The organism is Comamonas brasiliensis (genome assembly GCF_018292285.1).
Lineage (GTDB): Bacteria > Pseudomonadota > Gammaproteobacteria > Burkholderiales > Burkholderiaceae_C > Comamonas > Comamonas brasiliensis.
Window position 1 is genome coordinate 628,525 of the sequence record NZ_JAANES010000003.1, and the last position, 221,627, is coordinate 850,151.

Sequence of the window (221,627 nt, forward strand, 5' to 3'; positions counted from 1 at the left end):
GCCAATATGAACTTCGACCGCCTGCGCTTCGTAGCCGAGCGTGCCGAGGTCGGCGAGGAGCGCGAAGCCCTGTTCGCCGTCACCATCCCCGAGGAGCGCGGCAGCTTCAAGCATTTTTGCGAGGTGGTGGGCAAGCTGCCCGGCGGCCCGCGCAACGTGACCGAGTTCAACTACCGTATCAGCCACGACAGCAAGGCCCATGTGTTCGTGGGCCTGACCACGCCGACCCGGGGCGAGTCGGAGAAGATCTGCAAGAACTTCCAGAAGAACGGCTTCGAGGCGCTGGACCTGACCTTTGACGAGATGGCCAAGGAGCATCTGCGCCACATGGTGGGCGGCCACTCGCCGCTGGCCCAGGACGAGCGCCTGCTGCGCTTTGTCTTCCCCGAGCGTCCCGGCGCGCTGTTCAAGTTCCTGAGCCTGATGGCGCCGACCTGGAATATCTCGCTGTTCCACTACCGCAACCAGGGCGCCGACTACGGCCGCATCCTGGTGGGCATGCAGGTGCCGGCCAAGGACCACAAGAAGTTCGACAGTTTCCTCAAGAACCTCGGCTATCCCTGGGTGGAGGAAACCGGCAATCCTGCGTACCAGTTGTTCCTGAAGTAAAAAACAGGAGCTGCTGCCGCTTTCCCTGCATGGATTTCAGATAGAAAAGACCCTGAAATCGATGAATATCAAGCGCAATCAGCTCCTTTTTTATTCACACCCCCATGCAAGCCCTGCGCCACTATCTGCTGGCCGTCCAGTTCTTCAGCCGCATCCCGGTGGCCGGACGTCTGGCGGCCTGGGTGGGCTGGAGCCCCGAGATGCAGCGTGCCAGCGCCGCACATCTGCCCGGCGTGGGCTGGCTGGTGGGCCTGTGGGCTGCGCTGCTGCAGGGAGCCCTGCTATGGCTGCTGCCGGCAAGTCCCTGGTCGCCGCTGGCGGCGGCGCTCATCAGCACCGCCGGCACGCTCTGGCTGACCGGCGGTTTCCATGAGGACGGCCTGGCCGATGTTGCAGACGGGCTGGGCGGCCTGGTGCCAGCCGAGCGCGCGCTGGAGATCATGAAGGACTCGCGCATCGGTGCCTATGGCGTGATGGCCCTGCTCATGGCCTTGCTGACCAAGGTCGTGCTGATCGCCCTGCTGCTGTCCGTCATGCAGCCGTTCTGGGGGCCGGTGCCGGTGCTCATACTCGTGTGCTGCATCCATGTGCTGTCACGCTTTGCGCCGCTGGTGCTGATGCACAGCCTGCCCCATGTCGGCCTGGCCGCGAGCAGCAAGACCCTGCATATCGCGGGCAGACAACTGGGCTGGCAAGGGCTGCTGACCGGCGGCCTCTGGTGCCTGCCGGCACTGGGCCTGCTGGGCTGGCTCGGCGTCTGGAGCTTTGTTCCCAGCCTGCTGGCGGCCATGCTGATCACCACCTGGCTGCTGCAGCGCTGGCTGCGCAAGCGTCTGGGCGGCATGACGGGCGATTGCCTGGGCGCTTGCCAGCAGCTCAATGAACTGGCGCTGCTGCTCGCCAGCTGCATCTATCTGCGCCAGTTGCTTTAGAACGTGTTTACGATCTCCTCGCGCCGCGACAGAGGCTTTGCGGGATAGGATGCCAGGCGCGATACCGCAGCAATAGCCGTGCTATTGCGAGGATTCGCAACGCCGCAGACCGCCCGCAAAGACACTGTCCCGAAGGGTTGGAGCGAAATCGGGCGATTTCTGTGCGCTGACTCTTGCTTGCACCCCGGTGCAAGCGGCGAGCCATCGCTTCGAACTCATCCCGATTGCGCCCCAACGCGGCTGCGTAGAGATCGCAAACAAGTTCTGAGGTATGAAAACACTATGGCTGGTGCGCCACGCGCGCCCCTTGATCGACATCGAGCGCTGTTACGGCCGCCTCGATATCGCCGCCGATGCACAAGCCACCAGGCAGGCCGCACAGGACTTGCTGCCATCTCTGCTGCCCCTGCATGGCCAGTTGCAGATCCGCCATTCGCCGCTAAAGAGATGCAGGCAGCTGGCGTTGGATCTGCAGGCACTGGAGCCTGATTTCGTCTCCACCCCCGACGGCAGATTGCTGGAGATGGATTTCGGCCATTGGGAAGGCATGCGCTGGAATGACATCGGCGAAGCCGCCATCAGCGCCTGGGCGCAGGATCTGGCGCTGCACGCGCCCGGCGACGGCGAATCCCTGGCAGACATGCTGCAGCGCGTTCACGAAGCGCTGCAAGACGCAGCCGCCGGCGACAGCGCACATATGGTGTGGATCTGCCACGCCGGCGTGGCGCGCTGCGCGCAATGGCTGCTGCAGCATGGCCGCCAGCTGCCGCAAAGCCATGAATGGACCTTGCCGGCGCCCGCCTATGGGCAGTGGCTGCGGCTCGAACTCAGTTGAATGACGCCATGGGCGGCCTGGGCAATTGCAGCACCGTGCTGGTCGGCCCGTTGGCAGGGCCCAGTCGCGCTTCGCGCGCCGCCAGAGATTGCAGAATCACGCCCTCTTCCACGGCTTCACCCACACGCACGGCCTTGCTGCCCTTGCCTTCCACGGCAATCACGGCGGCACCGCCACCGGTTTCATGCCCGGCCAGAACCCCGAGCAGCGCATAGCGGCTGGCCACTGGTGCAGCCACGGCGGCGACAGGCGCGGCGACCGCCCCCAAAGCCTTGGCCATGGCCTGGGCATTGGCCTGCACCGGCTGCGCAGGCAGGACCGAGGGTAACTGCTCACTGGCGCTGCCGACGAACCGGAGTGTCCAGAACACCACCACCGCAGCGGCAATCGCCCACAGCAGCAGGGTGGTGAGCTTGACCTGCATGGGGATGCCTTGACCAGGATTGAAAGATTGCGTTCGCATTCGACGATTATGATGGTGCAATACTGCATTTTTCCTACAGTTCCCAATGAGCACCAACTGCCGCCATCCGCTGTCTGCTATTCGCCACGCCGCATCGCGCGGCTTTACCCTGATCGAATTGATGGTGGTGCTGGTCATCATTGGCGTGCTGGCTGCCCTCATCGTGCCCAATGTGCTGGACCGTGCCGACGATGCCCGCGTGACCGCCGCCAAGACCGATATCGCCAATATCAACCAGGCGCTCAAGCTCTACCGTCTGGACAACCAGCGCTACCCCACGGCCGAACAGGGTCTGCAGGCGCTGGTGGTCAAGCCCACCACAGGCCCGGCTCCGCAGAACTGGAAGCCCTATCTGGAAAAGCTGCCCAACGATCCCTGGGGCAATCCCTATCAATACCTGAACCCCGGCGTGAAGGGCCCCATCGACATCATGTCCCTGGGCGCTGACGGCAAGGCCGGCGGCGAAGGCAAGGATGCGGATATCGGCTCCTGGCAATAGCAATGAGCCCCCACGCTCCCTCACAGCGTGTGGTCGCTGCCCCCAGAGGGGGCCCTGACCGGCTGGTGCCGGGGTTTGCCTTGGGGCGGCCCGGCGGCAACCCCGCATGCATCAAATGCCTGTAAAGCCGGCGCGCTCAGCCACAGGGACAGCCAGCAAGGGCCGCCCCGCAGCACAGGCTGTCGTCCCCCGGGGGGGAAGGCGCGCAGCGCTTCAGGGGGGATTCACACTCTTGGAGTTGCTGGTGGTGATTTCCATCATGGCGCTGGCAACAGCGGGGGTGAGCCTGGCCATACGCGACAGCGGAGAGCAGCAGCTCGAGCGAGAAGCCCAGCGCCTGGCCACACTGCTGGAGTCGGCACGCGCCCAGGCCCGCACCAACGGCACGCTGGTGGTCTGGCGCCCGCTGCCGCAAGGCTTTCGCTTCGAAGGCCTGCCGGCCAACGTCAAGATGCCCACGCAATGGCTGCAGACCGCCGTGCTGGTGCAACCCGCCACGCCCGTGGTGCTGGGGCCGGAGCCGCTGATTCCAAGGCAGAGCATCACGCTGTCGCTGCCCGGCAGCAACTCGGCGCCGCTGCAACTGGCCACCGACGGGCTGCGCCCGTTCAGCATTCAAAGCCTGCAGGTGGCGCCATGAAACACGCCCTGCAGCAACGCGGCTTCACGCTGATCGAGGTGCTGGTCGCGGTCGGCATTGTCGGCGTCACCCTGCTGGCCGGCCTTCAGGCCAGCAGCGCCCTGACGCGCAACGCCCAGCGCCAGTCCGACGTCATCCTGGCCCAGCTCTGCGCGCAGAACGAGCTGGTGCGACTGCGGCTGTTCAACCAGATGCCGGCAGTCGGCGACTCCACCATCAACTGCCAGCAGGCCGGCCGACAGATGCAGGTACAGCTCAGCGTGCGCCCCACGCCCAATCCCAGCTTCAGGCGCGTGGATGCCCAGGTGTTTTCCGAAGCGGCTGCGGTGCTGCGCGTCTCCACCATCGTCGGTCGCTACTGAATCATGAGCAGCATGCGCAACAGAAATCATGGTTTCACGCTGATCGAGCTGCTGGTCGCCCTGGCCGCCATGGCCCTGTTGTCCATCATGAGCTGGCGCGGCATCGACGGCATGCTGCGCGCGCAGGAGGTGACGCGTGAGCAGGGCGAGCAGCACGCCGTCATGCAGACCGTGCTGGCCCAGTGGAATGCCGATCTCAACGCGCTGATGCCGCTGCAGGGACGCCAAGTGCTGGACTGGGATGGTCAGGTGCTGCGCCTGACGCGCAAGACCAGCGCCGCCGTCGACAACGGGGCGCTCGTCGTGGCCTGGAGCCGGCGCAATGTGGACGGCCGCTCCCAATGGGTGCGCTGGCAATCGCTGCCCGCGCGCACGGTCAGCGAATGGAACGATGCCTGGAACCAGGCAGGTCAATGGGGCCGCAACCCCTCCAGCGACCAGATGCGCCGCGAAACCGTGCTGATACCGCTCGATCTCTGGCGTGTCTACTACTACCGCAGCAACGCCTGGACCAACCCGCAGTCCAGCGATCAGGGCGGCGATGACGGCAGCAGCGTCGGCAGCGACGGCAATCCCGTGCTGCCCACGGTGCCCGACGGCATACGCATCGAGCTGACCCTGCCGCCCGGCCGCGCGCTCAACGGCGTGACGACGGTGGACTGGGTCAACCCGCTGCGCTCCAACTCAAGATCATGAAATCCCCCCTGCGTCGCTTCGCGCCTTCCCCCCAGGGGGACAACCCCAACGCTGCGGGGCGGCCCTTGCCCGGGGTTTCCGGCTTGGGGCGCACCGGTTTCAGGCGCACACGCCAGCGCGGTGCAGCGCTGCTGGCGGCCATGCTGACGGTGGTGCTGGTCGCCACCCTGGCCTCGGCCGCGCTCTGGCAGCAATGGCGCGATGTGGAAATCGAGACCGCCGAACGCAATCGCGTGCAGGCCAACTGGTTGCTGCTGGGCGCACTGGACTGGTCGCGCGTGGTGCTGCAGGAGGACTCACGCGCCAACCGCAGCAACCCGGTCGATCATCTGGGCGAGCCCTGGGCCGTGCCGCTACAGGAGGCGCGCCTGTCCACATTCCTGGCCGCAAAGAACAATGTCAGCCAGGTGGACGACGGTCTTGCCGACATGCAGGACGCCTTTCTTTCGGGCGAGATCGTGGATCTGCAGTCGCGCCTGAATCTGCGCAATCTGCTCAGCGGGGCCGATTCGAGCGTGAAGGAGGAAAACCTCAAGCCTTTTCTGCGCCTGTTCGAGCGCCTGGGCCTGCCCAGCAGCTCCGCCATGCAGATCGCCACGGCCCTGCAGCAAGCCATGCGCGGCAAGAGCCAGGCTGCGCCGCTGATGCCGCGCACGGTCGGGCAGCTGGGCTGGCTGGGCGTCGATCCGCGCATCATCGCGCGCATTGAGCCCTATGTGTCGCTGCTGCCCGAACGCACCCTGGTCAACATCAACACAGCCAGCGCCGAGGTCATCTGGGCCAGCACCGAGGATCTGGACTGGGCTCGCGCCAACCAGTTGGTGCAGCTGCGCGACGCCTCACCTTTCAAGTCCCTGAGTGCTGCGGCTGCTGCCATAGGACTGACCGGCATCTTCAACAGTGCCACGCACTCCGTGACTACCAGCTATTTCGAAGCCCGTGGCCGCCTGCGCCTCGGGGACAACGTCCTGAGCCAGCGCTCACTGATTCAGCGCAAGGACATGAGCGTCAACACCTTGTGGCAGGAGCATGCCGACTGGGGGATGCCCTCAGTTGCCAGACACTGACACCCCGATGTCACACTGACCCCATAGAATGTTGCATCTTCCCTCATGAGCACATTGCTAATACAGCTGTCGGCGAAGCCCGCCAACTTCGCCACGGAATATCTCTACGTCCTCAGCGATGATGGTCAAAGCGTTCAGCGCAGCGGCCAGGCTGCGGCGTCTCTGCTGCCGGCCACGGGCCGCACCACCCAGGTCACCGCCGTCATCCCGGCCGCTCAGCTGTCCTGGCTCAGCGTCACCCTGCCCCCGGGCCTGAACGTGCAAGGCCGGCGCCAGCAGCGCCTGCGCGCCGTGCTTGAAGGTCTGCTGGAGGAAAAGCTGCTCGACGAGCCGTCCACCATGCATCTGGCACTGGACGCCGGCTCCGCCGCAGGCCAGACCTGTTGGGTGGCGGCCTGCGACAAGAGCTGGCTGCAATCCCATCTGCAGGCGCTGGAACACCAGGGCCATGCCGTCAGCCGCCTGGTGCCGGAGCAGTGGCCCAGCAGCAATCCGCAGCTGTTGCTGTCGGGCGACAGCCTGCAGCCCCAGCTCAGTGCCACCGGACTGGATGCACAGGCGGGGCTCGTGATCCTTCCTCAGCACGCGGACCCCATCCTGCTGCAGTCCCTGCTGGCGCGCCTGCCCGAGCAGCTGCCGGTGCTGGCCGAGCCCCATCTGGCCCGCAATGCCGAAGCGCTGCAGCGCCCGGTCAGCATCTTCACCGCCGCCCAGCGACTGCTGCAAAGCCATGGCTATGCCGGCGACCTGGCCCAGTTCGATCTGGACCTGGGCGGAAGCACCCGCGCCAAGCGGCGCCTGCTCGATGCCTGGCACGGCTTTGCCAAAGCCCCGCAATGGCGCGCCGCCCGCTGGGCTGCAGGCATTGCAGTCGTCGCCCAGCTGGTCGGGCTCAACGCCTGGGCCTTCAAGGAAAACCGCGCCATCGCACTGCGCCAGCAGCAGGCCAAGCAGGTGCTGCAGACCGCCTTCCCGCATGTGCCCGTGGTCATCGATGCGCCGGTACAGATGCAACGCGAACTGGATCTGCTGCGCAGCAACTCCGGCGCCCTGTCCGCAGGCGATCTCGAAGCACTGCTGGCCGCCAGTGCCGGCATCCAGGGCGTTCAGAACGCCAAGAGCCTGCAATACCAGGACAAGCAGCTGCGCATCTCGGGGTTGGACCTGAGCCCCGAAGCGCTGAGTGACGCACAGCAAAGTCTGCAGGCCAACGGCTATCTGCTGCAACGCGAAGAGGCGGAGCTGGTTCTCACTGCAAAGGCTCAGCCATGAAGCAGAAAAATGCCCTGAAAACCGCGTTGGCGCCGCTGCGCCAGCGCTGGAGCGCCCTGGCTCAGCGCGAACAGAATCTGTTGCTGCTCGCCGCCAGCGTGGTGCTGCTGGCCCTGCTCTGGTGGGTGGCGCTGGCACCGGCGCTGCACAGCCTGCGCACGGCCCCGGCACGCCACGCGGCAGCGGAGCTAGAACTGCAGAATATGCTGCAGATGCAGGCCCAGGCCGAGCTGCTGCGTCAGCAGCCGCAAGGCAATAGCGCCGATGCACGCTCGCAGCTGGAGCAGTCGCTCAAGACCGAGCTGGGCAACAGCGCCCGGCTGCAGTGGCTGGGCAACCGCGCCCAGGTCAGCCTGACCCAGACCGCCGCGCCGGCCCTGGCCCGCTGGCTGGCCCAGGTACGCGACAACAGCCATGCTTCGGTGGCAGAGATGAAGCTCAACCGCATCCTCGGTGAAACCGCCGACGACGCGGCCATCACCCGCTGGAGCGGCACTCTGCTGCTCGACCTGCCCGGCAACGCGGGCGGGCAGAACTGAACCCAGGCCATGAAACTGTCCCGGTCACGCCCCGCCAGCCAAGCCCTGCGCAGACCGCGCGAGGCGGGCGATCCGCGTTCGCCGCGCCGCTGGGCAGTGGGCGGTGCCTTGCTGGGTGTTTTGCTGACGGTGCTGGTCCAGGCTCCGGCGGCCTGGCTGGCGGCCGGCGTGCAATCGGTCACGGCCAGCCAGGTACTGCTGCAGGAGCCGCGCGGCACGCTCTGGCGTGGCTCGGCCCGACTGGTGCTGACCGGCGGCAAGGACAGCCAGGACCAGAGCAGCTTGCCCACTCGCCTGAACTGGACACTGCGCCCCAGCCTGAGCGGCGCCAGCATCAGCCTGCAAAGCGATTGCTGCACCAGCACCCCGATGCTGGCGCAGCTGCAGCCGGGCTGGAACGCCATGACGGTGCGCTTCAAGGACAGCGTGCTGCAACTGCCCGCCGACATGCTGGCCGGCCTTGGCACGCCCTGGAACACCGTGGCCCTGCAGGGCCAGTTGCGCCTGTCCACCGTCGGGCTGACACTGCAGTATCGCGCCGGCCGGGCCACCAGCCAGGGCCTGACGCGGCTGGAAGCATTGGCCGTATCGTCCAGACTGTCGTCGCTCAGACCCCTGGGCAGCTATCGTCTCGACATACAGGGCGGAGACAATGCCCAGCTGAATCTGACCACGCTGGGCGGCGACCTGCAGCTCAGCGGCCAGGGCCAATGGGTGGGCTCGCGCCTGCACTTCAGGGGCGAAGCCTCTGCCAGCCCCGAGCGCGAAGCCGCTCTGTCGAATTTGCTCAATATCTTGGGGCGCCGCCAGGGTGCGCGCTCCATCATCACCTTTGGTTGACCCATGACTCAGCATTCACGCACCGCCTGGCAAAACACACTGCATTCGATAGCTGTTGCCTCGCTTGCCGTCTGCATTTCAGCACCAATTCATGCTCAAACCCAGAGTGGACAAGCGAATGCCACTCCTAGTTTGCGACCAGGCGAGCCGGTCACGCTGAACTTCACCAATGCCGACATCGAAGCCGTGTCGCGCGCCATGGCCGCCATCACCAATCGCAATGTGGTGGTGGATCCTCGCGTCAAGGGCCAGATCACGCTGCTGACCGACAAGGCCGTCTCGCCGGCCACGGCCTACCAGCAATATCTGGCGGCGCTGCGCATGCAGGGCTTCACGGTGACGGAGTCGGCAGGTCTGTTCAAGGTGATTCCCGAGGCCGATGCCAAGCTGCAGGCCAGCGAAGTCGCCATCGGCCAGGGAGCACGCGGCAGCCAGGGCGGCGGACAGATCGTCACGCAGATCTTCAAGCTCAACTACGAGAACGCCAACAATCTGGTGCCCGTGCTGCGGCCGCTGATCAGCCCCAACAACACCATCAACGTCAACCCCGGCAACAACTCGCTGATCATCACCGACTACGCGGACAATCTGCAGCGCATCTCGCGCATCATCGCCAGCACCGATGTCTCCAACGCAACCGATGTGGAAGTCATCTCGCTGCGCCATGCCGTGGCCGCCGACATGGTGGCCCTGGTCAATCGCCTGATGGAAGGTGGCTCGGCCACCGCCGGCGGCGTGGTCCAGGCCGGAGCCGGCGCGGCCGCTGGCCAGGCGGATACCAGTTTCCGCACCTCCATACTGGCCGAGCCGCGCAGCAACTCGGTGCTGGTCCGCGCCGCCAACCCCGCCAAGCTGTCGCAGATCCGCTCGCTGATCGCGCGCCTGGACCAGCCTGCCATGATGGGCAATGGCGACGACGGCAACATCCATGTGGTGTATCTGAAGAACGCCGACGCGGTGTCCCTGGCCGCCACGCTGCGTGCCGCCATCAACGCCCAGACCAGCGCCAGCACCACCCTGGGTGGCCAGCAGGGCATGACGGCAGCGGCCGGCTCGAACACGAATGCGGCCACCAGCTCCCAGCCCGTGATTTCCCGCGGCACGGACGGCAGTGCCACCGTGGGCCTGGGCGGCGGCAACAGCGGCCCGAGCTCCCGCTTCGGCACCGCCCAGCAACCATCCACGGGCGGCATGATCCAGGCCGACCCCACGACCAACTCGCTGATCATCACGGCCCCCGGCCCGCTGTACCGTCAATTGCGCACCGTCATCGACAAGCTCGACGGCCGCCGCGCCCAGGTACTGATTGAAGCGCTGATCGTCGAAGTCTCCGCCGACAAGGCCGCACAGCTGGGCGTGCAGTGGAGTTCGGTGATCCGCAACAACGGCCGCGTGCTGGGCGTGCTCGGCAACGGCACCTCCATCAGCGGCATCTCCAACATCTTCGGCCTGTCGGGTGCCGTGGGCAATCTGGTCAACGGCACGGCCCTCACCGACAGCCAGGCCTCGGCCATCGGCAGCATGAAGGGCATGAACCTGGGCTTCACCCAGAGCGTCAACGGCAACACCAGCCTGGGAGCCCTGGTCAATCTGATGCAGGGCGACGGCGACACGAATATTCTGTCCACGCCCAATCTGATGACGCTGGACAACGAGGAAGCCAGCATCATGGTGGGCGAGAACGTCCCTTTCCCCACGGGCTCCTACACCAACACCGCAGGCACCTCGGGCTCGGTCAATCCGTTCACCACGTACGAGCGCAAGGACGTGGGTACGCTGCTCAAGATTCGTCCGCAGATCAACGAGAACGGCACCATCAAGATGGCCGTCTACCAGGAGAACTCTGCGGTCAAGCAGGGAACGGCGAATGCACAGTCCGGCGCCACCACCACCAAGCGCTCCATCGAGTCGAATGTGCTGGTCGAGGACGGCGCCATCGTGGTGCTGGGCGGCCTGATTGCCGACGAATACAGCCAGAGCCAGGAGCGCGTGCCGCTGCTGGGCGACATTCCGCTGCTGGGCAATCTGTTCCGCAACACCAGCCGCGAGCGCAAGAAGACCAATCTGATGGTGTTTCTGCGCCCCACCGTGCTGCGTGACGCCAACTCCACCAGCCAGCTCTCGCAGGACCGCTATGAGTCGATTCGCGGCATGCAGCAGACCGTGCAGCCCGACCCCAATCTGCTGATGCGCAATGTCAATGCCGCGCCTTTGTTGCCAGCCTCCAGCGGCGCAGCGCCGGCTCGCGCGGCCAATGTGGTCATCGTGCCCGGCGCCAAGCCCGAGATCGTGGATTTCACGCGTCCCGGCCAGCCCACGGTGGACGGCCAGCCCGTGACCGTGACGCCTGTGACGCCCGCCACCCTGCCTCCAGGCACCCTGTAAGCGAAGGCCACGCATGCGCTATCCACTGCCCTATGGCTTTGCCCGCAGCAGCCAGCTGCTGATCGAGGATGACGGCCAGGAGCCCGTGCTCTGGCATGGTCCGCAGCCCGACTGGGCGGCCATCTCCGAAGTGCAGCGCAAGCACGCGGTGCAGCGTTGGCAGCTGCTGGACAGCGGCGCACTGGCCCACCGCATCAGCGCGGCCTACGCGCAAAGCGATTCCAGCGCCGCCATGGTGGTCAGCGAGGTCGAGTCCGATGCCGATCTGACACGCATGATGCAGGACCTGCCGGCCGTGGAGGATTTGCTGGAAACCGCCGACGATGCGCCCATCATCCGCATGCTCAACGCCCTGCTCACGCAGGCGGCACGCGACGGCGCGTCGGACATCCATATCGAGCCCTACGAGCGCCATTCCAGCGTGCGCTTTCGCGTGGACGGCGATCTGCGCGAGGTGGTACAGCCCAACCGTGCCCTGCACGCCGCCCTGATCAGCCGCCTGAAGATCATGGCCGACCTGGACATTGCCGAGAAGCGTCTGCCCCAGGACGGGCGCATCAGCCTGCGCCTGGGCACGCGAGCCATTGACGTGCGCGTCTCCACCCTGCCCAGTGCCCATGGCGAGCGCGCCGTGCTGCGTCTGCTGGACAAGAGCGAGAGCAAGCTCAGCCTGGAAGCCGTGGGCATGGGCGGCGAGACGCTCAGGCGCTTCACCCATCTCACGGCGCAGCCGCACGGCATCGTGCTGGTCACCGGCCCCACGGGCTCGGGCAAGACCACCACGCTCTATGCCGCGCTGCAGCGCATGGATGCCAGCCATAGCAACATCATGACGGTGGAAGACCCCATCGAATATGAGCTTGCCGGCGTGGGCCAAACCCAGGTCAATGCCAAGATCGAGCTGACCTTTGCCAAGGCCTTGCGCGCCCTGCTGCGTCAGGACCCGGACGTGATCATGATCGGCGAAATCCGCGACTTCGAAACCGCGCAGATCGCCATCCAGGCCTCGCTCACCGGCCACCTGGTGCTGGCCACGCTGCACACCAATGACGCGCCCAGCGCCGTCACCCGCCTGATCGACATGGGGGTCGAGCCCTTTCTGCTGTCGTCCTCACTGCTGGGAGTGCTGGCACAGCGCCTGGTGCGCAAGGTCGATCAGAGCGAACCCAGCGGCTACCGGGGCCGGACCGGCATCTTCGAGCTGCTGGCGGTGGACGACGCCATTCGCGCCCAGATCCATCGCGGCGCCAGCGAGGCCGAGATCCGCGAGACCGCCATGGCGGCAGGCATGCAGCTGATGCGGGAGGACGGCGAACGCCTGGTGCGCGAAGGCATCACCACCCAAGCCGAGGTCATGCGCGTCACACGCGACTGAGGCTCACTCGCGCCAGCGCAGCATGGCCGGGCCCATGAGCAGCACGCGCACGAAATCGGCCTGCCGCCCCACCCCCACCTTGACCGCCGCCGATTTGAACTGCGAACGCGCGGTATGGATGGACAGGCCCTGCCTCTCGGCGAACTCCTGCAGGGTCCAGCCATTGATCAGCGCCTGGGCCAGTTGAGCCTCCGCCAGAGTGAGTCGGTAAAGATTGCGCAGCAACTCCTGCAGCGAGGGAATGCTCAGCGCCGGATCGCTGATCAGCAGCATGGCGGCACTGCGTTCGCCATAGGGACTGCTGTGCACGGGCAGCGGCGACACCATGACCTGCAACTGCTGTCCGGCCAGCCCTGTGAAGCGGCTGGCCCGCCCGTGGTGCTGCCCCCTGCCCAGCCCTGTGGCAACACAGTCCCGCATGGCTTTCTGCAGCCAGCGCTGGTCTGCGGCATTGGTGGCATGCAGGCTCTCGTCGGCCCTGCGATACATCAGCTGGCTCTGCTCCATCAGGCGCAAGGCCCGGCTGCTGGCATGCATCACCGTCGCACGTTCATCCAGAAGAACCACGCCCACCGGCAGGTCCTCCAGCACGGACAGCGATGCGTTGAGCAATGCCTGGGTGCGGTACAGGCGTCGGTGCATCGCAAACGCGGTCTGCAGATGCGGCATGAGCTGCTGCACAAGGCCCAGCTCTTCGGCGCTGTAGGCGCCCACCGCATGCGGCCTGACGACGGTGATGTTGAACGAGCGGTCGTGCTGGTTGTCGACCACGGCCGCGCAGGAATAGAACAGATCCTGAGGCTGCAGCCAGTCGCCATACCATTCGGTACCCGGCAGACTACGGTCGGGAAACAGGGCGGAGGAATTCACCACCGTGCCAGGTCTGTGCAGGCTCTGGTCCTGCAGCCAGACATTGCACTGGCAGTAGTGCGCGGCAAAGCTTTCGAGTTCGGCGGCGGCAAAGCCCTGGCTGGCGCCGAAAGTGCCGAAGCCCCCGTCCAGATCCACCGTCCGCTGCGCGAAATCGTTGGCCCAGATCACGCTGGCCGGTGAACGCAGGGCCGCTCCGAACAATGCCAGAAAGCCCTGCCAGCGTGCCGGCTCCAGCGCCGACTCATAGATGGCCGCTATCAATGCAGGAACCCGATCCTGCAACATCAAAGGCAGATGCGCTACCGCCATAGAGCCCCCTTCCAAGGCTCGCCACAGCAAGCGCCTGATGGCACTTCGCCGGGGATTTATTTCATTTACTCACACTTTGAAATCACTGCAAACCCTTCACCCATTTTGGTGATGTTTTCGCGACAACAAGTACTTACAAACAAGACAGCCACTCTCAACCAAAGGCTGCCATGTCACAAGCACCCACCACCACACCATTCATCCGCCGCTCAGTGTCCCTGGGCTCCCTGATCCTGATTGCCTCCATTGCCGGCTGTGGCGGCGGCAGCGACAACGCGTCTCCCGCACCGTCGCCCTCGCCCGCTCCGGCACCCGCCACCACTTCGGTCTCCACCACCGTGATCGACGGTGCCTTGCAGAACGTCAAGGTCTGCCTGGACAGAAATGACAACGGCAGTTGTGACAGTGAAGAGCCCAGTGCCGTCACCAATGCCTCCGGCCAGGCAAGCCTGGAAGTGCCCGAGGCCGATGCGGGCAAGTACCCGATTCTGGCCCTGGTCACCAAAGACTCCGTCGATGCCGACACCGGCGCCGTTCCCGTGGCCTTCATGCTGCGAGCGCCCGCCGATCAGCCTGGCGTCGTCAGCCCGCTGAGCACCCTGGTCCATGCGCACAGCCAGGCCACGGGCAGCAGCACCAGCGATGCTGCAGCAGCCATCCAGAGCCAGCTCGGCCTGGGCACTTCGGCGCTGGCGGATTTCACCCAGGACGGCAGCAACGCCGGCAAGCTGGCCGCCACCATGGCGCGCCTGATCGTGGTGACCACCCAGACCCAGCTCACCAACACGGCGGGCGCCACAGGCGTCGACGGCGCGCCGCTGACTTCGGTGCAGCTCAATGCCGCCGTCAACAGCGTGCTGCTGCAGCAGTTGCAAACCCTGGCCACGGCCGTGCTGGACAATCCCGCCCTCAGCGACACCAGCACCTCTATGAAGGACAAGCAATCCGCCATGGAGACCGCAGCCCAGCAGGTGGCCAGCGCCTCGGGCGTCACGGCCGGCAATGTGGGCCTGATCGCTGCCATGCAGGCGCAGACCACCAGCCCCGAGGTCGGTGCCCCCGCGCCAAGCACGCAGCTGCGCTGGCTCAGCTTTACCGACACCAGCAACTACTACATCCGGGCTTTCGAAGCCACGGCCGAACAGAACACGCCCGATGCCAACGGCAAACGCTATTTCACGGAGTTCCGCGAGCGCATGGTCGGCGGCCAGGAGCAGCCCTGGACCCGGCCGCAGGTCTATTGGACGGGCAGCGAATGGTTTGCCTGCCCCACCGATTTCGTACAGCAGACCACCAGCCTCGGCAGCGGCGAGACCGAATCCCTGTACTGCAAGAGCCTGGTCAGCAGAGCCAAGCAAAGCGTGCGCAATATCGCCGGCCTGAAGATGCGCGACATCGTCACCGAGATCCGCTCCGCTCCCTGGCAGGACTCTGCCGATGGCAGCTTTGCCAACTGGGGATCCAGGCCCGATCAGCTTCCCGCCGAAACGACCTTCCCCAGCGGCTCCACGCTCAGCTATCGCACCGTCACCGACCTGGGCGGCAGCGACTACTACCTGAGCAACAACACCAACCGCGCCACCATTCCGCGTGCCGATGCCCCGAACAACCCTGACTCCAGCACCTGGCGCAACGCGACGCTAGCGGAGTTCATCGCCTGGAACGCCGGCGACTTCGCGCCCAACGTCTCGGCTGCCGATGTGCATGGCAACAACGCACGCGTGCTGGTCGGCCGCCGCGACTATCTCAAGCCCGATGGCAGCGCGGCCTACAAGCGCTATATGGTGGGTTTCGAGAACGGCGGTGAGCAGCGCGCACGCTTTTATGAATGCGAGGGCGATATGAGCACCCTGCCCAACAACCGGACCCTGTTCATCAACGGAGTGTCCACCTGCAAGACGATCCTGGTCAGCAACTACAGCATCGCCACCCAGGCAGATGCCAAGGTGCTGCGCTTCACGCAGGAGCCCACCCAGCTCAACACCAGCAACTTCCAGAACTACCGCCTGTTCGTCGAACGGGGCGGCATCACCTATGTCGGCTATCGGGACAAGCAGATGGTCAGCAATCAGCAGCGGCTCAATGGCACTGCAGCCGATGCACTGCTTGCCGCCCTCGGCCTGAACTGACTCCCCGCCTCGCTGCACAGCCCACCTCTCGGTGGGCTTTTTCATGCATGGCCTCAGTCAGCAGCGGTCATTGAGCCTTTGCCAGAATCGTTGCCATGCTTGAAAACCTTCGCACCTCCGTCCAGCCCTATGGCGGCGATCTGTTTCTGCTGCTGATCGCCCTGGCTGTCATCAGCCTCGCCGTGCTGTTCAACCTCAAGGCCCGCCTGCCCGTGGACCAGTTACGCCGCGTGATCCGCATGGCGGCGCTGGTCGCCTTGCTGGGCTCGGTATTTGCCATGCAGGTCGGCAGCACCTACTACGCCATGGCCGCCGTGCTGCTGGCCTGGGGTGTGCTGGTCGGCATTGTGCTTGGACGTGAGATCGGCCGCAAACGCTGACTCGGAAAATGCTGCAAGCTATCAAAACCATATAGATCAATCGCCATGAAATCCCTGAACAACGTCAAGCTGTCCATGCTGGACCTGGTCGCCGTGCGCGAAGGCGGAACGGTGGCCGATGCACTGCAGATTGCCGTGCGCACCGCGCAGCAGGCCGAAAAGCTGGGCTTCACCCGCTACTGGCTGGCCGAGCACCACAATATGCCGGGCATTGCGAGTTCGGCCACGGCCGTGCTGATCGGCCACATCGCAGGCGCCACGCAGAAGATTCGTGTGGGCTCGGGCGGCATCATGCTGCCCAACCATGCACCGCTGGTGGTGGCCGAGGCCTTCGGCACGCTGGCCGAGCTCTACCCCGGCCGCATCGACCTGGGCCTGGGCCGCGCGCCGGGCACCGACGGAGCGACCATGCGGGCCCTTCGCCGCGACCGCGTGGAGACCGAAGAGGACTTCCCGCGCGACGTGCAGGAGCTGCAGCGCCTGCTGGGCGATCACCAGGATGGAGCACGCATCATCGCCATGCCCGGTGCCGGCACCCACGTGCCCATCTGGCTGCTGGGCTCCAGCCTGTTCTCGGCCCAGCTGGCTGCGCACATGGGCCTGCCCTATGCCTTTGCCTCGCACTTTGCCCCGCGCATGCTGCACCAGGCCCTGGCCATCTACCGTCAGACATTCAAACCCAGCGCCACCCTGGCCAAGCCTTACGCGATTGTCGGCGTGCCCGTAATTGCAGCCCCCAGCGATGAAGAGGCCCGGTTTCTGGCCAGCAGCACCTATCAGCGCGTGCTCGGCATTCTGACCGGCAACCGCACCCGCCTCATGCCCCCGATACCGGACTTCTGGGAGCAGCTGGATGGGCGCGCCCAGGCGGCGATTGCCGATTTTCTGGCCGTGGGCGTCATCGGCGGCCCGGATACCGTGCGCCAGGGACTGCAGAATCTGGCCGACGAGACCCAGGCCGATGAATTCATGATCGTCAGCGATGTCTATGACGCCGAGCTGCGCCTGCGCAGCCTGGAGATCACGGCTGGCGCCATGAACACCGCCTCCTGAGCGGGCCTGGCAGCTCCCTCCTCTCACGCTGCACGGAAGGGGGGAGCGCACAGAGAACGACAAACCAGCGTCCCGGCATGAGAGCATGCCAAACTCCTGCGTCGTTCTCCTCTGAATTTTTCCCATGAGCCGTTCCGCCCGTCTGCTGCAATTGCTGGATACGCTGCGCCGCGCCCGTCAGCCGCAGACCGGGCCCGAGCTGGCTCAGGCGCTGGGCATCAGCCTGCGCACGCTGTACCGCGACATCGCCACCTTGCGAACCCAAGGCGCCGACATTCTGGGCGACCCCGGCATAGGCTTCGAGATGCGGCCCGGCTTTCTGCTGCCGCCTCTGATGTTCAACGCCGACGAGCTGGAGGCCCTGCTGCTGGGCGCTCGCTGGGCCAGCCTGCAGGCCGATCCGCAACTGGCCCAGGCCGCCACCGCCGCCATGGACCGCATCCGTTCGGCATTGCCACTGGAGCTGCGCATTGCCGTCGACACCAGCGGCCTGCTGGTTCCCAATATGCAGAACGACCCGCCACCCGAGCCCTGGCAGGCCGCGCTGCGCCGCGCCATCCGCGCCGAACACAAGGTCGTGCTGCATTACCGCGACCAACATGGCGTGCCGAGCCAGCGCCGGGTCTGGCCGTTTGCCATGGCCTACTTCGAGCGCAGCCGCGTGGTCTCGGCATGGTGCGAGTTGCGTCAGGCCTTTCGTCACTTTCGCGCCGACCGCGTGGACGCGCTGGAGGATCTGGGCGAACGCTATCCGCAGCGACGCCAGGTGCTGATACAGCGCTGGCTGGATGAAACCGGCTACACGCTGGATTGAACGGCGCTGCTGACAGAAACTGTCAGCCCCCGCTCCTACATTGGCTGCATGGCGTTTTTGCCATGTCACAACAGCCCGCCAAGGAGAGCCGCAATGTCCACACCTCAACAACCCAAGCTGCGCTTTTTCAGCAACCCCAGATCACGCGCCCGCATGGTGCGCTGGATGCTGGAGGAATGCGGTGCCGACTATGAAACCGTTGAGCTGGAATTCGGGCCCGAGATGAAGTCGCCCGAGTACCTGTCCATCAACCCCATGGGCAAGGTCCCGGCGCTGCAGCATGGCGATGCCGTGGTCACCGAGACCGGAGCCATCCTCGCCTATCTGGCCGAGCTTTTCCCCGAGAAAAGACTGGCCCCGGCGATGGGCAGCCCGGAGCGCGCCAGCTACTTTCGCTGGCTGTTCTTTGTCGCCGGGCCGGTGGAGGCCGTCACAACCGCCCGCAACGAAGGCTGGCTGCAATCGCAAACTCATCAGCAGGCCATGAGCGCGGGCTTTGGTCGCTTTGACGATGTACTGAACACCTTGCTGCATGCGGTGGCCGGCAAACGCTATGTCTGCGGCGACCACTTCACGGCCGCCGATCTGTATCTGGCCAGCTATATCGGATGGAGCATGATGGACGGCAGCTTGCCCAGGCGGCCCGAATTCGAGGCCTATGCCACGCCGCTGCTGCAGCGTGCAGCCTCGGTACGCGCCGACGAGATCGACGGCGATATGCAAGCCGCCGCCATGGCGCCAGTCGCCTAAGGGTTTTGGCCTGCAGCGACCGCCAGTCAAGCGCAGGGCCATCAAGATCTACAGCAAACCGCTGCAGACCACTCAGCGAGCCAAGTAACCGCCGTCGACCGGGTAATAAGCGCCCGTCACAAACGACGCGCGGTCGCTGGCCAGCCAGGCCACCAGCTCGGCAATCTCCTCGGGCTGGCCCAGACGCCCCATGGGATGGGCCGCCACCAGCGCCGCATGCGTGGCAGGGTCCTGCTCCAGACCGCTGATCATGGGGGTCTGGATAAAGCCCGGCCCCACGGCATTGACGCGCACGCCCAGCGCTGAATATTCGAGCGCGGCGGCCTTGGTCAGGCCCAGCACGCCATGCTTGGCGGCCGTATAGGCCGCAGAGTTGGCAAAGCCCACGGCACCGAGGATGGACGCCATATTGATGATGGAGCCGCCGCCGCCCTGCAACATGGCGGCGATCTGGTATTTGCAGGCATAGAAGACGCCCGAGAGATTGACGCGCAGCACCTGCTCCCAGGCATCCAGCGGATAGTCGGCGGTGGGCGCGCTGACGCCGCCGATGCCGGCGTTGTTGCAGGCCGCATCCAGACGGCCGAAGTGGCGCATGGTCAAGGCCACCAGCGCTTCATGATCCGCCAGGCTGCCGGCGTCGGCGCGCAGATACAGTGCCTCGGCACCCAGCTCGCGCACCAGGGCGGCTGTCTCCTGGCCCTGCTCCTCGTTGAGGTCGGCCAGCACCACGCGCGCGCCTTCCCTGGCCCATGTCAGCGCCACACAGCGACCTATGCCGGATGCAGCTCCCGTCACCAATGCAACCTTGTCCTTGAGCATCGAAACCTCCCGTTCTTGAATCGGCAGACCATTGTGCCGAGCTCGACCGCGGCAGTCATGACCTGCATCAAGCCGGGTCCGCTCTCTCAAATGCCGAAGGGCTGACATCATTAGTCGCTACCATCTGCACTAAACCGTCACTGTCAGATCGATTCGCGCATGCCTGCCTTTACCTTTGAAGCCCTGGATGCCCAGGGCCAGACCCGCAAGGGCACCCTGGAAGCCGACAACGCCCGTGCCGCGCGCAGCCAGCTGCGCAGCCAGGCCCTGGTGCCGCTGCAGGTCGAGCCCGTCGCCGCAGGCCAGGGCCGGGGCCGGACAGGCGCATCCGGCTGGCTCACGCGCCCGGTCTTCAACTCCACCAGCCTGGCGGTCTGGACCCGCCAGCTCTCGGGGCTGGTCAGCTCCGGCCTGCCCATAGAACGCGCACTGGCCGCGCTGGCCGAGGAAGCCGAGGACGAACGCCAGCATCAGCTGGTCGCGGCGCTGAGGGCCGAGGTCAATGCCGGCTCCAGCTTTGCCAAGGCACTGGAGCAGCATCCACGCGAGTTTTCCGACATCTTCTGCGCCGTGATCGGCGCCGGGGAATCCAGCGGCAGCCTGGGCCCGGTGCTGGAGAATCTGGCCGACGACCTGGAGGCGCGTCAGGCGCTGCAGTCCAAGCTCATCGGCGCCTCGCTGTATCCGGCCATCGTGACGCTGGTGGCCATCGTCATCGTGATCTTCCTGGTCAGCTATGTGGTGCCGCAGGTGGCCGGCGTGTTTGCCGGCACCAAGCGTGCACTGCCGTTTCTCACCGTGGTCATGCTCGGCATCAGCGACTTTGTGCGCAGCTATGGCTGGTTCATGCTGGCCGTGCTGCTGCTGGCTGCCGTGGGTTTTCGGCTGGCGCTCAAGAACGAGGCATTTCGCGAGCGCTTCGATGCCCAGTGGCTGCATTTGCCGCTGATAGGCCGGCTCTCGCGCAGCTATAACGCAGCGCGCTTTGCCGGCACGCTGGCCATGCTGGCCGGAGCGGGCGTGCCCATTCTCAAGGCCTTGCAGGCCGCCGCCGAGACGCTGAACAACCGCGCCCTGCGCGCCGATGCCATGGATGCGCTGGTGCTGGTACGCGAAGGCGCGCCACTGGCCTCGGCCCTGGCGCAGAAGAAGCGCTTTCCGGGTCTGGTCGCCATGTTCGCCCGACTGGGCGAGCAGACGGGCCAGCTGCCGCTGATGCTGCAGCGCGCCGCAACCCAGCTGTCCACCGAGGTCCAGCGTCGTGCCATGCACCTGGCCACGATCCTCGAGCCCCTGCTCATCGTCGTCATGGGGCTGGTGGTCATGCTCATCGTGCTGGCCGTGCTCATGCCCATCATCCAGCTCAACCAGTTCGTCAAATAGGCCTGACAGGCCTGCGCCGGTGCGGAAGCACCCACTCCAGCTTGGCGCAATTCTTGCTTTCTTTTAGTGCATTGCGGGTTTTTTCCGCAATTTCGCACCAATAAATAGCAAATTTCAGCTGGAGCGTTTTCATGCAAGCACTAAAACAGGGCGCGGATGCCCTGTTCATTTTGATGGGCGCCGTCATGGTTCTGGCCATGCACGCCGGTTTCGCCTTTCTGGAGCTGGGCACCGTGCGCCGCAAGAACCAGGTCAATGCCCTGGTCAAGATCCTGGTCGACTTCTCGGTCTCCACCGTGGTCTATTTCGCGGTCGGCTATGGCGTGGCCTACGGCACGCACTTTTTCGTGGGCGCCGAGCAGTTGGCGGCGCTCAACGGCTACGGCCTGGTCAAGTTCTTCTTTCTGCTGACCTTCGCGGCTGCCATTCCCGCCATCATCTCGGGCGGCATTGCCGAGCGCGCCAAGTTCTGGCCCCAACTGATCGCCACGGCCATGATCGTGGGCCTGATCTACCCCTTCTTCGAGGGCATTGCCTGGAACCAGCATTTCGGCGTGCAGGCCTGGATCAAGGCGCTGACCGGCTCCGAGTTCCATGACTTTGCCGGCAGCGTGGTAGTTCACGCCGTGGGGGGCTGGATCGCCCTGGGAGCCGTGCTGCTGCTGGGCCCGCGCCGCAATCGCTACCGCCAGGGCGGAGCGATTGCCGCCACACCGCCTTCCAGCATTCCCTTTCTGGCGCTGGGCGCCTGGATTCTGATCGTGGGCTGGTTCGGCTTCAATGTGATGAGTGCCCAGAGTCTGGACAAGATCTCGGGTCTGGTCGCCGTGAACTCGCTGATGGCCATGGTCGGTGGTACGCTGGCCGCCCTGGCGGTGGGCAAAAACGACCCGGGTTTTGTGCACAACGGCCCGCTGGCCGGTCTGGTCGCCGTCTGCGCGGGCTCGGATCTGATGCACCCTCTGGGGGCACTGGTCGTGGGGGCTGCCGCCGGAGCCATCTTTGTCTTCATGTTCACGCTGACGCAGAACAAATGGAAGATCGACGACGTGCTGGGCGTGTGGCCGCTGCACGGCCTGTGTGGCGCCTGGGGCGGCATTGCAGCCGGTATCTTCGGCACGCAGGCCCTGGGCGGGCTTGGCGGCGTGCATCCGCTGGCCCAGCTCATAGGCACGCTGATGGGCGTGGCCTGGGCCGCACTGGGCGGCCTGCTGGTCTACGGCCTGCTCAAGAAGACCATGGGCCTGCGCCTGAGTCAGGAGCAGGAATTCGACGGCGCCGATCTGTCCATCCACCACATCAGTGCCACGCCAGAGCGCGAAGCCAACTGGTGAGGGCGCGGCGGCCTGCGTATGATCGAAGCCTGTCTGCACATCCGCTCAAAGCCGTACCGCCATGGCCATGACCCTGAACGACAAGCTCGTCGTCGCCATCTCCTCGCGAGCCCTGTTCGATTTCGAGGAGGAAAACCGCCTCTTCGAGGACAGCGACCCGGCGAGCTATCTGCGCCTGCAGCGCGAACGGCTGAACGTGCCCGCCGCACCGGGCGTTGCCTTCTCGCTGGTCAAGAAGCTGCTGGCCTTCAACACCGAAGGACAGCAGCATGTGGAGGTGGTGCTGCTCTCGCGCAACGACCCCGTCAGCGGCATGCGCGTCTTCCGCTCGGCCAAGGCCCACGGCCTTCACTCCATACAGCGCGGCGTGTTCACCCAGGGGCGTGACCCTTTCGGCTATCTGCGCCCTCTGGGAGCTCAGCTGTTTCTGTCGGCGAATGCCGATGACGTGACCCAGGCACTGCAGCTGGGCTACCCGGCCGCCCATGTGTTCACCGACTCCATGCGCGCCAGCAGCAGCCATCCGCGCGAAGTGCGCATCGCTTTCGACGGCGATGCCGTGCTGTTTTCCGACGAGGCCGAGCGCATCTTCCAGGCCCAGGGCCTGGAGGCATTCCAGCAGCATGAACTGGAAAAAGCGGCACAGCCGCTGCCCGAAGGCCCCTTCAAGCCGCTGCTGGCAGCCTTGCACCGGCTGCAGCAGGCCGATGTGGCCGGCATGCGCGTGCGCACGGCCCTGGTCACGGCGCGCAGCGCCCCGGCCCATGAGCGCGCGCTCAATACGCTGATGGACTGGAAGATCGATGTCGATGAAGCCATGTTCCTCGGCGGACTGGCCAAGGGCGGTTTTCTGCGCGAGTTCGAGCCCGACTTCTTCTTCGACGACCAGACCGGCCATGTGCGCAATGCGGCCGGACATGTTCCCTCGGGCCATGTGCGCAGCGGCATTGCCCATGACAAGGCGGCGCTGCCTACGTAAAGCTTGGCAAAGTCCGGCAAGCGAATGCAAAACTTTGAAAGTGCGGCGGGCCGGAGGTTGAGAATGCCGTCATGGCCCTCATCTGTACTGCTATGTCAAAAGCCAAGAACCACCCCATCGTCGCCCGCAGCAGCTCGGTCATGAAGACCGCCATGGGCGTGCTGCTGACCAGCGCCGTCCTGCTGCTGCCTACGGTGCGCGCCGAGGAAACCGCCGGCGACAAGATCGGTGAAAGACAGGGAACCCAGCTCTCCAAGGGCGAAATCAAGGCCCAGCAGCAATTCAAGATGCTGGACTTCAATCAGGATGGCAAGCTCAGCCGCAAGGAAGTGGCCATCATCCCCAAGCTGGCCGCCGCCTTTGACGAAACCGACACCAACAAGGACGGCTTCGTCACCTATGAGGAAGTGCGCGCCTTTGCCGTCAAGTACCGTGCAGCGCGTGAAAAGGCCAAGGCCGCCGAAGCCGTGGCTGCTGCGCCGGCCAAGGACGACGCTCACAAATCAGAAGCTGATAGCGCAGGCCCTGAAAGCAAATAAGATATAAAAATAGCTGAAGCGCTTGAATATCAAGCGCAATCAGCTCTCAAAATCAAAGCAAACGCCTTACTTGGCGTTGCTGCTACGCTTGACCCGGGGCTCGGAATAAGTCAGCGGCTCATTGCGCACCTGCTGCTTGCTCTGCAGCAGATCCTCCGACTTGCTGGTTTCCTGCGCCTGTTCCACCGCCTGGGCGCTGGCGCGCCACATGGACTGGATGAACTCGATCAGTTGCTTGGAGATAGGCTCCTTGGGCGGCTCCTCCACCTCTTCTTTTTGCTTGATCTCCTCGGCCAGGGTCCAGTCCCGGTTCTCGGTATCGGGAGCCGATGGCTTCTCGGGTTCGCGCACCGTGCGGCCCTCGCCGATCTTGTCCACAGACTCTGGGGCATTCACGGCGTTTACGGGGCGCACCGGCGCGGCGCCCGAAGCCCCTGTGGAGTACAAATCCGCACCCTGGGTACGCCAGGGCGTCTGTGTCCGGTCTAGAGGTGGAATTTGCATGGCTTGGCCCTCGGCAGTAAAAAGGTGCAGGCGGAAAAACAGCTATCTCGCCCTGTTATCGGCCACGCTTGAGAAAACTGTAGGATTATTTTCAATCCTAATTTGATAGCTATTAGTCTATGTATATCAAGCGCCGCTGCGCAATTTGATACAAAAAAGGGCCTCACGATGAGGCGAGGCCCTTGAAATAGTCGCGCTGCACAGCTTACAGAAAACGCTCCAGCAGCTTGCGCGAATGCCTGTCCAGCTTGCCGCTGTCGGGAATCCGATATTGCACGCCATCCTGGCCCGTGATCTGCAGCCTGGTGCGACCGGCCAGCTTGCGGATGTCTTCTTCGGCCTTGAGCACCATCTGCGTCAGACCGCGATCCGTCTGCAGCTCCCAGGTGCTGGGGGTGGAAAAGCTGGAGACCTTGAGGATGCGCTCGATGGTCGGCACGAACTCCCGCACAGCCAGGTCCTGCTCGATCAGTTGGCGATGCTCGGGCTGCAGGTCGGCCATGCGGGCCACCCACAGCGCTTCCTTGCCATCGGCGGCAATCAGCGACAGCCCTTCGGCGGGCGCTGCAATCGGAAATGCACGCACGGGAACCACCGCTTCGTAGACCAGGCCGTTGCCCAGTGTCAGCACCAGACGGCCATGGGCGTTGCGCACCAGCTGCATGCCGTTCAGATTGGATTGGGGAGCTTCGATCATTGGGGTTCCTTGGTCTGCAACTTCAGGCCGGCCGCTTGCGCATCCTCTTCGGCACGGCGCGCCTGCGCGTCGTACAGACGGAAGTAATGACCCTTGAGGTCCATCAGTTCGTCGTGCGGGCCCACTTCGACGATTTCGCCACGATCCATGACCACCAGACGGTCGGCCTTGCGCAAGGTGGACAGACGGTGGGCAATGGCGATCGTGGTGCGCCCCTGCACCAGATTGTCCAGTGCCTTCTGGATTTCCTTTTCGGTCTCGGTATCCACGGCCGAGGTGGCTTCGTCGAGGATCAGGATGCGCGGATCGATCAGCAGCGCACGCGCGATGGAGATACGCTGGCGCTCGCCGCCAGACAGGCCCTGGCCGCGCTCACCGACCAGGGAGTCATAGCCGTGGGGCAGGCGCAGGATGAACTCGTGGGCATGGGCGGCACGCGCCGCAGCCACGATTTCCTCGCGCGTGGCATCGGGCTTGCCATAGGCGATGTTCTCGGCAATCGTGCCAAAGAACAGGAAGGGCTCCTGCAGCACCAGGCCGATATTGCTGCGGTAGTCGGACACGGACATGCGGCGCACGTCCACGCCGTCGAGCTGGATGGAGCCCTCGGAGACGTCGTAGAAGCGGCAGATCAGATTCACCAGGGTACTCTTGCCCGAGCCGCTGTGACCGACCAGGCCGATCATCTCGCCGGGCTTGATCTGCAGGTTCAGATGCTTGATGACGGCGCGGCTGCCGTAGCGAAAGCCCACATCCTCCATGGTGATGGCACCCTTGGCCTTGCCGGGCAGCTTCACGGGGTTGCTAGGCTCGGGCACATTGCTGACATGGTCGAGGATGTCGAAGATGCGCTTGGCACCGGCCGCCGCCTTCTGCGTGACCGAGACGATGCGGCTCATCGAATCCAGGCGGGTGTAGAAACGGCCGATATAGGCGATAAAGGCCGTCAGCACACCGACGGTGATGGAGCCGCCGGCCACCAGATAGATGCCGAAGCCCCAGACCACCAGAATGCCGACCTCGGTCAGCAGCGTCACCGTGGGGGTGAACAGCGACCAGGTCTTGTTGACCTTGTCGTTGGCCTGGAGATTGATCAGGTTGGCGTCGGCAAAGCGGTCGGCTTCACGCTTTTCCTGGGCAAAGGCCTTGACCACGCGGATGCCGGGGATGGTGTCGGCCAGCACATTGGTCACCTCGGACCAGACGCGGTCTATCTTCTCGAAGCCGGTGCGCAGGCGGTCGCGCACGGTATGGATCATCCAGGCGATGAAGGGCAGCGGCACCAGCGTGACCAGTGCCAGCCAGGGGTTGATGGAGAACAGGATGGCCGAGGTCATCACGATCATCATCACGTCGGTCGCAAAGTCCAGGGCATTTAACGACAGAAAGAGATTGATACGATCGGTTTCAGCGCCGATACGCGCCATCAGATCCCCTGTGCGCTTGCTGCCGTAGTAATCCACCGACAGGTTCAGCAAGTGGTTGTAGGTGGTGGTGCGCAGATTGGAGCCTATGCGCTCGGACACCTTGGCCAGCACGAAGGTGCGTGCCCAGCCCAGCGCCCAGGCCAGCAGCGCCGACACCAGCAACATGCCCAGATAGAAGAAAACCAGGTCCCGGTTGATCTTTTCGCCGTTCTGGAACGGGATCAGGATCTTGTCCATCAGCGGGATGGTCAGATAAGGCGCCACCAGTTGCGCGCCCGTGCTGGCCACGGTCAGCAGAAAGCCCAGCAGCAGCTGGCCCTGATAGGGCTTGGCAAAGCGCCACAGGCGCAGCAGCACCCAGGTCGAGGTCTGAGGTGCCTGCTGACGTGCGCAGGCCGGGCATTCTTCGGTATCGGGCGGCAGAGCCGTGTGGCAGACCGGGCAATGCGGGACATCCTCGTCGCTGACCGCGCTGTAGATCTCCTGGCGCGCGATGCGCTCGCGCTGGCGGTCGAACTGCTGCATCAGCTGCAGCATGGCGGTCTGGTGCTTCAGGGTGATGAGCCAGTGCGCCAAACGCTGGCGAGGATCATGCAGCTCCAGATTGCCCACGCCGCCATGGTCCTGCAGGCGCAGGCTCTGCTCCACGGTCAGGGCCCATTCACGCCACTGCCGGGTCTGGGGATCGCAGGCCAGCAAACGCTCCTGGGTCAGGGCCAGCAGGCCGCTGCCAAACTGCAAATCCGCACTCAGGTCAACCGGGACGACGGCTAATACGTTTTCATGTTCAGCGAGTCTTGCTCGTAGCTCGCCCCCCAGGGGGCCGGCAAAGACTGCCGAGGCGTCCACAGTATGGTGATGTTGCATGTTGAGTTATTTTTCTCCGCCGATGGCGGCTCCAAGAGTCATGCGGGCAACCGCTTCGGCATGGTGAATATGGCTGCGCCTGACGTCCGATACACCCTGGTTAACGCGCGAACCTGCAATTAGGCTGACAAGCTTCACAATGCAGATTCTGGGCGCACAATGCCAACCTATCAGGGGCAGGAGTTTAAGAAAACCTGCTCTCCTCATTCCTATCCGCTGATCAACATGGCGAAATTCAACGACATCCAACTCTTGCGCACAACTTTCCTGCGTGGCCCCAGTGTCTGGACCTACCGCCCGGTACTGGAGGTCTGGCTGGATCTGGGAGAGCTGGAAGATTACCCGTCCAACAAGATCCCCGGCCTCAACGAGCGCCTGACCAACTGGCTGCCCGACCTGATCGAGCACACCTGCGGCGTCGGCGAGCGCGGTGGCTTCATCCAGCGCCTGGAAGGCGGCACCTGGATGGGTCATGTGATGGAGCACGTAATCATCGAGTTGCTGAATCTGGCCGGCATGCCCGCCGAATTCGGTCAGACCCGCGAAATCTCCAAGCGCGGCGTGTACCGCATGGTGTTCCGCTGCCCCGAGGAGGCCGTGGCCCGCGTGGCGCTGGAGCATGGTCACAAGCTGCTGATGGCGGCCATCAATGACGAGCCGTTCGACCTCAAGCCCGCCGTACATGCCATCAAGACGGCCATTAACGACCGTTACCTGGGCCCCTCGACCGGCTGCATCGTCGATGCCGCCAGCGAGCGCCGCATCCCCCATATCCGCCTGAACGACGGCAATCTGGTGCAGCTGGGTTATGGCGCGGCGCAGCGCCGCATCTGGACGGCAGAGTCCGACCAGACCAGCGCCATCGCCGAAGGCATTGCCCAGGACAAGGACTTCACCAAGCGCCTGCTGGCCGCCTGCGGCGTGCCCGTGCCCGAAGGCCAGATCGTGGCATCGCCCGAAGAGGCCTGGGAAGTGGCGCAGGACATCGGCTTTCCCGTGACCGTCAAGCCTTCGGACGGCAACCATGCCCGTGGCGTGACCCTGGAGCTGTCCAAGGAAGCCGACATCAAGGCCGCATTTGCACTGGCCCAGCCCGAAGGCTCGGACGTGATCGTCGAGAAATTCATCGACGGCGTGGAGCACCGCCTGCTGGTCGTGGGCGGCAAGGTGGTGGCAGCCACCAAGGGCGAGACGGTTTCCGTCTACGGCAATGGCAATGCCACGCTGCGCGAGCTGGTGGAAGTGCTGAACCAGGACCCGCGCCGCGGACCCGAGCAGGAATACCCGCTGGACTGGATCAATCTGGAAGCCGGCGCCGTGAAGCTGGAACTCAATCGCCAGCATGTGACGCCCGACAGCGTGATTCCGCAGGGCCAGAGCGTGCTGCTGCAGCGCAACGGCAATATGGCCATCGACTGCCTCGACGAGGTACACCCCGACGTGGCTTACTACGCCGTGCTGGCCGCCAAGATCGTTGGCCTCGACATCGCCGGCATGGACATGATCCTGCAGGATGTCTCCAAGCCCATGCAGGGCCAGGGTGCGATTCTCGAAGTCAACGCCGGCCCCGGCCTGCTGATGCACCTCAAGCCCACCAGCGGCGCACCGCGCCCCGTGGGCATGGCCATTGCCGACCACCTCTTCCCCCGCGAAGACGGTGCCGGCGCCGGTCGCATCCCCGTGGTCGGCATCGTTGGCACGCGCAACAACGCCTTCATTTCGCGCCTGGTCGGCTGGCTGCTGCAGCTGTCGGGCAAGCTGACCGGCGTGGCCAGCGGCGAAGGCATGTTCCTCGCCAATCGCCATACGCAAAAGACCAATACCGCCAACTGGGCCGGTGCCCATCGCCTGCTGACCAACCGTCTGGCCGAAGCCGCCGTCATCCAGACCACGGCCCGCTCCATCCTGGAAGAAGGCCTGGCCTACGACCGCTGCCTGGTCGGTGTGGTCACCGACATGGACGGCTATGAGCAACTGGCCGATCACGATGTGCTGGAGCCCGGCCAGATGCGCCGCGTGATGCGCACCCAGATCGATGTGGTGCTGGACGAAGGCGCGGGCGTGCTCAACGCCGACCTGCCCGAAGTGGCCGATCTGGCCGAACTTTGCGACGGAGAAGTCATTCTGTACGCCACCGGCGCCGACAACGAATTTGTCGCCGCCCACCGCGCCAACACCGAAGCCCGTCATGAAGGCGGCCGCGCCGTCTTCCTCAAGGGCAACAACGTGGTGCTGGCCACCGGCACCCAGGAACGTGTGCTGGGCACGCTGGAAGCACTGTCCCTGGCCGGCGGCAAGCGCCCCGAGACCAGCGCGCTGCTGGCCGCGATTGCCACCGCCTGGGCGCTGGACATCACGCCCGAGCTGATCGGCGCCGGCATCAAGACCTTTGAATACCAGGCTTGATTGCCCCATAAAACGCTTCAACAGATATAGCTGCTGACGCTTGCCACACAAGCGTCAGACCAAGAAAAGCTTGAAATTCAGCTGAAAGAAACACTATGCAGATCACTCGCAACCGAGCCTTGCGCGGCCCCAACCTCTGGACCCGCAGCACCGCCATCGAAGCCATCGTGCACTGTGAAGACAGCGAGCTGCTGTACACCGCCATGCCCGGCTTTGAAGAAAAGCTGCGGGCGCGTTTCCCCACCATCGGTACGCTGCAGCCCCATGGCGCGGACCAGCGCCTGTCGCTGGCCCATGTGCTGGAAGTTGCCGCCCTGTCGCTGCAGGCACAGGCTGGCTGCCCCGTCACCTTCAGCCGCACCCATGAGACCGTGGAGCACGGCACCTTCCAGGTGGTGGTCGAGTACACCGAAGAATCCGTGGGCAAGCTGGCCATGGAGCGTGCCGAGGCCCTGATTCAGGCCGCATTGAACGACACCCCCTTCGATGCCGACGCCACGATTGCCGAGCTGCGCGAGCTGGACGAGGACGATCGTATCGGCCCCTCGACCGGTGCCATCGTCGATGCCGCCGTGGCACGCGGCATTCCCTTCCGTCGCCTGACCACCGGTTCGCTGGTGCAACTGGGCTGGGGTTCGCGTGCGCGCCGCTTCCAGGCCGCCGAGATCGACTCCACCAGCGCCGTGGCCGAATCCATTGCACAGGACAAGGACCTGACAAAGCGCCTGCTGCACGCAGCCGGCGTGCCCGTGCCCATGGGCCGCCCCGTCGCCGACGTGGAAGACGCCTGGGCCGTGGCCCTGGAAGTGGGACTGCCCGTGGTGGTCAAGCCCCAGGACGGCAACCAGGGCAAGGGCGTGGTGGTGAACATCACCACCCGCGAAGGTCTGGAAGCCGCTTACAAGACCGCCAGCGAGTTTGGCGACGAGATCCTCGTCGAGCGCTTTTTGCCCGGCCATGACTTCCGCATGCTGGTCGTCGGCGGCCAGTTGGTGGCAGCCGCCCGCCGCGAGCCGCCCCAGGTGCTGGGCGACGGCCAGCACACCATCCGCGAACTGGTGAACATCGTCAACCAGGACCCCCGCCGCGGCTCCGGCCACGGCACGGCATTGACAAAGGTGCGCCTGGACGATATCGCCATCGCCCGCATCGCCAGCGAAGGCCTGACGCCTGACAGCGTGCCCGCCCAGGGCCAGCGCGTGGTGCTGCGCAACAACGCCAATCTGTCCACCGGCGGCAGCGCCACCGATGTGACCGATGACGTGCATCCCGAAATCGCCGCCCGGGCCATCGAGGCCGCGCAGACCATCGGTCTGCATATCTGCGGCGTGGACGTGGTCTGCGAAACCATGCTCAAGCCCCTGGAAGAGCAAAGCGGCGGCATCGTGGAAGTCAATGCTGCCCCCGGCCTGCGCATGCACCTGGCCCCCTCCTTCGGTCGCCCCCGCAATGTGGGCGTGCCCATGGTGGACGAGCTGTTCGCGCCCGGCGACGACGGCCGTATCCCCGTGGTTGCCGTCACCGGCACCAATGGCAAGACCACGACCACCCGCGTGATCGCCCATCTGTTCACCTCGCATGGCTGGCGCACCGCCATGACCAACACCGACGGCGTGTACGTCAACGGTCGCCAGATCGACAGCGGCGACTGCTCCGGCCCCAAGAGTGCACGCAACGCCCTGGCCCACCCCGAGACCGATGCGGCCGTGCTGGAATGCGCACGCGGCGGCATCTTGCGCGAAGGCCTGGGCTTTGACCGCTGCCAGGTCGCCGTGGTCACCAATGTGGGCGAGGGCGACCACCTGGGCCTGAACTTCATCACCACCAAGGAAGATGTCGGCGTTCTCAAGCGCGTCATCGTGCAGAACGTGGCGCCCACGGGCTATGCCGTGCTCAACGCTGCCGACCCGCTGGTCGCGGCCATGGCCCATGTCTGCCCCGGCAAGGTCATCTTCTTTGCCGCCGACCGCCACCACCCCATCATGGCCACGCACCGTGCCCAGGGCAGCCGCGTGGTCTATGTCGATGGCGACGCCATCGTGGCCGCTGAAGGATCCTGGCGCGAGAGCATCGCGCTGCGCGACATTCCGCTGACCCGTAATGGCACCATCACCTTCCAGGTGGAAAACGTCATGGCCTCCATCGGCGCCGCCTGGGCGGCCGGCCTGCCCTGGCAGACCATCCGTCGCGGTCTGGCAGGCTTCCTCAACGACAGCGACAACGCCCCTGCCCGCTTCAATGTGATGGATTACAAGGGCGCCACCATCATTGCCGACTACGGTCACAACCCCGACGCCATTCGCGCGCTGTCCCAGGCCGTGGAAGCCATGCCTGCCAAGCGCCGCAGCGTGGTGATCTCGGGCGCCGGCGACCGCCGCGACCAGGACATCACCGAGCAGACCCAGATTCTGGGCAAGGTGTTCGACGATGTGGTCCTCTATCAGGACGCCTGCCAGCGTGGCCGCGTGGATGGCGAAGTGCTGGCCCTGCTGAAAAAGGGTCTGGAAGGCGCGCCCCGCACCAGCTACAGCACCGAGATCCATGGCGAGTTTCTCGCCATCGACCATGCCCTGGCCCGCCTGCAACCCGGCGACCTGTGCCTGGTGCTGGTGGATCAGGTGGAGGAAGCGCTGGAGCATCTGCGCAAGCATGTTGCAGGGCAGTAACGCCCTAACAGCCCCCTGAGGCACTGACGCGCCTTCCCCCTGAGGGGGACGACGGCCTCGCCGCGAGGCGGCGCGGCCGGCCAGGCTCTTGCTTGCCATCTCTCGCTTGAGCGAGCGCCTATATTCCAGCCCAGGAGCCGTGCATGAACCCTCGGCACCTCCATACCGACCCGGCCTTGCGCCGGGTTTTGTATTTGAAGTCACAGCACTTTGCACCTGCGGCAGGGCTTGCGCGGCGGTTTTCACGCATGCTCTGCGCCAGCAGACGACGTATGATCCGGACGCATATTCGCAACGCCCAGCCCACCCATGACCTTGCAACAGCTTCGCCGCATAGCCACCTGCCTGCTGGGCCGGTGCGTGCTGGCATGGCTGGCACTGTCCATGGGGGTGGCGGCAGCCGCGCCGCTGATCCAGTCTCAGGGGTTTGAGCTGATCTGCACCAGCACCGGCGCGGTCAAGCTGATCGTCAAGGGCGAAGACGGCGGCAGCGTTCTGGGTGCGGGTCACCTCGATTGCCCCATGTGCCTGCCCCATGCAGCACCACCTCCGCCCGCGTTGCAACTGCCGCCCCCTACCGAGTCTCCGCTGTGGCATGCGCTGCAGCCCGTGCAGCGGGCGCGCATCGCCTCCCTCACCGCAGCCCCCCTGCCCGCGCGCGGGCCGCCCCCCGCTTACCTCTGAACCATTTCGGGCTCTAGCGCATTTCCGATCCGCGCTGGCCGCTATCAGATTCATAGGGACGGCTACGTCCCAAGGTAAGCATTCATGAAACAGATTTTTCTGCCACTGGTGGTCAGTGGTATCGCATGGCCGTGCCTGGCCCAGACCTCAACCGACTCTGCCGACCTGCCTGAGCGCTCCAAGACCCTGGGCGTGGTCACCGTCAACGGCGGCCAGCCCAGCTCGCTGCCCACGCAGCTTCCGACCACCATCGAGGGCATCACGCGCGAGGAGATAGAGACGCGCATCAACGCCACCGACAGCGAGGACGCGCTCAAATACTTGCCCAGCCTGCTGGTGCGCAAGCGCTATATCGGCGACTACAACCACGCCATCCTCTCCACGCGCGCTTCGGGCACGGGCAATAGCGCGCGCTCGGCCGTCTATGCCGACGGCATTTTGCTCTCCAACTATCTGGGCAATGGCATTGCCAACGGCAGCAACTATGCGCCGCGCTGGGGCTTGGTGACGCCCGAGGAGATCGAACGCGTCGATGTCATGTACGGCCCGTTCTCGGCCGCCTACCCCGGCAATTCCGCCGGCGCCGTGGTGGACTATGTGACGCGCATGCCCGACAAGCTCGAAGCCCATGTGGCCGCCGGCTATGCCCACCAGAGTGCCGACGTGCTGGGCAGCAGCGGCCATTACCGCAGCTGGAACACCAGCGCTTCCATAGGTAGCAGAAGCGGCGACTGGTCGTACTGGATCAACCTGAGTCGCAGTGACAGCCAGGGCCAGCCCATGACCTTCCCCACCGTGCTGCAGTCCGCCGGCGTGACGGGCGGTACCGGCACGCCCGTGACCGGTGCCATTGCCGGGCCGAGCACCACCAACCAGCCATGGTACGTCCTGGGTGCGGGCACGCAGTACCACACCCGGCAGGATCACGCCAAGATCAAGCTGGCATATGACATCACGCCCACGCTGCGCGCCAGCTACACGCTGGGCTGGTGGCAGAACAGCGCCAAGGGCAGCTCACAGACCTATCTGCGCGGGCCGGATGGCCAGCCGGTGTACAGCGGCAATATCAATATCGACGGCAAGACCTACAAGCTGGCAGACACCGCATTCGGACTGAGCCAGGACCAGCAGACCCACACCATGCATGGCGTCTCGCTCAAAAGCCATACCCAGGGCGAGTTCGACTGGGAGCTCAGCGCCAGCCTGTACGACTACGGCAAGGATCAGCAGCGCGTGCCCATCGTCGCCCAGCCGGCTGCCAATCTGGGTGGCAAGGGCACGCTGCAGGATCAGGACGGCACGGGCTGGAACACGCTGGCCGCCAAGGGCACATGGCGACAGAACGACATACTGGGCCTGCAGGGCACACATATCGTGGACTTCGGCTTGGGCCGCGATGCCTACAAGCTCAACATCAGCAAATACAACGTGGTTGGCGACTGGCAGTCCGGCCCGGCCAACGAGCAGTCCATCGTCAGCCAGGTCGGCGGCAGGGCCGAGACCCGCTATGCCTGGGCACAGGACAGCTGGCAGCTGGCCAGGGACTGGAAGGCCGTGCTGGGTCTGCGCTGGGAGGACTGGACGGCCAGCCAGGGCCATACCGCCACGGCCAGCAGCCAGCTGAATTACGCCCAGCGCAGCGAATCGCATTTCTCGCCCAAGGCCGCGCTGGCCTACCAGCTGGCCCGCAACACCACGCTCAAGGCCTCGCTGGGCCGTGCCGTGCGCTTTCCCACGGTGGGCGAGCTGTATGGTGCGACCTCTGGCGGGGCACTGTCCTTCATCAACGACCCGAATCTGAAACCCGAAAAGTCCTGGACGGGCGAGCTGACGGCCGAGCAAGACCTGGGTAATGGCCTGCTACGCGCGACCTGGTTCCACGAGCGCACGCGCGATGCGCTCTACAGCCAGCTGATTCCCGGCACCACCATCTCTGCGGTGCAGAACGTGGATCAGGTCCGTACCTCGGGGCTGGAACTGGCTTACTCGGCGCAGTCGGTGTGGATTCGCGGGCTGGACCTGGGCGGCAGCCTGACCTGGGCCAACTCGCGCATCACGGCCAATGCCGCCAACCCGGCCAGCGTCGGCAAATGGCAACCCCGCGTGCCACGCTGGCGTGCCTCAGCCTGGGCCACCTACAAGCCCGATGAACGCTGGGCCTTGACCGTCGCGGCGCGCTACAGCGGGCGCCAGTACTCGAATCTGGACAACAGCGACGTACATGCCGACACCTATATGGGTGCCAGCCAGTATTTCAGCGTCGATCTGCGGGCCCGTTATCAGATCAACAGACAGCTGTCGGCCGCCTTTGGCATAGACAACGCCAACAATGCCAAGTACTGGAACTTCCATCCCTATCCGCAGAGAACCTTTAGCGCCTCCCTGCGCTGGGATCTTTAGACGCCAGCAGCTCTAGGCCAGCCTGGCCACCAGGCCATGGGTCTTGCGCATCCTGAAAGTGCCCAGGCAGGCCAGCAGCGCCAGGGCCAGGCCCAGCACGCAGGCACCCTGCCAGCCGTTGATGCGCCAGGCGAGAGTCCCCAGCGCCGAGCCCGCCGCCGCGCCCGTGAAATAGCCCGTCATATAGACGGCATTCATGCGGCCGCGCGCTGCGGGCAGCAACTGGGCCACTGTGGCCTGGTTGGTGATGTTCAGGCATTGCAGGCCCAGATCGATCACCACCATGCCCAGCACGAACCAGCCCAGATGCGCTCCGCCCACCCATAGCAGCGGCCAGGACAGCAGCAGGGCCAGCGCCCCGATGGCGCAGCTCACGCGGCCCAGGCCCTTGTCCACCAGTCGCCCCGCCTGCGTGGCCACCAGGGCACCCGCCGCGCCGGCCAGACCGATCAAACCGATCTGCCCGTCGTCCAGGCCCAGGGGACCGCTGGACAACTGCAGCGCCATGGTCGAGAACAGCACGCTGACCGAGGCGAACGCCAGCGCGCTGACCAGGGTGCGCTGGCGCAGACCCGGCTGACTGCGCAGCAGATGCCACATGCTTCTCAGCACCTGTGGATAACTGACAGGACTGGGGTTGCGCGATGCCGGCAGCGCCCTCCACAGCCATAGCGCCACCACGGCCATCACCAGCGCAGCGCCCTGGTAGACGGCTTGCCAGCCCCATGCCTCCGAGACCATCCCGGCCACGCTGCGCGCCAGCAGAATGCCCAGCAGCAGACCGCTCATGACCCAGCCCACGGCCCGCCCGCTTTGCCCCGGCTGGGCCAGAGCCGCCGCCATGGGCACCAGCACCTGAGCCGCAACCGAGAACAGACCGGCCATCAGCGTGCCCAGCAGAAACAGATCGAACTGACCCGCCAGGCCGCACAGCGCCTGCCCCAGGGCAGCCAGCAGCATCAGGCTCACGGCCAGGCCGCGGCGCTGCAGCTTGTCGCCCAGCGGGGCCAGCAGCAGCAGGCCTGCCGCATAGGCCACCTGGGCCAGCGTCACGCTGGTCGCGGCCGCCGACTCGCTGACCGAGAAATGAGCGGCAATCGAGTGCAGCAGCGGCTGGTTGAAATAATTGCCGCCCGCACACAGGCCGCAGGCCAGTGCCATCAGCAACAGGGAAGAAGCGCTCAGACCGGGCGCGGAAACGTTCACCGACATAGATAACGGCCACATCCGGCGGATGCGGCGCTTGCATGGAGCCACGGCCCGAGGGGCCGTCGCTGATCAAAGAGGGAGTTAGGAAGTCCGGCATGCGCTGTGTCATGCCTGTGGCAGCGTCTCAGCTGCCGGTGCCCGCCAGCAGGCCGGGGCAAACCGTGATGCAATACAGAAAGCTCTGCAGCAGGCGGTATTGTCTTCAGACCGGCTTCCGGCCTCACGTCGGAGGCACAATGCCCTGCCAGAATTCAAGGGTTAACCCTAGTCAACCTATGCGCACCATCATGAAATTGCTCTCCGCCGTTCTGGCCGTCGCGGCCGCCACCGTAGGAACCATGGCCTTTGTCGGCATGAGCCATGCCGAACAGATCGGCGCCGTGGACACCGTCTTCAAGTGGATTGGCCCGGATCACAAAATCGTGGTCGATGCCTATGACGACCCCAAGGTGCCGGGTGTGACCTGCTATGTCTCGCGCGCCAAGACCGGCGGCATCAAGGGCGGCCTGGGCCTGGCCGAGGATCGCTCGGAAGCGTCGATCGCCTGCCAGGCCACGGGCAATATCCAGTTCCCCGCGCCGCTCAGGCAGCAGGAAGAAGTGTTTACCGAGCGCACCTCGCTGTTGTTCAAGCGCCTGCGTGTGGTGCGTATGGTGGATGCCAAGCGCAATGCCCTGATCTATATGACCTACTCGGACCGGGTGATCGAGGGCTCGCCCCAGAACAGCGTCACCGCCGTGGCCGTACCCCAGGGAACGGCTATCCCGCTGAAATGAAAATCAGAGCAGGCTGCGCTTGTGCAGCCTGCGTTTGAGGCGATTTTGACTGAGAGCCAGGCCCGGCGACCTACTGACTGAAAGTCAGGCCGCCGGCGTCCAGCGCCGGCGGACGCAGCAAATCCTCGTTCACGCCCATGGCCTGGCTGGCGCGCTCCACGGCCTGCCAGAGTCCGGCAGGCATCTGCAAAATGGCCTCGGGAGACTGGGCATCGTCGATCCAGTGGCTGATCTGCAAGTGCTGTTCGTGAGTGAGCAGGTCCAGGTGCAGCATTTCATCGATGGTTTTCATGGTGTTCCTCCCTGCTTGAGAAAGCCGGTGCCGCGCAGCGCGCGCCCGACTTGTCTACCCAATATAGGGGCAAAAACCGGTGTCGCAAGCAAATCATTGTTAAGAAAACCATAGCTGTCGACGTCTGTCATTCAGGCGCTACAGCGTGTTTGACATTGGATGGACCCGAGGGCTCGCTCAACGCCGGTTCGCTGGCCTTGCAGGCATCGACAAAGGCCTGCAGCGCGGGCGAGCGGCGCTTGCCGGCGCGCTGCACCAGAGAGAAGTTGCGCCACATGCGCGGCAGGGTGGTGGGCAAAATTTCCAGCGCCCGGGCCTGCAGCTGTGACTGCACCAGCACGCGCGACAGACAGCTGATGCCCAGCCCCTGCTCGACACAGCGTGCAATCGCCTCGGAGCTGCCCAGCGTGGCGCTCGCAGGCAGCTGATGCAGATGCGGCAGCAGCGCATGCTCGACCATTTCGCGCGTGCCCGAGCCCGCCTCGCGCAGCAGCCATGCCGCCTTGCGCAGCGCTGCCACGCCCAGCGGCTTGGTGCGCGCCTGCTCGGCCAGCGGGTCCTGCGGCGATGCCACGATGACCAGTTCGTCGCGCAGCCAGGGCTCGACCTCCAGCCCCTGCCAGTGGCTGCTGCCCTCGATCAGGCCCATGTCGACCTCCATGGCCAGCACGGCTTCGCCCACTTCCTGGGTGTTGGCGATCTGCAGGTCCACGCGCACCAGCGGATGCGAGCGTGCCAGACGCGCCAGCACTTCAGGCAGCGCATAGGTGCCGATGGTGGTGCTGGCCGCCACGCGCAGGCGCACCGGCATATTGGCCGCACGCGCGGAAAACGTCTGCTCTATGCCTCTGGCCTGCTCCAGCACGCCCAGGGCCTGGGGCAGCAGCGCGCGGCCCGCATCGTTGAGCACCAGGCGCTTGCCCACGCGCTCGAAAAGCTGCACGCCCAGGCCCTGCTCCAGCTGCTGCAGCGCGGCGCTGGTGGCCGACTGCGAGAGCGCCACGGCCTCTGCAGCCGCCACCGTGGTTCCGCTTTGGGCCACGGCGCAGAAGATCTCGAACTGACGCAAGGTGAGGTGCAGCATGACGATGATTCGTAGTTTCGTATCGATGACAACAGGCTCACCGGCAGCCTCTGCCTATCCGCAGAAAACCGGCCATCCGGCCATGCCATCACCGGCTCATCCAGCCCATGGTTGAGTCGAATTGCAGGTGCCAGAAAGCTCAATCTACCTGTTTTATAGGTTGATCTTACAAAAACTATTAGTTATACAAATATAACCAAGAAATCTAAAGTGACCTCCATGCCGGCATCAGACCTGTTGTCTTGCCTGCTGCGAAAGGTCCCGATGAACACTACAACACTGAAAAACTCCGCACCCTCGCAAGGCTGGATGCACAAAACCGGCGGGATGGTTCCCGGCCTGCTGCTGGCGGGCGCCATCGCTGCCGTGGCCACCTGGGCCGCGCAGTTTCCGGCCATCAAGAACAACGGCCTGAGCGCGCTGACGCTGGCCATCATCATCGGTCTGCTGATCGGCAACACCGTCTATCCGGCCATCGCCAGCCAGTGTGCCAGCGGCATCGCCTTCACCAAGGCCCGTCTGCTGCGCACCGGCATCGTGCTCTACGGTCTGCGCCTGACCTTCCAGGACATCGGCCAGGTCGGCATGGCCGGCGTGGTGATCGATGCGCTGGTGCTGTCCAGCACCTTTTTGCTGGCGCAGTGGATAGGCCAGAAACTGCTGGGCATGGACAAGCGCACCACCATGCTGGTGGGGGCCGGCGCCTCCATCTGCGGCGCCGCCGCCGTGCTGGCCACCGAACCCGTGGTCAAGGGCCGCGCCGAGGACGTGGCCGTGGCCGTGGCCACCGTGGTGGTGTTCGGCACCATCGGCACCTTTCTCTACCCTGCGCTGTTCCACTGGAATGCCGAGTACGGCTGGATAGACACCAGCATGCAACAGTACGGCGTTTTCGTCGGCTCCACCGTGCATGAGGTGGCCCAGGTCGTGGCCGCCGGCGAAGCCATCGGCAGCCAGGCCGCCGATACGGCGGTGATCGCCAAGATGGTGCGCGTGATGATGCTGGCGCCCTTCCTGCTGGTGCTGTCCATGTGGCTGACACGCAGCGAACGGGCCTTGGGTGTGAACAACGGCCAGCCCGCCAGCCGGATCACCATTCCCTGGTTTGCCGTGGGCTTCGTGGCCATGGCCGGCGTCAACTCCCTGGGCGTGCTGCCCAAGGAGGTGGTCAACGTCGGCATTCAACTCGACAACGCACTGCTGGCCCTGGCCATGGCCGCCCTGGGACTGACCACGCATATCCGCGCCGTGCGCGCTGCCGGCACCAAGCCGCTGATTCTGGCTCTGGCTCTGTTCGCCTGGCTGCTGGTCGCTGGCCTGGTATTGAATCTCTGGATTCCTACACTTTTTTGATAGCGGCTAGCGCCTGACTGGATTAGAACTAGAACATATACAGGTCTGAAACCCTTTGAAAGAGAGCGCTTGACGCTCTCTTTTTTTATGCATCACAACAGCAAGGGAATACCCTATACACCAATGCAGACTCAATTAGTTTGAATTACAAATTAATTGCAAAAGCATCAAAATTCCATCCATGTCTTTTGCCGATGCACCTTCCCGCGACCGCCTGGGCTTTCTCATGGTCACCCTTACCCGCCAATGGCGGCGATTTGTCGAAGAACAGCTGGCCGCCAGCGGCCTGACCGACGCCACCTGGACGCCGCTGCTGCATCTGCGCGCCTGGGGCGACGGCGTGACGCAAAAGGAACTGGCCGAGCGCGTGGGCCTGGACGGCTCCAGCCTGGTGCGCCTGCTGGACATTCTCGAGGGCAAGGGCTGGGTGGAGCGCCGCGCCGATGCGGCCGATCGTCGCAGCAAGCGCATCTTTCTCACTGCCGCAGGCAATGGCGCCGTGGACAGCATCCGCGCCACCATGCTGGAGGCAGAGCTCAGTCTGCTGCAGGACCTTGAGGACTCCGAGGTCGAAGCCATGCTGGATGGCGTCAACAAGATTCGCGCCCGTATCGAGCAGATGCACGAGCAGCGCTCAGCCCATGTCCAGCCCGAGGAGCGCGCATGAGCGTGGCTGCCTACGACCGCCTGCTGGAGAGCGCCACGCGATGGGGCTTTGACAGCGCCCGTCTGCGCCAGCATCTGCGCACGGCCTTTGCAGCCTGTATTGCCGTGTTCGCGGCCTGGGCCCTGGGGCTGGAACATCCGCAATGGGCGGGCATGACGGTCTGGGCCGCCTCCCAGCCGCTGCGCGGCCAGTTGCTGGAGAAAAGCTTTTTCCGTACCACGGGCACGCTGGTCGGCACGGCCGCCGGCGTGGTGCTGGTGCTGGTGGCGAATGGCGATCTGCTGTGGCTGGTCACGGGGCTGGCGGTGTGGATTGGCATCTGCGCGGGCCTGGGCAACCTGCAGCGCAGCTTTGCCTCCTACGGCACCATGCTGGCCGGCTACTCGGCCTCCATGGTGGCCCTGCTGGACAACGGCAACCCCGCCCATGTCTACGCGCTGGGCTGGGATCGCCTGTTCACCGCGCTGACCGGCGTGGCCGCCGCCCTCGTCGTGGGCTGGCTGTTCACGCCCGTGGGCGCTGAAATCCCCGGCGACGGCAGGGTACGGCGACTCTGCGCCCGCCTGCTGCGCGACATCGCCGATGCGGCACAGGCCACGGCCAGCGGCCATAGCGCCCTCAGCCCCAGGGACCTGGCCGAGCGACTGGCCGTGATGGCTGCCATCGAAGAAGGGCTGGACCCGCATGCCGCGGGCTCGCAGCGTTCGCGCCGCGCCGTGCGGGCGCTGCGCCGCCTGATCAACACCCAGATCTCGGCCCTGCTCTGGCTGCGCGACAGCACGGGCAAGACCCTGACCCCCGCCTTCACGGCCGAGCAGGCCCGGATCATGACGGCCGCGCTGGAGCAGGCCGCCAAGCTGCTGGAAACCCAGCCCGCACCGCTGGCCTCCATCGATGCCATCGCCACAGCCCGCAGCGCTGCCGCCGGCTGGGGCCATGCCGAGGAAATCCTGGGCAATATCGGCTTGGCTCTGCAGGCCCATTTTGTGGCCGCCAGCGACCTGAGGCTGCCGGCCCACCACCGCGCACGCCAGCTGCCCGTGGTCCTGCACAGCGACTGGGTCGGCGCGCGCCGGGCCATGCTGCGGGCCTTCAGCGCCATCTTTCTGGTCGGCCTGGTCTGGGTGATCACAGGCTGGCATGGCGGCGCCTACATGCTGCTGGGCCTGTCGGTGATGATCACCGTGTTCTCCTCGTTCGAGAACCCGGTCTTCACCATGCGCTTCGTGATTCTGGGCCAGGCCATGGGCGCCGGCGTGGCGCTGGCATGCCAGTGGTTTGCCTGGCCGTTTGCCAACAGCCAGCTGCAGATGGTGCTGATGATGCTGCCCTTCATCTTTCTTGGCGCCCTGCTGCTCAGCCACCGCCGCACCACGCTGTACGGCTTCGATTGCAATATGGTGATCCTGCTGGCGCTATCGCCGCACTTCCCCTACCAGCTCGATGTGGGCCACTCGCTGTCCATGGCGTTTGCCATCGTCACCGGCCCGCTGGCCGGCTGGGCAGCCTATCGCTTCATCCTGCCCGTCACCGCGCAAGGCAGGCTCAACGGCCTGCGTGCCATGATGGTTCACGAGCTGCAGGACATGGCTTCCGCCCCGGTGCACGCCCGCGACGTGCGCGTGTGGCGCGCCCGCCTCTACCACCGCCTGCTGCGCCTGGTGCGCGCCTCCGAAAAAGTCAGCGCACCGGCCGTGCAGGACGCAGCCGACTGCGGTCTGGCCGCGCTGCGGGTGGGCAAGGCCGTTCTGATCCTGCACCAGCTGCAGGCGGATCTGCTCCTGTCCGAAAGCACCTTGCGCGGTGTGCGCAGCGCGCTGCAGAGACTGCAGCAATTGCCCAGCGCTCCAGCCAGGGCCGTGCCGCTCCTGCAAGGCCTGGCCCGGCGCATACAGCAGCGCCAGCCCGAGCAGGCGCTGCAGCTTCGCCTGGCCGCCCAGGACATTGAAGCGCATCAGCATTTTTTTGCCAGTACCGCCAAGATTGCCTGAGCACCATCGCCCATGAAAAAAGCCGCTGCAAACACAGCGGCTTTTTGCTTCTCAGAGCGACACTTCAAACCAAGCATGCTCCATCCCGGAGACGCCAAGCAAGAGCCGCCTCGCGGCGATAGCGTCGTCCGCCTTCCATAGCGTGGCGCGTAGAGAAAGGGGAAAGGCGCAAAGCGCCTCAGGGCTTACACACAGCTGATCGCCACGGCCTTGGCCACCAGATAGGCTTCCAGCGCTTCCGGGCCGCCCTCGGAGCCATAGCCCGAATCCTTGATGCCGCCAAAGGGCAGCTCGGCCGATGGCAGGGCCGGCTGGTTGATCCACAGCATGCCGGCTTCCACATCCTGCGACAGCAGGTGCGTCGTCTTCAGCGAACGCGTGAAGGCATAGGCGGCCAGGCCATAGGACAGGCGATTGGCCTCCTGAATGGCATCTTCGATCTTGTCGAAGCCGCGAATCGCCGCCACGGGCCCGAAGGGTTCCTGGTTGAAGATGTCGGCCGTCAAAGGCACGTCGGCCAGCACCGTGGGCGCAAAGAAGTTGCCGGCAGAGCCAAAGGATGCGCCGCCCGTCATCAGCTTGGCGCCGCTTTGCTCGGCGTTCTGGATCAGCTGGGTCAGCGCGGTCACGCGACGCGGGTTGGCCAGCGGACCCATCTGCGTGCCCTGCTCCAGGCCGTTGCCGACCTTCAATGCCTCGGCATGGGCCACCATGGCGCGTGTGAACTCCTCGCGCACGCTGTTGTGCACCAGAAAGCGCGTGGGCGAGATGCAGACCTGGCCCGCGTTGCGGAACTTGGCGGCGCCAGCGGCCTTGACGGCCAGTTGCACGTCGGCATCCTCGGCCACGATCACGGGGGCATGACCACCGAGCTCCATGGTGGAGCGCTTCATGTGCTGGCCGGCCAGCGCTGCCAGCTGCTTGCCCACGGCCGTGGAGCCCGTGAAGGTCACCTTGCGGATCACGGGGTGGGCAATCAGATATTCGGAAATCTGTGCGGGGTTGCCATAGACCAGGCCCACCACACCGGCGGGAATGCCGGCATCGACGAAACACTTGAGCAGGGCGGCAGGGGAGGCCGGAGTCTCCTCGGGTGCCTTGACCAGGAAGGAACAGCCCGAAGCCAGGGCCGCGCCGATCTTGCGCACGATCTGGTTGACGGGGAAGTTCCAGGGCGTGAAGGCGGCGACCGGGCCCACGGGGTCCTTGATCACCAGTTGCTGCTGCTCGGGACGACGCGAAGGCACGATGCGGCCATAGACACGCAGAGCCTCGTCGGCAAACCATTCGATGATGCCGGCGCCAGCAATGATTTCCACCTTGGCCTCGGCCAGCGGCTTGCCCTGCTCCTGCGTCAGCAGCGCGGCGATCTCGTCGGCACGCTCCTTGAGCAGGGCTGCGGCACGGCGCATGATGGCGCCGCGCTCATGGGCAGACACCTTGCGCCAGACCTGAAAGCCCTTGTCGGCCGCCGCCAGGGCGCGGTCCAGGTCGGCGATATCGGCATGGGCCACACGGCCAATCACCTCGCCGCTTGCAGGGTTGCGCACATCAATTTTCTTGCCGCTGGCAGCGTCCTGCCACTGACCGTCGATCAAAAGCTGGGTATCGGGATATGCAGTGCTCATCGCATGACTCATAGGTGTCGGCCGCCGCTATCCCCCTGCAGACTGACGAGGCCGGGTGTGACAAATGTTCAGGGGTTGCCGGACAAATTCTAGTCATGCAGGCTCGGCACTCAGACAAAAGGGAGACAGCTGTCAGCAATCGGCCTTTATGCACCCACGGCGCGGCGCAGTTGCACCTGCTCCAGCAGGCCGTCAAGGCCGGCTTCCGACGATGCGGCCAGGCCGACCACCTCGCCCACCACGAACACGCAGGGGCTGCCCAGTCCGCTGCATGCCAGCGCCTGCGTCATCTGCCCCAGATCGGTCAGTATCTGCTGCTGTGTGGGCAGGCTGGCGCTCTGGACCAGGGCCACGGGAGTTGTAGCCGGCAGCCCGCCAGCCAGCAGCTGCTGCTGGATGACAGCGGCAGTGGCGACCCCCATGTAGATCACCAGCGTCAGCCCCAGCATGTGGGCCGTGCCGGCCAGCATCTGCCAGTCATGGCCGGCACTGCCCGGCTTGGCGTGACCTGTGATGAACACCACGCCATGGGCATGGTCGCGATGGGTCAGCGGCACGCCCAGACTGGTGGCAGCAGCCAGCCCTGCGGTGATGCCGTTGACCACTTCCACGGCGATTCCGGCTGCGCGCAGATGCTCGACCTCCTCGCCGCCCCGGCCGAAGATGAAAGGGTCACCGCCCTTGAGACGCACCACCAGCTCGCCCTGGCGGGCTGCCATGATCATGAGCTTTTCGATGAACTCCTGCGAGGTGCTCTCGCGCCCGCCGCGCTTGCCCACATGAACGATGCGGGCGCTTGCGCTGGCAAGCTTCACGATGTCGGCAGACACCAGGTCGTCCGCCAGCAGCAGCGTGGCGCACTGGATCAGTCTCAGCGCCTTGAGCGTGAGCAGTTCCGGATCGCCGGGGCCGGCACCGACCAGATAGCAGCGGCCCACGGCCGACAGGGAAGTGGCATGGCTGTTTGTCATGGCTGGCCTTTCATATGCATTGCCGGACATCGAAATCTAGGTGGCAATCGACAGGGCTGCCGACTGCGGCGCAGGCGTCGCATGCACCAGTTGTTTGATTCTGGGAATGCAGGAGCCGCAGCGCGTGCCGCAACCCAGGGAGGACTTGAGCTGCGCGAGCCGCTCGTCAGTAGATCCCTCGCACGTTGCCAGCGCCGAGCTGATGCTGGCCTCATCCACATTCATGCAGGCACAGATCTGTGGCGACCGGGCCGGCATGGCGGCGGGCGGCCTAGCCCCCGAGGACAGCAATAGGCGCCCATAGCTTTGCACCGATTGCTCGTCACGCAGTACCGGCCCCAGCCAGCGGCCGGCGCTGGCGTCGCCACAGAGCAAAAAGGCATCAAGCCTGGGCTCCTCCGTCTGCCGACCTATTGCCATGGCGCGGCTGCATTGGCGACGTGCGTCGGCATAGCGCATGGCCTGCGGGCCATCGAGTTGCAGCAGACCATGCAGCCGCGCCAGCACCTCGGCGGACGGCGCCGCATAGGCCGCCGCGCGGAACTGCACGCCGGTGCGGCCCTGATCCGCTTGCTCCAGCGGCACGGCGCGTCCGAACAGCACGCAGCTGGCAAAGTCGAACTCGGCCATCAATTCGGTCAAAGCCTGACGAACCGACTGCACCTGCCGTTCATCAAGCCAAGCCATGCCCAGACAGGTCCAGGGCAGCTCGGCCTTCAGCAGCTTGACGGCCACATGCTTGAGCTCGGGCTGCTTGGAGCGTGGGCAACGCTCGGGCGTGGTCAGGGCGTTGACGCCCGCAAGCCGCTGCCCCTTGGAGCCCATGCCGCTCAGGTACATGCTGCCCCAGTGCATCGGCAGATAGAGCTGTGCGGGCTGCAAGCCCGGGTCCGCCTGCACGGGCAACACGATGGCGCCATAGCGGTTGGAGACATGGACCAGATCCCCTTCCTGCAGTTGCAGGCGTTGCATGTCCTGGGGACTGACTTGCAACTGCGGTTCGCTGACATGGGCAAACAGGCGCCCCAGCTGGCCGGTGCGCGTCATGCCATGCCATTGATCGCGCAGGCGACCGGTGTTGAGACTGAACGGATGCCGCGCATCGCGCGGCACGGCCGGCGCCTGCCAGGGCTGGGCATCAAAGCGTGCGCGCCCGTCCGTCGTCGCAAACACCGCATCGCCATACAGACGCTGCCGGCCTTGGCTAGCGCCTTGAGGCACGGGCCATTGCTGGGGCCCCTTGACCTCCAACACCGCCCAACTCAGACCCGTGATATCCAGATCGCGCCCGCGTGTGGATTCGCGATGCTCGTTCCAGACAGCTTCGGCACCCGCGTCGGCATTCGCAGTGTCATAGGGAAACAAGCTTGGCAGCGAAGGCCGAAGATGCTGCTCCAGACGCCGCGCCAGCTGCACGCCTATCTGCCAGTCATGGCGTGCCGCCCCCGGCGCGACCACGGCAGCGCGCACCCGCGAGATACGCCGCTCGCTGTTCGTGACCGTGCCCAGCTTCTCGCCCCAGGTGGAAGCTGGCAGCAACCAGTCGGCATAGGCCGTGGTCTCGGTCGCGGCAAATGCCTCCTGCACCACCACCAGCTCGGCGCGCTCCAGCGCCCTGCGCACCATGGCCTGTTCGGGCATGCTCTGCGCGGGATTGGTACAGGCAATCCACAAGGCCTTGATCTGGCCGTCGGCAGCGGCCTCGAACATCTCCAGCGCGGACTTTCCGGGCTGCTGCGGAATCGACTCCACACCCCATAGCCGCGCCACTTCGGCCCTGTGCGCTGCGTTGGAAAGATCACGATGCGCGCTCAGCAGATTGGACAGCCCGCCCACCTCGCGCCCGCCCATGGCATTGGGCTGGCCCGTCAGCGACAGCGGGCCTGCGCCGGGCCTGCCGATCTGGCCCGTCGCCAGATGCAGATTGATCAGCGCCGCATTATTGGCCGTGCCGCTGCGGCTTTGGTTCAGACCCTGGCAGTACAGGCTGAGCGTGGGACGACGCACGTCCGTCGGCTCCTCGGCACCGCCCAGTGCCATCCAGCGCGCCGCCCGGTACAGGTCCGCCACGGGCAGGCCGCAGATGGCAGCGACCTTCTCGGGCGTGGCTTCGCGCACCAGCTCCTTGAGCGCTGCAAAGCCGCTGGTGTGCTGCGCGACGAAGGCGCCGTCCGTCCAGCCCTCCCACAACATGATGTGCAGCAGACCGTGAAACAGCATCACATCGCTGCCCGGCTGCAGCGGCAGATAGAGATCGGCCAGCTCGGCGGTCTCGGTGCGGCGCGGATCGGCCACGATGATCCTGAGTTGCGGATTGCGCGCCCTGGCCTCTTCCACACGCCTGAACAGAATGGGATGCGCCCAGGCCATGTTGCTGCCCGTGATGAACATGCAGCCGGCCAGGTCTATGTCCTCATAGCAGGCCGGAGGTGCATCGGCGCCCAGCGTGGCTTTGTAGCCGGCCACGGCGCTGCTCATGCACAGGCGCGAATTGGTGTCGAGATTGTTGGTGCCCAGCAAGCCTTTGACCAGCTTGTTGAAGACGTAGTAGTCCTCGGTCAGCAGCTGGCCACTGAGATAGAAACCCAGAGCGTCGGGACCATGAGCTGCATGAATCTGGGCGATGCGCCCGGCTAGTTCGTCCAGGGCCTGATCCCAGCTGACCGCCTGCGGTACGGCTGTCCGCTCCAGCCTGCGCATGGGCTGCAGCAAACGGGCCTGCTGGGCATAGGCGGGCGCGGCCGTCAGATGCAGGGTGCTGCCCTTGGTGCACAGACGGCCCAAGTTGGCGGGATGCTCGGGATCGCCACGCACGCCGGTGATCTGCAGACCATCGGACTCGATGACCACGCCGCAGCCGACACCACAATAGGGACAGGTGGACTTGGTTTCTTTCATGGCATCACCAAAGAGAGGCGGCGGCGTTCATGTTCACCGCAACGCGGACCGCCGAAGGCGAGTCCGCAGCCGACACCGCAATAGGGACAGGTGGATCGGGTCTCATGCATGGCAGACTTTCAGTGAAATCATGCTGTAACGCTTTCTGAATAAGCGCATGCAGCTATTCATTTCATATCAACAGAGCCACTAGGCCGTGGCACAGCCGGGTTTGCCCGCGCAATGCGCAGGACCGGCATGCGGGCGGGTCTGCTCCAGGGCGCGGCTGGCCAGTTCGTCGGCGCGCAGCTGCACCTCGCCGTCCTGCACACGCACGCTGAAGTAAGGCGTGCAGCCCTCGTCGGGCGCCGCCGCCTCGCCGCTGCTCAGTGCAATCGTCCAGTTGTGCAGCGGACAGGCCACGCTGCGACCGAACACAATGCCCTGCGACAGCGGGCCGCCCTTGTGCGGGCAGCGGTCCAGCAGCGCAAACACCTCATCGTCGGCATTGCGGAACACGGCCACATCCAGCCCTTGTGCACGCGCCACGCGGCGTGCTCCCAGCACGGGGATGTCGTCCATCGTGCAGATAGAAATCCATTCGCTCATTTCTGGCTCCTCGGTGCTTGTGCTCAGGCGCTGGCGCTTTCGGTTTGCGCCGCAGTCAGTGGCTGGAACTGGCGCGTATCCACGGCCGCCTTGTCGGCTTCGAACCAGGGATCGGGCTCGCCGTCCAGTGCAAACTGCAGCTGCTCCCACAGCGCCCTGCGCCCCTCGGCATCGTCGAGAATGCGTCGCTTGACATAGTCCAGGCCCACGCGATTGATGTAGTGCACCGTGCGCTCCAGATACCAGCCTTCCAGCCGGTACAGCTGCATGAAGGCGCCCGTGTACTCCATCACCTCTTCGGCGGTCTTGAGCTTGGTGAAGAAATGCGCGACCTCGGTCTTGATGCCGCCGTTGCCGCCCACATACATCTCCCAGCCCGAGTCCACACCGATGATTCCCACATCCTTGATGCCGGACTCCGCGCAGTTGCGCGGGCAGCCGCTGACCGCGAACTTCACCTTGTGCGGTGCGTACATGCGCCACATGGCGCGCTCCAGGTCCTTGCCCATCTGGGTGCTGTCCTGCGTGCCCATGCGGCACCATTCGCTGCCCACACAGGTCTTGACCGTGCGCAGGGCCTTGGCATAGGCATGGCCGCAGGGCATGCCGATATCGTTCCAGACGGCCTGCAGATCCTCCTTTTTCACGCCCAGCAGATCGATGCGCTGACCGCCCGTGACCTTCACGGTAGGGATCTGGTACTTGTCCACCACATCGGCAATGCGGCGCAGCTCGGAGGCCGTGGTCTCTCCGCCCCACATGCGCGGAATCACGCTGTAGGTTCCGTCCTTCTGGATATTGGCGTGGCTGCGCTCGTTGATGAAGCGGCTTTGCGGGTCGTCCCTGGCTTCCTTGGGCCAGGTGCTGATCAGGTAGTAGTTGACGGCCGGGCGGCAGGAGGCACAGCCATTGGGCGTGCGCCACTCCATGAAGCGGAACACCGCATCGGTGCTCAGCAGCTTGTGCTCGCGGATCGCATCGCGCACGGCCTGGTGCCCGTGGTCGGTGCAGCCGCACATGGCCTTGGTCTTGGGGGCCGCCGAGTAGTCGCCGCCTGCCGTGAACATGATGATCTGTTCCACCAGCCCGGTGCAGGAGCCGCAGCTGGCACTGGCCTTGGTGTGCTTGCGCACATCGTCGAGCGTGAACAGGCCTTTGTCCTTGATGGCCTTGCAGATCGCGCCCTTGGTCACGCCGTTGCAGCCGCAGACCTCGTCGCCGTCGGCCATGGCCGCGGCCTTGCTCTGCCCCTGGTGGCCGGTATCGCCGAGATTGGATTCGCCGAACATCAGCTTGTCCCGGATGTCGGCCACGCTGCGGCCCTCTCGCAGCAGCTTGAAGTACCAGCTGCCGTCCACCGTGTCGCCGTACAGGCAGGCACCGACCAGCTTGTCGTCCTTGATGACCAGCTTTTTGTAGACCCCCGCGTAGGGATCGCTCATGAGAATTTCCTCGGTATCGCCGCCGCCCTGGAAATCGCCTGCAGAGAACAGATCGATGCCCGTGACCTTGAGCTTGGTCGATGTCAGCGAACCCAGATAGCGACCGATGCCGAACTCCGCCAGATGGTTGGCCAGTACCTTGCCCTGCTCGAACAGGGGCGCCACCAGTCCGTAGGCAATGCCTCGGTGTGCCGCGCATTCGCCCACGGCATAGATGCGCGGATCGGTCACGGTCTGCAGCGTATCGCTGACCACGATGCCGCGGTTCACATGCAGATGCATGGACTCGGCCAGTTCGGTGCTGGGACGAATGCCCACGGCCATCACCACCAGTTCGGCCGGGATCTCGCTGCCGTCCTTGAAACGCACGGCGCGCACGCGCCCGCCGGTGTCGCCCAGCAGCTCCTGCGTCTGCGCCTGCATGCAGAACTGCATGCCGCGCTCGGCCAGCGATTTCTGCAGCATGCGGCCCGCCTGATCGTCGAGCTGGCGCTCCATCAGCCAGTCGCCGACATGCACCACGGTGACCTGCATGCCACGCTTCATGAGGCCGTTGGCCGCTTCCAGTCCCAGCAAGCCACCGCCGATCACCACTGCATGCCTGAGTGTCTTGGCCGCTTCGATCATGGCCTCGGTGTCGGCAATGTCGCGGTAGGCCAGAACGCCCTCCAGGTCCTTGCCGGGGATGGGCAGGATGAAGGGCTTGGAGCCCGTCGCCATGATCAGCCGGTCGTACTCGGCGCTGGCGGTCTCTCCCTGGGCATTGACCGCATGCACCGTGCGCCGGGCCCGGTCGACGGCCGTCACGGTATAGCCAGCGTGCAGCAGGATATGGTGGTCCTGGTACCAGGACCAGTCGTTGAGCACGATATCGCCGAGCGTCTGCTCGCCGGCCAGCACCGGCGACAGCAGAATGCGGTTGTAGTTGGGGTGCGGCTCGGCGCCGAAGACCGTGATGTCGTACAGATCGGGGGCAATGGCCAGCAGCTCTTCCAGCGCACGCACGCCTGCCATTCCGTTTCCAATCATGACCAGTTTGGATTTTTTCATCTGAGTCCCCGTGGGCATTTGCAAAGCCAAAAAAAAGACGTCTGCGCACTTCATGACTTGCATGAACGCGTAGACGTCTTTGTCTGTGGGTTCTGGTCCAGCCTTGCACCATCCCCCGGTGACCCACCTTGGCCACGCTGAACAACATGCAATAGCTGTGCCAGCTTTTCTCAGCCTGCAGAGACTATTCCATCCTGCGGCATGCACTGCTTTTGTGCACGGCCGCTTTATTGCTGTGCAAAACAGACATGGCGCCCCAAGGCGCCATGCAGCTTGAAATCAGAAAGGCTCAGGCCGCCTTCTCCACATGGCCCTGGCGCGTGTAGAGAAAGTCGATCACCGCCTTGCGATAGCTTTGGTACTGCGCATCCTCGGCCAGTTCCACCCGGCTGCGCGGGCGTGGCAGCGCCACATGCAGCACCTCGCCAATCGTGGCCGCAGGCCCGTTGGTCATCATCACGATCTTGTCGGACAGCAGCACGGCCTCGTCCACATCATGCGTGACCATCACCACGGTGCTCTGGGTGCGTGCCACGATCTCCAGCAGCTCGTCCTGCAGCTTGGCACGCGTCAGGGCGTCGAGAGCACCGAAGGGCTCGTCCATGAGCAGCACCTGGGGCTCCATGGACAGGGCGCGGGCAATGCCCACGCGCTGCTTCATGCCGCCCGAGATCTCTCCGGGGCGCTTTTGCGCCGCATGGCTGAGCCCTACCATGGCCAGCGCCGCATCGGTGCGCTGCGCCAGCTGTGCCTTGCTTTCGCGCTTGCCGAAGACGCGCTCCACGGCCAGATGCACATTGCCCCAGCAGGTCAGCCAGGGCAGCAGCGAATGATTCTGGAAGACCACCGCACGCTCGGGCCCGGGGCCCTTGATTTCCTTGTTGGCGCACAGCAGTGCACCGCCCGTGGGAATGGTCAGGCCGGCAATCAGATTGAGCAGTGTCGACTTGCCGCAGCCCGAGTGCCCGATGAGGCTGACGAACTCGCCTTTGGCAATGTTCAGATTGATGTCGCGCAGTGCGGGAAACAGTCCCTTGGCAGTCTTGAAGGTCTGCTCCACCCCGTGGATCTCGATGTACTTGGTGCTGAGAGATGTATGCATGAGGTACTCCTTGTTTTTTCCGAGGCCACCGTGACGCCGGCTTTGCCGGGCCATCGGTGGTGCCCCCTTGAGGGGGTGACGCGCCCGAAGGCGCGGCTCAGGGGTGGGTTAAGTCTTGACCTCTTCAAACGTAAAGGCCGAGGCCAGCTTGACCAGAGCCCACTCCAGCACCAGGCCCACGATGCCGATCACGAAGATGGCGATGATGATGTTCTTGACATTGAGGTTGTTCCACTCGTCCCAGACCCAGAAACCTATGCCCACGCCGCCCGTCAGCATCTCGGCGGCCACGATCACCAGCCAGGCCGTGCCCACGGCCAGGCGCACGCCGGTCAGCATATAGGGCAGCACCGCAGGAAACAGAATGGTGGTGGCGATCTTCCACTCCGACAGATTGAGCACGCGCGCCACATTCATATAGTCCTGGGGCACACGCTGCACGCCCACGGCGGTGTTGATGACCATGGGCCAGATCGAGCAGATGAAGATGGTCCAGATGGCTGCCGGATTGGCGCCCTTGAACACCAGCAGGCCTATCGGCAGCCAGGCCAGCGGCGAGACAGGGCGCAGCAGGCTGATCAAGGGGTTGAACATGCGCGACAGAAAGCTGAAGCGCCCGATCACGAAACCCAAAGGGATGCCGACCAGTGCCGCCAGACCGAAACCCAGGGCCACGCGCTGCAGTGAGGACAGTACGTTCCAGCCCACGCCCTGGTCATTGGGTCCATTGCGGTAGAAGGGATCGCTGAACACCTGCAAGGCCTGATCCCAGGTCTCGGCCGGAGTAGGAATGCTCTTTCCGGTGGTGCTGGAGACCAGCGACCACAGGCCGACCAGCAGCGCCAGCCCCAGCAGCGGCGGCAATACCTGGCCAGCAAACGCTTCCGCGTGCCGGCGCCAGCGGCCGGGCGGGGTCGAGATCACCGCCGGGGATGGCTTGACGACACCGGTATCTTTTTTCACTTCAGCCCTTGAAATATCTGCGTTGCCAGCTGTCTTTTCTGCAGTTTCCAGCTGTGCATCGTTGGCGGCCAGAGCGGCCAGTTGGGGGTCATGCGGGGGATCGAGTTCCAGCGGCGAATGAAGTGCGGCACTGACCATGATGGTTCTCCGTTAGGGTGACGGCCTCAGGCCTTGATCTTGAAACCGTCAGCGTATTGGGCCGGGTTCTTGCCATCCCAGACCACGCCGTCCATGAGCTTGCTGCTGCGCAGCACATCCTTGGGCACACTGACCTTGAGCTGACTGGCCGCCTGCTGGTAGAGGTCGATGCGGTTGATCTGCTTGGCCACGGCCAGATAGTCGGGATGGGCCTTGAGCAGACCCCAGCGCTTGTGCTGGGTGAGGAACCACATGCCGTCCGACAGATAGGGGAAGTTCACGGCCCCGTCGTTGAAGAACTTCATGTGGTTGGGGTCGTCCCAGGTCTTGCCCAGGCCATTCTGGTAGCGCCCCAGAATGCGCTGATTGATGGCGTCCACGCTGGTATTGATATAGGACTTCTGTGCCACGATCTCGGCCATCTTCGTCTTGTTCTGCAGGCTGGCGTCGATCCAGCGGCCGGCTTCGAGAATCGCCATCATCACGGCGCGGCAGGTGTTGGGATTCTTCTGTGCGAACTCGCCCGTGGTGCCCAGCACCTTCTCGGGATGGTCCTTCCAGATGTCCTGCGTGGTATTGGCCGTGATGCCTATGCCGTCCATGATGGCGCGATGGTTCCAGGGTTCTCCCACGCAGAAGCCATCCATATTGCCCACACGCATATTGGCCACCATCTGGGGCGGCGGCACGGTGATCAGCTTGGCCTCGGACAAAGGGTTGATGCCCGCTGCCGCCAGCCAGTAATGCATCCACATGGCGTGGGTGCCGGTGGGGAAGGTGCCGGCGAAGGTGTATTCGCGCTTTTCCTTGCCCATGACCTTGGCCAGACTGGCTCCGTCGACCGCTCCCTTGTCGGCCAGAGCCTTGGACAGCGTGATCGCCTGGCCGTTGTTGTTCAGCCCCATGAGCACGGCCATGTCTTTCTTGGGGCCGCCCACGCCCAGGTGCAGGCCGTAGACCAGGCCGTAGAGCACATGGGCGAAGTCCAACTCGCCGTTGACCAGTTTGTCGCGCACGCCGGCCCAGCTCGCCTCCTTGCTGAGAACGATCTTCACGCCGTATTTCTGGTCCAGGCCCAGCACCGAGGCCATGACCACGCTGGCGCAATCGGTCAGCGGGATGAAGCCGATCCTGACCTCTTTCTTCTCCGGCGCGTCGGAGCCTGCGGCCCAGGCGCCATGGTGACCCAGCGTGCCATAGAGGGCTGCGGCACCGGCGACGCGCAGAAACTCACGCCGCCCACCGGCAGATACGGGCTCGGGCGCAGGAACAGTAGACGAAGGGAGGCGCTGGCTCATGAGAAAACTCCATCAAGAATCGTGGTGAAGGCGATCCGGAAAACAAAAAGGCGCCCTTCCCTCCTCGGGTGTGAGGAGAAAAGGACGCCGTTGTCCCAGGTCACTCGTAATAACGCTTTAAGCGCGACCGCCTTTGGTCTGCTTGACATCAACAGTCATGCACAAACCATGCCAGTCCCCGATCAGAGGTGGAGCAGGCTTTGCTCCCCGGTTTTGGCCCATATTTGGTGCAGCGCAACAAGTACAACTCTGTCAAAGCGATGAATTGGTGCTGCCAGGCAGCAGGTCCACTGTGGCCAGAATCGCCTCGGCCACATCCAGCATGCGCCGGTTCTGGTTCATGGCCGTCTGGCGGATCAGCTTGTAGGCCTCGCCCTCGCTGAGCTGGCGGTAGTTCATCAGCACGCCCTTGGCACGCTCTATGGTCTTGCGCTCCTTGAGCGTGGCACGCGCCTTGTCGATTTCGGTCTGCATGTCCTGCAGGCGCATGGACTGCTCCTGCACAAGCAAGACGATGCTCTTCTCGAGCTGCAGCCCGTATGCGCCCTCCGCAGGCAAGGAGGCGGCTGGCTGCGTGGCTCCCAGAAAGGCCGCAGCCGCTTCGGCGCTAGTCCCAGGCTGCGGCTGCATCTCCAGCAGCGCCTTTTGCTGACTCAGCGCGGCACCTGCCTGCTCCAGCTTGCGCAGACATTGGGCCTGCAGCTCCTCGGCCAGGAATGCCTCAATCTGGTGCATGGCATCGAGCCGGCTGGAACAGGCTTCGAACCATGGCGAGCTCAAGCTGCAGTCCAGCGCCATGCCGTCCCCGGCCGTACAGCCCAGGCGCCGCAGCCGCTCGATCACCGTCATATCGGGACAGGCCCCGCATTGCTGCTGCCAGCGCTCCATCCCCGAGGGGCTGGCGAAGTCTGCAAACACCTGAAAGCAGCGCTCCTGCGATTCGATCAGATGCAGCCAATGGCGCTGACGCTCTGTCCTGCCGGCCCCTGCGGTAAACGCCGCGACCCCTGTGGCGCGCTCCTGGCCCGCCAGCTCCTTGCCCTGCATGAAATGAAACAGCGCCACCAGCAATTTCGCGATATCGGGATCGCAGGCGCTGTCCGCCGCCTCGAACACCACGGTCAGGCAGGCCGCAATCATGCGGATCAGCGCCTGCGTGCAGTCTTCGGCACTCAGCTGCAGAGCATCGCGCCGGCGGCGCAGCAGCGGCAGGGCTTCAAAGCCTTGCAGCGCATTGGCAATCGCATTGAACAGACGAGCGCCATGCGCGCCCGGCGCCCGCGCGCCCAGCTCTTCAAGCGCGAGACAGACCCGCTCCATGACCTGGTCCACATGAAGGCCATGGTCGAGCAGGCTCTGCTGCGCCTGCACGCCGCCGCTGACCAGAAAGATATTCGAGAGGCCGCGCTCTTTCTGCAGCGCATGGACGAGCTCGGACATGCTCGCCACCAGGTTGCTGGCGCGGCTGATCTGCTCCAGCTCGGCAATCTCGCTTTGCCTTGCAGCCACCAGATAGTGCAGAGGCGTTTTCATGGGGTAGTGCTTGTCGTCATGTTGATGCCATCGACGATCAGCACGATTCATGCCATCTCAGGCGAGGCGACGCTGCCGCCTCTCCCAGAGCCGGTCCACCATGGCGCCCACACCGATGCCCACGACATAGGCCAGCAGATCCAGAGGATCGAAGCCATTACCCAGAACCAGATAGGCCAGCTTGTTGGCGCGCAGGGCCTGCATCCAGGGGGCCTGATAGAGCTGCAGAAACTCGATGGCAAAAGCGATGACCAGGGACCAGGCCATGAGCTTGCCGCGCGTGATGGCCGGCCGCAGCCAGGCCACGCACAGCAGCACCACCCAGGCCCAGAGCGCATCGCCCGGATAGTTGCCCAGCACGGCGGGAAAGGGCACGTAGCCCCGGCGTGAGGCCAGCCCGATGGCGATGACCGCCCCAATGAGCAGGGTCAACCCCGTCCGTGAGCGACGAAAGGATCCGCCAGCGGCCAGATGTATCAACAAGCTGTCGTCCCCTCAGTCGATATGCGCGCCGGAGTCCTTGACCACCTGCTTCCAGTACGCCAGCTCGGCCGGCAGCATGGCCTTGAAGCTTTGCGGCGTGGACTCCACGCGCTCGGCGCCCAGGGTCTTGAGCCGCTCTGCCATCTCGGGCCTGGCCAGCACGGTCTTCACGGCCTGATGGAGCTTGTCCACCACCGGCTGCGGCGTACCGGCCGGTGCAAACAAGCCATACCAGCTGGTCACGGCCAGGCCCTTGCCCAGCACGGGAATCTCGGGTGCCAGCGAGGTCGGCCTGTCGGACGCCACGCCCAGCACGCGCAGCTTGCCGCTGCTGACAAAAGGCATCACGCCGGGAAAGCTGCCAAAGGTCACCGGCAACTGGCCGGCCACCACATCGGTGGCGGCAGCCGACGCCCCCTTGTAAGGCACATGCAGCAGGCTCACGTTCTTCTGCTTCTTCAGCATCTCGCCCAACAGATGGTTGAGCGTGCCGTTGCCGGCAGAAGCGTATTCCACCTTGCCCGGATGCGCCTTGGCATAGGCCACCAGTTCATCCAGATTCTTGGCCGGGAAGTTCGGATTCACCACCAGCAGATAAGGCGCGACGGCCAGCTGCATCACGGGAGTGAAATCCTTGATGGGATCGAACGGCACCCTGGAATAAAGCGCCGGATTGATGGTGTAGGCGCTTTGCGCCGTCACCAGAAAGGTGTAGCCGTCGGCCGCGCTGCGCGCCACCTGGCCCGTGCCCAGATTGCCGTTGGCACCGGCGCGGTTTTCCACGATGACGGGCTGGCCCAGCGAATTCTCCAGCCCCTGCGCCACGGCTCGCGCAATCACATCGTTGGCACCGCCCGGTGCCTGGGGCACGACAAAGGTAATCGGCTTGGTGGGCCAGTTACCGCCCTGCGCCAATGTTTGCGTCAGAGGAGCGGCCACCACGGCAGCCAGTGCCGCCAGCAGTAGCGGGCGACGTCGGGTTCCGGAGATAAAAACAGCGTTTCGCGCAGTCTCGGTGCGCGCAGCTTCTTCAAACTTCATGGCAATAATTTCCTGTGGTGGTGGACATGGATGCTGCCAGCCCTCCATGCCGGCCTGTCGTCCCATGCAACAGGCCATTCTTGCATCGCTGACCGGAGGGCCTGAACGGCACTCACTGTTCGGCCATCGTCTTTGGCAGGGGCTGCCTCCTGCAAATGCCGTGGCCACACGGCCTACCCGCAGCGGCTCGGCCTCTTCACAACAGCACCAGGCCCGGCGGCAGGCTGTCGCCCAGACTGCGCTTGTGATCCTCGGCCCCCATCTGCACCACCTGCTCGACCATGGTCATCCAGCGTTCGGGCGCACCGCTGCTGCGCATCTTCTCCAGCACCTGCGCCCTGATGGCATCGGGCAGGTCACGCGCGCGGTCGCCCGTCATTCGGGCCATCTGCACTGCGGCAAACATCGCGGTTTCGTTCCTGCGCCAGTCCTGGGCCAGGGTGGCGTTCAGGAACTCCAGCGCCGCCTCGGGCGGCATCACCAGATGGGCGTTGGCGGCCAGCGACTGGCGTGCCGCGAGGCGGCCTATGGCCCACCAGGTCTGCACGGTTTCATCCTCGCGCCTGAGGCGCTGCAGCATCCACTGCCCCATTTCCTGGCGGTACTGCCAGGGCACGGCCTCCATGGCCGCGAACAGGCGCAGCATGTCGTCATAGCTGCCGTGGCTGGATTTGCCGCGCGTGTTCTGCTGCACGGCCTTTTGCATATGGCCGGCCACGTCCTCGAGCAGCTCCATCTGCCGGGCCTCGTTCAGACCCGCAGCCACGCGGCGCCAGAACACCCACCACTCCGTCCAGTTGGCGCCCTCTTTGGCATGACCCAGGCCCTGGCCATACAAGGCCCAGACCTGGTCTATGCGCCAGACATCGAGTTCCGCCCCCACGCCTGGGCGCAGACACCAGCCTGCAAGGTTGAACCAGACGCGCTCATGGTCGGCGGTGCGACGGCGGCGCCTGGCACGGGCCAGCAGCGCATCGAACAAGGCACGCAGCAGGCCCAGCTCCCAGCCCTCGCGCGGGCCGAGAACTCTTTCGAGCGACTGGCGCAGCTGGCGCACTTCCCGGGTCGTCACCTCCTGCGCCTGCGTGCCGAAGATGCGGTCCACCAGGGCCACGGCTTCGGGTAGCCTGGCCAGCAAGGAATCTGATTGCTTCTGGCCCTCGGCGCTTTGTGCATCTTCGTTGTCAGCGATGGTTTCAGAAGCCGCAGCACCGCGCACGGCAAAGGGCAGCAACCAGGACCGGCCCGCGTCCTGCACGGCCACGCAGCGCACTTCCAGCGTGCCGACCTCGCTCATGCAGGCTTGCAGCTGCACCTCGACCTGGGCAGCAGAGCGGCCTTCGGGCGCGGGCAGCACCGTGGCCAATGGCGGCAGCTCCACCCAGCCATCGCCGGTCAAAAGGGCAATCTGGCCGGCCTGCACAGGTACATGGCTCTGGCTGTTGGCCAGCAAATTGAAGCGCACGGCCTGGCCCAGCTTGAGCGCAAAGCGCCGGCCCGAAAGCACCATGCGCACGCCCTCTTCCGTGCCGCGCGGTAGCAGGCACAGGCCTTGCGGAGCTTCACCCTGCTTGCCCGGCAGCAGCAGCCAGTAGCTGCGTGCCGAACCGCCACCAATGCGCGGCACCACGGGTTTGAGCGCTGCCGCCGTCTGCCCGGCCCGTGCTTCAGGCGGGTTGGACACAGCAATCTGAGCCGCCAGCTCGGCCTGATGGCGGGCCAGCCCGTAGGCCGCCGCACCGCGCGCCACGGCCCAGTCCGGGTGCGGGTTGTGCAGCACGCGCACCGGGCTGCCGCGCCACCGGCCAAGCAATTGCGTCAGACGCTGCACCATGGCGTGGGCGTGGAACACGCCGCCGTTGAGCAACACGGTATCGGGTAGCCCCCCGCTTGCATGCTGGCCGAGAAATTGCGCCAGATGACGGCTGATGGCCGCATCGGCGGGATAGGGCAGGCCAAAGCCGCGCAGCGCACCCTGCCGCCTGGCGGGCATATCGCTGATCTGAACGACCGGCAAAAAGCCGTCGACCACCGACTGCCGCACCTGCTCACGGGTCAGCGTGACGCTTTGAGTCGCTGACAGCAGCTTGCTGCCGCCCCCCAGCAAGGTAATGCCGATCTGCTCTGGCGCGTTCTGCGCCAGCAATTGCTCCTTGGCCATGCGGCAGCGCTGCACCAGCTGGGCAAAGCGCTGTGCGGACAGTCTCTGGTTTTGCTCTCCGGCCTTGGCCGCAAACGCAGTCTCAAGCTGATGGGCCAGCGCCAGATCCATGTTGTCGCCACCCAGCATCAGGTGCTCGCCGACGGCCATGCGCGTCAGCGTGGGCAGGCCGCCGTCGGCCGATGCATCCACGCGGATCAGCGTCAGATCGGTAGTTCCCCCGCCCACGTCCACCACCAGTACCAGCCGGCTGTCCGCCAGTTGTGCGGCCAGCTCATCGCCCTGCAGCACCAGCCAGTCGTGAAACGCAGCCTTGGGCTCCTCCAGCAACTGAACGTGCGGCAGGCCCGCCATCTGCGCGGCTTCCAGCGTCAGCGCACGTGCGCCCTCGTCAAATGAAGCAGGCACCGTCAGCACCACGCTTTGCTGGTGCAGTGGCGCTTCGGGATGGACTTGCTCCCAGGCTGCTTTCACATGGGCCAGATAGGAGCTTGAGGCCGCCAGCGGCGATACCTTGACCACGTCCTCGCCGGCCCCCCAGGGCAGGATGGCGGCCGTGCGATCCACACCGGTATGCGAGAGCCAGCTTTTGGCACTGGCCACCAGTCGCCCCGGCACGGCGGCTCCCAGATCTCGCGCCCAGCGGCCGATGACGGCAGGCGCCGCTGCATCTGCGCCCTGCGGCGGCCAGGGCTGCCGCCAGCCCTCGCCCAGCTCGCCCTGGGCTGCCTGGTAGCGCACCGAAGGCAACAGCGGCTGCGCCACGACCTCGCCTGCCGTGCTGCGCTGGGGAATGTCGAGCAGTGCGATATCGCTTGTCGCACCGTCCAGCGCAACGCTTGCCACGACCGTGTGACTGGTGCCCAGGTCGATGCCGATGACATAGAGGGGAGACGGTAAATTCATAGAGAGCCGAGAAACGCAGAACCCGGAAAACGCCATCCGGATTCCTGATCGTAGCAACTCTATGCAAGAAGCATTGCGAAATGGTACGAGCAGCCCGCCATCACTGCTGTATCGGACCCTGCTCAGGACAATGGAGCGATAGGCACTGCACGCAGCTGTTCGGACAGAAAATCCGCCACGTTGCGTGGCTCGCGCCCCAGCACCAGTCTGACGGTATCGGTCACCGCGGCCGCATGGCCTTCGCTCATCAGATCAAAGAACTGGCCATGCACCCGAGCAATGAACGGGTCCTGCGCAAGCGCAGGCAATGGTGCCTCCACCCGAATCTGCCGGGACAGGTGGTGCGAGGCGATCTGCGCCAGTTGCTGCGCGCCCACCGCCTGCCCACCAGTCAGCACCCACGGTCCGGGCGCGCGCTCGCGCATTTGGCGCACCAGCCTCTGATTGAGCAGCGCCTGCACGGCCACGTCGGCAATGTCCCTGGCATCGATATAGGACACAGCGGCGCCGATATGGTGGCAGCGGATCGCATCGCCCTCGCGCAGATCGCCGGCCACCCGGCTCAAGCCCACCTGCATCCAGGCATTGGGGCGCAGCACCACATGCGATATGCCGCTGTCCTGCAGAAACTGCTCAACATGGCCGTGGGCATCGCCCGACAGCGAGAGACCAGAAGGATTTATCGTCCAGTCCGAGCCCGAAAGCTTGACGATATGAGACAGACCGGCGGCCTGCGCGGCCTCGATCACGCGCGACTGCTGCGCGGCCAGCGCGGGGCCTATGGGCGAAAGCAGGAACAGGCTGTCCGCCCCGGCCGTGGCTTCGCACAAGGAGGCCTGCTCATCGAAGCTGGCTTCGGCAATCTCCACCGCATCACCCCATAGCGAGCGTGCCGTGGCGGCGCAGCGCACCAGCACGCGCACACGCGCATGGCGTGCCAGCAAACGCGGCACCAGCAACTGCCCCAGCCGCCCACTGGCACCGCTGACCAGAACTCTGGGTTCTGCTCTCTTGCTCATGCGCTGACTGCCGCCTCGGGCCGCTCGGCAGCAGCGGACTGCTGGGCGAGCAAGGCTGCCAACGGCCTCTGGTCCACCCAGTCCGCGAGGGAAAAGTCAGCGGCAAGGAATCCCCACTCGAGCAGAAAGTCCTTGAAATAGCCAATGGCATCAATCAGCTCTGGCTTCAGGCTGATGTCCAGATGGCGATGCACATCGGGCCCATTGGAAGCCAGGATCGCCTCCTCGCTGGTGGCGATTTCCCTCGCGACAAACCGCAGCGTCTCGTCGGGATGGGTTTCGGCCCAGCGGCCTGCGCGCTGCACCACGCGCAGCAGCTCCACCACCAAGTCCGGGCGTTGTCCGGCCAGGGCCGCATCCACGGTCAACGTACGTGGCGTGCCATTGTTGATGCGCACACGCGGGTCGGGGTGACGGCCGAACTCGCTGACAATCTGGGCGCCAATCAGATTGGCCACCAACACCCCTTCGGCACCTTTGACAAAGATCGCATCCACTTCGCCGCGCACCAGGGCCTCGACTTCGCGGAAATAAGGGTGGCGGCGGCGCAGGCCGAACAGGCTGGGCGTGCCCTGCTCCTGGATGATGGACTCCTCGATCACCAGGTCGACCAGCTCCACATCGCGATGGCTGAGGCCCGCCAACGACAGGCCGGAGACCAGCCCCTTGAGTGCCGTCGCGCGGTGGAAGTCGATCAGATCATTGACGCGGGCTGGTACGCCAAAGCGCCTGCCGGCCAGTTGCTCGGGCGCATGAATGCCGCGACCAGGCAGCGTGATCAAAGCCTGGAATTCGTCGGTCCAGGTGATGGCGACGAGCCGGGTATCGCGCCCTTTGGCGCGCGCCCAGATCGGGGGAATATTGCCGCCCTGCCGGAAGGACCATGACAGATGATGGTCGAAATGGCTTTCCCGCACGCTGCGGTCCTTGGAGTCGAAAATCGACTCCACACCAATGCCCAGCTCAGCAAAGGCCGACTGCAGCCAGCCTTGCTGCGCGGCAATCCCCAGCGGGGACGGCACGGGGCAGCGGGTATACCAGAGGGATTGCGGCTGAGCCGCCGTGCTGTGGGTGGAACTCATGCGTTTCTCCTTGATTGAGACGGTGAAAGGATCAGGACGCTGCCAGCCACACGCTTGCCAGATTCCCGGCCACGCCGTCGGCGCCCACCGTGTGGTTGCGCACACGCTTGTCGACGATGGTGTAGATATGCGGCGCGACCAGAGTGATGTCCGGCAGATCGAGGGCGATGCGCTTCTGGAACTCGGCGATATCGCGGATGCGCTGCGGCTCGTTGACCTCGACGGCTGCGGACTCCAGCAAGCGGTCCACCTCGGGGCTGACATAGTGGGCTCCATTGGAGAAAGGAAGGCCGCGCTTGAAGTTCTTTGACCAGTACAGCCGCTGTATCCCCACGGTGGGGTCGAAGGTGTTGCTCATGGCGCTGACATGCAGATCGAAAGCACGATCGGTGTAGACGCGCTTGATGTAAGTGGCGAAGTCTTGGCCGTTGATCTGCACGTCAATGCCTATGCGCCCCAGGGCCTGCTTGAGAAAATCTGCCGTACGCTGGCCGCCCTCGTTGGGAATCGGCGTCAGATGTAGCCGGATGCGCCAATTGCCACCAGCCTTGCCGCGCCGCAGCCCGGCATCGTCCAGCAGCTTCTCGGCAGCCTTGAGGTCATGGGGCAGTTGAGGAAGGTCGGGCACATAGAATTTTTTGAGGGCGGGATGGACCGGCCCCGAGGTCAGTCGCCCCTGGCCGTACCAGGCGACCTTGAGCAGGTTTTCGCGCTGGATCGCGTGGGCAATGGCCTGGCGCACCCGCAGATCCTTCAAGGCCTCGTGCTCCAGGTTGAACTCCAGACGATAGACGGTGTTGATGTATTCATAACCCCGGGTCTCGAAGCTCAGGCCGGGCTTGGTGCGCAGGCGATCGACTTCGGAGAAGGGCACCGGCGAACTCGGAGCAATCTGCACCTGCCCGCTTTCAATCGCGGCCGTGCGTGCCGCTGCATCGGGAATGAAGCGCACGATCAGCCGGTCGATATACGGTTTGTCGCCATCCCAGTAATGGGGGTTGCGCTCGTAAATCACATGGCTGCCGCGCACCCATTCCTTGAACACGAAAGGCCCGGTCCCCACCGGTGCATTGTTGGCCGGATTGGCATCGGCACGCCCCGTGGAATACAGATGCTTGGGCACCATGGGCGATTCCGAGGCAGCCAGCGCCGTGATCAGATAGGGAATCGGCTTGCTTAGCTTGAGCACCACGGTGTGCGCATCGGGTGTCTGGACCTCGGAGACGCTGGCAAAAGTGGCGCGACCGCGCGGATGGAACTCCTTGAGCAAGGCGATGGAATGCGCCACATCGGCCGACGTGAACGGCTTGCCGTCATGCCATTTCACGCCCTGACGCAGCTTGAAGCTGTAGAGCAGGCCATCGGGGCTGATGGTCCACGACACCGCCAGCTGGGGCTGGGGGTTGAGGTTGAAGTCATAGGTCAGCAGGCCCTCGGTGACCTTGCCCGAGATCGTCACTGACGAACCCGCCGTATGTGCAATCGTGGTCAATGTCGGCGGCTCGGGAAACAGCAGCAGCGTCAGCGTGCCGCCTTTTTGCGGCTTTTCCTGCTGGGCCCAGCCGACCGAGGGAACGATGGAAGACAGGCCGGAGGCTGCGGCGGCCAGCACAAAGCTGCGGCGCGAGGCCGGAGAAGAGTCGATATCAGCGGACATGGTGAAGGCAGTCGGAGTGGAAAACAGACGCAGAGCGCGCTCTAGCGGCGCTGCAGGCCTGCGCGGCCGGCATTGCTGCGAATCAGGTTGTTGGGCGGTGAATGGATCTGGCTGCAAAGCACATTGCGCAGATGGCGCTCCAGCGGATTGCGACGTGCCAGACCGTGGTTGCCGGCCAACTCCAGAGCCAGCGTGGCGGCACGCACGGCGTTTTCCACAGCGACATGTTTGGCCACCGCCGCCAGCCCGTCGGGAGCGGAGCCCGCGTCATAGGCGCGTGCGTGGCTGTCCAGCAGGCAGTCGCTGGCCTGCAGCAGCACTTCTATCTCGCCAAACTTCTCCTGCACCGTGGGCAGCGAAGCCAGGGATGCCCCGCCCAGTGCGCTGGGGCGCCGGTGATTGAGAAAGTCGGCCAGCCAGTCGCGTGCAGCGCGCGCCGCGCCATCGTAGACACTGGCCACCAGACTGAAATACCAGGCAATACCATGAGCCTCGCGTTGCAGACCATCAGCGGCCGGGCGCAGGCCCACCGCATGGTGGTCGGGCACCCAAGCCTCTTCCAGCAGCAAATCCTGGCTGACGGTGGCACGCATGCCCATAGGGTCCCAGGTTTCGACCAGACGCGAGCCCGGCGTGCCGCGCGGCAGCACAAAGCTGCCCAGGCGCGGCTTGTCCTCATCGGTCACCGCCAGCACGCTGATCCATGCCAGCAACGGCCCGCCCGTGACGTAGATCTTGTGCCCGCTGAGCTGCCAGCCCCCTTGCACACGCCTGGCCCTTGTCGCAGGCAAACCGCCATGGGAGGGAGAGCCCAGCTCAGGCTCCACCTGGGCTGCATTGAGCAGCGCAGGCCCTTGCAGACTGGCGGCAATCAGCTCGGTCGCAAGTGCCGCAGACCATTCCCCCGAACCCGCCTGTTGGGAGCGCGCTATCGCCGCATGCATGCTGTAGTGCATGGACAGAATCAGCGCCACCGCAGGATCGCCCTGGGCCACGGCGCCAACCACGGCGCGTGCCGTTGCCAGGCCCGCACCATGGCCACCAGCCTCTTTCGCAATCGTCAGGCGCAGCAGGTCGGCCTCGTGCAGCAACGCAAACTGCGGCGCGGGCGGTGCGCCGCTGCTATCGTGAGCACCGGCCAGCGCGGCCAGCTGCACGGCCAGCGCTGCGGCCCTGGCCACCAACTCCGGCGCCTGCAGTGCGGTCACGCCAAACGGTGCTGCGCCCCTGGCCTGGGCAGGCGAGAGATGCCCGCGCTCCATTTGCACAATTTCGCTCATGCCACGACCTCCAGATTGTGGAGCTGCGGTGCCACAAAGCCGCCGTGCGCGAGCTCGAACGCATGGGCAAAAGCGATCGTGGTCCGGTCCTCGAGATACGGACCCACGGCCTGGGCGCTGACGGGCAGCCCGTCGTCGTCCAGGCCCAGGGGGAAACTGGTCGCCGGCAAGCCGGGCAGTACGGGCAGGCCCGCCCAGTTGAAGAGCTCGCGAAACCCCAGCTGGCGCATGCCATCGGCATACGCCACCGGAAAGCGGCGCTCCTCCTTGGGCTCCTGGTGCTGGTGCGCAAAGGCCGGCGTGGGGGCGACAGGGCTGAGCAGCACATCGAAGTGGGTGAACAGCTGCTCCCACTGATGGCGCAGGGCATGGCGGTGCTCGTTGTCCTGCAGCCAAGTCGCATGCGACAGGCTGGGCGCGCGCAGCAAGGCCGCCTCGGCGCTGCGATCATCCGCCGCCAACTCGGCCAGGCGCTTGCGCTGCGCCGGCGACAGCGGCGGCGGATTCGCCACCGACGCGCCCAGCAGGCTGCGATAGGTGCGGTGCTGCTCCCCGAGGTCGGGGCGCAGCGCCGCCGGAAGATCGCGCCACAGCACAGGCGTCACGCCCTCGGCTTGCAACCGCTGGAGCAAGCGATCCATGACGAGCTGCTCGGAAAGACTGGGATCGGCCCCGGGCCAGGCGTCGATCACCAGTACGCGGAAATCCCTGAGCTGCCGGTGGCGCGCTGGTGGCAGTGTGAATTTCCAGCCCTTGGCCTCCAGCGGGTCAAGGTTCAGCAACAGGTCCAGTGCCAATTCCAGATCCTGTGCAGTGCGCGCCAGCGGCCCGGCCACCGACAGATCACGTGCACTGAAGCGCCCCTGGGGCGCTCCGGCTCCGCGCATGGAGATCAGCCCATAGCTGGTCTTGTGCCCGAAGATGCCGTTGAAATGCGCGGGTATGCGTACCGAGCCACCTATGTCGGTGCCCAGCTCGAGCGCCACATAGCCTGCAGCCACGGCAGCCGCGCCGCCCCCCGAAGATCCGCCCGGCGTACGCTGCAGATCCCAGGGATTGCGGCTGGTGCCGTAGATGGTGTTGTAGCTTTGCAGATCGGCCAGGGAATGCGGCACATTGCTCTTGCCGATGAGCACGGCTCCCGCCGCGCGCAGCGCAGCCACGGCCAAAGCATCCTGGCGCGCGATATTGTCCTGGAAGTCGGGGTTGCCCACGGTGGTGGCCAGGCCGGCCACGTCGAAGTTCTCCTTGACTGTGATGGGCACGCCCAGCAACGGTCTTTGCTCGCCGCGCTGCAAGGCGGCATCGGCCTGCAGCGCATCGCTGCGAGCCTGGACCACGGCGCGCACGGGCACTGCATTGAGCTGTGCCTCATGGCGCTCCATACGCGCCAGCGCCTGCTCCAGCAGCGCCACGGCCGTGACCCGGCCGTCGGCCAGAGCCTGGGCCTGCTCGCGTGCACTGGCAAAGACCAGGGATTCAAGCCCGTCATCGGCCGGCGTGGGAAGGGACGGATTCACGGCAGTCATTTGCGGGGCTCCAGCCAGAGATCGGAGAAGTCGCCTGCCGTCAGGTCGATGCTGTTGTTGAGCCCGTGGACGCGGGTGCTGTGCACGCGCAGTGCCGATGGCACGGTGGCCAGCGGATAGACAGGCAGATCCCGTCCCACGATCTGCTGGATCTGGCGGAACTGTGCGGCACGCCGGCTGTCGTCCAACTCGACGGCAGCCTGGCGGAACAGCTCGTCGACCTGAGGGTTGTTGTAATGCGAGGCATTGATCCAGATCAGCGGGTTCTTGATGCCGTCGGACCAGTAGATGCGCTGCACCCCCACCGAGGGATCGAACAGCCGACCCAGGCCGTTGATGTTCAGATCGAACTCGCGTGACGTATAGACGCGCTTGAGAAAAGTCGGCAGGTCGCCATCGAGGATATCCACCTTGATGCCCACGCGATTGAGTGCGGAGCGCAGGTACTCTGCCGTCTGCTTGAACTGGGCACCGGGGATATAGCTGAGCCGGACGCTGAAGCGCTGACCGTTGGCCTGGCGCGGATAGCCCGCAGTATCGAGCAACTGGTTGGCGCGGTTCACATCGAAGCCGTACTTGAAGCTGCTGTCGTCGTAATAGCCGGCGAGCACCTTGGGAATCGGCGAATTCACCAGCTCCGCCTGCTTGTAGTAGACGTTGTTGACGATGAACTGGCGGTCCACTGCATGGGCGATCGCATGACGCACCTCGGCTTTGGCCAGTACCGGATTCTCTACATTGAATTCAAGAAAGGACGCGTTGTTGAGAAAGGCGTCATAGCTGGCGTCCAGCTTGAGCGCGGGCTTTTGCAGCAGGCGTCCGAGATCGGCCAGACTCAGGTTCTGGGCGATATCGGCCTCGCCTGTTTCCACGGCCGCCGAGATCGCCGAGGGATCACGGACAAAACGGAAGACCACGCGATCCACATGGGGCACGCCCTGGCGCCAGTAGTTCGGATTGCGCTTGAGGATCACATGGCTGCCGCGCACCCATTGATCGAACACAAAGGGACCGGTGCCCACGGGGGCCGTGATGTTGGCACTGGCCAGCGGATCGGCATCGCCGTAACGTCGGGCCGGAACGATGGGCAGCTCTGCCGACGACAGCGACTTCAGCAGAAAAGGCGCCGGTTTGGAGAGCACCAGCACGGCCGTGTGGGGATCGGGCGTATCCACACGCTCCAGGCTCTGCAGCGTGATGCGGCCGCGCGGCCCCAGCTTTTTCTGGGTCAGCAGCGAATAGCGCACATCGGCCGAGCTGAAATCCTGGCCGTCATGGAACTTCACTCCCTGGCGCAGCTTGAAGGTGTATCTGAGGCCGTCAGGGCTGATGCTCCAGGATGTGGCCAGCAACGGCTGGGGTTTGAACTGAGCGTCATAGCGCAACAGGCCTTCGGTGATCTTGGCACTGAGATCGCGGTTGTCGGTCTTGGTGTCCAGAAACGACACCAGCGAGGTGGGTTCCTGGGCGACCACCGCGGTCACGGTGCCCCCTTTGACGGGAGTGGCCGGCGTCTGGCCATGAGCGCCCGCAGTAATCACGGACAGCAGAGCCCAGAACATGGGCTTGTAAATGGTATGCATGAGAGAGATCAGCAAGAAAGAGAAAGGACGATGCAGAACGGCGGCGCTCACAAGCGCAGACCCGCCTGCTTCATGAGCGGCAGAATGCGATCACCGAAAAACTCCAGATCGGGCTTGAAGTCGAAGAAGCTCAGTTGCAGGCCGTCAATGCCTGCACGCTTGAGCTGCACGAACTGCTCGACCACCTGCTCAGGCGTGCCGATGACTTCGATGTTTCCACCTATGGCCCGACGCTTGGGCGCATCAAGACCTGCACGACCCTTCCAGGCATGGGCATCGCTTTTGTGGCTGTTGAAGCCCTCGGGTGTACGCAGGTCCTGATGGGCCACTATGGCGTCGTGATAGGCCCAGGTTTCCTTCTCGGTCTCACGGCTGATCACCATGGGATTGAGCAAGGTGCGCACCGATCGCCCCGCGTTGCGCGCCACCTGCTTGACCCGCGCCGCATGGTCGGGAAGCACTTCGATGGCGCGCGCGAAGTCCGAGGCGCCAGGGCTGGTGATGAAAATCAGGTCCGAGTATCTGGCCGCGAATTCGATGCCCGCATCCGAGCCCGTGGCATTGACCAGCACCGGCCGGCCGTAGCGCGGCTTGGGACTCACAAAGCCGCCGCCCAGCTTCCAGGGCGAGCGGCCCGAGAACGAAAAATTCTCGTCATCGGCCCACAGGCGCTGCACCACTTCGATGAACTCCGAAGCCAGTTCATAGCGCTGGTCATGCTCGATCTGTTCCCAGCCGAACATCTTGTGCTCCACCTCGCGATGACCCGTCACCACATTGATGCCCCAGCGCCCTCCCGAGATGTGATCCAGCGTGGCGCCCCACTTGGCCAGATGCAGGGGGTGCAGAGGTCCGTAGAGCACGTGGATGGTCGAGATCAGCATGATGCGGCTGGTGACAGAGGTCAGTGCCGCCGTCGTGGCAAACGAATCCAGCGCCTGGCCATTGAAGACTCCGCCATACCCGCCCTTGGGCAGCCATTGCGACAAGGCAAACACCAGGTCGAACCCCAGCTTCTCGGCATGAAGCACCAGATCCCGGTTGTAGTCAAAACTCCAGTCGGTGCTGCGCGGCAAGGTCGAAGCACTCCAGCCACCGGCCTGTATGGGCAGAAACAGGCCGAGCAGAACCGGCTGATTGAAAGCCTTGGAAAGCGGGCTTTCGGGATATTCAAGAGGTGAAGGGAAATGCTCCCAATCCACGAGAGAGCCAGGTCGTAATGCAGAAGTCATAGATCAGCCATGGGGTCTTGATATGTGACGCAGATATTTCTATAGAAATGAAAATACCGAATCACAGCGCCTTCCAATAATCACATGACGACTCTGATATCCCTAGCAATAATTTCGCATTTGCATATTCAGAAATATGCCAAGACCGCAACCCTCAAGAGAGTTCGAACGCTCATGCCTATAGATTTTTCAAACATAAACAAGAATCTCAAAAATATAATCTGCACTCACTAATTCACCCTGAAGATATTTCTTATTTATTTTTCAATGATCGATATAATAAATCAGGCTCAATAAACAGATTTCACTGAATATTTACGCCTCTATCATTCATGGATTAACACACGATTCCCCATGAGTGCCACTCCACGTTTATTACGCTCGCTTTGGTTCAATGCGAAATATGCGGTCCCCACCGTGCTGGGCGTCGCCGTATTGAACTTTCTGCTGCTGCAGCTGACGCCGGGCGATGCCGCCGATGTCATGGCCGGTGAAGCCGGCGCGGCCACGGCCGAGACCCTGGCGGCACTGCGCTCGCGCTTCGGGCTCGATCTGACGGTGTTCCAGCAGTTGCAGGCCTATCTGGGCAACCTCGCCCACCTCAGCCTGGGCTTCTCGCCACGCTACAACATGCCGGTGATGGCTCTGATAGCTCAGCGCCTGCCAAGCACGCTGCTGCTGATGGGACTGGCCCTGTCCATCGCGCTGACGCTGGGCATCGCGCTGGGCGCGGCCATGGCGTACTTCGCAGGTCGCCTGCCCGACCGCCTGCTCTCGGTGCTGTCCCTGCTGTTCTATTCAGTGCCCGGCTTCTGGGTCGGGCTGATGCTGATCGTGCTGTTCTCGGTGCAGCTGGGCTGGTTGCCCAGCGGCGGATCGGCCAGCATTGGCTCGCAGCTCAGCGGTCTGGCCGCCGTGCTGGACCAGTTGCGCTACATGGTCCTGCCTGCCACCTCGCTGGCCTTGTTCTTTGTCGCCATATATGCGCGGCTGACACGTGCGGCCATGCTGGAGGTGCAATCCCAGGACTTTGTGCGCACCGCAGCAGCCAAGGGCCTGTCTCCCTGGCGCATCACGCTGCGCCATGTATTGCGCAACGCCCTGCTACCCGTCACGACCATGGCGGGAATGCACCTGGGCGGCATGCTTGGCGGCGCCGTGGTCGTCGAAACCGTCTACAGCTGGCCCGGCCTGGGTCGGCTCGCGTTCGAAGCTGTGCTCAGCCGTGACTTCAATGTGCTGATGGGCGTGCTGTTTCTTTCTTCCCTGCTGGTGATCGCAGCCAATGTGCTGGTCGACCTGCTGCACGCGTGGCTGGACCCGCGCATCGAGGTTCGCTGATGTCCCTGTCATCCACCCCCGATCTGCTGCAGACCGCACCGAATGCGGCTCCGTCGGCTGCAACTGCCGCGCGCAACGAGGCCGCAGCGCCCGAGCCGGTGCCCCCCTGGCCCAATGTGCATGCACCCGATGCAGTGCGCACCACCACCAGCGAGGCCCGTGCAGGCAGCACAAGCCAGGGCCATCGAGCACTACGCGTTTTTCTGCACAACCCAACGGCCATGCTCGGCTGTGCCTTTTTGCTGGCGGTTCTGGCGCTGGCCCTGGCTGCCCCCTGGCTTTATCCCGGCGATCCGCTGGACATGGTGGCCCAGCCCTTTCTCTGGCCAGGCCAGGACTCGCAGTTTCTGCTCGGCACCGACTCCATGGGACGTGATGTCGCGGCCGGCATTGCCCACGGCGCCCGGATTTCGCTGCTGGTAGGCATCTCGGCAACCCTGATCGGTCTGAGCCTGGGCATCGGTATCGGCTCGATCAGCGGCTATTTCGGAGGCTGGGTCGATGACGTGCTGCAGCGCGTGGTGGTGCTGTTCCAGACCATTCCCAGCTTCATCCTGCTGGTCGTTCTGGTCGCCATTGCACAACCGACGATAGGCACGATCGTCGTGGCCATAGGTCTGGTGACCTGGCCGACCGTGGCTCGCCTGGTACGCGCCGAGTTCCGTTCGCTGCGCGAAAAGGACTTTGTGCTGGCCGCGCGTGCCCTGGGCTACTCGCATGCCCGCATCATCCTGCGCGAGATCCTTCCCAATGCCCTGCCCCCGATCATCGTCACCTCCTCGGTCATGGTGGCCTCGGCCATCCTGCTGGAATCCGCGCTGTCCTTCATGGGCATGGGCGACCCCAACGTCATCAGCTGGGGCAGCATGATCGGCGCGGGGCGCGAGCTGCTGCGTACCGCCTGGTATCTGACCGCCGCGCCGGGCCTGGCCATCGTGTTTGCCGTTCTGGCCTTCAACCTCATCGGCGACGGCCTCAACGACGCGCTGAACCCACGTTTTTCGCAGGAGCGCTGAATGAGCGGACAGACCTTGCTCGATGTACGCGGGTTGAGCATCCGTTTCCCGCAGCACGATCCGGTGCGTGGACTGAGCTTTTGCGTCAATGCTGGTGAGACCCTGGCCATCGTCGGCGAGTCGGGCTCGGGGAAATCGCTGACAGCGCTGGCGCTCATGAGGCTGCTGCCGCGCGCGGCGCGTATCGCCGAGGGCGAAGTCCGTTTCAACGGCCACGATCTGTTGCAGCTGAACGAGCAATCGATGCGACGTCTGCGTGGGCGCGAGATCGGCATGATCTTTCAGGAGCCCATGACATCGCTCAACCCCGTCTACTCCGTCGGCTGGCAGATCGCCGAGGTGCTGCGCCAGCATGAAGGACTTTCCGCCAGGTCGGCGCGGCTGCGCGCCGTGGAGCTGCTGGACACCGTCCGCATCCCCGATCCCCAGCGGCGGGTGGACGACTTTCCGCATCAGCTCTCAGGTGGCATGCGCCAGCGCGTGATGATCGCCATGGCCATTGCCTGCAGCCCGCGCCTGCTGATTGCGGACGAGCCGACCACGGCACTGGATGTGACCATCCAGGCCCAGGTGCTGGATCTGCTGGATCGCCTGCGCAAGGAACTGTCCATGGGTTTGATTCTGATCACCCATGACCTGGGCGTGGTGTCGCAATGGGCCGATCGCGTGGTCGTCATGTATGCCGGCCGCGAGGTCGAGCAGGCAAGCCCCGGCCCGCTTTTCGAGCATCCCCTGCATCCCTATACCCGGGGTCTGCTGGCTGCATCGCCGCGGCTGCAGCCCGGAGCGCATTATCAGGACGGCCCCCTGAGCGAAATTCGCGGCAGTATCGCCTCGGCCATCGGCCAGCAAGGCTGTGCCTTCGCCCCGCGCTGCCCGCACACCCAGGCCTATTGCCGCATCGCCGTGCCGCCACTGATGGATGCAGGACCAAAGCGCCTCAGTGCCTGCCCCGTCACCTTGCCTGCCGCTGCCACGCAGAACGCAAATTTTTCCTAGGATTGCCATGAGCCTGCTGAACGTCAGCGATCTTCAGACCCATTTCAAACTGCCCAAGGGCGTACTGCGCGCCGTGGATGGCGTTTCCTTCACCGTGGAACGCGGCGAAACCGTGGGCCTGGTGGGCGAGTCGGGTTGCGGCAAATCCACCCTGGGTCGCAGCCTGCTGCGGCTCGAAACACCGACTGCCGGGCATATCACGCTCGACGGGCAGGACATCCTACCGCTCAAGGGCGCCCAGTTGCGCGGCCTGCGCAAGCGCATGCAGATGATCTTCCAGGACCCGTTCGCCTCGCTGAATCCGCGCCACAGCATTGGCAGCATTCTCGAGACGCCATTGCAGGTGCATGGCCTCGGTGATCGTTCCCAGCGCCGCAGGCAAGTGGAGCAGTTGCTCGACCGCGTAGGCCTGCCGCGCAGCGCTTTGAGTCGTTACCCGCATGAATTCTCGGGGGGCCAGCGCCAGCGCCTGGGCATTGCACGGGCTTTGATGCTGCAGCCAGATTTGGTGGTCTGCGACGAGCCGGTATCAGCCCTGGACCTGTCGATTCAGGCCCAGATTCTGAACCTTCTGGTCGAGATGAAACGCGAGTTCGGTCTCTCCTACCTGTTCATCTCGCACGATCTGTCCGTGGTGCAGTATTTTGCCGACCGCGTGCTGGTCATGTATCTGGGGCGCATCGTCGAGAGCGCCGATCGCCGCAGCCTTTGGAGCACTCCTCGCCACCCCTACACCCAGGCCTTGATCGATGCCGTGCCCGACCCATCCCGCCACCGGCAGGTAACCCCGCTGAGCGGCGATCTCCCTAGTCCGCAGAACCTGCCGTCAGGCTGCCGTTTCCATCCTCGCTGCCCCAGGGCCAGCGAACTGTGCCTGAGGCAGGAGCCCGCACTGACCGATCTGGGAGGCAGCCACCAGGTCGCTTGCCACCATCCACAGACCTCTGTGATTTCCTTTCTCCACTAACCACCGATCAAAGCCATCTCCATGACCTATCGCTATCTGGGCCGCAGCGGCCTCAAAGTCTCCCGCCTCGCACTGGGCACCATGATGTTTGGAGGCCCCACCGATGAAAAAACCTCGCATGAGATCATCGCCAGGGCCAAATCCCAGGGCATCAACTTCATCGATACCGCCGACGTCTATCAAAAGGGCGTGACCGAGCAGGTTGTGGGCCGTGCCCTGGCCGCAGACCGCAACGACTGGGTTCTGGCGACCAAGTTCGGCAACCCGCTAGGCGAAGGCCCCAATCGTTCCGGCACCTCGCGCAAATGGATCATCGAATCGGTGGAAAACAGCCTGCGCCGCCTTGGCACGGACTACATTGACCTGCTGTACTTTCACCGCGCAGATTTCGATGCCCCGCTAGGCGAGGCAGTCCGCGCCATCGGCGATCTGATCCGCGCCGGTAAGCTGCGCTACTTTGGCCTGTCCAACTTCCGCGGCTGGCGCATCGCCGAGGTGGCGCACCTGGCCGATGCCGAAGGCATAGACCGCCCCATCGCCAGCCAGCCGCTCTACAACATCGTCAACCGCACGGCCGAAGCAGAGCAGTTGCCGGCGGCTGCAGCCTATGGACTGGGCGTGGTCTCCTACAGCCCTCTCGCGCGAGGCGTGCTGACCGCCAAGTACCCGAGCCTGGAAGCTGCCGATCCTGGCTCACGCGCCGCACGCAAGGACAAGCGCCTGCTGGAGACCGAGTGGCGTCCCGAATCCATCGACATCGCTGCCGAAATCAAACGGCACACCGACGCGCGCGACATCAGCACCGTCGACTTTGCTCTGGCCTGGGTGCTCAACAACCGCCTGATCACCTCTGCGATTGCCGGCCCCCGCACTCCCGAGCAGTGGGAAGGCTATATCCGTGCTCTGAACTACCGGTTCACTGCCGAGGACGAAGCCCTGGTCAACCGCCTGGTAGCTGCCGGCCATCCTTCAACACTGGGCTTCACCGACCCCGGTCACCCTGTGGAAGGCCGCATTCCCTACGTTGCCGCCGCATAAGCCGGCAGACGCCTCTGCAGGCGCCATCGTGAAGCTTCTGCCTGACCCGGCTTTCACGGTGGCGTCTGCCGCTCAAAGTCCGAAACAGACCATCACCGATGAATGCATTCGTCACACCTCTGCGGCAAGCTGCGGCTGCACAGGAATCAGCAGCGCCATCCGCTCGTCCAAGCCGCACAGACATACTCTCGGGTCTGCCGCAGCTCGCCGCAGCCATTGCTCCCGGCGCGGCGCAGCGCGAGCTGCAGCGTGAAGCCCCTTTTGCGGCTTTTGAGCTGCTGCGTGCTTCAGGCATAGGGGCTCTGCGCATCGGTCGCGAGCAAGGCGGCCCAGGCGGCTCCATTGCCGATGTCATCGAGGTGGTCGCAACGCTCGCTGCAGCCGATTCGAACGTTGCCCATGCACTGCGCACCCACTTCAACACGACCGAGCTGCTGCGTCTGGACCGAAGCCCTTCGCCGCTGGCACAGCGCCAGATCGGCTGGGTGCTGGAAGGCAAGCTGTTCGGCGGTGCATTCACCGAGCTGGGCACGGCACGCGCAGGTATCAGCACCTCGACACTGCGGCGCGAAGGGGAACACCACCGCCTCAATGGCAAAAAGTACTACGCCACCGGAACCGCCTATGCGGACTATTTCAATGTCTTTGCCGTCAACGCGCAGGAACAGGGCATCACGGCCGTGATACCCGTTCAACGCGAAGGCGTACGCGTGCTCGACGACTGGGACGGCATGGGCCAGCGCCTGACGGCCAGCGGCAGCGTGGAACTGGACAATGTGCTGGTGTACGACGACGAAATCAGTCCCAGCTCCCGCGAACAATTGCCTGGCCGCCATGCTTCTGCATTACGACAGCTGATTCTGGTGGCCACCGCAGCCGGCATAGTGCGCAACCTCTTCAGCGATGCACGTCACTATGTACTGCACCTCGGACGCCCGGCCATGCACAGTCCTGCCGAGCGTTCGCGCGATGATCATTTCGTGCAGGCAGTGGTGGGAGAGCTGGCCGCAGCCAGGTATGCCATAGACCAGTTGGTGGCGGAAAACGCCCGCCAGCTCGACCTGGGTGCCGAGGCACTGCTACTGGAGCATGACGACACCGAGAACATCGTGCTGCAGGGCGCACTGGCTACGGCCAAGACGCAGCTCGTCGTCAGCCGACTGGCTCTCAACGCCGCCGAGCGGCTGTTCGAGGTCGGTGGAGCCTCGGCCACCTCACGCAAACTGAATCTGGACAGGCACTGGCGCAATCTGCGCACCATCTTCAGCCACAACCCCTTGCTTCACAAATCACGGGTCGTTGGCGACTACGAGCTCAACGGCACACGCACCCATCTGGAAGAGGGTCGCGTCTTCTAGAGCTGCGCACAATCGCAGCCGGCCTCTGGCCGAGCAGGTATCCGACTCTCTCAGGAGGTGGCCCCCAAAGCACATGTGGTCCGTCAACCTGTTGCGCAGCAGTGCTGCCGAACGCAGGCACGGGCAGGACCTCAAGGAGACCACAGTCCAAACCGGTGCATGTCTGCTGGCACGGGATTTGCCTTGTTACAAGCGCGCAGGTTCGCGCAAGTTTCATAGCAAAGATCGAAGGCTAGTCGCTACATGCCAGTCAAAACAACAACTGTGTCTCGTGTCCTCTTCGCCGTTCTGGCTACCGCCGGAGCTTCCGTCGCGCTCGCACAAAGCAGCGTGCAGATCTATGGCCGCCTCAATACCTCGGTAGAGCATCAGAAGGTAGGAGGCAGCAGCCTGACCGGGCTGTTCAACAACAACTCGCGCTTTGGCTTTGTGGGCAGTGAAGACCTGGGCGGCGGCCTCAGGGCCGGGTTTCAGCTCGAATCCGGCTTTGAGTCCGACACCGGTGCCGGCACAGGCAGCACCGGCGCGCTGGCCTTTCAGCGCCAGAGCGAAGTCAACCTCTCGGGCAGCCTGGGCAAGCTGCGTCTGGGCCGCTTCGGTGCCGCCACTTATTTCGGCATTGCCGACTATGGTGCGCTGGACGAACCCAACCACGACACCGGCGCCATCGCCGATGCGCTCTACGACTATGTGATGCGCAACACCAACAAGATTGCCTACCGCAGCCCGGTCATGGCCGGACTGACGGTGGAAGCCCAGGCATCGCTGCACGAAAAGACGGCCGGCACCGTGCAGAAGAACGGCTATGACCTCTATGCCAACTGGGAACGCGGCCCGCTGGCACTGGGGGCGGGCTTTACCCAGCTGGGTGACGACAGGCAGTTTGCCCTGCGCGGCCACTACATCTGGAGCGCGCTGCAGATCGGCGCCTACTACCAGCGCTCGGACAACGGTTCAGGCTCGCTGTGCAGCCATGGCGGTGCCGGCTGCGGCAGCCGCGATGCGGCACGCGTGACCGCGGTCTACCGGGCTGGCGCTTCGGAAGTCGCCCTGGGCTACGGCTGGGCCAGCCGCTGGAGCCATGTGCCCGGCAGCAGCGCACGCCAGTGGATTCTTGGCTACAACCACCACCTGAGCAAACGCACCAAGCTCTACGCGGCCTACACGCGCATCGACAACGGATCCGGCGTGGCCTATGGCTATAACTTCAAGGGTGGCGTGGGCTATGGGCAGGATGCCAGCAGCCTGAGCATCGGTCTGCGCCACGCGTTCTAGATCTCAGCTTGAGCGGCGGGCGCGTGCCATGTTGCTGGTGGGCGTGGCGCGCGCCCTGCTGCCTCAAAAAAATGAGCTGATTGCGCTTTCTGTGACTGGGCCAGAGGCTGATTTGGCCTGAAGTTCCTGTTTCATATCGCTTCTGCCGCTGGCTTATTGGGGCAACATGCCTTGGACAAGGGCAGACATGCAACCGCAAACTCCGCTGAGACTTACGCAAGCAAGAATGCAGCAAGGGCCTGCCTGCAGAAGCAGTCGTCTTGCCGGAACCCGCTTCTGCGTATGTCGTGTCCAGAGAAAAAAAAGCCCGCCAACCAATCGGCCAGCGGGCTTTCGCAGTCAAGCGACTCAACGGCCTTAGTCGGCAACCTCGGCAGAGGTCTCCGCGCGCACATCGAATTCCACCTTCCAGCGCTCGCTTCCGCCCACGGGCACGGCATTGAGTTCCAGGGTGCCGATATCGGTCACGCGCGCCTCCAGGGTCACGGGCACCACCTCGCCGGCCGCACGGCCGGCGGCGGGCAGATTCAGCTCGATCTCCTGCAGCTCCACCAGCTCTTCGGGCGACCAGAAGTCCAGCATGGTGCCGACCTGATCGGTGCGGCGCACGGACGAGCCGAAGAAGCGCAGACGCACGGGCTCGCCCACGACCAGGCCGAACTCTTCGTCAGGCAGCGCGACTTCCGTGCCCTCTTCCATGCCGAACGGTGCCAGGCACAGGGCGGACAGGGGCGGCTCCATGCCGGGGATGGCGGGCATATTGCTCTCCACGCCCACGTAGTAGGACTGGGCCGTGCCGCCGCGAATGCGCACGCCGCGGCCGCTGGTGGCGATATGGCCGTAATAGGCCGCGCCACGCGCCACGGCCAGATCGAGGTTGGCTCCGTCCAGCAGACGCGCAGGCTCGCAGGCCTCGTCGTCCAGCCAGCCGTTGATGACTTCCAGAATGCGCTGCTCGATCTGCGGCGCCTTGAGCACGCCGCCGTTGAACAGAATGGCCGTGGGATGCAGAAAGGTGGAGCCGTCGATCTGATCGCCGTTCAGGCCCTCGATCTCGGCCAGCGCATGAACCTGCCGGCTCAGAAAGGCCGCCAGATGGCGCGTGACGGCGGCATCCTGCGCATAGGGCAGGCCCAGCTGCGTGAGTGCGCCGCGCGCACGGGTCTTGGGCTTGTCGCTGACGGCCACCTTGGGGAAAAAGCCCTCGACCAGCATGGCCAGCACTTCGTCCTTGGTGACTTCGGTGCGGATGCTGCCGCCGATGAGCTTGCTGCCCCGGCTGGGCACGACCACGGGCACGGATTGCAGGCTTGCGTCGGCCAGCAATTGCTCCTTGGCAGCGCGGCAGCCATGGGCCAGCGCGCGGGTTTGCCAGGCATCCAGCTGCTTGCCCTCGGTCGCCAGCTTGCGTGCCACGCCATAGGCCAGGGCCAGGTCCATGTTGTCGCCGCCCAGCAGAATGTGTTCGCCCACGGCAATGCGCTGCAGCTCCAGATTGCCTTCGCGCTCCAGCACCGCGATCAGCGACAGGTCGGTGGTGCCGCCGCCCACGTCCACGACGAGGATGATGTCGCCATGCCTGACCTGCTTGCGCCATTGGCCGCCGCTGGCCTGGATCCAGCTGTACAGCGCGGCCTGGGGTTCTTCGAGCAGCGTCAGATTGGCAAAGCCTGCGGCCTTGCAGGCCTCGGCCGTCAGCTCGCGCGCGGCGGGGTCGAACGATGCGGGAATAGTGACGGTGATGTCCTGCTGCTCGAACGGGGCCTCTGGATGGGCCTGCTCCCAGGCGCGGCGCAGATGCTCGAGATAGCGGGTGGAAGCGGTCAGCGGCGAGATGCGGCTGACTTCCTCGGGGGCATCGGCGGGCAGAATGCCGGCGCGGCGATCGACGCCGGGGTGGCAGAGCCAGCTCTTGGCGCTGCTCACCAGACGGATGGGCGTGGCCGCGCCACGGCTGCGGGCGAATTCGCCGGTGATGAAGTCGACTGGCGCGCCGGGCAAGCTGCGCTCGGCCTCGGTCAGCTCGCTCTCGTGCGGCAGATAGAGAAAGGACGGAAGCAGGGGCGTGGCCTCGACACTGCCGGGAGCCGTGAGCTGGGGAATGTCCAGCACGCCCTGCACCACCTTCTCGCCATCGCTGGCGGTCTTGTTCACATAGGACAGCGCGCAGTGCGTGGTGCCCAGGTCGATGCCGATGCTGAACTGAGCGCCGGCAGATGGAGCATCGACCTGGCCAGCAGCGCCTTGCGGCTGAGTGGCAGCAGCCAAGGAGTCAGCTGCGGGCGCGGCCTGGGGAGCCGCACCGGATGCGGCGATGGAGGCAAACATGTTCATGGTTTACAGCTCCACTTCGGCCTGGGCGATGACCTTGGCGGCCTGGCTGTCGATGAGCTGGGGCAGCTTGACCTCCGTCACCAGCCAGCCACGGTGGGACAGCGTGCCGGTGAACGGTGCATGACCGACCACATTGCCTGTCAGGCGCACGGCAGCGGCGTCAAAGCCGGCCAGCAATGTGATGCGCGAGCCTTCGGCTTCGCTGCGCACGGGGCTCAGCGTGAAATGCTCGCGCAGCACCTTGCGGCAGCCTTCATGCACCACGCGCGCGGCAGCGCCGATTTCGGCATCGGTGTAGGGGGCAACGTCTTCCTGGATGAAGTCCACAAAGCGGGCTTCGCGCTGCATCAGTCCCAGCAGTTGCAGGGCGGCGCTGTCGGTGGCGACGAGTTTTTCCACCTCGACGCGTTTTTCAACCGGAACCTCGACGGTCTTTTCCACGATTTTCTCGACCGGCACTTCGACGCGGACTTCGACGATCTTCTCGACCGGCACTTCCACGCGCACTTCCTTGGGCGCGACGTCGGCGGCAAAGGCCTCACCGGCGCGCACACGGGTCACGTCGGCGGCCAGACGGCCGTTACCAAGGATGGCAAAGAAACTGCCGATCGCGATGGCGATGCGGCTCAGGAATGAGGGGGGAGTATTGGCAGTCATGGAGTCTGTCTCAAAACGGGTTCACGCATGCAGAATCTCTCTGTGGCGCCCTTGCGGGCTGGGCTGCGCGAACCGAAAACGGAGCCTGGCCAGGCGGCAGCAGCACGGCCGGCCCTGGCGACACAAGGCTGCACGCGTCGCAAACGGATGCGCGCGGGCCTGTGCAATAGGCGCAGATATTACCCAAAAAGCCCGATCTGCCCTCCCGCTATGGCTTTGCCGCGCCTGCGGCCGCACCGGAGTGCGCACTGCAGGGTCATACGCGGCAAGCATGACCTTCTTCCGTTTCATCGTTATGAAGCCGCCGCCATTTGCCGGATAGTTGCTGCAGGACATTGACAAACAGGCCGTTGCGGCCACAAGTCCTGCCGGTTCACGGGCTGCAACAATGCGCGGCACCAGGAACGACCGAACAACAACAGGATTGCGTTTTCCAAACGCCCACTTTCCGAGGAGACCTCCCCATGCGCCTGATGACCGCGAACCTGACGCTGGCATGTACCGCCCTTGTAGCCGCGATGACCACCTTCGGTGCCCAGGCCCAGACCGCCCCCGGCAGCACGCTGGAGAAGCTGCAAAAGACTGGCAAGGTGGTCATAGGCGTGCGCGAGAGCTCTGCCCCCATGGCCTATGCCATAGGCGCCAACCACCGCTTCACCGGCTACCACGTGGAGCTGTGCGAGAAGGTTCTGGCCCAGATCGCGCCCAGCGCCAAGATCGAATACATGGCCATTACCGCGCAGAACACCATGCCTCTGGTGCAAAACGGCACGGTGGATCTGGGCTGCGGCCCCACGACCAACAACCTCAGCCGCCAGAAACAGGTCGCCTTTGCCGTCACCACCTATGTCAGCCAGGTGCGCATGGCCGTGCGTGCGGACTCGCCCGTGACCTCGTTCAAGCAGCTCGACGGCAAGACCGTGGCAGCCTCGGCCGGCACCACCGCCGTGCAGCTGCTGCGCAAATACAGCCATGAGAACAATGTCAAGCTGCCGACCCAGCTGGGCAAGGATCACTTCGAGAGCTTTCTGATGCTGGAGTCCGGGCGCGCGGACGCCTTCGTGCTCGACGACAACCTGCTGGCCGGCGTGATCGCCAACGCCAAGGACCCCAAGGGCTACAAGATCGTGGGCGAGGCGCTGGGATCGGAGCCCATCGCGCTGCTGATGCGCAAGGACGATCCCGGCTTCAAGAAGGCCGTTGACGATGCCCTGGTGCGCATGATGAAGTCCGGCGAAGTGGCAAAGATCTACGACAAATGGTTTATGCAGCCCATTCCGCCCAAGGAGATGCCGCTGAACCTGCCCATGAGCGAGACGCTCAAGCAGCTGCTGCAAGCGCCCAACGACAAGCCGCTGGAAGCCTACAACAGCTGAGGCAACCACCGGCCTGCGTCTGGAGTCATGCTTTATTGATAGCTGGCTGCGCATGCTGATAAAGCACTTCAGACATTTTTATGCCTTAATTCATTGAAGGAGCTGCGCTGGCAGCTCCTTTTTTTTACATTACAGCGGTGCAGAGGAAGCGAACTCCTGCGCGACCTGCTTGAGCCAGCCCTGGAAGGCCTGCAGCGGCGGATAGGCCGAGCGGCTGGTCGGCCAGGCCAGGTAGTAGCGTTCGGCGCTTTGCACCTCGGGCAGCTGCGGCAGGGCCTGGACCAGATCGCCGGCCTGCAGCTCGCGCAGGATCAGAAACTTGGGCAGCAGCGCCACGCCCACGCCGGCAATCGCTGCCTGCGCTGCCGTGGCGAACTGATCGAACAGCATGCCCTGCATATCACCGCCCTGACAGCCCTGGCTGCCGAACCAGCGCTGCCAGGCGTCAGGGCGCGATGCCAGATGCAGCAGCGGCGCACGCAGCAGGTCCTGGGGCCGGGCAAAACCATGGCGGGCCGCCACATCGGGGCTGCAGGCCGGCACCACGGTCTCGCTCATCAGAAACTCCAGCTCCGCGCCCGGCCAGTTCGGCAGCCCGAAATGAATGGCGGCATCCACGGCTTCGAGCTGGAAATCGAACTGCGACAGCCGCGTGGTCAGATTGATGGTGATGCCCGGATGGGCACTGAAGAACTGCGGCAGCCGCGGCGCCAGCCAGCGCGTGCCGAAGGTCGGCAGGATGGCCAGGTTCAGGCTGCCGCCTTGGGGATTGGTGCGAAAGCCCAGCGTGGCATTGGAGATGCGCGCCAGGGCGGCGCGAATCTCCTGCGCGTAGACCTGACCCGCAGCGCTCAGGCGAACGGTCTGGCGCTCGCGCACGAACAGCTCTGTGCCCAGGCGCTCCTCCAATGCGCGGATCTGGCGGCTGACGGCACTTTGCGTGAGATGCAGCTCGGCGGCCGCCGCGGTAAAGCTCTGGTGCCGCGCCGAAGCCTCGAAGGCGCAAAGCAGGGACATGGGGGGCAGAAAGCGACGGGATAGCTGCATGGAACGAACCGGTGAGTGTGGGGCTGCTAGCAGGTTCATTCCGTTTAGGTATGACCTGGAGGCAGGATTATCGTTTGACCAAAGTCATGACGACGCACAACATCCTGCATATTCCTGCGGCCACGCCAGCGGCGCGGCCATCCCACGACCCCCAAGACCCTTCTGTTCCGTCATGAGCGCCACGCCCCACGCCTCTTCCACAGCTGCCCGATTTGTCTCCTCCAACGAGATCCGCACGCGCTTCTCGCGCGCCATGTCCGAGATGTACCGCAAGGAAGTGCCCCAGTACGGCACGCTGATCGACCTGGTTGCCGATGTCAACGCTCTGACGCTGCAGGCCGATCCCGAGCTGCGCCAGCGCATGAGCAAAAGCGGCGAGCTCGAGCGCCTGGATGTGGAGCGCCATGGCGCCATCCGCGTGGGCACGGCCGAGGAACTGGCCACGCTGCGCCGCCTGTTCGCCGTGATGGGCATGGAGCCCGTGGGCTATTACGACCTCTCGGTGGCCGGCGTTCCCGTGCACTCCACGGCCTTTCGCCCCGTGCACGACGAGGCGCTGCTGGCCAACCCGTTTCGCGTCTTCACCTCGCTGCTGCGTCTGGAGCTGATCGCCGATGAGGCGCTGCGCGCGCAGGCCGCCGAAATCCTCCAGCGCCGTCGCATCTTCACGCCGCGCGCACTGGAGCTCATTGCCCAGGCCGAGCGCGACGGCGGCCTGGACAGCGACGATGCCGACGCCTTTGTGCAGCAGGCCCTGGAGACCTTCCGCTGGCACAGCGACGCCACCGTGGATGCCGCCACCTACAACGCCCTGCAGAAAGCCCACCGCCTGGTGGCCGATGTGGTGTGCTTCAAGGGACCCCACATCAACCATCTGACGCCGCGCACGCTGGACATCGACCTGGCCCAGGCCGATATGCCCGCGCGCGGCATGGATGCCAAGGACGTGGTCGAAGGCCCGCCGCAGCGCGCCTGCCCTATCTTGCTGCGCCAGACCAGCTTCAAGGCGCTCAAGGAGGCCGTGCGCTTTACCGATGCCGACGCCAACGCCAACGCGGACAATGCCGGCGCCCATACCGCCCGCTTTGGCGAGATCGAGCAGCGCGGCGTCGCGCTGACACGCAAGGGCCGCGCTCTGTACGACGAGCTGCTGGGTCTGGTGCGCGGCATAGACAGCGCGGGCAGCGCCGCGCCCGACTATGCACACCGCCTGCAACAGGTCTTCACGCAGTTTCCCGACACCCACGAGGAACTGCGCCGCCAGGGCCTGGCCTTCTACCGCTACCGCCTGACCGAACATGCTCAGGCTCGGTTGCCCCAGGGCGCTGCCGAGGCAGATCTGGAAGCGCTGATCGACAAGGGACTGGTGCAGGCCGAGCCGATTACCTATGAGGATTTCCTGCCCGTGAGCGCGGCCGGCATCTTCCAGTCCAACCTCGGCGGCGAGGAGCAAAAGCAATACCAGGCCCATGCCGCGCAGCAGGTCTTCGAGAGCGCACTGGGCGCACGCGTGCATGACGAAATCGCCTTGTACGAGGCCAGCGAACAGCAATCCAGGGCCCAGGTTCTCGGGCTGCTGTCGGGAGCTGCGGCATGAGTCAGGACAGCGCACTGCCCCCCTTTGCCGCCGTGTTTGCCGAGCCTGCGGGATCGCCGATACGCGAGTTGTTTCCCTATCTTTCTCGCCCCGGCATGATCTCGCTGGCCGGCGGCTATCCATCGCCCAGCCTCTTCGATGCCGAAGGCCTGGCCCAGGCCGCCGCACAGGCCATGACACAGGGTCCGGGCGCGCTGCAATATGGCGCCACCGAAGGCCTGAGCGAACTGCGTGAGGCCCTGGCGCAGCAGGCGCGCGAGCGCGGCATGCAGGCGACGGCCGCCGACATCCTCGTGACCACCGGATCGCAGCAGGCCTTTGACCTGCTGGTGCGCGTGCTCGTCGAGCCCGGCGACACGGTGCTGGTCGAGGTGCCCGCCTATCCGGCCACGCTGCAAGCCCTGCGTCTGGCCCAGGCGCGCATCCTGCCCATTCCCATGGACGAGCAAGGCCTGCAGACAGAAGCCCTGGCCGATCTGCTGGCCGCACTGCCCGCCGACCAGCGCCCCAAGCTGCTCTACACCGTGCCGAACTTCTCCAACCCGCGCGGCACGCTGCTGGCGGCCGAACGCCGCGAGGCTCTGGTGCAACTGGCCAGGCAGCACGGCTTCTGGGTGGTCGAGGACGACCCCTATGGCGAGCTGCGCTTCGACGAGCCAGGCGACGTCCCCCGGGCCATGCCTGGCACCGTGCGCTCCGCGGGCGAGCGCCTGGCCGAGCCCGGCTCCAACCCCGTCGTCTACCTGTCCAGCCTGTCCAAGACCGTGGCGCCCGCGCTGCGCGTGGGCTGGATGCTGGCCGACGCGCCGCTGCTGCGCCGCTGCACGGTGGCCAAGCAGACGGCCGACCTGTGCACCTCGCCGCTGACGCAGTCGGTCGCCGCCTGCTATCTGGCCAGCGGGCGCTACCCGGCCACCGTGCAGCGCGCGCGCCAGGAATACCAGCGACGCATGCAGGCCCTGGTCCAGGGCTTGAACGCGTCACCGGACAGCGGCATACGCTGCTCGCGCCCCGCTGGCGGCATGTTTGTCTGGGCCGAGCTGGACCGCCAGATCGATCCGCAAAAGCTCTTCGACGCCGCCGTGGCCCTGGGCGTAATTTATGTGCCAGGCAAGGCCTTCTATCCGGCCGACCCCGACCTGCACACGCTGCGCATGTCGTTTGCCGCGCCCGAAGTGCCGCAGATCGCGCAGGCCGTTGAGCGTCTGTGCCAGGCTGCAGCGCAAAGCCGCTGAGCCCAGGCATTCCTGCACCGTTTCGCCTCCTGCCCTCTGAGGCGGGACGGCGTCATGAAATCAAGGAGATACCACGGCCGGGCGGCACCGGAGCGGGCTGCGCGGCATAATTGCCGCTTCTTCATGCCCCACACCATGGCCTGCCTGCACCTGTCCACCGCCGCCCGCCTGCGCCGCTCTGCCCTTGCTGCAGAGCTATCCGCGCGTGCCTGCGTGCTGCGTGCACTGCACACCCGCCGCCATGGCATTCCCACCGCATTCGTGAGCCTGAGCGGTGTCACGGCCATGCTTTCCGCCGCCGTGCGGAAGGCTTGAAGCACACAGCTCACATCCTCCGCACGGCCTTCCAGAACAGCATTTCCCTGGTGCATGGGAGAGGTACGTCCACGCCTTCGCGGCCCTGTACTGCCACGCGCACCGCATCTTGCTCAAAGGACGATCCGGAGGTCAGCCATGGACATGGAACTCACTCAAAATTTCTTGCGCGGCAAAAATCCCTGTGCCATGGGTTACCGCTGGTTTGTGCGCAACAACCTGGCCGGCGGGGACTACCAGGCTGCCATGGACACCCAGGTGGCCGCAGGCCGTGTGGAAGATGCACGCTGGCTGCTGGAGAACTTCGGCTCCACCAACAGCGTGCTGGAGCTCGAGCACCTGGAGGCCGACCACTTCGTCTATGCCGGCACGCTGATCGTGCACGGCGATGTGCGCGTCACCGGCCAGCTGCTGGTGGGCCGCAGCCTGCAGGCGGGCGGCGGCATACGGGCGGGCAAGCTCGAAGCGGGCGAAGAGATTCAATGCGGCGGCGCCATCTTTGCAGGTGAACTGCTGCAGGCCGGCGGCAGCATCAAGGCGGCCTGGAGCGTGGAAGTCGAAGGCGAGGTGCGCGCCGAAGACCTGCGCTGCGGCTGGGAGCTGCGCGGCGGCGGCCATGTAAAGCTCAAAGGCAATGCCCATATCGGCCAGGAGGTGCAGGTGCAAGGCGATATGCACTGCGGCAAGGGCCTGAAAGCAGGCGGCGCCATCGAGGTGCAGGGCCTGCTCGATGTAGGCCACGGCATTGCCGGCAACGACGGCATTCTGTGCGGCAACCATATTCAGGCCGGCTGGGGCATCAAGGCCCAGGGCGATATCCACGCGGCCTGCAGCATCCGCAGCGGCGAGACCCTGCAGGCCGATGGCGAAATCGCGGCCGGCCCGGGCTATGGCGTGTTTGCCGGCATGAATGTGCAGATGCAGGCCTGGCCCGACTGCGCCTGGGTACGTGCGCTCAAAAAGCCCGATGCACTGATCAGCGGCTTCTGGGAAGGCCGGCCGGCCTTCGCCTAGATGCTGGCCGGGTTAACGGGCAAGCAGGCAAAATAGCTGTTTTGACCCAAGGCCAGCGCCCGGCGCCAGCCTGTTGATAAGAGAGTCTGCCCCGTGTTTACCGGCATCATTCAGGCCGTGGCAAAGATTGCCGCGCTGCGCGACCAGGACGGCCTGCGCACCTTCATCATGGAGTTTCCCGAAGGCTTCTGCCAGGACCTGGCCATTGGCGCCAGCGTCTCGCATGACGGCGTCTGCCTGACGGTAACCGAAAACCTCTCGCCCACCAGCGCCAGCTTTGATGTGATGCTGCAAAGCCTGAACATCACCACGCTGGGCAGCTGCAAGGCCGGCGACACGCTCAATGTGGAGCGCGCCGCCAAGGACGGTGCCGAAATTGGCGGCCACCCGCTCTCGGGCCATGTGGACTTCATGGCGCCGCTGCTGGAGGTGATGCAGACCGAGACCAATCACAAGATCCGCTTCGGCATTCCCGAGGCCTTTCGCCCCTATGTGTTTGCCAAGGGCTATATCGCCGTCAACGGCGCCAGCCTGACGGTTGCCGAGGTGAACCGCAAGGAGGGCTGGTTCGAGGTCTGGCTGATTCCCGAAACCCTGCGCATGACGGTGTTCGGCGACAAGAAGGTCGGCGATCTGGTCAACATCGAGATCGAGCGCAGCACCCAGGTGGTGGTCGATACCGTGCGCGAAACCGTGGAAGCCAGCCTGGGCCGGCTCAAGCCCGTGCTCGAAGCCCTGCTGCAGGAAAAAGGCCTGAGCCTGGACGATTTTGTGGACGTGCCACAACTGCCCAGACAATAGCCCTGGCCACGGGACAAGCGCCGGAACATCTTCCGGCGCTTATCCCTCCGTTGCTGCCGGCCCTCTTGTCAGAGAGCGGGTTTGAAGCGCTTGAGCCGCAGCGCGTTGGAGAGCACGAAGACGCTGGACAGCGCCATGGCCCCAGCGGCAAATACGGGCGACAGCAGCATGCCGTTGAACGGATAGAGCAGACCTGCCGCCACCGGTATCAGCGCCACGTTGTAGGCAAAGGCCCAGAACAGGTTCTCGCCAATGTTCTTCATGGTGGCCTTGGACAGCGCGATCGCATTCGGCACGCCCGAGAGATCGCCAGACATCAGCACCACATCGGCCGCCTCGATGGCGATATCGGTGCCCGTGCCTATGGCAATGCCCACATCGGCTTCGGCCAGGGCCGGTGCGTCGTTGATGCCATCGCCCACATAGGCCAGCGTGCCATGCTCGGCCTTGAGGCGCTTCACGCTCTCGACCTTGCCGCCGGGCAGCACCTCGGCCACCACCTCGTCAATGCCCAGTTGCCTGGCAATCGCCTCGGCCGTGTGGCGGTTGTCGCCGGTAATCATGGCCACCTTCAGGCCCAGTGCGTGAAGGGCATCGATCGCGGGCTTGCTGGTGGGCTTGATCGGATCGGCCACGGCAATCATGGCCGCCACCCGCCCGCCGATGGCTGCATACAGCGGCGTCTTGCCTTCGCTGCCCAGGCGCTCGGCCTCGGCCGCAAAACCGTCAACGCTCAGGCCAAGCTCGCGCATGAAGCGGTCGGCACCGATCTCCACCTGATCGCCCAGCACCACGGCACGCACGCCGAAACCGGTCACCGATGCGAAATCGCTGATGGCTGGAATCTCCAGCCCTTCGGCTTTAGCCGCATCGACGATGGCGCGCGCAATCGGGTGCTCGCTGCGATCCTCCACGGCAGCCACCTGCGCCAGCACCGCGCCGCGCTCAAAGCCGTCGGCCAGCGCCAGATCGGTCAGCTCTGGGCGGCCACGGGTCAGCGTGCCGGTCTTGTCCACCGCCACCACCCTGGCATCCTTGAGCTGCTGCAGCGCCTCGCCCTTGCGCAGCAACACTCCCATTTGCGCGGCACGCCCGGTTCCCACCATGATGGAAGTCGGCGTGGCCAGCCCCATGGCACAGGGGCAGGCAATGATGAGCACGGCCACGGCATTGACCAGGGCAAAGCTCAGCGCAGGATCGGGACCCCAGACCAGCCAGATCACGAAAGTCAGCAGGGCCGCGGCCATGACGGCCGGCACAAACCACATGGTGATCTTGTCCACCAGGGCCTGAATCGGCAGCTTGCTGCCCTGGGCCTGCTCCACCATGCGGATGATCTGTGCCAGCAGCGTATCGGCGCCCACCTTGGTGGCCCTGAAAGCCAGCGCCCCGTTCTGATTGACCGTGCCGCCCACCACTTCGGCGCCCTCGGCCTTCTCGACCGGCACTGGCTCGCCGCTGATCATGGATTCATCGACAAAGCTGCGGCCTTCGATGACCTCGCCATCGACGGGAATGCGCTCGCCCGGGCGCACTTCGATCAGATCGCCGGCACGCACCTGGGCGATATCGACTTCCTGGACCTGGCCATCGCGGCGCACGCGCGCGGTCTTGGCCTGCAATTGCACCAGACGGCGAATGGCCTCCGAGGTATTGCCCTTGGCACGCGCCTCCAGAAAGCGGCCCAGCAGGATCAGCGCCACGATGACGGCCGCGGCTTCGAAGTACACATTCACGGAGCCTGCAGGCAGCCATTGCGGCACAAAGGTCGCGACCACCGAATAGGCAAATGCCGCCGAAGTGCCCACGGCGACCAGCGAATTCATATCGGGCGCTGCGCGCAGCAAGGCGGGCACGCCTTTCTCGAAAAAGCGCCGCCCCGGCCCGAACAGCACCATGGCCGTCAGCGCGAACTGGAGGTACCAGCTGTTCTGCGTGCCGATGCTGCCTGCAATCCAGTGGTGAAACGCAGGCACCATGTGACCGCCCATTTCCAGCAGAAACACGGGCAGTGCGAACAGGGTCGCAAAGATCAGGGAACGCTTGAGCGATTCGCGCTCCTGTGCCCGGCGCTCGGCTGTGGCGTCCTCGCCAGTCGCGCCGGCGCTGTGCGCCACGGGCTGCGCTTCATAACCGGCCTTTTCAATCGCCGCGATCAGGGCGCCCACCGTCACGCCGCCCTGCAGCTGCACGCTGGCACGTTCGGTCGCGAGATTCACCACTGCATCCTGCACTCCGGGCACCTTCTTGAGCGCACGCTCCACACGGCCGACGCAGGACGCACAGGTCATGCCGTTCACCTGCAGATCCACGCTTTGCGCGGGCACCGCGTAGCCCGCTTTTTCGATCGCCGCCACGGCCTGCGGCAGGATGGCCGCAGCCTGCGCCGGATCGGCCACGGTGAGGCTGGCTTTTTCCGTGGCCAGATTGACCACGGCCTCCTGCACACCGGGCACTTTCTTGAGCGCCCGCTCCACCCGGCCCACGCAGGAAGCGCAGGTCATTCCTTCCACAGACAGCTCAAAGGCTCCGCTTTTGGTCAGTGCATTCATCGCGTTCTCCATTCACGTTGAAGGCAACTGTAGAGATTGACATGATGTAAAGGTCAAGCCCCCGACAAAAACCTCTTTCGGCAGGGTGCAAACATGCGGCGGTTCAATCTGTGATTTCGGGCAGCCCGAAGTGCTCCAGCAGGTACGCCTCGGCCTGCGCCAGCATGGCCTGCAGGCCCTGCCGTGTGGAACTTGCCATGTGCGGCGTCAGCACCGTATTGGGCAGCTCGATCAAGCCCTCGGGCACTTGCGGCTCAAGCGCAAACACGTCGAGTGCCGCCGCTGCAATCGTGCGTTCCTGCAAAGCCTGCTGCAATGCCGCTTCATCGACGATGGAGCCGCGCCCCACATTCACCAGCACACCCTGCGGCCCCAGGGCCTGCAGCACGCGGGCATCGATCAGCCCCCGGGTTGCAGGCCCGCCGCTGGCGCAGACCACGAGAAAATCCACATCTGCGGCCAGCTCCAGCACACTGTCACACCAGCGGTATGGCACATCGTTCTTGGGAGCGCGCCCCGTATAGGCAATCGACATATCAAAGGCCTGCGAGCGCCTGGCCACGGCACGGCCGATGCGCCCCAGGCCGACGATGCCCATGCGCTGCCCCGAAAAGCGCAGGGTGAGCGGATACCGCTCTTGCAGCCAGCGCCCCTGCCGCACAAACTCATGGGCCTGCACGATCTGCCGCGTGGCAGCCAGCAGCAGGGCCAGCGTGTGGTCGGCGACATCTTCGGCACAGACATCGGGTGCCCTGCTCACCTTGATGCCCAGTTCTGCCGCAGCCTCAAGATCGATGCCGTCCCGGCCCACCCCGACGACGACGATCAGCTCCAGCGCCGGCCACTGCAGCATCTGTTCGCGGCTGACGATGGACTGGGCATTGCACAGCATGGCTCGCACCTGAGCGCACAGCTCGCTGCGCCGGGCGCTGCCGATCCCGGCCGCCTCAAGCAGCTCAAACTGCAGCTGCAGTCTCTCGCGCATGGCTGGCGCCAGCGCCGTGTGAAGCAGCAGCCAGGGACGCTGCGGGTTCGGTGATTCTTGGATGGACATGGGAGGGCTTCCGGTTGATCGATACAGTCTTCGCTTCCCGCCAGCAGCGGGCGCAAAGCAAAAGCGGGCCTACTCCAGCACGCCAGGATCGCGGCGGATTTCCTCGCGACACATGGCCTCCCAGAGGAAGGGAAAGCCGTTGAGGTCGGTGCGCGCTCCGGTCGCCTGGATCACGGCATCGCTCAAGGGGGTGCCGCCACCGAGCGCCTGCACCCGCCAAGCCAGGCGGCAGCGCCACTCCAGCGTGATGGCCCGCAGATGCGCCTGTCGAATGCTCTCGCCCACCACCAGCGCACCATGATTGGCCAGCAGCGCCCATTTGCTCTGGCCCAATGCGCTGGCCACGGCATTGCCCAGCTCGCGCTGCTCCACCGTGCCCCGGTATTCGTCATAGACCACGGGGTCGGTATCGACCAGGGCCGAGGTCTGGTCATACACCGGCGGTACCTTGCCCGTGGCCGACCAGACCGAACTCCATTCGGGATGGTTGTGGATGACCACGCGCACATCGTGGCGCTTTTCATGCACGTCCATGTGCAGCCGGATGGCCGGAGTGATGTTCCACTCGCCCTCGATCACCTGGCCTTGCGCATCCAGCCTCAGGATGTCCGAGGCCGTCAGCTCGCTCCAGGTCAGCTCCCAGGGATTGGCAAGATAGCTGCCGTCATCCAGGCGCAGCGTGATGTGGCCCGCGATATGGTCGTTATAGCCTTCGCGCGAGAGCACGCGGCACAACAGCGCAAGCTGCTGGCGATCACCGAGCGCCGGCAGCAGCGGCTTGCGGCCCGGACGCGGCGCGTATCTGGACAGCAGCTCCCGGTTCAGTCCGTCGTGGCGCATGCTGCCTCCTGTTCGTTGTGTTTCCGGGCGGCAACGCCCTGGCGTGCAAATACCGACGCACGGTGCATGCGACGCTGGTGCGGCGCATAGTCCATGATGGCGTTGTGCACCACGCTGCGGTTGTCCCAGATCACCATATCGCCCAGCGCCCAGCGGTGCTTGAACAGGAACTCCACCTGCATGCAGTGCGCATGCAGATAGGCCAGGATGGCACGGCTTTCGGCCTGTGGCAGACCATCTATATGCGTGACATAGGTGGGGCTGACGTAGAGCGCCTTGCGCCCTGTGAGCGGATGCACGCGCACCACCGGGTGCAGCTGGCGACGGTTTTGCGCGACCACTTCCACATAGCGCTCATGCGTGCAGATGCCATGCTGCAGCGCCGCCGTCATGGGGCTGTTCATGTCATGCCAGGCACTCAGACCATCGAGGTACTGCTTCATCTGCGACGACAGCGCATCGTAGGCACTGGTCATGCTGATCCAGCAGGTATCACCTCCCATGGGCGGCAAGATGCGCGCATGGGTCATGGTGACGATGGGCGGACTGGGAAGAAAGCTCTCGTCGTGGTGCCACATATCGGCGCGGTCGCCGAGCTTGGAGTCTATGACTGTGATCTGCTCATAGCCCTGACCCAGATTGGGATAGAAGGTATGGACTTCGGCATCGCCAAAATGACGGGCAATCGCTAGATGCTGGTCGGGCGTCATATCGGGCACATGCAGCACCAGTGCTTCATGTCTGAGCAGGGCGGCTTCCAACTCCTGCAGGGTTTGCGCAGACAACGGGTCTGCCAGGTCCAGCTTCAGCACTTCGGCACCGATGCGCGGGCCGAGAATTCGAACCGAGATGGGGGATGACATGGGCTTTCTCCTCTATGCAATGTCTTGCCCGAGTGCAGTGCTTCTGTCTCCTCCACAGCGTCTGCCTCAGGCTCTGTCGGGCCGCACCTTAGCGCTAGGATGGGGAGCAGCCTTGCACAAAGTCTAGGCAGAGGGAGTGCGTTTTTCCACTCGCATTCCGGCTCCCTCAAAGACGTCGCAAGTCATTGATGGAAAAAGAAAAAATCAGCCCCAACAGATAAACCGAGGACAGGACTTGCATTTCATGGACGCGCCCACCACCCCACGCCCCAAGGACCAGTTGCCGCAACCGCGCAAACAGCCTGTGCAGGCACGCTCAAGAGCGCTGGTCGATGCCATTGCCGAAGCCTGTTTGCGCCTTCTCGAAAAAGAGGGAGAGGACGCTCTCACGGTCAATCGCATTGCAGAGGTTTCGGGTGCTGCCGTGGGCTCCATCTACCAATACTTTCCCAACAAGGAGTCCATGATTGCGTCAGTGTATGAACGCCTGCTCAATCAGGAATCCGAGCAGCTTTTCCAGATGCGCGAGCAGTTGCAGGGTCTGCCGCTCGAAGCCATATTGCGCCAGATCTTTGCGAACATGATTCGGGTCGAGCAGCGCCTGCACCAGCTCAGCCATGCTTTCCATGCACGCTATCGCACGGCATTGCACCTGGGCCTGTGGCATGCACCGCAGGCCAGCCGGGAGGAATTCATCAACGCCACCTGGCTGCCACTGCTGCAGATGCATGACTCGCAGGTACAGACCGACAACCTGCCACTGGCTGCCTACCTGCTGGGCCAGGGCCTGCGCGAGATCATTCACAGCGCCGTGCACGATGTGCCTCAGCAGGCCCGCTCACCCGAGTTTCTCGACGCACTGGTGGCCATGGCCATGAGCTGCGTGAAACGAGGCTAGAAAAACAAAGCGCGACACAGAGGTCGCGCTTTGTGCGGGGCTGGCTATGTCTATCGGATATGCGCGATCACGGCGCTCAAGACCTGTGCAGTGCCTGGCTGCACGGCCAGTGTGATGCGGCCGCTCTTGTGGGCCGAAACCTGCATTTCCATCTTCATGGCTTCCATCACGGCGATCACATCGCCTTCCTTGACCTCGTCGCCATCGGCCACCTTCCAGGCATGCAGATTGCCGGCGATCGGCGAGATGACGGCATCGGGGTCCACGTTTTGCGACGCTGCGGCCTGGGTCGCACCGGTCGCCGGCGCAGACAGTCCCTGCAGCAGCATGGCGGGCAGGCCCAGCTGCACGCGGCGGCCGTCGATCTCGATGGCCGTGCGCAGCAGGCTGGTGTCGGCCACGGGCTCGGCGCGGGCGGCTGCGGCCAGCGGCTCGGCAAATTCGGTCTCGATCCAGCGGGTGTGGACATTGAAGCCCGCAGTCCCCACAAAGTCGGCCTGATTCAGCACGGCCTTGTGGAAGGGCAGCACCGAAGCCACGCCCTCGATGCGGAACTCGGCCAGCGCGCGGCGCGCACGGGCCAGGGCCTGCTCGCGCGTGGCCCCCGTGACGATGAGCTTGGCCATCATGGAGTCAAACGTTCCGGGGATCACCGAGCCGGACTCGACGCCAGAATCGAGGCGCACACCCGGCCCCGAAGGTGGGGCAAAACGCGTGATCAGACCCGGCGTGGGCAGAAAGCCGCGCCCCACATCTTCGGCATTGATACGAAACTCGATGGAATGGGCCCGTGGTGCCGGAGTCTGCGTGAAGGACAGCGGCAGACCGTCGGCCACGCGCAGCTGTTCCTGCACCAAATCGATGCCCGTGGTTTCCTCGGTCACGGTGTGCTCGACCTGCAGGCGGGTATTGACCTCAAGGAAGGAAATGGCGCCGTTGCCGCTGAGCAAAAACTCCACGGTTCCCGCGCTGACATAGCCGGCTTGCGCACAGATCGCCTTTGCCGCACTGTGAATGCGTTCACGCTGGGCATCGGTGATGAAGGGGGCAGGAGCCTCTTCCACCAGCTTCTGGTTGCGACGCTGCAGCGAGCAATCGCGCGTGCCCAGCACCACCACATTGCCATGCGTGTCGGCAATCACCTGCGCCTCGATATGGCGCGGCTTGTCGAGGAACTGCTCCACAAAGCATTCGCCACGACCGAAAGCCGTCACGGCCTCGCGCACGGCAGAGGCATAGAGCTCGGCCACTTCGTCCATGCGCCAGGCGATCTTCATGCCGCGGCCACCGCCGCCAAAAGCAGCCTTGATGATGATGGGCAGACCATGCTGCTGGGCAAAGGCCAGCACTTCGTCGGCATCCTTGACGGGATCGGGCGTGCCGGCCACCAGCGGCGCACCGACCTGCAGCGCAATCTTGCGCGCCTCGACCTTGTCGCCCAGCTTGGCGATGGTGTCTGGGCGCGGGCCGATCCAGACCAGACCCGCATCCAGCACGGCCTGCGCAAAGGCTTCGCTCTCGGACAGAAAGCCATAGCCGGGATGCACGGCATCGGCGCCCGAACGCTTGGCAATCGCAATCAGCTTGGCGATGTTCAGATAGGTGTCGGCAGGCTTGTCGCCATCGAGGCCATAGGCCTCGTCGGCACGGCGCACGTGCAGGGCGTCGATATCGGCATCGGCATAGACGGCGACAGACTTCACGCCATAGTCGGCACAGGCGCGTGCAATGCGCACGGCGATCTCGCCACGGTTGGCAATCAGAACTTTGGTAATCATGGTTGCCACCTCAGGAAGCGTAAGACAGGGATGCGAGACCGCCGCCGCCTGCTGCGCAGGCCCGGCAATCTGGTGAAACAACTGCTGCGCAGCTGTTTTCGCCACGGTTGGCAATCAGAGCTTTTTTCATCAAGTCACTCCTCACTCCGCGGCTGCAGGCACCAGCTCTGCAAAGGTGCGGATGGGGTTAAAACGAATCCAGGCGCCTACGGGAATCTGTCCCGCAAGATCCAGATGATGGGGTGCCACGCAGCCGATCACGGGATAGCCGCCGGTCAGCGGATGGTCGGCCAGAAACAGCACGGGCTGGCCGCTGGCAGGGACCTGGATGGCCCCCAGCGGCGTGCCTTCGCTGGGCAGCTCGCTGCTCACCGCGCGCGTCAGCGCCTGCTCGCCGGCCAGTCGCAGGCCCACGCGATTGGACTGGGGCGTGACCTGCCAGCGCTGGGCGGCCAGCAAGGCCACGGCCTCGGGCGTGAACCAGTCGGTACGCGGGCCCAGTTCCACATCCAGCACCACCTCGCCGTCAGGGGCCGGCAGCTCCTGCTGCGGCAGGGCCAACTCGGCCACCACGGCATGGTGGTCCGGCAGCACCGCCAGCAACTGCCCAGTCTGAAGAGCGGGCGGGCCGACATGGGCCAGGGTGTCCGTCGAAGCGCTACCCAGCACGGGTGCCACCTCGTAGCCGCCGCGCACCGCCACATAGCAGCGGGCACCGGCCACGGGCTGGCCAAGACTCAGCGTGTCGCCATCGCCCAGCGCAATCGCTGCATAACGCGGCGCAGACCAGCGGCGCCCGTCGGCCGTGGTGATGCTGATGGGCGCCTCTGCACCGGTCACTGCAACGACGTTCTCGCCCACGCTTTGCAGCGACAGGCCGCCGCCTACCGTCTCCAGCACCGGCAGCTGGCTGGCATTGCCGACCAGCCGGTTGGCCGTCTTGAACGCCGCCTGGTCCATGGCTCCGGAGGCCGAAACGCCCTGGCCGGCCTGGCCATGGCGGCCTCTATCCTGGAACAGCGTGAGCAGGCCTGTGGCGCGCACACGCAAGGCACCGGCATCTGCTTTTAGATTCGTAGCTGCTTGCGCTTGCTCCTTATTGATTTCAGCCACTTTATTAGCCGAAATCGAATTGGATAGAGCGCTGACAGCTTCTGTTTGCGTAGCAATATCGACAAACTGCACGCGGTAGCCGGGCTGCAGCAAGGCCGGCAGGTCGCGCGCCAGATCCCACATCGCGGCATCGGTCACGCCGATGATCTGCCAGCCGCCGGGGCTGGCCTGGGGATAGACCGCGCTGAAGCTGCCGGCCAGCGCCACGGCGCCCGCAGGCACCCTGGTACGTGGCGTGGCGCGGCGCGGCACCTGGAAGACGGGGTCGCCGCCGCTCAGATAGGCAAAGCCCGGCGCAAAGCCGGTAAAGGCCACCGACCATTCGCTGCCGGTGTGGCGGCGCACCACCTCTTCGGCCGTGATGCCCAGTATCTGTGCGACTTCGGCCAGATCCTCGCCGTCATAGCGCACGGGAATCTGCACCAGCACATCCGAGCGCTGCACGCTGCCGCTCAGATCGCAGGCGGCAATGCGCCGCACCAGTTGCGCCGCACCGATGATATGGGGCGCAAACTGTACAAGAATGGTGCGCGCAGCAGGCACCAGCTCCTGCACGCCTTCTATGGGACTGGCCTGCAAGGCCCCCAGCAGCACCAGCGTCTGCTGCAGGTCGGCCAGCTCCACCAGGATGGCGTGGCGGTTGACGGGCAAAAAGCGCATGGAACTCATGGTGCTGCTTCCACAAAGGAGGTGATCTGCACGCCCTCCTGCTCGAAGCGCTGGCGGATGTTGCGTGCAATGGCCACGGCACCGGGGCTGTCGCCATGCACGCAGATGGAGTCGGCCTGCACACGCACCAGGCTGCCGTCCACGGCCTCGATCACTCCATCACGCACCAGGGTCAGCATGCGCTGGGCGATCAGGTTTTCGTCGTGCAGCACGGCACCGGGCTCGCGGCGCGAGACCAGGGCGCCGTCGGGCGTGTATCCGCGATCGGCAAAGGCCTCGGCCACCACGTTCAGACCTGCATCGCAGGCCCATTCAATCAGGGGCGCACCTGCCAGCGCCATCAGCACCAGACTGGGATTGATGGCCTTGATGGCATTGATCACATCCATGGCCTGGCGCTTGTCCTGGGCAATGGTGTTGTAGAGCGCGCCGTGCGGCTTGACGTACTGGACGCTGGTGCCGGCAGCCTGCGCCAGGCCCTGCAGAGCGCCGATCTGGTAGATCACGTCGGCCACCAGATCGCCGCTGGCCACATCCATGTTGCGACGCCCGAAACCCGACAGGTCGCGGTAGGCCACATGCGCGCCGACGACCACGCCGCGCGCCTTGGCGGCCCTGAGCGTGGTCAGCATCCCGGCCGGGTCGCCGGCATGAAAGCCGCAAGCCACATTGGCGCTGCTGACGATGTCCAGCATGGCCGCATCGTCGCCCATGCGCCAGGCGCCGAAGCTCTCGCCCAGATCGCTGTTCAAATCCATTTTCATCATTCTTCTCCCGGTCGGCATCAATGCAGCTGACCTGCGTGTTCCTGCAAATCCTGCTGCACCGTCATGGCCGTATGAATGGCTGTGCGTATGCCCTGAATCTGCGTTTCCAGCGCCATGCTGGCCATGCCTGGCTGGCGCGCGGCCTGCTGCGGCAGCGCGGGTATGTGAATAAAGCCGCCGCGCACGCCGGGTCCCGCACGGCGCGACAGCCTGTGCATCAGGGCATAGAACACATGGTTGCAGACAAAAGTGCCCGCCGTGTTCGACACCGCAGCCGGAATGCCCGCGTCCCTCAGATGGCGCACCATGGCCTTGATGGGCAGGGTCGAGAAGTAGGCCGCGGGCGCATCGCGCACCACGGGCTGGTCGACGGGCTGATGGCCCGCGTTGTCCGGAATGCGGGCATCGTCGATATTGATGGCCACACGCTCCGGCGTGATTTCAGTGCGCCCGCCGGCCAGCCCCAGGCTGATGATCAGCGTGGGCTGCAGCCTGGCTAGCGCCTCGTCGAGCGCCGCCATGGCAGCACCGAACACGCAGGGCAGTTGCACGGCATGCACCACACCGTCCGCAATCAGCTCGCCATCCAGCGCGCGCGCCACTTCCCACGAGGGGTTGACGCTATCTTTGTCGAAGGGCTCAAAGCCGGTCAGCAGGATTCGGTGGGCAGCCTCAGTCATGGCAACTCTCTCTTATCGGAACATCAGGAAGTTGAGCAGGAACACATTCACGATCAGCAGCGTGATGGCCGTGGGAACCTGCGCACGGATGACGGCATTCTTGTCAATTTCCAGCAGTGCTGCGGGCACCAGGTTGAAGTTGGCCGCCATGGGCGTCAGCAAGGTGCCGCAGTAGCCCGACAACATGCCGACTGCCGCCATCACGGCCGGGTCACCATGGTAGACGCCAACCAGCACGGGCACGCCCACACCGCCGGTCATCACCGGAAAGGCCGCAAAGCCATTGCCCATGATGACGGTGAACAGTGCCATGCCGATCACGTACACGGCCACGGCCACAAAGCGCACATCCATGTTGATGTAGGTAGTGGTCACATAGGCCACGGCCTTGCCCACGCCTGCATCCGAGAACACCAGACCCAGCATGCCCAGCATCTGCGGCAGCACAAGAGCCCAGCCCAGTGCGTCGATCAGGCGGTGCGACTCGCGCAGGCCCTGCACGGGAGTCTCGCGCGTCATCTTGCAGGCCAGCACCAGCGCGACCACGCAGCCGATGCCCAGACTGACCAGGGTGCTGTTCTTGGGGTCGATCAGGGGAGTGCCGCCAAAGACCAGATGCTTGGCCGACAGCGTGCCCACCATGGTGATCAGCGGGATGGCCAGCGCCGGCACAAACAGCTTGTTGCCCAGGCGCTTGGCGCTTTCCAGGTACTGTGCATCGGTGCGCGACTGGTGCTTGCCGCCCATCACGCCGCCGAAACCGGCAATCAGGGCCATGACGACCGCCACCGCCCCCACCCATACGGGCGGCAGCAGATCGCCGACGAGGAATACCAGCGCATATAGCGCCCAGAACAGGCCCGCCGAGAATCGGCGCGGGTTGCTGCCGTCGCGCAGCGTCATCACGGCCGTCACCGCCAGCACCAGGCCGACGAGGTAGTACAGGTATTGAATGGTGATGGTCATGCCGACTCTCCCTGGGCAGCTTTCTTTTCCGCAGCAATTTCACGCGCCAGCTGCCTGTCCAGGCGATGCAGGCGGAAGGCATGGATGGCAAAGGCCGAGATGGCCGTAGGAATGCCCCACAGCGCGACATGAATCGGTTCGACCTCGATGCCCGCCTCCTTCAGAAAGGTGGTCATCAGCACGATCGCACCGAAGGCCACGAAGATGTCTTCACCAAAGAACAGACCCACGTTGTCCGTGGCAGCCGACATGGCACGCAGCTTCTCGCGCACCTTGCCCGACAGCTTGCCGTAGCGGTTTTCCGTCGCGCCTTCGGCCATGGGGGCCAGCAGCGGACGCACCATCTGGGGATGACCGCCAAGGCTGGTCAGGCCGATAGCTGCCGTGAGCTGACGCGCTGCCAGGTAGACGATCAGCAGGCGGCCGGCAGTGGCCGACTTGATGGAGCTGATCCAGTTTTGCGCATGCTGACGCAGGCCATGACGCTCCAGCAAGCCGATCACGGCCAGCGGCAGCAGGATGATGAGCGGCAGATTGCGGGTCTTGATGAAGCCGGCCCCGATGGCGGCCAGCACCTTGTCCAGCGGAAAGCCCGCCGCAAAGGCGGTGCCGATGGCGGTCACGATGACCACCAGCATGGGGTTAAAGCGCAGCGCGAAGCCGGCAATGATGATGAGCACGCCGATCAGCGGCCACAGGTTTACGTCTACAGGCATCGAAGCCTCCGGAAATCACGCCCTGATCCGTTGCGCGGCGGGCTCTACCAAAGACGGGAACGCTCTCAGCAACCCGCCCAGCTCTTTTGAGGAAGGCTGGGCAGCTCTGCTTCAGACCTGCTTCATTCCTCGAATTGTTGAACAATCTATTTAGATTGATTCCACAAATGAAATTGTTTGCAGAACAAATAGACTTTGTAATAGAGCAAACCCTAGGTATCGCCAATCTTTTGGACTTCTCTGAGTCAACAGAACGATGGCTACACTCTGGCGACAGCAAAAAGGGAATGCCATGAAAGTCGCAGCAGAGGTCCAGAATCTGACCGAACGCATCGCCGAAGAAATACGCAGCCAGCTGGTCAAGGGCGTGCTGAGCCCGGGCCAGCGGCTGTCCGAAGCGGCACTCAGCGAAGCGCTGGATATTTCGCGCAACACCTTGCGCGAGGTGTTCCGCATGCTGACCAAGGAAGGTCTTCTGGTGCACGAGCCCAACAAGGGCGTATCGGTGGCCGTGCCCAGCATGGCGTCCATCATCGATATCTATCGCGTGCGACGCATGATCGAGTGCCAGGCGCTGGCACAGGCTTACCCCATGCATCCGGCGCTGACGCGGATGCGCGAGGCTGTGGAAAGCGGCCAGCGCCACAGCGAGGCCGAGGACTGGTCCGAGGTGGGCACCGCCAATATGGCGTTTCACAAAGCCATCGTGGCCCTGGCCGACAGCGAGCGTCTCAACGAGATGTTCTCGCATCTGCTGGCGGAGCTGCGCCTGGCCTTCGGCCTGCTGCGCGACCCGCATTTCCTGCATGCGCCCTATGTAAGCATGAACCTGAAGATTCTGCAGATCTTCGAAGCCGGCAGGCCCGCAGAGGCGGCGCAGGAACTCAGTGCCTATCTGGTGCACTCGGAGCGCATCATTCTGGCCGCCTATGCCCGGCGTCTGGCAGAGGCGGGCATCAAGGCTCCTTGAAGTTTCTTGTTCAACAATCCAAACCTACTCAATGGAGATAAGAAAGAAAACGCCCTACGCTTTGTAAAAACTCGTTGAAATCCCTCATGGATACCTGTTGAGACAAATGCTACTTTTGGCACAACTCTTGCCTGAGTTCATTTGTCCGCATCTCTTATCCGAGGAGTTTTCATGAAGCGTCGCCTTTTCTGCGCCACCGCCACCTTGCTCGCCGGCATCGGCATTGCCGGTCAAGCCATGGCACAAACCAAATGGGATTTCGCCACCGCATACGGGCCTGGAAACTTTCACTCCAAGAACAACGAACTGTTCGTGAAGGATGTGGACGCCGCCACCGGCGGCAAGCTCAGGATCACGCCGCACTTTGGTGCATCGCTGTTCAAGATGCCCGAAATCAAGCGTGCCGTGCAAACCGGCAATGCACAGATGGGCGAGTTCTTTCTGGTGAGCTTCCAGAACGAGTCGCAGATCTTCGGCACCGACGGCCTGCCGTTTCTGGTGAGCAACTACGAGGATGCCTACAAGCTCTACCAGGCCCAGAAGCCCGCGCTGCAGAAGCTGCTGGACAAGCAGGGGCAGGTGCTGCTGTATTCCGTGGCCTGGCCGCCCCAGGGCATCTACACCAAGAAACCCATCAGCTCCGCAGCCGATCTCAAGGGCATGAAGTGGCGCGTCTACTCGCCGACCACGGCCCGCATCGGCGAGCTGATTGGTGCCCAGCCCGTGACCGTGCAGGAAGCCGAGCTGTCCCAGGCCCTGGCGACTGGCGTGGTGGATGGCCTGATCACCTCGAGCGCGACCGGCGCCGACAACAAGCTGTTTGAAAGCCTGAAGTACTACTACAACGTGCAGGCCTGGATTCCCAAGAATGCCGTGACCGTAAGCAAGAAGGCCTTTGGCGCACTGGACAAGAGCACGCAGGAAGCCGTGCTGAAGGCCGCTGCCGCCGCCGAGCAGCGCGGCTGGAAAGAGTCCAGGGAAGTGGATGCGCGCTCGATTGCCGCACTCAAGCAAGGCGGCATGCAGGTCGAGCAGCCCTCCGCCCAGCTCAAGGCCGACCTAGGCAAGATCGGCGCGACCGTGATCAAGGAATGGACGGACAAGGCCGGTGCTGACGGCCAGGCCATTCTCGACGGCTACAAGGCTGGCAAGTAAGGCGCAGATGGCATCTGGCTGCCCAGTCCCGGCATTTGGGGCCGGGCGGCCGATCACCTCATCCGCTCAGGAAGACAAGCATGCGCAAGTTACTCAATGGTTTATATGAAGGCAGTGCCTGGCTTGCAGGCATCGCCATGATCGGCGTGCTGGCGATGGTGCTGCTGACCATCACCAGCCGGCTTTTTGGCTTCAGCGCCCCGGGTACCGATGCCTACGCAGGCTACGCCATGGCAGGTGCCGGCTTCATGGCCCTGGCGAGCACCTTGAAGAAAGGTGAACATATCCGCGTCACCTTGCTGCTGGGTGCGCTCAAGGGCCAGGCCTACAAGGCACTGGAGCTGACCGCCCTGGGCGTCGCCACCATTCTTTCGGCCTTTCTGGCTTTCTATTCCACGCGCCTGGTCTGGCAGTCCTGGGAGATCGAAGACATCTCCGTGGGCATCGACGCCACACCGCTATGGATTCCGCAGATTTTCATGGCTCTGGGCACACTTGTCTTTTTCATCGCGTTCTGTGACGAACTGGTGCTGGAGCTGCTGGGCAAACGCAAGGCGGTAGAGAAGGAGGGAACCCCTCATGAATGAAATCACCGCAAGCATTGCACTGATCGTGGTGCTGCTGGTTCTGCTTGGCGGCGGCGTCTGGGTCGGACTGACTCTGGCGGGCGTTGCCTGGTTCGGCATGGAGTTCTTCACCGCGCGCGCTGCGGGCGATGCCATGGCCATGACCATCTGGGGCTCTGCCAGCAGCTGGACCTTGACGGCTCTGCCGCTGTTTGTCTGGATGGGCGAGATTCTCTACCGCACCAATCTGTCCGAGAGCATGTTTCGCGGCCTGGCGCCCTGGGTCAATGCGCTGCCGGGCCGCCTGCTGCACACCAACGTCATAGGCTGCACGATTTTTGCGGCGGTGTCCGGCTCCTCCGCCGCCACCTGCGCCACCGTGGGCAAGATGAATGTTCCCGAGCTGCGCAAACGCGGCTATCCCGAGAACATGGTGATCGGCTCGCTGGGCGGCCCCGCCACGCTGGGCCTGCTGATCCCCCCATCCATCATCTTGATCGTCTATGGCGTATCGGCCGAGCTGTCGATCTCCAAGCTCTTCATGGCGGGCGTGCTGCCGGGCATCATGCTGGCCCTGATGTTCAGCGGCTGGATCGTGGTCTGGGCCCTGATGAACCCGGACAAGGTGCCCAAGGCCGACAGCAGCCTGAGCTTCAAGCAAAAAGTCTACGAGTCGCGCCATCTGATCCCCGTCGTGCTGCTGATCTCGGGCGTGATTGCCAGCATCTACAGCGGCATTGCCACGGCAACCGAAGCGGCCGGCATAGGCGTGACGGGAGCGCTGATCCTGTCGGCCCTGCAAGGTGCGCTGAGCTGGAAGAACTTCAAGGACTCGCTGTTCGGAGCCACCCGGCTTTACTGCATGATCGCGCTGATCCTCGCCGGAGCTGCCTTCATGACCTTGTCCATGGGCTATATCGGTCTGCCACGCCAGCTGGCCGAATACGTGGGCAGCCTGAACCTCTCGCCCGCCATGCTGATCGCGGTGCTGGGCCTGTTCTACATTCTCATCGGCTGCTTTCTGGACGGCATCTCCACCATTGTGCTGACCTCCGGCGTGGTCCTTCCCATCATCCAGGCCGCAGGCATCGACCCCTTGTGGTTCGGCATCTTCCTCGTGATCACGGTGGAGACCGCCCAGATCACGCCGCCAGTAGGCTTCAACCTGTTCGTGCTGCAGGGCATGACAGGCAAGCAGATCACCTACCTGGCCCGCGTCTGTGCGCCGTACTTCCTGTTGATGGTGCTGGCACTCGTGATACTGTGGTTCTTCCCGCAGATCGTGACCGTGCTGCCCAATAATATGTAAGCAAAATCGCTCTGAACAAACGCCCCGAAAGGGGCGTTTCTCATGGGCGAGCCCGGATAGCTGCATGCATGCCGGGACATGCGGGCGTCAGCGCAGGGATGTGGATGCCGAATCCCTCTGACAGGGTGTTACGGAAAATGCGCACTACGCTGTTAGATTGGCTGGGTTAGCCATCCAGACACATCGCAATGAAAGAAAAAATCAACTTCATTGAGAGGGAGCGCCTCTACCGACATGAACTCAAACGCCGCCGCGTTAAATTTCTACCCCTGCAGGTGCTGCGTCGGGTCTTCAAGGCCGCAGGAGTCTAGCCAGCGCTGAAGCCAGCCATCCACCTGCCAAGCCCAAACAAAAAAAGCGCTCCCATGGAGCGCTTTTTCATCCCGGCGAATGGGCGCCGCAGGCAAAGACCCAGGATTCATGCGGCGTCCACTCCATCGCATGCCGTCAACGCCCTGGTCGATGCGCCATCTCACGCCATCGGCGATCCCGCGAACCCTGCTGCGGTGAAAGCAATCAACTGCTCAATCACCTTTTCCACCGGGTCACTGCGATGCCTGTCGTTGAGCATATGGCTGACACGCCCGTTGTCTGAGCGGATATACATCATCGCACCATACATGCACTCCAGCCGCCACTGAAACTCCGTCTCACTCAGATGAGGTGTCACGCTGCGCAGCAGCAAGGCAAACCTCAGAGCGGTTTTGTCATACGCCTTGAATACGACCTCTCGGACTTCCTTCAGAGGATCCACCGAACACAGGGCAGCCACCCGGTTGAACGAGGACTCTTGCGAGCCATATGCAGTGCGCAATGCGGGAGCAATAAACGCCCGCAGCACTTCTTCAATGCTCGGTGGCTCGTTCGCATGACGCTGTTCGAGTTGTGCCAGCAAGGCTTCTCTTTGCGCATTGACCTGTTGCACACGCTCTTCGAACAGCGCCTTGAGCAAGCCCAGCTTGTTCTTGAAATGATAGTGAATCGCCCCTGTATCCACATCTGCTTCAGCCATCACCGCTCTTAGCGACGTCCCTGCGTAGCCATGCTGCGCAAACAATTTTTCAGCCGCGCACAGCATGCGCTGCCTTGCTTGGGCACGCGGCATCTCAACTTCCGAAGAAGTGACTTGCGCCTGTTCGGCTTGGCGCAGGGCAGCCCTTCTCCCCAATCCGGCGGGAACATCCACAGAGGCAGTTTTTCTCATGACTGCGAATGATAGTGAGGTCAGGTGATCGTCCTCTTGCGCAGTCTCCATTTTTGCATCAGTATTCATTCAGTCGACTGACTGAATTCAAGAATACAAGGAGACAAGCAATGAACATCTGGCGCCACGCAGCATCTCTTGTGATGGGGCTGAGTTGCCTGGGAGTCGGCCCGCTGCAGGCTCAGGAGCATTTTCCGAACAGGCCGCTGACCATCATCAATCCCTGGGCGGCAGGAAGCTCTACCGATGTGATGGCCAGGACTCTGGCGGAGGAAATGCACAAGCAACTGGGTCAAAGCATCGTCGTGATCTCGCGCGAGGGAGGCTCTGGCGTCATTGGAATGAATGTGCTGGCCCAATCTCCCGCCGACGGCTTGACCATGGCTTTTACCCCCATGACGCCCATCACCATCCAGCCGCATTACATCAAGGGACTCAAGCTGAGCCCTGATGTCGTGCAACCGCTGTGCGGGGTGACCGAGAACATTCTGGGCGTGAGCGTACGTGCCGACAGCCCCTACAAAACAATCGAGGAGCTGATTGCCGCCGCCAAACAGAAATCACTGAACTACGGCTCTCCCGGCCCCAACTCGGCCCCGTTTCTGGCCATAGATCAGCTTGAGCGAGACCAGAAGCTGCAACTCAATCACATCCCATACAAGGGTGATGCGGGTTCGATCCAGGAATTGCTGGCGGGGCGTCTGGACTTTGTCAGCAGCATTGCGGCCTCTGCAGCACCTCAGGTTCGTGCCGGCAAGTTGCGGCTGTTGGCCGTTACTTCGGAACATCGCCATCCCGCGTTCCCCGACATTCCCAGCTTCAGGGAATTGGGCATGAAGGTGCAGGAAGACTCTTTTGCCGGCCTCTTTGTACCCCGTGGGGTTCCTGAGGCCGCACTGGCAAAGCTAGACGATGCCTGCGCCAAAGCCACCAGGTCTGGATCGGTCAAACGCATTGCCCAAAGCGGTGATCAGGTCGTGCACTACCAAAGCCGTCAGCAATGGGAAAAGCGCATTACCACCGAGTTTCGCAAGCAGGGCGAGACAGCCAAGCGCAATGCCAGCAAAAACTAAACCATCCATCACAGCCAGCCCATGAGCAACTCCACAACCCTGGCGCCCATTCGCCGCGTCGTCACTGCCAATGATGAGCAAGGACGTTCCTATCTGGCCGAAGATGGCCCATCGCCGGCAATCCGCTTCGTGCCGGAACGTCCCGGATATCGCATCACCAATCTATGGCGAACGGATGCAGCCCCTGCACACATTGGCTCACCCGACACCATTCATCTGCACCAGGGCGTTGCGCCCCCACCGCTTGGTACCGTGCTGCGCATTCTGGATATTCCTGCCGAGCCCGCCGATCCCCAGGAGCTTCAGACTGCCTTGAATGCGACGTTTTCGCGCATGTATGGCGATGCCCACCGAAATGTTCAGCCCGGCGAGCATCCTGGCATGCATCGCACGGACTCCGTGGACTACGCGCTCATGCTGGAAGGAGAGCTGATTGCCATCATGGACAAGGAAGAGACCGTGCTGCGGGCAGGCGATGTTCTGATCCAGCGTGGAACCAACCATGCCTGGGCCAACCGCTCCGGTAAACCTGCTCGTATTGCCTTTGTGCTGGTTGCAGGCATCGACACAGATTGAGAGCCGGTCGGTAGCACACGAACACGCGGATACGGGTGCCTGAGACTTGTTGAGGAACACCATGCATTCCTGAATCGCCCCGGCGCCTAAGCCTCATCTGCCGGGCGCCTTCGATGCCCCATAGAAAAAGCGCTGCAACCAGCGCTTTTCATCGCATGGAGGATGCGGCCCACATCCGCTACACCTGGATGTCATCGCGAAAAACTTTCCCGGGTCGCCTGAAACTGCGACCTCAGCCAGGAAAGTTCTTCACGGCAGAGACCGTCTGCTTATTCCACGGTGACGGACTTGGCCAGGTTGCGTGGCTTGTCCACATCGGTGCCGCGTGCCACGGCCGTGTGATAGGCCAGCAGCTGCAGCGGCACCACGTGCAGGATGGGGCTCAGTGCACCATAGTTCTCGGGCATGCGAATCACATGCATGCCTTCGCTGCTTTCGATATTGGTCTTGGCATCGGCCAGCACATAGAGAACACCGCCGCGCGCACGCACTTCCTGCATATTGCTCTTGAGCTTTTCCAGCAGTTCGTCGTTGGGCGCCACGGTGACCACAGGCATCTGGCTGTCCACCAGCGCCAGCGGGCCATGCTTGAGCTCGCCGGCAGGATAGGCCTCGGCGTGGATATAGCTGATTTCCTTGAGCTTGAGCGCGCCTTCCAGAGCGATGGGGTAGTGAATGCCGCGACCCAGGAACAGTGCGTTTTCCTTCTTCGCAAAGTCTTCGGCCCAGCTGATGATCTGGGGCTCCAGCGCCAGCACGGATTGCAGGGCAACGGGAAGATGGCGCATGGCCGTCAGATACTGCTGCTCCTTCTCTTCCGTCAGGCGTCCCTTGGACTGGGCCAGCGCCAGCGTCAGCAGGAACAGGCCGGCCAGCTGCGTGGTGAAGGCCTTGGTCGATGCCACGCCGATCTCCACGCCGGCCCGGGTGATATAGGCCAGCTCGCACTCGCGCACCATGGCGCTGGTGGCCACATTGCAGATGGTCAGGCTGTGCTTCATGCCCAGGCTCTGGGCATGGCGCAGGGCCGCCAGCGTGTCGGCCGTCTCGCCCGACTGGCTGATGGTCACGATCAGGGTCTTGGGATCGGGCACGCTGGTGCGGTAGCGATACTCGCTGGCCACTTCCACATTGCAGGGAATGCCGGCAATCGCCTCGATCCAGTACTTGGCCGTGCAGCCGCTGTAATAGCTGGTGCCGCACGCCAGAATCAGGACCCGGTCGATCTCCTTGAACACGCGCCAGGCCGCAGCACCGGTCTTGCCTTCCGAAGTGACCCCGTCAAACAGCTCGGGGGCAATGTTCTTCAAGCCCTCCAGCGTATCGCCCAGGGCGCGCGGCTGCTCGAAGATTTCCTTTTGCATGTAGTGGCGATAAGGGCCCAGTTCGGCTGCGCCGCTGTGTGCCATCACGGTCCTGACCGGACGCTGCTGCTCCGTCAGACGCTCGCCAGTCCTGCTGATGACCCAGTAGCGTCCCGGCTGCAGATCGATCAGATCGCCCTCTTCCAGATACACGATCTGATCGGTGACGCCCGCCAGTGCCATCGCGTCGCTGGCCAGGAAATGCTCGCCGCCGTCCTTGCCCACACCCAGAATCAGCGGGGAGCCGGCGCGGGCGCCGACCACGCGCTGGGGCTCGTCCCGGTGCATCACGCCAATCGCGTAAGCACCATGCAGACGGGCCGTCGCGGCCTGCACGGCTTCGAAAAGATCGCCGCTGTAGAGGCTGTCCACCAGGTGAGCAATGACCTCGGTGTCGGTCTGGCTGGCAAATACATAGCCCTTGGCCTGGAGCTCGGTACGCAAGGCTTCGTAGTTCTCGATGATGCCGTTGTGCACCAGGGCCACGCGTGCCGGTGCATCTGCATCGGCCACGGGAGAGATGCCGGGGCCATGGCTGAAATGGGGATGGGCATTGCGCACCGCAGGCTCGCCGTGGGTGGCCCAGCGGGTATGGGCAATACCGGTGAAACCTTCCACATGTTCGGTCTTGACCTGCTCCATCAGCTCGGCCACGCGGGCTGTGGAACGCGCACGCTGCAGCCCAAGGCTCAGGCCGTTGGCGTCCGCGGCCTGCACCGCCACCCCACAGGAGTCATAACCGCGGTACTCCAGTCGTTGCAGACCCTGGACCAGAACCGGAACGATATTGCGATGAGAAACCGCAGCAACAATGCCACACATAGAGGTACACCTTAGGTTGATTGAGCGAGCATGCTATCCGCTGCAATGAAAAATTTTCAATCAATAAAAAATGAAAAATGACTAAAAATTTCACAGCCACTGCAGTTTGATTTTTTATTCAATAAAATTCCAATAAATGAATGAAAATTCCATCAATCTGGACCACATCGACCTCCAGCTACTGCAGCAATTGCAGCGGGATGCCAGCCTGAGCAACCAGGCCCTGGCCCGGCTGCTGGAGCTGTCTGCCGCCACCTGCCTGCGCCGGGTCAAGCGGCTGCAGGAGCTGGGTCTGATCGAGAAACAGGTCGCCGTCCTCAGCAGCGAACACATTGCGCGCTTCACCGGCCATGGCCTGCAGGCCATTGTGGAAGTCTCGCTGGACCGGCAGGACAGTGCCTCGCTGCTGCAGTTCGAGCACAAAGCCGTTGCCGAGCCCGGCGTGCAGCAATGCTGGCGCGTCTCTCCCGGCCCCGACTTCGTCCTCGTCATTGCCAGCGCCGACATGCCAGCCTATCTGGCCTTGAGCCAGAAGCTGTTCACGCAGGACGCCAATGTGCGCAATGTCAAAGCCTTCTTCAGTCTCAAACGCGCCAAATTCAGCACCGAACTGCCTTTGCCAGCCCCTCAACATTAGGGACTTGCACGCCTTTATTCTTGAACTGCAATGTGTGGTGTAGATGCTGCGCAGGCGCCTTAATATTTGATACAAATTGTATTAATTCGATTATTCTCGCGATCTTGACTTAAGCCAAATCCACCAGATGCCCTTGCATCGAGATATTCACCGACGCACCTATCCTCTGCGTGCCTCTTATATGGCACTGGGCGGAGCAGTGGTGGCTGCGAGCCTGTCATATCTCCCAACCAATCTCGCCTGGTGGGCATTCACGGCGGTAAGTGCACTGGCATGGCCGCATATTGCTTTCTTGCATTCAAGTCGGCAACAGGATCAGTTCCAGGCGGAGTATTTCAACTCCCTGATCGATGCGCTGATCGTCGGTTGCTGGATCGCCCTGATGCACTGGAGTCTGCTGCCCGGCATCTGCATTCTGGCCATAGGCGTGGCCGACCGTTTCTATACCGGATTGAAGCGCCGCTGGCTGCCATCCCTGATCGCACTGCTGTGCGGCATGTTTTTCATGAGCCTGGCCATCACGCCCAGCCCGCAATGGGATGCGCCGCTGGCAGTGCAGCTGAGCCTGCTGCCGCTGATCGTTATGCACAGCGCCTATGCCAGCTGGTCCAACAGCCGCATGCTCAAGACTCTGGCCCGGCAGAATCTGCAGCTCAAGCTATTGGGGCGCATCGATCCGCTGACCACGGTATACAGCCGCGATTACTGGTGGAAAAAGGCCCGTGCCGCCCTGCACCAGCACCGCAGCGTCAAGGAGCAGACCTGTCTGCTGGTGATTGACATCGACCGTTTCAAAAGCGTGAACGATTTGTACGGTCATATTGTGGGCGACGATGTTTTGAAGCTGATCGGGCTGGCCATTAGAAACAGCCTGCGCAGCAACGATATTGCAGGGCGCTATGGAGGCGATGAATTCACCGTGCTGTGCAAGCACACCACGGCCAGGGAGGCATATTCCGTGGCCATGCGCATATGCGAAAAAATTGCCCAGATACGCGTTCGCGATTATCCGCAGCTGCAGATCAGCGCAAGCATCGGCGTTGCCGCAGCCGATGACAGTTTCAGCTCGGTGACCGAATGGATCAAAGCGGCCGACAGCGCGCTCTACAGCGCCAAGAGCGGCGGGCGCGACCAGGTGATGGATGCCACCCAGCAGCCCGAGAGGCAGCACAGCCCCTCCACCATGCCCATGCGACCCGAGTCGACACGGATCAGCGCGGCGAGCGCCGGGCAGGAGAGCCTGGACCGCGACGTGGTCTGACCACTCAGGGCAGACAGGTGGGCCAGTGCATCTGCAACTGACATCCCGCATTGAGCTGCGCCTGGATTTCCGCCTCGCCGCCATGGCGGCGGCAGACGTCGCGCACCAACGCCAGGCCGATGCCCAGGCCCTCGAACTCGACTTCGCGGTGCATGCGCTGAAAGACGCCAAACAGCTTGCCCGAGCGTGCCTGCTCGAAGCCGACGCCGTTGTCGGTCACCGAGATGGAGCAGCCGCCTTGCCCGTCGCGCTGCACATCGACCTGAATGCGTGCCAGCGGCATGGCCCGCGTGAATTTGACGGCATTGGCGAGAGCAGCATCCAAAGCCTGCTCCAGCAGATGCGGATCAGCCTGCAGCCTTGGGGCCACAGCAGGCAGACACCACTCTATGCGCCGGCCTTGCGTGCCCGCCTGCAGACGCTGGCGCAGACTGCCCAGCAAGGCAGGCAAGTCCACGGGCTGCGGCTGCAGCGCATGGCGCTGGGCCCGTGCCAGCTGCAGCAAGCCTTCGAACATGGCCGCCATGCGCTGGGCGGACTGGTCCATGGTCTGCAAAAAGCTGCGCGCCTCTTCCAGGTCCTCGACACCAGGGCTGGGGGACTGCAGCAATTCGGCAATCAACGGGTTGAAAGCCAGCAGATGGCGCAGCGGGGCCCGCAGATCATGCGAGACCGCATGCACCCATTCCTGCTGGGCCGTGCGCAAGGCGGCCAGCTCGGCCTCGCGCCTGGCCAGCAGCGCCAGCGCCTCGTCCAGCGTCCGAGGCACCTTGCTTTCAACAACTGGCTGCATGGGTTCCATCAGGCTTTGGGCAGCTTTTCGGGGCGCTTCCAGTTGCGGATGCTGACCTGCCTGCCGCGTCCGACCGTCAAGGCACCGACCTCGGTGTTCTTGGTCACGGTGGAGCCGCCGCCCACCGTGCCGCCGGCAGCAATGGTCACGGGAGCCACCAGCACGCAGTTGCTGCCGATATGCACATCGGCCTCGATCACGGTGCGGTGCTTGTTCACGCCGTCATAGTTGGCAGTGATGCTGCCTGCGCCATAGTTCACGCGCTCGCCCACCGTGGCATCGCCCAGATAGGCCAGGTGATTGGCCTTGGCGCCGTCGGCCAGGGTGGAGTTCTTCACCTCCACGAAGTTGCCGATGTGTACTTCGCGGCCCAGCTTGGCGCCGGGGCGCAGGCGGGCAAACGGGCCGATCAGCGCGCCCTGGCCCACTTCCACACCGGCCTTCTCGCCATCAATGTGGGTGAAGGGATGGATCACGGCATCGTCGGCAATGCTCACATTGCTGAGATGGCAGTTGGCGCCGATCCTGGCGCCGGCACCAATCGTCACCTTGCCGGCAAAGATGCAGTTCACGTCGATTTCCACATCCTGGCCGCAGCTCAGGCTGGCCTTGGTGCCGCGAGCATCGTCACGCAGGTCGAAGCGCGCAGGATCGGCCATGCGCACACCCTGCTCCATCAGCCCACGCGCCTGGCGCAGCTGGTGCGCCCGCTCCAGCTCTGCCAGTTGCAGCGGGCTGTTGACGCCCGCCACCTGCAGCGCATCGGCGATGCGGTGGCCCACCACGGGCACGCCGTCGGCCACGGCCATGGCGACGATATCGGTCAGGTAGTACTCGCCCTGGGCATTGTTGTTGTCGAGCCTGGCCAGCCAGGCCGTCAGATGCCTGGCGGGCACGGCCATGATGCCGCTGTAGATCTCGGTGATGGCACGTTCGGCTTCGCTGGCGTCCTTTTGCTCGACGATGCGCTGCACCGTGCCGGCATCGTTGCGCACGATGCGGCCGTAGCCCGTGGGATCGGCCATGGTCACAGTGAGCAGCGCCATCTTGTCGCTGCCTGCAGCATCGAGCAGACCCTGCAGCGTGTCGGCCTGGGTCAGCGGCACATCACCCGACAGCACCACGACCAGACCATCGTCCTTGAGCGCAGGCACGGCCTGCTGCACGGCATGGCCGGTGCCCAGCTGGGGCTCCTGGCGCACAAACTTCAGGTCCATGGAGCCGTCCGCGCCATTGGCGGTGGTGATGGCAGCTTCCACTTCCGCAGCACCATGGCCCGTCACCACCACGGCCGAGCGCGCCTTGAGCTGCGCCGCGGTGTCCAGCACATGCTGCAACAGGGCGCGACCGGCCAGCTTTTGCAGCACCTTGGGATGGCGGCTTTTCATGCGGGTGCCTTTGCCGGCAGCCATGACGACGATGTCCAGAGGTGCAGTCATATTGATTTGTGGGATGAAAACCGCCTGATTATCGACCCATAGCCTGCGCCCGCAACTGCAAGCGCAGGCAACAGTGGCCGCAAACGCCTTATGCTTGCCCTGCCATGCCTCATGCCACCACCAGCCCCACTCCGCTGCTTCGCACCCGCGCCATCGGTGCCGGCCATCTGCGCGCCTTTCTGGCCGTGGCCCGGCATCTGAACTTTCGAGCTGCAGCGGACGAGCTGGCGCTGACCCAGTCCGCTGTCAGCCGCCAGATCCAGTCGCTGGAAGACGAGGTGGGCATCCCGCTGTTTCTGCGCCATTCGCGCGCCGTGGAGCTGACCGGGGCCGGTGCCCAGCTGCTGCATGCCGTGCAGCCTGCACTGGAGTCGATCGACGCCACCGTGCGCCAGATCCGCCAGACCGTGGGCCGCAAGAGCGTGGCCATCACCACCTGGGCCAGCTTTGCCGCCATGTGGCTGATTCCGCGTCTGGAGGCGTTCCAGCGCGCCCATCCCGATATCGACATTCGCATCGACACGGGCGACGCCGTGGTGGATCTGGAAACCACCGATGTGGACCTGGCCATACGCTACAGCGCCGGCGTCTCCGATACCTCGGCAAAGGCTCTGTTCGGTGAAGAGCTGGTGCTGGTCGCCAGCCCAACCCTACTCAGAAGCGGCCCTGCCGTGCGCAGCCCCGCCGATGCGGCCCACTACACGCTGATTGAAACCGGCGACGTGCACCGCATGCCCCAGCTGGAGTGGCTGAGCTGGCAGCGCTGGTTTGCCGCCAACGGCTGCGACCAGCTGCAGCCGCCGCGCTGGCTGTACTTCAACTACGCCCACCAGATCGTGCAGGCCGCGCTCGCGGGCCAGGGTCTGGCGATCGCACGCCTGCCGCTGGTGGCCGATGCGCTGGCGGCCGGTAGCCTGATCGAGGTATTGCCCGAGCATCGCCTGGCGTCGCCGCTGTCGTACTGGCTGCTGCAAGGCCCGCGCAGCAGCGAGCGCCCCGAAGTGCAAGCCTTCTGCCAGTGGCTGATGGAGCAAGCCCGCCAGACACGCGACGCCATGCGGGGCGCGGGAGCGGGCGAGCTGGCCCCATAAAAAAAGAGAGCTGCCAGCGCTTGATCCACCTCTGCTTCAAATACAAAATGAATTGAAACGTAGATGTATCAAGCGTAAGCAGCTCTCATTTTGATGGCTGATACCTTCGACAGACCATCTCGGCAAGGACGGCGTCTTGCCCTGTTGCGCGCAGCGGTGACGCACCGCTCAACTCAGCTCAGCTCAGCTCAGCTCAGCTCAGCGTGACACGCGCAAACTTGCGCTTGCCCACCTGCAGCACAAAGGTGCCGGCATCCAGCTTCAGTGCGCGGTCGCTGATGACGTTGCCGTCGACGCGCACGCCGCCGCCATCGATCAGACGGTTGGCTTCGCCGGTCGATGCAGCCAGATTGGCCTGCTTGACCAGCGCACCGATGCCCAGCGGTGCGCCGGGCAGGCTGATTTCAGGGATGTCATCGGGAATGCCGCCCTTGGAGCGGTTGATGAAATCCTGCTCGGCCGCCTCGGCCGCCGCTGCGCTGTGGAAGCGCGCAGTGATTTCCTTGGCCAGGGCCACCTTGGCATGCTTGGGGTTGCCGCCGGCCTCGATCTCGGCCTTGAGCGCGGCGATATCGGCCAGGCTCTTGAAGGACAGCAGGGTGTACCAGTCCCACATCAGGTCGTCCGAGATCGACAGCACCTTGGCGAACATGGTGTTGGCGTCCTCGGTGATGCCGATGTAGTTGTTCTTGGACTTGGACATCTTGTGCACGCCGTCCAGGCCTACCAGCAACGGCATTGTGAGCACGCACTGCTGCTCCTGACCATACTCGGCCTGCAGATGTCTGCCCATCATCAGATTGAACTTCTGATCGGTGCCGCCCAGCTCCAGGTCGGACTTGAGCGCCACCGAGTCATAGCCCTGCAGCAGCGGGTACAGAAACTCGTGCAGGCTGATGGAGCTGCCGTCGGTGAAACGCGTATGGAAGTCGTTGCGCTCCATCATGCGCGCCACCGTGTACTTGGCCGACAGCTGGATCATGCCGCGCGCGCCCAGCTGGTCACACCACTCGCTGTTGTAGCGCACCTCGGTCCTGGCCGGGTCCAGCACCTTGGCGGCCTGGGTGTAATAAGTCTCGGCGTTAGCCTTGATCTGCTCGGCCGTCAGCGGCGGACGCGTGGAGTTGCGGCCCGAAGGGTCGCCGATCAGCGTGGTGAAGTCGCCGATCAGAAAGATCACCTGATGGCCCAGATCCTGCAGCTGGCGCATCTTGTTGAGCACCACGGTATGACCCAGGTGGATGTCGGGAGCTGTCGGGTCCAGGCCCAGCTTGATGCGCAGGGGCACACCGGTGGCTTCGGACCTGGCCAGTTTCTGGACCCACTCGTCCTTGGGCAGCAGCTCATCGACTCCACGCAGAGTGACTTCCAGCGCCTGGTTCACTCTGTCGGTCACGGGAAAACTTGTAACAGCAGATTGATTCATAAGGGTTTTTCGGCAGGCGAGGTAGGACGCGGCCGATATACTTGGAGGTTTGGTGTTACGGTCAATTCTAGACTGCTCCCTCATAAAGACCTCTTTGGATGGACTTATGGCACGGTAGAGCTGCTGGAGACGTGTCAGTCGTAACAAATACCAACTCCACCGACACGCTTTCCCAAGGATTTGATGTTTTGATGACTGGCTTGAAAAATGCCGGCGGTGCTCTGCTCGCACGGCTGACATCGGCTCTGCAAAAACACCCCAAGCGCGCCACGGCCGCTCTGGCGACTGTTTTGCTGACCGGTGGCAGCGGTGCCTTTGCAGTGGCCAGCCTGGGGCCCGACCCCGCCGACCTTCCCGTACGCACACTGACCGAACCCGTCACCTCCCTGGCCGCAGGCCAGGATCTGGCCGATCTGACGGATCTGCAGTCCTTCTCCCTCTATCGCTCCGAATACACCCGTGCCAACGACACGACCGAGTCGCTGCTGCAGCGCCTTGGCATTGCCGATCCGCAGGCCGCAGCCTTCATGCGCAGCAACGATGCCGTGCGCCAGAACGTGCTGGGCCGGGCCGGCCGCCTGGTGTCCGCCGAAACCACGCCCGACCAGCAACTGAGCCAGCTGACCGTGCGCTGGGCTCCTGGCGAAGATGGCAGCTTCCAACGCCTGACCGTTGAGCGCGTCGACGGCAAGCTGCAATCCAAGATCGAGACCGGCAAGCTCACGGCCAGCCCCCGTCTGGCCGGTGGCGTGATTCGCTCCTCCTTCTTTGCCGCCACGGATGCCTCCGACATTCCCGACAGCATCTCCATGCAGATGGCCGACATCTTCCAGGGCGAGCTGGACTTCCGCCGCGGCCTGCGCAAGGGCGACCGCTTTGCCGTGGTCTATGAATCGCTGGAAGCCGATGGCGAGCCACTGCGTGCCGGCCGCGTGCTGAGCACCGAGTTCTACAACAATGGCAAGTCGCATCAGGCCATGTGGTTCCAGGAAGCCGGCAAGAAGGGCGCCTACTACACGCTGGACGGCAAGAGCCTGCGCCAGGCCTATCTGAACTATCCCGTGGAGTTCTCGCGCATCAGCAGCGGCTTCTCCATGCGCGTCCACCCCATCCAGAAAACCTGGCGCGCGCATCTGGGCACCGACTTTGCGGCTCCCACCGGCACCAAGGTGCGCACCGTGGGCGACGGCGTCGTGTCCTTTGCCGGCGTGCAGAACGGCTACGGCAATGTGATCTTTGTCGACCACGCCAACCAACACACCACCGTCTACGCCCACCTGAGCCGCATCGACGTCAAGCGCGGTCAACGCGTGGACCAGGGCGACATCATCGGCGCCGTGGGCTCCACGGGCTGGGCCACCGGCCCTCATCTGCACTTCGAGTTCCGCGACAAGGGCGAACAGCGCGATCCGCTGACCATTGCCCAGATCACCGACGCCGCCCAGCCCATCTCCAAGGCCGCCCGCCCGGCCTTCGAGCAGCAGGCCGCGCAGATGCGCATCGAACTCAACGCCGGCACGCAATCGTATGCCGTGGCCAGCGCGCGCTGAGCCAGCGTCGCCACGCACACCAAGGGCTGCAGATTGCAGCCCTTTTTCATTTCCGCATGAAGATCGTTCGCAGCGCCCATCAGACATACACCGAACGCTACAGCTAAGATAGTAAAACCGTAAGCCTACCTTCCGATCTGCCATGCCCAATGCCATTGAACAAGCCGCCCAAAGCCCTCTCTATATCGGCCTGATGTCCGGCACCTCGCTGGATGGCGTCGATGGCGTTCTCGTGGACTTCAGCCGTGGCACCCAGGTGCTGCAACATGCCAGCTGCGGCTTCGACGCGGCATTGCGCGCAGAGCTGCTGGCCCTCAATACTGCCAACGGCCAGGATGAACTGCATCGCGCCGCCCTGGCCGCCAATGCACTGGTGCGCCACTATGCGCAGGTGGTGCAGCAGCTGGTGACCACTGCCGGCGCCCGGGCCGGGCAGATCGCCGCCATAGGCGCCCACGGGCAAACCGTGCGCCACCGCCCCCAGATGTTCGATGGCACGGGCTATACGCTTCAGCTCAACAACCCCGCCCTGCTGGCCGAGCTGACCGGCATCACCGTCGTCGCCGATCTGCGCAGCCGTGATGTGGCGGCCGGCGGTCAGGGTGCGCCACTGGTGCCGGCCTTTCACCAAAGCGTGTTCGGCAAGCCAGGGGAAACAGCCCTGGTGCTCAATATCGGCGGCATTGCCAATCTCAGCGTGCTGGGCGCCGACGGCGAGGTGCTCGGCTTCGATACCGGCACCGGCAACGCGCTGATGGACGGCTGGTGCCTGCGCCATACCGGCAAGAGCTATGACGAGAGCGGCCGGTGGGCTGCCAGCGGCAAGGTCCTGCCCGAGCTGCTGGCCGCCATGCTGGGCGATCCCTATCTGGCCCAGGAGCCGCCCAAGAGCACGGGGCGCGATCTGTTTCACGCCGACTGGCTGGAGCGGCATCTGCAGCAGCATGCGGTGCAGGCCGCCGCGGTCGATGTACAGGCGACCCTGGCAGAATTCACCGCCGCCAGCTGCGCCCATGCCGTCCAGCGTTTCGGCAGGGGCGGCACCGAACTGCTGGTCTGCGGCGGCGGTGCACTGAACACCTATCTGATGCAGCGCCTGGCCGCCTTGCTGCCGGGCGTGAAGGTAGTCTCCACGGCAGAGCGCGGCCTGCCCCCGCTGGAAGTGGAAGCAGCCGCCTTTGCCTGGCTGGCACGCCAGTGCCTGCTGGGCCTGCCCGGCAATCTGGCCAACGTGACGGGCGCGAGAGGCCTGCGCATTCTGGGCGCCATCCACCCCGCTTGACCGTGCGGCCGCCGGCCCGCCTGCAGGTTCAGGCCGCTACTGCGGCATCCGCCTGCAGTCTGTGCTGCACGGCCGGCAGATCGGGCAAGCCGAAATGGCCGCGCAGCGTGCTGCTCTGGTAGTCGCTGCGGAACAGCCCACGCTTGCGCAAAATCGGCACGACCTCGCTGGCAAACAGCTCCAGCTGCTGGGTGATCACCGGTGGCATCACATTGAAACCATCGGCAGCGCCCGTGCGGAACCAGTCTTCGATCGTATCCGCCACCTGCTCGGGCGTGCCGGCAATCGCCAGATGCCCGCGCGCGCCTGCCAGCCGCTTGAGCAGCTGACGCAGCGTGAGCCCGTCGCGCAGCGTGGTCTCCACATAGCCTATGGCGCGGCTCTTGGAAGCCTCCACCAGCGCGGGGTCGGGAAAGTCATCGCGCGTGAGTCGGCGGTCCAGCGGCAGGCTGCTGAAATCATGGCCACCAAAGCGGGCCGACAGACGTCCCAGCCCCACTTCGATGCTGGTCAGGCTGTCGAGCTCCTCCCACACCTGGCGGGCTTCGTACTCCGTGGAGCCGATCGCGGCGCTGATGCCCGGCAGGATCACGATATCCTCGGCCCGGCGCCCCAGCGCCTTCGCCTGTCCCTTGATATCGGCATAAAAGCCTTGCGCCGACTCCTTGCTGCCATGCGCCGTGAATATGGCCTCGGCCCATTGCGCGGCAAAGGCCCGGCCGGTATCGGACTGCCCGGCCTGCACCAGTACCGGACGCCCCTGGGGACTGCCCGGCACATTCAGCGGTCCGCGCGTACGGATATGCGTGCCCGCATAGTTGACGGGGCGCACCTGGCCGATGTCCAGGTACTGACCCGATGCGGCATCGTCCACCACCGCAGCGCCCGGAAAGCTGCGCCACAGCGCATCCACTGCGGCCACGAATTCCTCGGCGATGCGGTAGCGCTCGGCATGCTCGACATTCTGCTGCAGCCCGTAGTTTTCGCCGGCCCGGGGCAGCCAGGAGGTCACGATATTCCAGCCTGCACGGCCCTTGGACAGGTGGTCCAGCGTGGCGAACTGCCGCGCCAGCGTATAGGGCAGGCTGTAGGTGGTGGAAGCCGTTCCGATCAGCCCGATACGCTCGGTATGCTGCGCCAGCGCCGCCAGCAGCAGCAACGGCTCGAGCTGACCCGAAGAGGCCATTTGCCCGCTGTCGGGCCCGACCAGCCCGTCGGCCAGAAACACGGCATCGAACTTGGCGGCCTCGGCAATACGGGCAGCATCCACATACAGTTGCAGATCGGTCAAGGCCTTGGGATTGGCGCCGGGGTGACGCCAGGCACCTTCATGGTGGCCTCGCGTCATCAGAAACAGGTTCAGGTGTAGTTGTCGCGTCATGGCACAGCTTCTTTCAGACAAGTTCGGCTTCCACACCCAGACTGCGCAGCAAGGTCGCGCGCAGCTGCATGAAAGCGGGGTGGTCGGGGCGCCGCGGATGGGCCAGATCCAGCGCATGGTCTTCGGCGATCTTTCCGTCCCTGAGCACCAGAATCCGGTCTGCCAGCAGCAGGGATTCGTCCACATCGTGGGTCACCAGGATCACCGTCGGGCGTACGCGCTCCACCATGCGCCGCAGCAGGCCCTGCATGCGCAGGCGGGTCAGCGCATCGAGGGCCCCGAAAGGCTCGTCGGCCAGCAGCACATGCGGCTCGCGCAGCAAGGAGCGAGCCAGCGCCGCGCGCTGCTTTTGCCCGCCCGACAAGCTGGCGGGCCAGGCCGCAGCCTTGTCTGCCAGCCCCACCTCGCGCAGCAATTGCACCGCGGCAGGCCGGGCAGCCTGCGCGTCCAGACCCAGCGTCAGGTTGTCCAGCACCATCAGCCAGGGCAGCAGGCGCGAGTCCTGGAACAGCACGGACACATTGCCATGTGCAACCGCCATCCCCGAACTCCGAGCCTCGGCATCCAGACCGGCCAATGCGCGCAACAGCGTGGTCTTGCCGGAGCCCGACTCTCCCAGCAGCGCCACGAACTGCCCCGGCGCAATATCAAGCTCGAGATCGTCGAGCACCTGCTTGCCATGAAAGCTGCGGCTGAAGCCATGCAGGTGCACGGCACCTGCCAATGATGGACGGTTCATGATCCCAGCGACCTCCGGTAGGACAGCACATGTGCCTCCAGGCGACGCACCGCGGCGTCGGAGAGCAGACCCAGCAACGCGTAGATCAGAATGCCCACCACGATCACATCGGTCTGCCCCCAGTCGCGCGCACGGTTCATCAAGTAACCGATGCCGGTCTGCGTGTTGATCAGCTCCAGCACCACCAGCGCCGTCCAGCACAGCGAGACCGCCATGCGCAGGCCGACAAAAAAGCCCGGCAAGGCGCCCGGCAGGGCCACCTTGCGAATGAACTCGGCACGCGACAGTCCCAGCGTCTGCGCCAGCTCCACATGACCGATGTCTATGCTGCGCAGCGCTGCATGGGTGTTGATATAGATGGGAATCAGCACGGCGGTGAAGATAAGGAAGACCTTCATCGCCTCGCCTATGCCCAGCCAGATGATGGCGAGAGGAATCAGCGCCAGCGTGGGAACGGCCCGCTTGATCTGCACCAGGCCATCGATCAGGGCCTCGCCGGTGCGGCTCAGTCCGGCGGCCAGCGCCAGCAGCACGCCCACCACAATGCCCAGAAAGAGCCCTGTATAGGCTCGCCCGGCCGAAGCCAGCAGATGCGGCAGCAGGCTTCCATCAAGGGCCATTTCATAGCCTGTGCGCAATGCCTGCGACGGTGCCGTCAGCGTCTCGGGCGAGAGATAGCCCAGCCGCGATGCGGCCTCCCATACCAGCAGCAGCAGGGCCGGCCCGGCCAGCAGCATGCCCGGCGACAGGCGGGCCGGCACCAGTGCCGGGGCTTTGCGGTCTGGCGCGGCAAGCGGCGCTCCGGTCTGAGACTGCCAGCCGGCCACGCGCGCTTCCAGAGGAATCGGAGTCATCAAGGCAGCTCCTCAGCGATTGGCGACGATCACGCCGTCATAGCTCGCCACAAAGGAGTCCCTGGCATCCAGGCGCCGGGGCAGACTGCCGGCGCTGTGCAGTATGTCGATGAGCTTCTGATGATGAGGCTGGGCCTGTGCGGCGGTCTGGAACTCGAGCGGAGCCTGCGCCGCCTGTATGGCCGCAGCGCTCTCGGCATCGAGGCGCTGGAAATTGCGCAGGTAGTGCTGCTCCCATTCCTTGCGATGGGTATTGCTCCAGCGCCCCGCGCGCACGAAGGAGGCCAGGAATTCGCGGATGGCCTCGGCCTTCTGCGGATCGGCCAGCACCTCCGGACGGGCATAGATATAAGAGGTGGAAGGCAGCAGCTGACGCTCCAGGGGATCAGGCACCACACGCGCACCGATCTGCCTGGACAGCCGCGTGACATGCGGCTCGGCAATGGTGGCGACATCCACGGCCCGGGCGCGCAGGGCATCGTTGAGTTCGGCCACGCGCAGATGCACCAGCGTGACATCCTTGAGCGTCAGGCCCGCCCGGTTCAGGGCCTCGATCAGAAAAACCTGGCGACCCGAGCCTTCGACATAGCTCACGCGCTTGCCACGCAGATCGCCCAGGCGCTCCACCCCGGCGCCGGCATGTTGCAGCAAACGATATTCCGCTCTGGCTCGGGTGAAGGTTGCGATGATGGGCAGGTTCACGCCTGCTGCGCGCGCCTGGATGGGAGGCGTGTCTCCCACATAGGCCATGTCCAGCGCTCCGGCGCGGATGGCCTCGAAGATGGCCGGACCGCCGGCAAAATTGGGCAGCTCCAGCTGAAAGCCGGTCTTCTTGCGTTCGCCGCTTGCATCCAGCAGATGGCGAATCAACTCGCTCTGGTCAGCGACGACCAGCCTGGTCTTGGCGTCCACCGCAGCATGCGCAGCACCGCTGATGCCGGCTGCCGCCATTGCCAGCCATGAAGGCCCGGCCAGCAGAAATCGACGCTTGTCCACTTTCTTCTCCCATGTATGCAATGGGGCAGATGCTAGGGAGCCGTCGATCGATTCAAAAATATAGATTTCAAATTTGGAAACAACCAACTCATCCAAGCGCCGCTGCCGGTCCGGCGGACGCACATGGATTTCGCTTTGCTGTCAGGCACTTAAGGCGGCAGACGCCCATCGAGGCCAGGCACACGAACGCACAACAAGCTTTGATTCGGCAATATGCTCATGAAATCAATGTTGTTGAGGCCCGGGGAAATGACTGACCATCCGGGCGTCTGCCCATCAAGGCCCAAGCCATCGGCTGGCCTGACGCGCGCAATGCAAAAAGCAGCCCGACCCACCAGTAGCCGGACTGCTTTTCGCATCTTGGATGTCCTGTCCGGCTGTCTCCTTCGAGCCATGCCGGGTTCGATCAGCGTCTGAAGACTCAGTGGCCGCCGACGTAGATGAACTTGAACAGGAACAGGGCAGCAATCACCCACATGATCCAGTGCACCTCCTTGACCTTGCCCGTGAACAGCTTGAGCACGGCATAGGTGATGAAGCCGAAGGCCAGGCCGTTGGCGATGGAGTAGGTGAAAGGCATCATCAACGCGGTGACGACTGCCGGTATGGCTTCGGTGGTTTCATCCCACTGCACTTCCGTCAGGTCACGCAGCATCAGGCAGGCCACGAACAGCAGCGCAGGTGCGGTGGCATAGCCGGGCACGACACCGGCCAGCGGCGCGATGAACAGACAGGCCAGGAAGAGCATGGCAACCGTGAGAGCCGTCAGGCCCGTACGACCGCCAGCCTGCACACCGGCAGCGCTCTCCACATAGGCGGTGGTGCTGGAAGTACCCAGGATGGAGCCCACGAAAATCGCACCCGAATCGGCCAGCAGCGAGCGGTTGAAACGCCCCATGCGCTCAGGCACCAGCAGGCCGGCGCGGCGCGCCACGCCCATCAGCGTGCCGGTGGCGTCAAACAGCTCCACCAGGAAGAACACCAGCACCACGTTGAGGAAGCCCGTGGTCAGCGCCGTCTTGATGTCGAGCTTCATGAAGGTGGGCTCGATGGAGGGAGGCGCCGAGAAGATGCCGTGGAAGGTGTTGCCGCCGAAGAAGAACGAGGCCACGGTCACGGCCAGAATGCCGATCAGCAAGGCGCCCGGCACCTTGAGACGGTCCAGCACCACGATCAGCAAAAAGCCCAGCAGTGCCATGATGACCTCAGGCTTGTGCAGATCGCCCAGCGTCACATAGGTGTTCTGGTCGGCAGCAACCACACCGGCGGTCTTGAGTGCGATCAGCGCCAGGAACAGTCCCAGCCCGACGGTGATGGACACACGTATGGACTGCGGTATGCCCTTGATGATGAGCTCACGCAGGCCCAGCATCGTACAGATCAGGAACAGACATCCCGAGACGAACACTGCCCCCAGGGCAGCCTCCCATGTATAGCCCATCTTGAGCACCACCACATAGGCGAAATAGGCGTTCAGCCCCATGCCCGGCGCCAGCGCAATCGGGTAGTTGGCATACAGCGCCATGATGGTCGACCCCAGCGCTGCGATCAGGCAGGTGGCGACAAAGACCGAGCCCTTGGGCATGCCCGCATCCCCCAGAATGGAGGGGTTGACGAACATGATGTAGGCCATTGAAAGAAAGGTCGTCAGCCCTGCGACCAGTTCCGTGCGCACATTGGTGTTGTGCTCCCTGAGTTTGAATATCCGCTCTGTCCAGTTCATTGCATAGTCTCCGTGTTGTTTTGCATGCGAGGCGCAACGCGAGGAACGCGCCCGGTCCTGCGCCGCCAAATGGACGGCGCAGCACATGGCCTTGCCCCGCGGCAAACAGCCATGACTCAAATGGCTGCCGCCCCGCAAGGCGACAACACCTGTGAGGAAAAACTAGCCAGTGTGCCCTTGAACGGCTTCCACTGCTCTCAGGATGGCCTCTGACGTGGCCGGTGCCTGCAGAGGCGGATTCGCCCGGTGCTCGCCGGCGGCGGACACCGCATCGCGAATCGCGAAGAACACCGAGAACGGCAGCAGCAGCGGCGGCTCGCCCACGGCCTTGCTGCGGTGGATGGAGTCTTCATAGTTGTCGCCCTCGAACAGGCGCACATTGAAGACCGGCGGGCAGTCATTGGCCGTGGGAATCTTGTAGGTACTGGGCGCATGGGTCGTGAGCTTTCCGGTTTGCGGATGCCAGACCAGCTCCTCGGTGGTCAGCCAGCCCATGCCCTGGATAAAGGCGCCCTCCACCTGGCCCACATCGACGGCCGGGTTCAGCGAGCGGCCCACGTCATGCAGCACATCGGCGCGCAGCAGCTTCCATTCGCCCGTCAAGGTATCGATGACCACTTCGCTGACGGCAGCGCCATAGGCAAAGTAGAAGAAGGGGTGGCCCTTCATGCGCTTGCCGTCCCAGTGCAGCCCGGGCGTCGCATAGAAGCCATCCGACCACAGCTGCACACGCTGCAGATAGGCTGCGCGCACCAACTCGGCAAACGGCACATTCTGGCCGTTGACCTGCACCGCATTGTTGGCAAAACGCACATCCCCGGCGTCGCCGCCATGCAGGCGTGCGGCGCATTCGGCCAGACGCTCGCGCAGCTGGTGTGCGGCATCCTGTGCGGCCTTGCCGTTGAGGTCGGCCCCCGTCGAGGCCGCAGTGGCCGAGGTGTTGGCCACCTTGCTGGTATCGGTGGCCGTCACGCGCACATTCTCGAAGGCCACGCCCAGCTCATGCGCCACCACCTGCGCCACCTTGGTGTTCAGGCCCTGGCCCATTTCGGTACCGCCATGGTTCACGAGAATCGAGCCGTCGGTATAGATATGGACCAGTGCACCGGCCTGGTTGAAGTGGGCCACATTGAAGGAGATGCCGAACTTCAGCGGTGTCAGCGCCAGGCCGCGCTTGAGCACGGCACTGCCGGCGTTGAAGGCATTCACGGCCGCACGGCGCGCACGGTAGTCGCTGGACTCCTCCAGCTCGGCCACCAGCTCGTGAATCACGTTATCGGTCACGACCTGCTCATAGGGCGTGATGTTGCGCTCGCCCTTGCCGTAGAAGTTGACGCGCCGCACATCGAGCGGATCGCGCCCCAGGCTGCGGGCTACCGTATCCAGAATGTTCTCGATGGCAATCGCGCCCTGAGGTCCGCCAAAGCCACGGAAAGCCGTATTGCTCTGGGTGTTGGTCTTGCCCATATAACCATGCATGAGCACATCGGGCAGCCAGTAGGTATTGTCGAAATGGCAAAGCGCTCGCGTCATCACGGGCGCCGACAGATCGGCAGAGTGACCGGAGCGCGAGACCATGGAGATCTCGGCGCCCAGCACGCGGCCTTCATCGTCATAGCCCACTTCGTACTCATACCAGAAGCAGTGACGGCGACCGGTGATCATGAAGTCGTCGTCGCGGTCCAGACGCAGCTTGACCGGCTTTTGCAGCCGGGTCGCCGCCACGGCCGCCACGCAGGCGAACAGCGCCGACTGCGACTCCTTGCCGCCGAAGCCGCCGCCCATGCGCCGGCATTCCACATGCACGCTGTGCGAAGCCACGCCCAGAGCATGCGCCACCAGGTGCTGCATTTCGCTGGGATGCTGGGTGGAGCAGTGAATATGCACGGCTCCGTCTTCCTTGGGCGTGGCGTAGCTGATCTGCCCTTCCAGATAGAACTGCTCCTGCCCGCCCACATCGAAAGAGCCCTTGAGACGGTGCGGCGCGGCATCCATGGCGGCGCGCGCACCGCCTTCGCGCGTGCTGCGCTCCAGGTGCATGGGCGGCATCACGTACTGTCCCAGCTCATGGGCCTGGCGCGGCGTCAGCACGGGCGGCAGCTCGCTAATGGTGGCAGCTGCCTTGGCCAGGGCCGCGGCGCGCCTTGCCGCATCGCGCGAGCGGGCAATCACGGCGAACAGGGGCTGGCCCACGTAGCGGATCTCGCCGTCGCAGAGGATGGGGTCGTCATGAATGATGGAGCCGCAGTCGTTGACGCCGGGAATATCGGCTGCCGTGATCACCTCCACCACTTCGGGCATGGCGCGCACGGCCTCCAGCGCCAGCGCCGTCAGACGGCCGTGGGCCACGGGCGAGAGCCCCAGCGCGCAGTGCAGCGTGCCTTCGAGCTCGGGCAGGTCGTCGATATAGGCGGCCTCGCCGGCCACATGCAGGTGTGCGGACTCGTGCTTGCGGCTGACGCCCACGCGGGCGCCCTGGTCATGGGCCTTGGCCTCGGTCACTTCGTCGATGCGATAGGCCTGGTTCTTGCGGTAGTCGGCAAAGGCTTCTGCCACCAGTTCATTCGTCAGTTCATGGGGGTGGTTCATTTCAGACTCCTTGCTCCACGGTGGCAGGAACAACATGGGGCATCACGCTCCAGACACTGGTCGCCTCGGTACTTTGCGGCTGATCGGCGCGCGTTTCCAGCCACAGACGCTGGATCAGGTTCTGCGCCACCTTGAGGCGGTAATCGGCGCTGGCGCGCATATCGCTCATGGGCTTGAAATCCTGGGCCAGCGCGGCCTGCGCGGCCTTCACGCTCTCCGGGCTCCAGGGCTTGCCGAGCAGGGCCGCTTCGGCCGCCGCCGCTCTTCTGACCGTGGCCGCCATGCCGCCGAATGCCAGTCGGATGGATTGCACGATCTCGCCATCGAGCTCGATGGCAAAGCCGGCGCACAGCGCAGAGATATCGCAATCGAAGCGCTTGCTGATCTTGTAGCCGCGCACCTGGCGCTGCATGGCCGCCAGCGGCACCGCCAGGGCCTGCACGAACTCGCCCGCCTCCAGCTGGTTCTTCATGTAGTCCAGATAGAAATCCGTCAGCGGCATGCGGCGCACGCGCTCGCCCTTGCGCAGCTCGATCTGGGCATCCAGCGCCATCAGCACCGGCGGCGAATCGCCGATCGGCGAGCCGTTGGCCACATTGCCGCCCATGGTCCCCGCATGGCGGATGGGCGTGGAGGCAAAGCGCAGCCAGACATCGGTCAGGCTGGGCCAGCGCTGTACCAGCGCGCTCCAGGCGGACTCCAGCGAAGCCCCGGCGCCGATATACAGCTCGCCGCCTTCAGCATCGGGCCGCACTTCGATGCGCTTCATCTCGGCCACATCGCCAACATAAATCATGTCGCCCAGATCGCGGAACTGCTTGTTGACCCAGAGCCCCACATCGGTGGAGCCAGCCACGATGCGTGCCTTGGGCTTGGCCTCGCACAGGCTGGCCAGCTCTGCCAGCGTGCGCGGAGCGTGGAAGAAGTCGGTGCGCAGGCCCTGGGGGGCCGCATAGTTCAGACCCGCGTCGCCGGCCTCGGCCTGCAGGCCTTGCAGCGCAGCCACCACGGGCGCCGTATCCAGTCGTACCGCAGGCAGGTCGAACATGCGCTGACCGGCATCGAGAATCGGGCGATAGCCCGTGCAGCGGCACAGATTGCCCGAGAGTTCGTCGGCCAGTTGCTGGCGCGTGGGCTCGCTGCCCTGCTGCTGGTGGTGCTCATAGGCCGACCACAGCGTCATCACGATGCCGGGCGTGCAGAAGCCGCATTGCGAACCATGGCACTCCACCATCGCCTGCTGTACCGGATGCAGGCTTTGCGGGCCTGCAGGCTTGCCGGCGCAGGCAGACTTGCCCGCGCACTGGCTCTTGAGGTCTTCCACCGTGAACAAGGCCTTGCCATGCAGGCTGGGTAGAAACTGAATGCAGGCATTGACGGTCTGCAGGCGCAGGCCGTTGACGGCCTCGGTATCGCCGGCTTCGGCCAGCTCGCCGATGACTACCGTGCAGGCACCGCAATCGCCTTCGTTGCAGCCTTCCTTGGTGCCCGTGCAATGGGCATCCTCGCGCAGCCATTGCAGCACGGAGCGTGTGGGGTGCGGGCCTTGCACTTCCACCACCTCGCCACGGTGGAAGAAGCGTATCGGTTGAGAGTTCTGACTGGTGCTCATGATCGTGGGACAGGGTGAGATTGAATGCCTGCATGCAAGATGCATTCCAAACGCAGCATTCGTCAAGATCGAAGGCTACGCCTGCAGGGGCAGCTTCTCATATGGACGCGCTCATAGGGGCTATGTAGTGCGTCATATATCCATGACCAAAATCAAGGGTGAACCCGTACAAAACCCGGTTTCCTACGGGTAAGTCCCAGGAAGCGGGAGCCAAGTCACGCTCCCTTATCAATAGCTAATAGCGCTTTTCAATAAAAGATTTCACATTAAAAACAATCTGAAATCGTTTACTGACCAGCGCTAGAAGCTATCAAATTTTCAGGCATCGCCGCCATCAGGCGCGGGGCGCACGGGCTCGTCGGCATCGAGCTGGCTGAACACCAGCGTGGCCGCCAGCGTCATCAAGGCCACCGTCACAAAGGTGGCGCGAATGGCCTGCATGCGCTCGTCGCTGTGCGCCGGCCACATATCGCTGAAGCCCGTCAGCAAGGCTCCGGCCAGGGCCACACCCATGCTCATGGCCAGCATCTGCACCATGGACAGCAGGCTGTTGCCGCTGCTGGCCGACTCGCCCTCCATATCCTTGAGCGTGACCGAATTCATGGCCGAGAACTGCATGGAGTTGAAGCCGCCGAAGATGAACAGCTGTACCAGCAGCAGCCAGACCGGCGTGCCCGGCACCACCAGCCCGAACGAGGCCAGCATGAGGGCCAGCATCACCGAGTTGACCTGCAGCACGCGCTTGTAGCCATAGCGCTGCACCGTGCGCACCGCGATGCGCTTGACCAGCATGCTGCCGGTGACCGTGGCCAGCATCATCAGACCCGCGTTCATGGGCGACATCTTGAGGCCGACCTGCAGCATCAGCGGGATCAGGAACGGCGCAGCGCCGCTGCCGAAACGGGTGAACAGATTGCCCAGCAGGCCCACGCGCAGCGAGCGCACCTTGAACAGGCCCGGCGCAAACAGCGGCTCATCCACGCGCAGCGCATGCATCCAGTAGCTGGCCAGGCTGGCCAGACCGAACACCATGAGCACCACCACCAGCGCCATGCCCAGCCCCATGCCGGACAGGCCGTCCAGCGCGATGGAAATCGCCACCATGCCAAAGGCCAGCATGGCGTAGCCCGTACCGTCAAAGCGGTGCACGGCAACGGGCGCGCTGCGCGGGAACCAGCGCCAGGTGGCCCACAGTCCGATAAGGCCCACCGGCACATTGATCCAGAAGATCCAGTGCCAGCTGGCGTACTCCACCATCCAGCCGCCCAGGGTCGGCCCCAGCAACGGCCCGACCTGGCCGGGAATGGCGATGAAGCTCATGGCGCGAATGAACTCGCCACGCGGATAGGTGCGCAGCACGGCCAGCCGCCCCACGGGCAGCATCATGGCGCCACCCACGCCCTGCACCACGCGTGCCGCGATCAGAAACGGCAGGCTGGGCGAGAGCGCGCACAGCACCGAACCCAGCACAAACAGGCCTATCGCCCAGCCATAGACGCGCCGCGTGCCAAAGCGGTCGGCCACCCAGCCCGTGGCCGGAATCAGCATGGCCGTGGTCAGCGCATAGGCCACGATGACGGACTGCATCTTCATCGGGCTCTCGCCCAGCTCGGTCGCCATGGCCGGCAACGCCGTGTTGAGAATGGTCGCGTCCAGCGACTGCATGAAAAAGCCTATGGCCACCAGCCACAGCAGTCTTTCTTTGTGGGGGGCACTATGGTGCGTGACGGGCATCTCACCCATGGGCAGCTCCGGAACAAGGCGGCAATAAAAAAGCCGCTGACTCGCAGCGGCTTAAGCAATATGCGAACGCCAGACCAGAGCGGCCGGCGCGCAGACAATCATTCGACTCAGACCGAGAAGCTGGAGCCGCAACCGCAGGTGGTCGAGGCGTTGGGGTTCTTGATCACGAACTGGGCACCCTGCAGATCTTCCTTGTAGTCGATCTCGGCGCCCACCAGATACTGATAGCTCATGGAGTCGATCAGCAGCGAGACACCGTTCTTGGTCATGGTGGTGTCGTCGTCGTTGGTGATCTCGTCGAAGGTGAAACCGTACTGGAAACCGGAGCAGCCACCACCTTGCACAAAAACGCGCAGCTTCAGATCGGGATTGCCTTCTTCGGCAATCAGATCGGCCACCTTGGCAGCAGCGCTGTCGGTGAAGACGATGGGGGAAGGCATTTCGGTGGTCGTGGTTTCAGCAACGGCGCTCATGGCATTACTCCGTAGTTTCTTGATTGCCTGAAATGGTACAGCAAGGGGCTCGGGAATACCGGCCGTATCTCTTTGTCGCCAGTGCAAGTGGGGGCTTTGCGCAAGCGCTGGACAAGGCTGCGGCCGCCCATGAAAAAACCGCCAGGAATTTGCATTCGAGGCGGCTTTTCTTGAAAAGACTCCGAAGAGTCTTTCCTGCAGGGGAAACGGATTAACGCTTCGAGAACTGCTTGGCGCGGCGTGCGGAGTGCAGACCGACCTTCTTACGTTCGACTTCACGAGCGTCGCGAGTCACGAAGCCGGCTTGGCTCAGTGCAGGCTTCAGAGCTGCGTCATAGTCGATCAGGGCACGAGTGATGCCGTGACGGGTTGCACCGGCTTGACCGGATTCGCCGCCGCCATGGACGTTCACTTGAATGTCGAAAGTCTCCAGGTTCTCAGTCAGAACCAGGGGTTGCTTTGCGATCATGATGGAGGTTTCGCGACCGAAGTACTGCTGAATGTCCTTGCCATTCACAGTAATCTTGCCGGAGCCCTTCTTCAGAAACACGCGAGCGACGCTGGACTTGCGACGGCCTGTGCCATTGTTCCAATCACCAATCATCTAGGTCTCCTTAGATTTCCAGAGCCTTAGGCTGCTGTGCGGTATGGGGGTGCTCAGCACCGCCGTAAACCTTCAGCTTCTTGATCATGGCGTAGCCCAGAGGACCCTTGGGCAGCATGCCCTTGACGGCCTTCTCGAGAGCACGGCCAGGGAACTTGGCTTGCAGGTCGCGGAAGTTGGTAGCAGTGATGCCACCGGGGAAACCGGAGTGACGGTAGTACACCTTGTCCAGGTTCTTGGTACCAGTGACCTTGAGCTTGGAGGCGTTGATGATGACGATGTAGTCACCGGTGTCAACGTGAGGTGTGTAAATGGCCTTGTGCTTGCCGCGCAGACGGAGTGCCACTTCGCTGGCGACACGTCCGAGCACCTTATCGGTGGCGTCAATCACAAACCACTCGTGTTGCACCTCAGCGGGCTTTGCGCTGAATGTAGACATGAGTTTTCTCTTTCAAGAGGGTTTGGCGGTCCCTTTTCCGCGGTCGGTGCTTCTTCTTGAAAAAGACAGGTCTTTTAAAGGAAGCCTCTTAGGCGGGGTTACTCGGACCAATTTAAACTTGGCCCAAGCCTTCGCCGCGGGAACCATAAAATCGCTGCGAAGCCCGCCATTATACAAAAACGCCAGAATCTGCGTGTTTTCGTGCAGCAGCCTGTTGTGAAACAGCCCCTAGCGCCTGTTTCTCCCTCTGCACCCAGGCGCCGACAGCCTTTAAAGACCACAGGGTAAAAAGTGCTGTTCCCCTCTTGCCCTGCTGGTTACCATCCATCTCTATGTTCAGTTACCGCCACGCCTTTCATGCAGGCAATCACGCTGATGTGCTCAAGCACACCGTTCTGATTGCCACCGTGCAATACCTCACGCAAAAAGAGGCTGCGCTGACGGTGCTCGACACCCACGGCGGAGCCGGCCTGTACCGCCTGGACGGCGACTACGCCAGCAAGAGTGGCGAGGCCGAAGAAGGCGTGCTGCGCCTGGCTGCCGCCAAGGAGGCCGAGCTGGCTCCGGTGCTGCAGGACTATCTGCAGATGGTGCGCCGCTTCAACCAGGGCAATGCCATCCGCAACTACCCCGGCTCGCCCTTCATCTCCCAGGCGCTGCTGCGCGGCCATGACCGCCTCAAGGCCTTCGAGCTGCACCCCACGGACATGCGCTCGCTGACCGGCAACATGGCCCAGCTGGAAGTCCGGCGCCAGGTCGCCATCCTGCACGAGGATGGCTTCGAAGGCGTGAAGAAATTCCTGCCTCCGCCCTCGCGCCGCGCATTGCTGCTCTGCGATCCGAGCTACGAATTGAAGACCGACTACGGCCGCGTGCTGGATATGGTGGCGGACGGCCTCAAGCGCTTTTCCACCGGCACTTACGCCGTCTGGTACCCCATCATCCCGCGCCCCGAGGCCCATGATCTGCCCAAGCGCCTCAAGACCATGGCCACCAAGGCGGGCAAGAGCTGGCTGCATGCCACGCTCACGGTCAAGAGCAACAAGACCTCCGAGCGCGGCGGCCTGCCCGCCAGCGGCATGTTCCTGATCAACCCGCCCTTCAATCTCAAGGAGCAGCTCAAGCCCGCCATGCCGCAGCTGGTCAAGCTGCTGGGCCAGGACAGCAATGCAGGATTCACGCTGGAGTCGGGCGGCTGATTGCGGCCGCAAAGGCCGTGAATGCAGCCCTATCCCAAGGGCACGTTTCCGGAAATCAGCGCTTGCGCTTGGCGGTCTGTGACACCTTGCGCGTGGGCTGCTTAGCGGACGCCGCACGCGTCTTGGCGGCGGCAGCACCCTGCGCCACGCTAGGGTGACGCTTTCGGCTCGACGCATTGAGCGTGGCCGGGCACTCGTCTTCGTCGGCCTCCAGCTGCCACAGCTCCACAGGCTTGATGCCCAGGCCCAGCATGCCCAGCTCCTGGGCTGCGGCCTTGCTCAGGTCGATGACGCGGCCGGGCGCGAAGGGGCCGCGGTCATTGATACGCACCACCACGCTCTTGCCGGTCACGGAGCTGCGCACGCAGACACGCGTTCCGAAAGGCAGGGTCTTGTGCGCTGCCGTCATGTCCATGCTGTCAAAGCGCTCGCCGCTGGCCGTCTTGCGGCCATGGAACTGCTCGCCATACCAGGAGGCCAGGCCCGCCTGGTCGCTTTCGCGAGGAGGGCTCAACTCATACTTGTTGCTGTCTTCGGGCAGGTCTGCCTTGTCGGCATCCGCAGGCTTGTTGGCCTTGACGCCCAGGCCTTTGTCGCGATAGTTGCTGCGCGCATAGGCGTCGGGAAGCAGAGGGGCGGAGACCGTGGGCTGCGCGCCCTTTTTTCGGGGTTGGCTCTGAGCGACGGGGGCCTGTTCCTCGGGCTTTTCCGGCAGTGGAGCGCAACCGGCCATGGTCGCGGTAACGACGGCAAGACCTATCCACTGACAACAACGCAAGCGCCAAAATTTCGGTTGCACGGGCGCAATCTCCTTGAAAGCTCAAGTGAGAGCCGCCCAAGACCGGCCGCCTGCGGCCGGCAAGCTTTTGGCTTACAGACCCAGACGGTCGCAGATCTCCAGAGTGGCGACGCTCTGGTTCATCGTATAGAAGTGCAACCCGGGAGCACCCTGGCTGCGCAACTGCTCGCATAGATGAGTCACGACATCCAGACCGAACGCACGAATGGAAGCGGTGTCATCTCCGAACGCCTGCAGACGCAGACGAATCCAGCGCGGAATCTCGGCACCACATGCATCCGAGAAGCGCATCAGCTGTGTAGAGCTGGTAATCGGCATGATTCCTGGCACGACCGGCACGTCGAGCCCCAGAGCCCTCACCTCATCGACAAAGCGCATGTATGCGTCGGCATTGTAGAAGTATTGCGTGATGGCGGAATCTGCACCAGCGCGCACTTTAGCAACAAATGCGTCCAGATCGCTGCGAGGGGACTTTGCTTGAGGGTGAGTTTCGGGATAGGCGGCAACTTCGATGTGAAACCAGTCGCCGAACTCCTGGCGCACGAAAGCCACCAGATCGCTGGCGTACTGGAACTCGCCGCCCAGGCCGTAGCCGCTGGGCAGGTCACCGCGCAAGGCGACGATGCGCTTGACGCCCATGGCCTTGAGTTCGTTCAGCTCGGCGCGCACTTTTTCATGCGTGGCGCCGATGCAGGAGAAGTGCGAGGCCGCGCCCACACCCTCGTTCTGGATGTCGCGCACCATGGTGAAGGTGCCGGCCTGGGTGGAGCCGCCCGCGCCATAGGTCACGGAGCAGAACTCGGGCTTGCGCGCATACAGGGCCTGGCGCACGCCCACATGCTTGGCAGCGCCTTCGGGCGTCTTGGTAGGGAAAAACTCGAAGCTGACGGGAAAGCTCATGGCGGTCTATGTCTCTGAATCCTGGGTCATGGGCGGGCTCCGAAGGCTCGGCACCCGCCACGCTCTTGTGCTCAGCGCGGCTTGCGCTTTCTACTCAACGCTCGTTTCGCTTTTTCTGCTTGCTGCGTGCCGGGCCTGGCTGGCCGAAGCTGGCCACCTCGGGGTCTTCATACAGCTCCTGCTTGGCGCGCTGGGCCTTGATGTCGGCACGCGAAGGGCGCTTGGCGGCCGCCTTGACGGCCGGCCTGGCCGCAGCCGCTTCGTCGGCAACGACGGGGGCCGGAGCCTTGACTTCAGCGCCCTGCTGGGCCCAGACGAAGAATTCGTGATTGCCGTCGCCGCCCTCAATGGGCGAGTCCAGCCACTGCTTGACGCTCAGCCCCAGATCGCCGAGGCAGTCGCGAATGCGCTTTTCGACCTCGGCGTACAAGGCCGTGTCGCGCACGATGCCGCCCTTGCCGATCTGGCCGGGCTGCAGCTCGAACTGCGGCTTGACCAGCATCAGCAACTGGCCATGGGGCTTGAGCAGCTGCACCACGGCAGGCAGCACCAGGGTCAGCGAGATGAAGGACAGATCGCCGGTCACAAAATCAAATGCCGGGGTGATGTCGATATTCTCGGTACCTGGCTTGCGGCGCAGTTCCACCGGAGCCAGACCTTCGGCCCGGGCCTTGGCCTTGGCGGCGCGCTCGGCCTTGAAGCTCTCGACATCCTGCTCCTTGGCATCGTCGCTGTCGTCATAGTCCTCATCGACCTGACCGCCGTTGCGCATCCAGGCATAGGGAGCGACGGGCTGGGTGTCGTTGTCCTCTTCTTCCTCGATGACTTCGCACAGCGCCTCGTCGCAGGCCTTCTCCAGCAGCTCGGGCGTCAGCGCGCGGGCATTGAAGCCCTCGACGCAGACCACGCGCTCGTCATTCTTCAGGCGCTCGTGCAGCTGGCCGTGGCCCACGTCGAGGCCGATGACCTGGGCAGCACCGGCCTGCAGCAGGCAATCGGTGAAGCCGCCCGTGCTCTGGCCCACGTCCAGACAGCGCAAGCCCTTGACGCTCAGGCCGGTCGCGGCCAGCGCGCCCTCGAGCTTGAGCCCGCCGCGCGAGATGTATTTGGCCTCGGCGGCGTCCAGCAGCTGCAGCTCGGCACCGGCAGGAATGTCATCGCCGTTCTTGGCCACTTTCTTCCAGGGCGCCAGAGGCGTCAGCCGCCACTCCACACCCGAGGCGATCAGGCGCTGGGCCTGGGAACGGGTGGCAGCATGACCTGCTTCAACCAAAAAAACATCTGCGCGCATAGCGTCGCTTCCTTTGAAATAAACCGGTGCCAAGCGCTGCACAAAGGTGCAGCGGGCAAAGAAATCTTTTTAGATAGCTGCTTTCGCTTGATACAGCTTGATTTCAGATAAATATCCATCTGAAATCAATACATAACGTGCGCAAGCAGCTATCAAATAAAACCACGACGACCTCGATGCTGGCGCTATCCACACCAGTAACAGCGAGCAAGCGCCGCCGCGCAGCAAGGGCTGCCCCAGCGAGGCTGTCGTCCCCCTCCGGCGAAGCCAGAGAGGGGGAAGGCGCAAAGCGCCTCAGGGGGAGTTAATAGCGATACGTTTCAGGCTTGTAAGGGCCTTCCTTCTTCACGCCGATATAGGCGGCTTGCGCTTCGGTCAGCTCGGTCAGCTGTGCGCCCACCTTCTTCAGGTGCAGGCGAGCCACCTTTTCGTCCAGCACCTTGGGCAGCACATAGACCTTGCCCACCTCGTAGGCGTCGGGGCGGGTGAACAGCTCGATCTGCGCCAGGGTCTGGTTGGCGAAGGAGTTGGACATCACAAAGCTGGGGTGACCGGTGGCGCAACCCAGATTCACCAGACGGCCCTTGGCCAGCAGAATGATCTTCTTGCCATCGGGGAAGGTGATGTGGTCAACCTGGGGCTTGATCTCTTCCCACTCGTACTTCTCGATCGATGCGACATCGATTTCGTTGTCGAAGTGACCGATGTTGCAGACGATGGCCTCATCCTTCATCGCGACCATGTGCTCGTGGCGGATGATGTCCTTGTTGCCGGTGGTGGTCACGAAAATGTCGCACTTGTCGGCGGCATATTCCATGGTCACGACCTTGTAGCCTTCCATGGCGGCCTGCAGGGCGTTGATGGGGTCGATCTCGGTCACCCACACTTGCGCACGCAGAGCGGACAGCGCCTGGGCGCAGCCCTTGCCCACGTCGCCGTAACCGGCGACCACGGCAACCTTGCCGGCGATCATCACGTCGGTGGCGCGCTTGATGCCGTCCACCAGAGATTCGCGGCAACCATACAGGTTGTCGAACTTGGACTTGGTCACCGAGTCGTTGACGTTGATGGCGCGGAACAGCAGGCTGCCGTTGGCGGACATTTCGTTCAGACGGTGCACGCCGGTGGTGGTCTCTTCGGTCACACCCAGAATCTGGGCCGACTTGCGGCTGTACCAGGTGGAGTCCACGGCCAGCTTGGCCTTGATGGCGGCGAAGACGATACGCTCTTCTTCCGAACCGGGGTTGGCCAGCACGGACAGATCCTGCTCGGCGCGCTTGCCCAGGTGCATGAGCATGGTGGCGTCGCCGCCGTCATCCAGGATCATGTTGGGGCCTTCGCCTTCGGTGCCCTTGGCGCCGAATTCAAAGATGTTGTGCGTGTAGTTCCAGTAGTCTTCCAGCGACTCGCCCTTGATGGCGTAGACAGGCACGCCGGTTTCGGCGATGGCGGCAGCAGCGTGGTCCTGGGTCGAGAAGATGTTGCACGAGGCCCAGCGCACTTGCGCGCCCAGAGCCGTCAGCGTCTCGATCAGCACGGCAGTCTGGATGGTCATGTGCAGCGAGCCGGTGATGCGCGCGCCCTTCAGGGGCTGGGCAGCGGCGAACTCCTCGCGCACGGCCATCAGACCGGGCATTTCGGTTTCGGCGATCCTGATTTCCTTGCGGCCCCAGGCAGCCAGGGAAATATCGGTAATGGCCGAATCAGCGGGGTTGAAGCGCACGGCAGCGTTCATGGTTTTCTCCAAATCTTGAATGAAAAACCACGTTCTGCAGCAGAGGGGGAATAAACCGGCTCACCGCACAGAAAGCGTGGGCGAGCGTCGTTGCGGGATGAAATCCGAGCCTCACGCCCCGCGCAGACCAGCTCATGGCTGGCTGGGGAACGCTGCAACGCTCCTCGGATGGACGGCGATTATAAAGGAATCAGCCTTCCAGTCCCACCAAGCGATAACCCACTTGCAACTCGGTTACCAGATGCCGGGGCTGGGCCGGATCGTTCTCTATCTTCTGGCGCAGATTGGCCATGTGCACGCGCAGATAGTGAGGGCGGTCCAGATACTCCGCCCCCCAGACCTGCAGCAGCAGCTGGCGGTGCGTCAGCACCTTTCCATGGCCGGCAATCAGGGTCGCCAGCAGACGGAACTCTATGGGCGTCAGGTGCACGGCCACTCCGTCGCGCTTGACATCGTGCGCCGCCAGATCCACCACCACCGTGCCGAAACGCGCACAGCTGCCGGGCTTGTCTGCCGCTGACGCCTGCTGGCGGCGGCGCAGCATCACGCGCAACCGGGCCAGCAGCTCGGGCACGCCAAAGGGTTTGGTCAGATAGTCATCGGCACCAGCGTCCAGCGCCGCCACCTTCTCTTCTTCCCGCTCGCGCGCGGACAGGACCAGAATCGGCAGCTGGCTCCAGCTGCGCAGCTCGGCAATCACGCTCTTGCCATCGGCATCGGGCAGGCCCAGATCCAGCACCACGGCATCGGGCTGGCGGCTGGCGGCCTCGATCAGGCCGCGCCTGGCAGTTTCGGACTCGAACACCTGCCAGCCTTCGTCCTCCAGTGCCAGGCGCACAAAGCGGCGGATGCTGGCGTCGTCTTCAATCAGCAAGATGCGGGGTGCGGCGCTTGTCATGTTCGGATTTGCATGTGATGCACGGGATTGTCGGCTCATTCGTCCATGGCCGGCTGCTCGGGCACTGGCAGCGAGATGCTGAAGACGGTGCCCGGCCCCGGCTCAGCCTGTGCCACCTGCAAGCGGCCGCCATGGGCCTGCACGATGCGCTGCGCCAGTGCCAGGCCGAGCCCCATGCCGAACACGGCGCTCTCCGCCTGCCCGCGGGTAAAGGGTTCGAACAGCTGCTCGGGCGACAGATGCACTGGCAGGCCCGGCCCGGCATCCTGCACGCTCAGCACGCAGTCGCTGCCCAGCACGCGCGCGGCCACGGTGATGGTCGTGCCCTCGGGCGTGTATTTGATGGCGTTGTCCAGCAGATTGACCAGCACCCGCTCCATGAGCACGGCATCGAGCTGCAGCAAGGGCAGCCCGGCCGGCATCGAGGTCTGCAGCACATGAGCTGCCAGTCGCTCGCGCATCTGCGCCAGCGCACTGCCGACCAGCTCGTCCACCGGCAGCCATTCCCGCTTGAGCTGCACGCCGCCCTGCTGCAGCCGCGCCATGGCCAGCAGGTTGTCCACCAGCTGCTGCAGCGCCTGAGCCTGATTGCGGATCTGCAGCAGCATGTGATGCGCCGGCCCCTGGGGCGCATGCGGCAAGGCCGCCTGGGCGGCTCCCAGAATGCCCGTCAGCGGCGTGCGCAGATCGTGCGAGACGGCCGAGAGCAAGGTGTTGCGCATGCGCTCGCCCTCCATGGCGATCTGGGTCTGCTGCGCCACTTCCACAAAATGCACGCGCTCCAGCGCCAGCGCGATCTGGCTGGCACAGGCATCGAGCAGACGGCGCTCCTCCGGCACCCGCAGTTTCTGCGGCGCGCGCAGCTGCAGCACCAGCACGCCGCGCGAGCGCACGGGCGCCATCAGCGGCACATACAGCGCCGGCGCAGCGGCCAGGGTATCGGTGCCGTAGCCGGCCATCTGGCCATGCTCCATACTCCAGCGGCCCACGCTGGTGTCGATCGTGCCCTCGCTGCCCTGCGCCAGCTGCAGCTGCTCGTCGGCATCGGGCACCAGCAGCCCGGTCTGGGCGTCGAAGACGCCTGACATGGTGGTCAGCGCAATGCGCGTGACCTGCTCCTGCGTCAGCGCACCCGACAGGTCGCGCGCCAGCCTGGCCAGCGCGCCGGCCCGCCTCTCGCGCTCTGCGGCCACGCGCGCCTCATGGCGCAGCCGCGCCGTGAGCTGGCCGCAGACCAGGGCCACGCCCAGCATCAGGCTGAAGGTAAACAGATACTGGGTATCGTTGACGCTGAAGGAGTTGCGCGGCGGCACAAAGTAGAAGTCGAACAGCAGCACCGACAGCAGGGCCGCCCATGCGCCGGGACCCCGCCCCCAGCGCACGGCGGACAGCACCACCACCAGCAGGAACAGCATGACCACATTGGCCGGATCGAACACCTGCAGCAGCAGTTCCGCCACGGCCGTGGCCGCCAGACAGGCCAGCGTCACGCCCGCATAGCCCTTCCAGGGGACGGACTGCTCGCGCTCTGGCGGCAAGCGGATGCGGCCCTCGTGCTTGCTTTGCTTGACGGACAGCAGCAGCACGTCAAGCCCGGGATCGAGTGCGGCAATCTGCTCGGACAGGCTGGGGGACCGCCAGCGCAGCCAGCGGCCCAGAGCCTGTTGCGCGCGCGCCAGCACCAGATGGCTGGCATTGCGCTCACGCGCAAAGTCCACCAGGGCCTGGGCCACATGGGCGCCGGGAATGGTGGCCGTTTCCGCACCCAGGCGTGCGGCCAGCGCCAAGGTCTTGAGCACGGCCTCCTGGGCCGCACGGGGCCGATGCTGGCGTTCGGGCGCGTCCACATAGACCACCACCCAGTCGGCCTCCAGCCTTCTCGCCAGGCGTGCCACCTGGCGCACCAGGGCATCGTCGCCGGCGCGCCCGCCCACGCCCACCAGCAGGCGCTCGCGCGTCGGCCAGACATCGCCGATGGCACGCTCGCGGCGATAGTCGCGCATGTCCTCATCGACCCGGTCTGCCGTACGGCGCAAGGCCAGCTCGCGCAGCGCCAGCAAATTGCCCTGGCGAAAGAAATTGCGCGAGGCCCGCTCGGCCTGCTCCAGCGGATAGACCTTGCCTGCCTTGAGGCGCTTGAGCAGCTCCTCGGGCGGAATGTCGACCACGATGACCTCGTCGGCATCGTCAAACAGATGGTCGGGCACGGTCTCGTGGACCTGTATGCCCACGATGCCGCCCACCACATCGTTAAGGCTTTCCAGATGCTGAACATTGAGCGTGGTCCACACCTCAATCCCCGCTTCCAGCAGCTCCTGCACATCCTGCCAGCGCTTGGGATGGCGTGAGCCGCTCACATTGCTGTGCGCCAGCTCGTCGAGCAGCAGCACTTCCGGGCGGCGCGCCAGTGCGGCATCCAGATCGAACTCGTCCAGTTGCCGGCCCTGGTAGACCAGCTGACGCCGCGGCAGCAGCTCCAGGTCATGCAGCTGCTGCTCGGTCTCGGCACGGCCGTGAGTTTCCACCAACCCGACCAGCACGCTGCGCCCAGCCTGGCGCTCGCGCTGCGCGGCCGCCAGCATGGCATAAGTCTTGCCCACCCCGGCGTTGGAGCCGAAGTAGATGCGCAGCTTGCCACGATGGGCGCGCTGGCTGTCGGCCTGCAACTGGGCGAGCAGCGCGTCGGGATCGGGGCGCGACGCAGTGGAGGAGGTGGTGGATGAAGGCATCGGACGATCAGCGTATCACTCAAGCCCGCTCAGAACCCGGCGCTCAGTCCGAGCAACCAGCCACTGCGGCCCAGATCCCGCCACTGGCCCAGGCCGTTGGCTGCACTGTAGAAGCGTGCATCGGCCGAAGTGCCGACATAGGCCAGCGAGGCCGTCCACGCGCCCCAGCTCCTGGACAGCGAGAGCCGCCAGTCGGCATAGGAAACATCGCCGTAATTGCGCACCCAGGTATAGCCGCCATGCAGCCCCAGGGTGGCGATATCGGCCAGCGGATGCTGATAGTTCAGATCCAGATACTGGCTGCCTCGGCTGCTGCCCGAGGGGCGCAGCGCCGACGCGAAGGCTGAAGCCGCCGTGCTCTCTCCCAGGCCGAAATAAGGCGTCAGCGCCACAGACCACTTGGCGCTGAAGCCACCATGCGCTGCGCCCAGGTAGAGCTCGGTGGTGTCAAAGCGCCTGGCAGTGCCGTCATCGGCCATCAGCCTCGCGCCGGGGTATCGGTAGTGCAGCAGCCCGGCATCGAGCTGCCAGCCGGGCGCCACATCGCCGCGCCAGCCGCCGTAGATATCGTGCTCCAGCCCCTGGCCCCGGCCGTAACTGTGGGTAGAGACATTGGACAGCGAAGTGCCCAGATACCAGCCACGCGGCAGGGCCAGCTCCACACCGCCCTGCACGGCCGCCCCCTGCCAGGTTTGCGAAATGCCGCGAAAGCGATAGTCGCTGAGCAGGCCGAGCGAACCGGTGACGGGCGGCTTTTCTGCAGCCTCGTCGGCAGGAGTCTGGGCCCGGGCGGGGTTGGCGCCGAAAGCAGCCATCAGCAGCAAGGCGCTTGCCACGGCCAGAAATTTCTTCACGGAAGATTGAGACATAGGAAATGCGAAAGAGACAGGGCGGCCCTGGCTGCACGCTTCTCGGCAGCCTGGGAGCCCGGAGGAGCCCCAGAGGGCGAACGACTCAGACCAGATGGAGCGCGGTCAGCAGCAGGTCGATGAGCTTGATGCCCACGAACGGTACGATCAGCCCGCCCAGGCCGTAGATCAGCAGGTTGCGGCGCAGCAATATGGCGGCGCCCACGGCGCGGTACTGCACGCCGCGCAAGGCCAGCGGCACCAGGGCGATGATGATCAGCGCGTTGAAGATCACGGCGCTCAGGATGGCGGAATCCGCGCTGTGCAGCTGCATCACGTTGAGCGAGGCCAGTTGCGGATAAGTGCCCACGAAGGCGGCCGGAATGATGGCGAAATACTTGGCCACATCGTTGGCAATGCTGAAGGTGGTCAAGGCCCCGCGCGTCATAAGCATCTGCTTGCCGGTTTCCACCACCTCGATCAGCTTGGTGGGGTTGGAGTCGAGATCGACCATGTTGCCGGCTTCCTTGGCAGCCTGGGTGCCACTGTTCATGGCCACGGCCACATCGGCCTGGGCCAGGGCCGGCGCATCGTTGGTGCCGTCCCCCGTCATGGCCACCAGACGGCCGGCCGCCTGGTGCGAGCGGATCAGCTGCAGCTTGTCCTCGGGCCTGGCTTCGGCCAGGTAATCGTCCACGCCGGCCTCGGCGGCAATGGCGGCTGCCGTCAGCGGGTTGTCGCCCGTCACCATCACCGTCTGTATGCCCATGCGGCGCAGCTCGGCAAAGCGCTCGCGCATGCCGGGCTTGACGATGTCCTTGAGCTCGATCACGCCCAGCACCCTGGCGCCGTCGGCCACCACCAGCGGCGTGCTGCCCTTGCGCGAGACCTGGTCCACGGCCAGTTGCACCTGGGCCGGGAAGCTGCCGCCCAGCGCCTCGACATGCCGGCGCACAGCATCGGCAGCGCCCTTGCGCAAGCTGCGCAGGCCTTGAGCGCTCTGCAGGTCCACCCCGCTCATGCGCGTCTGTGCGGTGAAGGGCACGAACTCGCCCGGGAAATCGGCGCTGCTGCGCTCGGGCAGGCCATGGCGCTCCCTGGCCAGCGCCACCACACTGCGGCCTTCGGGGGTTTCATCGGCCAGCGATGACAGCTGGGCCGCTTCGGCCAGCTGCGCGGCGCTCGTTCCCGGTGCCGGCAGAAAGTCGCAGGCCTGACGGTTGCCCAGGGTGATGGTGCCGGTCTTGTCCAGCAGCAGCACGTCCACATCGCCTGCAGCCTCCACAGCCCGCCCCGAGGTGGCGATGACGTTGGCCTGCATCATGCGGCTCATGCCGGCCACGCCGATGGCCGACAGCAGGCCGCCGATGGTGGTCGGAATCAGGCAGACCAGCAGCGCAATCAGCACGGCGATGCCGACGACCGAGCCCGTACCGGCCTGCGTCACCGCAAAGACCGAGAACGGCCACAGCGTGACGATGACCAGCAGAAAGACCAGCGTCAGACCCACGAGCAAGATCGTCAGCGCCATCTCGTTCGGAGTCTTCTGGCGCTTGGCCGACTCGACCATGGAGATCATGCGATCCAGAAACGACTCGCCGGGGTTGACCGTGACCTCCACCACCAGCCAGTCCGACAGCACGCGCGTCCCGCCGGTCACCGACGAGAAGTCGCCCCCGGCCTCGCGGATCACGGGAGCGGATTCGCCGGTGATCGCGCTTTCGTCCACCGACGCCACGCCCTCGATCACCGTGCCGTCGAGTGCAATCGTGTCACCGGCCTCGACGAAGATGACCACCCCCTTGCGCAGCTCGCTGGCTCGCATGGGAATCCAGGAGCTGCCGAAATGCGGCTGCTGCAGCAGCTTGGCCACGGTATCGCGCTTCATGCCGCGCAGGCTGGCGGCCTGGGCGCGGCTGCGGCCCTCGGCCAGGGCCTCGGCAAAGTTGGCAAACAGCACGGTGAACCACAGCCACAGCGCAATCGCCAGCACAAAGCCGCTGTTCTCGCTGCCCGGCTCCATCAGGCTCTGCCACCACAAGAGGCTGCTCAGGATCGCCCCCAGATACACCACAAACATCACCGGGTTGGCCCACTGCGTGCGTGGCGAGAGCTTGCGCAGCGCATCCCAGAGCGCCGACTTCACCAGCGCGGCGTCAAGCAGGCTGCGGCCTGCCGTCATTTTTCTTGCGCTCATGGCTTACTCCTTCGCAGCGCTGTTGGTGGGCTGCAAGGCATCCAGCGCCAGATTGAGTTGCAGCACGTTCACGCGCGGCTCGCCCAGCAGGCCCAGGCTGCGCGGTTCGGTGGCCCTGTCCATCAGCTCCACAAGCCTGGCCTCGGGCAGCTGGCGCGCCTGTGCCACGCGCGGCAGCTGCAGCCTGGCATTGGCCAGCGAGATATGCGGGTCCAGACCCGAGGCGGAGGCGGTGACCGCATCCACCGGCACCGCCAGATCTGCGGCCATGCCGTTATCGGCGCGGTACCGGGCGACACGCTGCGCCACGGCTTCGGACAAGTCCTTGTGCGTCGCCCCCTGGTTGCTCGCACCGGAAAGCCCTGCGTTGTAGGGAGCAGCAAGGCTTGCACCCTCCTGGTTCGGGTCCGGCGCCATGGTGGCGCTGGGGCGGCCGTGGAAGTACTGTGGCCCGGTGAACTGCTGGCCGATCAGGGCCGAGCCCACGATCCGGCCCTCGCGCTCGATCAGGCTGCCATTGGCCGCATGGGGAAACAGCGCCTGTGCCACGCCCGTGGTCAGCAGGGGATAGGCAATGCCCGAGACCACCATCACCAGCAAGGCGGCACGCACGCTGGCGCCCAGCAGCCGGGGCCAGGAAGCGGCTTGCGCCTCGGGCTGCGTTGTTGCATGACCGGGCTGCACCGAGGTGCAAAGAGTTTGAGTCGATGTTTTCATGTTTGCTCCCCGGTCTGCAGCCGCACAAGGACTGCAGACCATTGGCATCACTTGGAAGAAGGCGTCAGGCGTAGAGCTGACCCACCAGCATTTGCAGCTGCTCGATCACGGGACCCAGGGCCAGCGCCGGCAGGAAGGTGAGACCGCCCACCACCAGCACCACGAACACCAGCAGGCCCATGAACAGTGGCGTGGCCGTGGGGAATGTTCCCGGCCCTGCGGGCACGGTGGCCTTGGCCGCCAGGCTGCCGGCCACGGCCAGCATGGGCAGCAGCGTCAGAAAGCGCCCCGCCAGCATGGCCAGACCCGTGGTGGTGTTGAAGAACGGGGTGTTGGCGTTCAGCCCGGCAAAGGCCGATCCGTTGTTGGCCGTGGCCGATGCATAGGCGTAGAGGATCTCCGAGAAGCCATGCGGGCCGCGGTTGTTGAGACTGGCTGCGGCATCGGGCCAGAGCACGGCCAGCGCCGTGAATCCCAGAATGCAGGCCGGCGGCACCAGCACCGCGAGCATGACCAGCTTGATCTCGCGCACCTCGATCTTCTTGCCCAGGAATTCGGGCGTGCGACCGATCATCATGCCGGCCAGAAACACCGTGAGGATGGCGTACTGAATCAGATTGATCAGCCCCACGCCGTCGCCGCCGAAGACGCAGTTGAGCATCATCTGGGCCAGCGGCGTGATGCCGCCCAGCGGGGTCAGCGAATCATGCATGGCATTGACCGAGCCCGTGGTGGCTGCCGTGGTGGTGGCCACGAACAAGGCCGTGTCGGCAATGCCGAAGCGCAGCTCCTTGCCTTCCATATTGCCGCCGCTCTGGGTCAGGCTGTACTGCTGATCGGCTCCGGCGCGCGCCAGCAGCTGGCTGCCGTTCTGCTCGGCCACGAACACCAGGCTCAGAAAGCCGACGAACATCACCATGCAGGCTGCAAACAGCACCCAGCCCTGCTTGCGACGCAGCAGCATGGAGCCGAAGGCGTAGGTCATGCCCGCAGGAATCAGCAGCATCGAGAGGATGTGCAGCAGATTGGTCAGCGGTGTCGGGTTCTCGAAGGGATGGGCCGCATTCATGGCAAAGAATCCGCCGCCGTTGGTGCCCAGATGCTTGATGCTTTCCAGGCTGGCCACCGGCCCCATCAGCAGCTGCTGACGGCCTCCTTCGAGCGTCGTCGCCACGGCTTCGGCATGCAGGGTCTGCGGAATGCCCTGCCAGACATAGACCAGGGCCATGATGAAGGACAGCGGCAGCAGCACGCGCCAGAACACGCGCACGAAGTCGACCCAGAAGTTGCCGACATCCTTGCTACTGGATCGCGCCAGGCCGCGCACAAAGCCGGCTCCGGCAGCAACACCCGTGGTGGCACCGGCAAACATCAGAAAGGTGATGACCACCATCTGCGTTGCATTGCTCAGGCTGTTCTCACCCGAGTAGGCCTGCCAGTTGGTGTTGGTGATGAAGGAGGCTGCGGTGTTGAAGGCCAGGTCGGGCGCCTGCGCCGCAATCTCCAGTGGATTCAGCGGCAGGGCGCCCTGCAGGCGAAGCAGCCCGTAGCCCAGCAGCATCATCAGCGCATTGCTCAGCACCAGGGCTGCGCCATAGCGCTGCCAGCCCATGCGCTCCTGCGGGTTCACGCCCATGGCACGGTAGCTCAGGCGCTCCAGCCAGCCATGGTGCTCGCTGGTAAAGCAGCGCGCCAGCCATTGGCCCATGGGAATCGTCAGCAAGGTCGCCGCCGTCAGCACGGCCGCGAATTCCATCCAGGGTAGCCACATGATCCACCCCTTTCAGATGCGCGCCAGGGCGCGCACAAAGCCCAGCAGTCCGACAAAGCAGACCACGGTCAGACTCACAAAAATCAGGTCTTGCAGCACTTGCATGGCGCCCCCTTCAGAATTTCTCGGGGCGCAGCAGCGCATAGCCCAAATAGGCAAACAGCCCCAGCGCCGTCAGGGCGGCCAGGGCTTCGATCCAGGTGATGCTCATTTCATTCCTCCCGCAAGCCGTTCACGCGGCTTGATTGCGATGGAGGAACTGTAGAAATTAGCCCGTCAAGAACGGGTAGAGATTGGGCTTGCCGATATCAAGACGGCATCAAGACGCGGCCCGGTTCGCGGCTGCGACCTTGGCCAGCCACTGCACGCGCAGGGCCAGCACGATGACCAGCGCCAGCACGGCCAGGGCCACCGAGCCCACGCCCGTCCAGCCCCAGCGCGACCAGAACCAGCCCGCCCCGGCCCCCAGCACGCTGGAGCCCATGTAGTAGCCCCAGAGGTATAGCGACGATGCATGGCCTTTGGACTGCGTGGCCAGCCGCCCCACCCAGCCGCTGGCCACCGAATGCGCGACAAAGAAGCCGGCCGTCAGCAGGACCATGCCCGTCACGATGGCAGCCAGCGGCTGTAGCAGGGTCAGAACCACGCCCAAGGCCATCAGCAAAGTGCCCGCGACCAGCACCGGCCCGCGACCCAGCCTGTCGGCCAGCCCCCCGGCAATCGGCGACGCCGCCGTGCCCAGCAGATAAGCGTAGAAGATATGACTGATCTGCAACTGGCTCAGACCATAAGGCGATGCGCTGAGCAGAAAGCCGGCATAGTTGTAGATGCTGACAAACACACCCATCAGGCCGAAGGCGATCAGGAACAGCAGCGGCAAGCCCGGGTGGCGCAGATGACGGCCCCAGGCCTGCAGGTGGTATCTGGCGCCCAGCCCGGTCTTCTTGATGAAGTTGCGCGAATGGGGCAGCAACCAGACAAAACCCAGGGCGGCCAGCAGATCGAGCACCGAAAGCACCGCCATGGCGTGGCGCCAGCCCCAGAATTCGGTCATGGCGCTCATGCCGACCCGGCCCAGCATGCCGCCCAGCGCCGTGCCGCCCACATACAGGCCCATGGCAAAGCCCAGACCAGGCGGATCGATCTCCTCGGAAAGATAGGCCATGGCCACGGCGGGAACGCCGCCCAGCAACAAGCCTTCCAGCGCCCGCGCGGCCAGCAGCGCATGCCATTGCGGCATGAATGAAGCCAGCAGATTGCACAGCGCCGCCAGTGCCATGGAGATGAACATCAGCTTGCGCCGCCCCAGCCCCTCGGACAAGGCCCCCGCCAGCACGATGGATCCGGCCAGGCAGGCCGTGGAGACCGACAGCGCCAGCGCGCTCTGGGCCGGACTGACGGAAAAGCTGTGGACCAGCTCCGGCAGCAGCGGCTGCACGCAGTACAGCAGGGAGAAGGTGGCAAACCCCGCCAGGAACAACGCCACGCTGACCCGCCAGTACTCGGGAGTGCCGCGCTTGATCCATACCGGAGCAGCAGTGGCAGGAGACTGGTTGGGTAAGGAGGTGTTCACCTCCTGCGGGGCGCTATTCATGAGAGAAAGATGAGGACCGGAAACAAGGCCTCTATTGTGCTGTGCATCTGCCAGTTGTCGCAGCCGGCGGCCTTGGGCAGTGGCGTCGACCGGCCCGCATTTCCGCAGCGGCTCCAAGAATTGGCCCTGCCGTTAAAATAAGCGCCCTCAAGACTTATTCACAGGTCTGCCCTGCATGGGTGCGGGCCTGGTGCGGCAAACGGACCGCTGCACCTTTTGTTGTCACAGCCGGCGTTCTCCGGCTGTATTTACAGCTCTCAATACTGTGTCATACGCCCCAGAAACCCGGCGCCGTCGTACGTTCGCCATCATCTCCCACCCGGACGCGGGTAAGACCACGCTGACCGAAAAGCTGCTGCTGTTCTCGGGCGCGATCCAGATTGCCGGCGCCGTCAAGGGCCGCAAGGCCTCGCGCCACGCCACCTCCGACTGGATGGAAATCGAAAAGCAGCGCGGCATCTCGGTGGCCTCGTCGGTGATGCAGATGAGCTACCGCGACCATGTGATCAACCTGCTCGACACTCCCGGCCACAAGGACTTCTCGGAAGATACCTACCGCGTGCTGACGGCCGTGGACTCGGCGCTGATGGTGATTGACGCGGCCAACGGCGTGGAATCGCAGACCCGCCGCCTGATCGAGGTCTGCCGCCAGCGCAACACGCCCATCATCTCCTTCGTCAACAAGTTCGACCGGGAAGTGCGCGACCCGCTGGACATCATGGACGAAGTCGAGCGCGAACTGGGCATGCCCTGTTGCCCCATCACCTGGCCCGTGGGTCAGGGCAAGAGCTTCGGCGGCATCATCAATCTGCGCACGCAGAGCATGACGGTGTTCACGCCCGGCAGCGACCGCGGCCCCAAGGACTTTGAAGTCATTCCACTGAGCGAAGGCGACAAACTGCGCGCGCGCTTTGGCAAGGCTTTCGACGATGCCCTGGAATCCATGGAACTGGCTGTTGGCGCCTCGGCCGAATGGGACCATGAGGCCTTCCTGGCAGGCAAGCTGACCCCCGTGTTCTTCGGCTCCGGTGTGAACAACTTCGGTGTGATGGAAGTGCTGGACGCCGTGGTCGACATGTCGCCCCCGCCCGGCCCGCGCGTTGCCTTCACCGAAGTGAACCGCCAGCGCGAAGAAGTCACCATCAACCCCGAAGACAAGACCTTCGCAGGCGTGGTGTTCAAGGTGCAGGCCAATATGGACAGCAACCACCGCGACCGCATTGCGTTCGTGCGCGTGGCGTCCGGCAAGTACACCCCCGGCATGAAGATGAAGGTGCAGCGCACCGGCAAGGAATTGCGTCCCACGTCCGTGGTGACTTTCATGTCGCAGCGCCGCGAGGCCGTCGACGAGGCCTATGCGGGCGACATCATCGGCTTCACGATTCACGGCGGCGTGCAGCTGGGCGACTCCATCACCGACGGCCCCAATCTGCAGTTCACCGGCCTGCCCTTCTTCGCACCCGAAATGTTCATGACCGTGGTGCTCAAGAACCCGCTGCGCACCAAGCAGCTGCAGCAAGGCCTGATGCAGCTGGGCGAGGAAGGCGCGATTCAGGTCTTCAAGCCCGATGTCGGCGGCAACATGCTGCTGGGCGCCGTGGGTCAGCTGCAGTTCGAAGTGGTGCAGCACCGCCTCAAGACCGAGTACGACTGCGACGTCCGCCTGGAAGGCTGCCAGTACACCGGGGCACGCTGGATCACGGCAGACTCGCCCGCCGAGCTGCGCGAGTTCGAGAACGCCTACCCCATGCGCCTGGCGCATGATGCGGCCGACACCCTGGCCTATCTGTGCACCAGCCCCTATGACGTGCGCCTGGCGCAGGAGCGTTTCCCCAAGATCCACTTCCACCCGCTGCGCGAGCATGCGGGCCTGGCACTGGGCTCGGCGAATTGAGCGTGATCACCCCCTGAGGCGCTTCGCGCCTTCCCCCTCTCTGGCTTCGCCGGAGGGGGACGACATCCTCGCTGCGAGGCGGCTCTTGCTCGATGTCTCTGAGTTGGACCGCGCTGGCTTCAGGCGAGGATCAACATCGAGAGAGTTTGTTGTGAGCCAAGAATTTCTGCGCCCTTTGTCTGAACTGCAGACACCTGCCAAGCTGCTGGGCGTGCTGACCGATATCGACGACACGCTGACCACCGAGGGCGTGGTGCCCGAGCATGTGGTGGCCGCCATTGCGCGCCTCAAGGATGCGGGTCTGAAAGTGGTGCCCATCACTGGTCGTCCCGTGGGCTGGAGCGTGCCGTTCGCATCGGCCTGGCCCGTGGACGCCATCGTGGCCGAGAACGGTGCCGTGGCCCTGCGCCGCAATGCCCAGGGCGGCCTGGACAAGCTCTACCAGCAATCTGCCGACGAGCGCGCCCGCAACTTTGCCCGCATGCAGCAGGTGCTCGAGCAGATCGAGGCCACCGTGCCCGGCGCCAAACGCGCCACGGACTCGGCCGGCCGTGAATGCGATATCGCCGTGGACCACAGCGAATTCACGAACATGCCCCAGGCACAGATCGATGAATGCGTGGCCATCATGAAGGCGGCCGGCATGAATGCCACCGTCAGCTCCATCCACATCAACGGCTGGTTCGGCGAGCACAACAAGCTCGAAGGTGCACGCTGGATCACGCGCGAGCTGTTCGACATCAATCTGGACGCCACGCTGACGCGCTGGGTGTATATCGGCGACTCGACCAACGACCAGCAGATGTTCGAGCACATGCCCCACAGCGTGGGCGTGGCCAATATCGCGCGTTTCGTGCCCCAGCTCAGGCATCTGCCGCGCTATGTGACCACGGCCGAGCGCGGCGACGGCTTTGTGCAGCTTGCCGATCAGCTGCTGGCTCAGCAAAAATAGTAGCTGCAACCGCTCTTTGCTTAATGATTTCAACATCAAAACGATCTGAAATCGTTTGAGAACAAGCGCAAGCAGCTCTCATTTTCAAAGGCCTCCGTGCTTGCCGGCACGGAGGCCTTTTTTGACGTCCACCCATCGCCAAACACGATGCATCCACCCGTACAAGACGACCCCCGGATGCGTAAAAACCCACGGTTGGCACTCACTACAATTTTTGATTCATTTCAAAACATTTCTGAGAGACCAACACCATGCGCATGATTCGCCGCACCTTTGTCGCCACGGCCGTGGCAGCAACAGCCGCCCTGACCGCAGGCACTGCATTTGCCCAGGGCAAGGAAGTCAAGATCGGCTATGCGCTGGCCGTCAACTCCCATTACGGCGCTGCTGCCAACGCCTGGGCCGAAGGCGTGGAAAAAGGCACCAACGGTGCCTACAAGTTCAAGCAGTTCCCCGCCTCCGCCCTGGGTGGCGAGCGTGAGCTGATCGAAGGCCTGCAGCTGGGCACCGTGGAAGCCGCCATCGTCTCCACCGGCGCCCTGAGCAACTTCGTGCCCGATGTGGGCGTGGTGGATATCCCCTTCCTGTTCCGCGACACCCAGCACGCACGTGCCGTGATGGACGGTGCCTTCGGTCAGGACCTGCTGGCCAAGTTCCAGAAGCGCGGCCTGATCGCGCTGGCCTGGGGCGAGCAGGGCTTTCGCCATCTGAGCAACAACAAGCATGCCGTCAATGGCGTGGCTGACCTCAAGGGCCTGAAGATCCGCGTGACCGAGAACCCCGTGCACATCACGGCCTTCCGCACCCTGGGTGCCTCGCCCACTCCCATGTCCTGGCCCGAAGTCATCGGTGCGCTGCAGCAAGGCACGATCGACGGCCAGGAGAACCCCATCTCCGTGCTGGTGTCCGCCAAGCTGTGGCAAGTGCAAAAGCACCTGACCCTGACTTCCCACGTCTACGCCCCCATGGCCCTGATCGTGTCGCCCTCGTTCTGGGGTTCGCTGAACGCCGCCCAGAAGACCGCCTTCACGGAAGCCGCCAAGAAGGGTGCACTGGCCTCGCGCGCCTTTGTGGACAACGTGGAGAAGAAGGGCGTTGAAGAAGCCAAGGCCAACGGCATGAAGGTCGTGGAGAAGGTCGATCAGGCCGCCTTCCGCACCGCGCTGGAGCCCGCGTACAAGGAATACGCCAAGAAGTTCGGCCAGAAGACGCTGGACTCCATCACCGCCGTCAAGTAAGCACCGGCACCATGGGACGGCCTCCGCTGAGGCAGTCCCATGCATCTTTCTCACTCCCGGGCAAGGCAGGTCCTTGCCCGGCTGCGGTCAGCACGAATGGACTTGCGCCAATTCCCGCCGATGATGACGCAGCCTTCAACTCCGTGACGCAGCCGGCTCTTGCGGCAGGCTTCGCCGCTGCCTCTGCTCCCCCCCACTCCTATGCTTGATCGTATCGAACGCATTCTCGTGGCCGGCAATCGCTGGCTGCTGATTTTGCTGCTGCTGGCCATGGCCTGCATCGTCTTTGCCAACGTGGTGCTGCGCTACACCACGGGCGACTCCATCGTCTGGGCCGAGGAAGTGGCCCGCCACATGATGATCTGGGTCACTTTTCTGGGCTCCGGCCTGGTGCTGCGCTTTGGCGGCCATGTGGCCATCGACAATCTGCACCGCAGCGTGAGCACCCGCAAGGCGCAGGCCATGCGCGGCTTTGTCGTGCTGATCCTCGCGGTCTTCTTTGTCGTGATGACCGTGACCTCCTCGCAGTATGTGTACGCCACACGCTTTCAGACCACGGCGGCCACGGACATTCCGATCTCCTATATCTACGGCGCCATGCCTGTGGGCTTTGTGCTGATGCTGATCCATCTGCTGTTCATCGCACGCGGCTACATCACCGCAGGCAGCTTCGCCGAGTCCGATGAAATGGATGCGGATGCCGCAGCGTCGATATGAAACACCCCCTGTGCAGCTTCGCTGCTTCCCCCTCTCTCGCTTCGCGGGAGGGAGACACACCTTCGGTGCGGGGCGGCGCGGCCGGCATAGGCCCTTCCTCGGTGTATCTCACTTGGGACGCGCCAGTTTCATGCGCTGCGCCATGAATCTCTGATTGATTGAAACATCATGGGTATCACTTTATTTGTTGCCATCATCGCCCTGCTCACGCTGGGCTTTCCGGTGGCGTTTGCGCTGGCCATCTCGGCAGCCCTTGCAGTCTTTGTCGGTGGACGTTATCCACAGCTGATCGTCTTCAAGGAAATGTTCACGGGCATCGACAGCTTTCCGCTGATGGCCGTGCCCTTCTTCATCCTGGCCGCGGAGCTGATGTCGGGCGGTGCACTCACGGCCGTGCTGCTGCGCTTTGCCGCCCAGTTCGTCGGCCATCTGCGCGGCGGCCTGGGCTATGCCAATGTGCTGTCGCTGACCATGTTCTCGGGCATCTCGGGCTCGGCCCTGGCCGATGCAGCCGGCCCCGGCTCCATGATGGTCAAGATGATGGACAAGGCCGGCTACAGCCGTCCCTATGCGGCCGCGCTGACGGCCAGCACCGCCATCGTCGGCCCCATCATTCCGCCATCGGTGAGCATGATCATCTATGCGCTGCAGGATGAGAATGTGTCCGTGGGCGGACTGTTCATGGCCGGTTTCATTCCCGGTATTCTGATCGCGCTGGCCATGGCGGCCGTCAACTGGTGGGTCTGCAAGAAGCGCAACTACCGCAGCACCGAGCCGCGCCCTTCGGCACGCGAGATGTGGAGCACCAGCTTCAAGGCCATCCCCGCGCTGATGCTCATCGTGCTCATCGTGGTCGGCATCCGCTTCGGCATCTTCACGCCCACGGAAGCGTCCGTCGTGGCCGTGTTCTATGCACTGGTCTGCGGCAAATGGGTTTACCGCACGCTCAAGTGGTCGGCTCTGCCCGGCATCCTGGCGCGCTCGGCCATGCTCACGGCCTCGGTGCTGCTGGTGATGGCGACCTCGGCAGCATTTGCCTGGGTGCTCACGGTGGAAGGCATTCCGCAGTATCTGTCCGAGCTGATCGTGAGCTGGGAACTCTCGCCCGTGATGTTCCTGATTGCCGTGAACATTCTGCTGCTGGTCTTCGGCATCTTCATGGAGCCGCTGCCCGGCGTGATGATTCTGGTGCCCATTCTCGCGCCCATTGCCTTCAGCCTGGGCATCGATCCCACGCACTTCGCCATGGTGGTGATCGTCAACCTCACGCTGGGCATGATCACGCCGCCGGTGGGCGGCCTGCTGTTCGTGACCGCCGTGTCCACGCGCGTGTCCATCACCGATCTGACGCGCGAGATGCCGCTGTTCCTGCTGGCCCACTTCGTCGTGCTGTGCCTGCTGACCTTCATTCCGGCACTGTCCACCTGGCTGCCGCATACGCTGGGCTTCCAGTAAGCACTGCGTTCACTCGCCAAGGCTGCCTCCGGCAGCCTTTTTTTTGGGCGATCGAATCCTGATGTACGGCCTGTTCAGCGCACGCCGCCGCCGGCAGCGCCATACCAGGCCACGGCGCCCGCATAGCCAGCTGCGGGCTCCAGCGGTGCGCAGTCCATACCCGTCAGCCGCGCCTGCAGCGAGCCGCTCCATTCCGTCAGACCCAGGCCGGCGCATTTAAGCCTGGCTTCGTGCTGCGTCCAGGCGCTCGCAAATGCTTCGAAAAAAAGCGTGTCCGGCGCAATATCCAGAAACTTCCGAGCGGTTTCCGGCCTCAGAAACAGGCGCGCTACCTCCTCCAGCTCGCGGCGCGGCGTGGTCTCGTTCACGGCCTGGATATCCACACCTACCGCAGCCCGGTCATGCCAGGCCAGCAGTGCCAGTCCCGGCGCATGGCTGATGGAACATTGCGGCGCCGCAAGCGGCTTGCCGCGCAGCAACAACCGCGGCGCCTGGTTGCGCAGATTGCTGACCTCCAATTCGGCCTCGGTACAGCCTAGCTCCGGCGCCAGACAGGTGCGCAGCGCCGCCCGAGCCTGACCTCGCGCCCTGTCACGGTCTGCGGCATCCAGACCCTGTACCAACCGCAGCTGCGGCGCATCGGCTCGCCGCTCGCCGGCAAAGACGCAGGGCCGGATCTGCATCAGGCCATCCCGCTGCGGCGCCGGGCCGGTGCGGCCGGCGCGCCTTCCCAGCGCGTGCGCGCGGGCAGGGTCTCGCCCTTCATTACCAGGGTCAGCGGCCCGAGCTGTACGTCGTCTCCCACGCTGGCACTGTAGAGCACAGTGCAGCGCGCGCCCATGGTCACGCGGCTGCCTATGGACACATGGTCTATCTTCATCACCCGGTCCTCGAACAGATGGGTCTGCGGGCAGCACAGCGCGTTGAGCTCGCTGTGGGCGCCGATCGTCACGCAGTCATGCTCGGTGATGTCGGTGGTATCCAGATAGACGCTGGCCGCAATCTTGCAGCCCATCAGGTTCATGGCCAGTGGCAGCCAGGGTGTGCCACGCAGGTAACGCAGGAAGTTGGGCACGGCCATGCCCTCGTACATATTGGTCGCAGCCTCGGAGAGCCAGACAAAAGGTGTCCACATGGGCACGGCCGTCCTGCCGTAGCGCCTGATCGCCAGCCATTTGAACAGCGCCACCAGAAAGAACGCCACGATCCCGAAGACCACCCCCGAAATGGCCAGGTCCAGCACCACGGCCCCCAAGCGCTCTTCAGAAGCCAGAGGCATCGCATCCAGCACGATGGCATAGCCGACGGCAATCACCAGCGCATGTGGAACGGCAATGCGAACGGCCTCCACCAACCCGCGCGCGACTCGCCGCCACGCAGAAGGCGCAAACGTCAGATGCTCGGGATAGCCCTGTGCGACCTCGCGCGCCGGCAAATTGATCGCGGGTGCCCCCAGCCAGGTATCGCCACTTTGCATGTCCGCATTGCGTGGAACGGCCGTCATCACGCCTATGAGCACATTCTCGGGGATGGTCGAGCCATCGGGCACATAGGCGCCGTTGCCGATGAAACTGCGGCGCGACACCACCGTGGGCTTGACCGTCATCCAGCCGCCGTCGATGAGCTCGTCGCCCAGCATCACGGCATCGGCCACAAAGCATTCGTCACCCAGCGTCAACATATCGGGCACCACGCCCAGCGCGGTGGACAGCTCGGTCTGCCTGCCGACCTTGGCGCCCAGCAGCCGGTACCAGGTGGAGGAGTAGACCGTGGCGTAGATGCCGTGCAGCGTGGACAGGCTCGCCTCCTGGATCTGGTTGACCAGCCATTTGCCCAGGTAACGCCCGCTGTGCACCGACCAGGTACCGGCCCGCGTGCGCGGCAGGAACAGATAGCGCACCAGTGCCGCCGCCAGCACCGTGCATGCCACCAGCACCAGGCTGGATGGCAGTGCCAGCACGAAGAACTTGAGAAGGCGCAGCATGAAGGCCCCCCCCGCATCGACCACACCCTGCTCCAGCAACGGCCGCACCGAAATCGCCTCGACGTCGAGCACGTCGATCAGCATGAAGGTCGGGAACACCGGCATGAAGAACAGCGTGGCCACCAGCAGGCCTCCCGCCAGGAAGACCAGCATCTCCAGGGCCTGGCGCAGCCGACCCGCAGTCTGGCGCGGCGGCAGGCTGGCAGGGTCGAACTCGCCCACGGCCCGCGCCGGCGAGCCGGCCCAGATGCTGCGCGCGGGCTGGACCATGCCGTCGGCCAGCGCCGACTGACCCTCGAGGTGGGCCCAGTCTTCGAGGCGGGTATTGCCTTCCACGACCACATATGAGCCTATGCAGACCTGGTTGCCGATGGCGATACGGCCCAGCACCAGCTCACCGCCTTCGACGCGCGCGTTCTCCAGGCTCACGGCATTGCCCACACTCACGCCGTCGCCGATGACCAGCAGGTCGGGCACGCGCACCGTCATCGAGCCGAGATTGGTCTCAAGGCCCACTTTCGCGCCCAGCGCACGCAGCCACAGCGGGTGCAGCGAGGAACCGGTGATCATCGCGATGGGCACGGCCTCCACCAGCCGGTCGGCAAACCACCAGCGGAAATAGGTCCATCCCCACAGCGGGTAGCGCCCGGGCTTGAGGCGCCCGGCGACCAGCCATTTGCCGGCCCAGGCGATCGCGAATTCGGCCAGGGTGGCGATCGCGAAAGCCAGCACCGACATGGCCACGGCAAACCAGACCGAGTCGTTCTCGTCGCCGGTGAAGAAGTGATAGGTGAAGAACGGCGCCAGCCACTGTGCCATCTTGATCAGCACCAGCAGCGGAATCGCCACCGCCTGGGCCGCGCCGCAGCGCCAGCGCCGCCACGCGGAATGGATGCGAAACGGCCGCGGCGGAACGCCCGCTATGGCTTCATCATCGGCCAGCATGGCGGCCTGCAGTGCATCGGCGATCAGGCCTATGTGGCGCTGCTGGTAGATGGTGCTCACCGTGGCCCGGGCAAAGCGTGTATCGGCGCGCAGCAGCGAGGTCAGCCGCGCCGCGAGCAGGGAATGCCCGCCCAGGTCGCTGAAGAAGTCCAGCCCGCGGCGTATGGACTGCCCCGGGAAAAGCTGGACCAGGGCCGCGAACAGCACTTCCTCGGCCGGAGTTTCGGGCAGGTCGGAGCCGCAAGCATCCATCGCTGCAGACAGCTGCCGGACCTTGAGTGCCTTGCGGTCTATCTTGCCCGAGGTCAGGCGCGGCATCTCGGCCAGCGCCTCGAAGCGCGCGGGCGCCATATAGGGCGGCAGGCGCTCGGCCAGGGCGGCACGCAGCGTGGAATGCGCAGGCGGTGCGGCAACCTCGGTGGGCACGTAGAAGGCGACCAGCTGGTCTATGCCCTCGTCCTGACGCAGCAGCACCGCCGTGGTACCCACGCCCGGCTGCTGAGCCATCACGGCCTCGATCTCGCCGAGCTCCACGCGAAAACCACGGATCTTGACCTGGTCGTCGGCCCGGCCCAGGCAGTGGATCTGGCCGTGCTCGTCGATGCGCGCCAGATCCCCGGTGCGGTACAGCCGCGTATCGTGCAGCCCCTGAGCCCAGGGATTGGCGAGGAATTTCTCGGCCGTCAGCTCGGGGCGGCCCAGGTAACCAGCCGCCACGCCGGGGCCGGTGATGCACAGCTCGCCGACCTCGCCTTGCGGCAAGCCCACCAGAGCAGGCGCGGTGCCGGCCGGAAAGCTGTCGGCCTCGATCACCTGCACCACCACCAGGCCGTAGTTGGGCAGCGGCGTGCCGATGGTGACCGGCTCGCCGGCCCGCAGTTCGGCCAGGCTGGCCGACACCGTGGCCTCGGTCGGCCCATAGGTGTTGAACATCTGGCGCTGCCCACCGTCCTCCCGGTTGGCCCAGCGCGCCACCAGGGATTCGGGGCACATCTCGCCGCCAAGATTGATGAGACGCAAAGTCGGCACATCCTGCGCGAACAGCGCCAGCAGCGTGGGAACGGCGTGCAGCACCGTCACCTGCTGCTCCATCAGCGCGCGCGGCAGGGCCTCCGGGTCACCGGCGATCTCGCGCGGCGCCAGCCACAGCGTCGCGCCCACGAGGTAGCTGATCCAGATCTCCTCAAACGACATGTCGAAGGCCACCGAGAAGCCCTGGTAGACCTTGTCGCCCCGGTGCACGCCAAGCCGCGCATTCTCGCTGCGCAGAAAGTGGCAGATGCTGCCCTGGGTGATGGCGATACCCTTGGGCTTGCCCGTGGAGCCACTGGTATAGATCACATAGGCCGGGTGGCCGGGCTGCGCGCCATCGCGCCGGCGCAGCGCCGTACCCGCCGGCAGCGGCGCCAGCAGTGCGGTATCGCTGAAGACCTGCGCTGAAATACCTGCCTGGGCTTGCACCAGATGCGTCTGCCGCTCCGCGATCAATAGCGCCTTGGCATTCGCATCGCCGAGGCAGGTGGCGATGCGTTCGGTGGGCGTTTCGGCATCGAAGGGAAGCCAGGCCGCGCCGGTCTTGGCGATCGCCAGCTGCAGCGTGAGCAGCTCCATGCCGCGCGGCAGCCACAGGCCCACCATGTCGCCGGGGCGGATGCCGGCCTCGATCAGCCGGTGCGCGGCACGGTTGGCATCGGCATCCAGCTCCGCATAGCTGCACTGACGCAACTGCTCGCCCTGTCCCTCGATCAGCGCTATCTGTTCGGGGTGGGCCGCGGCGGTCGCTTCGAAGATATCGGCCAGCACCTCGTGGCGCAGCAGGTCCGGCCTCTCGGGCCCACGTAAAACAACAGTGTCAGACATAGATCAGCGGCTTACCCGGAGCAACCATGCGTCCGAACCTGGTGACGCCGCTCTTTTCTGTCTGCCATTATTGAGCGTACCGCTCGCTTTGAGTGTTGCGCAGCCGGCTTCTCGCCCCGGCGTCGCACAATATTTGCATTCATGGAGAGCAATCACGGCAGCGAACCTGCCAGGCCTTCGACGGCTGCAGAGGCGGCCTCGCATCAAGGTGCAACTGCTGCCGGGCGCATGCCTCCGGCAAGCAATTCGTGGCCTTACCCTGCGGGATCAGCTGCGGCGATGCAGGTGCTCGCGCCGCATGCCGTGCGGGCTCTGCACACCGATCAAGGCCATATTGCGCCGGATCTCGGAGGCCAGAATGCCGGCCGCGTGCAGGATTCCCGCCTCCCCCGCCACGGCTCCTGCGTAATTGAAGGGCCGGCCCACAAAGACGAACTTGGCTCCCAGTGCCAGTGCCAGCAGCACATCGTTGCCACGCCGGAAGCCGCTGTCGATCATGACCGCATATTCGGGCCCCAGCGCATCGACCACCTGCGCCAGCGTCTCCATGGGCGATATCGAGCCGTCGAGCTGCCTGCCGCCGTGGTTGGACAGAATGATGCCGTTCGCCCCTGCATCGCGCGCGGACAGCGCATCCTGGGGCCGCAGAATCCCTTTGACGACCAGATTGCCTTGCCAGCGCTGGCGGATCAGGGCCAGATGATCCCAGCTCAGATGGTCGCGTGCCCCGAAGTCGCGCGTGACGCTGGAGGAGAGAATGGGAGCACCGCGCGTGGCCTGCGAATTCTCGAAATGCGGCATGCCATGACAAACCAGGGTGCGCAGGGCCGTGCCCAGCAGCCAGCGCGGATGGGTGATGCCGTCCCAGGCCAGACGCAAGCTGGGCCGCAGCGGCGTTGAGAAACCCGCGCGGATATTGTTCTCGCGGTTGCCCGAGACCGGCGTGTCGACCGTCACCACCAGGGTCTTGAAACCTGCGGCCTCGACACGGTCCAGCAGCCTGAGGATGCGCTCCTTCTCTCCGGGCACATAGGCCTGGAACCAGGCTTGCGGGTTGGCCTTGGCCACCTCTTCCATCGCGATCAGCGAAGTGCCGCTGAGTATGGCCGGGATATGGGCCCGCGCAGCGGCCCGTGCCTGGATCAGATCGCCCCGATAGGCGGACAGTGCGCTGATGCCCATCGGGGCGATACCGAAAGGAGCTGCATAGGTCTGTCCCATCAGCGTCGTTGCCAGCGTGCGCCCTGAGGTGTCGGTCAGCACGCTGCTCATCCAGCGGTAGCTGTCGAAGACCTCGCGGTTGCCGCGCAGGGACTTGTCGGTCTCGCAGCCGCCGCTCACATAGGCAAAGATGGGCGCCGGCAGATGCCTGCGCGCCGCTGTCTCGAAATCATCCAGAGACAGGATGCCGCGCAGCCTGCGAGGCGTGCCCGGCTGCGCATCCGCGCGGGACGGCGCAGACGATGCAGGAGCGTTGAATTTCTCGATATCGAATCGGGCTTGCATGAGGTGGGCGCTGAAACGTTGGCACTGGTTGCAGGAAATCGCCCCAGGCGCTTTCCTGCAATTGAAAAAGCTGCTCTTGAGACGCCTTTCAGAGCACAGGAAATGCGGCGCCGGTGCGGTTGCTCGCCCGCCCCGGCCCGAGGCACTCAGTTGAGCTTGATCTGGGCTTCGCGGATCAGCTTGCCCCACTTGGCATGCTCGCTCTTGATCCAGGCGCCGAACTTCTCCGCACCGGCCGGCGTCGGCATGCTGCCCTCCTGCGCCAGCTTGTCCTGCACCTCCTTGGTGGCCAGCAGCTTCATGGTGGCATCGCCGATGCGCCTGACCACATCGGGCGGCATGTTCGCGGGGCCCACCAGGCCCAGCCAGGTCGAAGCCTCGAAATCGGCATAGCCCTGCTCGGCCACCGTGGGCACATCGGGCAGGGAAGGCACGCGCTGCGCCGAAGTCACGGCCAGGGCGCGGACCTTGCCCGAGGTCAGCTGCTGCATCACGGATACGGTGTTGCCGAAGTACAGCTCCACCTGTCCGCCCAGCAGATCCGTCATCGCCTGGTTCGCGCCCTTGTAGGGCACCTGCAGGATCTGGATGCCTGCGCGGCGCGCCAGCATCTCGCCGGCCAGGTGACCCACCGTGCCGTTGCCGGCCTGGGCTATGCCGTAAGTGCCGGGCCTGGCCTTGGCAGCCTTGATGAAGTCGCCCAGATTCTTGAAGGGCGAACCGGCGCGCACGGTCAGCACCACGGGCTGCAGGGCCACGCTGACAATGGGAGTGAAGTCCTTGAGCGGATCAAAGGGCATCTTGGCATACAGGCTGGGATTGATCGCCAGATTCGCAGCCTGGCCCATGCCTATGGTGTAGCCGTCGGGCGCCGCCTTGGCCACGGCATCAAGGCCGATGTTGCCGCCCGCGCCCGGCTTGTTGTCCACCACCACCGTCCAGCCCATGCCCAGATTGAGCTTGTCCGCCACCAGTCGCGAAGTGGCGTCGGTGCCGCCGCCCGGCGGAAAGGGCACCACCATGCGCACCGGACGCTGAGGCCATTCGCCCGCCGCGCTGGCCATGCCCGGCAAACCAACGGTCAGTGCGGCCAAGGCAGCCGCCGTCAGAAATATTCTTTTATGCATGTCTTGTCTCCTGAATGAATGTCCCGCCTCAGACCGGCAGGCCCTTGGCGCGCAGCACCGCATCGAAGCGCTCGGGGTCGGCAGTGCCCTCGCGATTGCTTTCGCGGATGGCGGCTTCCTTGACCAGATGCGCCCGGCTGCGCTGCAGAATCTCGGCCGCATCCGCCGCAGGCACGGCAATCACGCCATCGGCATCGCCCACGATCAGATCGCCGGGCAGCACCGCCATGCCGGCGCAGGAAACCGGCACATTGATCTCGCCCGGGCCATCCTTGCTGGGACCTCGATGGGTGTGACCACGCGCGAAGATCGGCATGCCTTCCTCGGCCCATTCGCACAGATCGCGGATGGCACCGTCTATCACCAGGCCGGCGAGCTTGCGCGCCACACAGGTGGTGCGCATCAGACCGCCGACCAGGGCCTGGGAGACATCGCCCCCACCGTCGATGACCAACACATCGCCGGGCTGCACCATCATCAGCGCCTTGTGAATCATGAGGTTGTCGCCGGGGCGCACACGCACGGTGACGGCCGGCCCGCAGAGCACGGCATCGAGCCTGGCGTGGTATTGGCGCAGACCCAGAGTGCCGACATTGCGGCTCATGGAGTCGCCGATGGCCGCCACCGGAATGGACTTGAATGCCTCGACGACCTCGGCCTCGGGGCCAGGGACGCGCGGATTGATGCGATAGCCCGCGGGCCACTGTTTTGCACTATTGCTCATGCAGGTTCTCCGGAAAAAGAGGAATGGGATTCAAGGACCTCGGGGTTCACGCAACGGCTGGCGGCCACGGGCCGGCCTTGCAGCCAGCCCAGCACATTAGCGGCCGCACCGGCGGCCATGGCGGCCAGCGCCGCAGGCGTGGAACCACCCACATGCGGCGTCAGAACCACGTTCGGCAGGGCCGCCAGTGCGGAGTCCGCAGGCAGGGGCTCCACGGCCATGGTGTCCAGACCGGCCGCATGCAGGTGGCCACTGCGCAGGGCCTCGACAAGTGCGGGTTCGTCCACCACTTCGCCGCGTGCGGTGTTGATCAGGATGGCGCCCTGCGGCAGGCGAGCCAGTCGCGCCGTGTCCAGCATGCAGCGGGTGTGCCGGTTGAGCGGTACATGCAGACTGAGCACATCGGCCAGCGGCAGCAACTCGTCCAGCGAAGCCAGCAGCTTCACACCCGCCACGGGGCTGGCCTGCAGCGCCGGATCGAAGGCGGCCACCTGCATGCCCAGGGCCTGGCAAACCTGGGCCACACGCTGGCCGACCTGACCGAAGCCGACCAGGCCCAGCGTCTTGCCGGACAGCTCGATGCCGTCCTGGGCGCGCGACCAGCGGCCGCCGCGCACTTCCGCATCCATCCAGGCAATGCGGCGGGCCGCAGCAAACAGCAGGCCCAGGGTCATCTCGGCCACGGACTGCGCGTTCGCCCCGGGCGTCACATAGACCGGAATGCCGCGCGCGCCGGCTGCGGCCACATCGATATTGCTCACGCCCACGCCATGCTTGGAGATGACCTTGAGCGTGGGGCACGAAGCGATGGCGTGTGCCGAGAGCTCCAGGGTGCGCGAGATCACGGCATCGACGGGCTCGGTGGCCATGATGCGCTCCACCGCCCCGGCATCATCGCCGGGCGCCAGATAGATCACCCGCGCACCGGCCCTGGCAAGAAGATCCGCCCCGCTGGAAGCCAGCTTGGGAGCGGTGACGAAAACGGTAAAGGCTTGTGTTGACATAAGGACTCCGATGAGCCCGGATTCTTGTCAGCATCAATCATTCCGTCTATTCGATAATATTCATTCAATCATCACTTTTATTCATCGATGGACCTGCATCTGCGCGATCTGCGCTTCTTCGAGATCGTGGCCGAGCTGGGCCACCTTGGACGGGCTGCCGAACAGCTGGGCCGCACCCAGCCGGCGCTGACCAAATGCATGCAGCGGCTGGAACAGGCAGTGGGCGGAGCATTGTTCGAGCGCGCCGGGCGCGGCATACAGCTCACGCCCGCAGGGCAGGTGCTGCTGGCCCGCGCACGCATGCTGCGCAACGCCAGCCAGGAGGCGCTGCGCGAGGTACGCGATTTCAACGAGGGGATTTCGGGCCATGTGCGCATAGGCAGCGGCCCCGTAGCCGCCGACCATCTGCTGCCCGAGCTGTGCAGCAAGGCGCTTGCCGGCGGGCGCAAGATCACCATCAGCATCGTGATCGGCCCGAGCTGGGAACTGCGCGACCGCCTGCGAGAAGGTCAGCTCGACCTGCTGATCGGTCTGACGGCCGAAGGCGATGCGGAACTGGTCTCCTACCCCATCGTCGAGGATGTGGTCGTGGTGGCCGCCAGCCGCACGCATCCCATCTTCGAAAAATCCCGCATCACGCCGGCCGCGCTGCTGCAGCACTCCTGGGCCCTGCCCAGCGCCAACATTCCCAGTCGCCAGTGGCTGGATCAGGCTTTTACGTCGCGCGGCATGTCACCGCCCACGGTACAGGTCGAGGCGGGCTCCATTCCGCTGTTGCCGCGCATGGTGGCGAAGACGGATCTGCTGACCTTCGTCTCGCGCCACACGCTGCGGCTGGAGCGCAGCCGCACGCTCAAGGAGGTTCGCCTTGCCGCCACCACGCTGCGCCGTCACCTGGGCGTGACCTGCCGCAGGGACGGCTACCTGTCGCCCGCTGCCCAGCAGATTCTCAAGCTGCTGCGCGACGACGGACCCACGCTGTTCGGCAGCGACGAGGCTTCCTTTGACGATATGTGAGCATGGCTGAAACCGCCCAGGCCCAGGCATCAATCCCACGCTCTTCGCCATGGCGGTGATCGTCAACCTCACGCTGGGCGTGATCACGCCACCGGTCGGCGGCCTGCTGTTCGCGGCTGACATGCCCACGCGCGCGTCCATCACAGCCCTGGCATGCGAGTGCCACGGTTTCTGCATGCCCCGGCCTTGCCTGCCGACCGTCACCCCGGCACTGACCAGCAGGCCGCCGCATACGCAGGGCTTCCAGCAGCAACCATGCAGCCTTTTCATCGCCCGCTGCAATTGACCGCAGCAGTATCTCCGGGACAATGCCTGCATCCACCTTCTCAAAGCAGGACCATGAAGAAATTGCTGACCCTGCTGATGCTTGCCGCTCTCAGCCCCATTGCATCGGCCGTTCTGAAGTGCGAAAGCGGCAGTCGCATCTGGTACCAGGATACGGACTGCCCGCCCGGCAGCTCAAGCACGACCATCGCCCCCGCTGCGCCCTTGCAGAACGCTCCGCTGTCCGGCAGCGGCCATGTCATCTCGGTGCCTCAGGAGGCGGCCCGCCCCTTGCCTGCGCCGTCCGGTCACCTGCCCGCAGCAGTCTATGAACGGGAAGCACGAATGTGCCTTGACTGGTACAAGAAAGAGATGCAATTGCCCGCCAACACCCAGGTTCTGGACTTCACCAAAGACAAGCGGGTGCTGACCATCACCATTCCCGTACGCATCTCGGTGATGAACTACCTGGGCGGCTTCTCCGAGAGCACGGTCAACAAGCAGGCCTCCTGCGAAATTCACAACGGTCGGCTCGATGACGGCTGGACCCGGATTCACGCCAAGAGAAGCGGCTGGATCCAGTAGCCACAGCTTCGCTGTCGTGGGCCAGGGCGACCTCAGCCGACCTGCCCGGGCACTCGGAGCGAAAGGCATTCCGCAGCATCTGCCCGGGCCGCTCCTGAGTTATTCAAGCATGCCAAGACCCCTGTCGGCGCGACCTCTTTACTTCGCAACCCGCATTCAGTGCATGGCGCTCCGTGCCTTAGCCGGTGCGGCTAAAACAACAGCTTGCCCATGCGTTGCGCAGCAGCCTGCAGATGCGACAAGCCCGTAAGCGCCTGCTCCAAGGACAGGCGTGCCTGCGGCGCATGCACTGCCAGTGCAGCACGACACAGATCTTTGTCATCCTTGATCGGTACGGCCACGGCAATCATTCCCAGCATGAACTCCTCGCGGTCGCAAGCGTAGCCATTCTCTTGAATCTGCCGGACCTCTTTGGCCAGAGCGGCGGCAGACTGCAATGTGTGAGAAGTGCAGGGTGTGAGTGCCAGGTTTTCCAGAACGTCCAGGCGGCGCTGAGGTGCCATATGTGCGAGGAAAAGCTTGCCACTCGCAGTCGCATGCAAGGGAACCTGCGAACCGACTTCCAGCTGCATGCGCAAAGGCCAATGCGTCTCCACCCGGTCCAGATAGCGTACGCGCGTTCCATCCAGCACCGTGAGGTTGCACGTTTCACCAAGCGTCTGCACCAGCTGAGACAGCACCTCATGGCGCAAGGCCTGGCGCGGATCGCATTGCAGGGCTTTCACCGCAAGACTGAGCAAGCGCGGACCCGGTGCAAAACTGCGATCCCCCTCGTGCCGCGTCAGCCACTGCCGCGACTCCAATCCAGAGCACAAACGCGAAGCCGTGGCCTTGGGAAAGTTCAGAGCATTGGCGATTTCCATCAACCCTGGAGGCTCGCTGCTTTGGGTCACGTAATCCAGCACCGCGAGCGCACGGTCCGACATTGAGCTGGGATCTTCCAGGGATGGCTGTGCGACATCGGAAACAGTTTGTGGAATAGCTGCAGGCATGACGGGAATGATGGCACAGCTCTCAGATACGCCAGTTAAAAGCCCGTGCGTCCTGGTATTTACACGAGCAAGGGAAAGCGCTGATTACAGCTGTCAAGCACATCCATAGAGTTCCACCAAAAGGAACTAATAGTTCCCCTCAACAGAACACAAGGAGATTTGCTGTGTCAGATGCGATCGCAAGTTATGACTACGTCATCGTCGGCGCCGGCTCTGCCGGATGCGTTCTCGCGGCACGACTTTCCGAAGACCCCGGCAACAAAGTCCTGCTGCTGGAGGCAGGGCCTCCCGACCGCTCCCTCTGGATCCACTTGCCCATCGGCTATGGCAAAACCATGTGGAGTCCTCAATACAACTGGCGCTTCGAGACGGATCCCGACCCCAATATGAACGGGCGCAGAATCTACTGGCCTCGGGGCAAGACCCTGGGAGGAAGCAGCTCCATCAACGGCCTGATCTATGTGCGCGGTCAGGCACAGGACTACGATCACTGGGCCGCACTGGGCAACCCGGGCTGGTCTTATGCAGACGTGCTGCCCTACTTCATCAAGTCAGAAGGCAATGCGAGAGGCTCGATCGACTCCCATGGCGGAGCCGGCCCGCTCAAGGTCTCGGATATCGGGGCCAAGCACGAACTGATTGAAGCCTTTATTGCAGGCGCCGAGCAGATCGGCGTTCCGCGCACCAGTGACTTCAACGGACGCCAGCAAGAAGGTGCAGGCTACTACCAGCTGACAACGAGCAAGGGCCTGCGCTGCAGCACCGCCAAGGGCTATCTCGGTCCCGCCCGCAACCGCCCCAATCTGCATATTGAAACCGACGCCATGGCCACCGGGCTGATCATGCGCGGCAAACGTGCCATAGGCGTGAACTTTCGCCAGAACGGCAGGATGCGCAAGGCGATGGCCCATGCAGAGGTCATCCTGTCCGCCGGCGCCATTCAATCACCCCAGCTCTTGCAGCTATCGGGCATAGGCCCTCGTGCATTGCTGCAAAGCCTCGAAGTTCCCGTCGTGCACGAGTTGCCGGGAGTGGGCGAAAACCTGCAAGACCATTTGCAGATCCGTCTGAGCTATGAGTGCAGCAAACCGATCACCACCAACGATCAGCTGAACTCATGGATTGGCACGACCAAGCTGGGGCTGGAATGGCTTTTTTATCGTTCGGGTCCGCTGGCCGTCGGCATCAATCAAGGCGGCTGTTTCATGCGGGCGCTCAAGAATGCGGACGGAAGCCCCGCCGCCAGCACACCTGACATCCAGTTTCATGTGTCCACGCTCTCCGCGGACATGGCCGGTGGCAAGGTGCACCCTTACTCGGGCTTCACCATGTCGGTATGTCAATTGCGTCCCGAATCTCGCGGCCATGTGCGTATCCGGTCCAGAGATCCCTTTGCTCCGCCGGCGATGCAGCCCAACTACCTGAGCACGGAACTCGACCAACGCACCAATGTGGCGGCCATACGCTCGGCCCGACAGATTGCTCAATCTGCGGCCATGGCTCCTTACGTCAAGCGCGAAGTCAAGCCCGGTCCATCGATGCAAAGCGATGAGGAATTGCTGGAGTTCTGCCGCGACAACGGCGCCACGATCTTCCACCCCAGCGGCACCTGTCGCATGGGCGCAGCCCAGGACCCGATGGCCGTGGTGGATGCGCGTTTGCGCGTCCACGGCATCCAGGGGCTTCGTGTGGTCGATTGCTCAATCATGCCGACGCTGGTCTCAGGCAACACCAACGCCCCCGTCGTCATGATTGCCGAGAAGGCCGCCGATCTGATCCAAGAGGACGCAAGGCAGTTTCAAGTCGCATGACTGCTTGAAAGTTCAAACCACGCGACAAGACACCAGGAGACATCATGGCCAGAGACAGTGATCCCAAGGTAGTTCGTAAGGTAGTCACCTCCGCGCTGATCGGAGCCACCATCGAGTGGTATGACTTCTTTCTGTACGGCGTGGTCGCCGGCATCGTGTTCAGCAAGCTCTACTTTCCGGGAGAAGATCCCTTGATCTCCACTCTCCTGGCCTACACCACATTCGCCGTCGGCTTCGTAACCCGACCTCTTGGAGGCATCATTTTCGGCCACTTCGGCGACAAGATCGGACGCAAGAGCATGCTCGTCATCACGCTCATGATTATGGGCGTTTCGACCTTTCTCATCGGGCTGACTCCGACCTATGAACAGATCGGGATCGCCGCACCAATTCTTCTCTTGCTGCTGCGCGTCGCGCAAGGCATAGGGCTCGGAGGCGAATGGGGGGGCGCCGTGCTGATGGCCTATGAATATGCCCCCAAGAACCAGCAAGGCTTCTACGCTTCACTGCCTCAGATCGGCCTGGCCATAGGCTTGTTCATGGCATCAGGCATCGTGGCACTGCTGTCCTGGCTATGCACCGATGAGCAGTTCATGGCCTGGGGCTGGCGTATTGCCTTTCTGATCTCGGGGCTGATGGTGCTGGTCGGCATGTACATCCGTCTACATGTCCAGGAGACCCCGGAGTTTGCCGCCGTCAAGGAGCACAATGCGGAGACCGCCATTCCCTTTTTTGACATGATGCGCCGCTATCCCGGCAACGTGCTCAAGGGTATGGGGGCACGCTATATCGACGGTGTTTTCTTCAACGTCTTCGGCGTTTTTTCCATCAGCTATCTGAGCGACATCGTCAAGATATCGCGCACCGATGCGCTCATAGGCGTGATGCTGGCAGCTGTGGTGATGTGCCTCACCATCCCTTTCTTTGGCCGCCTGTCCGACCGAATGGGACGTGCCCGCACCTATATGTGGGGCTCACTCATTACCGCCATCTCGGCCTTTCCTGCCTTCTGGCTGATGACGAACAGCAACGGCAACCCGATGCTCATCTGGGCTGCGATCGTCATTCCGTTTGGCGTGCTTTATGCGTCGGTCTATGGCCCGGAAGCAGCCCTTTTCTGCGACCTTTTCGACGCCAAGGTGCGCTACACCGGCATCTCCTTCGTCTATCAGTTCTCGGGCATCTTTGCAGCGGGCATCACCCCCATCATCGCGACCAGTCTGATCAAGGCTAGCGGCGGCTCTCCCTGGCTGATCTGCCTGTACGTGCTGTTTGCAGGTCTGGTCTCCGCACTGTGCGCACGCTCCATTGCACGCACACCGCAAACGCAGATGGAAGCTCACGCACCGGCATCCCCGGCCAGCAAGTACCGCAGCGCTTAGTTCACGCCGTCCGGGCAGGGCAATAGGTGGCAGCCTATTGCCCTGCTGCGCATTGCAGGCTCAAGCTCTGGCCAGCACCGGCGCCAGTGCCTTGCCGGTGTGGGTGCCGATGCCGACCAGATCCTCGGGAGTCCCCGAGGCCACGATGCGCCCGCCGTCCTTGCCGCCTTCGGGGCCCAGATCGATGATCCAGTCCGCCTCGGCAATCACGTCGAGGTCATGCTCGATGACCACCACGCTGTGGCCGCCATCGACGAGTCGGTGCAGCACATGGATGAGCTTGTCCACATCGGCCATGTGCAGGCCCACGGTGGGCTCGTCCAGCACATACAGCGTGTGCGGAGCCTTCTGTCCGCGTCGGCCGATATCGTCGCGCACCTTGGTCAGCTCGGTCACCAGCTTGATGCGCTGGGCCTCGCCGCCCGACAGCGTGGGCGATGGCTGACCCAGGGTCAGATAGCCCAGACCCACGTCTTTGAGCAACTGCAGCGGATGGGCAATCGACGGCATGGAGGCGAAGAACTCCACGGCCTCATCGACCTCCATCTGCAGCACATCACCAATGCTCTTGCCGCGCCAGGTCACGGCCAGCGTCTCGGGGTTGAAGCGTGCGCCATGGCAGACTTCGCAAGGCACTTTCACATCGGGCAGAAAGCTCATCTCGATGGTGCGCACGCCCTGGCCCTCGCAGGCCGGGCAACGGCCTTCGCCGGTGTTGAACGAGAAGCGGCCGGCCGCATAGCCGCGGGCCTTGGCCTCCAGGGTCTCGGCGAACAGCTTGCGAATCGTGTCCCAGAAGCCGATGTAGGTCGCGGGGCAGGAGCGCGGTGTCTTGCCGATCGGAGTCTGATCGACTTCGAGCACGCGGTCGATGGTCTCGAAGCCCTTGAGCCCCTTGCAGCCCACGAGCGCCGGCGACTTGCCGGCATCCATGGCATCGCGGCCGGCCTTGGTCGAGCGCTGCTGCACCCAGGCCGCCACATTGCTCAGCAGCACATCGCGCGCCAGCGTGGACTTGCCCGAGCCCGAAACGCCGGTCACGCCCACCAGGCGCTTGAGCGGAACGCGCGCGTCCACATTCTGCAGATTGTGCAGATTCGCGCCCAGCACCGTGAGCCAGTGCAGTGCGTCGCTGTCTTGCTGCACCACATTTTCAGTAGCAGCTACCGCCTTCTTTTTCTTGGATTTGGATGGTTTTTTATCTGAAATCTCCATATCGCCAGCGTCAGAAGCTTCTGCATTGATAGCGGCCGGCTGCACCGGAGGCTCGCCCTCTCCCACCCACAGACGTGGCTTGAAAGGGTGGCGCATGGCGTGCAGCAGATAGCGCCCGGTGACCGAGTCCTTGGCCGCCATGATGTCGGCAACCGTGCCCTCGGCCACCAGACGGCCACCGCGAATGCCGGCGCTGGGACCGATATCGATCACGTGATCGGCGCGGCGAATCGTGTCTTCGTCGTGCTCCACCACCACCAGCGTGTTGCCCTTGTCGCCGAGCTTGTGCAAGGCATTGAGCAGAATCTGGTTGTCGCGCGCATGCAGGCCGATAGTGGGCTCATCCAGCACATAGCAGACACCTTGCAGATTGCTGCCCAGCTGCGCGGCCAGACGGATGCGCTGGGCTTCGCCCCCGCTCAGGGTGGGAGCGCCGCGGTCCAGCGTCAGATAGTTGAGACCGACTTCTTCCAGGAATTCAAGACGACTCTGAATCTCGGGAATCAGGTCGCGCGCAATATCGGCCTCGCGGCCCGTAAGCTCAAGACTCTGTATCCAGTGGCGCACATCGCTGACCGACAGCTGGGCGATATCGGTAATCGCCTCGTCGTGAAACTTCACGGCTCGCGCCACGGGGTTCAGACGTGTGCCGTGGCACTTGGGGCATTCCACCTCGGCCAGATCTTCCACTTCCTGGCCCTCGAACTTCACCTCCCGACCCCGGTTGTCGTCGGCCAGCAAGGTGTCGTCATAGACCTTGCGCTGGTCCTTGGTCAGCTTCACGCCCGTGCCCACGCAATCGGGGCACCAGCCATGCTTGCTGTTGTAGGAGAACAGACGCGGGTCCAGCTCGGCATAGCTGGTGGCGCAGATCGGGCAGGCACGCTGGGTGGAGAACACCTGCAGCGCGCCGATGCCGGCCGTGCTCCGGCCGCCCTGCATGGCGTCGGCCAGGTTCTCGATGCCGGACAGCACATGCAGCACGCCCTTGCCGATTTCCAGTGCCTGGCGCAGATGGCCGCGCAACTCCTTCTCATTGGCCGCGGTCACCGTCACGCTGGCCACGGGCAGCTCGATGGTGTGTTCCTTGAAGCGATCTATGCGCGGAAAGCCCGTGGTCGGCAGAAACTCGCCGTCCACGCGCAGATGCGTATAGCCCTTGGGTCTGGCCCAGTCGGCCAGCTCGGTATAGACGCCCTTGCGGTTGACGACCAACGGACTCAGCAGGCCTATGGTCTGGCCGCGGAAATTCGTCATCAGCTGCGCGGCAATGCTTTCCTCGGTCTGCGGCTGCACGATGGCATCGTCGTGGATGCAGTGCTGCACGCCCAGCTTCACATAGAGCAGGCGCAGAAAGTGCCAGACCTCGGTGGTCGTGCCCACCGTGGACTTGCGACCGCCGCGCGACAGGCGCTGCTCGATGGCCACCGTGGGCGGTATGCCATAGACAGCATCGACCTCGGGACGGCCCGCAGGCTGCACGATGGAACGTGCATAGGCATTGAGCGATTCGAGATAGCGGCGCTGGCCTTCGTTGAACAGGATGTCGAAAGCCAGCGTGGACTTGCCCGAACCCGACACCCCGGTCACCACATTGAACTTGCCGCGTGGCACATCCACGCTCAGGGACTTGAGGTTGTGTTCCTTGGCATTGACGATCTCGATCGCGTTCTTGGCCTGCGGCGCCTTTTCGGCCTGGGCCTTGCGCTGGGGCTTGTAGAGCATGGGAGCGACTTCGCGCACCGCCTCGCCGCCCACGCCCATGGCCAGGTCGTATTCGCGCAGGGCCTGGGCCGTGTGCGACTCCTTCACATGGCGCACCTCCTCGGGCGTGCCCTCGGCGACGATCAGACCGCCGCCATCACCGCCTTCAGGGCCCAGATCGATCAGCCAGTCGCTGGCGCGAATCACGTCCAGGTTGTGTTCGATGACGATCAGCGAGTGGCCTGCTTCCAGCAGCTTGCGCAATGCGCGCATGAGCTTGGCGATATCTTCGAAATGCAGGCCGGTCGTGGGCTCGTCGAACAGGAACAGCGTCCCTTTCTTGGCCAGCGACTGCTTGGATTTGGACTGTGCCTTGGCCGCCTCGGCCAGAAAGCCGGCGAGCTTGAGGCGCTGTGCCTCGCCGCCCGACAGCGTGGGCACCGGCTGGCCGAGCTTCACGTATTCCAGGCCCACATCGACGATGGGCTGCAGCGCGCGGATCACGTCGCGGTCCTGCGCAAACAGCAGCGCGGCTTCGGCCACCGTGAGTTCCAGCACATCGGCCACATTCAGCGGCTGGCCGTTGCGCTCGATTTTCACTTCCAGAATCTCGGGGCGATAACGCGTGCCGTTGCAGTCCGGGCAGCGCAGATAGACGTCTGAGAGGAACTGCATCTCCACATGCTCGAAGCCCGAGCCGCCGCAGGTCGGGCAGCGGCCGTCGCCACTGTTGAAGCTGAACTTGGCAGCGGTGTAGCCGCGCTGGCGCGACAGCGGCGCCACGGCGAACAGCTCGCGGATCGCATCCCAGGCGCCCACATAGCTGACCGGGTTGGAGCGCGCCGTCTTGCCGATCGGCGACTGGTCTACGAACATCACATCGGCCAGATGGTCCGCGCCCAACAGGCGCTCGAACGCGCCCGCCGCATCGGTGGGCTTGCCGAAGTGACGCATCAGCGCTGGCACCAGCACATCCTGGATCAGCGTGGATTTGCCCGAGCCCGAAACGCCGGTGATGGTGACCAGGCGCTGCAGCGGAAAGTCCACGCTGATGTCACGCAGATTGTGTTCGCGCGCGCCTTCGAGAATCAGGCGCGGCGTGCTCTCGGTCACCATGCGCTTGAGCCCGAAACCCACCTGCTTGCGCCCGCCCAGATAGGCGCCGGTCAGGGTATCGGCCTGGCGCAAATCCTCGGGTGTACCGTCGAACACGATCTGGCCGCCGCGCGCACCGGGGCCAGGACCCATGTCGATCATGCGGTCGGCGGCAAACATCACGGCCGGGTCATGCTCCACCACAACCAGCGTATTGCCCGCATCGCGCAGGCGCTGCATGGCCTCGGTGATGCGCTCCATATCGCGCGGGTGCAGACCTATCGATGGCTCGTCGAGCACGAACAAGGTATTGACCAGCGAAGTGCCTAAAGCGGTGGTGAGGTTGATGCGCTGCACCTCGCCGCCGCTCAGCGTGCGGCTCTGGCGGTCCAGCGTGAGATAGCCTATGCCCACATCGCACAGATACTGCAGCCGCGTCATGACTTCGGCGTGCAGCATCTTCAAGGCCTGGGTTTCGCCATCGTTCCTGTCGGCTGCCTCGCTGGGCACCAGCTGTGCAAAGAACTCGCGCAGGCGCGTGATCGGCAGACGCATCAGATCATGCAGACACAGGCCAGGCAGGCTTTCCAGTTGCTCACGGCTCCAGCCCACTGCCTGCGGCATGAAGCGCTGGTATCTGCCGCTCTCGTCGCCGGGCGGCAGCACGGCATCGGCAGCCTGCTTGCTGCCAATGCGCCAGAGCAGGCTCTCGGTCTTGAGGCGGGCACCGCCGCAGCTCGGGCATTCGGTATAGCTGCGGTACTTGGACAGCAGCACCCGGATATGCATCTTGTACGCCTTGCTTTCGAGGTACTCGAAGAAGCGACGAATGCCATACCAGGTCTGGCTCCACTTGCCGTTCCAGTTGGGCGAGCCCTCGATCACCCAGTCCTTCTGCGCCTGGGTCAGCTTGGACCAGGCCGTATCGCGTGGAATGCCTTCGGCCTCGGAGTGGCGCATCAGGTCGTCCTGAATCTCCTTCCAGGCCGGCGTCTGGATCGGCTTGATGACACCGGTGCGCAAGGTGAGTTTTTCGTTCGGAATCACCAGACCCCAGTCCACCCCGATGACGCGCCCGAAACCACGGCAGGCATCGCAGGCTCCCACAGCGGAGTTGAACGAGAACAGCGAGGGAATCGGCTCCTGATAGGTCAGATTGCTTTCAGGGCAATGCAGACCCAGCGAGAACTTCCACAGCTCGGGCTCGGCCGCCTCTGCAGCACTCTCGGGCAGCACATACACCGTGAGCCTGCCGCTGCCGCGCTTGAGGCCCACCTCGATCGCCTCCATGGCGCGGGAGCGCTCGGCCTTGCCGAGGCGAAAGCGGTCGGCAATCACATCCAGCACCTTGATCTTCTCGGGGGCTGGCTTGGCTTTTTTCTTGCCCTTGGCGGCTTCGTCACTGGCCGCATGAGCGCGCTCCACCTCGCGCTCGGCCTGCACCTTGGTGAAGCCGCTGGCAGACAGCCATTGCTCCACCTCTTCGGCCGAGGTATTGGCCGGCAGCTCCACCGGGAAGGTGATGGCAATGCGCGGATCGCCCGCCGCCTCGCAGCGCTGGGCAAGTTCGGCGTAAATGCTGTCCGCCGTGTCATGGCGCACCGGCAGGGCCGTCCTGCTGTCAAACAGCTGGGCCGCGCGCGCAAACAGCAGCTTGAGGTGATCGTTGATCTCCGTCATCGTGCCCACGGTGGAGCGCGAGTTGCGCACCGGGTTGGTCTGGTCGATGGCAATCGCCGGCGGCACACCCTCGACCTTGTCCACGGCCGGCTTGTCCATGCGATCGAGGAACTGCCGCGCATAGGCGGAGAAGGTCTCCACATAGCGACGCTGACCTTCGGCGTACAAGGTGTCGAACACCAGACTGGACTTGCCCGAGCCGCTGGGGCCGGTGACCACGGTCAGCTCACCGGTGCGGATATCGATGTCCAGATTGCGAAGATTGTGCTGGCGAGCACCACGGATACGGATCAGGCCCTGCGTCATGTTCTGCGGTCTTTTCAATGGAGGCCAAACATTCTAGGCAGTCCTGGCAAGAACCTTGGCTGCACATGTGCATTAGGGTTTTGCAGCAGCCGAAAAAAAACCCCGGCTTGCGGGGCTTTGCGCGGGTGCGGCAGTCTTCATTTGGACTCCGCCGGTGCATGGATTGCATCCGCACCATGCTTTTCGCCGCTCATATCCACCTTGTCACCCGCCTTCATGATGACAAACAGCGCCACGGCGGCAAACACCACAAAACCAATCGCGAGCTTCCACATATCAGTCTCCAGAGTCGTTATGAAAAGCAGCCGGAGCGGCAGCTTGCGCCGCTCCGGTCAGCACGACCATTGAGCCCCATCGAGTTTGCGCGTGGCTTACTACAGGTCGGGCTGCGCATAAGAAAAAACCCCATGCCTCGCGACATGGGGTATGAACTTGGAGTAATGGTCTGCATTATCAGCTGCAGCTGCTGGAGACACCGCTCGCGCGGTGCACAAATTAGAAGTTGTGACGCACGCCCAGAGCGAAGGAGCTGAAGTCCGCGCCGGCAGCACCGGTCACATAGTTCGCACCCTTGCTGTTGTTCACCTTGGTGTAGTAGCCATACACCTTGGTGCGCTTGCTCAGGTTGTAGTTGTAGCCCAGAGTCCACTGAGTGGCTGCGGAGTCGGCAATGTGGCTCCACTTGTTGGCGTGACCTACGTTGGCGTGGAATTCCGAAGCGCCCAGGGCATACATGGCCGACAGACGGAAGTTGTTGCGCGAGCCGGCGCCAGTGCCAGTGATCTGGTTGTCGTCCTTGTTGCGCTGGTAGTAGGCACCCAGGGTCACTTGACCGAAGGTGTACAGGCCGCGCAGGGCAGCTTGCCAGTTGTCGCCCACCTTGCTGAAGCCAGCGCCCAGGTGCAGAGGACCGGTGGCGTAGTTGGCGGCCAGGTCATAGCCGTTCTTGCGAGGACCGACCGTAGGATCCTTCTCGTGCAGCGACACGGAGGCATCGACCGTCAGACCGCCCATGCTGGGGGTGCGGTAGCCAACCTTGTTCTTGGTGCTCAGACCGCCGAACCAGACGGGATCGTAGTACAGCGCATCGGAAGAAGAACCGGTGTCGTGGTTGTGCATGCTGATGTAGTCAGCGGTTGCATAGTAGGACTCGGGCACGAAGTTGCCCAGACGGATCATGCCGAAGCCACCCGACAGGTTCACTTCGCTCTGACGGGCAAAGGACATGCCGGTCGTGGGATGGGTCCAGGCGGAACCGGTGCCGGTGTCGGAGTTGAAGCCGGACTCCAGCGTGAAGCCAGCCTTCAGGCCGCCACCCAGATCTTCGGTGCCGCGAATGCCCCAGCGCGAGGCATTGTTGTACAGGCCGGACACGGACTGATCACCGGACTTCTGACGCTCGACGGTGGTGTTGATACGGCCGTACAGCGTCACGCTGCTCTGTGCCATTGCGGTGGTCGCGCCCATCACAGCCAGTGCGGCCAGAGCGATGCGAGTCATCTTGGTCATTCAATGCTCCTATATCCTGGGATAGTGTTTTTGCACCGCATTGGCTTGTAGGTTGTTGGCCCTCTCGCGGCTAGGTGTGATTCTAGGTGGGCCCCTCTCAAAAGCATGATTTGCATCGCAAAAAAGTAACGCAATGATGCTTTGTTGCCACACTGCTGTAACCCATTAGTGCTGCAGTAATACGCAAAAGACCTGCAAAGCACGAGCCTTGCAGGTCTTCGATGTGATGCTGCATAAATTGCAGCACCGTCACGTCACATCAGTCTTCGGCGTAGATGTCGCGATCCTTGGTTTCGGGCACGAACAGCGTACCGATCACGGCCGTCGCACCGGCGATGATGATGGGGTACCAGAGACCGTTGTACATATTGCCGGTCTGCGCCACGATGGCGAAGGACATGGTGGGCAGCAGACCGCCGAACCAGCCGTTGCCGATGTGGTAGGGCAAGCTCATCGAGGTGTAGCGGATGCGGGTCGGGAACAGCTCCACCAGCATGGCCGCAATCGGGCCGTAGACCATGGTCACCAGCAGCACCAGATAGGTCAGGATCACGACCATCATGACCTTGTTCATCTTGGCAGGGTCGGCCTTGGTGGGATAGCCGTCCTTGGCCAGTTCGGCAGCCACGGTCTTCTTGAAGGCGCCGTCCTTGGCCTTGGCCTCGTCAGCGGGCAGGCCCTTGAGCGAGAACGAAGGGATCTCGGTCGAGCCGATACGGATCATGGCCTGCGTGCCGGCAGGAGCATCCTCTGTTTCATAGCTCACGGAACCGGCTGCCAGCACCTGCTTGGCCACGTCGCAGGAACTGGTGAACTTGGTCGTGCCTGTGGGGTTGAACTGGAAGGAGCACTCCGCAGGATCGGCCACGATGACCACCTTGTTCTTGGCCTGTGCGGCGGCAAGATCGGGGTTGGCTGCTTCGGTCAGCGCCTTGAAGGCGGGGAAGTAGGTCAGCACGGCCAGAATGCAGCCCAGCATGATGATGGGCTTGCGTCCGATCTTGTCGGACAGCGTACCGAAGATCACAAAGAAAGGCGTGCCGATCAGCAGGGCAGCCGCAATCATCAGGTTGGCCGTGACGGCATCGACCTTGAGCTGCTGGGTCAGGAAGAACAGCGCATAGAACTGGCCGGTGTACCACACCACGGCCTGGCCGGCGGTCAGACCGACCAGGGCCAGAATCACGATCTTCAGGTTCTTCCACTGGCCGAAGGACTCCTTCAGCGGAGCCTTGGAGACCTTGCCCTCGGCCTTCATCTTCTGGAAGGCAGGAGACTCGGACAGCGTCATGCGAATCCAGACCGAGATGGCCAGCAGCAGGATGGACACCAGGAAGGGAATGCGCCAGCCCCAGTCGGCAAACGCTTCCTCGCCCATCATGGTGCGCACGCCCAGGATCACCAGCAGCGACAGGAACAGGCCCAGCGTCGCCGTGGTCTGGATCCACGAGGTGTAGGCACCGCGCTTGCCGTGCGGTGCATGCTCGGCCACATAGGTGGCAGCGCCGCCGTACTCGCCGCCCAACGCCAGACCTTGCAGCATGCGCAGCGCGATCAGGATCACGGGAGCGGCCACGCCGATGCTGGCGTAGTTGGGCAAGATCCCCACGATGAAGGTGGACAGGCCCATGATCAGGATCGTCACCAGGAAGGTGTACTTGCGCCCGATCATGTCGCCCAGACGGCCGAACACCAGCGCGCCGAAGGGGCGCACGATGAAGCCTGCCGCAAAGGCCAGCAAGGCAAAGATGAAGGCCGATCCCGCATCCAGGCCGCTGAAGAACTGCTTGGCGATGATGGCTGCCAGAGATCCGTACAGATAGAAGTCGTACCACTCGAAAACGGTTCCGAGTGAAGACGCAAAGATGACTTTGCGCTCTTCCGGGCTCATCGGCCGTGGAGCCGATTTACCTCCCATGTTTGCTGTCGCATTGATGGCCATGTTTGTCTCCTAGGTTTTTGGAATTTCAGGCGCTGCCAACTCACCTGTTTGCTCAATATCAAAGCGACAACTGACCGCTAACTTACAAAAAATCGCTTCTCCAAAATTCAAGACTGGGCATTACCCGACCCTCTCCGCACTTACCCGGATCCGTTTTTTTTCGATGTGAAAAACCGGGGGCAAACACCGATATCGTAAGTAAGGGGGCGGTCAGACGGGCTTCTCAGAATGCATTGCAAGCAAGCCACCGCTAACTGATGGCAGGCTGGAAATATTCAAAGGAGACAACGCTGTGCGAGACCCGGTGATAGAGACCATCCAAAGCAACCCCGCCTACCAGCAACTGCGCCGCAAGCGCAATCGACTGGGCCTGGCGCTGACCGTTCTGATGCTGATCGTGTACTACGGCTATGTCGCGCTGATCGCGTTCGACAAGGAGTTCCTGGCCCGCCCCATCGGCGCCGGAGTGACCACCCTGGGCATTCCCATCGGCATGGGCGTCATCATTTTTTCCGTGATCATTACCGGCCTCTATGTGCGCCGCGCCAACAACGAGTTTGATCAGCTCACCCGCGACATTCTCAAAGGCATCAAGCAATGAAGCAGCGCATCTCTTCCCAATGGCTGGCGGGCGCTGCGGCGCTGGCCGCGACGGCGCCCGTGCTGGCCGCCGGTGGTGACGTCGGCAACGCCGCCAAGCAGGCCACCAACTGGACGGCCATCATCATGTTCACCGCCTTTGTGCTGGCCACCCTGTGGATCACCAAATGGGCGGCGGGCCGCACCAAGTCGGCCTCCGATTTCTACACCGCAGGCGGCGGCATCACCGGCTTTCAGAACGGTCTGGCGATTGCGGGCGACTATATGTCCGCCGCCTCCTTCCTCGGCATCTCTGCCTCCGTCATGGCCAGCGGCTATGACGGCCTGATCTACTCCATCGGCTTTCTGGTCGGCTGGCCTCTGCTCACCTTCCTGCTGGCAGAGCGCCTGCGCAATCTGGGCCGCTTCACCTTTGCCGACGTGGCCGGCTACCGCTTTGCGCAGACGCCGTTCCGCATCTTTGCCTCCTGCGGCACGCTGGTCGTGGTGGCCTTCTATCTGATCGCCCAGATGGTCGGCGCCGGTCAGCTCATCAAGCTGCTGTTCGGACTGGACTACTGGATCGCCGTGGTGCTGGTGGGTGCGCTGATGATGATCTACGTGCTGTTCGGCGGCATGACGGCCACCACCTGGGTGCAGATCATCAAGGCCTGCCTGCTGCTGGCCGGCGTGACCTTCATGGGCTTCATGGTGCTGGCCAAGTATGGCTTCAGCCCCGAGGCACTGTTTGCCGAAGGCGTGAAGGTGCGCACCCAGATCGCCGCGAACGGCGGCGCAGAGGCCTCCGTGGCGGAAAAGCTCGGCCTGGCCATCATGGGCCCGGGCGGCTTCATCAAGGACCCGATCTCCGCCATCAGCTTCGGCATGGCGCTGATGTTCGGCACGCTGGGCCTGCCCCACATCCTGATGCGCTTCTTCACCGTGCCTGACGCCAAGGAAGCGCGCAAGAGCGTGTTCTGGGCCACGACCTGGATCGGCTACTTCTATGTGCTGATCTTCATCATCGGCTTCGGCGCCATCACCCTGGTGCTCACCAACCCCGAAATGGCGGACACGGCCAAGGGCGTGATCCATGGCGGCGCAGGCACGGCCAATATGGCGGCCGTGCTGGTGGCCAAGACCGTGGGCGGCGACGTGTTCTACGGCTTCATCTCGGCCGTGGCCTTTGCCACGATTCTCGCCGTGGTCGCGGGTCTGACCCTGTCCGGCGCCTCGGCGGTCTCGCACGATCTCTACGCCACCGTCATCAAGAAGGGCAAGGCCGACAGCGCCTCCGAACTCAAGGTCTCGCGCATCACCACGCTGTGCCTGGGCTTTGTGGCCGTGCTGCTGGGCATTGTGTTCGAGAAGCAGAACATCGCTTTCATGGTCTCGCTGGCCTTTGCAGTGGCGGCTTCGGCCAACTTCCCGCCGCTGCTGCTGTCGGTGCTGTGGAAGAACTGCACCACCAAGGGCGCCGTGATCGGCGGCTTCATGGGCCTGGTCTCCTCCGTGGGACTGACCATTGTCTCGCCCTCGGTGTGGGAAGCGACTCTGGGCCACCCCGCCGGTTCGGCCTGGTTCCCCTATGCCTCGCCTGCGCTGTTCTCCATGGCGATCGGCTTCTTCGGCGTGTGGCTGTTCTCCGTGCTCGACAAGAGCGCGCAGGCCGCCAAGGAACGCGCCGTGTTCCCCGCGCAGCAAGTGCGCTCGGAAACCGGTCTGGGTGCCGCTGGCGCATCGGGCCACTGATGATGTGAATGGCCCGGCGCCCTGCCGGGTCGCGCGGACGAACCGCCCTCACCTCGGCCCGCAGAGACCTCCACGGTTTCTGCGGGCCTTGCTCATTCCACGTCCAGCCCGCCTGACTGCGCCAGCTCGAACAGCAGCTCGCGCGCCCACTGGTGCCCGGGAGAGCGATGGGTGCGCGCATGCCAGGCGGCCGTCTTGGTGAAGCCTGGAATCTCCAGCGGCGGCTCCAGCACCACCAGCCCCGAGTCGGGCTTGACCAGACGCCTGGGCACGACGGCAATCAGATCGCAGCTGCGCAGGATTTCGGGCAGCACCAGAAAGCTGGTCACGGACAGCGCCACGCGCCGCTTTCGGCCCAGACGCTCCAGCGCCTCGTCCGTCACACCATGAAAACCGCCTCCGTCATAGGACACCAGCGCATGATCCAGAGCGCAGAAGCGCTCCAGTGACAGGCCGCGCCGACGCGCATCGGGGTGGTCGCTGCGCATCACGCAGACATAGCGTTCGTCGAACAGGCGGCGCGCATGCAGATCGGGAGCCGTGCGCTCCGGCGTGACCAGCGCCAGGTCGATATCGCCGCGCTCCAGCCGCTCGTGCAGCGGCAGATGCTGTGCCGGCACCACGGCCACGCACAGACCGGGCGCGCGCTGGCGCAACACGGCCAGGAACGGCAGCACCACCGCCTGGAGCGCGTAATCCGTGGCGGCAATGCGCAGCGTCATATGCGCCGTGGCCGGATCAAAGGCCTGGGGGCGTAGCAGCGCCTCGGCATTGCACAGCAACTCCTTGAGCGGCCCGGCCAGTGCCAGCGCGCGCAGCGTGGGGGCGATGCCGCGCTGCGTGCGCACGAACAAGGGATCGTCGAAGCTCTCGCGCAGCCGCGTCAGCATGCCGCTGACCGCCGGCTGGGTCAGCGCCAGACGCTCGGCAGCGCGCGTCACGCTGCGCTCGTCCAGCAGCGCATCCAGGGCCTTGAGCAGATTCAGGTCCAGACTTTTGATATCAGTCGGCATGATTTCACAGATCAGAAATATCGATTGGATTTATTTCAACACAGACCCCATCATTTCCCCATTCCCTTCGACAGAAGCCCTGCATGCACAGCATCCATTGGCCCGCCGACTATCTGCCGGGCACCACCGAAAACTTCGTCTCCAACGAGATCATCGCCCAGGGCCTGAGCGCGACCGATATCTGGCCCTGGCTGGCCCGGGCAACGCTTTGGCCCGGCTACTACGCCAACAGCTCGGACGTGCAGCTGCACGCGGGCCAGGACGGCATGCTGGCCGAGGGCGTGGGCTTTTCCTTCAGGACCTTCGGCTTTCCCGTCGAGGCCAGCTGCAAGGAATTCCTGCCCCCGGCCGAGGGCCGGCCCGGCCGTATCGCCTGGCATGGCTGGAGCGGCGAGCCGGGCAGCAGCCAGCGGCTCGATGTGCACCATGCTTGGCTCATCGAGGATCTGGACGGCGGCCGCGTGCGCATCCTCACGCAGGAAGTGCAAAAAGGCCGGCCCGCCGAGGAGCTGGCGCGTCAGCGCCCCAACCCCATGCTCAACGGCCACCAGGACTGGCTGGACGGTCTGCATGGCGCTGCGCTTCAGGCCAGATCTGCATCCGTCGCGTCCTGAATCCGTTCATCTTTATTCTTGATAGCTGTCAGCGCCTTCATTCATTGAATTTCAGATTGATTTCATTCTGAAAACCAGCAATGAACAGCGCAAGGCGCTATCAAACCTTGGCATCCTGCTTTGCCGCCGGACTGCTGCCTCATTCCATTCGCACCACCGATACTCCGCATGTCTGCACTCTTTACCCCTTTCACTCTCAAAAGCCTGACCCTGCGCAACCGCATCGCCATTCCGCCGATGTGCCAGTACAGCGCCGTGGACGGCCTCACCAATGACTGGCACCAGGTCCACTACGCCTCCATGGCGCGCGGCGGCGCGGGGCTGGTGATTGTCGAAGCCACGGGCGTGTCGCCCGAAGGCCGCATCTCGCCCGACTGCACCGGTCTGTGGAACGACGCCCAGATCGAAGGCATGTCGCGCATTGCAGCCGGCATCAAGGCCGCAGGCGCCGTGCCAGGCATCCAGATCGCCCACGCCGGACGCAAGGCCAGCGCCAACAATCCCTGGGAAGGCGACGACCATATTGCCGAAGGCGATGCCCGCGGCTGGCAGCCGATCGCACCATCGGCCATCGCCTTTGGCGGCGGTCTGCCGCGCGTCCCCCGCGCCATGACGCTGGAGGACATCGCCCGCGTGCAGGCCGACTTTGTCGCAGCGGCGCGCCGCGCGCTTGCGGCCGGCTTCGAATGGCTGGAGCTGCACTTTGCCCACGGCTATCTGGCACAGAGCTTTTTCTCGCCTCACAGCAACCAGCGCGACGATGCCTATGGCGGCAGCTTCAGCAACCGCGCCCGCTTTCTGCTGGAGACCGTGGCCAAGGTGCGCGAGGTCTGGCCCGAGCATCTGCCGCTGACGGCGCGCTTCGGCGTCATCGAGTACGACGGCCGCGATGAAGAAACCCTGGAGGAATCCATCGCCGTCACCCGCCAGATGCGCGAGCGCGGCCTGGACCTGCTCAATGTCAGCGTCAACTTCGTGATTCCCGATGTGAAGATCCCCTGGGGCACGCCCGCCTTCCTGGCGCCGATTGCCCAGCGCGTGAGCCGCAGTGCCGGCCTGCCCGTGGCATCGAGCTGGGGCATGGATGATCCGCAGATTGCCGAACGCATCGTGGCCGAGCGCCAGGTCGATCTGGTCATGATCGGCCGCGCCCATCTGGCCAACCCGCATTACGCCTATCAGCTGGCGCAAAGCCTGGGCGTGGACCGCCCCGACTGGACCCTGCCCGCGCCCTATGCCCACTGGCTGGAGCGCTATCGTGGCGCCGCCAAGCAGGCCGCCGCGCAGTAAGAGAGTGAACGACAGGCCTGCAGCGCCGCAGGCCTGAATCAGGCTTCAGCTAAGGCCGGACTCCACCTGGGCCGCCGCCTGCCACTGCGTATCGAACCAGGCATTGCCCTCCAGATAGCTGCGCAGCATGGGCAAGGCATCGAGTCCCCAGAAGACATGGCCGTCCACCACCCAGGCCGGCACGCCGAACACGCCGGCCTGCTGCGCCTGTTCGGTATTGCCGCGCAGCCATTGCTTGACCTCGGCACTGTCCTCTTCCTGGCGCAGCTGCTCCTTCAGCTGCGCGCGCAGCTCCTGTAGGCGCTGCGCATCGTTGGCCTCATGGCCGCCCTGCCAGACATGCTGCATCACGGCCTGCGCCACAAAGCGGTTGATGCTGCCGTCACGCCCATGGGCAAGCGCCAGCCGCAGCAGCGGCAGCGGCTTGAACGGATGCCGTGCCGGCATCTGCAACTCCACGCCCAGCGCCTGACCAAGCCAAGTCACATGCCTGTAAGTCCACAGTCTCTTGGCCGGAATGCCGGCCGGGCCGGGGTTGGCATTGCCTTGCAGCAAGGCGCCCAGCAATACCGGGCGATAGTCCACGTGATAGCTGAGCCCTTGCAGCGCCTTGGGCATCTGCTCCAGCGCCAGCCACGCATAAGGCGACACAAAGTCCAGGTAACAGGTGATGTGCTTCATGTCGACTCTCCTCTAAGGGTGATCAGATCTCGGCCTGACGCGGGTCCTTGAGGCCCGCGCGCTGCAGCAGCCGGCCCCAGATCTCCAGGCGCAGCTCGGCATCGCCCTTGGACCAGGCGCGAATCTCGTCAATGGTTCTGAAGCAGCCCTGGCAATGACTGCGGTCCTGCGTCATGCGGCAGACGTTGATGCAGGGCGAAGCCACGGGCTGGTCGGCCTCGGCCCAGACCAGGGCCACCTCGGCCTTGGCGGCCAGTTGCGCCAGCTGCTGAGCCTGCTGCTCCTGAAGAAGTTCCGTACTCATGCCTGCTCCACCACGTCCGACCAGGGGGCTGCGGTCAGCGCCTGCAGCTGCGCGGGCGATGCGGGAAACACGCCGTGCGGATGGCCTGCCGCGGCCCATACCGTCTCGAAGCGCTGCAGCTCGGCATCCATCAAGGTCACCACCTTGGTTGCATGCGCCACGGGGCTGACGCCGCCGATCGAAAAGCCGGTGCTGGACTTGACGAAGTCCGCATCGGCGCGGCCGACCTTGCCCACCAGCTGCGTCACTTTCTTTTCATCGACACGCTTGTCGCCTGAAGTCACGACCAGCACGGCCGCGCCATCGCTCCTGCGCTTGAAGATGATGCTCTTGGCCACCTGCCCGACCAGAATGCTGAGCTGGTCTGCGGCCTCCTGCGCGGTACGCGCCGCTCCGTCCAGCATTTGCGGCGCATGCGGATGACCGGCATCCTGCAAAAAGCGGCTGACGCGCTGCACGCCTTCCGGCAGCGCATGAAGTTCTGACCCACACATACAAACTCTCGAAAAAAAGAGCGTCCACCGCGCCCCGTGCATCAAGTGTACTGAGTGATAAAGGCGCTGCGCGCGCAAGGCGTACAGGCAAAGCCGTAAAGCATGCCGCCGCTGCCCCAGTAATGAGCATCGGCACCATCAGCCTGCGGAATCTGAGAATCCAGCTGCAGCACAAAGCGCATGCTCTGGCCGCAGCAGGTGCACAGCGGCTGCCAGGGCGATTGAATCCACGCAGGCTCGCCCCCCACACGGTACAGATTCTCGCGGCCGTTGGACCGGCCCCAATCCTGGCGCTGCCAGCGTGCGGGCGTTTGTGCCAGTGCCACCTCGGTTGCGCGCAAAGGCCCGTACTCCCAGTCCGGCTCCTGCAGCTGACCATCTGCGGCCGCGTTCAGGCAATGCGCCTGGCCTGCTTCATCGTGGCGGTAATGCAGCTCGCCCACGCCGCTTTCCATGCAGGACAGGCATAGCTGCAGATGCACGATTTGCTCAGCAGGCTGATGGCTGCCAAATACCTTGCTGGCAGGCAAGCTGATCAGGTGCTGCAGCGGCTCGCCGCAATGCTGGCAGTTGCCTGCGCCCGCGCCGCCAAAGCGATAGCGTTCGGGGCTGTGTTGCAGATTCCAGCTGGGGTGCCAGTGCCGGGGAATCCAGGCAATTGCATGATCCAGATAGCGCGGTGGGAATATCAAATGCATAGCTGCTTGCGCACTCTGCACCTGCGTCTCAGCCTTAAATTGCTCGATATCGCAGTCCAGTTCTGCGAGGGGCGCTATCAAAGACTTGATAAGTTCGGGCTGTTGATAGCTGGCGGCTTCCAGCACCGTGCGCTCTGCCTCGCTCATGCTGCCGCGCGCCTGTGCCGATTGCAGGGCTGCGGCCACCAGCGCCGGCCAGTCGTCGTCGGCCAGCCAGGACAATGTGTCGTGCAGCGTCACATGCCAGCGCGTATTGCCCGCCAGCAGCGCCTGCGCCAGTTGCTTGACCTCGGCCGCTGGCGCCTGCTGCAGCCAGGGCATGAGCGCGCGCGAGATCGACTCCAGCTGCACGGCCTTGACGGATTCGTCCACATCCAGTGCCGCAATGAAATCTGCTGCTGTCTGCATCTGTGGCTGCGCTTACTTGGGCGGCATCTGCGCGAGCTTGAAGCGCAGTTGCAGCAATTCGAGATTCAGATCACGCAAGTCTTTCTCCACATAAGCAATATGACTGGAGCTGTTCCTGGCGCTGCGTGCTTCGCGCAGCTCCTTTTTCTTCATGTCGATGCGTCGCTGCAGCTGGGCCATTTCTTCCTGCATGTCCAGCCGCTCGCGCACCGGGCCATAGCCCTGCAAAAAGGCAGACTCCACCTGCGCCGGGCAGTAGCCATACTGGTATTTGCGGCCCGTCTCGGCAAAAGCCTTGCCGCTTTCAGCCGTGCAAAACCCCCGCAGTCCCTGCTGCCAGCCCTGCTGATAGGCCCGCACATCCATCTGCACGCCGTTGCCCTTGCAGGTACGGAAATGGCGCTTGGCCCGGGTGGTGATGTCCTGCTTGCCGTCCATGGCATCGAGCTGGCCCAGATAGGCCCAGTCCGTGTCCTTGCACTCCTGGGCATCCATGCCGGCGCAGCCGCCCAGCAGGGCAGTTGCCGCCAGACACAGGGCCAGCGAAAAACGTGATCTTGCTTGCATGGCGGCGATGGTAACAACGCCCATGGCTGCCCGGGCCGGGCCGGAACTCAGCCCGCGCGCTTGGTCAGCAAGGCCTTGGCCACGCGCGACTGCGTGGGGCGACCCAGATGCTCGCTGATGAACTGGCCCGCATCGATCAGCTTGTCGAGGTCGATGCCGGTCTCTATGCCCATGCCCTGCAGCAGATAGACCACGTCTTCGGTGGCCACATTGCCCGTGGCGCCCTTGGCATAGGGACAGCCGCCAAGGCCAGCGACCGAGGACTGGAAGTTCCAGACCCCTAGATCCAGCGCCGCCAGCGTGTTGCTCAGGGCCTGGCCGTAGGTATCGTGGAAATGGCCGGACACCTGGTCGATATCGAAGTGCGCCAGCGTGGCCTCCAGCGCCTTCTGCACCTTGACGGGCGTGCCCACGCCGATGGTGTCGGCTACGTCCACGCGCTGCACGCCGATGCTCTTCATCAGCCCGGCCAGATAGCCCACCTTCTCGGGCGCGATCTCGCCCTCGTAGGGGCAGCCCACGGTGCAACTCATGGCGCCGCGCACGGCAATGCCGGCCTCCAGGGCCGCCTGCACCACGGGCGCAAAGCGCTCGATGCTCTCGGCAATCGAGCAGTTGATGTTGCGCTGGCTGAAGGCCTCGCTGGCCGCACCGAACACCACGATCTCGTCGGGCTTGCCGGCCAGCGCGGCTTCGAAGCCCTTGAGATTCGGCGTGAGCACCGAATACCGCACCCCGGCTCTGCGCACTATGCCGGCCATGACCTCGGCGTTGTCCGCCATCTGCGGCACCCATTTGGGCGACACATAGCTGGTGACCTCGATCTCCTTGAGGCCTGCATCCTGCAGGCGCTGCACCAGCTCGATCTTGACGGCTGCAGGCACAGGCTGCTTTTCGTTTTGCAGGCCGTCGCGCGGGCCCACATCGATGATCTTGACGCGTGCGGGGTATTTCATTCTTGTCTCCTTGCTATCAATAGCCCTTGCTCAGGTCGACTCGACCTGTGACGGGCTCGCCCCGGCTCATGGCGGCTACCTTGCCCACGATCTGGGCAATGCTGTCCGCGGCCAGCGTGCGGGCCGAGGTATGGGGGGTGAGGATGATTCTGGACTGCTTCCAGAACGGGTGATTCTCGGGCAGCGGCTCCTCGCGGAATACATCCAGCATGGCGCCGCTGACATGGCCGGACTCGATCTGCGCAATCAGGTCGGCATCGACCACATGGCCGCCGCGCCCCACGTTGATCACATAGGCCCCGGGCTGCAGCAGCGCCAGCGTGCGGGCGTTGATGATGTCGCGGGTCTCGTCGTGCAGAGGCAGCAGATTGACCAGAATGCGCGTCTCGGACAGGAAGCGGTCCAGGCTGTCCATGCCGCTGAAGCATTCGACGCCCTGCAGCTCGCGCGGCGAGCGGCTCCAGCCATTGACCTTGAAATCGAACACCGTCAGCGCCCTGGCCACGCGCTCGCCCATCTTGCCCAGACCCATCACGCCCACGGGATAGTCCACCCGCCTGGGGTTGCGCTGGTGCTGCCACAGGCCTTGTGCCATATCGGACTCGTACTGATCGAGGCCGCGGAAGAAGCGGATCACGGCCTGGGCCACATACTCGGCCATCTGCACGGCCATGCCGGCATCTTCGAGACGGTAGACGGGCAGAGCAGCGGGAATGCGCAGCGGCAGCAAGGCATCCACGCCCGCGCCGATGTTGAACATGGCCTTCAGGCCGGCCGCCTGCTCGTCGAGGAACTGCTGGGGCGGGGCCCAGACCAGTGCATAGTCGGCCTGGGGCGAGCCCGGCTCCCAGATGGCAATCTCCGCGCCCGGCAGCGCGTCATGCAAACCTTTGAGCCAGGGTTCCGGCCGCGTATCGTCACAGCAAAATAGGACTTTCATGGATGCCAAGCCTAACGCTTTGCCATGCGCGCTGCAGACGCAGATGACCAATGGACCGCTATTAAAAAAGAAGCTTCTTGCGCTGTACCCGTCTTGATTTCATCATTGAAAGTGACTGAATTCATTGATAGTCCAGCGCAAGCTGCTCTTTTTGTTAAACAGTTCAACCCTGGGCGGATCAGGCAGCCACCTCGATGCGCAGCAGCTCGGCGCCTTCGCTGACCTGGTCGCCGGGCACATACAGCAGCTCCAGCACCACGCCATCGCCGGGGGCGGCAATCGTGTGCTCCATCTTCATGGCCTCCATCACGGCCAGCGGCTGGCCCTTGCTGACCTTGTCGCCGGCCTTGACGGTGAAGGACACCACCTTGCCGGGCATGGGCGCCGTCAGGCGCCCGCCTTCATGGCCGGTGTCGCCCGCATGGGCCAGCTGGTCGACCACGGTGATCTGGGCACTGCCCGCTTCGGTGAAGATGGACAGCTGGTCGCCCTGGGCATGGACCACGACCACCGTGCGCCTGCCGTCCAGGCCCAGCTCCAGCCGCCCGTCGGCCAGTGCGCGCCACTGCAGCGTGGCATCGCTGCGGCTCTCGCCCTCGCCAATGCCGAGCTGATAGGTCTGCGCCGCCTGCGTGCCGCGGCCGTAGGCCAGGCCGGCCGTGAAGTCCTCGCCGCGGTAGGCAAAGCCGAAGGAGCGCACATAGCGACCCGACATGCGCCAGCCGTCGCGGCGGCTGAAGGGGTCTGCACCTTGCGCGGCCTGCTCGCCCTGCAGCTGCCAGGCCATGGCGGCGGCGACAGCCAGGTCGCGGCCCACGAAATCCTTGCCGAACAAGGCCTCGCGCTCGCGCTCGATCAGCGCGGTATCGAGCAAGGCATTGGAGAAAGCCTGGCTCTTCACCACCTGGCGCAGAAACTGCACATTGGTCGTCAGGCCCACGATGTGGGTCTGGGCCAGTGCCGCGTCCAGACGCGCCAGCGCCTGGGCACGGTCCTCGCCATGGACGATGAGCTTGGCGATCATGGAGTCGTAGAAGGGGCTGATCGCATCGCCCTCGCGCACGCCGTCGTCCACGCGCACATCGCTGATCTCGAAGCTGCTGCATTCGGGCTTGCGATAGACGGCCAGATGGCCGGTGGCGGGCAGGAAGTTGTTCTCGGGGTTCTCGGCGCAGATGCGTGCCTCGATGGCATGGCCCTGGATACGGAGTTCCGACTGCGCCTTGGGCAAAGGCTGCCCCGAAGCCACCAGCAGCTGCCACCGCACCAGATCCTCGCCGGTGATGGCTTCGGTCACGGGGTGCTCCACCTGCAGCCGGGTGTTCATTTCCATGAAGTAGAACTTCATGGCTTCGGGCTGGTCGTAGCCGCCGGGCTGCTCGACGATGAACTCCACCGTGCCCGCGCCCACATAGTTCACGGCCTTGGCGGCGGCCACGGCGGCCTCGCCCATCTTCTGGCGCAGCGCGGCAGTCATGCCGGGTGCCGGCGCTTCCTCGAGCACCTTCTGGTGGCGGCGCTGCACCGAGCAGTCGCGTTCGAACAGATAGACGCAGTTGCCCTGCGTGTCGCCAAACACCTGAATTTCGATATGGCGCGGGCGCAGCACGTACTTCTCGATCAGCACGGCATCGTTGCCGAAGCTGTTGATGGCCTCGCGCTTGCAGGACTCCAGCGAGGCCGCAAAGTCCTCGCTCTTTTCCACCAGGCGCATGCCCTTGCCGCCGCCGCCCGCGCTGGCCTTGATGAGCACGGGGTAGCCGATGCGATCGGCCTCCCGCTGCAGCAGCTCGGGGTTTTGGTCGTGACCGTGATAGCCGGGCACCAGCGGCACGCCTGCCTTTTCCATCAGTTGTTTGGACTCGGCCTTGAGGCCCATGGCGCGAATCGCGCTGGCGGGCGGGCCGATGAAGACCAGGCCGGCCGCTGCGCAGGCATTGGCAAAGTCCTCGTTCTCGGAGAGAAAGCCATAGCCGGGGTGGATGGCTTCGGCACCCGTGGCCTTGGCAGCCTCCAGAATGCGTTCCCAGCGCAGATAGCTGTCCTTGGGCGCGCTGCCGCCGATGTGCACGGCCTCGTCGCAGGCCGCCACATGCTTGGCCCGGGCATCGGCATCCGAGTACACGGCCACGGTCTTCACACCCATGCGGCGGGCGGTCGCGGCCACACGGCAGGCGATCTCACCGCGATTGGCAATCAGAATTTTCTTGAACATATCGTCTCCGTTTATCGGTCAAATCACCGCTCAGCGCATATCCATCAGACGCAAGCAGCTATGTTTTTTGCAATGGTTCCTGCGCATCGTCACTGCCGCGCAGGCGTCGAAAAATCGCCTTGAGAAAGCGCCATAGCGCCCAGATCACCAGCCACATCGCAATCACCACGACCAGCAGCACGGCAGCAAAGACCAGCGGATTGGTCAGCGCCAGCCAGATGGCGCCCAGCGACACAGTGTCTTCCGCCAGACTGGCTCCCACGTTGGAGAAAGGTTCGGGCGAGGTATTGATGAGGGCACGCGTGGTGGTCTTGGCTGCCTGGCTGGTCGCGGCCAGCGTGCCGCCCATCAGCGCGGCGGCCATGGCCATGGTGGTGTTGTCGGCGCCGAAGACCGAGGCCGCCAGCGCCGCACCGGCCGGAATGCGCAGCACGCTCTGGAACAGGTCCCAGACCGAATCCACCACGGGAATCTTGTCGGCAAAGAACTCCACGAACAGCAGGCCACCGCTGATGAGCAGAACCATCGGGTGCTGCAGCACATGCAGACCACCGGGCAGCGGCATCAGACCGCTGGCACCCAGCAGGCCCACGACAAACACCACGGCATAGAGGCGAAAACCGCTGGCCCAGCCCAGAGCTGCCGCCAGCGCCAGCATGGACGCCATGTCCATCTGCCCCACGGCCTGCCCGGCCCTGGCGGCCACGTCTGTGACCTGGCCAGCAGCATCGCCCACGGCCCTGGCAGTATCGGGGTCGATATGCAGGCCGGTGCGGTGCAGCCAGTCGATGATGGTTTGCCAGATATCCATGGTGTTCATTCCCTATGCGAGCCCGCAGGCTGAAGCGCCCCGGCCGCCAGGTCTGTCATCTCATCCGGGCAGCCAGTTGGGTTTGCGCTTGTTGAGAAAGGCCTGCACGCCTTCCTTGCCTTCGCTGCTGGCGCGGATGGTGGCAATCGACTCCACGGTCGCCGCAATCAGCTGCTCGCTGATCTCGCGCTCGGCCATGTCCAGCACCAGGCGCTTGCAGGCCCGCACCGCTGCGGGGCCGGCACTCAGCAAATGCTTGAGCCAGCCGTCGACCACGGCATCCAGCCCGTCGGCATCGACCACCTCGTGCACATAGCCGATGCGATGTGCCTCCTGCGCCGAAAAGCGCTCGCCCGTGAGAAAGTAGCGGTGCGCGGCCCTGGCTCCCATGGCGCGGATCACATAGGGGCTGATGGTGGCGGGAATCAGGCCGATCTTGACCTCGCTGAGGCAGAAACCCGCCGTGTCGGCCGCCACCGCCATATCGCAGCAGGCCACCAGGCCCATGCCGCCCGCATAGACATCGCCCTGCACACGCGCAATCGTGGGCTTGGGGCATTCGTAGATGACGCGCAGCATCTCGGCCAGCAGACCCGCATCGACGCGGTTTTCGTCGCGCGAGTAATCGGCCATGCGGCGCATCCAGTTCAGGTCCGCGCCCGCGCAGAATGCGGGTCCTTCGGCGGCCAGCACCACGGCGCGCACATCGGCACGCTCGCCGACCTGGAGGAAGGCGGCGGTGATCTCGGCAATCGCCGTATCGCTGAAGGCATTGCGAATGGCAGGCTGAGCCAGCGTAACGCGGGCGATGCCGCCGTCCACGGTCAAAGTCAAAGCGGTCATGGCTTGTCTCCCAGTGAGTTATGGCTTTGCAGTTGCGCAGCTGCCGTACCCGGCAGCTGCTGCATCAGGAATTCACGGACCTGCGGCAGCCATTGCCCGATATTGGCTGCCCGGTCAAAAAACTGGTGTCCTTCCGCGCCGCTTGGCGGCACGAACACCAGGGTCAGCTTGCGGCCTGCCTCCAGATAGCTTTGCGCCATCTGGCGCACCAGCGGCGGCCGGAAGTAGCTGTCGTTCTCGGCATAGATCCACAGCTGGGGCACCTGGCTGGTGGCGGCAAAGCCGGCCACGGTCTTGAGCAGTTGCGCCTCGCCGCAGACCGATGTCTTCTCACGCATCTGCTGCTGCGAACCGCGGCCACCGGCAAAATTGATGACGCCGCGCAAACCTGCGGGTTGCTGTGCCGCCAGCGCCAGCGAGGCAAAGCCGCCGGCAGACTTGCCCAGCAGCACCACATGCGTGCTGTCGACATAGGGCAGCTTCTGCCCGTAAGCCATGATGGCCGCCACATCGCGCGCGGCCTCCTGGGATGCATGGCCATAGTCGGGGTCGTCGCAGCTGCCGTAGCGGTCAGCCAGAGGACCGTCCGATGCGCCATAGCCGCGGCGCAAACCCGTCACCACCACATAGCCCAGCTCGGCCAGAGCGCGCGCCTGCGGGCCGTAGCGATCGGTCATGGCTTCGCGCGCCTCTTTGCCGCTGGGCGTACCGTGGCTGAGCACGATCAGCCCCCAGGGGCCGAGACCCCGGGGACGATAGACATGGCCTGCGAGCTCGGCGGTACGCGCGGGCGTGCTGCCGGCCTCCGGCACCCAGACCGGAATGCGCGCATCGAACTGCTGCACCTCGGCACGGGCCTGCTCCACCATGGGCCATGCCAGCGCTGCACACAGCAGAGCTTGCATCAGGGCGGAGACGGTGCAGCGCATCATGTTCGGGCCTCCGTGTGCTTACATGCGGAAGACACCAAAGCGGGTGTCCTCAATCGGCGCATTGCGTGCCGCAGCCAGACCCAGGGCCAGCACGCGGCGCGTGTCGGCGGGATCGATGACGCCGTCGTCCCAGAGGCGTGCCGTCGCGTAGAAGGGATGACCCTGGTCTTCGTACTGCTGGCGGATGGGCGCCTTGAAGCGCTCCTCCTCTTCCGCACTCCAGCTGGCGCCCTTGGCTTCGATACCGTCGCGCTTGACGGTGGCCAGCACGCTGGCCGCCTGCTCGCCGCCCATGACGCTGATGCGCGCGTTGGGCCACATCCAGAGGAAGCGGGGTGAATAGGCGCGGCCGCACATGCCGTAGTTGCCCGCGCCAAAGCTGCCGCCGATGATGATGGTGAACTTGGGCACCGCTGCCGTGGCCACGGCCGTGACCAGCTTGGCGCCGTGACGGGCAATGCCTTCGTTTTCGTATTTGCGGCCCACCATAAAGCCCGTGATGTTCTGCAGGAACACCAGCGGCACCTTGCGCTGGCAGCACAGCTCGATGAAGTGTGCGCCCTTGACGGCCGACTCGGAGAACAGAATGCCGTTGTTGGCGATGATGCCGACCTGCATGCCCTCGATGCGCGCGAAGCCGCAGACCAGGGTGTTGCCGAAGCGGGCCTTGAACTCGTCGAACTGGCTGCCATCCACGATGCGGGCAATGATCTCGCGCACATCGAAGGGCTTGCGCGTATCGACGGGAATCACGCCATACAGCTCTTCGCTCTCGAACAAGGGGGCCGCCGGCGCATGATCGGCCTGGGAGGCGGGCTTGTCCCTGTTCAGGTTTGCCACCGCCTGGCGCGCCAGCGCCAGTGCATGCAGGTCGTTCTCGGCCAGATGATCGGCCACACCCGACAGGCGCGTGTGCACATCGCCGCCGCCCAGGTCCTCGGCACTGACCACCTCGCCGGTGGCGGCCTTGACCAGGGGAGGGCCGCCCAGAAAGATGGTGCCCTGGTTCTTGACGATGATGGACTCGTCGCTCATGGCCGGCACATAGGCGCCGCCTGCCGTGCACGACCCCATGACCACGGCGATCTGGGCGATGCCCTGAGCACTCATATTGGCCTGGTTGTAGAAGATGCGACCGAAGTGCTCGCGATCGGGAAAGACCTCGTCCTGATTGGGCAGGTTGGCACCGCCGGAGTCGACCAGATAGATGCAGGGCAGACGGTTCTGCGCGGCCACTTCCTGCGCGCGCAGATGCTTTTTCACCGTCATCGGGTAGTAGGTTCCGCCCTTCACGGTGGCGTCGTTGCAGACGATCATGCAGTCCACGCCGCTGACGCGGCCCACGCCGACAATCACGCCGGCGCCCGGTGCATCGTTGTTGTACATATTGAGCGCGGCCAGCGGCGACAGCTCCAGGAATGGCGTGCCGGGGTCCAGCAGCCGCTGCACGCGCTCGCGCGGCAGCAGCTTGCCGCGTGCCACATGCTTGGCGCGCGCGGCTTCATTGCCGCCCAGCGCGTTCTGATCGCAGCGTGCATGCAGCTCATTGACCAGCGCCTGCATGGCTGCGGCGTTGGCCAGGAAATCTGCCGAACGCGGATTCAGTTGTGTGCCCAGAATGCTCATCGCTTGCCTCTTAAAAAATGATTGCTCCCTGAGCGGCTGCGCCGCTTCCCCTTCAGGGGGACGGCGGCCTCGCTGCGGGACGGCCCTTGCTGGCCGCCCCGTGCTTGGCACATGCCTGTTTCAGGGGTTGCGGCTCGTACTTTGCCGCTTGATAACTGATGTGAGAACTTGGTTTTTTTCTTGCTCAGACACAGCGCTGCCACTGCAGTTGAAGAAAATGCCTCATGCACGCTGTTGAAACTGTTCTGCTTGTCTTGCTGCTGGGAGCGCTGACAGGCATTGTGGCCCGCTATATCCGGGCCATTCCCCTGCCTCTGATTCAGATCGCGCTGGGTGCGCTGATTGCCTGGCCGCAAGCCGGCCTGCACATCGCGTTCGACCCCGAGCTGTTCCTGTTGCTCTTCATTCCGCCACTGCTGTTCGCCGACGGCTGGCGCATTCCCAAGCGTGAATTCTTTGCACTGGCCAAGCCGATCTTGCTGCTGGCCCTGGGCCTGGTGTTGTTCACCGTGCTGGGCCTGGGCTATCTCGTCCACTGGATGATTCCCGAGATTCCGCTGACCGTGGCCTTCGCCCTGGCCGCCGTGATCTCGCCCACCGATGCCGTGGCCGTTTCGGCCATCACGCGCAATCTGGGCATGCCCGAGAAGACCATGCATGTGCTGGAGGGCGAGTCGCTGCTCAACGACGCATCGGGCCTGGTGGCGCTGAAATTTGCAATTGCAGCCACGCTGACCGGCATGTTCTCCTGGGGCGAAGTCGCCAAGGAGTTCACCTGGATGGCCGTCGGCGGCCTGGGTGTGGGTGCGCTGATAGGCTGGGGCTTCAGCCATGCGCGCGGCACCATCACGCGTCGCCTGGGCGATGTCGCAGCCACGCAGATGGTGTTGCTGCTGGTGCTGCTGCCTTTTGCCGCCTATATCGTGGGCGAGAAGATCGGTGTCTCCGGCATTCTGGCTGCCGTGGCCGCCGGCATCGCCACCAATTTCGCCGACCTGGAGCGCAGCAGCTACATCAGCGAACGCCTGCAGACCGAAGGCACCTGGAGCATGGTGGAAGCTGCCTTCAACGGCGCCATCTTCCTGCTGCTGGGCCTGCAGCTGCCATCCATCATCGGCGTGCCGCTGCATCAGGCCGGCCATGACTGGTGGATTCTGGTCGGCTATGTGGCGGCCATTTCGTTCGCGCTGCTGCTGATGCGCTGGATCTGGCTGGTGCTGGGCGTGCATGGCTCGCTGCTGCGCGCCCACCGCCAGGGCAAGATGACCGAGCGCCCCTCCAAGCTGCTGAATCTGGCCACCACGCTGGCCGGCATTCGCGGTGCGGTCACGCTGGCCGGTGCGCTGTCCGTGCCCATGCTGCTGAACAACGGCCAGCCCTTTCCGGGCCGCGACATGCTGGTCTTTCTCGCCACTGGCACGATTTTGTTCACGCTGGTGATCGGTGCCGTGGGCCTGCCCATCGTGCTGCGCCATCTGCCCCCGCACGAGGAGTCGCCCACCGTGCGCGAGGAGCGCCTGGCCCGCGAACAGGCCTGCATGGCGGCCATGGCCAAGCTCACGCTGAGCGAGGAAGAAATGCAGCGCCGCGACCCCGAGTGGGTGGCGATGCGCCAGGAGGTCAACGGTCACCTGACCCAGGAGTACCGCAACCGCATCCAGTTGCTGGACGACGGCAGCGGTGCCGCGCAGAGCATAGAGCTGCTGCGCGAGGCGCCCGAAGTCGTGCGTCAGCGCAAGCTGCGCTATGTGATGGAGATCGAGACCCGGATCGAGTGCATTCATGCCGAACGGGACTTTTACTACGCCGAAAGACAGGCCCACCGCATCAACGACGAGTCGCTGCGCAGCCTGGTCAGCGAGCTGGACATGCAGGAAATCGCCATGCGCAAGCGCCTCGTGGTGGCGCGCCGAGCCGCCGGTCTTCCCAAGGCCGAAACCGGCGCGCACTGAGCCGGAACATGCCTCAGCCCGGGTCCCGCCGATGCGGGCCCCTGGGCTGCAGACGCAGGCATGGTTCAGCATGGCATTCAGGCTGTCTTGATCACGCGCAGATCCAGCAACTCGATCATCTCGTCGCGAATCCTGAACTTCTGGATCTTGCCCGTCACCGTCATCGGGAAAGCCTGGACAAAGCGGATATAGCGCGGCACCTTGTAGTGCGCGATCTGGCCCTTGCAGAAGTCGCGCACCTCGTCCTCGTCGAGTTCCAGGCCGGGCTTGACGATGATCCAGGCACACAGCTCCTCGCCATAGCGCACATCGGGCACGCCCACCACCTGCACGTCCTGCACCTTGGGGTGGCGATAGAGGAATTCCTCGATCTCACGCGGGTAGATATTCTCGCCGCCACGGATCACCATGTCCTTGATGCGGCCCACGATATTCACATAGCCTTCGGCGTCCATGGTCGCCAGATCGCCGGTGTGCATCCACTGCTCGGCATCGATGGCCTCGCGGGTTCTGGCCTCGTCGTCCCAGTAGCCGTGCATGACGGAATAACCGCGCGTGCACAGCTCTCCCGACTGGCCGAGCGCCATGATCTCGCCCGTGGACGGGTCCACGATCTTCACCTCCAGATGCGGCTGCACCTTGCCCACGGTGGCCACACGCCTTTCCAGCGGCGTATCGGCATCGCTCTGGCAGCTCACGGGACTGGTTTCCGTCATGCCGTAGGCGATGGTGATCTCGCTCAGATGCATGTCGCGCACCACGCGCTTCATCACCTCGATGGGACAGGGCGAACCGGCCATGATGCCGGTGCGCAGCGTGGAGAGATCGAACTCGGCAAAGCGCGGGTGGTCGAGCTCGGCAATGAACATGGTGGGCACGCCATGCAGGCCCGTACATTTCTCGGCCTGCACCGCCTCCAGCACGGTGATGGGATCGAAGCCGTCATTCGGATAGACGATGGTCGAGCCATGTGTGAAGCAGGCCAGATTGCCCAGCACCATGCCGAAGCAGTGATACAGGGGCACGGGAATGCAAAGCCGGTCCTCGGGTGTGAGGCGCATGCATTCGCCAATGAAAAAGCCGTTGTTGAGAATGTTGCGGTGCGTCAGCGTCGCGCCCTTGGGAAAGCCCGTGGTGCCGCTGGTGAACTGGATGTTGATGGGATCGTGATTGCTGAGCGTGGCAGCAATGGCATCAATGCGCTCATCCGCACTGGTGCCCTGCGCCATGAGCTGCGAAAAACGCAGCATGCCGGGCTGTTCGACGTCCAGATCCGCTGCACCTGGGCCGGCCGCACCTGAGCCGGCCGCGTCAATCCACACCACCGTGCGCAAGGCAGGCAGGCACCTGGATTGCAGCTGGCCTGGTGCGCAGCTCGCCAGCTCGGGCGCCAGCTCGCGCAGCATGCCCAGATAGTCACTGGTCTTGAAGCGCGGCATGGACACCAGCGCCTTGCAGCCCACCTTGTTGAGCGCGTATTCGACTTCAGAGGTCCGATAGGCCGGGTTGATATTGACCAGCACCAGTCCTACCTGAGCCGTAGCCAGCTGCATCAGCACCCACTCGGCATTGTTATGGCTCCAGATACCTACCCGGTCCCCCTTGACCAGCCCTTGAGACAGCAGTGCGCTGGCCAGCTGGCGCGCAGCCTGATACAGCTGGGCATAGCTGTAGCGCAGACCCTGATGACGGCTGACCAGCGCGTCACGCGCGCCCTGGCGCTCTGCCATTGCGGCAAAAAAATCACCTATCGTCTGCTCGATCAGCGGCACATCCGTGCGCCCCTTGGCATAGCTGGCGGTCAGCGGGTTCACTTGCGATGGCATGGTCTTGTGTCTCCTTGCGTGCCGGCAGCCAACCGCAAACTGGCTGCACAGCGTCCATTCAGCACCGTTTTCTGCATCTCAGAATAAGGGCAAGCCCTGTTCAGAAGAGGTCAGCAAGGTTGCAATAATTGCCAAATGCTCACCCCTTCCCTGGTCAAGACTCCACTGCCACACCATGCCAGCTCCGTGCTCAAATCGCACCCGGCAATTACCCCCATGGCGTTTGTCCAAGCGATTGTCCGTGCTTATGAAGCAAGGCAGATGTCAGCGCTTGGCGCGCTGGAAAAGGCACAAATCCCGCCAGAGCTGATAAACGATCCCGAAGAGCGCATCACGGCCTTGCAGATGGAGGCGCTTTCCGATGCAGCCATGCGCGAACTCGACGACGAGGCCCTGGGCTGGTTCGAGCGCCGCCTGCCCTGGGGCAGCTACGGCATGCTGGCCCGTGCCAGCATCAGCGCCCCCCATCTGGGCCTGGCGCTGGCGCGCTGGTGCCGCCATCACGGTCTGATTGCGCAGGACCTGCAACTGCAGCTCGGCGAGCAGGCCGGCATTGCCACACTCACCTTGCATGAAAGCCGCTCGCTGGGAAGCATGCGCGAGTTCTGCATGGTATCGGTGCTGCGCAATATCCACGGCTTTGCCAGCTGGCTGATCAACGAACCGATCAGCCTGCTGCATGCCAGCTTCCCGTTTGCCGAGCCCGCGCATGCCGATGTTTACAAGGTGCTGTTCGCGCCGGGCAGCATTGCCTTTGGGGCGCCAGTTGCCAGCCTGCAGTTCGAAGCGCGCTGGCTGCAGGCACCGCTGGCGCGCGATGAGGCAGCCCTCAACCGCATGTTGCAGCGCGCACTGCCGATTCAGGTGCGCCCCTACCAGCGCGAAAAGACGCTGGTGCAGCGCGTGCGCCATCTGCTGGCCGCCAGCGGGGAGGAGCAGCAGACCGCCGAGACCCTGTCGCGCCAGCTGCATCTGTCGCAGCGCAGCCTGCACCGCCAGCTCAAGGAAGAAGGTGTTTCGCTGCAGGCGCTCAAGGACGATATCCGGCGCGAGCGCGCGATTGCGCTGCTGCTGCGCACCAGCCGCCCCATCAAGCGCGTGGCCCAGGCCTGCGGCTTTCTCAACGACAAAAGCTTTATCCGCGCCTTTCGCCTCTGGACAGGGCTGTCCCCTTCGGAGTTCCGCAAGACCGCCGGCCAGCGTGCCGTCTGACGCAAGGAGTTCGCCGTGCACAAATCCACAGAAACCTGGCAGGCAATCGCTGACGGAGTCTGGGCTCTCAGCTATCACTTCAGCAATGCAGGAATGAAGGTCAGCACCCGCATGACCGTGATCCGGCTGGCTGACGGCAGCTTGTTCTCGCACTCTGCCGTACCGCTGACGGACGAGCAGAAAGCGGCGCTCGATGCCCTGGGGCCGCTGCAAACCATTGTGGCCCCCAGTGCCATGCACCATCTGTTCGTGGGCAAGCTGGCCAGGCTTTATCCCCAGGCCCGGCTCTATGGCACCCAGGGGGTGCTGCGCAAGCGCCCGGATCTGCCGCTGCTGGAGCCCTTGCCGCCAGACTCCGAGGCGCTCTGGGCGGGCGAGCTGCAATGCCTGCGGCTGGACGGCCTTCCCATGCTCGACGAGACGCTGTGGTTCCACCCGGCCAGCGGCAGCCTCATCGCCACCGACGTGCTGCAATGCTGGCAGGGACCGCTAAGCCTGCCGGTACGCATGTATCTGGGCCTGACGGGCGGGCACGAGCGCCTGACCGTGCCGCGCACCGTGCGCCTGCTGGTCAGGGACAGGGCCGCCGTGCGCAGCTGGGTGAAGCAGGTCGAAAACTGGCCCGTGCAGCGCGTGATACTGCTGCACAACAGCGTGATCGACGATCAGCCCACGAAGCACCTGCGCGAAGCGCTGTCGATCTGGGACTGAGAGCGCTTCAGCGCAGGTCGTGCTCGTCGTCTTCGCCGACCGAAGCGCTGGCGGCACTCTTGCGCACGGCGTCGAACATGGCGGGCAGATCCCCCATGTCACCGAACACGCAGGCTGCGCCGGCCTCGAGCAACTGCTCTGCCGAGGCATGGCCCTGATCGGCCGGGAAATAGCCCCAGACGGTGGCACCTGCTGCCACGCCGGCCTGAACCCCGGTCATGGTGTCCTCGATCACCAAGCACTTGGCAGGATCGGCCTTCAGCGCCTCGGCCGCAGCCAGATACACATCGGGGAAGGGCTTGCTGCGCGGCATTTCATGACCGCTGTAGACGTGGCCTTCGAAATAAGGCGCCATGCCCACCTTGGTGAGCTGCATCTCCACCTTGGCACGGTCCGCACCGGAGGCGCAGGCAATGCGTCCATCGCACAGTGCATGAATCTGCCTGACCGCTTCCAGTGCGCCGTCGATGGCGACCAGCTCGGCACTCAGCGCGGCATTGCGGCGCTCGTAGAACTCGGCCATCCAGGCATCGGTCAGCGGCTTGCCGGTATGGGCCTCGATCACGGTCGCCTGGCTGCGTACCGTTTTGCCGATGAAGTCACGCGTGCACTGTTCCTGGCTGATCGCCCAGCCGGATTCGTTGAGCATGGTGCACAGCACGCGATTGGTGATGGATTCGCTGTCCACCAGCACACCGTCACAGTCGAAAAGCACAGCGTCAAAAGCAGTCATGGGAACATTACCAGCGCATCAGAGGATGCGAAAAAGGCGCCCAACGGCGCCTAGTATCAAGAAACAGAGGGCGTGATTATGCGCTCACGCCCTTTTCGGGCTCAGGGGAAGGTCACTCCGGCCAGCGGATGAATCATCCACGCGCTGTTCTTGGCGTAGATGGTGCTCGTCTTGTTGTCGGCAGTCATGATGCCGCTGAAATAGAAGAAGCCGTTGGCCGCATTGGCATTCATATTGCTCAGCTGGGTTGTGAGCGCGTCATTGACTGACGAGGCCTCGACCAGATACTCGATGGCGCCATTCTGTGCCGAGCTTTTCTCGTAGACATCCACATAGTTCATGTTCATCGGGTCGCTGCCCAGCCCCTGTGTGCCGCGGATGAACCAGCCGTCCGCGCCCTTCTGGGCCAGGCGCGTTCTCATTTCTGCAGCATCGGCAGCCGAGGATGCGCTGCTGAGCTTGTCGACCTGATAGGTATAGGTGACGCTGTCATTGCGCTTGGCATACAGGCTGAACAGCTCGTTGTTGACGATCTGGGGACCCAGATAGCGATAGCCTTCGGCCCCTTGTCCGTTGAGCTCCGTGGCAAAGGCTTCGGCAGTCGTGGCCACGGGCGTCACCGTTCTGTAGCTGAACTGGTCGCTGCGGCTGTTGTCCTTGACATAGACGCTGCGGATGTCGCTGACATCGCTGAACACGGCGTCGGACTTGTACATATAGCCGCTGCTGCCCTGTTGGTTCAGCTGGGCCAGAAAGGCGGTGCGCGATGGCTGCGCCGCAGGATTGACATAGCTGAACTTGCGGCCTGCATGCGCGGTATCCGTGAGATAGAAGTCGCCGATCTCCGCACCGGTCGAAGAGATCGAGCCCGCCAGGGAGCTGAACAGCGCATAGCCGTCGGCGCCCATGCTGTTGGCGGCGTCAAGCATCTGCGCATGGCTGGCGGCCGTCTGGCCGCCCATCTTGTAGGTCCCCGTGACGGCCTGATTGCCGGTGCCGCCGCCAGTACCGCCACCATTGTTGCCGCCACCGTTGTCCCCGCCTCCCGTATTGCCGCCGCCACCTTCGGAGCCGCCTCCTGAGCCTGCGCCGCTGCCTCCGTCTCCACCACCACCGCCACAGGCAGCCAGGGTGGAAATCAGCAGCAGGGCTGCGGTTCTACGGGTGATTTGCGTGAGAGATGGCACGGGCTTGCTCCTCAGTCCTGATGTTGGTTGAAAATGTCCATATCCCGACACTGAGAGATAAGCATCAGCGTCGTCTTACAGTCATTGTCAGAAGGCTTGCCACCAGTTGGCTCCCTACCGATGAGGGGTCTTTGTTACCAAGCCCCAAAGGAACGCTCATGCCCGATCTACCGCAAATTCTGAGCACCACCCAGCTGAGCGCGCCCCCCTATGCGCTGGTGGTGGATGACCATCCGCTGGTCGCCGAAGGCATGGCCCAGGTTCTGATGACCAGCGCCGGCGTACGCCAGGTGCGCTGTGCTGCCCACGGCAACGAGGCCCTGGCCGTGATTGCTGCGCTGGGCGAGCCCGTCATCACCGTGATGGATTTCTGGCTGGAAGATGGCGCATCGCTGGAGTTCGTGCACAGCATCCTGGCCTTGGCGCCCGGCACGCGCATCCTGGTGACCAGCGGCGACAAGCACCCGGCCATCGTCAACAAGGCCGCAGCCGCGGGTGTGCATGGCTTTGTGCACAAGAGCAGCACGGCTCAGGTGTTCCAGATGGCCGTGCAGGCCCTGCTGTCCGGCCGCTCCTGGTTCGAGGCTCTGCCTCCGATTCCTGCCGCACCGCCCGCATCCGCTGCGGGCAGCACCTTGCACATGAGCGCCAGAGAGCTGGGCATCACGGCGCGTCAGTCCCAGGTACTGAGCCTGTTGCTGCAGGGCAAGCCCAACCGAGCCATCGCACAGGCCCTGAACCTGTCCGAATACACGGTCAAGGAGCATGTCACCGCCCTGCTGCAACGCCTGGGCGCCAGCAACCGCGTGGCGCTGATCACACGCATGCGCGGCATCGAGGTCGATCTGGACTAGGCGGTCTGGCGGCTCTCCATGCAACGCGCCAGCACCGCATGCAGCTGGTCGGGTTGCAGCGGCGTCGCCAGGGCCAGATAGCCCTGATCCTGCACCTGCTCCAGCACCGCCTCGTCACCGCTCATCAAGGCCCCGCTGGCCTGTGGGTGCTGGTCCAGCAGCTGCATCAGGCAGTCCATTCCGCTGGCACCATCCTTGAGCCGCTGTTCACACAGCACGAAGTCCGGCTGCCAGCCACCGGCCAGCAGTTGCTGCGCCTCGGATAGATCGGCCGCTCTCTGCACCTGAATGCCCCAGCTCTGCAGGATCCGCACCAGCACCGGGGCCAGCTGCGCATCGCTTTCCACGACCAGGCAGCGCCCTGACAGGGGGGCGAACCACGGCTGCCCGGACAAGGGCGGCGGCGCCGGCAGCGCTGACGAAGCCTGCCATTGCTCGGCATCCTGCGGCCAGCGCAGCCAGAAACAAGAACCCTTGCCCGGCAGCGACTGCACGCCATATTCCACGCCCAGACGTTGCGCCGCCAACGCCACCACGGACAGGCCCAGGCCACGCCCGCGCAACGGCGCCGGCACGCCCTCTCTGGCATCGCGCTGCCGCCGCCCAGGGCTGCGATAGTGGCGCATGAAAACCTGCGCGCATTCCTGCTCGCTCATGCCGCAGCCGCTGTCCCAGACCTGCAGCAACCAGCGTCCCTGCCGGCGCCGCAGCACCAGCAGCACCCCGCCCTCTTCGGTGTAGCGCAGCGCGTTCTGCAGCAGATTGAAAACCATCTGCCGCAGCAGTACCGCATCCGTGCACAGCGCCGGCATATGGGCTGGCTGCCTGACGCGCAGACGCAGCCCGCGCTGCGCTGCCTCGCGCGCAAACAGGCGCTGGGCTTCGTCGAGCACCGCCTTCATGGGGACCGCCTGCCACTGGGGTGCGAAGCTGTCGCCCTCCAGGCGCGACAGATCCATCAGGTCATTGAACATGGAGCCCAGGTCGCGCGTGCAGACCTGCATTTCCTGCAGCAGCTGCGCCAGATCGTCATCCTGGTTGCGCTGATGAGCGGCCTGCAGCATCAAACCCATGGCATGCAGGGGTTGCCGCAGATCGTGGCTGGCGGCGGAGATAAACCAGTTCTTTTCGGCCAGTGCATTCTCGGCCTGCTCCTTGGCTTCGCGGTAGCGCTCTGCCAGCGCCTGGCGCTCCAGCTCATGCGCCATCTGCTGCTGCACAAAACGCCGTGCGCCCCAGGCGTGGCGGGCCAGTATGGCGCCATACAACAGCAGCAGCGGCAGCAGATAAGGGCCTTTGTGCGGAAAGTAATGCAGCGTGCACAGCAGCATGGGCAGGTAGATGCCCGCCATGAAGGCCGCGAACACCTGCGGCACCGGCGCCAAAAAAGTGGCGGCCGATGCCATCACGCCGAGCAGCACCAGATAGATCAGCAGGCGGAGCTCGCTATGGCTTTCGCCCCAGGTAAATGCCAGCACGCTGACCCAGAGCAGGCCGTTGATCAGCGCAGCCAGCGCCAGCTGCCGCTGCCATGCGGTCAATGCGGCCTGCAGTCGCGGCGGCTCCCAGTCGCGCGCCGACCGCCACTGGCGATGCAGCGAGCGGCGGAACAGCAAAAAACCCAGCGCCATGAGGACCATCAGTCCCCACCACCAGGCCAGCCCTGCGCTGACGGCAGGACTGTTGCGGGTGCTGACCCACAGCAGCAGCGCCGGAATCAGCAAGGCTGCGATTTCGGAGGAACCGCGCGAAGCCAGTGACTGCAACAGGCGCAGACCGGCCTGCAGCCGGGTCAGCTCGGCCGAAGCACCTTCAGAACTGGTCGCCATCGACATAGAACCAGCGCCCGGCATCGAGCACGAAGCGGCTGCGCTCATGCAGACGCACGGCGCGACCCGCCAGGCGGTAGCGGGCGACGAATTCGACCTCTGCCGAGGCTTCGCCGGTCGGCCTGAACTGCTTTACCTCCAATCCCAGCCATTTGGTGGCGGCATCGAAATCCAGCTGCGCCGGGCGCTGGCTGGCATGCCAGGTGGCTTGCAAGTATTTCTGGTTCTCAGACACGAAGGCCGTATAGCGCGAGCGCATCAAAGCCTCGGCATCGGGAGCGGGCCGGGTATCCCAGTGATCGATATAGCGGCCGCAGCAATCGGCATAGGCCAGCGGCCGGTCCTTGGCATTCTTGCGTCCGCAAGGACAGTCCCGCTTTTTCTCGGCTTCTTTCACAACTTTGGCAGTCTTGATTGGCAATGCTGCATTGTCGGCCAAGACGAGCCCGCCGGCTTGCACAGTCGCTCGCCCCAGAGCACAGTAGCAGCAGTTCACAGCTCGCTGCTCAAAGGTCTGCCTATGTTTTCCATGCTGGTCCCCTGGTGGGAGTTCATGATTCGCGGAGTCTGCGTCTACCTGTTCCTGCTGGTGTTTCTGCGCCTGACCGGCAGGCGCCAGACCGGGCAGTACGCCCCTTTCGATCTGGTGCTGCTGCTGATTCTGTCCAACGCGGTACAGAACTCCATGAACGCGGGCGACAACTCGCTGATTGGCGGCCTGATCAGTGCCGCCACGCTGCTGGGCTGCCATGCGCTGCTCTCGCACCTGAGTTACCGCTTTGCCCGGCTGCGCAAGCTGGTCAACGGCAGGCCCAAGGTCCTGATTCACCAGGGCGTGGTGCAGCCCGGTCTGATGATGCAGGAGCAGATCACGAGCGAAGACCTGGCAGCGGCCCTGCGCTCCAATGGCTGTCTCAACGCACATGAGGTGGAACGCGCCACCATCGAGACCAACGGCCAGATCACCGTGGTGCTGCGCAAGCGCAGCATGGCCGAACTCGGGGAGGCCTGAGCCTCAGTGCAGGCCGTCCAGGAACTGCCTGATGGCCGCGTTCACGGGTTCGGGGTGCGTGAGATTGGCCGCATGGCCTGCGCCTGCCACATCCACCCACTGGGCGTGGGGCAGGCCCTTGAACATGGCGCGAGCACGTTCCATGCCGATGGCCGCATCCTTGTCGCCGTGAATCACCAGTGCCGGCACCTTGATCTCGGCCAGGCGCGGGCTGATGTCGTCGCGCAGCGCCAGCGTCGCAAAGCTCTGCCCCAGATTGATCGGCGAGGCCTGCTTCCATTTGGCGCGCCACTGCGCAGCCCCGGGCCAGCCCTGGCCCAGGATCGTGTGCTCCACGATGGTCGCCATGTCGTCCGACAGTCCATGCTCCATCCAGGCCTTGAGCAAGGCCTCGTGGTGCGGCATCTGCTCGGGATCCTCCAGCATGGCCTGGGTGTCGATCAGCACCAGCGCGCCCACGACATCGGGGTGAATCAGCGCGCAGCGCAGCGATAGATAGCCGCCTTGCGACATGCCCACGAGCACGGCTTTTTCCACGCCCAGGTACTTGAGCAGGGCAGCCAGATCGTCGGCCGAGTCGTAGTAGCTGAAGGCCTCGCAATGCTCGGGATCGGCGGTCTGCCCGTGGCCGCGCTCGTCCCAGCTGATGCAGCGATACTGCCCCTGCAAAGCCTGTATCTGCGGCTCGAACATGGTGTGATCCATGAGCAGGCCGTGCGAGAACACCAGGGCCGGGCCGCGCCCTCCCGTGTCCTCGTAGTAGATATTCTGACCATTGACCTGGGCAAAAGGCATGCCGGACTCCTGCTGCAAATGGTTGAAGACTCTGCAGGTTACCATCCCCGCTGATCACATCCTAAGCAGGCCTTGTGACGTCGGCAACCGGCACGTCCCCAGGTGCGCCACAGCGCCCCTGCGAGGCAGTTGACAAGGTCGCTCTTTTGCCGCCAGTAGCCAGTAACCCGTCAGGCCAGTGCCCGCTGGATCAGGATCTTCTGCACATCGCTGGTGCCCTCGTAGATCTGACACACGCGCACATCGCGATAGATGCGCTCCACGGGGAAGTCGTTCACCACGCCGTAGCCGCCCAGCGTCTGGATGGCGGCGCTGCATACGCGCTCGGCCATCTCGCTCGCAAAGAGCTTGGCCATGGCGGCTTCCTTGAGGCAGGGCAGACCCGCATCGCGCAGGCTGGCGGCATGCCAGATCAGCTGACGGGCCGCTTCGATCTGCGTGGCACATTCGGCAAGTCTGAAACCTACGGCCTGATGGTTGAAGATGGGCTGGCCAAAGCTCTCGCGCTCCTTGCTGTACTGCAGTGCGCATTCAAAGGCGGCACGCGCCATGCCCACGCTTTGCGCGGCAATGCCGATGCGCCCGCCCTCCAGCGCCGACAGAGCAATCCTGTAGCCCTCGCCCTCAGCCCCGATCAGGTTCGCGGCGGGAATGCGGCAGTTCTCGAAATTGATCTGCGCGGTATCGCTGCTGTGCTGGCCCAGCTTGTCCTCCAGGCGTGCGACTTGGTAGCCGGGATTGCGGGTGGGCACGATGAAGGCGCTCATGCCCTTCTTGCCCGCCGCCTTGTCGGTGACGGCAATGACGATGGCCACATCGCCATTCTTGCCGCTGGTGATGAACTGCTTGACGCCGTTGATCACATAGTCGCCACCATCGCGCACGGCCGTGGTGCGCAGCGCCGAGGCATCTGAGCCCACATGGGGCTCGGTCAGGCAGAAGGCTCCCAGCATCTGCCCCTGCGCCAGCGGGCGCAGCCATTGCTCCTGCTGGCCGGCATTGCCGTACTTCATCAGGATGGCATTGACCGGGCAGTTGGTCACGCTGATGACGGTGCTGGTGCCGCCATCGCCGGCTGCGATTTCCTCAAGCACCAAGGCCAGGCTCACATAGTCCAGGCCCGCACCGCCGAGCTCCTCGGGCACGCAGATGCCGTAGGCACCGAGAGCGGCCAGCCCCTGGTGCACCTCCTTGGGGAACTCATGTTCCTTGTCCCAGCGCGCGGCATGGGGTGTGATCTGCTCGCGCACAAAATCGCGCAAGGCTTCGCGGATCATTTCCTGGTCCTGATTCAGCAGCATGTTGTCTCCGATATTTATAGCTATATGCCCTTTTTCAGCCTGGGCTAGGCGTCTAGAAGCTGGATGTATCTGCCGTCGTGGCGCAGCAGCTGACCACGGTCTTCGGGCTTGACCTGGGCCAGGGCCTGCATCAGCCCCTGCACGCTCTGGCTCACCGACAGCGGGGCCGCAGCACCACCCATCTCGGTCTGCACCCAGCCCGGGTCCAGCGCCAGCAGTGTCAGGCCCGGCCACTGGCGGCAGGCCGAGACCACGGCCATATTGAGCGCGGCCTTGCTGACGCGGTACAGCCAGGCGCTTTCGTCCGCATCGCCCAGCAAGGACATGCCGCTGGAGAAGGCGCCGATCACGCCGCCGGCCTCCTGCACCATGGGTACGATCTGCGGCAGGGCCTGCATAAAGCCCAGCACATTGCTGTGCATCACCAGGTCGAACTGCTGCTGGGTAGGCGGCACGCCTGCGGCATGACCGTCCCAGACACCGGCCACGTACAGCGCGATATCGATGCTGGCCCCTTCGAGCTGCCAGGCCAGGCCGCTGACGCTGGCCGGATCGGCCAGATCGACCTGCAGCACCCGGGCGCCCCGTGCCTGCAGGTCAACCATGTCTTCAGCCTTGCGCACGGTGGCAATCACCTGATGGCCTTGCGCCAGATAGGCCTCGGCCAGGGCGCGGCCCAGGCCGCGCGATGCGCCCATGATGAGTATCAAAGCCATAGCTGCTTGCGCCTATGAATGTGAGGTTTCAAGGTGTTTTTCATCCAAAATCCTTTCATGACAAGCGCAGCAAGCTATCAATTTTTCTTGATCTGCTCGGCCGCAATCATGGCCCCATAGCGGGCCACCATGCTTTCCTGCGACTCGGGCTGGGCCGTCAGCCCCATCTGCGCATGGATGATCTGATTGAGCGTGGGCATGACGTTGCGCGCCACCCTGGCCTCCTCGCTCCACAGGCGCGAGCGCATCAGCGCCTTGGCACAGTGCAGATAGGCTTCCTGCACACGGACTTCGATCACCAGCTTGGGACGGAAATGATCGCTGGCAAACAAGGCCGTGTAATGCGCCTCGTCACGCAGCTGGGCGCTGCCGTTGACGCGCAGGGTTTCGTCAAAGCCCGGCACAAAGAACAGCAGGCCCAGACGCGGGTCGTCGAGGAGATTGCTCAGGCTGTCGAGCCGGTTGTTGCCGCCCGCATCGGGAATGAGCAAGGTATTGGCATCGGGCGCCTTGACAAAGCCCGGCTTGCCGCCGCGCGGCGATGCATCAAGCAGGGCCCCGCCGGCACCGCCCGTGGCCATGACCACGAAGGGCGACAGCGCGATAAAGCGCAGACAGTGCCTGTCGAGCTCCCACTGCTGCTTGAGCAGAGCGCGCTCGGCCGGGGGGTCATACAACTGCATCAGTTGCTCGCGCGATGTGATCATGAGGCCAGCACCTCCTCTGGACGGTCGTTGCGGTGGATGGCTGCGTACAGCGACAGGAACTCGTTCCAGGAAGGGTCGAAGCTCACGCTGAGCTCGCCCTCCAGATCCGGCACATGCTGGCGGCCCAGCTGTCCCGCCAGCTGCACCGCGTGGGCCGGGTCCTCCACATAGTAGGTGGCGACGCGGGCACTCATGTTTTCCACGCGCGAGAAGGCCAGAATGCCGCGCTGCTCGCGGCTGAGCTGCTCGTCCAGCGCATCCTGGGCATCGCGCACGCCGTCCAGCTCCTGCTGGCTGGAGAAGCTGAAGCGCCACTCCATGAAGTGCGACAGATCGGCGCGCGTGGCCACGGCATTGGCACCGTCGTGAAAGGTCAGGATGTCGGGGGCAGCGTCCTCGTCGGCATCCTGCGCGCGCACTTCCAGCGACAGCCAGCGGTCGCTGTCCTCCTGGGGAAATTCATAGCTGCGGCCCAGTTGCTGGCGGATGAAGCCATCGAACAGCGGCGGAAACTCCGACAGCAGTGCGGAGCCGTAGACATCGGCCGCCGCTTCGTCTACAAACTCGACCGGCCCCACGCGCACCGAAAAATCCCACTCGCCCAGCACATGGTCCAGCATGATGAAAGCCATGTGCTGCGCATGCTCGGCCATGTCCCGGGCTATGGGCTTCTCGAACGAGAGCTTGAGGCCGATGATGCCTCCCGCATCGTAGTAGCCCACGCGGATATCGGAGCAGGCCAGCTCGAAGCCGTCCATGCGCATGCCGAAATTGCTGCCCAGCGCGCGGCTGCGAAACGCGTGCACGCTGTAATGCTCGAAACGTGGCGCCTGGCGTACCAGGGCCTGCGCATTCTCGAACTGCGCCGTGTTGCCATGGGCCGAGATCACCAGCCGGGAGCCGGCTTCGCCGAGCTTGCCTTCCAGCTCCATGCTCAGGCCCGGCGCATATTGGTGCAGCAGCTCATTGTAGCTCTCCACAAACTCCTGACGATCGAGTTCCTCCAGCTGGCTCAGCTGGTTGGAAAAATCGCCCCAGAAAGCATCAATCTGCTGCGGCTCCAGCGGCTTGATGGTCTCGCTCTCGTCGTGGTGAATGTCTGCGCTCATGAATGATTTCCGCAATGTGAACTGCACACATTCAGCGCGAATGCGTGCAATCCGTTGAACATGCGTTCACTGTAGAGCAAACTGGTGGCGATTCTGAGCAAATGACGTCAGATCAGCTCAACGGCCATGGCCGTGGCCTCGCCGCCGCCGATGCACAGCGTGGCCAGCCCCTTCTTCTTGCCGCGTGTCTTCAGCGCGTGCAGCAGGGTGACCAGAATGCGCGCGCCGCTGGCGCCAATCGGGTGTCCGAGAGCACAGGCTCCGCCGTTCACGTTGACCTTGTCATGCGAGACCTTGAGATCGGCCATCAGCGCCATGGGCACCACGGCAAAGGCTTCGTTGATCTCCCACAGGTCCACATCGTCCACGGCCCAGCCGGCCTTCTTCAGCGCCTTTTCGGTCGCGCCGACGGGCGCGGTGGTGAACCACTCGGGAGCCTGCGCAAAGGTGGCATGCGAGACGATGCGCGCCAGCGGCTTGCAGCCCAGTTGCTTGGCGGTGGACTCGCGCATCAGCACCATGGCGGCAGCGCCGTCGTTGATGCTGGAGCTCGACGCCGCCGTGATGGTGCCGTCCTTCTTGAACGCAGGCTTGAGGCTGCCGATCTTGTCCAGCTTGGCCTTGGCCGGTCCCTCGTCCACGCTGACGGTCACATCGCCCTTGCGGGTCTTGACGGTGACGGGCGTGATTTCGGCGTCAAAGGCACCGCTGTGCGCGGCGGCCTGGGCGCGCTGCACGCTGGCAATCGCAAACGCGTCCTGCGCTTCGCGCGTGAACTCGTATTTGGCAGCGCAGTCCTCGCCGAAAGTGCCCATGGAGCGGCCGGCTTCATAGGCGTCTTCCAGACCGTCGAGCATCATGTGGTCGAAGATCTTGTCATGTCCCATGCGGTAGCCGCCACGCCCCTTCTTGAGCAGATAGGGAGCGTTGGTCATGCTCTCCATGCCGCCGGCAATCATCACCTCGCGGCTGCCGGCGATGAGCTGGTCGTGCGCCAGGATGGTGGCCTCCATGCCCGCGCCGCACATCTTGGACAGGGTCACGGCGCCCGTGCTCTGCGGCAGGCCGCCCTTGAAGCCGGCCTGGCGAGCCGGAGCCTGGCCCTGGCCGGCCATCAGGCAGTTGCCGAACAGCACTTCTTCCACCAGCTCGGGCCGGATGCCCGCACGTTCGATCGCGGCCTTGATGGCGGCTCCGCCCAGATCATGGGCGGCCAGATCGGAAAAATCGCCCTGGAACGCGCCCATGGGAGTGCGGGCTGCGCTGACGATGACTACGGGATCCTGATGCATGGTTTGTCTCCTTGAAAAATGGATGGATGTGATCTGCCTCTTCAAGCGAGGCTATTGGCGGGAATCTCGAAACGCTGCGTGTCCAGTCCTGCGTCGCCTGCATGCAGAAAGCGGCTGCGCTCGTAGGGGAACACGTCCAGGAAATGGCCGTCACGGATGCGGCTCTGGTGGGCGCGCCAGAAGTCAGCCTCCAGCAAGTCGGCGTGATGGCGCATGAAGATGTCGCGCACGGACGGGTGGCCCAGCAGAAAAGGCCCGAAAGTCTCGGGAAAGACATCCCTGGGGCCGACCGAGTACCAGATGTCGCCCGACATCTCCTCTTCCTCGGTGCGCGGCTCGGGCACCTGACGGAAATTGCAATCGGTCAGGTATTCGATCTCGTCATAGTCGTAGAACACCACCTTGCCGCCACGCGTGACGCCGAAGTTCTTCCACAGCATGTCGCCGGGAAAGATATTCGTGGCGACCAGGTCCTTGATGGCATTGCCGTATTCGAGAATGGCTCGCTCCATGGCGGCGCGACGCTCCGGCTTGGTGTCTGCTTCCGCCAGACACTCCATCAGGAACAGGTTCAGCGGCACCAGGCGGCGCTCTATGTAGAGGTGGCTGATGATGACTTCCATCTGCCCGTCGCCATCACGGTCGCTGATCTCGATCTGCTCGGGGGCCTGGGCCTGCAGCTCGGCCAGCAGCTCGTCGCTGAAGCGCTCCTTGGGAAAGGCCACCAGGCTGTACTCCATGGTGTCGGCCATGCGACCGCCGCGGTCATGCTTCTTGACCAGCTGGTACTTGGCCTTGACCTGGGGACGCGAAACATCCTTGCTGCTGGCGATGCGGTCCTTGATGAGCTTGAACACATAGGGGAAGCTGGGCAGATCGAACACCAGCATGACCAGGCCCTTGATGCCGGGCGCAATGCGCAGCTGATCGCTGGAATGGCGCAGATGATGCAGAAAGTCGCGGTAGAACAGCGTCTTGCCCTGCTTGGCCAGACCCAGGGCGTTATAGATTTCCGCCTTGGGCTTGCGCGGCATGAGGCTGCGCAAAAAGCTCACATAGGCGCTGGGCACCTCCATGTCCACCATGAAATAGGCGCGCGCAAAGCTGAACAGCGCATGCAGGTCGTCCTCGCCGAACAGGGCCGCATGCAGTATTAGTTGCTCCTGCTCTCCATGCAGTATGGGGATCGCCAGCGGCAGCTCGGTATAGCCGGTGATGATCTTGCCGACCAGGTAAGCCCCCTTGTTACGGTAGAACAGGCTGGACAGCACCTGAAGCTGGAAGTTGGCCCTGAGCGTCAGGCCCGCCAGCCTCTCGCGTATGCGCTCGGCCAGCAGATGCACGTCGCGCTGCAGGTCTTCGAAGCGGCATTGCAGCTGCAGCTGCTCGAACAGGATCTGCAGCGTGCCTTCGAGCTGTGCGAGGTTGCCCGGGTAATAGGCGCGGTAGATGGGTACGGCACCCGGTGCGGTGTTTTCCAGGTATTCGGTGCTGACGGCCGCCCGCACGAAGATGAAGTCGTTCTGGAAATGGGTGCGGTGCAGAATCTTGGTGGTGACCGAGTTGAAGAAGGTCTCGGCCAGCTCTGGCTGCAGATGATCGACCATCAGGCCGATGTAATGGAGCTTGACCTGCTGCCAGACAGCCATGCTCTGCAGACTGGCCGCAAACTCCTCTTCCAGCCTCTGGATGCAGGCACGCACCTGCCGGTCGTAGAACTCTATGCGTTCACGCTGGGCTTGCTGCTGGCCCGGCCAGTCCATGGACTCGAAGCGTTGCTTGGCCCGGGCAGCTTCCGCACTGAACATGCGGTAGTGCTGGTTGTAGCCCTGCATCAGGGCCTGCGCAATCGCATAGGCCTCGGGGGCGTCCAGTCGTTGCGGAAACATGGCGGGCCAGTCGCTCCAGATAAATGAGCAGCACTCTCAAGCGGCACGCTTCTTGGGCCCGCTTGAGGGCACTGCAACTGCGCAGTGGCTGCGATCAGTCGCGCTTGCGCGCTGCGACCTGCTCGACAGCCTTGTTGTAGACATCCTCCAGACCGCCCACGCCGGGCACGGTCATTTCGAGGTTGGTGATGTGGCCGTTCTTGAGGCTGTAGCACCAGCCGTGCAGCGTGACCTTCTGGCCGCGAGCCCAGGCGTCCTGCATGACGGTGGACTGGGCCACGTTGACCACCTGCTCGATGGCGTTGAGTTCGCACAGCGCATCGTGGCGAAACTGGGTGGACATGCCTTCCAGCAGCTTGATGTGCTTGTCGCGCACGTCGCGCACATGGCGGGTCCAGTTGTCCACCAGGCCCAGACGCAGATTGTTCAGCGCCGCATACACGCCGCCGCAGCCATAGTGGCCCACCACCATCAGGTGCTCGATCTTCAGATGATCGACCGAGTACTGGATGGTGGACAGGCAGTTCAGATCGCTGGGCACCACCACGTTGGCCACGTTGCGGTGCACGAAGACCTCGCCAGGCTCCAGACCCGTGATCTGGTTGGCCGGCACGCGGCTGTCCGAGCAGCCGATCCACATGTACTTGGGTTTTTGCTGCGCCATCAGTCCGGTAAAGAAACCAGGACGATCACGCTCCATCTGGTCTGCCCATTGGCGGTTGTGGACAAACAGTTCTTCGATGGAGGTTGTTGTCATGAAGCTATCCTTCTTTTTGTGGTTGAAAGAACGGCGCAGCTCCTGCTGTTTCAGCAGGTTTCAGCAAACAGCTCGCGGCCTATGAGCATGCGGCGAATTTCACTGGTGCCAGCGCCAATCTCGTAGAGTTTCGCATCTCGCCACAGACGACCGAGCGGATACTCGTTGATATACCCATTGCCGCCATAGATTTGCACGCCTTCGCCGGCCATCCAGGTGGCCTTCTCGGCGCACCACAAGATGACGCTGGCGCAGTCCTTGCGAACCTGGCGCACATGCTCGGTTCCCAGAAGATCCAGGTTTTTAGCGACCGTATAGGCAAAAGAGCGGCCTGCTTGCAGCACGGTGTACATATCCGCCACCTTGCCCTGAATCAGCTGGAACTCGCCGATGCTCTGGCCGAACTGCTTGCGGTCGTGGATATAGGGGACGACATTGTCCATGACGGACTGCATGATGCCCAGCGGGCCGCCGGTCAGCACCGCGCGCTCATAGTCCAGGCCGCTCATCAATACCTTGGCACCCATGTTCAGGCCGCCGAGAATGTTTTCGGCGGGCACTTCCACGTCCTGGAACACCAGCTCTCCCGTGTGGCTGCCGCGCATGCCCAGCTTGTCGAGCTTTTGCGCGATCGAGAAGCCCTTCATGCCCTTCTCGATCAGAAAGGCCGTCACGCCGCGCGCGCCCATCTCCGGCTCGGTCTTGGCATAGACCACCAGGGTGTCGGCATCGGGCCCGTTGGTGATCCACATCTTGCTGCCATTGAGCAGGTAGTAGCCGCCCTTGTCCTCTGCCTTGAGCTTCATGCTGATGACGTCGGAGCCGGCGCCGGGCTCGCTCATGGCCAGAGCTCCCACATGCTCGCCGCTGATGAGCTTGGGCAGGTACTTGGCCTTCTGCGCCTCGCTGCCGTTGCGATTGATCTGGTTGACGCACAGATTGCTGTGAGCGCCATAGGACAGGCCCACCGAGGCACTGGCGCGCGAGATTTCCTCCATCGCCACCATATGCGCCAGATAGCCCATGTCGGCACCGCCATACTGCTCGGAGACGGTGATGCCGAGCACGCCCAGTTCGCCGAACTTGCGCCACACATCCATGGGGAACTGGTCGCTGCGGTCGATCTCGGCCGCACGCGGAGCAATCTCGATCTGGGCAAATTCACGCACTGCGTCGCGCAGCGCATCGATGTCTTCACCGAGCTGGAAGTTCAGTCCTGGCAGATTGGCAAGGCTCATGGTTGTCTCCTGTAGATATGGTCTGATGAATCGTCTTGTCAGTGCTGTATGCCTTCGCGCTGCTGCACGCACATCAGGGTGCAGCTCATCGTGGCAACCAGCTTCTCTTTTCCCTGGTCAATGGCAAACGCCTTGCCTTCGGATACGGTGATGGTGCGCCCGGGCTTGATGACCCGGCCCTCCATGCGAAAGCGCTGGCCCTTGGCCGGGGCCAGCAGATTGATCTTGAATTCGATGGTCAGCACGGCGGCATCCATTGGCATCAGCGTCAGGCCAGCATAGCCACAGGCCGAATCGAGTGCGGTGGAGACCATGCCGGCGTGCAGAAAGCCGTGCTGCTGCGTCAGACCCGCAGCCCAGTCCAGGCAGATATCCACAGCGCCAGGCTCCACCAGGGTCAGCTCTGCACCAATCGTGGCCATCGCGCCTTGCTTGGCAAAGCTCTGCTTCACCCGATCGACGAAATCCCGAGACTCGGTGCTACCTGCAGCAGACATGGGCAATTCTCCAGCGAAGCGTTTCAATTGACGTTTACGTAAACGTCAATTATGCGCCATTTTTGCTCTCGCTCCTTTTCAGCAGTGTGCGTGCCTCTTTTTCCTGCTCTCGCACCTCATCCAGAGTCACCTGCAGATCGGCCATCTGCGCTTCAAGCTGCTTGCGGTGGATGGCCAGCACATCGAGAAACTTGCGCAGCTGCACGCCCGTATCACGGGGGCTGTCGTACATGTCGATGATTTCCTTGGCCTCGGACAGCGACAGTCCCAGGCGCTTGGCCCGCAGTGTCAGACGCAGACGTGCGCGATCTCGGGAGGAGTACACGCGGTTGCGACCGCCTGCGCCGGAGCGCTCGGGCTGCAGCAAGCCCATGTCCTCATAAAAACGGATGGCCCGGGTCGTGAGATCAAACTCTTTGGCAAGATCGCTGATGGTGTAGATGGTCGACATGATTTCGTGGAGTTGCGAGTCTTGCATCGCACAGGCGACTGCATGGGGCAGCCCGGTCTCTAAAATGCTTTGACAAAACTGACGTTTACGTTAACGTCAATGCTAAACGAAATACCGCCTCATGACCTCAAGCCAAGAATCCACACTTCATTACCCGCTCGGCGATACCTTGCCCGGTCCGGCCCAGACCCTGGAAGTGGCGCCCGGCGTCAAGTGGATCCGCATGACGCTGCCGTTTGCCCTGGATCACATCAACCTCTGGCTGCTGCGTGATCGCCAGACCGATCTGCATGGTCAGATACGCGAAGGCTGGACGGTCGTCGACTGCTGCGTCAACCGCACCGAGGCACGCGATCAATGGGAGCAGATCTTTGCCTCCGAGCTTGAAGGCCTGCCCATCTTGCGGGTCATCGTCACCCACATGCACCCCGACCATATCGGCCTGGCCGGCTGGATCTGCCGGCAGTGGAATGCCCCCCTGTGGATCAGCGCCACCGATTACAACGTCGCCCGCGTCGCCATGAAGGACAGAGACGGCTTCGGCGGCGAGTCAGGTGCAGACTTCTACAGCCTGCATGGACAGAGAGACGAAGAATTTCTGCTCCATGTGCGCGGCCGTGGCAGCTACTACTCTTCCCTGGTGGCCCCCATCCCCGACATCTATCACCGCATCATGGATGGCGACCAGATCGACATCAACGGCCGCACATGGCAATGCATTGCCGGCTATGGCCACGCGCCGGAGCACATTGCGCTGTACTGCGCGGAGCTCGAGACACTGATCAGCGGCGACATGGTCCTGCCCCGGATTTCCGCCAATGTCAGCGTGCATTCTTCCGAGCCCGAAGCCAATCCGCTGCAGCTGTTTCTCACATCGCTCAAGCGCTATTTTGAGCTCCCTCAGGACAGCTATGTTCTGCCCTCGCATGGCAAGCCCTTCACCGGATTGCACACTCGTGTCCAGCAGCTGCTCGACCACCACCAGGAGCGCCTGGACGACATCATGCAGGCCTCCCGGCAGCAAGGACTGAGCGCTGCCGACATCCTTCCCATCCTCTTCAAACGCCAGCTGGACACGCACCAGATGACTTTTGCGATGGGCGAGGCTCTGGCCCACCTGCACTACCTTTGGTACAGCCGGCAACTGACGCGACGCCTGGACGAAAACGGCATCCTGCGCTTCTATGCACCCACGCAAGAATAAAAAGAGAGCGCCTGGCGCTCTCTTTTTATGGGTTTCCGGTATTTTTGCAGCTGCAATGCTTTGACAGCGTACGACAGGCGCTCCTCGTTTCGAAGCGCCCAATAAAAAACCCCGTAATCTTTCGACTACGGGGTTTTCACTGTAAGAGCCTGACGATGACCTACTTTCACACGGGAACCCGCACTATCATCGGCGCAAAGTCGTTTCACTGTCCTGTTCGGGATGGGAAGGAGTGGTACCAACTTGCTATGGTCATCAGGCATAAACTTTTTGTCAGATTGATAGCGCCTTGATTAACTTCTTAATCTCGCTCACCTTCAATCCAACGAATTCATAGAGTCTTCAATCAGCTTTTCGATTGCGCCTTTTCGGCATAACTAGAACTTGCGTTCTGTCTTTTCATTTTTCCAGGCTTACCCAAAGTTATAGGGTCAAGCCGCACGGGCAATTAGTACTGGTTAGCTTAACGCATTACTGCGCTTCCACACCCAGCCTATCAACGTCGTGGTCTACAACGACCCTTCAGGGGGCTCAAGGCCCCGGCAGATCTCATCTTGAAACGAGTTTCCCGCTTAGATGCTTTCAGCGGTTATCTCTTCCACACTTAGCTACCCTGCGATGCC

186 protein-coding genes, 2 rRNA genes and 1 riboswitch (1 of these 189 running past the window's edge) are annotated in these 221,627 nt (G+C 64.1%); of the genes, 76 read left to right on the plus strand and 112 right to left on the minus strand.

What is annotated here, in order from left to right:
* From ilvA to DJFAAGMI_RS15575, 3 genes are all read left to right on the plus strand, one after another.
* Window positions 1-609 carry the end of a threonine ammonia-lyase, biosynthetic gene (gene ilvA / locus DJFAAGMI_RS15565; RefSeq protein WP_019043008.1) on the plus strand. It extends 945 nt beyond the left edge of the window, so 609 of the gene's 1,554 nt are visible here — the last part of the coding sequence; the start codon falls outside the window, past its left edge; it ends in the stop codon at window positions 607-609.
* Between the two features lie 104 nt (window positions 610-713).
* On the plus strand, window positions 714-1,541 hold the full coding sequence (locus DJFAAGMI_RS15570) for an adenosylcobinamide-GDP ribazoletransferase (RefSeq protein WP_211457797.1): 828 nt from the start codon (window positions 714-716) through the stop codon (window positions 1,539-1,541).
* A 271-nt stretch (window positions 1,542-1,812) separates the two neighbouring features.
* Complete coding sequence (locus DJFAAGMI_RS15575; RefSeq protein WP_211457798.1) at window positions 1,813-2,376, plus strand: histidine phosphatase family protein; 564 nt, start codon at window positions 1,813-1,815, stop codon at window positions 2,374-2,376.
* Here the strand turns inward: DJFAAGMI_RS15575 and DJFAAGMI_RS15580 are convergent.
* Window positions 2,369-2,839 (minus strand): general secretion pathway protein C, encoded by a 471-nt coding sequence (locus DJFAAGMI_RS15580; RefSeq protein WP_211457799.1) that lies wholly within the window; start codon window positions 2,837-2,839, stop codon window positions 2,369-2,371. The genes DJFAAGMI_RS15575 and DJFAAGMI_RS15580 overlap by 8 nt on opposite strands.
* A gap of 46 nt (window positions 2,840-2,885) precedes the next feature.
* Between DJFAAGMI_RS15580 and gspG the strand changes: the two genes are divergently transcribed.
* From gspG to DJFAAGMI_RS15630, 10 genes are all read left to right on the plus strand, one after another.
* Window positions 2,886-3,338, plus strand: a complete 453-nt coding sequence (gspG, locus tag DJFAAGMI_RS15585) for a type II secretion system major pseudopilin GspG (RefSeq protein WP_043003586.1) — start codon at window positions 2,886-2,888, stop codon at window positions 3,336-3,338.
* A gap of 232 nt (window positions 3,339-3,570) precedes the next feature.
* Window positions 3,571-3,978 (plus strand): type II secretion system protein GspH, encoded by a 408-nt coding sequence (locus DJFAAGMI_RS15590; RefSeq protein WP_211457800.1) that lies wholly within the window; start codon window positions 3,571-3,573, stop codon window positions 3,976-3,978.
* On the plus strand, window positions 3,975-4,340 hold the full coding sequence (gene gspI, locus DJFAAGMI_RS15595; protein WP_211457801.1) for a type II secretion system minor pseudopilin GspI: 366 nt from the start codon (window positions 3,975-3,977) through the stop codon (window positions 4,338-4,340). Before DJFAAGMI_RS15590 ends, gspI begins: the two co-directional genes overlap by 4 nt.
* A 3-nt stretch (window positions 4,341-4,343) precedes the next feature.
* The gene (locus DJFAAGMI_RS15600) at window positions 4,344-5,036 is read left to right on the plus strand and encodes a PulJ/GspJ family protein (RefSeq protein ID WP_211457802.1); all 693 of its coding nucleotides are present in this window, start codon (window positions 4,344-4,346) and stop codon (window positions 5,034-5,036) included.
* Window positions 5,033-6,103 carry a type II secretion system minor pseudopilin GspK gene (gene gspK, locus DJFAAGMI_RS15605; protein ID WP_249334358.1) on the plus strand — a complete coding sequence of 357 codons (1,071 nt, stop codon included), beginning with the start codon at window positions 5,033-5,035 and terminating at the stop codon, window positions 6,101-6,103. The genes DJFAAGMI_RS15600 and gspK overlap by 4 nt, the downstream gene beginning before the upstream one ends.
* Window positions 6,104-6,148: 45 nt before the next feature.
* Window positions 6,149-7,375 carry a type II secretion system protein GspL gene (gspL, locus tag DJFAAGMI_RS15610; RefSeq protein ID WP_211457803.1) on the plus strand — a complete coding sequence of 409 codons (1,227 nt, stop codon included), beginning with the start codon at window positions 6,149-6,151 and terminating at the stop codon, window positions 7,373-7,375.
* Complete coding sequence (gene gspM, locus DJFAAGMI_RS15615) at window positions 7,372-7,914, plus strand: type II secretion system protein GspM (protein ID WP_211457804.1); 543 nt, start codon at window positions 7,372-7,374, stop codon at window positions 7,912-7,914. Before gspL ends, gspM begins: the two co-directional genes overlap by 4 nt.
* A gap of 9 nt (window positions 7,915-7,923) precedes the next feature.
* Complete coding sequence (gspN, locus tag DJFAAGMI_RS15620) at window positions 7,924-8,754, plus strand: type II secretion system protein N (RefSeq protein ID WP_211457805.1); 831 nt, start codon at window positions 7,924-7,926, stop codon at window positions 8,752-8,754.
* A 3-nt stretch (window positions 8,755-8,757) separates the two neighbouring features.
* The gene (gene gspD, locus DJFAAGMI_RS15625; RefSeq protein ID WP_211457806.1) at window positions 8,758-11,139 is read left to right on the plus strand and encodes a type II secretion system secretin GspD; all 2,382 of its coding nucleotides are present in this window, start codon (window positions 8,758-8,760) and stop codon (window positions 11,137-11,139) included.
* Window positions 11,140-11,152: 13 nt separating this feature from the next.
* Window positions 11,153-12,514, plus strand: coding sequence for a GspE/PulE family protein (locus DJFAAGMI_RS15630; protein ID WP_211457807.1), 1,362 nt, complete (start codon window positions 11,153-11,155; stop codon window positions 12,512-12,514).
* Window positions 12,515-12,517: 3 nt separating this feature from the next.
* On the opposite strand, the gene DJFAAGMI_RS15635 is transcribed toward DJFAAGMI_RS15630, so the two are convergent.
* Complete coding sequence (locus DJFAAGMI_RS15635) at window positions 12,518-13,696, minus strand: helix-turn-helix transcriptional regulator (RefSeq protein WP_211457808.1); 1,179 nt, start codon at window positions 13,694-13,696, stop codon at window positions 12,518-12,520.
* 170 nt (window positions 13,697-13,866) lie between these two features.
* On the opposite strand from DJFAAGMI_RS15635, the gene DJFAAGMI_RS15640 reads away from it, so the two are divergent.
* The 5 genes from DJFAAGMI_RS15640 (at window position 13,867) to DJFAAGMI_RS15660 (ending at window position 18,822) form a co-directional block, all read left to right on the plus strand.
* Window positions 13,867-15,825: a hypothetical protein gene (locus tag DJFAAGMI_RS15640; RefSeq protein ID WP_211457809.1), complete on the plus strand. Its 1,959-nt coding sequence runs from the start codon at window positions 13,867-13,869 to the stop codon at window positions 15,823-15,825.
* Window positions 15,826-15,920: 95 nt separating this feature from the next.
* Complete coding sequence (locus DJFAAGMI_RS15645; RefSeq protein WP_012837001.1) at window positions 15,921-16,205, plus strand: hypothetical protein; 285 nt, start codon at window positions 15,921-15,923, stop codon at window positions 16,203-16,205.
* A 45-nt stretch (window positions 16,206-16,250) separates the two neighbouring features.
* Complete coding sequence (locus tag DJFAAGMI_RS15650; protein WP_211457810.1) at window positions 16,251-17,258, plus strand: LLM class flavin-dependent oxidoreductase; 1,008 nt, start codon at window positions 16,251-16,253, stop codon at window positions 17,256-17,258.
* 124 nt (window positions 17,259-17,382) lie between these two features.
* Complete coding sequence (locus DJFAAGMI_RS15655; RefSeq protein ID WP_039049554.1) at window positions 17,383-18,072, plus strand: helix-turn-helix transcriptional regulator; 690 nt, start codon at window positions 17,383-17,385, stop codon at window positions 18,070-18,072.
* Between the two features lie 93 nt (window positions 18,073-18,165).
* Window positions 18,166-18,822 carry a glutathione S-transferase family protein gene (locus DJFAAGMI_RS15660; protein WP_211457811.1) on the plus strand — a complete coding sequence of 219 codons (657 nt, stop codon included), beginning with the start codon at window positions 18,166-18,168 and terminating at the stop codon, window positions 18,820-18,822.
* Between the two features lie 72 nt (window positions 18,823-18,894).
* Here the strand turns inward: DJFAAGMI_RS15660 and DJFAAGMI_RS15665 are convergent, their stop codons facing one another.
* Window positions 18,895-19,644: an SDR family NAD(P)-dependent oxidoreductase gene (locus DJFAAGMI_RS15665; protein ID WP_211457812.1), complete on the minus strand. Its 750-nt coding sequence runs from the start codon at window positions 19,642-19,644 to the stop codon at window positions 18,895-18,897.
* A 159-nt stretch (window positions 19,645-19,803) separates the two neighbouring features.
* Here DJFAAGMI_RS15665 and gspF point away from each other — a divergent pair, with 159 nt between their 5' ends.
* From gspF to DJFAAGMI_RS15685, 4 genes are all read left to right on the plus strand, one after another.
* A complete protein-coding gene (gene gspF, locus DJFAAGMI_RS15670) occupies window positions 19,804-21,027 on the plus strand; it encodes a type II secretion system inner membrane protein GspF (protein WP_211457813.1) in 1,224 nt (407 codons plus the stop codon).
* Between the two features lie 131 nt (window positions 21,028-21,158).
* Window positions 21,159-22,361: an ammonium transporter gene (locus DJFAAGMI_RS15675; RefSeq protein ID WP_211457814.1), complete on the plus strand. Its 1,203-nt coding sequence runs from the start codon at window positions 21,159-21,161 to the stop codon at window positions 22,359-22,361.
* Window positions 22,362-22,422: 61 nt separating this feature from the next.
* Window positions 22,423-23,340 carry a 5'-nucleotidase gene (locus DJFAAGMI_RS15680; protein ID WP_043003601.1) on the plus strand — a complete coding sequence of 306 codons (918 nt, stop codon included), beginning with the start codon at window positions 22,423-22,425 and terminating at the stop codon, window positions 23,338-23,340.
* A 71-nt stretch (window positions 23,341-23,411) separates the two neighbouring features.
* Complete coding sequence (locus tag DJFAAGMI_RS15685; RefSeq protein WP_211457815.1) at window positions 23,412-23,879, plus strand: EF-hand domain-containing protein; 468 nt, start codon at window positions 23,412-23,414, stop codon at window positions 23,877-23,879.
* Between the two features lie 66 nt (window positions 23,880-23,945).
* On the opposite strand, the gene DJFAAGMI_RS15690 is transcribed toward DJFAAGMI_RS15685, so the two are convergent.
* From DJFAAGMI_RS15690 to DJFAAGMI_RS15700, 3 genes are all read right to left on the minus strand, one after another.
* Window positions 23,946-24,383, minus strand: a complete 438-nt coding sequence (locus tag DJFAAGMI_RS15690) for a hypothetical protein (RefSeq protein ID WP_211457816.1) — start codon at window positions 24,381-24,383, stop codon at window positions 23,946-23,948.
* A 205-nt stretch (window positions 24,384-24,588) separates the two neighbouring features.
* Entirely contained in the window at window positions 24,589-25,080 is a 492-nt protein-coding gene (locus DJFAAGMI_RS15695) for a cyanophycin metabolism-associated DUF1854 family protein (RefSeq protein ID WP_019042744.1), read from the minus strand.
* Window positions 25,077-27,374, minus strand: coding sequence for a cyanophycin metabolism-associated ABC transporter (locus DJFAAGMI_RS15700; protein WP_211457817.1), 2,298 nt, complete (start codon window positions 27,372-27,374; stop codon window positions 25,077-25,079). The genes DJFAAGMI_RS15695 and DJFAAGMI_RS15700 overlap by 4 nt, the downstream gene beginning before the upstream one ends.
* A 225-nt stretch (window positions 27,375-27,599) precedes the next feature.
* Here DJFAAGMI_RS15700 and DJFAAGMI_RS15705 point away from each other — a divergent pair, with 225 nt between their 5' ends.
* From DJFAAGMI_RS15705 to DJFAAGMI_RS15720, 4 genes are all read left to right on the plus strand, one after another.
* Entirely contained in the window at window positions 27,600-29,780 is a 2,181-nt protein-coding gene (locus DJFAAGMI_RS15705; protein WP_211457818.1) for a cyanophycin synthetase, read from the plus strand.
* A gap of 95 nt (window positions 29,781-29,875) precedes the next feature.
* Window positions 29,876-32,446 carry a cyanophycin synthetase gene (gene cphA / locus DJFAAGMI_RS15710; protein ID WP_211457819.1) on the plus strand — a complete coding sequence of 857 codons (2,571 nt, stop codon included), beginning with the start codon at window positions 29,876-29,878 and terminating at the stop codon, window positions 32,444-32,446.
* Between the two features lie 309 nt (window positions 32,447-32,755).
* Window positions 32,756-33,130 (plus strand): DUF2946 family protein, encoded by a 375-nt coding sequence (locus DJFAAGMI_RS15715; RefSeq protein WP_034364280.1) that lies wholly within the window; start codon window positions 32,756-32,758, stop codon window positions 33,128-33,130.
* 84 nt (window positions 33,131-33,214) lie between these two features.
* Window positions 33,215-35,530, plus strand: coding sequence for a TonB-dependent receptor (locus DJFAAGMI_RS15720; protein WP_211457820.1), 2,316 nt, complete (start codon window positions 33,215-33,217; stop codon window positions 35,528-35,530).
* A 12-nt stretch (window positions 35,531-35,542) separates the two neighbouring features.
* Here the strand turns inward: DJFAAGMI_RS15720 and DJFAAGMI_RS15725 are convergent, their stop codons facing one another.
* Window positions 35,543-36,742 (minus strand): MFS transporter, encoded by a 1,200-nt coding sequence (locus DJFAAGMI_RS15725; protein WP_211457821.1) that lies wholly within the window; start codon window positions 36,740-36,742, stop codon window positions 35,543-35,545.
* A gap of 272 nt (window positions 36,743-37,014) precedes the next feature.
* Here DJFAAGMI_RS15725 and DJFAAGMI_RS15730 point away from each other — a divergent pair, with 272 nt between their 5' ends.
* The gene (locus DJFAAGMI_RS15730) at window positions 37,015-37,515 is read left to right on the plus strand and encodes a CreA family protein (RefSeq protein WP_211457822.1); all 501 of its coding nucleotides are present in this window, start codon (window positions 37,015-37,017) and stop codon (window positions 37,513-37,515) included.
* A 70-nt stretch (window positions 37,516-37,585) separates the two neighbouring features.
* Here DJFAAGMI_RS15730 and DJFAAGMI_RS15735 read toward each other — a convergent pair whose 3' ends face one another.
* Together DJFAAGMI_RS15735 and DJFAAGMI_RS15740 are read right to left on the minus strand one after the other, a co-directional pair.
* Window positions 37,586-37,807: a hypothetical protein gene (locus DJFAAGMI_RS15735; protein WP_003058848.1), complete on the minus strand. Its 222-nt coding sequence runs from the start codon at window positions 37,805-37,807 to the stop codon at window positions 37,586-37,588.
* A gap of 127 nt (window positions 37,808-37,934) precedes the next feature.
* Window positions 37,935-38,891 (minus strand): LysR family transcriptional regulator, encoded by a 957-nt coding sequence (locus DJFAAGMI_RS15740; protein WP_211457823.1) that lies wholly within the window; start codon window positions 38,889-38,891, stop codon window positions 37,935-37,937.
* Window positions 38,892-39,155: 264 nt separating this feature from the next.
* Between DJFAAGMI_RS15740 and DJFAAGMI_RS15745 the strand changes: the two genes are divergently transcribed.
* From DJFAAGMI_RS15745 to DJFAAGMI_RS15755, 3 genes are all read left to right on the plus strand, one after another.
* Window positions 39,156-40,244: a YeiH family protein gene (locus tag DJFAAGMI_RS15745; RefSeq protein ID WP_211457824.1), complete on the plus strand. Its 1,089-nt coding sequence runs from the start codon at window positions 39,156-39,158 to the stop codon at window positions 40,242-40,244.
* A 181-nt stretch (window positions 40,245-40,425) separates the two neighbouring features.
* Window positions 40,426-40,911, plus strand: coding sequence for a MarR family winged helix-turn-helix transcriptional regulator (locus DJFAAGMI_RS15750; RefSeq protein ID WP_211457825.1), 486 nt, complete (start codon window positions 40,426-40,428; stop codon window positions 40,909-40,911).
* Complete coding sequence (locus DJFAAGMI_RS15755; RefSeq protein ID WP_211457826.1) at window positions 40,908-42,902, plus strand: FUSC family protein; 1,995 nt, start codon at window positions 40,908-40,910, stop codon at window positions 42,900-42,902. The genes DJFAAGMI_RS15750 and DJFAAGMI_RS15755 overlap by 4 nt, the downstream gene beginning before the upstream one ends.
* Before the next feature lie 185 nt (window positions 42,903-43,087).
* Here the strand turns inward: DJFAAGMI_RS15755 and DJFAAGMI_RS15760 are convergent, their stop codons facing one another.
* The 20 genes from DJFAAGMI_RS15760 to DJFAAGMI_RS15855 all read right to left on the minus strand — a co-directional run bounded on the left by DJFAAGMI_RS15760 (window position 43,088) and on the right by DJFAAGMI_RS15855 (window position 70,486).
* The gene (locus DJFAAGMI_RS15760) at window positions 43,088-44,530 is read right to left on the minus strand and encodes an NAD-dependent succinate-semialdehyde dehydrogenase (RefSeq protein WP_167006640.1); all 1,443 of its coding nucleotides are present in this window, start codon (window positions 44,528-44,530) and stop codon (window positions 43,088-43,090) included.
* A 146-nt stretch (window positions 44,531-44,676) separates the two neighbouring features.
* Complete coding sequence (cobA, locus tag DJFAAGMI_RS15765; protein WP_211457827.1) at window positions 44,677-45,501, minus strand: uroporphyrinogen-III C-methyltransferase; 825 nt, start codon at window positions 45,499-45,501, stop codon at window positions 44,677-44,679.
* 36 nt (window positions 45,502-45,537) lie between these two features.
* Window positions 45,538-48,399: a nitrate reductase gene (locus DJFAAGMI_RS15770; RefSeq protein WP_211457828.1), complete on the minus strand. Its 2,862-nt coding sequence runs from the start codon at window positions 48,397-48,399 to the stop codon at window positions 45,538-45,540.
* Window positions 48,396-48,509, minus strand: a complete 114-nt coding sequence (locus tag DJFAAGMI_RS25260) for a hypothetical protein (protein WP_211457829.1) — start codon at window positions 48,507-48,509, stop codon at window positions 48,396-48,398. The genes DJFAAGMI_RS15770 and DJFAAGMI_RS25260 overlap by 4 nt, the downstream gene beginning before the upstream one ends.
* A gap of 79 nt (window positions 48,510-48,588) precedes the next feature.
* A complete protein-coding gene (gene nirD, locus DJFAAGMI_RS15780; protein ID WP_211457830.1) occupies window positions 48,589-48,987 on the minus strand; it encodes a nitrite reductase small subunit NirD in 399 nt (132 codons plus the stop codon).
* Between the two features lie 23 nt (window positions 48,988-49,010).
* Window positions 49,011-51,479 (minus strand): nitrite reductase large subunit NirB, encoded by a 2,469-nt coding sequence (gene nirB / locus DJFAAGMI_RS15785; protein ID WP_249334360.1) that lies wholly within the window; start codon window positions 51,477-51,479, stop codon window positions 49,011-49,013.
* Window positions 51,480-51,768: 289 nt separating this feature from the next.
* Window positions 51,769-52,581 carry an ABC transporter ATP-binding protein gene (locus tag DJFAAGMI_RS15790; RefSeq protein ID WP_167006652.1) on the minus strand — a complete coding sequence of 271 codons (813 nt, stop codon included), beginning with the start codon at window positions 52,579-52,581 and terminating at the stop codon, window positions 51,769-51,771.
* Between the two features lie 108 nt (window positions 52,582-52,689).
* Window positions 52,690-53,682 (minus strand): nitrate ABC transporter permease, encoded by a 993-nt coding sequence (gene ntrB, locus DJFAAGMI_RS15795; protein ID WP_211457831.1) that lies wholly within the window; start codon window positions 53,680-53,682, stop codon window positions 52,690-52,692.
* A gap of 26 nt (window positions 53,683-53,708) precedes the next feature.
* Entirely contained in the window at window positions 53,709-54,980 is a 1,272-nt protein-coding gene (locus DJFAAGMI_RS15800) for a CmpA/NrtA family ABC transporter substrate-binding protein (protein WP_211457832.1), read from the minus strand.
* 252 nt (window positions 54,981-55,232) lie between these two features.
* Window positions 55,233-56,513, minus strand: coding sequence for a nitrate regulatory protein (locus tag DJFAAGMI_RS15805; RefSeq protein ID WP_211457833.1), 1,281 nt, complete (start codon window positions 56,511-56,513; stop codon window positions 55,233-55,235).
* A 57-nt stretch (window positions 56,514-56,570) separates the two neighbouring features.
* Window positions 56,571-56,945: a ribosomal maturation YjgA family protein gene (locus DJFAAGMI_RS15810; protein ID WP_211457834.1), complete on the minus strand. Its 375-nt coding sequence runs from the start codon at window positions 56,943-56,945 to the stop codon at window positions 56,571-56,573.
* Window positions 56,946-57,008: 63 nt separating this feature from the next.
* Window positions 57,009-58,037, minus strand: coding sequence for a Bug family tripartite tricarboxylate transporter substrate binding protein (locus DJFAAGMI_RS15815; RefSeq protein WP_211457835.1), 1,029 nt, complete (start codon window positions 58,035-58,037; stop codon window positions 57,009-57,011).
* 196 nt (window positions 58,038-58,233) lie between these two features.
* Window positions 58,234-61,104 (minus strand): Hsp70 family protein, encoded by a 2,871-nt coding sequence (locus tag DJFAAGMI_RS15820; protein WP_211457836.1) that lies wholly within the window; start codon window positions 61,102-61,104, stop codon window positions 58,234-58,236.
* Between the two features lie 122 nt (window positions 61,105-61,226).
* Window positions 61,227-62,123 (minus strand): NAD(P)H-binding protein, encoded by an 897-nt coding sequence (locus tag DJFAAGMI_RS15825; RefSeq protein WP_211457837.1) that lies wholly within the window; start codon window positions 62,121-62,123, stop codon window positions 61,227-61,229.
* A complete protein-coding gene (locus DJFAAGMI_RS15830) occupies window positions 62,120-63,205 on the minus strand; it encodes an ABC transporter substrate-binding protein (protein WP_211457838.1) in 1,086 nt (361 codons plus the stop codon). Before DJFAAGMI_RS15830 ends, DJFAAGMI_RS15825 begins: the two co-directional genes overlap by 4 nt.
* 31 nt (window positions 63,206-63,236) lie before the next feature.
* On the minus strand, window positions 63,237-64,862 hold the full coding sequence (locus tag DJFAAGMI_RS15835) for an ABC transporter substrate-binding protein (RefSeq protein WP_211457839.1): 1,626 nt from the start codon (window positions 64,860-64,862) through the stop codon (window positions 63,237-63,239).
* A 41-nt stretch (window positions 64,863-64,903) separates the two neighbouring features.
* On the minus strand, window positions 64,904-66,142 hold the full coding sequence (locus DJFAAGMI_RS15840; RefSeq protein ID WP_211457840.1) for an acyl-CoA dehydrogenase family protein: 1,239 nt from the start codon (window positions 66,140-66,142) through the stop codon (window positions 64,904-64,906).
* Window positions 66,139-67,671 (minus strand): amidase, encoded by a 1,533-nt coding sequence (locus DJFAAGMI_RS15845; RefSeq protein ID WP_211457841.1) that lies wholly within the window; start codon window positions 67,669-67,671, stop codon window positions 66,139-66,141. Before DJFAAGMI_RS15845 ends, DJFAAGMI_RS15840 begins: the two co-directional genes overlap by 4 nt.
* Window positions 67,668-69,254: an ABC transporter substrate-binding protein gene (locus tag DJFAAGMI_RS15850; protein ID WP_211457842.1), complete on the minus strand. Its 1,587-nt coding sequence runs from the start codon at window positions 69,252-69,254 to the stop codon at window positions 67,668-67,670. The genes DJFAAGMI_RS15845 and DJFAAGMI_RS15850 overlap by 4 nt, the downstream gene beginning before the upstream one ends.
* 47 nt (window positions 69,255-69,301) lie before the next feature.
* Complete coding sequence (locus DJFAAGMI_RS15855) at window positions 69,302-70,486, minus strand: LLM class flavin-dependent oxidoreductase (RefSeq protein ID WP_211457843.1); 1,185 nt, start codon at window positions 70,484-70,486, stop codon at window positions 69,302-69,304.
* Between the two features lie 354 nt (window positions 70,487-70,840).
* Between DJFAAGMI_RS15855 and DJFAAGMI_RS15860 the strand changes: the two genes are divergently transcribed.
* The 7 genes from DJFAAGMI_RS15860 (at window position 70,841) to DJFAAGMI_RS15890 (ending at window position 78,480) form a co-directional block, all read left to right on the plus strand.
* Complete coding sequence (locus DJFAAGMI_RS15860) at window positions 70,841-71,827, plus strand: ABC transporter permease (RefSeq protein ID WP_211457844.1); 987 nt, start codon at window positions 70,841-70,843, stop codon at window positions 71,825-71,827.
* Complete coding sequence (locus tag DJFAAGMI_RS15865) at window positions 71,827-72,843, plus strand: ABC transporter permease (protein ID WP_211457845.1); 1,017 nt, start codon at window positions 71,827-71,829, stop codon at window positions 72,841-72,843. Before DJFAAGMI_RS15860 ends, DJFAAGMI_RS15865 begins: the two co-directional genes overlap by 1 nt.
* Window positions 72,844-73,842, plus strand: a complete 999-nt coding sequence (locus DJFAAGMI_RS25265) for an ABC transporter ATP-binding protein (protein ID WP_003058891.1) — start codon at window positions 72,844-72,846, stop codon at window positions 73,840-73,842. It abuts the gene before it with no gap.
* Window positions 73,843-73,849: 7 nt separating this feature from the next.
* Complete coding sequence (locus tag DJFAAGMI_RS25270) at window positions 73,850-74,809, plus strand: ABC transporter ATP-binding protein (RefSeq protein ID WP_211457846.1); 960 nt, start codon at window positions 73,850-73,852, stop codon at window positions 74,807-74,809.
* Window positions 74,810-74,830: 21 nt separating this feature from the next.
* Window positions 74,831-75,847, plus strand: coding sequence for an aldo/keto reductase (locus tag DJFAAGMI_RS15880; protein WP_211457847.1), 1,017 nt, complete (start codon window positions 74,831-74,833; stop codon window positions 75,845-75,847).
* 98 nt (window positions 75,848-75,945) lie between these two features.
* Complete coding sequence (locus tag DJFAAGMI_RS15885) at window positions 75,946-77,205, plus strand: acyl-CoA dehydrogenase family protein (RefSeq protein WP_211457848.1); 1,260 nt, start codon at window positions 75,946-75,948, stop codon at window positions 77,203-77,205.
* Window positions 77,206-77,448: 243 nt separating this feature from the next.
* Window positions 77,449-78,480 (plus strand): porin, encoded by a 1,032-nt coding sequence (locus tag DJFAAGMI_RS15890; RefSeq protein WP_211457849.1) that lies wholly within the window; start codon window positions 77,449-77,451, stop codon window positions 78,478-78,480.
* A gap of 357 nt (window positions 78,481-78,837) precedes the next feature.
* On the opposite strand, the gene DJFAAGMI_RS15895 is transcribed toward DJFAAGMI_RS15890, so the two are convergent.
* Window positions 78,838-80,814 carry an Hsp70 family protein gene (locus DJFAAGMI_RS15895; RefSeq protein WP_211457850.1) on the minus strand — a complete coding sequence of 659 codons (1,977 nt, stop codon included), beginning with the start codon at window positions 80,812-80,814 and terminating at the stop codon, window positions 78,838-78,840.
* A 3-nt stretch (window positions 80,815-80,817) separates the two neighbouring features.
* Complete coding sequence (locus DJFAAGMI_RS15900) at window positions 80,818-81,471, minus strand: DUF2760 domain-containing protein (RefSeq protein ID WP_211457851.1); 654 nt, start codon at window positions 81,469-81,471, stop codon at window positions 80,818-80,820.
* 464 nt (window positions 81,472-81,935) lie between these two features.
* On the opposite strand from DJFAAGMI_RS15900, the gene DJFAAGMI_RS15905 reads away from it, so the two are divergent.
* A complete protein-coding gene (locus DJFAAGMI_RS15905; RefSeq protein ID WP_043003626.1) occupies window positions 81,936-82,847 on the plus strand; it encodes a transporter substrate-binding domain-containing protein in 912 nt (303 codons plus the stop codon).
* Window positions 82,848-82,976: 129 nt separating this feature from the next.
* Here the strand turns inward: DJFAAGMI_RS15905 and DJFAAGMI_RS15910 are convergent, their stop codons facing one another.
* Window positions 82,977-83,894 (minus strand): LysR family transcriptional regulator, encoded by a 918-nt coding sequence (locus DJFAAGMI_RS15910; RefSeq protein ID WP_050871751.1) that lies wholly within the window; start codon window positions 83,892-83,894, stop codon window positions 82,977-82,979.
* 172 nt (window positions 83,895-84,066) lie between these two features.
* Here DJFAAGMI_RS15910 and hglS point away from each other — a divergent pair, with 172 nt between their 5' ends.
* The 5 genes from hglS to DJFAAGMI_RS15935 all read left to right on the plus strand — a co-directional run bounded on the left by hglS (window position 84,067) and on the right by DJFAAGMI_RS15935 (window position 88,856).
* The gene (gene hglS / locus DJFAAGMI_RS15915) at window positions 84,067-85,491 is read left to right on the plus strand and encodes a 2-oxoadipate dioxygenase/decarboxylase HglS (RefSeq protein WP_211457852.1); all 1,425 of its coding nucleotides are present in this window, start codon (window positions 84,067-84,069) and stop codon (window positions 85,489-85,491) included.
* Entirely contained in the window at window positions 85,488-86,726 is a 1,239-nt protein-coding gene (locus DJFAAGMI_RS15920) for an aminotransferase-like domain-containing protein (RefSeq protein ID WP_211457853.1), read from the plus strand. Before hglS ends, DJFAAGMI_RS15920 begins: the two co-directional genes overlap by 4 nt.
* A gap of 123 nt (window positions 86,727-86,849) precedes the next feature.
* The gene (locus DJFAAGMI_RS15925) at window positions 86,850-87,041 is read left to right on the plus strand and encodes a hypothetical protein (protein ID WP_249334363.1); all 192 of its coding nucleotides are present in this window, start codon (window positions 86,850-86,852) and stop codon (window positions 87,039-87,041) included.
* Between the two features lie 144 nt (window positions 87,042-87,185).
* Window positions 87,186-88,055 carry a hypothetical protein gene (locus DJFAAGMI_RS15930; RefSeq protein WP_249334366.1) on the plus strand — a complete coding sequence of 290 codons (870 nt, stop codon included), beginning with the start codon at window positions 87,186-87,188 and terminating at the stop codon, window positions 88,053-88,055.
* A gap of 93 nt (window positions 88,056-88,148) precedes the next feature.
* A complete protein-coding gene (locus tag DJFAAGMI_RS15935) occupies window positions 88,149-88,856 on the plus strand; it encodes a riboflavin synthase (RefSeq protein WP_003058924.1) in 708 nt (235 codons plus the stop codon).
* A gap of 68 nt (window positions 88,857-88,924) precedes the next feature.
* On the opposite strand, the gene DJFAAGMI_RS15940 is transcribed toward DJFAAGMI_RS15935, so the two are convergent.
* The 4 genes from DJFAAGMI_RS15940 to DJFAAGMI_RS15955 all read right to left on the minus strand — a co-directional run bounded on the left by DJFAAGMI_RS15940 (window position 88,925) and on the right by DJFAAGMI_RS15955 (window position 94,165).
* Window positions 88,925-91,408 (minus strand): heavy metal translocating P-type ATPase, encoded by a 2,484-nt coding sequence (locus tag DJFAAGMI_RS15940; RefSeq protein WP_211457855.1) that lies wholly within the window; start codon window positions 91,406-91,408, stop codon window positions 88,925-88,927.
* A gap of 103 nt (window positions 91,409-91,511) precedes the next feature.
* Window positions 91,512-92,462, minus strand: a complete 951-nt coding sequence (locus DJFAAGMI_RS15945) for a 2-hydroxyacid dehydrogenase (protein ID WP_211457856.1) — start codon at window positions 92,460-92,462, stop codon at window positions 91,512-91,514.
* A 69-nt stretch (window positions 92,463-92,531) separates the two neighbouring features.
* Entirely contained in the window at window positions 92,532-93,302 is a 771-nt protein-coding gene (locus DJFAAGMI_RS15950; protein WP_211457857.1) for a class II aldolase/adducin family protein, read from the minus strand.
* A complete protein-coding gene (locus tag DJFAAGMI_RS15955) occupies window positions 93,284-94,165 on the minus strand; it encodes a TauD/TfdA dioxygenase family protein (RefSeq protein ID WP_211457858.1) in 882 nt (293 codons plus the stop codon). The genes DJFAAGMI_RS15950 and DJFAAGMI_RS15955 overlap by 19 nt, the downstream gene beginning before the upstream one ends.
* Before the next feature lie 244 nt (window positions 94,166-94,409).
* Here DJFAAGMI_RS15955 and DJFAAGMI_RS15960 point away from each other — a divergent pair, with 244 nt between their 5' ends.
* Window positions 94,410-95,063 carry a TetR/AcrR family transcriptional regulator gene (locus DJFAAGMI_RS15960; protein ID WP_211457859.1) on the plus strand — a complete coding sequence of 218 codons (654 nt, stop codon included), beginning with the start codon at window positions 94,410-94,412 and terminating at the stop codon, window positions 95,061-95,063.
* 50 nt (window positions 95,064-95,113) lie between these two features.
* Here the strand turns inward: DJFAAGMI_RS15960 and DJFAAGMI_RS15965 are convergent, their stop codons facing one another.
* The 6 genes from DJFAAGMI_RS15965 to DJFAAGMI_RS15990 all read right to left on the minus strand — a co-directional run bounded on the left by DJFAAGMI_RS15965 (window position 95,114) and on the right by DJFAAGMI_RS15990 (window position 101,752).
* Window positions 95,114-96,841, minus strand: coding sequence for an acetyl/propionyl/methylcrotonyl-CoA carboxylase subunit alpha (locus DJFAAGMI_RS15965; protein WP_249334368.1), 1,728 nt, complete (start codon window positions 96,839-96,841; stop codon window positions 95,114-95,116).
* Between the two features lie 141 nt (window positions 96,842-96,982).
* A complete protein-coding gene (locus DJFAAGMI_RS15970) occupies window positions 96,983-98,614 on the minus strand; it encodes a 5-oxoprolinase subunit B/C family protein (protein WP_211457961.1) in 1,632 nt (543 codons plus the stop codon).
* A gap of 5 nt (window positions 98,615-98,619) precedes the next feature.
* Window positions 98,620-99,387: a LamB/YcsF family protein gene (locus DJFAAGMI_RS15975; protein ID WP_211457860.1), complete on the minus strand. Its 768-nt coding sequence runs from the start codon at window positions 99,385-99,387 to the stop codon at window positions 98,620-98,622.
* Between the two features lie 20 nt (window positions 99,388-99,407).
* A complete protein-coding gene (gene pcp / locus DJFAAGMI_RS15980) occupies window positions 99,408-100,070 on the minus strand; it encodes a pyroglutamyl-peptidase I (RefSeq protein WP_211457861.1) in 663 nt (220 codons plus the stop codon).
* A 12-nt stretch (window positions 100,071-100,082) separates the two neighbouring features.
* Window positions 100,083-101,036, minus strand: coding sequence for a DUF979 domain-containing protein (locus DJFAAGMI_RS15985; RefSeq protein ID WP_211457862.1), 954 nt, complete (start codon window positions 101,034-101,036; stop codon window positions 100,083-100,085).
* On the minus strand, window positions 101,033-101,752 hold the full coding sequence (locus DJFAAGMI_RS15990) for a DUF969 domain-containing protein (RefSeq protein WP_211457863.1): 720 nt from the start codon (window positions 101,750-101,752) through the stop codon (window positions 101,033-101,035). Before DJFAAGMI_RS15990 ends, DJFAAGMI_RS15985 begins: the two co-directional genes overlap by 4 nt.
* 292 nt (window positions 101,753-102,044) lie before the next feature.
* On the opposite strand from DJFAAGMI_RS15990, the gene DJFAAGMI_RS15995 reads away from it, so the two are divergent.
* From DJFAAGMI_RS15995 to DJFAAGMI_RS16010, 4 genes are all read left to right on the plus strand, one after another.
* Window positions 102,045-102,722: a GntR family transcriptional regulator gene (locus DJFAAGMI_RS15995; RefSeq protein WP_012836944.1), complete on the plus strand. Its 678-nt coding sequence runs from the start codon at window positions 102,045-102,047 to the stop codon at window positions 102,720-102,722.
* A 171-nt stretch (window positions 102,723-102,893) separates the two neighbouring features.
* Window positions 102,894-103,877, plus strand: a complete 984-nt coding sequence (locus tag DJFAAGMI_RS16000) for a TRAP transporter substrate-binding protein (RefSeq protein WP_211457864.1) — start codon at window positions 102,894-102,896, stop codon at window positions 103,875-103,877.
* Window positions 103,878-103,957: 80 nt separating this feature from the next.
* Window positions 103,958-104,464, plus strand: a complete 507-nt coding sequence (locus DJFAAGMI_RS16005; RefSeq protein WP_211457865.1) for a TRAP transporter small permease — start codon at window positions 103,958-103,960, stop codon at window positions 104,462-104,464.
* Window positions 104,457-105,752, plus strand: a complete 1,296-nt coding sequence (locus tag DJFAAGMI_RS16010; RefSeq protein WP_211457866.1) for a TRAP transporter large permease — start codon at window positions 104,457-104,459, stop codon at window positions 105,750-105,752. The genes DJFAAGMI_RS16005 and DJFAAGMI_RS16010 overlap by 8 nt, the downstream gene beginning before the upstream one ends.
* Before the next feature lie 472 nt (window positions 105,753-106,224).
* Here the strand turns inward: DJFAAGMI_RS16010 and DJFAAGMI_RS16015 are convergent, their stop codons facing one another.
* The gene (locus DJFAAGMI_RS16015; RefSeq protein ID WP_249334370.1) at window positions 106,225-107,025 is read right to left on the minus strand and encodes a TetR/AcrR family transcriptional regulator; all 801 of its coding nucleotides are present in this window, start codon (window positions 107,023-107,025) and stop codon (window positions 106,225-106,227) included.
* A 41-nt stretch (window positions 107,026-107,066) separates the two neighbouring features.
* Between DJFAAGMI_RS16015 and DJFAAGMI_RS16020 the strand changes: the two genes are divergently transcribed.
* Window positions 107,067-108,029, plus strand: coding sequence for a tripartite tricarboxylate transporter substrate binding protein (locus tag DJFAAGMI_RS16020; protein ID WP_211457867.1), 963 nt, complete (start codon window positions 107,067-107,069; stop codon window positions 108,027-108,029).
* A 21-nt stretch (window positions 108,030-108,050) separates the two neighbouring features.
* The gene (locus DJFAAGMI_RS16025; RefSeq protein WP_211457868.1) at window positions 108,051-108,605 is read left to right on the plus strand and encodes a cupin domain-containing protein; all 555 of its coding nucleotides are present in this window, start codon (window positions 108,051-108,053) and stop codon (window positions 108,603-108,605) included.
* A gap of 269 nt (window positions 108,606-108,874) precedes the next feature.
* Here DJFAAGMI_RS16025 and glmS read toward each other — a convergent pair whose 3' ends face one another.
* Window positions 108,875-110,791: a glutamine--fructose-6-phosphate transaminase (isomerizing) gene (glmS, locus tag DJFAAGMI_RS16030; protein ID WP_211457869.1), complete on the minus strand. Its 1,917-nt coding sequence runs from the start codon at window positions 110,789-110,791 to the stop codon at window positions 108,875-108,877.
* A gap of 136 nt (window positions 110,792-110,927) precedes the next feature.
* Between glmS and DJFAAGMI_RS16035 the strand changes: the two genes are divergently transcribed.
* Window positions 110,928-111,428 carry an Lrp/AsnC family transcriptional regulator gene (locus DJFAAGMI_RS16035; RefSeq protein ID WP_211457870.1) on the plus strand — a complete coding sequence of 167 codons (501 nt, stop codon included), beginning with the start codon at window positions 110,928-110,930 and terminating at the stop codon, window positions 111,426-111,428.
* 127 nt (window positions 111,429-111,555) lie between these two features.
* The gene (locus DJFAAGMI_RS16040) at window positions 111,556-112,689 is read left to right on the plus strand and encodes a sensor domain-containing diguanylate cyclase (RefSeq protein ID WP_211457871.1); all 1,134 of its coding nucleotides are present in this window, start codon (window positions 111,556-111,558) and stop codon (window positions 112,687-112,689) included.
* Between the two features lie 4 nt (window positions 112,690-112,693).
* Here DJFAAGMI_RS16040 and DJFAAGMI_RS16045 read toward each other — a convergent pair whose 3' ends face one another.
* Window positions 112,694-113,491 (minus strand): sensor histidine kinase, encoded by a 798-nt coding sequence (locus DJFAAGMI_RS16045; RefSeq protein ID WP_211457872.1) that lies wholly within the window; start codon window positions 113,489-113,491, stop codon window positions 112,694-112,696.
* The gene (gene glmU, locus DJFAAGMI_RS16050) at window positions 113,491-114,921 is read right to left on the minus strand and encodes a bifunctional UDP-N-acetylglucosamine diphosphorylase/glucosamine-1-phosphate N-acetyltransferase GlmU (protein ID WP_043005351.1); all 1,431 of its coding nucleotides are present in this window, start codon (window positions 114,919-114,921) and stop codon (window positions 113,491-113,493) included. Before glmU ends, DJFAAGMI_RS16045 begins: the two co-directional genes overlap by 1 nt.
* A 104-nt stretch (window positions 114,922-115,025) precedes the next feature.
* On the opposite strand from glmU, the gene DJFAAGMI_RS16055 reads away from it, so the two are divergent.
* Window positions 115,026-116,012 (plus strand): LysR substrate-binding domain-containing protein, encoded by a 987-nt coding sequence (locus DJFAAGMI_RS16055; protein ID WP_211457873.1) that lies wholly within the window; start codon window positions 115,026-115,028, stop codon window positions 116,010-116,012.
* A 193-nt stretch (window positions 116,013-116,205) separates the two neighbouring features.
* Here DJFAAGMI_RS16055 and tyrS read toward each other — a convergent pair whose 3' ends face one another.
* Window positions 116,206-117,438 (minus strand): tyrosine--tRNA ligase, encoded by a 1,233-nt coding sequence (gene tyrS / locus DJFAAGMI_RS16060; protein WP_211457874.1) that lies wholly within the window; start codon window positions 117,436-117,438, stop codon window positions 116,206-116,208.
* Window positions 117,439-117,629: 191 nt separating this feature from the next.
* Here tyrS and DJFAAGMI_RS16065 point away from each other — a divergent pair, with 191 nt between their 5' ends.
* Window positions 117,630-118,988 carry a M23 family metallopeptidase gene (locus tag DJFAAGMI_RS16065; protein ID WP_211457875.1) on the plus strand — a complete coding sequence of 453 codons (1,359 nt, stop codon included), beginning with the start codon at window positions 117,630-117,632 and terminating at the stop codon, window positions 118,986-118,988.
* A 142-nt stretch (window positions 118,989-119,130) separates the two neighbouring features.
* On the plus strand, window positions 119,131-120,270 hold the full coding sequence (locus DJFAAGMI_RS16070) for an anhydro-N-acetylmuramic acid kinase (RefSeq protein ID WP_211457876.1): 1,140 nt from the start codon (window positions 119,131-119,133) through the stop codon (window positions 120,268-120,270).
* A gap of 28 nt (window positions 120,271-120,298) precedes the next feature.
* Here DJFAAGMI_RS16070 and DJFAAGMI_RS16075 read toward each other — a convergent pair whose 3' ends face one another.
* The 11 genes from DJFAAGMI_RS16075 to rplM all read right to left on the minus strand — a co-directional run bounded on the left by DJFAAGMI_RS16075 (window position 120,299) and on the right by rplM (window position 133,423).
* Window positions 120,299-121,651, minus strand: a complete 1,353-nt coding sequence (locus DJFAAGMI_RS16075) for an LLM class flavin-dependent oxidoreductase (RefSeq protein WP_211457877.1) — start codon at window positions 121,649-121,651, stop codon at window positions 120,299-120,301.
* 13 nt (window positions 121,652-121,664) lie between these two features.
* Window positions 121,665-122,390 (minus strand): ABC transporter ATP-binding protein, encoded by a 726-nt coding sequence (locus tag DJFAAGMI_RS16080; RefSeq protein WP_211457878.1) that lies wholly within the window; start codon window positions 122,388-122,390, stop codon window positions 121,665-121,667.
* Window positions 122,387-123,244: an ABC transporter permease gene (locus DJFAAGMI_RS16085; RefSeq protein WP_211457879.1), complete on the minus strand. Its 858-nt coding sequence runs from the start codon at window positions 123,242-123,244 to the stop codon at window positions 122,387-122,389. The genes DJFAAGMI_RS16080 and DJFAAGMI_RS16085 overlap by 4 nt, the downstream gene beginning before the upstream one ends.
* 12 nt (window positions 123,245-123,256) lie before the next feature.
* A complete protein-coding gene (locus tag DJFAAGMI_RS16090) occupies window positions 123,257-124,240 on the minus strand; it encodes an ABC transporter substrate-binding protein (RefSeq protein ID WP_349305236.1) in 984 nt (327 codons plus the stop codon).
* Between the two features lie 421 nt (window positions 124,241-124,661).
* On the minus strand, window positions 124,662-125,963 hold the full coding sequence (locus tag DJFAAGMI_RS16095) for an NCS2 family permease (protein ID WP_003058992.1): 1,302 nt from the start codon (window positions 125,961-125,963) through the stop codon (window positions 124,662-124,664).
* 162 nt (window positions 125,964-126,125) lie between these two features.
* A complete protein-coding gene (gene xdhB, locus DJFAAGMI_RS16100) occupies window positions 126,126-128,552 on the minus strand; it encodes a xanthine dehydrogenase molybdopterin binding subunit (protein WP_211457880.1) in 2,427 nt (808 codons plus the stop codon).
* A gap of 1 nt (window position 128,553) precedes the next feature.
* Window positions 128,554-130,164 carry a xanthine dehydrogenase small subunit gene (xdhA, locus tag DJFAAGMI_RS16105; RefSeq protein WP_211457881.1) on the minus strand — a complete coding sequence of 537 codons (1,611 nt, stop codon included), beginning with the start codon at window positions 130,162-130,164 and terminating at the stop codon, window positions 128,554-128,556.
* Between the two features lie 318 nt (window positions 130,165-130,482).
* Window positions 130,483-131,913: a multidrug transporter subunit MdtD gene (gene mdtD, locus DJFAAGMI_RS16110; RefSeq protein WP_407716222.1), complete on the minus strand. Its 1,431-nt coding sequence runs from the start codon at window positions 131,911-131,913 to the stop codon at window positions 130,483-130,485.
* A gap of 101 nt (window positions 131,914-132,014) precedes the next feature.
* On the minus strand, window positions 132,015-132,380 hold the full coding sequence (gene erpA / locus DJFAAGMI_RS16115) for an iron-sulfur cluster insertion protein ErpA (protein ID WP_003059000.1): 366 nt from the start codon (window positions 132,378-132,380) through the stop codon (window positions 132,015-132,017).
* A 211-nt stretch (window positions 132,381-132,591) separates the two neighbouring features.
* Window positions 132,592-132,984 carry a 30S ribosomal protein S9 gene (rpsI, locus tag DJFAAGMI_RS16120; protein ID WP_003059002.1) on the minus strand — a complete coding sequence of 131 codons (393 nt, stop codon included), beginning with the start codon at window positions 132,982-132,984 and terminating at the stop codon, window positions 132,592-132,594.
* Window positions 132,985-132,994: 10 nt separating this feature from the next.
* The gene (gene rplM, locus DJFAAGMI_RS16125; protein WP_003059004.1) at window positions 132,995-133,423 is read right to left on the minus strand and encodes a 50S ribosomal protein L13; all 429 of its coding nucleotides are present in this window, start codon (window positions 133,421-133,423) and stop codon (window positions 132,995-132,997) included.
* A 332-nt stretch (window positions 133,424-133,755) separates the two neighbouring features.
* On the opposite strand from rplM, the gene DJFAAGMI_RS16130 reads away from it, so the two are divergent.
* Entirely contained in the window at window positions 133,756-134,622 is an 867-nt protein-coding gene (locus DJFAAGMI_RS16130; RefSeq protein ID WP_211457883.1) for a 23S rRNA (adenine(2030)-N(6))-methyltransferase RlmJ, read from the plus strand.
* A 55-nt stretch (window positions 134,623-134,677) separates the two neighbouring features.
* Here DJFAAGMI_RS16130 and DJFAAGMI_RS16135 read toward each other — a convergent pair whose 3' ends face one another.
* The 12 genes from DJFAAGMI_RS16135 to DJFAAGMI_RS16190 form a co-directional block, all read right to left on the minus strand.
* A complete protein-coding gene (locus DJFAAGMI_RS16135) occupies window positions 134,678-135,355 on the minus strand; it encodes a septal ring lytic transglycosylase RlpA family protein (protein WP_211457964.1) in 678 nt (225 codons plus the stop codon).
* Between the two features lie 138 nt (window positions 135,356-135,493).
* Complete coding sequence (gene metF / locus DJFAAGMI_RS16140) at window positions 135,494-136,321, minus strand: methylenetetrahydrofolate reductase [NAD(P)H] (protein WP_003061724.1); 828 nt, start codon at window positions 136,319-136,321, stop codon at window positions 135,494-135,496.
* A gap of 94 nt (window positions 136,322-136,415) precedes the next feature.
* The gene (locus DJFAAGMI_RS16145; protein ID WP_211457884.1) at window positions 136,416-137,612 is read right to left on the minus strand and encodes a TlyA family RNA methyltransferase; all 1,197 of its coding nucleotides are present in this window, start codon (window positions 137,610-137,612) and stop codon (window positions 136,416-136,418) included.
* A gap of 304 nt (window positions 137,613-137,916) precedes the next feature.
* A complete protein-coding gene (ahcY, locus tag DJFAAGMI_RS16150; protein WP_211457885.1) occupies window positions 137,917-139,347 on the minus strand; it encodes an adenosylhomocysteinase in 1,431 nt (476 codons plus the stop codon).
* Between the two features lie 75 nt (window positions 139,348-139,422).
* Window positions 139,423-139,519: riboswitch (S-adenosyl-L-homocysteine riboswitch) on the minus strand.
* 18 nt (window positions 139,520-139,537) lie between these two features.
* The gene (locus DJFAAGMI_RS16155; protein ID WP_211457886.1) at window positions 139,538-140,245 is read right to left on the minus strand and encodes a response regulator; all 708 of its coding nucleotides are present in this window, start codon (window positions 140,243-140,245) and stop codon (window positions 139,538-139,540) included.
* Between the two features lie 35 nt (window positions 140,246-140,280).
* Window positions 140,281-142,974 (minus strand): sensor histidine kinase, encoded by a 2,694-nt coding sequence (locus tag DJFAAGMI_RS16160; protein WP_211457887.1) that lies wholly within the window; start codon window positions 142,972-142,974, stop codon window positions 140,281-140,283.
* Between the two features lie 29 nt (window positions 142,975-143,003).
* Window positions 143,004-143,843, minus strand: a complete 840-nt coding sequence (locus DJFAAGMI_RS16165) for a TorF family putative porin (RefSeq protein ID WP_211457888.1) — start codon at window positions 143,841-143,843, stop codon at window positions 143,004-143,006.
* Between the two features lie 85 nt (window positions 143,844-143,928).
* Window positions 143,929-146,019, minus strand: a complete 2,091-nt coding sequence (gene kdpB, locus DJFAAGMI_RS16170) for a potassium-transporting ATPase subunit KdpB (protein ID WP_211457889.1) — start codon at window positions 146,017-146,019, stop codon at window positions 143,929-143,931.
* A gap of 3 nt (window positions 146,020-146,022) precedes the next feature.
* Window positions 146,023-146,736 carry a potassium-transporting ATPase subunit KdpC gene (gene kdpC / locus DJFAAGMI_RS16175; protein ID WP_211457890.1) on the minus strand — a complete coding sequence of 238 codons (714 nt, stop codon included), beginning with the start codon at window positions 146,734-146,736 and terminating at the stop codon, window positions 146,023-146,025.
* 64 nt (window positions 146,737-146,800) lie between these two features.
* Window positions 146,801-148,507, minus strand: a complete 1,707-nt coding sequence (kdpA, locus tag DJFAAGMI_RS16180; protein WP_211457891.1) for a potassium-transporting ATPase subunit KdpA — start codon at window positions 148,505-148,507, stop codon at window positions 146,801-146,803.
* Window positions 148,508-148,622: 115 nt separating this feature from the next.
* The gene (gene kdpF / locus DJFAAGMI_RS16185) at window positions 148,623-148,718 is read right to left on the minus strand and encodes a K(+)-transporting ATPase subunit F (RefSeq protein ID WP_003059029.1); all 96 of its coding nucleotides are present in this window, start codon (window positions 148,716-148,718) and stop codon (window positions 148,623-148,625) included.
* 108 nt (window positions 148,719-148,826) lie between these two features.
* The gene (locus DJFAAGMI_RS16190; protein ID WP_211457892.1) at window positions 148,827-150,101 is read right to left on the minus strand and encodes an MFS transporter; all 1,275 of its coding nucleotides are present in this window, start codon (window positions 150,099-150,101) and stop codon (window positions 148,827-148,829) included.
* Window positions 150,102-150,366: 265 nt separating this feature from the next.
* On the opposite strand from DJFAAGMI_RS16190, the gene DJFAAGMI_RS16195 reads away from it, so the two are divergent.
* The 5 genes from DJFAAGMI_RS16195 (at window position 150,367) to DJFAAGMI_RS16215 (ending at window position 156,357) form a co-directional block, all read left to right on the plus strand.
* Entirely contained in the window at window positions 150,367-151,995 is a 1,629-nt protein-coding gene (locus tag DJFAAGMI_RS16195; RefSeq protein WP_211457893.1) for a peptide chain release factor 3, read from the plus strand.
* Between the two features lie 151 nt (window positions 151,996-152,146).
* Window positions 152,147-152,947 (plus strand): HAD-IIB family hydrolase, encoded by an 801-nt coding sequence (locus tag DJFAAGMI_RS16200; RefSeq protein WP_211457894.1) that lies wholly within the window; start codon window positions 152,147-152,149, stop codon window positions 152,945-152,947.
* A gap of 251 nt (window positions 152,948-153,198) precedes the next feature.
* Complete coding sequence (locus DJFAAGMI_RS16205) at window positions 153,199-154,185, plus strand: TRAP transporter substrate-binding protein (protein ID WP_003059037.1); 987 nt, start codon at window positions 153,199-153,201, stop codon at window positions 154,183-154,185.
* A 201-nt stretch (window positions 154,186-154,386) separates the two neighbouring features.
* Window positions 154,387-154,902 carry a TRAP transporter small permease gene (locus DJFAAGMI_RS16210; RefSeq protein WP_043005417.1) on the plus strand — a complete coding sequence of 172 codons (516 nt, stop codon included), beginning with the start codon at window positions 154,387-154,389 and terminating at the stop codon, window positions 154,900-154,902.
* A 168-nt stretch (window positions 154,903-155,070) separates the two neighbouring features.
* Window positions 155,071-156,357, plus strand: a complete 1,287-nt coding sequence (locus DJFAAGMI_RS16215; protein WP_003059041.1) for a TRAP transporter large permease — start codon at window positions 155,071-155,073, stop codon at window positions 156,355-156,357.
* 74 nt (window positions 156,358-156,431) lie between these two features.
* Here the strand turns inward: DJFAAGMI_RS16215 and DJFAAGMI_RS16220 are convergent, their stop codons facing one another.
* The 6 genes from DJFAAGMI_RS16220 to DJFAAGMI_RS16245 all read right to left on the minus strand — a co-directional run bounded on the left by DJFAAGMI_RS16220 (window position 156,432) and on the right by DJFAAGMI_RS16245 (window position 165,507).
* Complete coding sequence (locus DJFAAGMI_RS16220) at window positions 156,432-157,040, minus strand: 4'-phosphopantetheinyl transferase family protein (RefSeq protein WP_211457895.1); 609 nt, start codon at window positions 157,038-157,040, stop codon at window positions 156,432-156,434.
* Window positions 157,040-161,146, minus strand: a complete 4,107-nt coding sequence (locus DJFAAGMI_RS16225; RefSeq protein WP_211457896.1) for a Pls/PosA family non-ribosomal peptide synthetase — start codon at window positions 161,144-161,146, stop codon at window positions 157,040-157,042. The genes DJFAAGMI_RS16220 and DJFAAGMI_RS16225 overlap by 1 nt, the downstream gene beginning before the upstream one ends.
* 267 nt (window positions 161,147-161,413) lie before the next feature.
* Window positions 161,414-162,652, minus strand: a complete 1,239-nt coding sequence (locus tag DJFAAGMI_RS16230; protein WP_211457897.1) for an alpha-hydroxy acid oxidase — start codon at window positions 162,650-162,652, stop codon at window positions 161,414-161,416.
* 146 nt (window positions 162,653-162,798) lie between these two features.
* The gene (locus DJFAAGMI_RS16235) at window positions 162,799-163,779 is read right to left on the minus strand and encodes a Bug family tripartite tricarboxylate transporter substrate binding protein (protein ID WP_211457898.1); all 981 of its coding nucleotides are present in this window, start codon (window positions 163,777-163,779) and stop codon (window positions 162,799-162,801) included.
* A gap of 28 nt (window positions 163,780-163,807) precedes the next feature.
* A complete protein-coding gene (locus tag DJFAAGMI_RS16240; protein WP_211457899.1) occupies window positions 163,808-164,503 on the minus strand; it encodes an RraA family protein in 696 nt (231 codons plus the stop codon).
* Entirely contained in the window at window positions 164,500-165,507 is a 1,008-nt protein-coding gene (locus DJFAAGMI_RS16245; RefSeq protein WP_211457900.1) for a hydroxyacid dehydrogenase, read from the minus strand. The genes DJFAAGMI_RS16240 and DJFAAGMI_RS16245 overlap by 4 nt, the downstream gene beginning before the upstream one ends.
* An 87-nt stretch (window positions 165,508-165,594) precedes the next feature.
* Here DJFAAGMI_RS16245 and DJFAAGMI_RS16250 point away from each other — a divergent pair, with 87 nt between their 5' ends.
* The 3 genes from DJFAAGMI_RS16250 to DJFAAGMI_RS16260 are packed head-to-tail and all read left to right on the plus strand — an operon-like array spanning window position 165,595 to window position 167,373.
* Entirely contained in the window at window positions 165,595-166,524 is a 930-nt protein-coding gene (locus DJFAAGMI_RS16250; RefSeq protein WP_087085177.1) for a LysR substrate-binding domain-containing protein, read from the plus strand.
* A 49-nt stretch (window positions 166,525-166,573) separates the two neighbouring features.
* Window positions 166,574-166,810 carry a hypothetical protein gene (locus DJFAAGMI_RS16255; RefSeq protein WP_419095616.1) on the plus strand — a complete coding sequence of 79 codons (237 nt, stop codon included), beginning with the start codon at window positions 166,574-166,576 and terminating at the stop codon, window positions 166,808-166,810.
* 53 nt (window positions 166,811-166,863) lie between these two features.
* Window positions 166,864-167,373, plus strand: coding sequence for a hypothetical protein (locus tag DJFAAGMI_RS16260; RefSeq protein ID WP_211457901.1), 510 nt, complete (start codon window positions 166,864-166,866; stop codon window positions 167,371-167,373).
* Between the two features lie 191 nt (window positions 167,374-167,564).
* Here DJFAAGMI_RS16260 and DJFAAGMI_RS16265 read toward each other — a convergent pair whose 3' ends face one another.
* Entirely contained in the window at window positions 167,565-168,299 is a 735-nt protein-coding gene (locus DJFAAGMI_RS16265; protein WP_249334376.1) for an IclR family transcriptional regulator, read from the minus strand.
* 230 nt (window positions 168,300-168,529) lie between these two features.
* Between DJFAAGMI_RS16265 and DJFAAGMI_RS16270 the strand changes: the two genes are divergently transcribed.
* Together DJFAAGMI_RS16270 and DJFAAGMI_RS16275 are read left to right on the plus strand one after the other, a co-directional pair.
* The gene (locus DJFAAGMI_RS16270; protein WP_211457903.1) at window positions 168,530-170,176 is read left to right on the plus strand and encodes a GMC family oxidoreductase; all 1,647 of its coding nucleotides are present in this window, start codon (window positions 168,530-168,532) and stop codon (window positions 170,174-170,176) included.
* A gap of 44 nt (window positions 170,177-170,220) precedes the next feature.
* The gene (locus tag DJFAAGMI_RS16275) at window positions 170,221-171,558 is read left to right on the plus strand and encodes an MFS transporter (RefSeq protein WP_211457904.1); all 1,338 of its coding nucleotides are present in this window, start codon (window positions 170,221-170,223) and stop codon (window positions 171,556-171,558) included.
* Between the two features lie 60 nt (window positions 171,559-171,618).
* Here DJFAAGMI_RS16275 and uvrA read toward each other — a convergent pair whose 3' ends face one another.
* The 4 genes from uvrA to DJFAAGMI_RS16295 all read right to left on the minus strand — a co-directional run bounded on the left by uvrA (window position 171,619) and on the right by DJFAAGMI_RS16295 (window position 181,009).
* Complete coding sequence (gene uvrA, locus DJFAAGMI_RS16280; protein ID WP_211457905.1) at window positions 171,619-177,558, minus strand: excinuclease ABC subunit UvrA; 5,940 nt, start codon at window positions 177,556-177,558, stop codon at window positions 171,619-171,621.
* 137 nt (window positions 177,559-177,695) lie between these two features.
* The gene (locus tag DJFAAGMI_RS16285) at window positions 177,696-177,833 is read right to left on the minus strand and encodes a hypothetical protein (protein ID WP_003059044.1); all 138 of its coding nucleotides are present in this window, start codon (window positions 177,831-177,833) and stop codon (window positions 177,696-177,698) included.
* Between the two features lie 220 nt (window positions 177,834-178,053).
* Window positions 178,054-179,067 (minus strand): porin, encoded by a 1,014-nt coding sequence (locus tag DJFAAGMI_RS16290; RefSeq protein WP_003059045.1) that lies wholly within the window; start codon window positions 179,065-179,067, stop codon window positions 178,054-178,056.
* A gap of 259 nt (window positions 179,068-179,326) precedes the next feature.
* Complete coding sequence (locus DJFAAGMI_RS16295; protein ID WP_211457906.1) at window positions 179,327-181,009, minus strand: MFS transporter; 1,683 nt, start codon at window positions 181,007-181,009, stop codon at window positions 179,327-179,329.
* A gap of 292 nt (window positions 181,010-181,301) precedes the next feature.
* Between DJFAAGMI_RS16295 and DJFAAGMI_RS16300 the strand changes: the two genes are divergently transcribed.
* On the plus strand, window positions 181,302-181,610 hold the full coding sequence (locus tag DJFAAGMI_RS16300) for a DUF485 domain-containing protein (RefSeq protein WP_003061686.1): 309 nt from the start codon (window positions 181,302-181,304) through the stop codon (window positions 181,608-181,610).
* Window positions 181,607-183,340 carry a cation acetate symporter gene (locus DJFAAGMI_RS16305; RefSeq protein WP_043005384.1) on the plus strand — a complete coding sequence of 578 codons (1,734 nt, stop codon included), beginning with the start codon at window positions 181,607-181,609 and terminating at the stop codon, window positions 183,338-183,340. Before DJFAAGMI_RS16300 ends, DJFAAGMI_RS16305 begins: the two co-directional genes overlap by 4 nt.
* A gap of 92 nt (window positions 183,341-183,432) precedes the next feature.
* On the opposite strand, the gene DJFAAGMI_RS16310 is transcribed toward DJFAAGMI_RS16305, so the two are convergent.
* Window positions 183,433-184,353 carry a LysR family transcriptional regulator gene (locus DJFAAGMI_RS16310; protein ID WP_211457907.1) on the minus strand — a complete coding sequence of 307 codons (921 nt, stop codon included), beginning with the start codon at window positions 184,351-184,353 and terminating at the stop codon, window positions 183,433-183,435.
* 83 nt (window positions 184,354-184,436) lie between these two features.
* Between DJFAAGMI_RS16310 and DJFAAGMI_RS16315 the strand changes: the two genes are divergently transcribed.
* Both DJFAAGMI_RS16315 and DJFAAGMI_RS16320 read left to right on the plus strand, forming a co-directional pair.
* Window positions 184,437-184,967, plus strand: coding sequence for an SRPBCC family protein (locus DJFAAGMI_RS16315; RefSeq protein ID WP_211457908.1), 531 nt, complete (start codon window positions 184,437-184,439; stop codon window positions 184,965-184,967).
* A 168-nt stretch (window positions 184,968-185,135) separates the two neighbouring features.
* Entirely contained in the window at window positions 185,136-186,257 is a 1,122-nt protein-coding gene (locus DJFAAGMI_RS16320) for an NADH:flavin oxidoreductase/NADH oxidase (protein WP_211457909.1), read from the plus strand.
* 45 nt (window positions 186,258-186,302) lie between these two features.
* Here the strand turns inward: DJFAAGMI_RS16320 and DJFAAGMI_RS16325 are convergent, their stop codons facing one another.
* The 12 genes from DJFAAGMI_RS16325 to DJFAAGMI_RS16380 all read right to left on the minus strand — a co-directional run bounded on the left by DJFAAGMI_RS16325 (window position 186,303) and on the right by DJFAAGMI_RS16380 (window position 197,732).
* Window positions 186,303-186,938, minus strand: a complete 636-nt coding sequence (locus DJFAAGMI_RS16325; protein ID WP_211457910.1) for a 2-hydroxychromene-2-carboxylate isomerase — start codon at window positions 186,936-186,938, stop codon at window positions 186,303-186,305.
* A gap of 22 nt (window positions 186,939-186,960) precedes the next feature.
* Window positions 186,961-187,242: a DUF1289 domain-containing protein gene (locus DJFAAGMI_RS16330; protein ID WP_043005389.1), complete on the minus strand. Its 282-nt coding sequence runs from the start codon at window positions 187,240-187,242 to the stop codon at window positions 186,961-186,963.
* Window positions 187,239-187,736, minus strand: coding sequence for a YbaK/EbsC family protein (locus DJFAAGMI_RS16335; RefSeq protein WP_211457911.1), 498 nt, complete (start codon window positions 187,734-187,736; stop codon window positions 187,239-187,241). Before DJFAAGMI_RS16335 ends, DJFAAGMI_RS16330 begins: the two co-directional genes overlap by 4 nt.
* 41 nt (window positions 187,737-187,777) lie before the next feature.
* Entirely contained in the window at window positions 187,778-188,842 is a 1,065-nt protein-coding gene (locus DJFAAGMI_RS16340) for a hypothetical protein (RefSeq protein ID WP_211457912.1), read from the minus strand.
* Between the two features lie 12 nt (window positions 188,843-188,854).
* A complete protein-coding gene (locus tag DJFAAGMI_RS16345) occupies window positions 188,855-189,409 on the minus strand; it encodes a DUF2799 domain-containing protein (protein WP_249334377.1) in 555 nt (184 codons plus the stop codon).
* Between the two features lie 47 nt (window positions 189,410-189,456).
* Window positions 189,457-190,365: a hydroxymethylglutaryl-CoA lyase gene (locus DJFAAGMI_RS16350; protein ID WP_211457914.1), complete on the minus strand. Its 909-nt coding sequence runs from the start codon at window positions 190,363-190,365 to the stop codon at window positions 189,457-189,459.
* A 16-nt stretch (window positions 190,366-190,381) separates the two neighbouring features.
* A complete protein-coding gene (locus DJFAAGMI_RS16355) occupies window positions 190,382-191,305 on the minus strand; it encodes a 2-hydroxyacid dehydrogenase (protein ID WP_211457915.1) in 924 nt (307 codons plus the stop codon).
* Window positions 191,306-191,483: 178 nt separating this feature from the next.
* On the minus strand, window positions 191,484-193,520 hold the full coding sequence (locus DJFAAGMI_RS16360; RefSeq protein ID WP_211457916.1) for an acetyl/propionyl/methylcrotonyl-CoA carboxylase subunit alpha: 2,037 nt from the start codon (window positions 193,518-193,520) through the stop codon (window positions 191,484-191,486).
* Window positions 193,521-193,578: 58 nt separating this feature from the next.
* On the minus strand, window positions 193,579-194,331 hold the full coding sequence (locus DJFAAGMI_RS16365; RefSeq protein ID WP_211457917.1) for a DUF4126 domain-containing protein: 753 nt from the start codon (window positions 194,329-194,331) through the stop codon (window positions 193,579-193,581).
* Window positions 194,332-194,391: 60 nt separating this feature from the next.
* A complete protein-coding gene (locus DJFAAGMI_RS16370) occupies window positions 194,392-195,174 on the minus strand; it encodes an enoyl-CoA hydratase/isomerase family protein (RefSeq protein ID WP_211457918.1) in 783 nt (260 codons plus the stop codon).
* On the minus strand, window positions 195,171-196,106 hold the full coding sequence (locus DJFAAGMI_RS16375) for an alpha/beta hydrolase family protein (protein WP_211457919.1): 936 nt from the start codon (window positions 196,104-196,106) through the stop codon (window positions 195,171-195,173). The genes DJFAAGMI_RS16370 and DJFAAGMI_RS16375 overlap by 4 nt, the downstream gene beginning before the upstream one ends.
* An 18-nt stretch (window positions 196,107-196,124) precedes the next feature.
* Window positions 196,125-197,732, minus strand: coding sequence for a carboxyl transferase domain-containing protein (locus DJFAAGMI_RS16380; RefSeq protein ID WP_211457920.1), 1,608 nt, complete (start codon window positions 197,730-197,732; stop codon window positions 196,125-196,127).
* A 224-nt stretch (window positions 197,733-197,956) separates the two neighbouring features.
* Between DJFAAGMI_RS16380 and DJFAAGMI_RS16385 the strand changes: the two genes are divergently transcribed.
* Window positions 197,957-199,684, plus strand: coding sequence for a Na+/H+ antiporter (locus DJFAAGMI_RS16385; RefSeq protein WP_043005396.1), 1,728 nt, complete (start codon window positions 197,957-197,959; stop codon window positions 199,682-199,684).
* Between the two features lie 77 nt (window positions 199,685-199,761).
* Here DJFAAGMI_RS16385 and DJFAAGMI_RS16390 read toward each other — a convergent pair whose 3' ends face one another.
* Entirely contained in the window at window positions 199,762-201,510 is a 1,749-nt protein-coding gene (locus tag DJFAAGMI_RS16390) for an AMP-binding protein (protein ID WP_211457921.1), read from the minus strand.
* Between the two features lie 135 nt (window positions 201,511-201,645).
* Between DJFAAGMI_RS16390 and DJFAAGMI_RS16395 the strand changes: the two genes are divergently transcribed.
* Complete coding sequence (locus DJFAAGMI_RS16395) at window positions 201,646-202,722, plus strand: AraC family transcriptional regulator (protein WP_211457922.1); 1,077 nt, start codon at window positions 201,646-201,648, stop codon at window positions 202,720-202,722.
* 15 nt (window positions 202,723-202,737) lie between these two features.
* Window positions 202,738-203,433 carry a DUF4336 domain-containing protein gene (locus DJFAAGMI_RS16400; protein ID WP_211457923.1) on the plus strand — a complete coding sequence of 232 codons (696 nt, stop codon included), beginning with the start codon at window positions 202,738-202,740 and terminating at the stop codon, window positions 203,431-203,433.
* 7 nt (window positions 203,434-203,440) lie between these two features.
* Here DJFAAGMI_RS16400 and DJFAAGMI_RS16405 read toward each other — a convergent pair whose 3' ends face one another.
* Together DJFAAGMI_RS16405 and DJFAAGMI_RS16410 are read right to left on the minus strand one after the other, a co-directional pair.
* Window positions 203,441-204,166, minus strand: coding sequence for an HAD family hydrolase (locus DJFAAGMI_RS16405; protein ID WP_211457924.1), 726 nt, complete (start codon window positions 204,164-204,166; stop codon window positions 203,441-203,443).
* Window positions 204,167-204,267: 101 nt separating this feature from the next.
* Window positions 204,268-205,353, minus strand: coding sequence for a hypothetical protein (locus DJFAAGMI_RS16410; RefSeq protein ID WP_211457925.1), 1,086 nt, complete (start codon window positions 205,351-205,353; stop codon window positions 204,268-204,270).
* A gap of 158 nt (window positions 205,354-205,511) precedes the next feature.
* On the opposite strand from DJFAAGMI_RS16410, the gene DJFAAGMI_RS16415 reads away from it, so the two are divergent.
* Window positions 205,512-206,207 (plus strand): response regulator transcription factor, encoded by a 696-nt coding sequence (locus DJFAAGMI_RS16415; protein WP_211457926.1) that lies wholly within the window; start codon window positions 205,512-205,514, stop codon window positions 206,205-206,207.
* Here DJFAAGMI_RS16415 and DJFAAGMI_RS16420 read toward each other — a convergent pair.
* Entirely contained in the window at window positions 206,204-208,036 is a 1,833-nt protein-coding gene (locus DJFAAGMI_RS16420) for a hybrid sensor histidine kinase/response regulator (protein ID WP_211457927.1), read from the minus strand. The two genes, DJFAAGMI_RS16415 and DJFAAGMI_RS16420, sit on opposite strands and share 4 nt — an antisense overlap.
* The gene (locus DJFAAGMI_RS16425; protein WP_211457928.1) at window positions 208,020-208,433 is read right to left on the minus strand and encodes a YchJ family protein; all 414 of its coding nucleotides are present in this window, start codon (window positions 208,431-208,433) and stop codon (window positions 208,020-208,022) included. Before DJFAAGMI_RS16425 ends, DJFAAGMI_RS16420 begins: the two co-directional genes overlap by 17 nt.
* A gap of 123 nt (window positions 208,434-208,556) precedes the next feature.
* Between DJFAAGMI_RS16425 and DJFAAGMI_RS16430 the strand changes: the two genes are divergently transcribed.
* A complete protein-coding gene (locus DJFAAGMI_RS16430; protein WP_043005404.1) occupies window positions 208,557-209,048 on the plus strand; it encodes a DUF421 domain-containing protein in 492 nt (163 codons plus the stop codon).
* Between the two features lie 3 nt (window positions 209,049-209,051).
* Here the strand turns inward: DJFAAGMI_RS16430 and DJFAAGMI_RS16435 are convergent, their stop codons facing one another.
* The 11 genes from DJFAAGMI_RS16435 to DJFAAGMI_RS16485 all read right to left on the minus strand — a co-directional run bounded on the left by DJFAAGMI_RS16435 (window position 209,052) and on the right by DJFAAGMI_RS16485 (window position 219,800).
* A complete protein-coding gene (locus tag DJFAAGMI_RS16435) occupies window positions 209,052-209,843 on the minus strand; it encodes an alpha/beta fold hydrolase (RefSeq protein ID WP_211457929.1) in 792 nt (263 codons plus the stop codon).
* Window positions 209,844-210,013: 170 nt separating this feature from the next.
* Window positions 210,014-211,144: an acyl-CoA dehydrogenase family protein gene (locus DJFAAGMI_RS16440; RefSeq protein ID WP_043005405.1), complete on the minus strand. Its 1,131-nt coding sequence runs from the start codon at window positions 211,142-211,144 to the stop codon at window positions 210,014-210,016.
* Between the two features lie 44 nt (window positions 211,145-211,188).
* A complete protein-coding gene (locus DJFAAGMI_RS16445) occupies window positions 211,189-211,860 on the minus strand; it encodes an SDR family oxidoreductase (RefSeq protein WP_211457930.1) in 672 nt (223 codons plus the stop codon).
* A gap of 77 nt (window positions 211,861-211,937) precedes the next feature.
* Window positions 211,938-212,567, minus strand: a complete 630-nt coding sequence (locus DJFAAGMI_RS16450; protein ID WP_043005407.1) for an MSMEG_1061 family FMN-dependent PPOX-type flavoprotein — start codon at window positions 212,565-212,567, stop codon at window positions 211,938-211,940.
* On the minus strand, window positions 212,564-213,676 hold the full coding sequence (locus DJFAAGMI_RS16455) for a hypothetical protein (RefSeq protein WP_211457931.1): 1,113 nt from the start codon (window positions 213,674-213,676) through the stop codon (window positions 212,564-212,566). Before DJFAAGMI_RS16455 ends, DJFAAGMI_RS16450 begins: the two co-directional genes overlap by 4 nt.
* A 107-nt stretch (window positions 213,677-213,783) precedes the next feature.
* Window positions 213,784-214,968, minus strand: coding sequence for an acetyl-CoA C-acyltransferase (locus tag DJFAAGMI_RS16460; RefSeq protein WP_211457932.1), 1,185 nt, complete (start codon window positions 214,966-214,968; stop codon window positions 213,784-213,786).
* Window positions 214,969-215,009: 41 nt separating this feature from the next.
* Window positions 215,010-216,857 carry a bifunctional isocitrate dehydrogenase kinase/phosphatase gene (aceK, locus tag DJFAAGMI_RS16465; protein WP_211457933.1) on the minus strand — a complete coding sequence of 616 codons (1,848 nt, stop codon included), beginning with the start codon at window positions 216,855-216,857 and terminating at the stop codon, window positions 215,010-215,012.
* Window positions 216,858-216,951: 94 nt separating this feature from the next.
* Window positions 216,952-217,614, minus strand: a complete 663-nt coding sequence (gene can / locus DJFAAGMI_RS16470) for a carbonate dehydratase (protein WP_043005410.1) — start codon at window positions 217,612-217,614, stop codon at window positions 216,952-216,954.
* A gap of 50 nt (window positions 217,615-217,664) precedes the next feature.
* Window positions 217,665-218,852: an isovaleryl-CoA dehydrogenase gene (locus DJFAAGMI_RS16475; RefSeq protein ID WP_211457934.1), complete on the minus strand. Its 1,188-nt coding sequence runs from the start codon at window positions 218,850-218,852 to the stop codon at window positions 217,665-217,667.
* 38 nt (window positions 218,853-218,890) lie between these two features.
* On the minus strand, window positions 218,891-219,349 hold the full coding sequence (locus tag DJFAAGMI_RS16480) for a PaaI family thioesterase (RefSeq protein WP_211457935.1): 459 nt from the start codon (window positions 219,347-219,349) through the stop codon (window positions 218,891-218,893).
* A gap of 49 nt (window positions 219,350-219,398) precedes the next feature.
* On the minus strand, window positions 219,399-219,800 hold the full coding sequence (locus DJFAAGMI_RS16485) for a MerR family transcriptional regulator (protein ID WP_003061601.1): 402 nt from the start codon (window positions 219,798-219,800) through the stop codon (window positions 219,399-219,401).
* A gap of 121 nt (window positions 219,801-219,921) precedes the next feature.
* Between DJFAAGMI_RS16485 and DJFAAGMI_RS16490 the strand changes: the two genes are divergently transcribed.
* Window positions 219,922-221,004 carry an MBL fold metallo-hydrolase gene (locus DJFAAGMI_RS16490; RefSeq protein ID WP_211457936.1) on the plus strand — a complete coding sequence of 361 codons (1,083 nt, stop codon included), beginning with the start codon at window positions 219,922-219,924 and terminating at the stop codon, window positions 221,002-221,004.
* 147 nt (window positions 221,005-221,151) lie between these two features.
* Here DJFAAGMI_RS16490 and rrf read toward each other — a convergent pair.
* Together rrf and DJFAAGMI_RS16500 are read right to left on the minus strand one after the other, a co-directional pair.
* A 5S ribosomal RNA gene (gene rrf / locus DJFAAGMI_RS16495) occupies window positions 221,152-221,264 on the minus strand.
* Between the two features lie 167 nt (window positions 221,265-221,431).
* Window positions 221,432-221,627: ribosomal RNA gene (locus DJFAAGMI_RS16500) — 23S ribosomal RNA — on the minus strand; the annotation flags it as partial.

Bases quoted from the DNA above. Each gene is read 5' to 3' on its own strand.
- DJFAAGMI_RS15570 (WP_211457797.1), top strand. From the start codon at position 714: ATGCAAGCCCTGCGCCACTATCTGCTGGCCGTCCAGTTCTTCAGCCGC.
- DJFAAGMI_RS15575 (WP_211457798.1), top strand. From the start codon at position 1,813: ATGAAAACACTATGGCTGGTGCGCCACGCGCGCCCCTTGATCGACATC.
- DJFAAGMI_RS15580 (WP_211457799.1), bottom strand. From the start codon at position 2,839: ATGCGAACGCAATCTTTCAATCCTGGTCAAGGCATCCCCATGCAGGTC.
- gspG (WP_043003586.1), top strand. From the start codon at position 2,886: ATGAGCACCAACTGCCGCCATCCGCTGTCTGCTATTCGCCACGCCGCA.
- gspI (WP_211457801.1), top strand. From the start codon at position 3,975: ATGAAACACGCCCTGCAGCAACGCGGCTTCACGCTGATCGAGGTGCTG.
- DJFAAGMI_RS15600 (WP_211457802.1), top strand. From the start codon at position 4,344: ATGAGCAGCATGCGCAACAGAAATCATGGTTTCACGCTGATCGAGCTG.
- gspK (WP_249334358.1), top strand. From the start codon at position 5,033: ATGAAATCCCCCCTGCGTCGCTTCGCGCCTTCCCCCCAGGGGGACAAC.
- gspL (WP_211457803.1), top strand. From the start codon at position 6,149: ATGAGCACATTGCTAATACAGCTGTCGGCGAAGCCCGCCAACTTCGCC.
- gspM (WP_211457804.1), top strand. From the start codon at position 7,372: ATGAAGCAGAAAAATGCCCTGAAAACCGCGTTGGCGCCGCTGCGCCAG.
- gspN (WP_211457805.1), top strand. From the start codon at position 7,924: ATGAAACTGTCCCGGTCACGCCCCGCCAGCCAAGCCCTGCGCAGACCG.
- gspD (WP_211457806.1), top strand. From the start codon at position 8,758: ATGACTCAGCATTCACGCACCGCCTGGCAAAACACACTGCATTCGATA.
- DJFAAGMI_RS15630 (WP_211457807.1), top strand. From the start codon at position 11,153: ATGCGCTATCCACTGCCCTATGGCTTTGCCCGCAGCAGCCAGCTGCTG.
- DJFAAGMI_RS15635 (WP_211457808.1), bottom strand. From the start codon at position 13,696: ATGGCGGTAGCGCATCTGCCTTTGATGTTGCAGGATCGGGTTCCTGCA.
- DJFAAGMI_RS15640 (WP_211457809.1), top strand. From the start codon at position 13,867: ATGTCACAAGCACCCACCACCACACCATTCATCCGCCGCTCAGTGTCC.
- DJFAAGMI_RS15645 (WP_012837001.1), top strand. From the start codon at position 15,921: ATGCTTGAAAACCTTCGCACCTCCGTCCAGCCCTATGGCGGCGATCTG.
- DJFAAGMI_RS15650 (WP_211457810.1), top strand. From the start codon at position 16,251: ATGAAATCCCTGAACAACGTCAAGCTGTCCATGCTGGACCTGGTCGCC.
- DJFAAGMI_RS15655 (WP_039049554.1), top strand. From the start codon at position 17,383: ATGAGCCGTTCCGCCCGTCTGCTGCAATTGCTGGATACGCTGCGCCGC.
- DJFAAGMI_RS15660 (WP_211457811.1), top strand. From the start codon at position 18,166: ATGTCCACACCTCAACAACCCAAGCTGCGCTTTTTCAGCAACCCCAGA.
- DJFAAGMI_RS15665 (WP_211457812.1), bottom strand. From the start codon at position 19,644: ATGCTCAAGGACAAGGTTGCATTGGTGACGGGAGCTGCATCCGGCATA.
- gspF (WP_211457813.1), top strand. From the start codon at position 19,804: ATGCCTGCCTTTACCTTTGAAGCCCTGGATGCCCAGGGCCAGACCCGC.
- DJFAAGMI_RS15675 (WP_211457814.1), top strand. From the start codon at position 21,159: ATGCAAGCACTAAAACAGGGCGCGGATGCCCTGTTCATTTTGATGGGC.
- DJFAAGMI_RS15680 (WP_043003601.1), top strand. From the start codon at position 22,423: ATGGCCATGACCCTGAACGACAAGCTCGTCGTCGCCATCTCCTCGCGA.
- DJFAAGMI_RS15685 (WP_211457815.1), top strand. From the start codon at position 23,412: ATGGCCCTCATCTGTACTGCTATGTCAAAAGCCAAGAACCACCCCATC.
- DJFAAGMI_RS15690 (WP_211457816.1), bottom strand. From the start codon at position 24,383: ATGCAAATTCCACCTCTAGACCGGACACAGACGCCCTGGCGTACCCAG.
- DJFAAGMI_RS15695 (WP_019042744.1), bottom strand. From the start codon at position 25,080: ATGATCGAAGCTCCCCAATCCAATCTGAACGGCATGCAGCTGGTGCGC.
- DJFAAGMI_RS15700 (WP_211457817.1), bottom strand. From the start codon at position 27,374: ATGCAACATCACCATACTGTGGACGCCTCGGCAGTCTTTGCCGGCCCC.
- DJFAAGMI_RS15705 (WP_211457818.1), top strand. From the start codon at position 27,600: ATGGCGAAATTCAACGACATCCAACTCTTGCGCACAACTTTCCTGCGT.
- cphA (WP_211457819.1), top strand. From the start codon at position 29,876: ATGCAGATCACTCGCAACCGAGCCTTGCGCGGCCCCAACCTCTGGACC.
- DJFAAGMI_RS15715 (WP_034364280.1), top strand. From the start codon at position 32,756: ATGACCTTGCAACAGCTTCGCCGCATAGCCACCTGCCTGCTGGGCCGG.
- DJFAAGMI_RS15720 (WP_211457820.1), top strand. From the start codon at position 33,215: ATGAAACAGATTTTTCTGCCACTGGTGGTCAGTGGTATCGCATGGCCG.
- DJFAAGMI_RS15725 (WP_211457821.1), bottom strand. From the start codon at position 36,742: ATGTCGGTGAACGTTTCCGCGCCCGGTCTGAGCGCTTCTTCCCTGTTG.
- DJFAAGMI_RS15730 (WP_211457822.1), top strand. From the start codon at position 37,015: ATGCGCACCATCATGAAATTGCTCTCCGCCGTTCTGGCCGTCGCGGCC.
- DJFAAGMI_RS15735 (WP_003058848.1), bottom strand. From the start codon at position 37,807: ATGAAAACCATCGATGAAATGCTGCACCTGGACCTGCTCACTCACGAA.
- DJFAAGMI_RS15740 (WP_211457823.1), bottom strand. From the start codon at position 38,891: ATGCTGCACCTCACCTTGCGTCAGTTCGAGATCTTCTGCGCCGTGGCC.
- DJFAAGMI_RS15745 (WP_211457824.1), top strand. From the start codon at position 39,156: ATGAACACTACAACACTGAAAAACTCCGCACCCTCGCAAGGCTGGATG.
- DJFAAGMI_RS15750 (WP_211457825.1), top strand. From the start codon at position 40,426: ATGTCTTTTGCCGATGCACCTTCCCGCGACCGCCTGGGCTTTCTCATG.
- DJFAAGMI_RS15755 (WP_211457826.1), top strand. From the start codon at position 40,908: ATGAGCGTGGCTGCCTACGACCGCCTGCTGGAGAGCGCCACGCGATGG.
- DJFAAGMI_RS15760 (WP_167006640.1), bottom strand. From the start codon at position 44,530: ATGAGCACTGCATATCCCGATACCCAGCTTTTGATCGACGGTCAGTGG.
- cobA (WP_211457827.1), bottom strand. From the start codon at position 45,501: ATGACAAACAGCCATGCCACTTCCCTGTCGGCCGTGGGCCGCTGCTAT.
- DJFAAGMI_RS15770 (WP_211457828.1), bottom strand. From the start codon at position 48,399: ATGAAAGAAACCAAGTCCACCTGTCCCTATTGTGGTGTCGGCTGCGGC.
- DJFAAGMI_RS25260 (WP_211457829.1), bottom strand. From the start codon at position 48,509: ATGCATGAGACCCGATCCACCTGTCCCTATTGCGGTGTCGGCTGCGGA.
- nirD (WP_211457830.1), bottom strand. From the start codon at position 48,987: ATGAGCGAATGGATTTCTATCTGCACGATGGACGACATCCCCGTGCTG.
- nirB (WP_249334360.1), bottom strand. From the start codon at position 51,479: ATGAAAAAATCCAAACTGGTCATGATTGGAAACGGAATGGCAGGCGTG.
- DJFAAGMI_RS15790 (WP_167006652.1), bottom strand. From the start codon at position 52,581: ATGCATACATCTCTCAGCACCAAGTACATCGAGATCCACGGGGTGGAG.
- ntrB (WP_211457831.1), bottom strand. From the start codon at position 53,682: ATGGTCAGTGCCGCACTTCATTCGCCGCTGGAACTCGATCCCCCGCAT.
- DJFAAGMI_RS15800 (WP_211457832.1), bottom strand. From the start codon at position 54,980: ATGAGCCAGCGCCTCCCTTCGTCTACTGTTCCTGCGCCCGAGCCCGTA.
- DJFAAGMI_RS15805 (WP_211457833.1), bottom strand. From the start codon at position 56,513: ATGAAAACGCCTCTGCACTATCTGGTGGCTGCAAGGCAAAGCGAGATT.
- DJFAAGMI_RS15815 (WP_211457835.1), bottom strand. From the start codon at position 58,037: ATGAAGTTTGAAGAAGCTGCGCGCACCGAGACTGCGCGAAACGCTGTT.
- DJFAAGMI_RS15820 (WP_211457836.1), bottom strand. From the start codon at position 61,104: ATGAATTTACCGTCTCCCCTCTATGTCATCGGCATCGACCTGGGCACC.
- DJFAAGMI_RS15825 (WP_211457837.1), bottom strand. From the start codon at position 62,123: ATGAGCAAGAGAGCAGAACCCAGAGTTCTGGTCAGCGGTGCCAGTGGG.
- DJFAAGMI_RS15830 (WP_211457838.1), bottom strand. From the start codon at position 63,205: ATGAGTTCCACCCACAGCACGGCGGCTCAGCCGCAATCCCTCTGGTAT.
- DJFAAGMI_RS15835 (WP_211457839.1), bottom strand. From the start codon at position 64,862: ATGTCCGCTGATATCGACTCTTCTCCGGCCTCGCGCCGCAGCTTTGTG.
- DJFAAGMI_RS15840 (WP_211457840.1), bottom strand. From the start codon at position 66,142: ATGAGCGAAATTGTGCAAATGGAGCGCGGGCATCTCTCGCCTGCCCAG.
- DJFAAGMI_RS15845 (WP_211457841.1), bottom strand. From the start codon at position 67,671: ATGACTGCCGTGAATCCGTCCCTTCCCACGCCGGCCGATGACGGGCTT.
- DJFAAGMI_RS15850 (WP_211457842.1), bottom strand. From the start codon at position 69,254: ATGCATACCATTTACAAGCCCATGTTCTGGGCTCTGCTGTCCGTGATT.
- DJFAAGMI_RS15855 (WP_211457843.1), bottom strand. From the start codon at position 70,486: ATGACTTCTGCATTACGACCTGGCTCTCTCGTGGATTGGGAGCATTTC.
- DJFAAGMI_RS15860 (WP_211457844.1), top strand. From the start codon at position 70,841: ATGAGTGCCACTCCACGTTTATTACGCTCGCTTTGGTTCAATGCGAAA.
- DJFAAGMI_RS15865 (WP_211457845.1), top strand. From the start codon at position 71,827: ATGTCCCTGTCATCCACCCCCGATCTGCTGCAGACCGCACCGAATGCG.
- DJFAAGMI_RS25265 (WP_003058891.1), top strand. From the start codon at position 72,844: ATGAGCGGACAGACCTTGCTCGATGTACGCGGGTTGAGCATCCGTTTC.
- DJFAAGMI_RS25270 (WP_211457846.1), top strand. From the start codon at position 73,850: ATGAGCCTGCTGAACGTCAGCGATCTTCAGACCCATTTCAAACTGCCC.
- DJFAAGMI_RS15880 (WP_211457847.1), top strand. From the start codon at position 74,831: ATGACCTATCGCTATCTGGGCCGCAGCGGCCTCAAAGTCTCCCGCCTC.
- DJFAAGMI_RS15885 (WP_211457848.1), top strand. From the start codon at position 75,946: ATGAATGCATTCGTCACACCTCTGCGGCAAGCTGCGGCTGCACAGGAA.
- DJFAAGMI_RS15890 (WP_211457849.1), top strand. From the start codon at position 77,449: ATGCCAGTCAAAACAACAACTGTGTCTCGTGTCCTCTTCGCCGTTCTG.
- DJFAAGMI_RS15895 (WP_211457850.1), bottom strand. From the start codon at position 80,814: ATGAACATGTTTGCCTCCATCGCCGCATCCGGTGCGGCTCCCCAGGCC.
- DJFAAGMI_RS15900 (WP_211457851.1), bottom strand. From the start codon at position 81,471: ATGACTGCCAATACTCCCCCCTCATTCCTGAGCCGCATCGCCATCGCG.
- DJFAAGMI_RS15905 (WP_043003626.1), top strand. From the start codon at position 81,936: ATGCGCCTGATGACCGCGAACCTGACGCTGGCATGTACCGCCCTTGTA.
- DJFAAGMI_RS15910 (WP_050871751.1), bottom strand. From the start codon at position 83,894: ATGCAGCTATCCCGTCGCTTTCTGCCCCCCATGTCCCTGCTTTGCGCC.
- hglS (WP_211457852.1), top strand. From the start codon at position 84,067: ATGAGCGCCACGCCCCACGCCTCTTCCACAGCTGCCCGATTTGTCTCC.
- DJFAAGMI_RS15920 (WP_211457853.1), top strand. From the start codon at position 85,488: ATGAGTCAGGACAGCGCACTGCCCCCCTTTGCCGCCGTGTTTGCCGAG.
- DJFAAGMI_RS15925 (WP_249334363.1), top strand. From the start codon at position 86,850: ATGCCCCACACCATGGCCTGCCTGCACCTGTCCACCGCCGCCCGCCTG.
- DJFAAGMI_RS15930 (WP_249334366.1), top strand. From the start codon at position 87,186: ATGGAACTCACTCAAAATTTCTTGCGCGGCAAAAATCCCTGTGCCATG.
- DJFAAGMI_RS15940 (WP_211457855.1), bottom strand. From the start codon at position 91,408: ATGAATGCACTGACCAAAAGCGGAGCCTTTGAGCTGTCTGTGGAAGGA.
- DJFAAGMI_RS15945 (WP_211457856.1), bottom strand. From the start codon at position 92,462: ATGTCCATCCAAGAATCACCGAACCCGCAGCGTCCCTGGCTGCTGCTT.
- DJFAAGMI_RS15950 (WP_211457857.1), bottom strand. From the start codon at position 93,302: ATGCGCCACGACGGACTGAACCGGGAGCTGCTGTCCAGATACGCGCCG.
- DJFAAGMI_RS15955 (WP_211457858.1), bottom strand. From the start codon at position 94,165: ATGTCATCCCCCATCTCGGTTCGAATTCTCGGCCCGCGCATCGGTGCC.
- DJFAAGMI_RS15960 (WP_211457859.1), top strand. From the start codon at position 94,410: ATGGACGCGCCCACCACCCCACGCCCCAAGGACCAGTTGCCGCAACCG.
- DJFAAGMI_RS15965 (WP_249334368.1), bottom strand. From the start codon at position 96,841: ATGATTACCAAAGTTCTGATTGCCAACCGTGGCGAGATCGCCGTGCGC.
- DJFAAGMI_RS15970 (WP_211457961.1), bottom strand. From the start codon at position 98,614: ATGCGCTTTTTGCCCGTCAACCGCCACGCCATCCTGGTGGAGCTGGCC.
- DJFAAGMI_RS15975 (WP_211457860.1), bottom strand. From the start codon at position 99,387: ATGAAAATGGATTTGAACAGCGATCTGGGCGAGAGCTTCGGCGCCTGG.
- pcp (WP_211457861.1), bottom strand. From the start codon at position 100,070: ATGACTGAGGCTGCCCACCGAATCCTGCTGACCGGCTTTGAGCCCTTC.
- DJFAAGMI_RS15985 (WP_211457862.1), bottom strand. From the start codon at position 101,036: ATGACCATCACCATTCAATACCTGTACTACCTCGTCGGCCTGGTGCTG.
- DJFAAGMI_RS15990 (WP_211457863.1), bottom strand. From the start codon at position 101,752: ATGCCTGTAGACGTAAACCTGTGGCCGCTGATCGGCGTGCTCATCATC.
- DJFAAGMI_RS15995 (WP_012836944.1), top strand. From the start codon at position 102,045: ATGAAAGTCGCAGCAGAGGTCCAGAATCTGACCGAACGCATCGCCGAA.
- DJFAAGMI_RS16000 (WP_211457864.1), top strand. From the start codon at position 102,894: ATGAAGCGTCGCCTTTTCTGCGCCACCGCCACCTTGCTCGCCGGCATC.
- DJFAAGMI_RS16005 (WP_211457865.1), top strand. From the start codon at position 103,958: ATGCGCAAGTTACTCAATGGTTTATATGAAGGCAGTGCCTGGCTTGCA.
- DJFAAGMI_RS16010 (WP_211457866.1), top strand. From the start codon at position 104,457: ATGAATGAAATCACCGCAAGCATTGCACTGATCGTGGTGCTGCTGGTT.
- DJFAAGMI_RS16015 (WP_249334370.1), bottom strand. From the start codon at position 107,025: ATGAATACTGATGCAAAAATGGAGACTGCGCAAGAGGACGATCACCTG.
- DJFAAGMI_RS16020 (WP_211457867.1), top strand. From the start codon at position 107,067: ATGAACATCTGGCGCCACGCAGCATCTCTTGTGATGGGGCTGAGTTGC.
- DJFAAGMI_RS16025 (WP_211457868.1), top strand. From the start codon at position 108,051: ATGAGCAACTCCACAACCCTGGCGCCCATTCGCCGCGTCGTCACTGCC.
- glmS (WP_211457869.1), bottom strand. From the start codon at position 110,791: ATGTGTGGCATTGTTGCTGCGGTTTCTCATCGCAATATCGTTCCGGTT.
- DJFAAGMI_RS16035 (WP_211457870.1), top strand. From the start codon at position 110,928: ATGAATGAAAATTCCATCAATCTGGACCACATCGACCTCCAGCTACTG.
- DJFAAGMI_RS16040 (WP_211457871.1), top strand. From the start codon at position 111,556: ATGCCCTTGCATCGAGATATTCACCGACGCACCTATCCTCTGCGTGCC.
- DJFAAGMI_RS16045 (WP_211457872.1), bottom strand. From the start codon at position 113,491: ATGGAACCCATGCAGCCAGTTGTTGAAAGCAAGGTGCCTCGGACGCTG.
- glmU (WP_043005351.1), bottom strand. From the start codon at position 114,921: ATGACTGCACCTCTGGACATCGTCGTCATGGCTGCCGGCAAAGGCACC.
- DJFAAGMI_RS16055 (WP_211457873.1), top strand. From the start codon at position 115,026: ATGCCTCATGCCACCACCAGCCCCACTCCGCTGCTTCGCACCCGCGCC.
- tyrS (WP_211457874.1), bottom strand. From the start codon at position 117,438: ATGAATCAATCTGCTGTTACAAGTTTTCCCGTGACCGACAGAGTGAAC.
- DJFAAGMI_RS16065 (WP_211457875.1), top strand. From the start codon at position 117,630: ATGACTGGCTTGAAAAATGCCGGCGGTGCTCTGCTCGCACGGCTGACA.
- DJFAAGMI_RS16070 (WP_211457876.1), top strand. From the start codon at position 119,131: ATGCCCAATGCCATTGAACAAGCCGCCCAAAGCCCTCTCTATATCGGC.
- DJFAAGMI_RS16075 (WP_211457877.1), bottom strand. From the start codon at position 121,651: ATGACGCGACAACTACACCTGAACCTGTTTCTGATGACGCGAGGCCAC.
- DJFAAGMI_RS16080 (WP_211457878.1), bottom strand. From the start codon at position 122,390: ATGAACCGTCCATCATTGGCAGGTGCCGTGCACCTGCATGGCTTCAGC.
- DJFAAGMI_RS16085 (WP_211457879.1), bottom strand. From the start codon at position 123,244: ATGACTCCGATTCCTCTGGAAGCGCGCGTGGCCGGCTGGCAGTCTCAG.
- DJFAAGMI_RS16095 (WP_003058992.1), bottom strand. From the start codon at position 125,963: ATGAACTGGACAGAGCGGATATTCAAACTCAGGGAGCACAACACCAAT.
- xdhB (WP_211457880.1), bottom strand. From the start codon at position 128,552: ATGAACCACCCCCATGAACTGACGAATGAACTGGTGGCAGAAGCCTTT.
- xdhA (WP_211457881.1), bottom strand. From the start codon at position 130,164: ATGAGCACCAGTCAGAACTCTCAACCGATACGCTTCTTCCACCGTGGC.
- erpA (WP_003059000.1), bottom strand. From the start codon at position 132,380: ATGAGCGCCGTTGCTGAAACCACGACCACCGAAATGCCTTCCCCCATC.
- rpsI (WP_003059002.1), bottom strand. From the start codon at position 132,984: ATGATTGGTGATTGGAACAATGGCACAGGCCGTCGCAAGTCCAGCGTC.
- rplM (WP_003059004.1), bottom strand. From the start codon at position 133,423: ATGTCTACATTCAGCGCAAAGCCCGCTGAGGTGCAACACGAGTGGTTT.
- DJFAAGMI_RS16130 (WP_211457883.1), top strand. From the start codon at position 133,756: ATGTTCAGTTACCGCCACGCCTTTCATGCAGGCAATCACGCTGATGTG.
- DJFAAGMI_RS16135 (WP_211457964.1), bottom strand. From the start codon at position 135,355: ATGGCCGGTTGCGCTCCACTGCCGGAAAAGCCCGAGGAACAGGCCCCC.
- metF (WP_003061724.1), bottom strand. From the start codon at position 136,321: ATGAGCTTTCCCGTCAGCTTCGAGTTTTTCCCTACCAAGACGCCCGAA.
- DJFAAGMI_RS16145 (WP_211457884.1), bottom strand. From the start codon at position 137,612: ATGCGCGCAGATGTTTTTTTGGTTGAAGCAGGTCATGCTGCCACCCGT.
- ahcY (WP_211457885.1), bottom strand. From the start codon at position 139,347: ATGAACGCTGCCGTGCGCTTCAACCCCGCTGATTCGGCCATTACCGAT.
- DJFAAGMI_RS16155 (WP_211457886.1), bottom strand. From the start codon at position 140,245: ATGACAAGCGCCGCACCCCGCATCTTGCTGATTGAAGACGACGCCAGC.
- DJFAAGMI_RS16160 (WP_211457887.1), bottom strand. From the start codon at position 142,974: ATGCCTTCATCCACCACCTCCTCCACTGCGTCGCGCCCCGATCCCGAC.
- DJFAAGMI_RS16165 (WP_211457888.1), bottom strand. From the start codon at position 143,843: ATGTCTCAATCTTCCGTGAAGAAATTTCTGGCCGTGGCAAGCGCCTTG.
- kdpB (WP_211457889.1), bottom strand. From the start codon at position 146,019: ATGAGCGCAAGAAAAATGACGGCAGGCCGCAGCCTGCTTGACGCCGCG.
- kdpC (WP_211457890.1), bottom strand. From the start codon at position 146,736: ATGAAAACATCGACTCAAACTCTTTGCACCTCGGTGCAGCCCGGTCAT.
- kdpA (WP_211457891.1), bottom strand. From the start codon at position 148,507: ATGTGGCTACCCTGGATGGAATTCGCGGCCGTGCTGACGGCGGCGACC.
- kdpF (WP_003059029.1), bottom strand. From the start codon at position 148,718: ATGAGCATCACCTGGATCGAAGCCCTGGCCGCCCTGACGGCGCTGGGG.
- DJFAAGMI_RS16190 (WP_211457892.1), bottom strand. From the start codon at position 150,101: ATGAATAGCGCCCCGCAGGAGGTGAACACCTCCTTACCCAACCAGTCT.
- DJFAAGMI_RS16205 (WP_003059037.1), top strand. From the start codon at position 153,199: ATGCGCATGATTCGCCGCACCTTTGTCGCCACGGCCGTGGCAGCAACA.
- DJFAAGMI_RS16210 (WP_043005417.1), top strand. From the start codon at position 154,387: ATGCTTGATCGTATCGAACGCATTCTCGTGGCCGGCAATCGCTGGCTG.
- DJFAAGMI_RS16215 (WP_003059041.1), top strand. From the start codon at position 155,071: ATGGGTATCACTTTATTTGTTGCCATCATCGCCCTGCTCACGCTGGGC.
- DJFAAGMI_RS16220 (WP_211457895.1), bottom strand. From the start codon at position 157,040: ATGCAGATCCGGCCCTGCGTCTTTGCCGGCGAGCGGCGAGCCGATGCG.
- DJFAAGMI_RS16225 (WP_211457896.1), bottom strand. From the start codon at position 161,146: ATGTCTGACACTGTTGTTTTACGTGGGCCCGAGAGGCCGGACCTGCTG.
- DJFAAGMI_RS16230 (WP_211457897.1), bottom strand. From the start codon at position 162,652: ATGCAAGCCCGATTCGATATCGAGAAATTCAACGCTCCTGCATCGTCT.
- DJFAAGMI_RS16235 (WP_211457898.1), bottom strand. From the start codon at position 163,779: ATGCATAAAAGAATATTTCTGACGGCGGCTGCCTTGGCCGCACTGACC.
- DJFAAGMI_RS16240 (WP_211457899.1), bottom strand. From the start codon at position 164,503: ATGAGCAATAGTGCAAAACAGTGGCCCGCGGGCTATCGCATCAATCCG.
- DJFAAGMI_RS16245 (WP_211457900.1), bottom strand. From the start codon at position 165,507: ATGTCAACACAAGCCTTTACCGTTTTCGTCACCGCTCCCAAGCTGGCT.
- DJFAAGMI_RS16250 (WP_087085177.1), top strand. From the start codon at position 165,595: ATGGACCTGCATCTGCGCGATCTGCGCTTCTTCGAGATCGTGGCCGAG.
- DJFAAGMI_RS16255 (WP_419095616.1), top strand. From the start codon at position 166,574: ATGGCGGTGATCGTCAACCTCACGCTGGGCGTGATCACGCCACCGGTC.
- DJFAAGMI_RS16260 (WP_211457901.1), top strand. From the start codon at position 166,864: ATGAAGAAATTGCTGACCCTGCTGATGCTTGCCGCTCTCAGCCCCATT.
- DJFAAGMI_RS16265 (WP_249334376.1), bottom strand. From the start codon at position 168,299: ATGTCGGACCGTGCGCTCGCGGTGCTGGATTACGTGACCCAAAGCAGC.
- DJFAAGMI_RS16275 (WP_211457904.1), top strand. From the start codon at position 170,221: ATGGCCAGAGACAGTGATCCCAAGGTAGTTCGTAAGGTAGTCACCTCC.
- uvrA (WP_211457905.1), bottom strand. From the start codon at position 177,558: ATGACGCAGGGCCTGATCCGTATCCGTGGTGCTCGCCAGCACAATCTT.
- DJFAAGMI_RS16285 (WP_003059044.1), bottom strand. From the start codon at position 177,833: ATGTGGAAGCTCGCGATTGGTTTTGTGGTGTTTGCCGCCGTGGCGCTG.
- DJFAAGMI_RS16290 (WP_003059045.1), bottom strand. From the start codon at position 179,067: ATGACCAAGATGACTCGCATCGCTCTGGCCGCACTGGCTGTGATGGGC.
- DJFAAGMI_RS16295 (WP_211457906.1), bottom strand. From the start codon at position 181,009: ATGGCCATCAATGCGACAGCAAACATGGGAGGTAAATCGGCTCCACGG.
- DJFAAGMI_RS16305 (WP_043005384.1), top strand. From the start codon at position 181,607: ATGAAGCAGCGCATCTCTTCCCAATGGCTGGCGGGCGCTGCGGCGCTG.
- DJFAAGMI_RS16310 (WP_211457907.1), bottom strand. From the start codon at position 184,353: ATGCCGACTGATATCAAAAGTCTGGACCTGAATCTGCTCAAGGCCCTG.
- DJFAAGMI_RS16315 (WP_211457908.1), top strand. From the start codon at position 184,437: ATGCACAGCATCCATTGGCCCGCCGACTATCTGCCGGGCACCACCGAA.
- DJFAAGMI_RS16320 (WP_211457909.1), top strand. From the start codon at position 185,136: ATGTCTGCACTCTTTACCCCTTTCACTCTCAAAAGCCTGACCCTGCGC.
- DJFAAGMI_RS16325 (WP_211457910.1), bottom strand. From the start codon at position 186,938: ATGAAGCACATCACCTGTTACCTGGACTTTGTGTCGCCTTATGCGTGG.
- DJFAAGMI_RS16330 (WP_043005389.1), bottom strand. From the start codon at position 187,242: ATGAGTACGGAACTTCTTCAGGAGCAGCAGGCTCAGCAGCTGGCGCAA.
- DJFAAGMI_RS16335 (WP_211457911.1), bottom strand. From the start codon at position 187,736: ATGTGTGGGTCAGAACTTCATGCGCTGCCGGAAGGCGTGCAGCGCGTC.
- DJFAAGMI_RS16340 (WP_211457912.1), bottom strand. From the start codon at position 188,842: ATGCAGACAGCAGCAGATTTCATTGCGGCACTGGATGTGGACGAATCC.
- DJFAAGMI_RS16345 (WP_249334377.1), bottom strand. From the start codon at position 189,409: ATGCAAGCAAGATCACGTTTTTCGCTGGCCCTGTGTCTGGCGGCAACT.
- DJFAAGMI_RS16350 (WP_211457914.1), bottom strand. From the start codon at position 190,365: ATGAAATACCCCGCACGCGTCAAGATCATCGATGTGGGCCCGCGCGAC.
- DJFAAGMI_RS16355 (WP_211457915.1), bottom strand. From the start codon at position 191,305: ATGAAAGTCCTATTTTGCTGTGACGATACGCGGCCGGAACCCTGGCTC.
- DJFAAGMI_RS16360 (WP_211457916.1), bottom strand. From the start codon at position 193,520: ATGTTCAAGAAAATTCTGATTGCCAATCGCGGTGAGATCGCCTGCCGT.
- DJFAAGMI_RS16365 (WP_211457917.1), bottom strand. From the start codon at position 194,331: ATGGATATCTGGCAAACCATCATCGACTGGCTGCACCGCACCGGCCTG.
- DJFAAGMI_RS16370 (WP_211457918.1), bottom strand. From the start codon at position 195,174: ATGACCGCTTTGACTTTGACCGTGGACGGCGGCATCGCCCGCGTTACG.
- DJFAAGMI_RS16375 (WP_211457919.1), bottom strand. From the start codon at position 196,106: ATGATGCGCTGCACCGTCTCCGCCCTGATGCAAGCTCTGCTGTGTGCA.
- DJFAAGMI_RS16380 (WP_211457920.1), bottom strand. From the start codon at position 197,732: ATGAGCATTCTGGGCACACAACTGAATCCGCGTTCGGCAGATTTCCTG.
- DJFAAGMI_RS16385 (WP_043005396.1), top strand. From the start codon at position 197,957: ATGCACGCTGTTGAAACTGTTCTGCTTGTCTTGCTGCTGGGAGCGCTG.
- DJFAAGMI_RS16390 (WP_211457921.1), bottom strand. From the start codon at position 201,510: ATGCCATCGCAAGTGAACCCGCTGACCGCCAGCTATGCCAAGGGGCGC.
- DJFAAGMI_RS16395 (WP_211457922.1), top strand. From the start codon at position 201,646: ATGCTCACCCCTTCCCTGGTCAAGACTCCACTGCCACACCATGCCAGC.
- DJFAAGMI_RS16405 (WP_211457924.1), bottom strand. From the start codon at position 204,166: ATGACTGCTTTTGACGCTGTGCTTTTCGACTGTGACGGTGTGCTGGTG.
- DJFAAGMI_RS16415 (WP_211457926.1), top strand. From the start codon at position 205,512: ATGCCCGATCTACCGCAAATTCTGAGCACCACCCAGCTGAGCGCGCCC.
- DJFAAGMI_RS16420 (WP_211457927.1), bottom strand. From the start codon at position 208,036: ATGGCGACCAGTTCTGAAGGTGCTTCGGCCGAGCTGACCCGGCTGCAG.
- DJFAAGMI_RS16430 (WP_043005404.1), top strand. From the start codon at position 208,557: ATGTTTTCCATGCTGGTCCCCTGGTGGGAGTTCATGATTCGCGGAGTC.
- DJFAAGMI_RS16435 (WP_211457929.1), bottom strand. From the start codon at position 209,843: ATGCCTTTTGCCCAGGTCAATGGTCAGAATATCTACTACGAGGACACG.
- DJFAAGMI_RS16440 (WP_043005405.1), bottom strand. From the start codon at position 211,144: ATGCTGCTGAATCAGGACCAGGAAATGATCCGCGAAGCCTTGCGCGAT.
- DJFAAGMI_RS16445 (WP_211457930.1), bottom strand. From the start codon at position 211,860: ATGGCTTTGATACTCATCATGGGCGCATCGCGCGGCCTGGGCCGCGCC.
- DJFAAGMI_RS16450 (WP_043005407.1), bottom strand. From the start codon at position 212,567: ATGATCACATCGCGCGAGCAACTGATGCAGTTGTATGACCCCCCGGCC.
- DJFAAGMI_RS16455 (WP_211457931.1), bottom strand. From the start codon at position 213,676: ATGAGCGCAGACATTCACCACGACGAGAGCGAGACCATCAAGCCGCTG.
- DJFAAGMI_RS16460 (WP_211457932.1), bottom strand. From the start codon at position 214,968: ATGCATCAGGATCCCGTAGTCATCGTCAGCGCAGCCCGCACTCCCATG.
- aceK (WP_211457933.1), bottom strand. From the start codon at position 216,857: ATGTTTCCGCAACGACTGGACGCCCCCGAGGCCTATGCGATTGCGCAG.
- can (WP_043005410.1), bottom strand. From the start codon at position 217,614: ATGACAACAACCTCCATCGAAGAACTGTTTGTCCACAACCGCCAATGG.
- DJFAAGMI_RS16475 (WP_211457934.1), bottom strand. From the start codon at position 218,852: ATGAGCCTTGCCAATCTGCCAGGACTGAACTTCCAGCTCGGTGAAGAC.
- DJFAAGMI_RS16480 (WP_211457935.1), bottom strand. From the start codon at position 219,349: ATGTCTGCTGCAGGTAGCACCGAGTCTCGGGATTTCGTCGATCGGGTG.
- DJFAAGMI_RS16485 (WP_003061601.1), bottom strand. From the start codon at position 219,800: ATGTCGACCATCTACACCATCAGCGATCTTGCCAAAGAGTTTGATCTC.
- DJFAAGMI_RS16490 (WP_211457936.1), top strand. From the start codon at position 219,922: ATGACCTCAAGCCAAGAATCCACACTTCATTACCCGCTCGGCGATACC.